Here is a 228176-nt window from a genome sequence, read left to right on the forward strand (position 1 = left end):
CTTGGCGACCGATGAAATCGTCACCCATATCCAGCTTCCCGCACCGGCTCAGCGCACCGGCAAGGTCTACATCAAACATGGCCGACGCAGCCAGATGGAACTAGCCACTGTCGGCGTGGCGGTCAGCGTGACGCTCAACGCAGCAGGAAAAGTGGATTCCATATCCATCGTTCTTGCCGCAGTGGGGCCCACGCCTTTGCGGGCTGCAGCCGCAGAGGCTCTGCTCAAGGGGCGCATACCTGATGAACAAGATATCGCAGCAGCAAGTCTGGCGGCAGCTATTGCAGCGACACCCATCAGCGATGTGCGCGCCAGCGCTGGCTACCGCCGGGACATGGTGCGCGTGCTGACTGCTCGCTCACTGACACAAGCCATCAAGGAGGCACAACAATGAACAAGCTCAATGTTTCCTGCACGGTCAATGGTGACCTGCTGGAGTTCGATGTCGCACCCAACCGCAGTCTGCTGGACGCGCTGCGCACCGAGATGGGCCTCACGGGCACCAAGAAAGGCTGCGATGTGGGCGAATGCGGCTCCTGCACCATCTTGTTCAATGGCCGCCCTGCCAACGCCTGCCTGATTCTGGCTGCAGAAGCCCAGGGCGCCGAAATCACCACCGTTGAAGGTCTGCAAGGTGCAGACGGCAAGCTCCATCCCTTGCAGGAATGCTTTATGCAATGCGGCGCGGCGCAATGCGGCTTCTGCACACCCGGCATTCTGATTGCAGCCAAAGCCTTGCTGGACGAGAACCCCTGCCCCAGCACCGAAGACATCCGCTTTGCCATCGCCGGCAACATCTGTCGCTGCACGGGATACACCAAAATTCTGGACGCCATTGCCGCAGCCGCCCCCGTCGCACAGGAGGCCAGCGCATCATGAGCCCAAAATCCATCATCGGAACCAGCGTCAGGCGCAACGACTTGCTGGCCAAGGTCACAGGCGATGCCAAATATGTGGCTGACATGCATCTGCCCGGCCTGCTGTATGCCAGGACCAAGCGCAGCAATGTCGCCCATGCCCGCATCGTGAAGATCGACACCAGCCGGGCTCTGGCCCTCGCGGGAGTGAAAGCCGTTCTGACCCATGAGAACGTACCCCGCGTGCTGCACGCAGGCTCACCACACCCACGCTCTGCATCGGTCACCTGCGATCAGTACATTCTGGACAGCAAGGTCAGGTACTGGGGTGAAAGTGTTGCCGTGGTCGCGGCAACAAGCGAAGAAATTGCAGAGCAGGCTCTTGATCTCATTGATATCGAGTATGAGCTACTTCCGGCTTTTTTCACCACCGAAGAAGCTCTGGCCGCACCAGCCTCCCAACGCATTCACGACCGAGAGCCTGGTGGCAACCTGGTACTGCCACCGGTTCGGGTACAGCGCGGGGATATCGTCAAAGGCTTTGAGGAAGCCGACTTTGTCCTCGAAGGCGAGTATGAAGGCGGCCGCCCTACTCCCGCCTATATGGAGCCCAACGCCTGCATGTGCCAGTGGGATGGCAACGGCAATCTCACGGTCTGGATCTCCACGCAGACGGCTTTCATGGTGCGCGGCATCATGGCCGAAGTGCTGGGCCTGCCGCTGCACAAGGTGCGCGTGCTGGTTGCACCATATGGGCGGCGGTTTCGGTGCCAAGCAGGACTTGTTCCAGAGCGAGTTCCTCTGCGCACTGCTAGCCAAACAGACGCGCCGCCCTGTGCGCATGGAGTTCTCTCGGGAAGAAACCTTCCTCGGAGGCCGCACCCGACACCCCTTCAAGATCTGGCTCAAACAGGGTTTTCGCAAGGACGGCAGCATCACCGCGCGCCAGGCCCGCGTGGTCTTCAACTCAGGTGCCTACGGCTCACATGGCCCGGGCGTGACCAACGTGGGCACAGCATCCCTGACATCGCTGTACCGCTGCGAGAACGTGGACCTGGAAGGGTTATGCGTCTATACCAACAGCCCCATCGCTGGTGCGTTTCGCGGCTATGGCGTCGTTCAGACCTATTTTGCGCTGGACCTGCAGCTTGATGAAGCGGCGCAGGTCTTGGGCATGAACCCGGCAGAGCTCAAGCTGATGAATGCCGTCAGCCAGGGCGATCTGGCCCCTTCGGGCCACCTCATCGTAGGCCACGGCTTGCCCGACTGCATACGCCGCGGCATGGAAGAGGTGCACTGGCCGCGTGGCTCAAGCCCGAAAGAGGGCCCGGTACGCCGGGGCTGGGGCATGGGCTGCGAAATGCATGGCAGCAGCGCCTACCCCGGCATCAAGGAGCAAGGCAATGCCATCGTCAAGATGAATGAAGACGGCACGGTAGTGCTGCTGACGGGCACCGCTGGTCTGGGCACAGGCGCCCATACGGCGCTGGCACAAATCGTGGCCCAGGAGCTGGGCCTGTGCTTTGAAGCCGTCAGCGTCATGCATGGAGACACCGACGTCGTTCCCTGGGACATTGGCGCATTTGCCAGCCACACAACCTATATGGGTGGGCGAGCAGCCCAGATGGCGGCAGCGAAGGTCAAAGAGCAACTGCTGGAGCGCGCTGCAGGCTATCTTGACACTGCAGCCTCCAACCTCCAGGTGTCACAGGGCGTGATATGTGGCCCCGATGGCAAAAGCATGAGCGTGCGTGATGCCGTCGCAGCGCGCAAAGGCATTCCGGCTGCGCAACTGGTGGGCACAGCCACCTACCACCCGACCAAGGCCTATTCCTTCGCGGCCCACTTTGCCGAGGTCAGCGTGGACACCGAAACCGGCCAGATCACGGTACTGCAGGTTGTACCCGTGCATGAAATTGGCAAGGTTATCCATCCGATTGCGGCTGCCGGCCAGATCGAAGGCGGCATACAGCAGGGCATAGGTCACACGCTTTACGAGGACTACCAGATCGACATGAGTACCGGGCGCTCACTGAATGCCAACTTTGTCGACTACAAGATGCCGCTGTCCATGGACATGCCTCAGATACGCACCGTGCTGCTGGAGACCGCGCCCGATCCAGGCGGGCCGTATGGCGCCAAAGGCGTGGGTGAGGACCCCATCATCGCCATCGGTCCGGCCATCGTGAACGCCGTGTATGACGCCATCGGCGTGCGCTTTCGTCACTACCCCATCCGTCCCGAGCAAGTGCTGCAAGCGCTCAAAGCCCGGACTGCGCAAAGCCACCGTGTCACAGAAGGAGCTTACACATGACCTCGACCTCTGAACGCCCCATTCCCGTCACCATACTCACTGGCTTTCTGGGGGCTGGCAAGACGACGCTGCTCAATCACATCCTCACGGAAAAGCATGGTCACCGCATCGCTGTGATCGAAAACGAGTTCGGCGAAATAGATGTGGACTCCGATCTGGTGATGGCCTCCGAAGAGGAAATCTTCCAGGTCGCCAATGGATGCATCTGCTGCGTGGTCGATGTGCGCAACGATCTGGTGCAGATTCTGCAGAAGCTGCTCGACCGCAAGGACCAGTTTGACCACATCCTGGTGGAGACCAGCGGACTGGCGGACCCCTCGCCCGTGGCCGCCACCTTCTTCATGGACAACGACGTGGCCAAGAAAGTGATGCTGGACGGCATCGTAACTCTGGTAGATGCCGTACACGTCCAGCCTCACCTGGACGATCCAGCCTTGGCCGAGTATGACAACCAGGCCGTCACGCAAATTGTGGTTGCAGACCGAATCCTGCTGAACAAGTCCGATCTGGTCGGCGAGTCCGAGCTCAAGGAGCTGGAGCGCCGCATCCGCACACTCAACAGCATTGCACCTGTGATGCGCACTGTGCAGGCCCAAGTGGACCTCTCCCAGATTCTGGGATTGCAGACATACGAGTCCGATGCCCTGTCCATGACAGACCCCGACTTTCTGCACAGGCCAGCCATTGGCGGCCATATCGGTGCCCATGCCTGCGATGAGCATTGCACGCACCAGGAACACGATCATCTGCCGGCCATTAGCCAGTCCGCTGACCATGCTCACACACACGACCCGTCCGTGAACTCCGTGTCGTTCACCTTTGACCGGCCCTTCGATATCGATGCCCTGATGCCCACGCTCAATGCACTGCTGAGCGAACACGGCGACGACATCTACCGCGTCAAAGGAATTTTGCATGTGCAAGGCGATGACCGCCGCCATGTGCTGCAAGGGGTTCACCGCCTGCTCGAACTCAAGCCCGCCCTGCCCTGGTGGGATGAAACACCCGGCAGCAAGCTGGTCTTCATTGGTCGCCATCTCAATGCCTCGCAACTGCAAAGCGCACTCACTCGCCACCTGGTTTCCATCGAGGCTCAGGAAGCCGCCTGAAGCGCTTCAACCGTCATCACAGAAGGAGAGACACATGATCATCGACATCAGTTGCTACCCCACCGACCAGGTTGACCTGGCTTGGTGGCACGACGGCAAACCCTATACCGTGGACCGGCTGCTCAAAACCATGGATGGCCCCTACTACGTCAATGGCAAACCCCGCCGTATCGACAAGGCCTTCATCCAGCCGCCCCAGGGCAACACCATCTACACATGGAGCGACGGTGAGAAGTCGGGCCGCGAGTCCATCGACGATTACATGGCTTACACACTCAAATGCGTGCAGGAGCATCCCGACCGCTTCATTGGCTGCTTTGTCTACAACCCTCGCTGCGGCGTCAAGAACGGCGTCGAAGCCATAGAGCGCTATGTCAAGGAGCATGGCTTCAAGATGGTTCAGATGCAGGCCAATATGCATGCCTACCGGCCTGACCGCGCGCTGGACTGGGTGCGCCCGGCTTTCGAAAAATGCGCCGAGCTGGGTGTGCCGGTAAAGCTGCATACGGGCGACGGCCCCTACAGCATCCCCTCCGAATGGATTCCCATGATTCAGGAGTTCCCCAAGGTGAACTTCATCATGGCCCACTTCGGCGTGCAGACCGGCGGTGTCTATTGCTTTGAGCCCTTCCAAGCCGCCATGGATCTGCCCAATGTCTATTGCGAATCCGGCTGGTGCCTGCAGTCGCGCATTGTGGAGTTTGCCAAGGTACTGCCCAAGCACAAGATCATTTTTGGCACCGACACCCCACCCAACGAGCCCGGCATGTGGCTGCGCCTGCTGGAAGTGCTGTGTACCAACCCCCCACAGGGCATGAACCTCGACGAGGAAACGTTAGAGGACTACCTGGGCAACAACATCGCCCGAATGATCGGCATCGAACCCACGCCAGCCCCTCGAACCTTTGAGGAGGCTGAGCAGATGCTGGGCCACAAGGCCGAGCGCCAGCCCGTGATCGAACTGTATTAATTCAAGCCAGGAGACACAAAATGATTATCGACACTCACCTGCACCCCACCAATCTGGTGGACGAGGCGTGGCGCCACACAGGTACGCCCTTCAATGGCGAGCGCATGCTCAAGCTCATGGATGGTCCCTACATGATCAACGGCAAGCCGCGCCGCATCGACATGGGCTTCATCCAGCCCCCGCCCGGTAATACCGGCTACCGTGATGGCAACCGCCGCGGCCGTGACGGTATCCGTGACTATATGTCTTACATTGCCGAGCTCACTCAGAAGTACCCTGACCGTTTCATCGGCAACTTCACCTACAACCCCCGCTGGGGGCCCGAAAACGGTGCTGCCGAAATCGAGTACCACCATCTGGCCTATGGCTTCAAGATGATCAAGCTGCATGCCAATATGCATGGCTACCGGCCTGATCGCGCGCTGGAATGGCTGCGCCCGGCAATGAAGGTCTGCGCCAAGTACAACATCGTTGTGCTGATCCACACCGGTGACGGCCCGTTCACCATTCCCACGATGTTCTACCCGATCATTCGCGAGTTCCCCATGGTGAACTTCGTGATCGCGCACTTTGGCATTCAGACGGGTGGCAACTATTCGTTCGAGACCTTCTGGATGGCCATGGACACTCCCAATGTCTATGTCGAATCCGGCTGGTGCTTCCAGGCGCGCATTGCCGAGTTTGCCAAGGAACTACCGCGCAACAAGCTGGTGTTCGGCACGGACAGCCCTCCCAACGAGCCTGGCATGTGGCTTCGCGAGCTGGAAATGCTGTGCCGCCCCGCACCGCACGGAATCGACCTCGACGAAGACACGCTGGAAGACTACCTGGGCAACAACATTGCGCGACTGGTGGGCATTGAAACCACACCTCCGCCGAAAAACCAGGAAGGCGCAAAGGCCCGTCTGAAAGCCACCTACGCAGGTGTCGAAAGAAAAGAAGCCATGACCTTCGCCGCAGCCAAGTAGTGCGGCTCTCGCCCATCGCCTACGGGCGGTGGGCATCCCATACAGAGAAAGTGCCAGCAATCACTGGCTCCCCGTTTCGCTTTGCCGAGGAGACACTCGATGAATGCCAGAACAACAATGATGGACACCGGTCAGGATTTGCACGACTTCTATGCAGCCTATGCCGACAGCTGGCCGGAGGATGTTCTGTCCATCGACCACCCCGCCGGTCGGGACCAGGATGTCACTGCCATCGTCTGGTCCCTCGCCGCTCAAGGTCTTCACCCCTTGCTACGCTTCAACCAGATTGACGACCTGCAGCGCCCATTGATTACCAATCTGTTTGCCTCACGTGAACGCGTGGGCCGCATGCTGGGCGGAGTGGGCGCAGCAGGCCTGCACGCCGAATACCAAGCTCGCAGCAGAAACCTGCTGCAGCCGCAGTTGATTCAGGACGGCAAAGTCCTGCAGCAAGTCAAGACTAGCCAGATCAATCTGCATACCGATATCCCGACCATCAAGCATTTCGCCAGTGATCGCGGCCCCTACATCACCAACTCCATTCTGATTTCCGAGTTCGATGGCATAAGCAATGTGAGCTATCACCGCTCCATGGTTCACTCAGAAACGGAGATCGCCACCAGCCTGCACTCGCGCGGTCACCTTTGGCGCATGTTGCGGGCCGCCGAAACCCAAGGCAAACCCCTGCCAGTGGCCATGGTCATCGGTGCACATCCGCTGTTCATGCTGGCCGCGGCTGCACGCCTGCCTTATGGCATCGATGAGCGCCACGTGGCGGGTGGGCTGATCGGTGCGCCGCTGCAAGTCGTCAAAACGCCAAAGTACGGCATTTCCGTGCCTGCCCATGCTGAGTTCGTTCTTGAAGGCGTGATTGACCCCAGCATGCGCGCCGAAGAAGGGCCTTTCGGCGAATTCACCGGCTACTCCTCGGACCGCTCCACCAACAACGTCTTCAAGGTCGAGGCCCTGATGCAGCGCAGCGATGCCTGGCTGCTCGATGTGGTGGGAGGCAATTCGGCCGAGCACCTGAATCTGGGCCGTATCCCCAGAGAGTCCGAAATGGTGGAAAAGCTCAAGGAGCGCTTTCCAGGCGTGACTGCAGTGCACTACCCCAATTCCGGAACGCACTTCCACGCATATATCGCGCTCAAGCAATCACGCCCCGGAGAAGCACGCCAGGTCATGCTGGGCCTGCTGGGCTGGGACCCATATCTGAAGACAGTGTTTGCCGTTGACGAGGATGTGGACATCACCCGCGATGAAGAAGTGCTCTGGGCCATGGCAACGCATTTCCAGCCGCACCAAGATCTGTTCATGGTGGACGGACTACCTGGCAGCCCTCTGGACCCTTCCTCTTCCGCCGATGGAACTACCTCACGCCTTGGCATCGATGCCACGCGGGGACCCAAGTTCGACGGCTTGCGAGCACGCATCAGCCCCGAAGCCATGCGGCGTGTTCAACCCTTGATTCTCTCCAGCCTGCGCAACGAAACATGAGACAGCCTTAAACCGTCTGGGACACACAGAGCTGAAAAAGCCAGGTGTTTCCAGACCGCTCGAAACCTGTTCAGGAGACAAACCATGACGACGAGCACCCCGAACCATAGTCCGCCCGCAGTACATCCAGTCGATGAAAAACTGCCTTTGCCCCAACTAGCAGCACTGGGACTGCAGCATGTGCTGGTTATGTATGCGGGGGCGATTGCCGTTCCCCTCATCATTGGCAACGCCCTCAAGCTCACCAAAGAAGACACAGCATTCCTGATCGCAGCAGACCTGTTCTGCTGCGGGCTGGTGACCATCATCCAGAGCATGGGCATTGGCAAGGTGGGCATACGCCTGCCCATGATGATGGGAGTGACCTTCACCGCAGTCGCTCCTATTATTGCAGCAGGCAGCACACCAGGGCTAGGTCTTAGAGCGGTTTTTGGCGGAGTCATCATAGCGGGCATATTCACGCTGCTAGTTGCTCCTTATGTCAGCCGTCTACTGCGCTGGTTTCCACCCGTGGTCACCGGCTCCGTCGTTCTGATCATTGGCATTTCGCTGATGCGCGTGGGAATCAACTGGGCAGCGGGTGGAAACCCCACCATCCCCGGCCCCAACGGCCCCATCAACAACCCAGCCTATGGCATTCCTTCGCACATAGCCATCTCCGGCATCGTGCTGATGACCATTCTCTTCATCATTGCCTGGTGCAAGGGCTTTCTGTCAAACATTGCCGTCCTGATCGGCATCGCCGTTGGCTTTTTGATCACGCTGGCATCAGGCCAGGTCAACTTCGTGGGCATGCAAGCCACACAGTGGGTACGCATCATCACGCCGTTTCACTTCGGCATTCCCACCGTTGACGTAATGACCACGGTCACGCTGTGCGTGGTGATGATTGTCATCATGATCGAGGGCGTGGGCCAGTTCCTGGCACTTTCAGAAGTGGTGGAGCGTCCGTTGGAGAAAGACGATATCGCCCGCGGCCTCCGCGCCGATGGTGTTGGTGCCATCGTGGGTGGCATCTTCAACACCTTCACATACACCTCCTATGCGCAGAACATCGGACTGGTGCAGGTCACCGGGGTACGCAGCCGCTGGGTCTGCGTAACAGCCGGGGTAATGCTGATCGTGATCAGCAGCTTTCCCAAACTGTCTTTCATCGCCGCATCCATTCCCCAGTATGATCTGGGCGGCGCAGCCATGGTGATGTTCGGCATGGTGGCTGCGACGGGCGTGCGCATCCTCAGCCATGTGGATTTTGTCGAAAACCGCAAGAACGCCTACATCGTGGCCATCAGCCTGGCCATGGGCATGATTCCTCTGGTCGCGGACCGCTTCTTCATGCGCCTGCCAGATCTGCTGGCCAAATTCTGCCAGAACGGGATTTTGCTGGGCACCTTCACCGCCGTGCTGCTGAACGTTCTGTTTAACGCCAGCACCAGCCAGGAGCCATCCCTTCACGCTCTAGAAAAGGCGGCCTGATATGCCAAGCCTTATCCCTTCTCAAGGCAAACCCCAGCTGGAGCTGCGAGGCATTCGCAAGGTCTATTCCTCCGTGGTTGCCAATGATGGCATCGACCTGGTCGTGGCACCCGGTGAAATTCAAGCCATCCTTGGCGAAAACGGCGCGGGAAAGTCCACGCTGATGAAAATCATCTATGGGGTGACTACTCCAACCGACGGAGAGATCTACTGGCAGGGCGAGCGCGTGCAGATGGGCAGCCCCGGCCTGGCTCGCGCACTGGGCATTGGCATGGTGTTTCAGCATTTTCAGCTGTTCGAGACACTGACCGTCGTGCAGAACGTGGCCCTCGCCTTGCCGGGTCGCCCCGACCTGGCTGACCTGTGTCAGCGCATTCATGCGGTCGGCCAGCGCTATGGCTTGCCCATAGACCCGCTGCGGCTGGTGCACACCCTCTCCGTAGGCGAGCGCCAGCGCGTGGAAATCATCCGCTGCCTGCTTCAAAATCCAAAGCTACTCATCATGGATGAGCCGACCTCGGTACTCACGCCGCAGGCCGTGCGCAAGCTATTTGAAACCCTGCGCCAGCTGGCCGATGAAGGCTGCAGCATTCTCTATATCAGCCACAAGCTGGATGAAGTTCAAGAACTTTGCCACAGTGCCACTGTTCTGCGAAGCGGCCGGGTGACGAGCCATTGCATTCCGGCCCAGGAGACACCAGCCTCCATGGCCCGCATGATGATTGGCAAGGAGCTGGTGCCCTGCCAGCGCCCCAAGCCCATGGCAAATACGGCAGATACTGCCAGGTTACAGGTTCATTCTCTGTCCCGCGCTGCCAGCCACCCTTTCGGCACTGCGTTACAGGACATCAGCTTTAGCCTCAAGCCCGGTGAAATCCTGGGCATTGCCGGAGTGTCCGGCAACGGCCAGCAGGAGCTGCTGTTTGCCCTATCGGGAGAAGACCCGCTTCCGCCGCGCGATGCCGCCATGATTCATCTCAATGGCCAGCCAGTCGCGCACCTGAACAGCGCCAGCCGCCGCACACAAGGCTTGGGCTTTGTTCCGGAGGAACGTCTAGGACGTGGTGCGGTTCCAGCCATGAGCCTGGCCGAAAACACCTTGCTGACTGCCTATGACCAAGGCCTGCTGCAGCGTGGTCTGATTCGCAGAGACGCGGTGACCCAGTTTGCGCAGAACTGTATAGCAGGCTTTCACGTCAAATGCTCAGGACCGCAAGCGCCTGCCAACTCGCTCTCGGGTGGCAATCTGCAAAAGCTCATCGTGGGAAGGGAGCTGATGCAGAAGCCTCAAGTACTCATCGCAGCCCAGCCCACCTGGGGCGTGGATGTGGGAGCGGCAGCTTTCATTCGCCAGTCGCTGATTGAGCTGAGAAACAGCGGCGCCAGCCTGCTGGTGGTCTCCGAAGAGCTGGACGAGCTATTCGAAATCTGCGACCGCATTGCCGTGATTGCTGATGGCCGCCTATCTCCCGTGGTTGCCATTGACCAGACCGATGTCGAGACCATAGGCCTGTGGATGAGCGGAATGTGGCCTCAAGAGAGTGCTCTCCTTCCCCAGGCCGCACCGCCCACTCTTCCTACAGAAAGAGAGGTCTACCGTGTGGCTCAAGCTTGAAAAACGCCCCGAAGCCTCGCACTCCATGCGCTGGCTGTCGCCACTGCTGGCCGTGCTGCTAACCGTGCTCAGCGGAGCACTGCTTTTTGCTGCGCTGGGTCAAAAACCGCTGCAAGGCATTCATGCCTTCTTCATTCAGCCCATCAGTGACCTATATGGTCTAAGCGAGCTGCTGCTCAAGGCCACACCGCTCATGCTGATCGGCATGGGGCTTGCCATCGGCTTTCGTGCTGGAGTCTGGAATATCGGCGCAGAAGGTCAGTTCATTCTTGGCGCCGTGTTTGCCAGCGGCATTGCGCTGATGGTGGGGGACCGAATCGCTTTCTGGGCCATGCCCGCGATGGTGCTGGCCGGCGCCTTGGGCGGGGCGCTGTGGGCAGCCATCCCAGCCTGGTTGCGCACACGCTTTGGCACCAATGAGATCCTGGTGTCGCTGATGCTGGTCTATGTAGCCCAGTTGCTGGCATCTTGGCTGATCTATGGCCCATGGAAGGACCCTGACGGCTACAACTTTCCCCAAACCCGCAGCTTTGGCGACAGTGCGCTATTGCCCGTGCTGATCGAAGGTACACGCCTGCATGCTGGCTTCATTCTGGCGTTGTTTGTGCTGCTGGCAGGCTATGTGTTTCTGCAATTGAGCATGCAGGGCTTTCGCATGCAGGTCGGTGGCCAGGCACCTGATGCCGCTCGCTATGCCGGTTTTTCGGGAAAGCAGGCCATCTGGGTCGGGCTACTGGCTGGCGGCGCGCTGGCCGGCGTGGCCGGGATGACCGAGGTTTCAGGTCCCATGGGCCAGTTGACGGCGCAAATCTCCGCCGGCTATGGCTTTGCAGCCATCATCGTGGCCTTTGTCGGACGCCTGCACCCCGTGGGTATCCTGGCCAGCAGCCTGATCATGGCCTTGTTCTTTCTGGGCGGCGAGCAAGCCCAGCAGCAACTGAACCTGCCGTCCTCCATCTCCAAGGTTTTCCAGGGAATGCTGCTGTTTTTCCTGCTGGCCTCGGATCTGTTCATTGCTTACCGTCTGCGCTGGCAAGGCGGTCTCCGGAGGGCCTGACCATGGATACCTCGCTGATTTCCTCCATCCTGGCGGCCACCTTGGTCGCAGGCACACCACTGATCATCGTCGCACTGGGCGAGCTGGTCGTCGAACGCTCTGGTGTGCTCAACCTTGGTGCAGAAGGCATGATGTCCGTGGGCGCGGTTGCGGCTTTTGCCGCTGCCTTTACAGGAGCTGGCCCCTGGGCCGCGGCCGCAGTGGGCATGCTTGCAGGTGCAGCACTGGCGCTAATCTTCGGCTATCTGTGCCTGACCATGCAGGCCAACCAGGTCGCCAGCGGGCTGGCCCTGGCCATCTTCGGAGTGGGTCTGTCGGCCTTTTTGGGCAAGTCCTATGAATCAGCACCACTGACGGCCGTGCCCGTTCCCACCATTCCCATACTTGGGGACATACCTTTTCTGGGCACCGCATTGTTTCACCAGCACTGGCTAGTCTACGGTTCGTGGGTACTGGCAGCCGCAACAGCCTGGTTTCTGGATCGAAGCCGCGGAGGTCTGGTGCTGCGCGCCGTCGGAGAATCACCCACCGCAGCCCACGCCATTGGCTACCCGGTGATCGCCATCCGCTACATGGCAGTGCTCTATGGTGGAGCCATGGCCGGTCTGGGCGGAGCGTTTCTGTCCGTGTTCTACACGCCACTGTGGGCGGACGGCATGGTCGCAGGCCGGGGCTGGATTGCGCTGGCACTGGTGGTTTTTGCCACCTGGCGCCCCCTGCGCATTCTGGTCGGCGCCTATCTGTTCGGCGGCGTGCTGGTCTCCCAGCTGTTCGTCCAAGGTTCAGGCCTGGCGCTGGAGCTCCCTTCGCAATGGCTGTCCGCACTACCCTATATCGCCACCATCGTCGTGCTGGTGCTGATATCGCGCAACAAGACCACGATCAAGCTGAACTCTCCCGCCTCGCTGGGACAGAGCTACAAGCCGGAAAGTTGAAGTTTCAAAGCATCGCGTTCCCTACGACCAGAACCAAGGAGGCATGACCATGAACAGCAACAACGTGCGCCACACGCATAGATCAACCGCATTTCCCTGTCTTGCAGCATGGAGCGCAGCGTCGCTCTTTGTGCTGGGCCTGGGCAGCGCCTCAGCCGCCGAGCCACTCAAAGTCTGTTTTCTCTATTCCAACCCGATTGGAGAAAGCGGATGGACCTATCAGCATGAGCTGGCGCGCAAGGAACTGGTCGCCGCCCTGGGCGACAAAATCAGTACCAAATACGTAGAAAACATAGCAGAGGGCCCAGACGCAGAGCGCGTTGTACGCAATTTTGTGAAAGACGGCTGCAAACTAATCTTCACGCCCTCCTTTGGTTTCATGGAGCCCACGCTCAAGGTGGCGCGCACCGCTCCCAAAATCATCTTCATGAACGGCACCGGCTACAAGACAGCCACCAATGTCGGCACCTACAACGCCCGCTGGTATGAGGGCCGTTATCTGGAAGGTGTGATCGCCGGTCATATGACCAAGAGCAATGTGGTCGGCTACGTGGGCGCCTTCCCTATTCCCGAGGTGCTGCAAGGCGTGAATGCTTTCGCACTAGGCATGAAAAGCGCCAATCCAAAAGCTCAGTTGCGCCTGATCTGGGTAAATTCCTGGTATGACCCGGGCAAGGAGCGCGATGCCGCCAATGCTCTCATCAAGCTGGGTTCAGACACTCTTGCCTATGCCACCTCGGGCGTTTCCATCGTCACCACAGGCGAAGAGAAAAAGGTCTACACCCTGGGCTACTACTCGAACATGTCCAAGTTCGGCCCCACGACCAATCTCACCTCTATTACCCAAAACTGGGGCAACTTCTACATCAAGGTCGCCAACGAAGTACTAGCGGACAAATGGAAGCCCGAAAGCGTCATGGGCAGCCTCAGCGACGGCATCATCAAGCTGGCACCGCTGAACTCAGCCATTCCGGCCGAGGTGCGCAACCAGGTTGAAACCCTCACCAAGGAAATTGCTTCAGGTCAGCGCCAGATTTTCACCGGCCCTTTGGTCGATCAGCAAGGCACGACACGCGTTCCAGCGGGCCAGAATATCTCGCCCGGTGATCTGGCCAATATGAACTATCTGGTTCAAGGCGTGGACGGCCTGATGCCCAAGAACTGAGAGCCCCATGAAAAACAATATTCTGATCCGCAATGCGGCAGCCATCATGACGGGGCTGTCAGGAAGCAAGGCCAGAAGCCCTGCCCGCGACATCCGCATAGAGAGCGGCGTCATCACCGAGATGGGCAACGGGCTACCGCCCCTGCCCGGCGAGGAGCAGCTCAATGCCAGCAACTGCGTCATCTACCCCGGCTGGGTCAATACCCACCACCACCTGTTCCAGTCTTTACTCAAAGGTGTGCCTGCAGGCATCAATCTGACGCTGAGCCCGTGGCTGCAGGCTGTGCCCTTCAGCTACCGGCGCAGCTTTGATGAAAAGCGTTTGCGCATAGCCGCACGCATTGGTCTGGTGGAGCTGCTACGCTCAGGCTGCACCACCGTAGCCGACCATCATTACCTGTTCCAGCCAGGACAGGACTTTGATGCAGCCGCCATTTTGTTCGAGGAAGCCAACGCGCTGGGCATGCGCTTCATGTTGCTGCGTGGCGGTGCCACCGTCACCCGCAAGCTGGAAGCCGATGAAAAGCTGCTACAGGCCACCGAAACACTGGATCAGATGCTGAGCTCGGTACAAACCACGGCCAAGTACTTCCACCAGACCACCCCCATGGCCATGAGCAAAGTGGCCATGGCCCCCACCTCTGTCCATGTCTCGCTGCCCAAACCGGAGCTCAAGGAAGTGGCCAGAGCCGCGCGCTCCATGGGCTTGCGACTGCACAGCCATATGTCGGAGTCCGTGGCCTATATCGAGCATTGCCGTGAAAAATTCGGTTGCCTACCCATCGAATATCTTGCCCGCAATGAGTGGCTGGGGCCCGATGTATGGCTGGCCCACCTGGTACACCTAAGCCCCGAGGAAATCAGGATGCTGGGAGAAAGCCGTACCGGTATTGCCCACTGTCCGCAGAGCAATGCCCGCCTGGCCGACGGAATCGCACCCGCACCTGCGCTAGCCAAAATGGGCTCCCCCGTTACGATGGGCGTTGATGGCGCGGCCTCCAACGAAGCCGCAGACATGATCAGCGAGCTGCATTTTGCGTGGATGCTACACCGCGCACAGGCTGGCGCGCTTTCCCGCGCCATACCCGAAGGGCTAGGCGAAGAAGGCGGTGACGCCACCACCGTGGAGCAAATCATCCACTGGGCCAGCCAGAGCGGCGCGCAGATGCTCGGCTTTGAAGGTGTCGGTCATCTATCCGCCGGTATGGCTGCCGATTTGGCCGTATATGCACTCGATGACCCCCGATATTTTGGACTGCACGACCCTGCCATCGGCCCCATCGCCAGCGGCGGGCGTCCCCACCTCAAGTGGGTGCTGTGTGCAGGCAAGGTCATACTCGAAGACGACTTGCCAACAGGCCTTGATCTCGAGCGACTCGGGATACAGGCCAAGGCGGAAGTCCAAGCATTGCTGGTACTGCAGAACTGAGCCAAGCTCGTGCTGGCGTAGTGGTGGCGTTCCTATGAAGAGCCGCAGCAGGAGCGTCCGTTGAAGCAACCTCTACTTTTAGGGACGCGCAGGAAAACGAGGATGCTTCACCGTGTTTACGGCTTGAGTTACCCAGAACAACAAGCGCCAGGCTTTTCCCCAATTTTTCTCAACAAGCCTGTGGACAAGCCTGAATAGCTTTTGCAGCAATGTCTCAAGCACTTGATTTATCAGGAATTTCTCAAACTGCCTATTTTTTGATCAGCCCCTATCCGACAGACAGACACTTATCCCGTCCTACGCTGGACATCCTTGTGAACAACTGCACCGGTCCAATGAATAAGTCAGGCAAGTCATTGATTTCAAAAGGTTCATTTTTCAGCGCTGAAAAAACAGGCAATCCGCACCGGGCCCACGGCCTTGGCAAACCGGCTACAACAACGGGTTTTGCAAAGAATCACTACAGCGCCTCATGTCCAACGACTCTGCTTTTGCCCCTCCCTTCTTCATCGCCAAGTGCGAGCCCAGCGGCCAGCAGGTCGACGCCTGGACCGACCAGTCGCTGCTGGACTCGCTGGAGAGCGGCGGCGTGAACTGGCCCAGCTCCTGTCGCAACGGCACCTGCCGCACCTGCATGGGACAGCTGGTATCGGGCAGCGTGCACTACGACATCGAGTGGCCGGGCGTGACGACAGAGGAACAGGCCGAAGGCTATGTGCTGCCCTGCTGCGCCTATCCCGACAGCGATGTGGTGCTCAAGGATCACGAGTACTAAAAATCCCCCTGAGCGGCCTCGCCGCCCCTCCCAAGCAGGACGGCATCATTGCTGGGCTGCGGGGCGGCCCTTGCTTGATGCTGCGCATTGGAGCTGCGTCCCGTTCTTGCACTGCATCATGGTTTCAGGGTCGGCTCGCGCGCTCAAAGCTCGCTCTGCAATAGAATGAGCGCTTTCCGCAAGGCCTTACCCTGCAGAAAGCGGCTCCGCCCAGGCGGCCTCCCGCCTCACACGTTCTTTGGAAGTCCTGCCTGCGCCCATGGCGGCGTCGGCAATGCCTCACTGGTGCGTGTCATGCGCCAGCCGCCGACTGCAGTGCATCGCATCCAGTTCACGTCCAAGAAGGCATTCCATGAACAGCTCCCTCCAACCTGTGCCCATCTCGCCCGTCGAAGAAATCGTGGCGGAAATGCGTGCCGGCCGCATGGTCGTTCTCGTTGACGAAGAAGACCGTGAGAACGAAGGCGATCTGGTTCTGGCATCCGACCATGTCACAGCGGAGGCCATCAACTTCATGGCCCGCTTCGGCCGTGGCCTGATCTGCCTGACGCTGACCCGCGAGCGCTGCGAATTCCTCAAGCTGCCGCCCATGGCCGCGCGCAACGGCACCGTGTACAGCACGGCCTTCACGATCTCCATCGAAGCCGCCGAAGGCGTGACCACCGGCATCTCGGCCGCCGACCGTGCGCGCACCATCCAGGTGGCCGTGAACAAGAACAGCCAGCCCAGCGATCTGGTACAGCCCGGCCATGTCTTCCCGCTGCAGGCCGTGGACGGCGGCGTGCTCATGCGCGCCGGCCACACCGAGGCCGGTTGCGATCTGGCAGCGCTGGCAGGCTGCACGCCCTCGGCCGTCATCTGCGAGATCATGAAGGACGACGGCACCATGGCCCGCCTGCCCGATCTGCAGCTGTTCTGCGCCGAGCACGGCATCAAGATCGGCACCATTGCCGACCTCATCGAATACCGCAGCCGCAACGAATCGCTGCTACAGAAAGTGGGCAGCCGCCCCATGCAGACGGCCCATGGCGAATTCATCGCCCATGCCTTCCGCGACGTACCCAGCGGCTCCGTGCACCTGGCACTGGTCAAGGGCGAATGGCAGCCAGACACCACCGTGCCCGTGCGCGTGCATGAGCCGCTGTCGGTGCTCGATGCGCTCGAAACCGGCCGCAACCAGCATTCCTGGTGCCTGGACGAGAGCCTCAAGTACATCAATGGCAATGGCCAGGGCGTGGCCGTGCTGCTCAACTGCAGCGAGTCCGGCGAGCAGCTGCTGACCCAATTCGAAGGCAAGGCCCGTTCGGCCCAGGCGCCCGAACGCGGCCGCATGGATCTGCGCACCTATGGCGTGGGCGCGCAGATCCTGCGCGAGCTGGGCGTGAGCAAGATGCACCTCATGGGCCAGCCCCGCCGCATGCCCAGCATGGCGGGCTACGGCCTGGAAATCACGGGTTACATCCCCAAAGAATAAAAGACGGAACACCAGATGCAAAACGCAGAAAAAGGCCAAGGCCAGAACCTGAACGGCGCCGAGCTGAAGATCGGCATCGTGCAAGCACGCTTCAACGAAAGCATTACCAACACCCTGTTTGCCTCCTGCCGCGACGAGCTGCTGGCACTGGGTGTGAAGACCGAGAACATCGACCATGTCACCGTCCCCGGCGCACTCGAAGTGCCCGTGGCGCTGCAGACACTGGCCGACACCGATCAGTACGACGCCCTGGTGGCGCTGGGCTGCATCATCCGTGGGGAGACATACCACTTCGAGCTGGTAGCCAACGAATCGGGCGCAGGCGTGACACGTCTGAGCCTGGACTACCGACTGCCGATCGCCAACGCGATCATCACCACAGAAAACATGGAGCAAGCCATTGCCCGCCAGGTCGAAAAGGGCCGCGACGCAGCCCGCGTCGCCGTGGAAATGGCCAATCTGCTCAACTCCTACGACGATCATGAGTGAAGAACAATCCAGCGAGTCCGGCTCGCGCCGCCCTCCCCAGAAGCGCACCGGCCTGACCAGCACCGGCGCACGCAAGGCGGGCTCCAAATCCAATCGCAGCCGCGCACGCGAGTTCGCACTGCAAGGCCTGTATCAGCACATCGTGGGCCGCAATGCGGTGCTCGACATCGACCGTTTCACGCGCGATCTGGCCGGCTTTCACAAGGCCGACGTGGTGCACTACGATGCACTGCTGCGCGGCTGCGTGGAAAACGAAGCTGCACTGGATGCACTGATCACGCCCAAGCTCGATCGCGGCCTGACCGAAATCTCGCCTATCGAACATGCCTGCATGTGGATTGGCGTGTATGAATTCCAGAACTGCCCCGACGTACCCTGGCGCGTGGTGCTCAACGAGTGCATCGAGCTGGCCAAGGAGTTTGGCGGCACCGATGGTCACAAGTATGTCAACGCCGTGCTCAACGGACTGGCTCCCGAGCTGCGCGCCAACGAAGTGGCGCATGACCGCGCCAACAAGTCTGCCAGCTGAACCGCTTGACCTGCAGCGTCGTGCCTGCACGGCCCTGCTGGCGCCACATGCATAGTCAATGCAAATACTGCAACAGGGTCGCAGGTGCTATGGTGCACCGGCTGGCTGGTTGCAGTTTTTTTATGGGTGCGAGGCTGCTGCAACGGCTGCATCCACCGGCACCAGACTGCACCCGAACGCTGATTGATTGAAAGAATAACGTCGTCCATGTCCGTCATCGAGCTTTCCCGCCGCGCCCAACGTATCGAGCCTTTCTACGTCATGGAAATGGCCAAGCACGCGCAGGAAGTGGCCCGCCAGTCCAGCGCCAGCGGCACGCCCATGATCTATCTGAACATCGGCGAACCGGACTTCAGCGCCCCGCCTCTGGTGCAGGAAGCTGCAGAACGCGCCATCCGCGGCGGCCGCACGCAATACACCCAGGCACCGGGCCTGCCCGAGCTGCGCGAGCGCATCAGCGCCTGGTACGCCAGCCGCTTCGGCGTGAACGTACCGGCGCGCCGCATCATCATCACGGCCGGCGCCTCGGCCGCGCTGCAGCTGGCCTGCCTGGCGCTGATCAACGAGGGCGACGAGGTGCTGATGCCCGATCCCAGCTACCCCTGCAACCGGCACTTTGTCTCGGCGGCCGAGGGCAAGCCGGTGCTGATTCCGTCCTCGGCGGCAGAGCGCTTCCAGCTCAGTGCCGCCAAGGTCGAAGCGGCCTGGGGCGAGCGCACGCGCGGCGTGATGCTGGCCTCGCCGTCCAACCCCACGGGCACCTCGATTGCCCCCGACGAGCTGCGTCGCATCCACGACGTCGTGCGCGCCAAAGGCGGACTGACCATCGTCGACGAAATCTATCTGGGCCTGTCGCATGACGAAGCCTTCGGCCAATCGGCACTCCAGCTGGGCGATGACATCATCTCCATCAACAGCTTCAGCAAATACTTCAATATGACGGGCTGGCGCCTGGGCTGGATGGTGGTGCCCGAGTCCCTGGTCGCGCCCATCGAGATGCTGGCCCAGCATCTGTTCATCTGCGCCAGCACCGTGTCGCAATACGCGGCCCTGGCCTGCTTCGAGCCCGAAAGCCTTGCCGAATACGAACGCCGCCGCGCCGAGTTCAAGGCCCGCCGCGACTACTTCATCCCGGCTCTCGAATCGATAGGCCTGCCCGTGCCCGTCAAGCCCGATGGTGCGTTCTACGCCTGGGCTGACTGCCGCGCTGCCGCCGAAAAGCTCGGCGTGAAGGGCAGCTGGGACTTTGCCTATGCGCTGATGAACCAGGCACACCTGGCCATCACCCCCGGCCGCGACTTCGGTCAGGCCGAGACGGCGAACTATGTGCGCTTTTCCACCGCCAACTCCATGGAGCAGTTGCAGGAAGCCATTGCTCGCATGAAAAAGCTCTTCTGCTGAATCCGTGATGATGCAGAGCCAACCAGCGCCTTTGCCTGACGGGGCCGATGCGATGCAAGCCGCCGCAGCCGGGGTGTTCACATTCCCGCTGCGCGTTTACTGGGAAGACACCGATGCCGGCGGCGTCGTGTTCTATGCCAACTATCTGAAGTTCTTCGAGCGCGCCCGCACCGAGTGGTTGCGCTCGCTGGGCATCGCCCAGCAAAAGCTGCGGGAACAAACCGGCGGCATCTTTGTCGTAACGTCTGCGCAGCTTGAATATCTGCACCCGGCGCGACTCGATGACCAACTCTTTGTTACCGCTAGCTTGAAAAGTGCCGGCCGCGCTTCGCTCACAATCGAGCAGCAGGCGCTGCTGGTCCATTCCAACAGTCAAGCCCAAGAGCCCACGCCACTGTGCACGGGCTCCATCCGAATTGGGTGGGTGGATGGCAAGACCATGCGCCCCGCGAGAATTCCGAACCATATCCTGGAGCAACTTTCATGAACTCCCAAGACATGTCCATCCTCAGCCTCATCATGCAGGCCAGCTGGGTGGTGCAACTGGTCATGCTGATCCTGGTGATCGCATCCATAGCGAGCTGGGCCACCATTTTTCGCAAGGCCCAGACCTTGAAGCGCGTGCGCTCGCTCAACGACAACTTCGAGCAGGACTTCTGGTCGGGCACCAGCCTTAACGACCTTTATGCCTCTGCCGCGCAGAACGCCAAGACCGGCGGCCCCATGGAGCGCATCTTTGCCAGCGGCATGCGTGAATACCAGAAGCTGCGCGAGCGCCGCATCGGCGACGTCGCCACTCTGATGGACGGCACGCGCCGAGCCATGCGCGCGAGCTTTCAGCGCGAACTCGACGAGATCGAATCCGGCCTGTCCTTTCTGGGCACCGTGGCCTCGGTCTCGCCCTACGTCGGCCTGTTCGGCACCGTATGGGGTGTGATGCACGCCTTCACCGGCTTTGCCAACATGGAGCAGATCACGCTGGCCACCGTGGCCCCGGGCATTGCCGAAGCCCTGGTGGCCACTGCCATGGGTCTGTTTGCAGCCATCCCCGCCGTGACGGCCTATAACCGCTACGCCCATCACATCGACCGCATCGCCAGCCAGGAAGAAACCTTCATCGAAGAGTTCTCCAATATCTTGCAGCGCAATGTCGGCTCCACCGCCAGCGGCTCCGCCTCCGGCCATTGAAATGAAGCACCCCCTGAGCCGCTTCGCGCCTTTCCCCTCTCTCTTCGGGAGGAGGACGACAGCTTCGCTGGGTCAGCCCCTGCTGCGGGGCGGCCCTTGCTCGGTGTCTTCAGCCTGCGCTATGCAGTCTATTTGTAAGGAGTGAGTGATCCATGCCAGCCATGAGTTCACGCGGTCGCAATCGCCGCACCGTCAATGAAATCAATATGGTGCCCTTCATCGACGTGATGCTGGTGCTGCTCATCATCTTCATGGTGACGGCCCCCATGCTCACGCCCGGCTCCATCAATGTACCCAGCGCCGGCAAGTCCTCGCGCCCGCCGACCAAGAACATTGCCTATGTGCTGCTCGACAAGGACGGCAGCATCCAGTTCAAGAACGGCAGCAATACCCAGACCATCAAGCCTGGCGACCTCATGGGCCTGGCCCAGTCCTGGCAGCAAGGCCAGGGCGAGGACAGCGCCATCCAGATCATCGCCGACAAGGGTCTGCCCTTCGATGACGTCATGAAGGCGCATACCACGCTGTCCAAGGCTGGCGTCAAGCGCATAGCCTTCGGCGTTGTTTCCTCTTCCAGCAACTGACCCATACATGAAGCTCTGCCGCCAGCCGCGACTTTGATGCCTTGAAGCCGCAGCCCGCGCAGACCACCAATTCACCATGCCTAACCAGCAAGATCGCGATCAGTTTGCCCCGCCCCGCCCCAAAGGCCGGGCGCGCTCATGGTCGCTCGCCCTGGCCGCGCACGGGTTGCTGATCGCGGCCCTGCTGTGGACGGTGCGCCCCCCCAAGGAAGCCGAAGAAGCCATGGTCGAAGCCGAGGTCTGGAGCAGCTCCGCCCCGGCTTCCGCAGCCGCCGTGACACCACCGCCTCCCGCTCCGGAGCCCACGCCGGAGCCAGCCCCGGCTCCCGAGCCGCCACCTCCTCCGCCGGAGCCCGTGGCTGCACCGCTGCCTCCTCCTGCGCCGGCCCCCAAGGCTCAGGCCCATGACGATGATCATGAGGCCGAGATTGCCCTGGCCAAAAAGAAAAAGCAGGAGCAGCTGAAGAAGGAAAAGGCCGAGCAGGAAGCCCGCGAACAGCGCGAAAAAGAGCGCAAGGAAAAAGAGCGCAAGGAAAAAGCCGAGAAGGACAAGGCCGAAAAGGAAAAGGCTGAAAAGGCGCAGCTGGAAAAGCAAAAGGCCGAGAAGGCTGAAAAAGCGGAAAAGGAACGCAAGGAAAAGCTCGAGCACGAGAAAAAGGAAAAGGCCGAAAAGGCGGCCAAGGACAAGGCCGAGAAGGAAAAAGCGGAAAAGGCTGAGAAAGAGAAAGCTGAAAAAGCCGCCAAAGACAAGGCTGCCAGGGAAAAAGCCGAGAAGGACAAGGCTGAAAAGGAAAAAGCGGCCAGGGAAGCCAAGGAGAAGGCTGCCAAGGACGCCAGGGATGCCAAGGCAGCCGATGATCGCCGCAAGGCTGAGCTGGCACGCCTGCAAGGGCTGGCCGGCGGCTCCGGCAGTGCTGGCGGCAGCGGTGGCAGCGATCACAGCGGCGCTGGCGGCAGTCGCACCGGCGGTACGGGCAGCAGTGCCAGCGGCGGCCCATCGGCCGGCTACGGTGCCAAGGTGGCCGCACGCGTCAAGCCCAACATCGTCTACCCCGATGCGGTCAGCGGCAATCCGCGTGCCGAGGTTCGCGTGCGCACGGCACCGGACGGCACCATCACCAGTGCCACGATCTCCAAGTCCAGCGGCAACGCGGCCTGGGATGAGGCCGTGGTCCGCGCCCTGCACAAGACCGACAAGCTGCCGCGCGATATCGACGGCAAGGTACCGTCGGATCTGGTCATCGGCTTCAGGCCTCAGGACTGACGCAGGACTCCCCCCGCGCTGTCCCTCAAGCCCCGCAGGCATGGCCTGCGGGGCTTTTTCATATCTGTTGCCAATCCACAACGCATCGACCTGCACGGCTTGCGCCGCCGCTCGCCAGTCCATAGCATGCCTTTCTTTGCCGCAATCCACGAAGGGTTGCGCGCCTTCCCCCACTCACGCAAAGGAGAGAGACATGTCCCAGACGACAAATCCCTTTGCAGTCGTGCACGCCTAAAGCCTTCTAGCGCTTCCCGCCACGCTGCAGACCCTGGCCGACCCATGGAACGACATGGAGTCAGGCTTTGCGCTGCGCGTGAATTCCCGGATGCCTCTCGGCCGAGCATGTCGCGACTGCCCAATCGCTGATTTCATGCATTCGACCAAGGGCCATTCATGGGCAATTCTTTTTCGGACACCTATGTCAAGGTGTTCGCCAACCGCAGCGTCTGGATCGAGGACGCTGCCATCCAGCAACTTCACACCACAGCCGCCAATCTGGACGGCATCCGCGCCGCCGTGGGTCTTCCCGACCTGCATCCGGGCCGGGGCTATCCCGTGGGCGCGGCCTTCTTCTCGACAGGACGCTTCTACCCGGCCCTGGTCGGCGGCGACATAGGCTGCGGCATGTCCCTGTACGCAACCGAGCTGGCCGTGCACAAGACCTCGGCCACCAGGCTCGAAAAAGCCGTGGGAAATATCGACGGCCCTCCGCCTCAGGAGCTGCTGGAGACCGTGGACATGGAGCAGCTGCAGCAGATCGCGCAGACCAGCGGCGTCGCCGATCTGGCCTGTCTGCAGGAGAGTCTGGGCACCATAGGCGGCGGCAACCACTTTGCCGAACTGCAGCAGGTCGAGACCCTCTACGAGGAAGGCGCGCTCGACAAAAAGCGCGTGCACCTCATGGTGCACAGCGGCTCGCGCGGCCTTGGCGGCTCCATACTGCGCGAGCATGTGCAGCGCTTCAGCCACGACGGCCTGGCCGCCGGCAGCGAAGCCGCAAGGCAATACCTGCTGCAGCACGATGCAGCCATTGACTATGCGCGGCTCAACCGCCGCAGCATCGCCCTGCGCCTGCTGCGCGCGATCCGCACCCAGGCAGAAGCCCTGCTCGACATCACGCACAACCATGTGCTGCCCCACCACTGGCAGGGCCAGGACGGTTTTCTGCACCGCAAGGGCGCCACGCCGGCGGACCGGGGCCTGGTCGTCATTCCAGGCTCGCGCGGCGACTACAGCTATCTGGTGCGGCCCATCGCCGGGCGGCACGAGGCCCTGGATTCGCTGGCACACGGCGCCGGCCGCAAATGGGCGCGCACGGACTGCATGGGCCGGCTGCGGCCGCGCTTCACGCTGGACGAGCTGCTGCGCACGCGCTTCGGCAGCGCCGTGGTCTGCGCCGACCGCGAGCTGGTCTACGAGGAGGCGCCCCAGGCCTACAAGGATGTGGACTCCGTGGTCGCCAGCCTGCAGCAAGCCGGCCTGGTGGAGCTGGTCGCGCGCCTCAGGCCCCTGCTGACCTACAAGAAGGGAGCCCTGCAATGCTGCTGATGCAACTGAGCTCGGCCCACGGCCCCGCCGAATGCGAGTACGCACTGCAGCTGACCCTGCGCAAGCTGCTGCAGGCCTGCGCCGCCGAGGACCTGGCCGTCGAGGTGCTGGAGGAGTTCCGCACCCCGGCCGGCTACAGGTCGGTGCTGCTGCGCTGCGAGCGCGAGACGCCGGCACTGCGCGAATGGCAGGGCACCATCCAGTGGATCTTCGCCAGCCCCTTCCGACCCCGGCATCCGCGCAAGAACTGGTTCGTCGCCGTGCAGCGCTGCGAGCCGCCGCGCCAGCTGGCCATGGACGGCGAGATCCAGTTCCAGGCCTGCAAGGCTTCAGGCAAGGGCGGCCAGCATGTCAACACCACGGACTCGGCCGTCCATGCCCTGCATGTGCCCAGCGGGATTGCCGTCAAGGTCATGAGCGAACGCAGCCAGCATGCCAACAAGCGGCTGGCACGCGAGCTGCTGGCCATCAAGCTGGCGCAGCACAATGCGCGCAGCCAGGGGCAGGCCCAGCGCCTGCGCAGCCAGCAGCACTGGGAAGTCGAGCGCGGCCAGGCCGTCAAGGTCTTCCGCCTGTAACCGTCCCGGGACGACATTGCCGCCCTCCTCCCGAACCCTTGGGTGGCGGCAATGTCGCTGCGGCCCCTGCCACTCAGAAGCACAGGTAGACACCCAGAGCCAGAAGACTGAGCATCAGCAGCTTCCGGAAAAGCTCGGGCGAGAGTTTTTCGCGCAGCAGCTCGCCCCAGTGCATGCCGGCCAGGGCCGGAATCAGCATCAGGGCCGAAGCCAGCAGTCCCAGCCCCATCTCCTGCGCCTGCGCGCCCAGTCCCTGGCCCTGCCAGAGCAAACCGGCCCCCAGGGCCAGCGTGGAGGTGGTAAAGCACAGGCCCATGGCCTGCATGAGCGCGGGGCGGGACAAGCCCAGCGACTGCAGAAAGGCCACGGCAGGCACGACAAAGACACCGGTCACCGCCGTGATGGCGCCCGTCAGCAGGCCGCATACTGCCCCCAGCCAGGCCTGGTGCGGCGCCGGCGTCTGCCAGCGCAGGCCCGACAGCCCCCACAGGGCGTACATCACCAGCGCCAGGCCCAGCGCCGGTCTGGCTGCGGACAGGCTGCCGACTCCACCCCAGAGGGCCACACCTCCCAACGTGCCCAGCACGATGCCCAGCTGCATCCAGCCCAGACGCTGCAGCAAGGGCCGCAAACCTGCCACGGGCCGCATCTGCACCAGATTCGTCACCAGCGATGGCAAAAGCAGCAGGGCCGCCGCCTGCGCGGGCGGCATGAACACCGCCAGCAAGGCCATGGAAACTGTGGGCAGGCCCAGACCCACCACGCCTTTGACACAACCCGCCAGTCCAAACACGGCAATGGCTGCCGCAGCCATCCAGCCTTCATTCCACATCATCAATCCTTCGTATTATCCGAACTATCAAACCTCAGCAAAAATCATTGCTCTATTGCCTAGCATTGATAATCCAGCTATGGAAGATGCTTTACCAGCGGGATTTGCCAAAACCAGACTTCGTATAAACCTTAGGCTTGAACACCATGCGCTTTGACCTGACCGACCTCCAGCTGTTTGTGCACATCCTCGACAGCGGCACGCTGACAGCGGCCGCACAGCGCAGCCATCTCACGCTGGCCTCGGCCAGCGAGCGCGTGCGCGGCATGGAGGCGCTTCTGGGCACGGCGCTGCTCATTCGCCAGGCACGCGGCGTGCAGCCCACGGCTGCAGGCCATACCCTGGGCCAGCATGCGCGCCAGGTGCTCAGCCAGATGCAGCGCCTGCGCGGAGCCATGGGTGAATTCGGCGCTGGCCTGGCCGGGCAGATCCGGCTGCGCGGCAATACCTCGGCCGTGCGCGAGCATCTGCCGCTGGCCGTCAGCGGCTTTCTGCGCCAGCACCCGCAGATTGCGCTGGAGCTGCAGGAATGCCCCAGCAGCGAAGTGCTGGCCGAACTGCGCCAGGGCCTGTGCGATATCGGAGTGGCGGCCTGGGATGCCGAAGACAGCTGTGCCCTGGCAGGCCTGCACTGCCTGCCCTGGAGGCCGGACCCGCTGGCCGCCGCCTTGCCGCTGGGCCATGCGCTGGCCGGGCGCCTGCAACTGCCGCTGGCCGAGCTGCTGCATGAGAACTGGGTCGGCCTGCCCCGTGACTCCGCCTTGCAGCAGCTGCTGCAGAAACAGGCCCTGCGGATCAATGACAGGCTGCTGCGCATCCAGGTCCAGCTGCAGCATTTCGAGGGGCTGTGCCAGCTCGTGGGCCAGGGCGTGGGCATTGCCGTGCTGCCGCTGGCCGCCGTGCAGCGCCACGGCGCCGCCACCGGCGTGGTGGCCGTACCTCTTTCCGACGCCTGGGCACAGCGCAAGCTGCTGCTGTGCACGCCCGCCGCGACGGCCTCCCAGTCATTGCCTGCGCAGCAACTGCACGCGCAACTGCTACAGACCACGTAGCCTTAGCAAGCCACAGTGAAAAGCGCTATGCGGGACAATAGCGCCATCATGACCCTCAAAGCCCCCGAACTGCTGCTGCCTGCCGGCTCGCTCGACAAGATGCGCGCCGCCTACGACTTTGGTGCCGACGCCGTCTACGCCGGCCAGCCGCGCTACAGCTTGCGCGCGCGCAACAACGAATTCCGCCTGGAGCAGATCGGCCAGGGCATTGCCGAGGCCCATGCGCGCGGCAAGAAGTTCTTCCTGACCAGCAATCTGATTGCGCACAACGACAAGGTCCGCACCTATCTGCGCGACATCGAGCCCATCATCGCCATGAAGCCCGACGCCATGATCATGGCCGACCCCGGGCTCATCATGATGGTCAAGGAAAAGTGGCCCGAGCAGGAAATTCATCTGTCCGTGCAGGCCAACACCACCAACCACGCCACCGTGAAGTTCTGGCAGAAGATGGGCGTCTCGCGCATCATCCTGTCGCGCGAGCTGAGCCTGGACGAGATCGAGAAGATCCGCCAGGAATGCCCCGACATGGAGCTGGAAGTGTTTGTGCATGGCGCGCTGTGCATCGCCTACTCGGGTCGCTGCCTGCTGTCTGGCTACTTCAACCGCCGCGATCCCAACCAGGGCACCTGCACCAACGCCTGCCGCTGGGACTACAAGACGCATGACGCGGCCGTGGACCCCAACACCGGCGAGGCACTGGGCCAGACCATGGAGAACGGCTTCAACTTCGAAGAAGCCAAGAACGATCTGGACAACCAGTTCACCAGCACCTGCGGCGACCAGCAGCGCCATCCCAAGGCCGATGCCATCTATCTGCTCGAGGAAAAAGGCCGCCCTGGCGAGATGATGCCCATCATGGAAGATGAGCATGGCACCTACATCATGAACTCCAAGGACCTGCGCGCCGTGGAGCATGTGGAGCGTCTGACCAGGATCGGCGTGGACTCGCTCAAGATCGAAGGCCGCACCAAGAGCCTGTACTACGTGGCCCGCACGGCCCAGACCTACCGCCGCGCCATCGACGACGCCGTGGCCGGACGCCCGTTCAACCCCGAGCTGATCACCGAACTCGAAGGTCTGGCCAACCGCGGCTATACCGGCGGCCTGCTGGAGCGCCGCCCTGCCAACGACTACCAGAACTACGAAACCGGCCACAGCGTGCTGCAGCGCAGCCACTTCGTGGGCGCGGTGCGCGGCTGGGCCGACGGCATGGCCGAGATTGAAACCATGAACCGTTTCGCCGTGGGCGACACCATCGAAGTGATTCATCCCCAGGGCAACCGGCGGGTTTTGCTGGAGAAGATGTTCAACCTCGAAGGCCAGCCCGTGGAAGTCGCACAGGGCAACCCCGTGCGCGTGCGCATTCCGCTGGAAGGCCCCGTGGAAGGTGCGCTGATTTCGCGTCTGCTGTAAGCTCGACCGGCTTTGCTTTTCCAACGCCCCATACGCTGGGGCGTTGCTCTTTTGTCTATAGCTGCTTCCGCTCGCCCTCTCTTGAATTCACATTGATTTCATGCTGAAAACGAATACGAACAAGCGCAAGCAGCTCCTCAATTTAAAGAACACACATGGAACTGAAGATTGACGAAGGCCTGAAGGCCTATATCGACCCTCTGACCCCGGACGAGCACGAATCGCTGGAGCGCAGCATCCTCGCCGAAGGCTGCCGCGACTCCCTGGTGGTCTGGGGCGATCTGCTCATCGACGGCCACAACCGCTACGGCATCTGCCGCAAGCACGGCCTGCCCTTCAACACCGTGCAGGCCACGCAGTTCAAGAACATGGACGACGTGCATCTGTGGATGATCGACCAGCATCTGGGCCGCCGCTCGGTCTCCGACTTCCAGCGCGGCGTGCTGGCGCTGCGCAAGCGCGAGATCATTGCCGAGCGACGCGCTGCCGCTGCAGCTGCCGTGAACGCTGCCAAGGCCGCACAGCCGGCCAGCGAGGAAGCCCCCTGGGAAGGCGAGACCGACCCCGTGGTGGCCCAGGCCCTGGCCAGCGTGGCCAAGGTGCCCGACGAAGCGCTGGACACGCGTGAAGCCCTGGCACGCGCCGCCCGCCTGTCGGCCGGCCAGGTCAAGATGATCGAGACCATCCAGGAAAAGGCAGCGCCCGAAGTCGTGGCTGCGGTCAAGGCCGGCGAACTCTCGCTCAACGCCGCTGCCGTGGTCGCCACCCTCCCCGAGGAAGAGCAGCAAGCCGTGGCCGCCGAAGGTGCCGACGCGCTCAAGCAGGCCGCCAAGCGCGTGCGCGATGCCAAGAAAAAGCCCAAGGCCGCCAAGTCCGAAGCCGAAGAATCGGCAGAAGCCGCGCCAGCTGCCAGCCCCGAAGAGCTGCAGGCCCGCGTCACCGAGCTGGAAGCCGAGAACGAGCGCCTGCGCCTGCAGGTCAAGACCTTGCAGGACCTGCTGGCAGAACAGGGTTAAGCCGCTACAGCTGCGATGACCCCTGTCTGCCGCTCAGAACGCGTCGAAGCCATGGGCGCGCAGGCTTTTGCGCATGAGCTGCACGACCCGGCGCTGGCGCTCGCGCGGCATGCGATTTTCGGAGGCAGCCACGCTGATTCCTGCCAGCACATCGCCGCTGGCATCGCACACCGGCATGCCCACCGCCAGCACATTCTGGGTCGCATGGTTGCCCACCAGTGACCAGCCTCGCTCCCGCGTTGCCTGCACCAGCAGTCTCAGGCGCTGCTGGGTCATGCCGCCGTACAACGCGAGCGCTGGCGCGTTGACGTCGAGCACCGCTTCCACCTCTCGGTCTGCCAGTGCCGAGAGCAGCGCCAGTCCGGCGGCCCCGACCCCTAGGGGCTGGCGCGTACCCACCTGTATCACCAGAATCTGGATGGGGTAGTTGCCCACGTGCCGCGCAATGCAGTGGGACAGACCACCATCGCGTACCACGGCAAATGCAGCATCCCCACACCCTTCGCTGATGGCTGCAAGAACAGGCGCAAGCCGCTGCGCCAGATCCTCGCGTTGCTTGCTGCTGGGCACCAGCGCCTGCCAGCGCTCGCCGGGCCCGTAGCGATAACGTGAGACCAGCGTCACATAGCGAGCCTCCTGCAATGCCGCCAGCAGACGATAGATGGTGGCCCGCTCAAGACCTGTCTGTCGACACAGCTCGACCACACGCATCCCCTCCTGCGGCCCGGCAAGCACGGCATCCATAACCGCCAGGCCACGACTCAAAGTCTTGCTCTCCTCTCCTGCAGAGGGTTTTCGCCTAGTGATTTCGTCCGGCAGGCAGACGTTTTCATTCATTCATTTCCCCGCTCATTGAAACAATCGCCGACAAGCCATGGCTCTCGGCATATGGGGTTCGACAGCGCTGAAGAACCCCCATAACCCTTTCAAGGAGACAATCATGAAGCAGGAAAGGCATCGCAGAAACATCTGCATCGCCATCGCCGCAACGCTGGGCCCATGCCTTGCATCAGCGGCACCGGCCGTGGAAACCAGCTGGCCCACCAAGCCCATCAAACTTGTCGTCGGCTATGCGGCCGGCGGCGCTACCGATATCGTTGCGCGCCTTGTGGCCAACCGGATGGGCATGGAGCTGGGGCAGTCCATCATCGTGGACAACCGTACCGGCGCCAACAGCAACGTGGGCGCAGAAATCGTCGCCCGCGCTCCTGCCGACGGATACAGCCTGTATGTCTACACGATCGCCAACACCATCAACGCATCGCTGTACAACAAGCTGGGCTACGACCCCGTCAAGGACTTCGAGCCGGTAGGCCTGATCGCCAAGATTCCCAATCTGCTGGTGGTCAATCCGGGCCTGCCGATCCACTCGGTGCAGGACTACGTCAGGTTCGCGAAGAATTCCAGTGACGGCCTGACATTCGCCTCCTCGGGCAGCGGCTCCTCCATCCATCTCTCCGGCGAGATGTTCAAGATGAAGACCGGGCTGAACATGCTGCATGTTCCTTACCGGGGCAGTGCGCCAGCCGTCTCCGACCTGCTTGGCGGGCAGGTGCAGTCCATGTTCGACAACTCGCCCTCGTCCATGCCGCATGTGAAGGCAGGAAAGCTGCGCGCACTGGCCATTACCAGCAAGGAGCGCTCCCCCTTGCTGCCCGATGTGCCGACCTTGGCCGAATCCGGCTTCCCCGGCTTCGAAGTGCAGTCCTGGTTTGGCATTTCCGCTCCGGCTGGCACGCCGCAAGCCGTCATCAAGCGTCTGAACACCGCACTCAACCAGACGCTGAAAGACCCCGGCATCAAGCAAAGACTGGATGAACTGGTCGCAACCACGGCACCAGGAACGCCCGACGACATGCGCAAATTCGTCACCAGCGAACTCAAGAGCTGGAGCGAGGTCGTGAAGGCATCGGGCGCCAAGGCGAACTAACTCACCAGGACAAGGCTTTATGTATCCCATCGATTTCTTCTGGCGCGCGGTGCAGCGCTGGCCGCAGCGCATCGCCATCGACACGCCGCGTGAGCAGTTGAGCTTCGAACAGCTGGCACAGCAGGTCTGCGCCACGGCCAGCGGATTGCTGGCGCTGGACCCCAGGCCGCAATCGCGCGTGGCCATCTGCGCCACCAACAGCGCCGAGCATATCGTTGCACTTCTGGCCGTGCTGGCCTGCGGCAAGGTGTGGGTGCCTCTGAACCCCAAGAGCACGCAATCCGAGATCCGCCGCATCACGGACATCGTCGACGCCAGCATTCTGATCGTAGAAGCTGGCTACGAGGATCTGGTCAGCGACGCACGGGCTCGGCGCATCCTGATCGGCACGGCCGAGGCAGAGCAGCCCACTCTGGCACAGCTGATATCCCGGCACGCAGGTGCACCGATTCCAAGCTTCGATCTGCACGAAGACGCTACGCAAGCCATCAAGTTCACGGGAGGCACCACCGGAGCGCCCAAAGGGGTGATGCAGCCCTACCGGTCGTGGATGGCCAACATCGTCAACCAGATCCATGCCTGGTCATTCGATGAACAGGACCGCTATGTCATGGCCGCCCCCATCACCCACGGCACCTCGACCTATGTGCTTCCGATTCTTGCGCAGGGCGGCTGCCACGTGATCATGGACGGTGCCGGCGCGCAGGCGGTGCGCGACACGTTCAAGCACCGTGGCGGCACGGTGTGCTTCATGCCGCCAACCCTGGTGTACATGCTGATGGGACTGCAAGGCACGACGCGCGCCGACTTCCCTCACCTCAAGCGCCTGATCTACGGCGGCGCACCGATGCCCCCGGAAAAGATTCGCGAAGTCCGGAATTTCTTCGGCCCCGTGCTCGGCACCACCTACGGACAGACCGAAGCCCCCCAGATTCTGACCGTGATGCGACCCGAGGACTTCGAGCACGAAGCCAACTGGGCCGCCGTCGGACGACGCACCTGGTACAGCGACGTGGCCATCATGTCTCCCGAAGGCCACTTGCTTGAAACCGGCGAGGTGGGCGAGGTCGTCGCGCGCGGGCCGCTGGTGATGACCGGGTACTGGAACTTGCCCGAGAAGACGGCAGAGACGCTGGTCGACGGCTGGTTGCACACCGGCGACCGCGGCATGTTCGACGAACGCGGCTACCTCTATCTGAAGGATCGCCTGAAGGACATGGTGATCACGGGCGGCTTCAACGTCTACCCGATCGAGGTCGAGAACGCCCTCGCCCAGCACCCGGCCGTGCATGAATGCGCCGTCTTCGGCATTCCTGACGACAAATGGGGCGAAAGCGTCCAGGCGGCAGTGCAGCTGCGGCCTCACCAACAGGCCACCGAGGCCGATCTCGCGGCCTTTCTACGCGAACGGATCGGCCCTGTCCAAACCCCGAAACGCATCCACTTCATGAGCGAACTGCCGCGCTCTCCCGTGGGCAAGGTTCTCAAGAATGCCGTGCGCGACCTGGCCATTGCCAACGGCAGCAACACCTGAAGAAAGCAAGCAATGAACCCAAGGAAAAAGCCCCCCACCACCAGCCTGTGCACGCATACGCTCACCAGCCTGACTTACGGCGATGCCGATCTCGTGCAGGACCTCATGGGCAAGAAGACCTTCACGGAGGTGATGCTCATGCAGATCCTCGGACGCAGCCCACGCCCCGTGGACCTGCGCATCACCGATGTGGTGCTGATCGTGCTGATGGAGCATGGACTCACTCCAAGTGCCATTGCCACCCGCGTCGTCTACATGAGCGCACCGGAGAATCTGCAGGGAGCCGTCTCTGCGGGCCTGCTGGCCGTGGGCAGCTCGTTTGTCGGCACCATGGAGAACTGCTCGGGACTGCTCGACCGCATCATCGCAGCCTCCAGCCCCATGGAGGAAGCCCGCAGCATCGCCAGCCACTACCAGTCGCAGAAGTCGCCCGTCCCCGGATTCGGACACCATCTTCACAAGCCGGTCGACCCCCGCGCCTACAAGCTGCTGGAGATGGGACGCGAGGAGGCGGATCTGAAAGGTGACAGGATTCGCGCCCTGGAGATGCTGTCCAAGGCCGTGGACGAAAGTGCCGGCCGCGCGATCACCATCAATGCCACGGGCGCCGTGGCTGCCCTGCTGGGGGAGATCGGTGTACCCACCCGCATCATGCGCGGGTTCGCCGTGATCTCGCGCGCGGCAGGACTGGTTGCGCATATCGCCGAAGAGCAGCAGAACCCTTCGGGCCGATTCATCTGGGAAACCGTCGAGCATGCCATTGCATACGTAAGCCCTGGTGCGGCAGGGGAGCAGTGAAATGTCCGGCACCACTCCCGATGCTGCGCCACCTTTGCGCGCACTGCTTGATCTGACTGGCCGCACGGTCGCCGTCGCCGGTGGCGGCTCCATCGCTCCTGGCTGGAGCATCGGTCGCGCATCGTGCATCACCTATGCACGACAGGGAGCGACGGTATGCGTGATGGACCGCGATCTTGACTCTGCCAAGGAGACCGTGCAACTGATCGAGGCCGAAGGTGGCAGCGCCTTTGCCTATCAGGCCGACATGGCGCGCGAAGAGGACATCTTCTCGGCCTTCAGAGACATGGCTGCCAGGCACCAGGCCATCGACGTGCTCCATCACAACGTGGGCATAGGCAAGACGGGTGGACCGCTGGAAACCAGCGCAGAGGACCTGGACCGCATTCACAGCGTGAACGTGAAAAGCCTCATGCTGAGCTGCCAGGCCGTGCTGCCTGCGATGGTGCAGCGCGGCTGCGGCAGCATCATCTCGATCGCATCGGTTGCGGGACTGCGCTATCTCGGCTATCCGCATCTGGCCTATTGCACAACCAAGGCCGCTGTCATCCAGATGACGCGCATGATTGCGCAGCAGTATGCGCCGCACGGAATTCGGGCCAACACGGTCGTGCCCGGCCTGATCGATACGCCGCGCGTGAGCGCCAATGTGGCACATATGTTCTCCGACAGCCTGGACGAGGCCAAGGCTGAGCGGGCACGGCAGGTGCCGCTGCAGCGCATGGGGACTGCGTGGGAAGTGGCGAACGTCTGCGCCTTCCTGGCTTCGGATGCCGCCAGCTACATCACGGGCACGGAAATCGTCGCCGACGGCGGCTTGACCGGAAAGTACGTCTGAGCCCCTGCCAGGTGATGCAACGGGGCCGCGCCGGCCGCCAGGCAGGCGGCACGGCCCCGAGACCGCCGGACAAGGTTGATCAGGCCTCGGCCGTGAAACCCACCTGCTTGACGATGGGCGCCCACTTGGCCAGATCTTCCTTGATCAGCGTCGCCAGCTCGGCGGGTGAGGACGACATGGCTTCCAGGCCGAACACGGCCAGGCTGTCGACCACATCGGGGCTGGCCAGGGCCTGGCGCATCTGTGCGTTGAGCCGCTCCACCTGATCGGGCTTGGCCCTGGCTGGCAGGAAGAAGCCGAACCACTCGCTGTGGGCCATGTTCTTGTAGCCCTGCTCGGTATAGGTGGGCACCTTGGGCATGAAGCGGTTGCGCTTGGCACCGCTCACGCCCAGCAGGCGCATCTTGCCGCTGGCCGCGTGCTGCATGGCGTCGCCCACGGGGCAGCTCACTGCAGCGATGTTGCCGCCCATCATGTCCATGAGCGCAGGCTGCGAGCCGCGATAGCCCACGTGCTTGAAGTCCACGCCCGCCTGCTGGCCCAACAGGGCGCCGACGAAGTGCGGCGTGGAGCCCGCGGCAGGCGAACCGAAACTGGCACCGTCGGGATGGGTCTTGGCCCAGGCGAAGAACTCGGGCACGGTGGTCACGCTGGCCGGCACCATGGGGCCGACGGCAAAGCCGAAGTCGAAGATGCAGCCCACGGTGACGGGAGTGAGATCGGCCACGGGGTCGTAGCCCAGCTTCTTGTAGATATGCGGGTAGATGGTGAGCATGGAGGTGGGCGTCTGCAGCATCACCGAGCCATCGGCCGGACGGCCCTTGACGTAGTTGATGGCGATCTGCCCGCCCGCGCCCGTACGGTTCTCCACCACCACTGCCTTGGCATAGGCGGCGAGCTTGGTGCCCACGCGGCGGCAGATGGCGTCCGAGGTACCACCGGCCGCGAAGCCGGTGATGATGTTCAGATTCTCGAGCGGCGCCTGGGCCAGCGCGGGCAGGCCAAGGCCCGAAAGCAGCGCTCCCGCGCTGCCCGCACCGGCGGCCTGCAGCCATTCACGGCGGTTGAAGTTCATATTGGTCTCCTTGGTGTTTTGAGTCGTCGTTGGCTCGGTCCGTCAGCCCCAGGAGTGGTTTCATGCTCCCGGGTCGCCGCTTTTGCAACTGTGCGCATCACTTGCTGTCGCGCAGCCAGGTCACCGCCCCCGAATGCGTGACCGCGCCCTGGTGGGCGGGGCGCACGGTCAGCGCGTATTTCTCCAGCAGACCGCCCAGGGGTCGCTGGCGCGCGCGGCTGACCCGGGCGGCCTCCAGCCGTGCGGCGATGACAGCGGGCTCCAGCTCCACCGTGATGCTGCGCGCGCCGGCCCGCGCATCGATGGCGATGATGTCGCCGTCCTGCAGCGCGGCGATCGGCCCACCGTCAGCGGCCTCCGGCCCCGCATAGCCTATGCACAGGCCCCGCGTGGCGCCCGAGAAGCGCCCGTCGGTAAGCAGTGCCACCTTGTCGCCCATGCCCTGGCCATAGAGCAAGGCAGTGATGCCCAGCATCTCGCGCATGCCGGGGCTGCCCTTGGGACCTTCGTTGCGTATCACCAGCACATCACCGCTCTCGTAGGCCATGGCCTGCACGGCGTCCTGCGCCTGCTCCTCGGAGTCGAAGACGCGGGCCGGACCGCGGTGTACCAGGGTCTTGAGCCCTGCGGTCTTGAGCAGGGCACCGTCCGGGCACAGATTGCCCTTGAGCACCGTGAGCCCGCCGTCGGCCGAGATCGGGTTGCAGGCCTTGCGCACCACTTCGCCGTCGGGCTCGGCGGCATCGGCCACTTCCTCGGCCAGCGTGCGGCCCGTGAAGGTGAGCGCGTCGCCATGCAGCAGGCCCTGCTCCAGCAGGGTGTGCAGGATGACGGCCGCACCGCCGATGTAGTAGACATCGCGTGCCAGGAAGCGGCCACCGGGCTTGAGGTCGGCGATCAGCGGCGTGCGCGCGAAGATCTCGGCCACGTCGTCGAGGTGAAAGCGTATGCCGGCCTCATGCGCGATCGCCGGCAGATGCAGGGCCGCATTCGTGGAGCCCCCCGTGGCACAGACCACGGCGCAGGCGTTCTCCAGGGCCTTGCGCGTGACGATATCGCGCGGCAGCACGGCCTCGCCCCTGGCGCTGGCCCAGACCATTTCCATCAGCTGGCGGCCCGCGCGGCGCATCAGCGGCGCGCGTTCGCTGAACACAGCCGGCACCATGCTGGAGCCTATGGGCGCCAGGCCCAGGGCCTCGCTGACCATGCCCATGGTGTTCGCCGTGAACTGCCCGGCGCAGGCCCCGGCCGAGGGCAGGCAGGAGCGCGTGACAGTGTCCAGCTCCTGCAGGGTGGAGGTGCCGGCCAGCACCTTGCCTATGGTCTCGTAGGTGTCGACCACGTTGAGATCGCGCCCCGAGACGCTGCCCGGCATCTGCCCGGGCAGGGCCGAGCCGCCATGCACGAAGACGCTGGGCACATTGCAGCGCACCATGGCCATCATCAGTCCCGGCAGGTTCTTGTCGCAGGCGCCCACGGCAAAGATGCCGTCCCACTGGTGGCCGCGCACCGAGGCCTCCACGCTGTCGGCGATCAACTCGCGCGAGATCAGCGAAAAGCGCATGCCCGAATGCGCCATGGTCAGGCCGTCGCTGACCGAGACCACGGGGCACTCGTGCGGCATGCCGCCGCCCGCATAGATGCCGGTCTTGGCATGCTGGGCCTGGTCGCGGAGATTCATATTGCAGGGGCTCATCTCCCCGCCCGTATGGAACACGCCCACATGCGGGCGTGCGATCTCCTCATCGTCCTGGCCCAGCGCATGCAGAAAGCTGCGCGCGCTGGCGCGCAAGGTGCCGCGGTGCACGATGGCCGAGCGCAGGCCCGGGGCGGAGGATGGCACGGAGGAGTCGGAGGGTTCAGCGGGGCCGCTGGCAGCGGCCTGGGGATCGGTGGAGCGGGAATCAATCATGGGGCGCGAGCGGAAGCGGGATGAAGTCCAGTGGCTGCAGGAATGTGCCGGAACTTCGCCGCATGTTTATGAACGATAACGGTCAGCCCCGGTCCTGAACATTGGCGTTTCACCTTGCCGCAGCCCGGCTTGCCGCAAGAAAAGCCCGCTGGCGCAGCATTGCGCAGGGGCTTGGGTCAGACGCCCGCAGACCGCAGGCGCCGCTGAGACCTGCCGGGTCAGGCCGGCAACTGCGCGCCCTGGCCGGACGAAGAGGCTGCTTTTTTGTATCTCAAGATAACCACATACAGCCAAATGACAACAATTCTCATTAATATTCGCGCCTGCCAATAAACGCCACATAGCCCCCTCCGGCCCCGACTGAAGACAAGAGATGCCGCCAGCGCAAGGCTGGCGCAGCGCGCTGTTCATGCCAGCCAGGTGCTGTGTGCCCTCCTCTACAACACCTATGGCCAAGCTCCCTCTTTCCGTCCCCCCCGCTTTTCGCCTGAGCAGCGCCGCCGCTGCCGTTGCCGCAGCCCTTGGCGTGCTCGCCAGCCCCGTTCATGCACAGACGGCCAGCGCCGCAGCTGCCGAAGTCGCCCTGGACTCGGTCACCGTCACCGGCAACTGGCTGGATGGCGATATGTCCAGCGCCGAGAAGGTGCTGGAGCATCCCGGCGCCCGCACCATCGTAGAGCGCGAGCGCATTCAGGAAAGCGGTGCGGCCACCTTGCGCGAAGCACTGCGTCTGGTGCCCGGTGTCCAGGTTCAGGACAGCAACGGCACGGGCGGCAGCGATATCTCTCTGAACCTGAGCGTGCGCGGTCTGACCGCGCGCCTCTCGCCACGCTCCTATGTGCTGCAGGACGGCGTGCCCGTCTCCTACGCACCCTACGGTCAGCCTCAGCTGTCGCTGGCGCCCGTGGCGCTGGGCAATCTGGACTCCATCGATGTGGTGCGCGGTGCAGGCTCGGTGCGCTACGGCCCGCAGAACGTGGGCGGCATCATCAACTTCACGACGCGCGCCATTCCCAAGACCTTTGCGGCCGAAGCCTCCATCGGCACCGAGATCTACAGCCACGGCGGCAACGTGAAGACCACACCCAGCTTCTTTGTGGGCGGCACCAACGAGTCGGGCCTGGGCCTGGCCGTGCTGTATTCGGGCACGCACGGCAAGGGCTGGCGCAGCAGCAACGACAAGACCGACATCGACGATCTGCTGGTCAAGGGCAGCTACAGGCTCAGCAACAACAGCAGCATCTCCGCTTCGCTGCACCACTTCGAGGGCAAGGGCCAGATGCCCGGCGGCCTGACCACGGCACAGTACGCAGCCGACCCGTTCCAGAGCACGCGCAGCTATGACCAGTTCACGGGCCGCCGCACCGACGGCTCGCTCAAGTACAGCTACAAGGACGGCCGCAACAACTTCGAAGTACTCAGCTACTACGTGGATTCCTTCCGCGGCAGCTATATCGAACGCGACGCCACCGGCGCCAATGCCGGCAAGCGCAGCCTCACGGCCGCGCCGCGCGACTACAGCTACTACGGCGTGGAGCCGCGCTACTCGCGCATTTTCGAGACCGGCTCCGTGGTGCAGGAAGTCAGCGTGGGCTATCGCTACCTGAAGGAAAAGAGCTCCGAAACGGCGCTGGCCACTTCCGGCTTCTATGTGCCCGGCCAGGTCGATGCCATGGCCCTGCCGCTGAACACCACCCAGACCAGCCAGGGCGGCACCACGGCCAATGCCTTCTATATCGACAACCGCATCGATGTGGGCAACTGGACCATCACGCCCGGCGTGCGCTACGAGCACATCCGCTCCTTCAACAATGTGGTGGACTACAAGGGCGCGACCGCAGCGGCCATCTACCCGACGGCGGCAGCCAACGAACTGCTGCCCACGCTGTCGGTGCTCTACCGCGTCGACGGCCACTGGTCGGTGTTCGCCAATGCCGGCAAGTCCTTCGGGCCCCAGCAGTATGCACAGCTGGCCCAGTCGTCCAACAACCAGCTCTATCCCGAATCGGCCAAGACCTATGAGCTGGGCACGCACTACAAGAGCGACACCTGGAATGGCGAGCTGACGCTGTTCAACATCGACTTCAACAAGGAGCTGTTCCTGGACCGCCCGGGCGACGGCACCGGCAACGGCATCTGGACCGATCTGGGTGCCACGCGCCACCGTGGTCTGGAATCGGCGCTGCGCTATGACTTCGGCAAGAACTACCCGGCACTCAAGGGCCTGTCGCTGGGCATGAGCTATACCTTCACCCAGGCCACCAGCCAGGCCGGCCCCTTCGCAGGCCGTGACCTGCCGCTTTATTCGCGCCACACGGCCGGACTGTCGGCACGTTATGCGATGGAGCGCTGGACCTTCAATGCCGATCTGAACGCCCAGTCCAAGCAGCGCTCGCCCGGCACGCCCGGCACCAGCGCCAAGCCCAATTCCTACATCACGCAGGAAGACGCCAACGGCAACCTGGGCGATATTCCCGGCTTTGCCATTCTGGGCCTGCGCACCAGCTACCAGGCGGGCAAGGAGCTGAACAATCTGCGCCTGACCGTGGGCATGAAGAACGTGTTTGACCGCCGCTACTTCACCCGCTCCACCGACAACAACGGCGGCGGCAAATACGTGGGCATGCCACGCACCCTGTACGTCCAGGCCACCCTGCCGTTCTAAGCGGCGGCCCCGCGAGTCCACCCTCAAGGCCGGTCTCGTGGGGCATCACACCATCAAGCGCAATGACTTCGCTCCGTCCTCTGTGGCTGCGGCTGCATCGCTGGTTTGCCCTGGGCCTGGGCTGGATCCTGATTCTGGCCGGGCTCACCGGCACCCTGCTCATCATCGGCCAGCCGCTGGACCGCATGTCGCACCCCGAACTGTTCCAGGCCCGCACGACGCATGCGCAGCAGGCCCGGCAGGCCGCAGCGCTGACGCCGATACTGGCAAGAGCCCATGAGGAGTTCGGCAGCAAAGCCACTTTGCGCTTCAGGCTGCCGCAGCAGGCACAGGACAGCCTGTGGCTGCGCGTGCAGGCGGCCAACTGGCGCGGCACCATTTACCTGGACCCCGTCACCGGACAGGAGCAGGGCCGGCGCGGCGAGACCGAGGGCTTTGTCAACACGCTGTTCAAGCTGCACAGCACCCTGCTGCTCGACGCCAATGGCAAGGCCATACTGGCCTGGACCACGCTGGCCTATGTGCTGCTGCTGCTGACGGGCGTCATTCTCTGGTGGCCCAAGCGCTGGCCGGGCAACTGGCGCATAGAACTCAACAAGAGTCTGGTGCGCGCACTGTTCGACATGCACCGCATCGGCGGCGTGATCATGGGCCTGCTGATCGCGGTCTCGGTCGTCACCGGTGCCTATATGGCATGGCGGCCGCTGGGCGACTGGCTCAATGTGCTCAGCAGCAGCACGGCAATCAAGCCGCCCAAGCTGCCCGCACTGGCTGCGCAAGACGCCGCCCAGCCGCTGCCCGCCAATGTGGACGCCATGCTGGCCTCCGCCCGCGCGGCCATGCCCGATGCCCAGGCCAGCTTCGTGCAGCTGCCGCCCAATGCCAAACAGGCCGTACGCATCCGCTTTCGCGCCCCGGGCGAGCCGCACCCCAACGGCATCAGCTCGGTATGGCTGGACCCGCGCAATGGTGCCGTGCTGGACGTCAGGCGCTGGAATGAACTCGACCCTGGCGCTGCGGCGGTGGCCGTGGCCTATCCGCTGCACACGGGCGAGCTGGGGGGCGTGCTGATGGAAATCCTGGCCGGCCTCAACGGTCTGGTGCTTGGCGGCTTGGGAATCAGCGGAATCTGGCTCTGGTGGCACCGCCGCAAGGCCAGAAAGCTTGCGAAGCCCTGAGAGCGCGGACCGGAGCCCGGCCCTTGCCGAACGTTCCAGGCTAGGATACCCCTGTTCAGGGCCGAGCCTGCTTCTATCACAGCCTCTACGGCCTCAGCATCTGGACTTCCACCGATAAGCAGACAAGGAGCTGAAGATGGCCATGAATCCCGTTGGCTGGTTCGAGATCTACGTGCAGGACATGTCGCGCGCCAGGAGCTTCTACGAAGCCGTGCTGGGCTGTCAGCTGCAAGCACTGGCCATGCCGGAAGGCGGCGAGCACCCCGATATGGAAATGTGGACCTTTCCCGGGCAACCGGATAGCGCCGGCGCCACCGGGGCGCTGGTCCGCATGCCGGAATGCCCCTCTGGCGGCGGCGGCACGCTGGTCTATTTCGTCTGTGAAGACTGCGCCGAGCAGGCCGCCCGCGTCGCACGCAACGGCGGCAGCCTGCACCGCGACAAGGTCTCCATAGGCCCTTATGGCTTTATTGCCCTGGCCATCGACACCGAAGGCAATATGTTTGGCCTGCACTCGATGAAATAGGACTGGCGCCAATCCACGAAAAAGGCCTGCCTCCAAGGAGAGCAGGCCTTTTGACTTGGCAAGCGGGCGCAATCAGGCCAGCAGTTGCCTCAGCACATAGGGCAGGATGCCGCCATGGCGGTAGTAGTCCACCTCGATGGGAGTATCGATGCGCAGCTTCACGGTCACGGTTTTCTTGCTGCCATCGGGCCTGTTGATCACCAGCTGGGCATCGCTTTGCGGCGCCAGGTCGGCGGCAGGGATCACATCGATGAACTCCTCGCCCGTCAGGCCCAGGCTTTGCCAGCTGTCATTGCCCTTGAACTGCAGCGGCAACACGCCCATGCCCACCAGATTGGAGCGGTGAATGCGCTCGAAACTGCGTGCCACCACGGCCTTGATGCCCAGCAGCTGCGTGCCCTTGGCCGCCCAGTCGCGGCTGGAGCCCGTGCCGTATTCCTCGCCGGCCAGCACCACCGTGGCACGGCCCGCAGCCTGGTACTTCATGGCCGCGTCGTAAATGGCCATCTTCTCGGCCCGGCCATGGTCGTCGCGGAACAAGGTGACACCGCCCTCCTCGCGCGAGCCGTCGGCTGCGGCGGGAATCATCAGGTTCTTGATACGCACGTTGGCAAAAGTGCCGCGCATCATCACCTCATGGTTGCCCCGGCGCGAGCCATAGCTATTGAAGTCGGCCTTCTGCACGCCATGCTCGAGCAACCACTTGCCGGCCGGCGAAGACTCCTTGATGGAGCCTGCGGGCGAGATATGGTCGGTGGTGATGGAGTCACCGAACAAGGCCATGATGCGGGCGCCGTGCACAGCGCTTGGATTGGAGGCTCTGTCTGTCGTTGCGGACGGCGCTTTCAGTTCCAGAGCAAAGTCGGCAAAGAACGGCGGCTCGGCGATATAGGTGCTCTCGGGCCAGGTATAGGTGGAGCCCGTCACCCCACGAATCTTTTCCCAGAGCTTGCCCGGCTCGCTGGCCACCTGCTCGTAATTGCTGCGGAAGGCCTTGCCGTTCATGGCGAACTTGAGCAGTTCCTGAATCTCCTCGCTGCTGGGCCAGATGTCGCCCAGATACACGTCCTTGCCGCCCTTGCCCTTGCCCACCGGCTCGGTCATCAGGTCCTTGCGCACCGTACCGGCAATCGCGTAGGCCACCACCAGCGGAGGGCTGGCCAGGAAGTTGGCCTTGATATTGGGGTGAATGCGGGCCTCGAAATTGCGGTTGCCCGAGAGCACGGCCGCGCAGACCAGATTGTTCTGCGTGATGACGGCATTGATCTCGGGGGTGAGATCGCCGGCATTGCCGATGCAGGTGGTGCAGCCGTAGCCGGCCAGCGCAAAGCCCAGTTTTTCCAGATAGGGCAGCAAGCCCGCCTCGGTCAGATAGCGGGTGACCAGGCGGGAGCCCGGGGCCAGCGAGGTCTTGATATGCGGCTTGACCTTGAGGCCTGCCTGCACCGCCTTCTTGGCCAGCAGGCCTGCCGCCAGCATGACGCTGGGGTTGGAGGTATTGGTGCAGCTGGTGATGGCGGCAATCAGCACATCGCCGCTGCCGATATCGAAGCTCTTTTCCGGTGCTGCAACCGCATGGCTGGCATCAACAGCAATCGCACTGGCCTCGACCTTGCCGGTCTCTGGCGTGTTGCTCACCATCTCGGCCTTGTTGCGCTCCGCACCGGCCGACAGTGGCTCGCTCTCGGGCTGCAAGGCCTCGGGACCATCGGGGCTCACCACGTGGCGACGCGCCAGCTGATCGGCAGGGAGATTGAAACCATTCTGGGCCACGGGAGCACTGAAAAGCTCGTCGAACTGCCCGGCCACATGGCCGATCTCGATGCGGTCCTGCGGACGCTTGGGCCCGGCCAGGCTCGGAGCCACCTTGCCCAGATCCAGCTTGACAACATGCGAGTAGTCGATTTCGCCGGCCTTGGGCACGCCGAACAGCTGCTGGGCCTTGAAGTAGGCTTCGAAGGCCTGGATCTCGCTCTTGGTACGTCCCGTTCCCTTGAAGTACTCGATGGTCTTTTCGTCGACCGGGAAGAAACCCATGGTCGCCCCATATTCAGGAGCCATATTGCCGATGGTGGCGCGATCCGGCAGGGACAGGCTGCGCGTGCCTTCACCAAAGAACTCGACGAACTTCCCGACCACTTTTTCCTTTCGCAGCAGCTCCGTGACGGTGAGCACCAGATCGGTGGCCGTCACACCCTCACGCAGCTGGCCGGTCAGCTCGAAGCCCACCACATCAGGTGTGAGGAAGTACACGGGCTGGCCCAGCATGGCCGCCTCGGCCTCGATGCCGCCCACGCCCCAGGCCACCACGCCTATGCCGTTGATCATGGTGGTATGACTGTCGGTACCGACCAGGGTGTCGGGGTAGTACACCGCATCACCCTTGCCGATCCTGGCCTTGTGCACGCCGCGCGCCAGGTATTCCAGATTGACCTGGTGCACGATGCCGAAGCCCGGCGGCACGACACCGAAGGTGTCGAAGGCCTGCATGCCCCATTTCATGAACTGGTAGCGCTCCTGGTTGCGCTGGAACTCCAGCTTCATGTTCAGGTCCAGCGCCTTCTTGGTACCGAAGTAGTCCACCATGATGGAGTGGTCCACCACCAGGTCCACGGGCACCAGCGGCTCGATGGACTTGGGCTTCTTGCCTAGCTTGGCAGCCGTGCTGCGCATGGCGGCCAGGTCGGCCAGCAAGGGCACGCCGGTGAAGTCCTGCAGCACCACGCGCGCGACGACAAACGGAATCTCGTCGACACGCTCGGCCTTGGGTTGCCAGCGCGCCAGCTGCGCCACATGCTCCTCGGTGATCTTGTTGCCGTCACAGTTGCGCAGCACCGATTCGAGCACGATACGAATCGAGACCGGCAGGCGCTTGATCTCCGGGAACTGCTTGGCCAGGGCCGGCAAGGAATAGAACTTGCCTTTCTTGCCCTCGGCCAGTTCAAAGGACTTCAGGGTTTTGGCAAAAGCATGCGACATCGTGAGACTCTCCATGGACAGAACACAGGGAAAACGCTTTTGCATTCCATTGTGCACACAACTCCCGGGAAAAGGGTGGGACAGGGCGCCGGCAACGCAAACCGGCTCACATGAGCGCAAAAAAAGAAAGCCCGCACAGCGGGCTGGAGCTACGGAGAAACAAGCTCAGGCGCCGGCGTCCGGCAGAAACTCCTCTCCTTCGCTCAAGGGCGCAAAGCGGTAGCTGGCTGGCGTGCGGCTGAGCTTGACCGGGGCGCCCAGTCCCTGATACTGGCCCATGGTCACCACCATCTCGCGGTGCGCCGTATGCGGATGCTCAAGCGCCTGGGCGACGTCCAGCACCGGCGCGGCGGGCACGCCTATGGCCATCAGCTCGTCGGCCAGTTTCAGGCCGTCAAGCGGCGCAAACGCCTGCTGCAGCAAGGGCTTGAGCTCGGCACGATGAACGGAACGCTGGCCTGCGGTGGCAAAGCGCTCGTCCTGCGCCAGCCCCTCCTGCCCGACATGGTTGCACAGCAACCGGAACTGCCTGTCGTTGCCCACGGCCAGAAAGATGGGGGCACCACCCGTGCTGAGCACGTCGTAGGGATAGATATTGGGATGGGCATTGCCCGAGCGCTGCGGCACCTTGCGTCCCATGAACCAGTTGGCCGCATGGGGGTGGAGCAGCGACAGACCGGAGTCATAGAGCGAGGCATCCACCAACTGGCCCTGCCCACTGCGCCCCCGCTCGTGCAGGGCCAGCAGCACGCCTATGGTGGCATTCAGCCCCGTCACCATGTCCACCACCGGCAGGCCCACGCGCAGTGGATCACCGTCAGCCTCGCCGTTGATACTCATGATGCCGGCCATGGCCTGGATGGCGGCGTCGTAGCCGGGCAGGCTGCCCAGAGGGCCGTCGGCGCCGAAGCCCGTGACGCGGCACCAGATCAGATGCGGCAGCTCTTCTCGCATCTGTTCAAAGCCTATGCCCCATTTCTCCATGGTGCCGACCTTGAAGTTCTCCACCACCACATCGGCCTGGGCCATCAGCTCTCGCACACGCTGCTGGCCTTCGGGCACGGACAGATCGAGAAACTGGAGGCGCTTGTTGCGGTTCAAGCCGAAGTAGTAGGAGGCCACGCTGTCGCGAAACGGAGGCCCCCAGGTGCGCGTGTCGTCTCCCTGCGGCGGCTCCACCTTGAGCACATCGGCGCCATGGTCGCCCAGTATCTGGCCACAGAACGGACCACCCAGAATGCGTGACAGATCAAGCACCTTGACGCCCTGCAGGGCTCCGGCGCCAACCGTGGCTGGATTGTGCATGTTTCACTTTCCGACAGAATGCGGGCCCATGGCCCGCGTGTTGATCAAAGATTGCTCGAAGGCTTGCGCCGCCAATCGCAGTAGCCCATGCCTCAGGCCAGAGGCTTTCGGCCCACGCCGCGCACCAGCGCGCTCAGGCGCTGATGGATCGCATGGAAGCTCTGGTCCGCCTCTACCTGCGAGGCAACGGGCTGGCGCAGGTGCTTGCCCTCCAGCTCGAGCTTGGCGCGGATTTCCGGATTCACCAGCGCCTGCCCTATGGCGCTGCGCAGCGCGGCCACGCGGTCGGCGGGTGTGCCCTTCTTCACGAAGTAACCCGCACTGACCGTGTATTCGAAATCCGGGCTGAGGCGGCTTTGCGATATCAGCGGCACATGGGCCAGCTCCTTGGGCAGGGTCTTGGAGAAACTGGTCAGAATTTTCAGGCGCCCCTGCTTGGCCATGCCTTCGAAGCTTGCCTGATAAGGCAGGATGGCGAAGTCCACCTGCCCTCCTGCCAGGTCCTGCAGGGCCGGCGCGCCGCCCTTGTAGGGCACATGCAGAAACGGCAGCTTCAGTCTGGCTGCCAGGGCGTCGCCCATGAGGTTGTACATGGAGTCCACGCCCACCGTTCCATAGGTCAGCGGGCCGCTTTTGCTGGCGCGTGCATATTCGATGAACTCGTCATAGCTGTCGACAGGCAGCCCGCTCTTGACCATGAGCACGATGGGCGACTCCGTCGTGGGAGCCGCCAGCGTGAAGTCGCCTGGCTTGTAGCGCGCTGCCGTATTGAGCATGGGCGCCAGGAAGATCTCGTTGGCCGAACCATGGAAGAACATATAGCCGTCTGCAGGGGCGTTGAGCACCTTGGCCGCGGCAATCAGTCCCGTGCCACCACCCAGGTTCTCCACCACCACCGGCTGCCTGATGCTGCGGCCTATGGATTCCGCAAAAATTCGCGCCGCCACATCGCTGGCCCCGCCTGCGGGAAAAGGCACCATGAGAATCAGTGGCTTGGCCGGAAAGCTTTCTGCAGCCCGGACCCCGGCCGAAGCTGCCGCCAAGGCTGCCGTCTGCCACAGCGTGTGCCGCATAAAGCCGCGGCGGTTCCATGTGTTCATCTTTTCTCTCCCGTTCAGGGGCTGACCGCTCAAGCCAGATAGCTTTGCACCAAGTGCGTCCAGAAGGCTGCTCCTATGGGCAGAGCCTTGTCGTTGAAGTCGTACAGGGGGTTGTGCACCATGCAGCCTCCGTCCTCGCCCACGCCGTTGCCCAGCCGGATATAGGCGCCGGGGCGCTTTTGCAGCATGTAGGCAAAGTCTTCGCTGCCCATGGTGGGCGTGCGCTCGCCCACCTTGTCCTCGCCCAGCAGGCGTATGGCCACCTGTCGCGCGTATTCGGTCTGGGCTGCGCAATTCACGAGCACCGGGTACTTGTGCACGTAGTCGATCTCGCAGCTGAGCTGATAGCTCTCGGCCTGGGCTTGCACAAAGGCCTTGATGCGCTTTTCCACCCAGCTGCGCACGTCCGGGTGCAGGGCGCGCACGCCGATCTTGAGCACGGCGCTCTCGGGCACGATGTTGAAGACCTCGCCGGCCTGGATGGAGCCCACCGTGATCACGGCCGCATGCTGGGCATCGATCTCGCGCGTGACGATGGACTGCAGCCCCAGCACGATGCTGGCCGCGCACTGCATGCTGTCTATGCCGTGGTGCGGCATGGCGCCATGGGCGCTGCGCCCGCGCAGCGTAACGGTCACGCGGTCGAACGAGGCCATGGCCGGTCCCTGGCTGATGGCCATCTGACCCACGGGCAGACCTGGTGCGTTGTGAAGCGCATAGATCTCGTCACAGGGAAACAACTCGAACAGGCCCTCGTCCACCATGCGCATGGCGCCGCCTTCGTTCTCCTCGGCCGGCTGGAAGATCAGGTTCAGCGTACCGTTGAAATCGAGCGTCTCGGCGACGTACTTTGCCGCGCACAGCAGGATGGCTGTATGTCCGTCATGGCCGCAGGCATGCATTTTCCCGGGCAGGCGGCTGGCGTAGTCCAGGCCTGTTCTTTCATGGATAGGCAAGGCATCCATGTCCGCGCGTATGCCCAGCGACTTGCTTCCCGAGCCCTTTTTGAGCACGCCTACCACCCCGGTGACACCCAGGCCGCGGTGCACGACATAGCCCCAGCGAGCCAGGGATGCGGCCACCATGTCGCTGGTGCGCGTCTCTTCAAAGGCAAGTTCGGGATGAGCATGAATGCTGCGGCGGATCTCCACGAACTCGGCAGCCACGGACTGCAGTTGGGCGAGCAGAAGGGAAGTTGAAGATGTCATGGCTATGGATAGGTGAAATACCCCGGCTCATGCCTTGCATGGGCTCTCGGGCAGTGGCAGGCAGTGCGAAACAGTGTCCTCCTCGCGGCCTAGGCGAGGAGTTTCGAAAAGTTCTAACACGTCCAACCTTTGATGGCATGCCTGCGCTTGCACCCAAGCGACAGGGCCATCAGTCAAGCTTCACGCCGGCCTTTTGGACCACCTCGCTCCATTTGTCGAGTTCGCTCTTCACGAAGCCGGCCAAGTAGGCAGGCTTGGCATCCGTGCCGCGCTCCAGGCCCTGGGCCGCAAAGGCTTTCTTCACATTCTCGGAATCCAGCGCTTTGGCATAGGCCTGATTGAGCAGCTCCACCCGCTCTACCGGCATGCTCTTGGGGCCGACCACGCCGAAGAACACGCTCACGTCGTAGCCAGCCAGACCCTGCTCGGCGATCGTGGGGATCTGGGGCATGGCACTGGAGCGTTTGGCCGTGGCTACGCCCAGGGCCTTGACCTTGCCGGCCTTGATATAGGGCATGGCCGTGAGGATGTCGGTGAAAGTCATGTCCACCTGACCGGCCAGCAGGTCGTTAAGTGCCGGCCCCGTTCCCCTGTAGGGCACATGCTGCAGCTGGGTCCCGGCCAGGCCGTTGAACAGCACACCCGCCAGATGGGATGAAGCGCCATTGCCCGAAGACGCGAAATTGAGCTTGCCGGGCTTGCTCTTGTCCAGCGCGATCAGCTCCTTGACGTTGCCGACGCCCAAATCCGGCCGAACCACCAGCACATTGGGCAGATAACCAACGTAGATGATGGGCGTGAAGCTGGTGCGCGGGTCGTAGCTGATGGACTTGTACAGCGGTTTGTTGATGGCCAGCGGACCCGAAGTCCCGAACATCAGCGTATAGCCGTCAGGCTTGGCACGTGCCACGAAGTCCGCTCCGATATTGCCGCCGGCGCCGGACTTGTTCTCCACGATCACGCTCTGGCCCAGCTCCTTGGTCAGCTCGGTCGCCAGAATGCGCGCCATGGCGTCGGTAGGGCCGCCAGGCGGAAACGGCACGATGAACGTGATGGGGCGCGTCGGGTATTTTTCCTGGGCAAGTGCGGGCAATGCTGCCGACAGGGCGGCGGATGCCATCAGGCCCAGCGCTGCGCGTCTGGCTTTATGCATGTCTGTCTCCTTGGAAGGGTGTTGCCGATGAATCGGTCAAATCACTGCGGGGTGCCGCCGGCAACGGCCTTGAAGTGCTCCATGCGCGTCTTCTCGCGTGCGTAGGCGCTCCTCGCGTACTGCTCGAACTCTTGCGGGCTGCGGTAGTTCAGCGGCTGATTGAGTTGTTCGAGGATCTTGCGCCCCTGTGCCGACTCCAGCCCCGCCTTGAAGGCGTCATGAATGATGCGCAACCGCGCCGGCGCCAGGCCGGCAGGGGCGGCAATCCCATAGGGCGACTCGATCACCGCGTCCACGCCCAGCTCTCTCAAAGTGGGCACCTGAGGGAACTGCGGAACACGGCTGGACGTGAACATTGCCAGGTAGCGCAATCGACCCGACTGGATATGCTGGGAGGCTACGCCGGAGAGCACGCCCGCATCGATGTGACCACCCAACAGGTCGCTGGCCTGCTCCGCGTCTCCCTTGTAGGGCACTCGATTGAACTGCAGGCCCGTGGACTGCACCAGCTCGCTGAGCACGATGCTGGGCGTTTGCACCGGGCCGGCCGCACCGATGGATATCTGGCCGGGACGCCTGCTCGCATCTTCGGCGAACTCCTTCCAGCTCTTCCACGGCGCTTCCCGACGCACGGCCAGCCCGAAGGTGTAGTCGGTCATGCCGATCACGTAGCTCAGCTTCAAGGGGTCGAAGCTCACCCGGTTCAGATACGGTTCTCGATAGACACTGGCAGGCAGCACCGCCAGGGCGTAGCCATCCGGCTGAGCCCGCGCCAGCTCCACAGCTCCAAACGTTCCATTGGCGCCTGGCTTGTTCTCTATGACCACCAGTTGCCCCAGCAGCTGCGAGGCTTGCTGTGCCACCACCCGCAAATGCGCGTCCGTCGGTCCGCCGGCGCCATAGGGCACGACCAGGCGTATCGGCCGAGCCGGATAGGGGTCGCCCTGGGCCTGCGCGGCAGAATGGACTGCCGCCAGCAGCACTGCTCCCGAGGCTGCGGCCAGCAGCCTTCGGCGCTCTCTTGCGTGATTGCGCATATTTGTCTCCTTGCAGAAATAATCCGGGAGCCGATAACGCCTTTTCACGAAGCGCTTCAGCCGTTTCTTCTACTTATTTCAAGGCCGCCGGCAATCACTCCAGCCACTGCACCGGCACGGCAGCCGCATCGACCAGCGGATCGCGCGGCAGCACACGGTGCAGCAGCACCAGTTGCGACAGGCGCAGGCGCTCGGCCGAGCCGGTCTGTGCGGCTTCCCAGGCCATGGCGATGGCCGTGGTGCAGTTGTACAGAGCTGTGGCGGCCTGACGGGCCAGCACTTCGCCGCCGTCCTGAGCGGCCCTGTGGGCCAGGGTGCTGGCACGGGCCAATGCATCTTCCAGCGCCTGGCGGTAACCGGGCACCAGACGGGCATGCTCGAGAAGGCCATGCAGATACTGCTGCAGCACAGGCAACGAGCCTTCGCGCCTGATGGCGCGGATCACGTCCAGCGCGACGATATTGCTTGTACCTTCCCAGATGGAGCCCAGGTGGGCATCGCGCACTAGGCGCGGATCGCTCCACTCCTCGATATAGCCGCAGCCGCCGCGCACTTCCATCGCATCGCCAGTGACCTTGCGTGCATCGCGGCAGGCGCGGAACTTGATCAACGGCGTCAGGATGCGTAGCAAGGCATAGGCATCCGGCTGGCCCGCGTCGGAGCGCATCAGCGTCTGCGCGGTCTGGAACACCATGGTGCGCGCCTGCTCGGCGGGCACGCGCAGCTTGTCCAACTGGCGCTGCATCAGCGGCATCTGCTCCAGACGCTTGCCAAAGGCAATGCGTTCATGGGCGATGAATTCGGCCTCGGCCACAGCGCGGCGCATCATGCCGGCGGAGCGCACACCGTTGGACAAACGCGAGTTGTTGACCATGTCGGCCATCTGCACAAAGCCCCTGCCCTGCTCGCCCACGAGATAGGCCACGGCGCCGTCCATACGGATCTCGCCGCTGGCCATGGACTTGGTGCCCAGCTTGTCCTTGAGACGGATGATGCGGTAGCGGTTGGTGCTGCCATCGTCCAGGGAACGCGGCAGCAGAAACAGCGAGATGCCCTTCATTCCCGGCGCCCCGCCCTCCACACGAGCCAGCACCATGGCGAACTCGGCATCGGGGTTGGAGCAGAACCACTTGTCGCCGGAGAGAAGCCAGGAGCCGTCGGCCTGCGGGGCCGCCATAGTCAGCGTGTTGGCGATGTCCGAGCCTGCGGCCTGCTCGGTCATGAACATCGCGCCCTGGGCCTGGCTTTCCCAATCCAGCGAGAGCAGCTGAGGCAAATACTTGTCCACCAGCTCGGGGGTACCGTACTTCTTGAGCGTGCGCGTCAGCGAGTCGGTCATGGACAACGGGCAGCACAGGCCGAACTCGGACTGCACAAACAGAAAGGTCAGTGCGTACTTGACGATGGGCGGCATCTTGCCGCTCCAGCCCAGCATGTCTTCCCGGTGCGAGATGGCCTGCAGGCCGAACTCTCCGTAGGCGATGCGCTCAAGCTCTTCATAGGCTGGATGCTTGATGATGCGCTGGCTGTCCTGGCCCGCGCGGCTGCGGTGTTCGAGCGTGGGCGGATTCCTGTCGGCAATGCCGGCCAGCTCGTCGATGCGCCCACCGGCCAGCTCACCCATTCGCTGCAGATAGGGCTGCAGATGGGCTAGCAGATCGGCTGGCAGATAAAGCGCCAGCAGCGACTGCAACTCAGGATCGGTGGCGTAGAAATTGGCACCGTGGCGATCAGGCACGGGATGTGCCGCAGCGCGGACAGCCTGGGCCAAGGCGTGCATCTGACTCTTATCGTTGGCGGACATGAACGTCTCCTGCTGAATTCGAATATCCCCTGAAGCGCTGCGCGCCCTCTCAACGAAAAGAGGACGACAACCTCGCTACAGGGCTTAGCTTGCTTGCCGTCTCTGGTTTGGGCCGTGATGAATTCAGGCGATATGTACCGCACACAAAGCCAGCAATGGAGGCAAGGACTGCCACGAATTTCAGCACCCTCATCTATTCACGTCAAATATTATTAAAATCTTTCTCAATACTTTTTAAATATCATGAAATCATGGAACTGAGGCTGCTGCACTACTTCGTCACCCTCGCCGAAGAGCTTCATTTCAGCCGTGCGGCCCAGCGGCTGTCGATCTCCCAGCCCCCGCTGTCCGTGGCCATCAAGCAGTTGGAGCAGGAGCTGCAGGCCCAGTTGTTCGAGCGCAGCAGCAAGGGCGTACGGCTGACTGCGGCCGGTGAACATCTGCTGGACAAGGCGCGCCAGCTATTGGCTCTGAGTCAGCAGGCCGCACAGGAAACGCGCGACGTGGCCCAGGGCACGCGCGGCCATCTGCGCCTGGGCTTTGTGGGATCGAGCCTGTACCGCGGCTTGCCACAGGCGCTGGAGCGGTTCCAGCACGACCACCCCCTGGTGCGCGTTGACATGCTGGAGGCCAACAGCGCAGAGCAAGTCCTGGACCTGCAGCAAATGCGGCTGGACATGGCCCTGGTCCACTCCATACAACCTCCCGAAGGCATTGCCAGCCGGCTGCTGATGGAAGAGCCTTTCGTGGTCTGCCTGCCCGACCACCACCCGCTGCACGCCAGCGCCGCCATCGATCTGGCCGAACTCAAAAACGACCGCCTGATCCTGTTCTCCAGCCTGGTCTCGCCCACCTATCACCAGCGCATCTACGAGATGTGCCTGGCCCATGGCTTTGCACCCGAAGTACGCCACGAGGTACGACACTGGCTGTCGGTGATCTCGCTGGTTTCGCTGGGTCAGGGCGTGGCCCTGGTGCCCCAGGCGCTGACGCGCGTTGGCATGCCGCGCCTGGTGTTTCGTCCGCTCAGAGGCTCACACCCATCTTCGGAGATGCTGGCCATGTGGCGTCGTACACCGGCCAATCCGCTGGTGCAGGCATTGCTGGCCTGCCTTCAGCAGGCAGTGATAGAACTATGATGCCGGTCAGGACTGATCATCGCCGACCGGCAGCCCTGCCCGGATCTACTTCAACGCTTCACTGCCGAATTCTTCGAGACAGCATTGACTGCCCACAAGAAACTCTCGTCTGAATGGAAATAAGAGGCCAGGACGATTGACACAACTCCGGGCAATTCATCCTGCGACTTGGCTAGCGAATGGGAAGCCGGTCACGCGCTTGGCCCGGGGGGGAGCGTAGGTACGGACCTTGGAGGTGCTCAGGCCCAGGCGCACGAGCGACTCGGCAATGGTCACGGCCGCAGCTACTCCATCGACCACTGGTACACCGGTCAGTTCACGGATCTTGGCATCCAGTTCGGCCATGCCTCCACAGCCGAGGCAAATGACTTCAGCATGGTCTTCGCTGACGGCAAGGCCCGCTTGACGAACAATCGCTTCAACCGCGCGCTCGGGTTGAGTTTCCAACTCCAACACAGCCATGCCGCTGGCGCGAACCGATGCACAGCGCTCGTCCAGGCCAGCAAGCTTGAGTCGGTCCTCGATCAATGGCACAGCGCGATCCAGCGTCGTGACCACCGAGTATTTGTGGCCCAGGAACATGGCCGCAGTGGCCGCCGCCTCGGTGATGTCCACCACGGGAACGTCCAGCAACTCCTGCAGGCCCTCGCGGCCATGTTCACCGTAGCCGGCTTGAATGACTGCATCAAAGGGTTGTCCATAGCTCATCACTGCATCCATGACACCGACTGCGGCAAGATAGCTCTCAAAATTCCCCTCGACCGATTCGGCGCCAAAACGCGGGGTCAGCGCGACTATCTCTGTTCCAGGCGCAGCAACTTTCCGAGCTTGCATGCCAATCGCATGGGTCATCGACTCGGTGGTGTTCACGTTCACGATCAAAATGCGCATGATTTTCAACTTTCCTTCTCAGTGTTTGGCGGAGGCTACGGAAATGGCTTCGCCATCCTGGTCTTCGTAGGTGAGACCTTTCGGTGCAAGCATCCAATAGAACAAGGCGCCCAGTCCGGCTGCGATGAACCAGGAAAACTGGGACAGCGATTGCAGCGTCGGCAGGAATGCAAAGAGCAGCGAGATCAGGGATGAAGGAATCAGAGCCTGAATTGCCTTGGGGTTGACGCCATTGCGGTAGTGATAGGGGCCTGCGGGGTCCTGTGTATAGAGCGCCGGAACGTTCACGCGCTGTTTGCGGATCAGCCAGTAGTCGGCCATCACGATGCCGAACAGCGGTCCCAGAAATGAACCCAGCCCTCCCAGGAAGTAGACGATGACCAGTGGAGAGTTGTAGAGATTCCAGGGCAGGATCACGAAACCGAGAACTGCACTGACAAGAGCTGCCCGGCGGAAGTTCAGATGCCTGGGCATGAGGTTTGCCAACGCCAGGGCCGGAGCCACGAAATTTGCCATCAGGTTCACGGCAATGGTCAGGATCAGCAGTGAAAGACTGGCCAACATCAACAGTGGCTTGTTGGGAATGTTCTGGACGATGTCGGTCGGGCTTTGAATCAGCGTGCCGTCGATGGCAAGTTGTCCCCCCGTCAGAATGACGACGATCAAGCCGAAGATCAGCATATTGATCGGGATGCCCCAGAAATTGCCTTTCACCACAGCGCGGCTTGAGGTAGCTGCCCGTGTGAAATCACAGAAGTTCAGCACGAAGGTGCCATAGATGGCTACCCACAGTGACGCTGCGCCCAGGATCTGCAGCCACATGGCTTTGCCGCTGCTTTCAAAAGGGGCGGACCAGTGCAGAGTCCACTTGGCGCTGTAGAAGATCCATCCTGCCAAGGCAATGAACGTCAGCAGAATTACAGGTCCGGCAAAGGCCTCGTACTTTCGGATGCTCTCCATGCCCCAGCAGGCAATGAGCACCTGCACAATCCACAAGATGGAAAAGCTGAGCCAACCCAGCAATGGCAGGCCCAGTACGACTTGCTCTTTCAGAGACTGCAAGCCGGGAAACAGCGTGATCAGCATCACGTCGAGGACCATGGATGCCAGGTAGGTCTGAATGCCGAACCAGGCAATAGCGACTCCGCCGCGGATCAATGCAGGAATCTGTGCACCGCGTGTACCAAAGCTGATACGGCTCATCACCGGAAAGGGAATCCCTGTACGGGTCCCCATAAAGCCCGAGAGGGACAGCAGCACGAATAGAAATGCAGCACCCAGCAGAAGCGCCATCAGGATCTGATGCCCTCCCAGCCCAAGCGTAAAAAGACCAATGGCAAACGCGTAGTTGCCGAGGCTATGTACATCGTTGGCCCAAAGAGTGAACAGGCTGTAGCTCCCCCAGGTACGCCCCTCTTTTGAGGTTGGTGCCAGATCGTGGTTGTACAGCGCCGGAGAAACTCCGGCCGGCAAGCCTTTATCTCGCTTTGGGCTTGTGGTGTAGGCCCCCGGGTTTAGTGACTCGCCATGGGTGTCCAGTACTAGGTTGTTCATATGCCGCCTTCCATCAGGGTGTTCCGTGGAGCCCCTTTGCCATGACCTCATTTCGGCTGAGGAGGCCATGCTTGTCTACCGTTATTAGCGGCTACGGGCGACGCAGGCCTGCAGCCATGTTTTCGCTGCTGAAGAGCAGTGATGCGGATGAAGCGAATCTGCCCCATATCCATCTGCTTCAGCAAGCTTGTTCAGCAATGCTTTGAACACATCACTGACATGCATGCAATGTATACAAGACATGAATTCAAGAAGCTAGTAGGAACCCTGGTTCTATCGGCCAGAAATATTGGTTCGATGGAGTCCTCAGGCGGGAGGACAAACGGTCACAAGCAGGCGCAGCAAGCCCTGGCGTGCATTTCTGCACTGGACGAGGTGCAGGAACCTACACTTTGATCATGGCTGTTTTGCGCAGATATCCTTCTATGAACTTCTCCACGATCCGCGCTGAGCAAAGCCAGCTTGCTGTGCGTATCCAGGGGCCATAGAAAATACTGCCGAAATCACACACTGGATTGAGTGCCGGTAGTCACCGGTCAGTTGTTGCAAAGCTGGCACTCAGCCCTTGTCCATCGCTGCAATATCGCTCGCCAATGAGCAATCGGCGCTGGTGCCCCATGGCTTTGAGATCAGTTGGAATGCAGGGCAAGACCTTGGCAGCTGCATTCACCAAGTGTGGCAGCAGTCGAGATAGATGAATAGTCCCTTCGGCAGGTAATGCGGAGACGAGCGCTTTGTTGCGATCGGTGGCAATGGCAATTCTTGCTGGAAGACCATTCCACGATGCGATGGCTATCCATGTGGTTTCGTGGCCCTCATTGAAACCGCGACGGCCTGTATCTGCAACGCGAGCCATTCCAAGTCTTGGTCGAGGAACTGGCGTAGCGCCGATGCCATGATCACCATGGACCGAGGCTGCTCCTTGATGAATGCTGCCGGGCACGATCAGCGAACGCTCAAGTCATCACCGGCACAGATGGCGAGCTCAATCGCTCCCCGGAAGCGGCAAGCGCTTCCAGCTTCAATATTGGCTTGCCGGAAAGTGTTGGGAGCTCAAGATCAGCGAAGCGGCCGAGCGGCTCAACCGGGCTGGATCCCGCCCAGGACTCCCATCGACTTTGAAACGCCTATTTGGCTGAAGACGAATCCTCAGGAGCCAGAATGGAGCGGAGTCGGTTGCGTGCTCCACGACGACCGATCAGGCTTTCATCAAGGCGCGATGCCAATGCATCGATGTGAGCAATCATTAATTGTTCAGCCCTCAGATTGTCTCCAGCCGCCAGCGCTTCAACAATGGCGGCGTGATCGTCATTGAAGACTCTGGCCTCAGTCTTCGACTGGTACAGATCTGAAATCAGAGTTGTTCGTGCCGAGAGATCGACCATCATAGAAGTCAGGAACCGATTGCCGAGACACTCTGCCAAGCAAATATGAAAGTCGGCCAGCAGCCAGCTGCGGGCTTCTGCGTCCCCACAGGCAATGGCTTTGCGCTCTTCGGCGATGTGCTTGCGCAGGCGTTTCAGTGTTGCCTGCAAGGGTTGACCAGCATCACGCAGCATGCCTGGCTCAACGACGCGCCTCGCTGCATAGGTTTCCTGAGCCTCCTCAAACGAAGGCTCTGCAACATACCAGCCCACCCTGGAGCGGACCTCCACAAACCCCCTGGTCTGAAGGTGCATCAATGCCTCGCGGACCAGGGTGCGGCTGACCTGAAACAAGTCCGCAATGTCTTGTTCACCAAGTTTCTCTCCCGGACGGAGCTTGGCTGTCAGGATCGACTCTATGAGACGCTCGGCGATCTTGGTTTTGGTGATGACTGGAGTACTCATTAAATTGATTTTATGCGACCGAGCTGTTACGAAGTTGAGGATAGGAAGAGTCAATAAATTCGACCATGCCCGCAATGGCAGGTGATACATCTTGCGCTGCAGAGAGCATGCGGCAGAGCTGGCAGAAGGAGGAGCGTAAGTTAAATATGCCTGGCGGGCTATCCATCTTTCTTCTCCTGCGATTGCCTCAAGAAACTCCCGATACGCCTTAAGGGAGAACACCTAGCTTTTCCTCAATCAACGTTGTATACAAGTGTTGAGTTCAAGATCTATGATGAAGCAATGGAAACCTCACTCACCTGGTCCATTGCAGAAAGTCTGACCAAAGCAATTGTTGAACATCGACTGATGCCCGGCACCAAGTTGCCGGAACAGAAGCTGGCCAATCATTTTGGTGTTTCCCGCACTCTGGTCCGCCAGGCTTTGTTTCAGGCATCACAGAACCGGCTGATCAAGCTCGAGCCCACGCGCGGTGCCTTTGTGGCAACGCCTTCGGTGGACGAGGCACGCCAGGTGTTTGCCGTGCGCCGCATGCTCGAAGCCGAAATGGTGCGCAATTTCGCCGCGCAGCAGACACCCTCCCGCTTGTTGGAGCTCAAAGCGCATGTGGCTGCTGAAAGGAAGGCCATGGAAGCCAATGACGTGGGCCAGCGCACCGAGCTGCTGGGCGACTTCCACGTGCGCATGGCCGAGCTCATGGGCAACGAGGTGCTGGCACAGCTGCTGGGCGAGCTGATTTCCCGCTGCGCATTGATCACCCTGATGTACCAGTCTGCATCGGCGGCCGAGCATTCGCACGAAGAACATGCCGACATCGTGACCGCCCTGGCTGCGGGCGATGCCGAACATGCGGTGCAGCTGATGCTGTTGCACCTCGATCAAATGGAAGAAGGCCTGTCCTTTAGCCGTACTTTGCCAACGCACGATTTGTCGATGGCACTTTCATCCGTATCCCTATGACTTACGATTCCACCGCCTCCTATCCACGCGACCTGATTGGCTACGGCCGCAACACGCCCCATCCCGAATGGCCCGGCAAAGCCCGCGTGGCCGTTCAGTTCGTGCTGAACTACGAAGAAGGCGGTGAGAACCATATCCTGCATGGCGACCCGGGCAGCGAGCAGTTTCTGTCGGAGATGTTCAATCCCGCCAGCTACCCGGACCGTCACATGAGCATGGACGGCATCTATGAATACGGCTCGCGCGCCGGCGTCTGGCGCATTCTCAAGGAGTTCGAGAAGCGCGGTCTGCCGCTGACCGTGTTCGGCGTGGCCACGGCGCTGCAAAAGCATCGCGAGCTGGCCCAGGCCTTTGACGAACTCGGTCACGAAGTGGCCTGCCACGGCCTGAAGTGGATTCACTACCAGAACGTGCCCGAGGAGATCGAGCGCGCCCACATGCAGCAATGCGTGGACATCTTTGAAGAGCTGTACGGCACGGGCGGCGACCACGGCCTGGGCTGGTACACCGGCCGCGACAGCCCCAACAGCCACCGCCTGGTGGCCGATGCCGGCCGCTTCAGCTACGACAGCGATTACTACGGCGACGACCTGCCCTTCTGGATGAAGGTCGCCAAGAGCGACGGCACGACGCACAAGCAGCTCATCGTTCCCTACACGCTGGACGTCAACGATATGCGCTTTGCCCTGCCCCAGGGCTACTCGCACGCCGATCCGTTCTTCCAGTACATGAAGGACACATTCGATGTCCTGTACGCCGAGGGCAATGCCAGTGGCGACAACGCCCCCAAGATGATGAGCATCGGCATGCACTGCCGACTGCTGGGCCGTCCCGGCCGGATTACAGCGCTGCAGCGCTTCCTCGACCACATCCAGAAGCACGACAACGTGTGGGTGTGCCGCCGTATTGATTTGGCTCGTCACTGGGCCGAGCGTTTCCCCTGCAATGAAGCAGTCTCGGCCTGACTGTCCGATCCGAGAACCGCAGGAGCTTGAGGAAGGCGGGCTGGGCACTCGATTTTTTCGAGACATCATCGCAGCCAGTTGCAAGCAGTGCCGCCCTGGAACATCCCTGCCCTGTGGGCAGGGGTAGCCTCTGCGGAGGCTTGCCAAGTGCTGTCCCTGCTTTGTCGTTGATCCGTCTATGCTGAGCATAGCCAAGCGCAATGATCAGCCACAATATGCACCGAGCAATGCGAATGCATCTGCTTACAGCCCGCATCCAGAGCGCGTGCGCTCGGGAATTGATACCTGCCTTTGATTCCCGAAGCCGGTCGCGGGATACTTCAGGCTTCGAAAACTCACCGAGAACAACAACTATGCAAGGTCATCCCGAAGTCGTCGACTACCTCAAGGACCTGCTTCGCGGCGAGCTCGCGGCGCGCGACCAGTATTTCGCCCACTCGCGCATCTATGAAGACCAGGGGTTCACCAAGCTCTTCACGCGCCTGGACCACGAGATGCAGGAAGAAACCCAGCACGCCGATGCACTGCTGCGCCGCATTCTGATGCTGGGCGGCCGCCCCGACATGCGCCCCAAGGAGTTCACGCCCGGCGAGACCGTGCCCGAGATGCTGCGCAAGGACCTGGACACCGAATACGAAGTCCGTGCCGGTCTGCAGCAAGGTGTTGCGCTGTGCGAGCAGCACCGCGACTATGTGAGCCGCGACATCCTGCTGGCCCAGCTCAAGGACACCGAGGAAGACCATGCCTACTGGCTGGAAAAGCAGCTGGGGCTGATCGACAAGATCGGACTGCAGAACTATCTGCAAAGCCAGACCTGAGCCCCTGCAGAGCAGCGCGGAGAAATACTGAGGCCGTCCTTGAAAGACGGCCTTTTTCATGGACTCGAGACGAGTTCAGAAACCACCGTCACCACCAATGACGGCGGAGCGGCCTTCTGCCGGATGGTCGATCCGGCAAGGCTCGCCCAGCCCCATCTCCCGGAGCGAGTCGCCACCAGAATTCACGCCCTTGTGGCGCCCCAATGACTCGTTGACAAACGACATGTCAGAGCAAGCCCGGGCGGCTCGACCATCATCACCGAATGTCATCCGGGACTGCCGCTAGTCGCCTCCAGCCTGGCACGAGCCGCAGCAGCCTGCAGGACCTGGCGCTGCCGATGCACATGTCGCCCATGACAGACCTCTGCACCCAGGCATGCCCTGTAACTGCATCCTCAGCGGATTGCCGTTGCGGGCGTGACCTGCACCTTCATGCTGCGCACGATGGCAGCCAGCACCACGCCATAGGCGGGAACAAACAACAGCAGACTCACCCCCAGCTTGATGACATAGTCGACCATGGCGATTTCAACCCAGTTGGCCGCCATGAAGGCATCGGAGCTATGCCAGAAGGCGATCGAGAAAAAGGCTGCCGTGTCCAGCACCTGGCCGAACACCGACGCAGCCGCCGGAGCCAGCCACCAGGAATGACTTTTCTGGCGGATGCGGTCGAAGACCTGAATGTCCAGCAACTGGCCCAGCACATAGGCGGCAAAGCTGGCCAGTGCGATGCGGAACACAAAGCCGTTGAAGCTTTGCAGCGCTTCCCAGCCATTGAAGCGGCCCTCGTGGAACAGCACACCCACCACATAGGACACCACAAGCGCTGGGAGCATGGCGCGCATGATGACGCGTCGCGCCGCAGTCTTGCCGATCAGGCGCACGGTCAGGTCGGTGGCCAGAAAGATGAAGGGGAAGCTGAAGGCGCCCCAGGTGCTGTGAAAGCCCAGCAGCGTAATGGGCAGCTGTACCAGGTAGTTGCTGGCAATGACCAGGGCGATATGGAACGCCACGAGAACGGAGAGATAAAACGGCACGCGCGACGCTTGCGTCTGCACGGCATGAGCGGATGTCATGACAGTCCTTTTTGGTCGATGGGGGCGAGGGAACCCATGGTTGCGAAGAGTGCGCCAGCGCGGCGCAACCGTGAATTTTATGCGGTACGGAATTATCTCCGCCTCCCCCGGCCCGCTTATCCGCCCGGACACATGGCGAATATAAGAAAAAGCATAGCTTGCAGCGCCTGCCAATCCATGTTTTCAGTATTAAATCATTCTGATTTCAAAGAATGACAGGCGCTAGCCGCTATCCTTTTTTGCATCACTCAAAGCGCGAGATGCGCCTCCTGCCGGGCCGCATGGCGAGAGGCACGCAACCCTGCCCACTGCAGATCGGCCAGGACCAGCACCACGACGGCCTGCGCCGCCACCCAGGCCAGACCCCAGACACTGAGCGCCAGCCCGGAGGCAAACACCAGGACCGCGCAGCCTATTGCCCAGCCCAGATTGCCAAGAGTCACCAGACCGATCAGCGTGCGCGGCAGCGGCTGGCGACGCGCCATCCAGGCCGCGGCCGATGCATAGGCCAGCAGGAAGAGGCCCGTTCCCGTCAGCAGAGCGGCCGGCAGACCTGTCAAATCTACCAGCGTCTGCGTGACAACCAGTTGCAGTGCGCCCGTGACGGCGCAGGAAGCCGCATCGGCCCACATCACATGGCGCAGAAACCGGGGAGAAGCAAAAATGGACATGGGAAACTCCTGTTCTATGACGAAGGTCTGCGGCCGACCCTGTGTCGGCTGCTGGGGTTCATGATTGCCATCCGCGCGCACTGCGTCGATAACCTCGCAGGTCATGGCCGCATGTGAGGCCTGCCACTACGATGCAGCCATGAACTCCAGCACCGCGCCCTCCTTTCATGCCTCGCCTATGCCACTTGGCGCACGCGCGCCGTTTGGCGAACACCTGCGCCACTGGCGCCAGCACCGCCGGCTGAGCCAGCAAGGACTGGCACTGGAGGCCGAGATCTCGACGCGCCACCTGAGCTATGTGGAAACAGGCCGCGCCCAACCCAGCCGCGAAATGGTGCTGCGCCTGGCCGAACGCCTGTCGGTGCCGCTGCGCGAGCGCAATGCACTACTGGTGGCTGCAGGTTTTGCCCCCATGTACCAGGCCCGCCCCCTGGACCACCCCGATCTGGCGGCCGCGCGCCAAGCCGTGGAGCTGGTACTCAAGGGCCACGAGCCCAGCCCTGCCCTGGCCGTGGACAGACACTGGAACCTGGTGGCCGCCAATGCCGTCGTGCCGCTGCTGCTGGACGGCGTGGCACCCTGGCTGCTGGAGCCACCCGTGAATGTTCTGCGCCTGAGCCTTCACCCCGAGGGGCTGGGTCCACGCCTGGCCAATTCCGCGCAGTGGCGCGCCCATCTGCTGCACCGCCTGCAGCAACAGATCGCGGCCACGGCAGACAGCGAGCTGCAGATGCTTCATGACGAGATTGCAGCCTACCCGTTCACCAAGGACAATGACTCCCCTCTGCCCAGCCCCATCGCCGTCCCCTTCGAATTGCACACCCATCTGGGCACACTGAGCTTCATCAGCACCATCACCATCTTCGGCACGCCCGTGGACGTGACACTGCAGGAGCTGGCCGTCGAATCGTTCTTTCCCGCAAATGCCGAGACACAGCAGGCGCTGCAGCGGCTGCAGGCCCGGCGCAGGGCCTGAAAAGCAAAAAGCCCGCAGGACTTGCATCCTGCGGGCTTTTGGGGTTCGGGCCCCTGAAGGCCCTGTCATCTGGCGCCTGAGCGCTTAGATCTTGGCCGCCACTTCAGCGTACTCGGCGATTTCGTTGAAGTTCATGTAGCGGTAGACGGAGGCCTTGTCGGCATCGATCACGCCCATTTCCTTCAGGTACTCTTCCTTGGAAGGCAGGTAACCCAGACGCGAAGCGATGGCCGCCAGCTCGGCCGAGCCCAGATACACATTGGTGTTCTTGCCCAGACGGTTGGGGAAGTTACGAGTGGAAGTCGAGATGACAGTCGCACCTTCACGCACCTGGGCCTGGTTGCCCATGCACAGCGAGCAGCCGGGCATTTCGGTACGTGCACCGGCAGTGCCGAAGGCAGAGTAGTGACCTTCCTTGATCAACTCGTCCTGGTCCATCTTGGTGGGAGGAGCCACCCACAGCTTGACGGGGATGTCGCGCTGGCCGCCCAGCAGCTTGGCTGCAGCGCGGAAGTGACCGATGTTGGTCATGCAGGAACCGATGAAGGCTTCGTCGATCTTGGCGCCGGCCACGTCAGACAGGGTCTTGGCGTCATCGGGATCGTTCGGGCAGCAAACGATGGGTTCCTTGATGTCGGACATGTCGATTTCGATGACGTGAGCGTACTCAGCGTTCTTGTCGGCTTCCAGCAGATCGGGCTTGGCCAGCCATGCTTCGACCTTCTCGATACGGCGCTGCAGGGTCTTGGCGTCGGCGTAACCGTCGGCGATCATGTTCTTCATCAGAACGATGTTCGATGTCAGGTATTCCTTGATCGGCTCGGGGTTCAGCTTGATCGTGCAACCGGCGGCAGAGCGCTCGGCAGATGCGTCGGACAACTCGAATGCCTGCTCGACCTTCAGATCGGGCAGACCTTCGATTTCCAGGATGCGACCCGAGAACTCGTTGATCTTGCCAGCCTTGGCCACAGTCAGCAGACCTTGCTTGATGGCGTACAGAGGGATGGCATGCACCAGATCGCGCAGGGTCACGCCAGGCTGCATTTCGCCCTTGAAGCGCACCAGCACGGATTCGGGCATGTCCAGAGGCATCACGCCGGTAGCGGCGCCGAAGGCCACCAGACCGGAGCCTGCGGGGAAGGAGATGCCGATGGGGAAACGGGTGTGCGAGTCACCGCCGGTACCCACGGTGTCGGGCAGCAGCAGGCGGTTGAGCCAGCTGTGGATCACGCCGTCACCAGGACGCAGGGCCACGCCGCCGCGGTTGCTGATGAAGTTGGGCAGTTCGCGATGGGTCTTCACGTCCACGGGCTTGGGGTAAGCCGCCGTGTGGCAGAAGGACTGCATCACCATATCGGCGGAGAAGCCGAGGCAAGCCAGATCCTTGAGTTCATCGCGGGTCATGGGGCCGGTGGTGTCCTGCGAACCCACGGTGGTCATGCGAGGCTCGCAGTAGGTACCGGGGCGCACGCCCTGGCCTTCGGGCAGACCGCAGGCGCGGCCGACCATCTTCTGGGCCAGCGTGAAGCCAGCCGTGGAGGCAGCGGGCGCCTGGGGCAGGCGGAACACGGTAGATGCGGGCAGACCCAGGGCTTCGCGAGCCTTGGCTGTCAGCGAGCGACCGATGATCAGGTTGATACGGCCGCCGGCTTGCACTTCGTCCAGCAGAACGTCGGACTTGAGCTGGAAGTCAGCCACGGTTTCGCCGTTCTTGACGATCTTGCCGGCGTAGGGCAGCACGTCGATCACGTCACCCATCTCCAGCTTGGAAACATCGACTTCGATGGGCAGGGCGCCGGAGTCTTCCTGCGTGTTGAAGAAGATGGGAGCGATCTTGCCGCCCAGCGTCACGCCGCCAAAGCGCTTGTTGGGCACGAAGGGAATGTCCACGCCCGTGCCCCAGATGATGGAGTTGGTGGCGGACTTGCGCGAAGAACCGGTACCGACCACATCACCCACGTAGGCAACCAGGTGGCCCTTCTTCTTCAGGTCTTCGATGAACTGCATGGGGCCGCGCTTGCCGTCTTCTTCGGGCTTGAACGCCGCGTCGGGACGCGTGTTCTTGAGCATGGCCAGGTAGTGCAGAGGAATATCGGGACGGCTCCAGGCGTCGGGAGCGGGCGACAGGTCGTCGGTATTGGTCTCGCCGGGCACCTTGAAGACGGTGACGGTGATCTTTTCCTCGACCTTGGGACGCGAAGTGAACCACTCGGCATCGGCCCAGCTTTGCATCACTTCCTTGGCCTTGGCATTGCCGGCCTTGGCCTTGTCGGCCACGTCGTTGAAGAAGTCGAACATCAGCAATGTCTTCTTCAGCGCGTCGGCAGCCACGCCGGCCACTTCGGCATCGTCCAGCAGCTCGATCAGGGGGTGCACGTTGTAGCCACCCACCATGGTGCCCAGCAGCTCGGTGGCCTTGGCCTTGGAGATGAGACCCACCTTCAGGTCGCCGTGAGCCACGGCAGCCAGGAAGGAAGCCTTGACCTTGGCTGCATCATCCACACCGGGCGGCACGCGATGAGTCAGCAGATCCATCAGGAATGCGTCTTCACCAGCGGGTGGATTCTTGATCAGCTCGATCAGGTCGGCGACCTGCTTGGCATCCAGAGGCAGCGGGGGGATGCCCAGTGCGGCGCGTTCTGCCACATGGTCACGGTAGGCTTTCAACATGGGTTCTCTCCAATGGTTTTTTGAAAAAGGCTGCGCGTGGAGCGCGAATTACAGGACTGGCGCATGTGCGATACGCCAGCCCTCAGCCTCGCCAGACTTATTTGCTGTCCAGCAGGCTGGGAGGTGGGTTCTTGCGGATGGCTTCGGCCACTTGCTGCTGCTCGGGGCTCATGCACTCATCCGCCAGACGCTGGCCGGCCTTCTGGTTCATCAGCATGGACTTGTTGGCGATCTGCAGCCACACGGCACCGGCCGCCTTGTCTTCCAGGCGCACGGTGCCCGTGGAAGTCTTGACGGGAGACATGTGGTACTTGAAGCCACGGCCGTCCACGATGAAGTAACCGGGGTTGGCTGCGTCGGCGTTCACGTTCACATAGGCGCCCAGCTCGCAGGCAATGCGGCCCTTGTGCACGCGCTCGGCCACGGCCAGCTCTTCCGTGCCCAGTGCGGCGGAAGCCGGGCCGGCGGCCACGGCGGCGGCAGCACCCGCGCCACCTGCAGCTACGGCAGCGGCAGCCTTGCCCTTCTTGGAAGTAGTGGTTGCCTTCTTGGCGGCGGGAGCCTTCTTGGCGGCGGCAGCCTTGGCCTTGGGAGCGGTTTCTGCCACGGCAGAGTGGCTGATTGCGACCAGGGGAGCGGCAATCATCAAAGTGGCGATCAGGGTCTTCATAGGAATTAGCTCCTGCAGACTTGTTATGAGTTCAACGGATTGAGGCCGGGGCAAACCAGGGTTGAACTTCAACCGGCAAGACCTGCCCCGTCTGGTGAGCGCGCTCCAGCAACTGCCAAAAATAGCGGTAGCTCGCGCGGTCGTGTAGTACACCACCAAAACTGATGGGCGCCCAATTCTGCACCGCTGCAGAGGTAAGTATTTGTGCCGCCTGTAGAACTTCGTCTTCGGCTGGCGCAAATGCACGCAGAATCGGGCGAATCTGGTCAGGATGAATGCTCCACATGCGTGTGTAGCCAAGCTCACGCGAGGCTTTTTGCGCACAAGCGCCCAAAGCGTCAGGATTCCTGAATTCAGTGACAACGCAGTGCGACGGCACCTTGCCATGGGCATGGCAGGCTGCCGCGATCTCCAGCTTGGCACGAACGACCAACGGATGCTCGAACTGGCCCTGTGCCGTCATGGCGGACGCGGGGATGGCCCCGCCATGGGCCGAGACGAAATCCATCAGCCCGAAGGAAATGCTTTGCACGGCCGGATGTGCGGCGATGTCGAAGGCCTGCTGCACGGCAGCAGGAGACTCAATCAAGACATGCAGCGGCACACGCTTGTCTGTCGCGCGCTGCAGGGCTGCTTGCGCCTTGATGACGTCATCCACAGACTCCACCTTGGGAATCATGATGTGGCAGAGCCTGTCTGCCGCGCCGCCGGCGATGATGTCCATGTCCGCCTGGAAATGAGCATGCTCCACCGCATGCACCCGGGCCGCCACGCGCGCGCCTCGAGCCGCTCCATTCGCCAGCTCGACCACCAGACGCGCGTGCTCGGCCTCCCGGCCGACGGGAGCGCCGTCCTCGCAGTCCAGCGTCACGTCGAACACGCAGGTGCCGAACTCCTGCATCATCTCGGCCTGCAGCTGCAGGCTTTTGCGCATGCGCGCTTCCACGCCGCTGTAGTGATCGCAGACGGGCAGACGCTGAGCGCCACCCTGGGCATCGAGAAGCACGGTGGCGGGATGAAGCAGTTCTTTCGTCATGACTTGCGCTGAGCCACCATGAAAAGTCGGGGAAAAGCCAGCAGACGCTTGCCGTCGGCTCGCTCCGGATAAGCCGCATCGATGCGGCTTTGATACTCGGCCAGGTACTCGGCCTGCAGCTCCCGGGGCAAAGCTTCCACGAAAGGCTTGAGGCCCGTGCTGCTGAGCCACTGCACAATCGCTGCGGCCGAGTCCATGGGATGCTGGTAGACGGTGTGCCACACATCCACGCTCGCGGCCTCATTCGAGGGAGCAGCCGGCTGGGGTGCCCCCAGCAGGTCGTAATACACCCCTATGGGCAAAATCTCGGTACGCACCTTGCTCGCATCCCCGATGTGCGCCACAAACCGGGGCAGCTGCGCGACTTCGCGCATGTTTCGGTGCGAGGGTTCCTGACGGTTGTCAGGCATCTGCACGGCCAGCACGCCACCAGGTGCCAGCAGCGAAAACAGACGTGGAATCAGGCTCTCATGCTCGCCCACCCACTGGATGGAGGCATTCGCATAGATCAAATCAGGTGCTGGCTCGCCTTCGGCAGGTGCCCAGGAGGCAATATCACCGGCCTCGAACCTGGCCTGCGGCAACTGCTTGCGCGCAGTCTCCAGCATGGCTTCGGAATTGTCGACACCGAGCACATCGGCGCCGGGAAACCGCTCCACCAGAAGTTCGGTGGAGTTACCCGGCCCGCAGCCCAGATCCACGATGCGGAGGCTGCGAGCGGGTGAATGCAAGCTGGAAGGTACTCTTGCCAGCAGTTCTGCCGCAGGGCGCGTGCGCTCATTGGCAAAGCGCAGATACAGCGCAGGGTTCCAGTCTTGCATAGGTTTTGCGCTGATTACAGCAGGTGCTTGACGCCGTCTTGCTCGCCTTGCAGCTCAGCCAGTGTCTTGTTGATGCACTCTTGCGAGAAGGCATCGATTTCCAGACCTTCGACGATCTTGTATTCGCCGTCAGCCGTGGTGGTCACGGGGAAGCCGAACACGATACCGGCGGGGATGCCGTACTCGCCGTTGGAAGGCACGCCCATGGTGACCCATTCGCCGTTGGAGCCCAGGGCCCAGTCACGCATGTGGTCGATGGCAGCGTTGGCAGCCGAAGCAGCCGACGACAGGCCGCGAGCAGCGATGATGGCTGCGCCGCGCTTGCCCACGGTGGGCAGGAACACGTTGGCATTCCATTCCTGGTCGTTGATGGCTTCCTTCACGGACTTGCCGTCCACGGTGGCGAAGCGATAGTCGGCGTACATGGTGGGCGAGTGGTTGCCCCACACGGTCAGCTTCTTGATGTCGCCAACCTTGAAGCCGCCCTTGGCAGCCAGCTGGGAAGCAGCGCGGTTGTGGTCCAGGCGCAGCATGGCGGTGAAGTTCTTGGCAGGCAGATCGGGAGCCGACTTCATGGCGATGTAGGCGTTGGTGTTGGCGGGGTTGCCCACAACCAGAACCTTGACATTGCGCGAAGCCACGGCGTTCAGAGCCTTGCCCTGGGCGGTGAAGATCTGGGCGTTGGCAGCCAGCAGGTCAGCACGTTCCATGCCGGGGCCACGAGGACGGGCGCCCACCAGCAGAGCGTAGTCGGTGTCCTTGAAGGCGGTCATGGGGTCGGCGTGGGCTTCGATGCCGGCCAGCAGGGGGAAGGCGCAGTCTTCCAGCTCCATGATCACGCCCTTCAGAGCGTTTTGAGCCTTTTCGTCGGGGATTTCCAGCAGTTGCAGAATAACGGGCTGATCTTTACCCAGCATTTCGCCGGAGGCGATGCGGAACAACAGGGCGTAACCGATTTGGCCAGCTGCGCCGGTAACGGCGACACGGACGGGCTTCTTGCTCATGGTGAAACTCCAAGATTGGAAAAAAGTGAGATGTTATGGGCGCCAGGTTGCACCAGCGTAACCACCAGTAGCGCAAGCTCCGCAAACATGCGGCAAGTGTACTGCTGAAATCAAAGCCCGGTCAATTTGTCTTATGTCTTATATAAGATATGATCTTCACTTAGCGACCAGAGTCAAATCGACTGTTTTTTGTGCATCGCATCGCGGAGGCGATACCTTCAAAACCAACTATGCCGAGCCCTCACAACACAGCCCCGGACAACAACGCCAGCCATAGCGGTGGCGCCGGCGTCTCCACCCCGGCCTTCAGTCCTCTGTACCAGCAGATCAAGGGCCTGATCCTGCAAAGTCTGGAAGCTGGCGAATGGCGCCCCGGAGAACTGATCCCCAGTGAAATGGAGCTGGCAGCCCGTTTCAAGGTCAGCCAGGGCACGGTGCGCAAGGCAATCGATGAACTGGCCGCCGAAAATCTGGTCATGCGCCGCCAGGGCAAGGGCACGTTCGTGGCCACTCACGCCGCCCAGCAGGTGCAGTACCGCTTTCTGAATCTGCGCCCCGATGCCGGCGACCTGCAGGGCGAAGGCCGCGCAGAGCGCCACATCCTGGAGTGCCGCCGCCTGCGCGCGCCCGCCGAAGTGGCCCGTGCCCTAGCCCTGCGCACCGGCGACGCCGTGATGCATGTGCGCCGCACCCTGTCCTTTGCCGCAATCCCGACTATTTTGGAGGACATCTGGCTGCCTGGCAACGCCTTCAAGGGGCTGACGGCGGAGCAGATGTCCAGCTACCAGGGCCCCACCTACGCCATGTTCGAGCTGGTCTATGGCGTGCGCATGGTGCGGGCCGACGAGAAAATTCGCGCCGTTCTGCCGGATGCCGAGCAAGCCCAGCTGCTGAACATCCCCAGCACCACGCCGCTGCTCAGCGTGGAGCGAACTGCTTACACATACAACGATGTTCCCATGGAGTTACGGCGCGGCCTGTACCGCACCGACACCCATCATTACCGCAATGCTTTGAACTGAATCCCCCCGTAAAAGCGTTGATTGCAACAGAGCCCAATCATCTGCTATGCAAATTCGGCTAACGGATTCTGCTGCATTGCAATAGAATTTTGTGTCGCTTCGCACTAGCGATTACAACGCAGTTACATCCACGAAAGTACCCTGCCATGACAGAGCAAAAAGCAAAACAGCGGCCAGAGTTCCGCAATATCAACTTCTTCTCGGACCTACCGACCTATCGCCTGCCCCTGGCAGGCATTGTGTCCATCCTGCACCGCGTCAGCGGCCTGCTGATGGCGATCCTGCTGCCGTTCATCATCTGGATGTTCGACAACTCGATCTCGTCGGAAATTTCGTTTGATTCCTTCACGTCGGTATTCGCAGGTCCCTTTGGCTGGTTTGCCAAGCTTGTCTGCCTGGCTCTGATCTGGGCCTATCTGCACCACTTCTGCGCAGGTGTCCGCCATCTGGTGATGGACGTGAACCACCATGCCGTGAACAAGCAGACCGGCAAATCCACCGCCGCAGTCGTGCTGTGCATCAGCGTTGCCCTGACCGTGGTGCTTGGCGCCAAGCTGTTTGGTCTGTACTGATCAGCGCCCAGTCAATAACACCTCACGATAAGGAAACAACCATGTCCGTGAATTACGGCTCCAAGCGCACCGTTGTCGGTGCGCACTATGGCACCCGCGACTTTCTGGCCCAACGCTCTACCGCCGTCCTGATGGCGCTGTACACCGTTGTGCTGCTGGTGCGCTTTCTGACGGTCGGCGGCCCCGTGGGCTACGAGCAGTGGGCCGGCATTTTTGCTCCCCAGTGGATGAAGTTTCTGACCCTGGCCCTCTTCGTGGCTCTGGGCTGGCATGCCTGGATCGGCGTGCGTGACATCTGGATGGACTACGTCAAACCCGTGGGCCTGCGCCTTGCACTGCAAGTGGTCACCATTGTCTGGCTGGTCGGCTGCATCGGCTGGGGCATCCAGGTTCTGTGGCGTCTCTGATTGAGACACAGTCTCCACGATTGAAGGTTAAGAATGAGCTACTCCAAAGCAAATATCACCAAGCGCAAGTTTGACGTCGTGATCGTCGGTGCCGGCGGCTCCGGCCTGCGCGCTGCGCTGGAACTGTCGCGCGCCGGTCTGTCCGTCGCCTCGCTGTCCAAGGTTTTCCCCACTCGCTCGCACACTGTGGCTGCTCAAGGCGGCGTGTCCGCATCGCTGGGCAACATGAGCGAAGACAACTGGCACTATCACTTCTACGACACCATCAAGGGCTCCGACTGGCTGGGCGACCAGGACGCCATCGAGTTCATGTGCCGTGAAGCGCCAAACGTCGTGATCGAGCTCGAGCACTTCGGCATGCCTTTCGACCGCAATGCCGACGGCACCATCTACCAGCGTCCCTTCGGCGGCCACACCGCCAACTACGGCGAAAAGCCCGTGCAACGCGCCTGCGCCGCTGCTGACCGTACCGGTCACGCCATGCTGCACACGCTGTACCAGCAGAACGTCAAGTCCAAGACCAACTTCTTCGTGGAGTGGATGGCGCTGGACCTGATCCGCAACACCCAGGGCGATGTGGTCGGCGTGACCGCACTGGAGCTGGAAACCGGCGACCTGTACGAGCTGCACGCCAAGGCCGTGCTGCTGGCCACCGGCGGTGCCGGCCGCATCTTCCAGGCTTCGACCAACGCCTTCATCAACACCGGTGACGGCCTGGGCATGGCTGCTCGCGCAGGCATTCCTCTGCAGGACATGGAGTTCTGGCAGTTCCACCCCACCGGCGTGGCCGGTGCCGGCGTGCTGCTGACCGAAGGCTGCCGCGGCGAAGGCGCGATCTTGCTGAACAGCGAAGGCGAGCGCTTCATGGAGCGTTACGCTCCCACGCTGAAGGATCTGGCACCGCGTGACTTCGTGTCGCGCTCGATGGACCAGGAAATCAAGGAAGGTCGCGGCTGCGGTCCCAACAAGGACTACATCCTGATGAAGCTGGACCACCTGGGTGCCGAAACCATCCGCAAGCGTCTGCCTTCCGTGGAAGAAATCGGCCACAACTTCGCCAACGTGGACATCACCAAGGAACCCATTCCCGTGGTTCCCACCATCCACTACCAGATGGGCGGCATCCCGACCAACATCAACGGTCAGGTCGTGGTCTGGGACGGTCAGCAGAACAATGTGGTCAACGGCCTCTACGCCGTGGGCGAATGCTCGTGCGTGTCCGTGCACGGCGCCAACCGCCTGGGCACCAACTCGCTGCTGGACCTGCTGGTCTTCGGCAAGTCTGCCGGCAAGCACATCGTGGAATTCGTCAACGGCTTCGGCGCTCACCACGAAGTGCCCGCCGACGGCGCTGACCGCACCCTGGCCCGCCTCAACCAGCTGCAAGACTCCAAGGACGGCACGTACGCCCAGGACGTCGCCGGCGAGATCCGTCAATCCATGCAGACTCATGCTGGCGTGTTCCGCACGCAAAAGAGCATGGACGAAGGCGTGGAAAAGATCAATGCGATCCGCGAGAAGGTCGGCTCCGTGACCCTGAAGGACAAGTCCATGGTGTGGAACACCGCTCGCATGGAAGCCCTGGAAGTGGACAACCTGATCGAAGTGGCACAAGCCACCATGACCTCGGCCGCAGCCCGCAAGGAATGCCGTGGCGCACACACCGTGTACGACTACGAGCACCCTGCCGACCACGCCGAATTCCCCCTGGGCCGCAACGACAAGGAATGGCTCAAGCACACACTGTGGGACAGCGCGACCAACAGCCTGACCTACAAGCCTGTGAACCTCAAGCCCCTGACCGTTGCCAGCGTTCCTCCCAAGGTCCGCACGTTCTAATTCAGCAGCCCACGAGAGAAGATCAAAATGAAGCGCACATTCAAAATCTACCGCTACGATCCGGACAAAGACGCCAAGCCCTACATGCAAACAGTGCAAGTGGAGCTGGACGGTCACGAGCGCATGCTGCTGGACGCCCTGGTCAAGCTCAAGGCCATGGATCCTTCCATCGCCTTCCGCCGCTCCTGCCGTGAAGGCGTGTGCGGCTCCGACGCCATGAACATCAACGGCAAGAACGGTCTGGCCTGCCTGACGAACATGAACACCCTCAAGGGCGACATCGTTCTCAAGCCCCTGCCCGGCCTGCCCGTCATCCGCGATCTGATCGTGGACATGACCCAGTTCTTCAAGCAGTACCACTCGATCAAGCCCTACCTGCAAAGCGATGTCTATGCCTCGCCCAGCAAGGAGCGCCTGCAGTCGCCCGAAGAGCGCGAAGAGCTCAACGGCCTGTACGAGTGCATTCTGTGCGCCAGCTGCTCCACCAGCTGCCCCTCGTTCTGGTGGAACCCCGACAAGTTCGTGGGCCCGGCCGGTCTGCTGCAGGCTTACCGCTTCATCGCGGACAGCCGCGACACAGCCACGGGCGAGCGCCTTGACAATCTGGAAGATCCTTACCGCCTCTTCCGCTGCCACACCATCATGAACTGCGTGGACGTGTGCCCCAAGCACCTGAACCCCACCGCAGCCATTGGCAAGATCAAGGAGCTGATGGTTCGTCGAACCGTCTGATGCTGATGACGAATACTCTGCTCGACGAACGTGAGCGCGACCTGCTGAGGTGGCGCAGCCGCCGTGGCCTGGTTGAGAACGATCTGTTCATCGAGCAGTTCTTCGCCACCTACGGAAGCCAGCTCACGCGGAGACACGCGACTGGCCTGTCTGCCTTGATGGATCTGGCAGACAACGACCTGATGGATCTTTTCTTGCGTCGCAAGGAACCTGAAGGACAACTCGATACCCAAGAAGTCAGGGAAGTGCTGGAGATGGTGCGCAAGCGCCAGCCCGGTAACTGTCCCCAGTAGGCTAGGCAAACTAGAGAAGGAAGTTTGGAAATGAAACTCGCTGACAACAAAGCAACGCTGTCTTTCAGCAATGGCGCTCCCAGTGTGGAAATGCCGGTGTACCAGGGCAATATCGGCCCGGATGTGATCGACATCCGCAAGCTCTATGCCCAGACTGGCATGTTCACGTATGACCCGGGCTTCCTCTCTACCGCCGCCTGCCAATCCGCCATCACCTACATCGATGGCGACAAGGGCGAGCTGCTGTACCGCGGCTACCCCATCGAACAACTGGCCAAGAACTGCAACTTCCTGGAAACCTGCTACCTGCTGCTGTACGGGGAGCTGCCCAACGAGAAGGAAAAGGCCAACTTCGAAGAGCTGGTGACCAAGCACACCATGGTCAACGAGCAGATGCAGTTCTTCCTGCGCGGCTTCCGTCGTGATGCACACCCCATGGCCGTGCTGACCGGTCTGGTGGGCGGCATGTCGGCCTTCTACCACGACAGCACCGACATCACCAACCCAGAGCACCGCAACATCGCTGCGATCCGCCTGATCGCCAAGATGCCTACTCTGGTCGCCATGGCATACAAGTACGGTATGGGCCAGCCCTACATGTACCCCAAGAACGACCTGTCGTATGCCGGCAACTTCATGCGCATGATGTTCGGCAACCCCTGCGAAGAGTACAAGGTCAACCCCGTGGTTGAGCGCGCTCTGGACCGCATCTTCATCCTGCACGCCGACCACGAGCAAAATGCCTCGACCTCCACCGTGCGTCTGTGCGGTTCTTCGGGCACCAACCCCTTTGCCGCCATCTCCGCTGGCGTGGCCTGTCTGTGGGGCCCTGCCCACGGCGGCGCCAACGAAGCCTGCCTGAACATGCTGGAAGGCATCCAGGCCAACGGCGGCATCGAAAAGGTCGGCGAGTTCATGGAACAGGTCAAGGACAAGACCAGCGGCGTGAAGCTGATGGGCTTTGGCCACCGCGTCTACAAGAACTACGACCCCCGCGCCAAGCTGATGCAGGAAACCTGCAACGAAATCCTGGCCGAGCTGGGCCTGGAAAACGACCCCCTGTTCGCCCTGGCCAAGAAGCTGGAAAAGATTGCACTGGAAGACGACTACTTCGTCCAGCGCAAGCTCTACCCCAACGTGGACTTCTACTCCGGCATCGTGCAGCGCGCCATCGGCATCCCCGTCAACCTGTTCACCGGCATCTTCGCTCTGGCCCGTACCGTGGGCTGGATCGCTCAGCTCAACGAACAAATGGCCGACCCCGAGTACAAGATCGGCCGTCCCCGCCAGTTGTTCACCGGCTCCGTGTCGCGCGACGTCAAGCCTATCGCTCAGCGTTGATCGGCGCACCCAGGCCCGGATTTCCGGGCCCGATGGTGGCAAAAAGCCCGCAGACTGCAAAGTCCGCGGGCTTTTTTACTTGATCCATCGACCTCAGCCTTGGTAAAACCATAGCTGGTTACGCAAGACACAGGTTGATTTCAACCTTAAATCACCCCAGTATCCTTTGATACAAAGCGCTAGCCGCTATAGAAATTCATGGCCCGTGCCTGAACCGCAATCAGAGCAAGTCCTGCCATCCATTTTTCATACTCGTTCCCATGCATGCAAAACGACAACGCAATCTGGAGCTGGCCCATGCCGTGCTCGACTGGAACCAGCGCCACCTGAACCGTCACACCACGCTGAGCCGCGAGCAGGTCGCCGAGTGCTTTGCCGAGCAATTCGTGGTCGAGCCTAACGGCCGCCACTATGCTGCCAGCCTCGAGAGCTATCGCGAATTTCTCGAAGGCATGAAGCTGGACATGGAAGGCATTCGCTACGACATCCGGCACACCACGGCCGACGAGGACTCCGTGGTCTTTTCCATGGATGTATGCATCACCAAGACCGATGGCAGCACCCAGCACTTTGTCGCCATGCTGCTCATGCGCTTTGACGAGCATGGAAAAGTCAGCCTGTGGCACGAGGTCTATCTGCCACGACCCCAAGCCGGCGCGCAGCAAGACCGCTGACGCAGATGGCCCCCGTCAAGGCACGAGCAAAATGGGCTGCTGGGCGCCATGCGCCTCCAGCTGCCTGTGGGCCTGCGCCGCATCGGGCAGCGCAAACTCCTGAGGCTCGTCCATGCGGAAATGCTTTTTGCGCAGCGCCTCGAACAGGCGGGTGGCCATGGCATCGCGCTCTTTGGGCTTTTTGACGAAGTGAAACACCATGGGCCGGCACACGCTGTTCGACTTCGCGGCCAGACGCGCAATCTCCAGCGGCGGCACCGGACCGGAAGACTGCCCGTACATCACCAACTGGCCGCCGATGCCGAGACTGGCCAGCGAGGCGTCAAAGCTGTCCTTGCCCACGCCGTCATAAGCCACATCCACGCCTTCGCCGCCAGTCAGCTGCTGCACGCGCGCAGCCACATCCTGGGCGCCCGCACCGCGATAGCGGATCACCTCCACGCAGCCGGCCTGATCGGCCTTTTTTGCCGTGGCATCGCTGCCCGCCGTACCGATCACCATGGCTCCCAGCTGCGTGGCCCACTGGCTCAGAATCTGCCCCATGCCGCCACCGGCGGCCTGCACCAGAATCCGCGAGCCCTGACTTACCCGGGCCACCCGGTGCAGCAGCACATCGGCGGTCAGCCCGCGCAGCAGGCTGGATGCGACCAGAGCGTCGCTGAGGTCATCGGGCACGGCAATCAGCTCGTCGGCCGCAATCACGCGCTCGGCGGCGTAGATGGAATAGGCGCCAGAGACATAGCAGACCCGGTCTCCTTGCTTGAAGCGGGTCACGCCCTCCGCCACTTCGACCACGACCCCCACGGCTTCGATGCCGGGCGTGCCCGGCAGTGCCAGCGTCTTGTAAAGCCCCGAGCGCACATAGATATCATGAAAATTCACGCCAATGCGCGTGTGCTGCACGCGCACCTGACCGGCCGCCAGTGACTGCGAAGCGACCGAGGCGATCTTCAGAACCTCGGGGCCTCCGTATTCCGTCATGACAATGGCTTGATGCGTGGCCTGAATCATGATTTGCGCTCCTCTATGGTTGGAATCCTCCGAATGTAGCCTGCCGCCGCACTTGTCCCTGCGCCCCGCTGCGACGCGGCAATTCCCGCACAATGCGCCTCCTGCACACCGCTATTGATTCTTCTATGTCTTTTGCCCCCCTAGGCCTGCGCGCCGAGCTTCTGGATGCCACACTCGATCTGGGTCTGCGCGACGCGACGCCGATTCAGACCGAGGCCATCCCCGCCGTGCTGGCCGGGCGGGATCTCTGGGCCTGCGCGCCCACGGGCTCGGGCAAGACCATGGCCTATCTGCTGCCCCTGCTGCAGACCTGGCTGGCGCAAAAGCGCGGCCACACCGGCTTTGTGCGGCCGCTGGCCAACTTGATTCTGGTGCCTACGCGCGAGCTGGCCCTGCAGGTTCATGAAAGCCTGAGCGACATCACACGCCAGCTGCGTGAGCAACCACGCAGCCGCGTGGTCTATGGCGGTGTCTCCATCAACCCGCAGATGATGCAGCTGCGTGGCAGCGCCGACTTTCTGGTCGCCACACCGGGCCGCCTGCTGGATCTGGTGGAACACAATGCCGTGCGCCTGAACGCGGTGCAGCATCTGGTTCTGGACGAGGCCGATCGCCTGCTGGACCAGGGCTTTGCCGAAGAGCTCAACCGCGTGCTGGCCCTGCTGCCCGCCAAACGCCAGACCCTGCTGTTCTCAGCCACCTTCCCGCAGAACGTGGAGGCGCTGGCCACCCGCCTGCTGCACGACCCCGTTCGCGTGCAGGTCGATGCCGACCAAGCCGCCGAGCACTCGACCAGCCCCGAGAACATCAGCCAGCGCGCCATTGCCGTGGACAGCACCCGCCGCACCCAGCTGCTGCGCCTGCTCGTCAAGGAGGGCGAGAACCAGCCCGAATGGGAGCGAGCCCTGGTCTTTGTCGCCAAGCGCCACACCGCCGAAATGCTGGCCGACAAGCTCTACAAGGCAGGCATCTACGCCACCACCTTCCACGGCGATATGAGCCAGGGTGCGCGCAAGGACGTGCTCGACCAGTTCAAGGCCAAGCGCTGGCAACTGCTCATCACCACCGACCTGGCCGCGCGCGGCATCGATATCGCACAGCTGCCCACGGTCATCAACTACGACCTGCCCCGCTCGGCCGCCGACTATATTCATAGAATTGGCCGCACGGGTCGCGCAGGACATGTGGGTTCCGCTATTACCTTTGTTCCCCCCGCAGAAACCGCACACTGGAAACTGATCTGCAAGCGCAACCAGCTCGAAATCGCTCTGGAGCAAATTCAGGGCTTTGAGCCCACCGAAGCCGTGCCTCCACCGCCGGTTGCACAAGATGGCAACGGAGGTATCAAGGGTCGCAGACCCAGCAAGAAGGACAAGCTGCGCGCCGCAGCTGCAGCCGCGAAACAGCAGCCAGCCGATTAAGCGCTGCCAACAAGGCCGAGACTCCCTCGCCCAAGCTCATCCAAAGGCCGCCCATGCGGCCTTTTTTGCGTCTGACAGAGAGCGCCTTCAACCAGGCCGGACGCAGCCGCGCCCCCTCCTTCCGCTTTTTCGACAGTGAAATCTCCAAATTTTCATAAACCCAATTGAAATTCAATCACCAATAGATAAGAGCTATTCCTACACCTCAAAACACGATAGTCAAAGACATTGAGAAACATGGTTTACATGAATTTCTTAAATAGAAATTGGTAAGCCTGGTCCCTTGCCATCGCAGCGAATGCGAGCCAAGGATGTCACTGACCTGTCTGCATGCGCCTGTAAAGCGATGCGGGGGGAACGGCAATGAAATCGTTAAAAGCACTGGCAGGATTGACCATCGTCATTGCCTGCTCCGCAGCCCAGGCCGATGAAGCCAACCAGACTGCCGAAGCCAATCCGCCTGCCGAGGCCACTCAGTCCGCCGAGGTCAATCAGCCTGCTCAGGCCGGCCAGTCTGCGGGCGCCTGGCATATCAACCTGCACACCGTCAGCCATCATTTCAGCGAAAGAAAACATGGCAAGAAATGGAACGAGGAAAACCTGGGTCTTGGTATCAGACGAGAGTTTTCCAGCGATTTCTCCGTGCAGGCCGGCTTCTATCGCAACAGCATCGACCGCTGGAGCACCTACGCCATAGGCGAGTACACGCCCCTGAATTTTGGCAATCTGCACTCCGGCGTCTATGCCGGTTTGCGCACCAACTACACACGCCCCGTCATGGTGGCCGCAGGAGCCCTGGTGCGCTGGCAGGGAGAGCGCTACAGCGTTACGGTCCGCGCTGCACCGAAGACCTGCGGCCAATGCTCGGCTTTCATTGCGCTGGAGTTCGGCTGGAAACTGTGACCAATTTGTAAAACGGGTACGGAACCGCAGTGCGCGCATTGCCAATAAGCATCATCAGCACCAGGGAGCGCGCTAAAGTGCCAGCTCACTGTGCTTTTTGATGCCCCATGCACACAGACTCGAATTTCGCCCTCATCACCCGCCAGCTCGAAAAAAGCCGCCAGGCGCTGCTGGACCTCTCCACACGCAACCGGCTGCTGAGCCTGCCTCAGGCCGCCACGGCACGCGTGCTGCATTTTTCGGATGAACGCACGGACGAGGTCTATCGCCTGCTGGCGGGCGAAAGCAAGGCCATGAGCTTTGCGCCGGCAAAGGCCGAAGAGGGGCCTGCGGCCGCCGACCAGGCAAAGGTCCGAGAGACACAAAGCCCCCCCGCCCTGCCCCAGCCCGAAGATAGCGTCGACGAGCAGCTCGATGCGCGCGGTGTGGCCCAGCGCCATCGCGACCTGAAATTGCAGACACGCCTGTCCAGCGAGAAGCTGCAGCGCCGGCTGCTGGACATGTATTCCGATGCCCGCACCTTCATCGAGGAACAGGGCGTCAACATCCTGTTTCTGGCGCTGGGTCAGCTGCAATGGTTCGACCGCAATGCTCCCGACAAGCCGCGTTTTGCACCGCTGATTCTCCTGCCCGTGGCACTGGAGCGCAAAAGCGCGGCCGAGCGCTTCACCCTGTCCTGGTTGCAGGAAGATGCGGCGGAGAACCTGTCGCTGGCCGCCAAGCTCAAGGCCGACTTCGGCCTGGAGCTGCCCGAGTTCAATGCCGGCGACGACTTCGACCCCAACGCCTATCTGGCCGCGGTCGCCACCATGGCCGCCGCCCAGCCCGGCTGGCAAGTGCAGCCCGACGCCATGACGCTGGGCTTTTTCAGCTTTGCCAAATTCCTGATGTACCGCGATCTGGACGCTGCGACCTGGCCGCCGGAAAAGCGGCTCGACCGGCAGGCGCTGATTGCCGCCACGCTGCAGGACGGCTTCGAGACTCGCGAACATCTGTTCCCCGAAGACGCCGATGTGGACCAGTTGATCCCCGTCGACAGCCAGCGCCATGTGGTCGATGCGGACAGCTCGCAGTCACTGGCCATCGAGGCCGTGCGCCGCGGCGAAAACCTGGTCATTCAAGGCCCGCCTGGCACGGGCAAGTCCCAGACCATCACCAACGTGATTGCGGCGGCGATTGCCGACGGCAAGAAAGTGCTGTTCATCTCCGAGAAGATGGCCGCGCTGGAGGTGGTGAACCGGCGCCTCAAATCCGTGGGCCTTGGGCCTGCCTGCCTGGAACTGCACAGCCACCACACCCACAAGCGCAAGGTGCTGGAGGAACTCAAGGCCACGCGCGACCTGGGCAAGCCGCGTGTGGAGCACCGCGAGCAAATCATCCATGAGCTGAGCAGCGTGCAGCAGCAGCTCAACGCGCACAGCCGGACCATGCATCTTGCGCTGGTGCCCTGCGCACTCACGCCCTACCAGATCCTGGGCCAGCTGGCGCGGCTGGATGCAGTGCAGATCGCGCATCTGCCCGATCTGCTGCAAGACGCACAGAACTGGTCGCCCGAGGACTTTCATTCACGCCAGCAGATTGCCCTGGCCCTGCGCCAGGCGGCGTCCAAGGTGAGCCCGGTGGCCGGGCACCCGTGGCGCGGCGTATGCCATCCGGCACTGCTCAAGCTGGATGCGCAACGCTTTGCCCAGCAACTGCCGACGCTGCAAGCAATGCTGGCCCGGTTGCAGCAGGATGGCGAGCTGCTGGCGCAATCCCTGAGCGCGCTTGCGGCACAGTCCATTCAGGCCCTGCATGAGCAGATCACGCTGGCACAGCAGCTCGCCAGTGCCCCGGCCATAGACCGGCAGGCCGTCGCCAACAGCATCTGGGATCAGGGCCTGGGCCCGTTGCAAAAGCTGGTGGAATGCGGCGCACGGTTCAGCCTGAAGGCACAGAGCCTGCGCAGCAGCTTTGCCGAATCCGCCTGGACAGCGGACTGGAACACCCCACGCCAGAGCATTGCGGCACATGGCGACTCGCTGTTTCGCATTTTCAACAGCGGCTACCGCGCGGCGATGGCCAGCCTCAAGGGCCAGCTCAAGACGACATTGCCAAGCTCGCATGCAGAGCGTCTGAACCTGCTCGACAACCTGATCGAAGCCCAGCAACTGCGCCAGACCCTGAGCCAGCAGCAGGCCCAGGGGGCAGATGCCTTTGGCAGCCTGTGGCTGGGCGAGCAAAGCGACTGGGCGCAATTGCAGGCCGTGCTGGGCTGGATGGCCGGCCCCGACGGACAGGGTCGTAGCGCCGCCTTCCGCCAGCTTTTTGCCCAGCTGCCATCACCCGAACATTGCGCGGACCTGGCCGCCCGGGCCAGCGCATCGCTGCAGGCATTCGGGGACTCTGCGCAAAGCTTGCTGGACGGCTATCGGCTCGATACGCAGCAAGCCTTTGACACCGCCGATCTGGCCCGCGTCCCGCTGGCCGACTTTGGCGAGCGCCTTGGGCAATGGATCGCCGAGCCCAATGCCTTGCTGGACTGGACCTCATACCACGCCACCCGTGAGCAGGCGCGTGCAGCCGGCATGGCCGCCCTGGTGCAGCAGTTCGAGAATGAATCCATTGCGCTAGACGCCCTTCCCTCCATCCTCGAGCGCGCTTACTACGAGGCGCTGCTGCGCCAGGCCACGCAGGCCCACCCCGAGCTGGTCGCCTTCAACGGCGATCAGCACAGCCAGAAGGTGCGCCAGTTCCGGGCGCTGGACCTGGAGCGCATCGAACTCGCGCGCGCCCAGTCGGCACTCTCGCATTACGAGCAGGTGCCGCGCAGCGCATCCGGCATGGGCCCGCTTGGCGTGCTCAATGGCGAGATTGCGCGCAAGCGCGGCCATATGCCGCTGCGCAAGCTGTTCAAGCTCGCGGGCGAGGCCGTACAGGCCATCAAGCCCGTGTTCATGATGAGCCCGCTGTCCGTGGCCCAGTTTCTGGAACCTGGCTCGGTCGAATTCGATCTGCTGGTGATTGACGAGGCCAGCCAGATCGAGCCCGTGGATGCGCTGGGAGCCATCGCCCGCTGCAAGCAGCTGGTGGTCGTGGGCGACGACCGCCAGTTGCCGCCCACGCGATTTTTCTCGCGCATGACCAGCGAGCAGGACGACTTTGACGACGAGGACGAGAATGGGGACGCCAGCCAGCTCATCGCCGGAGCCGCCGATGTGGAGAGCATCCTGAGCCTGTGCCTGGCCAAGGGCATGCCCCAGCTCATGCTGCGCTGGCACTACCGCAGCCGCCACCAGTCGCTGATAGCGGTGTCCAACCAGCAGTTCTACAACAGCAGCCTTTACGTCGTGCCCAGCCCCTACACGGCCCGCTCGGGCATGGGGCTGCGCTTTCACCATCTGCCCGAAGGCCGCTTTGACAGCGGCGCCAGCCGCGTCAACCGCGTCGAGGCCCAGACTATTGCACGCGCCATCATGCAGCACGCACTGCAGTCGCCGCAGCTCAGCCTGGGCGTGGCTGCTTTCTCGCTACAGCAAAAAGTCGCCATCCAGGACGAGTTGGAACTGCTGCGTCGCCAGCAGCCCGAGGCCGAGTCCTTTTTTGTCGCCCATCCCAACGAACCCTTCTTCATCAAGAACCTGGAAAACGTGCAGGGAGACGAGCGCGATGTGATCTTCATCTCGGTGGCCTATGCACGCAACGCGCAGGGCTATCTGCCCATGCGCTTCGGCCCGGTGAGTGCCGACGGAGGCGAGCGCCGCCTGAACGTGCTGATCTCGCGCGCCAAGCAGCGCTGCGAGGTGTTTTCGTCCATCACCGCCGACGACATCGATCTGGAACGCGGCAAGGGCAAGGGCGTGGCTGCGCTCAAGGTATTCCTGCAATATGCGGCCACCGGCCAGCTGGCCCTGGCCGGCATCAGCGGACGCGATCTGGAGTCGCCGCTCGAGGAAGGTGTGTACGAAGCGCTGACGGCCCAGGGTCTGCAGTTGCAGACGCAGATCGGCATTGCGGGCTTTTTCATCGACCTGGCCGTGGTCGACCCCGAGCAGCCAGGGCGCTATCTGCTGGGCATCGAATGCGACGGCATGAGCTATCACCACAGCCGCAGCGCGCGCGACCGTGACCGCCTGCGCCAGTCGGTACTGGAGAGCCAGGGCTGGACGCTGCTGCGCATCTGGGGCTGCGACTGGTTCCGCCAGCCGCGCGCCCAGACCGAGCGCGTGCTGGCAGCCGTCGAAGCTGCCAGGCTGCGCAAGGATTCAGAACCAGTTCAGCCGGCAATGGCCACCCATCAAGCACAGACAGCCACAGAAGTCCTAGAACGAGCAGCGCTGTCCGATGCCGGCAGCGCCGAGACGGATTCGGCCTCCGGCCCTGAAGACAACCTCTATCAGGAAGCCCGCTTTGCCGTTCCGGCCGGAGAGCTGCATCAGCAATCCACTGCGCAGCTGGCCCAGCTGATGCGCCGCGCGGTGGAGCTGGAAGGACCGATTCATTTTGACGAGCTGGTCACTCGCATGCGTACGCTCTGGGGTCTGCAACGCGCCGGCAGCCGCGTGCGCGATGCGCTGGAGCAGGCGCGGCAATCCCTGCTGGCCGATGAGGCGCTGGCCGTCGATGGCGAGTTTCTCGACCTGCCGGGACGGGCGGTGCGGGTGCGCAATCGCGCAGAGGTCGGCTCGGCCAATCTGCGCCGCATCGACTGCCTGCCACCATCCGAGATCCGTGCAGCGATTGCCCTGGCTCTCAGATCCAGCCTGGGTGGCCAGCGCGACGAATTGCCCGCCGCCGTGGCCCGGCTGCTGGGCCTGAGCGCCGTCACCGCCCCCGTGCGCGAACTCGTGCTGACGCAGCTCGATGCACTGCATGGCAGCGGCGCCGTGGCATTCAACGGAACGCTGTACCGGCTGCCGTCCTGAGTCCCGAGTCAGCCATGAAAGCACCCTGGATTTCTTCAGGGAGTTTTCATGGCACCAGGCCACATGCCAGCACCAATCTCTGCCGTCAGTGGTCGTTGCTGACCTTGCGGTCCTCGCTCTTGGCCTCCTCCATGGCCTCGGGCTCCAGCTCCTCCGCCGAACGATTCAGGTGAACAAACACCCCCCAGCCGACCATGAGCATGCCGACGGCGATGACCAAGGCGGCGGAATACAGCAACTTCTCAGGCTGCTCCTGGGCCTTGAAGGTGGCAACCAATCCCTCGATGGCCAGGGCGACCACCAGCACCACCATAAAGCGCGAGAGAAAGCGACGCACTCTTGTCGGGCCGCTGATATGGGCGTCGCGCACCACCTCTTCTTCAATCACGGTCTGGGAAATCTGCAGAGCCACCACGCCTGAGGCCAGAATGCCCAGCGCCTCCACCACATGCAGCGTGGCCTCCGGTTCCAGGCCCGCAGCAATCACGGCCCAGGCCTTGGTGACGGCCATCCAGATCAGGCACAACGCCGCCAGGCCGAACAGCAGGGCAATCAGCGAATGGGTCAGGGTGTAGAGCCAGTGAACAAACTTCATGAGCAACTCCAAGACCGTGTTGACGATCCATCGCCGCCCATGCTTGCAGACTTGATCCAGCCTCTTCGTAGGACAGTCAAGAAAACTGCTCACTCAATGCAAAGAGCGCCCTGTTTGCCCTGAGCACTCCCCAAATCTGCCTACCATTGGCATATGCCTCGCCAGAACACCAGCCCCGCAGAGTTTCCGCCCGCCATTCTTTTGCAGATAACGCAACTGGCCCAGCACATCGTGGCCCAGCGCAAGAGTCGGGGCGAAACACAGACGCAGTGGGCACAGCGGCTGGGTATTTCCCAGCCCACCATGGCACGCATAGAGCGCGGCGACCCGGCCGTTGCCATGGCGACCTATGTGTCCTGTCTGTGGCAGCTCAATCCCGAGCTGGACCTGACACGGCTGCTCGCCCCCAAGGCTCCAGCGCTGGCACCTGCATCCCGCTTGGATGTACCCTCTGCGGCGCCAAAGAGGGCCAAGTCCGCCGCCGGGCCTGCCATCAAGACCGCAAACCACGATGAGCAACAGGCGCAGATCGAGCGCAATTTTGCGGCCGCCAAGGCTGCTCTGGATTTCTTCAAGAGTCCTCTGTTCTGATCGGCCGGCCGAAAGAGTGGCGACTGCCGGGCGGATGCCGCAGGCGCATCAGTCTCCGAACCGCTCCCGATAGGCCACGGGCGTGATGCCCAGCTTGCGCACGAACAGATGCCGCAGCGCCTGCTCGGAGCCGAGGCCAACCTTGGCGGCCACGGTCTTGAGCGGCAGGGAGCCCAGATTCTCGAGCAGCTGCTTGGCCCGCTCCAGGCGGGCGTTTTCCACAAAGCTGCTGGGGCTGCAGCCCGTCTCCTGCTGAAAGACACGGCGAAAGTTGCGTTCGCTCATCGCCGCCTTGCCCGCCAGCAGCGCCAGCGGCATGGGCTGGTCCAGGTGCTCCAGCACCCACTGCTGGGCGGCCTGCACGGCGCTGTGCTGGGTGGCCTGCGCGGCCAGGGACACGCTGAACTGCGACTGGCCGCCGGGGCGCTTGAGATACATGACCAGATCGCGCGCCACCTGCAGTGCCAGCGCATGGCCGAAATCATGCTCCACCACCGCCAGTGCCAGATCAATGCCGGCGGTGACACCGGCCGAAGTCCAGAGCTGACGCATGCCGTCGCTGTCCTTGATTTCGTCGCACACATAGATCGCATCGGCATCCACCTGCACGCGCGGAAAACGCTGGGCAAGCGCCCCGGCCACACTCCAGTGCGTCGCCGCGCGACGATCATTGAGCAGACCGGCTGCCGCCAGAAAAAAGCTGCCGCTGCACAGCGCGATCATGCGCCCGACCCCGGGCGCCACTCGCGCCACCCAGTCCACCAGCTCGGGCGAAGCCGCCAGCACCTGCTCGATATGGCGCGCGCCCACCAGCAGCACCGTGCACCCCGTACCCTCGGCCTCGACCTGCGCCAGGGTATGGCTGGCCTGCAAGCCCATCAAAGTGTCCGAGGGCACCAGACCGGACTGTGACGCCACCACCCGCACCATATATCCCTCAGGCAGGCCTTTGTGCCGCAGATGCACATTGGCATAGTCAAACACGGACATGGGGCCAATGGCCTCCAGCGCCTTGAAGCCGGGGTAGACAACCAGATCGACGCGGTGGGCGCCAGCGTGATGGTGTTCCATACAAAAATCAGAGCATTTCGAGCATATACAACCAGCGCTGCAGGCACTTGCAGCGCACAAGCCTCGACTATACGCAAGCCCTCTCGGCGCCTGGTGCTGGCAGGCGCATCCACTGCTAAAGTCCGGGGCTTCTGCCCCTTTTTCTGCCCATGATTCCCGGACCTCTTTTTACCCTGCCCATGCTGTTGCTGCTGCTCGCCCCCCTGGTGGCAGCCGGTCTGAGCCTGTGGCTGCTGCTGCGCGGGCTGTTCTGGTGGCTGCGCCATAGGCACGCACCGGCCTCTGAGCGCCCTTCGTTCTGGCACTGGCCCGTTGTGGTGGTGGCGATATTGGCCCTGGCCGGCGATCTCTGGGGCCTGGTGCTGGCGCGCAAGCTGGTGCAGATTGAAGAGGCCGTGACGCTGCGGGCCCACTATCGCGAGAGCCGACAGCGCTTTGTGCTGCCCGAGGACTTCCGCTATGGCGAGCAGCTATTCCCCAAAGGCACCTTGATCAATCGCTATGACGCCTTTGACAATGGCGAGCGCCAGCGCCCGCTTGGTCTGCGAGGACTGGGTGCGGCGCGCTTTACGCAGCCGGTGCAGATCGCGGGCGCCTGGGTCAGTGCCATCGGCAACGGCACGTTGGAGCTTGCCCGCGACCAGCGCCTCGGCCCGGTATTCCACTTCGATCCCGACGCCAAGCCAGGTTATGGCGCCTGGGTGGTCGACCCGAAGCGCCCCTATCTGGAATGCCGCAAGGGCGATATCGCCAGCCTGCATGTGCCCTTGATCGACTATGACATCCAGGCCGAGTTTCTGGTCGGAGCCCCTGACGGCCCCGAGGCGCGCTACCGTCCCAGCCAATGGGGCTTCATCGACTGCCAGGCTGGCAAGCCCGCGATTGAGGTGCTGCCGGCCTATGACGGCCCGGCACCGCCAGGCGCACAGCTGCCGGTATGGGGGACGCTGATACCGAACGAGGATTGAGCCGGCGACGCTGCAGGCGCCAGAACTCCCTGCGCCACCGCAGGATGCTGCGGATCAGACGCGGCGGAGCGGACCTGCCCCGACCACCGGCGCACCTTGCTGCTCTGGCCTCGCCATTTTCTGTGACGAAACCAGCCAGCACCATGATCCCATTTGCCGATGCGGTCAACACACCCAAGCCGGCTGCGACTTGGTGACAGAGCCGACTAACGGCCCTTCCTGGACAGGAACTCCCCCATCAGGTTCGCGGGATCGGCCGATTCATAGGCAGTGTCAGGCAGTGCCGGCACTGCTGGAAATTTCAATGCGGCGACGCAGGCTGCCGTCCCGCAGAACCGCCAGCAAGAACGCGGTCAAGTTGCTGATGATGTTCAAGGGCCCAGCCGCGGCAGGATGGACGGCGGCCATGCCGCCCCGATGATGGAGGCCTCAGCCGGAGTGCAAAGCGATTGATCAGGATTCATGGCATCGCCAGCCGACGAAAGACGATCCAGCGAACCGTGTGACATTCGGCCAAAGAGCCTCCATCTGCGGCCACGAATTTCCATAGGGCGGCGGGATCGCCTACATTCACACTTCACACCCGGTGCGCCCGGCCAGGCCCAGACCCTGCCCGCGCAGCCACCGCATCCTCAGCCTTCCAAGAAAGACCTGCCCATGAAATCCCGCGCCGCCGTAGCCTTCAAAGCCGGAGAACCCCTGCAAATCGTCGAGATCGACGTCGCGCCACCCAAGGCTGGCGAGGTGCTGGTCAAGATCACCCATACCGGCGTCTGTCACACCGACGCCTTCACCCTGAGCGGTGACGACCCCGAAGGCATCTTCCCCGCCGTGCTGGGCCATGAAGGCGCGGGCATCGTGGTGGAAGTGGGCGAAGGCGTGACCAGCGTGAAGCCCGGTGACCATGTGATTCCGCTGTACACCGCCGAATGCGGCGAATGCCTGTTCTGCAAGAGCGGCAAGACCAATCTGTGCGTGGCCGTGCGCGCCACCCAGGGCAAGGGCGTGATGCCCGACGGCACGACACGCTTCAGCTACAAGGGCGAGCCCATCTATCACTACATGGGCTGCTCGACCTTCAGCGAATACACCGTGGTTGCCGCCGTCTCGCTGGCCAAGGTCAACCCCGATGCCAACCCCGAGCAGGTCTGCCTGCTGGGCTGCGGCGTGACCACCGGTCTGGGCGCGGTCAAGAACACCGCCAAGGTGCAGGAAGGCGACACCGTGGCAGTGTTCGGCCTGGGCGGCATCGGCCTGGCCGTGATCCAGGGTGCCAAGCTGGCCAAGGCCGGTCGCATCATCGCCGTCGACACCAACCCCGGCAAGTTCGAGCTGGCCAGGACCTTCGGCGCCACCGACTGCGTGAACCCCAAGGACTTCGACAAGCCCATCCAGCAAGTGATCGTCGAGATGACGGGCTGGGGCGTGGATCACAGCTTCGAATGCATAGGCAATGTGGACGTGATGCGCGCAGCGCTGGAATGCGCCCACCGCGGCTGGGGCCAGTCGGTCATCATCGGCGTGGCCGGTGCCGGTCAGGAGATCAAGACCCGCCCCTTCCAGCTGGTGACCGGCCGCAAGTGGCTGGGTACGGCCTTTGGCGGCGTCAAGGGCCGCAGCGAGCTGCCCGGCATGGTGGAAGACGCCATGGCCGGCAAGATTCAGCTCGAACCCTTCGTCACCCACACCATGGGCCTGAAGCACATCAACGAAGCCTTCGAGCTGATGCACGAGGGCAAGTCGATTCGCTCGGTCGTCAACTACGCCGACGCGGAGTAACGCCCCCCTGAGGCGCTGCGCCTAAGCGGCCGCGCGCCTTCCCCCTCTCTGTTCGGAAGGGGGACGACTGCATCACTGCGGGGCGGTGGGGCTGCCCAGGCCCTTGCTTGCTGTCCCTTACCAAGGATGTGCCAGCTTTAGTGCAATACCCTGTACTTTCAATTTCATAGCTTCTTACGCATGAAATGACTGGATTTCAGATACAAAACTGCTGCAATCGCTTTACAAACAAGCGCTAGCAGCTTTTCTTTTAGGAGTAAGCGCCATGGAACTCAAAAACGCCCACGCCTGCTTTGGTGGCGCCCAGCGCTATTACGAGCACCATAGTTCCGAGATCGGCCTCGCCATGAAGTTCTCGGTCTATCTGCCGCCCAAGGCCGTGATGGGCGAGAAGGTCCCGGCCCTGCTCTATCTGGCCGGCCTGACCTGCACCGAAGAAACCTTCATGATCAAGGCCGGAGCCCAGCGCCTGGCCTCCGAACTCAATATCGCCCTGATCTGCCCCGATACCAGCCCGCGCGGTGCGGGCCTGGCGGGCGAGGCCGACAGCTGGGACTTTGGCGTGGGCGCCGGCTTCTACCTGGACGCGACCACCAGGCCCTGGGCGCTGCACTGGCGCATGGAAAGCTACATCCTCAACGACCTGCTGCCCCTGGTCGGCAGCAAGCTGCCCGTGGACCTGCAGCGTCTGGGCATCTTCGGCCACAGCATGGGCGGCCACGGCGCGCTGACCCTGGCGCTGCGCCACCCCGGCCGGTTCAAGTCGGTCTCGGCCTTTGCACCGATTGCCAACCCGCTCAACTGCCCCTGGGGCCACAAGGCTTTCAGCGGCTATCTGGGCGAAGACAAGGCCGAATGGGCCAGGCATGACGCCAGCGAGCTGATGGGCGCGCAAGCCTCCGCCCCCTACCCGGCAGGCATCCTCATCGACCAGGGCCTGGCCGACAAGTTCCTGATCGAAAAGCAATTGCTGCCCGAAGCCTTCGAAGCCGCCTGCGCGAAGGCCGACCAGCCGCTCACGCTGCGCCGGCATGCGGGCTACGACCATGGCTACTATTTCATCCAGAGCTTTGTCGACGACCATCTGCGCCACCATGCGCAGCAGCTGGGCGCCTGATTCGTCGGGCCTGGTCCGGGCACGCAGCTGTCACACCTCAAGCAATGCAGTGGTCCGCCTGGCCCCGATCCGCCACGACCGCCCGGTGCCCGCCCTGCATCTTGGCGCTGTACAAGGCTTGATCGGCACGGCGCATGATGGCCTCCAGGCTGCTGTCAGTCGGCACGAAATGCGCAATCCCGACACTCAATGCAGGCATGGAGCTTCCCGTGGCATACCGCTGCAGCGCCTGCTGTCCGGCCTCCAGCAGCTCCCGCGCCAAACCTGAAACCTGGGCAATATGGCGATCGCAGCACAGAATGGCAAACTCGTCTCCGCCCAGACGACAGAACACATCCTCGGGAGCCAGCAACCAACGCACGGCAGCAGCCAGATCGCGCAGTGCCTGGTCACCTGCAGGATGTCCCAGACCATCATTGATGGCTTTGAAGTGGTCTACATCAAAGCTCATGAGCCAAGCTGGCCGCCCCTGCAGCCTATGGGCCGTATAGGCTTGAGCCAGCTCGCGCATAAAACCCCGGCGATTGCATAGACCCGTCAACTCATCATTCAAGGCCTGCTCCTGCAACTGCTGCTGCATGCGCTTGCTGGCCGTGATGTTGCTGGCCACCCAGACAACGGCTCTCTCGCCCCAGAAGAGCTCGCCCAAGGCACTGACGCGACCTTCAAACCAGATCGCTTCGGCAGGTCCTTCCAGGGGCAGACCCAGCACATCGTGCGCACTCAGCTCATACTCCACGACCTGCATCTTCTGGCTGCTCAGCGCCTCCCGAATCTGCTGAATGAACCACTGAGCCTTGACGGGAGCCAGCACATCGCCAATGGATTGGCCGACCAGGGACGTTCCGTCATGGTAGTAGCGCTGGTCCTTGCCGCCCAGAACTGCCGCGTAACGCCCCGACTCCGTCAGGATGAAGGTCGGATCCGGCAAGCCGTTGCAAATGTTTTCGTACTGGCTGGCTGTGAAGAATGTAGTGTCTGACATGAGCACAAGCGAAGCGGGAACGACAAATTCTCGCAGAATCATTTTTTCACCTGCCACCAGCCCAGCTGGGTGTATCCACAAGCAAGAAAACCGCCTCACGGCGGTTTCTCCTTGATGCGGTCCAGCGCCGGATCAGTCCTCGGACCGCTCGGTTCTTCTCGCACGCCGCTGCTGCTCGCGCTCATCGGCACGTTGGGTCTGCACATACAGCTGCTCAACCTGTTCGCGCGCCCAGGGCGTCTTGCGCAGAAACTTCAGACTCGAGGAGATGCTGGGATCCAGATTGAAGCAGCGCACGGGCACGCGGCGCCCCAGCTCGCGCCAGCCGTAGTAATCCACCAGGTCGGTAACGATGCGCTCAAGCGTCAGCCCATGCAGCGGGTTGCGCGGTTGTTCTTGGGAAGTCATTCGCACATTGTCGGGGAATCGCCCGGCAGACACAGCCCCGGGGACAAGATCCGCACTGCCAGGGGCGGCCTGTCCGGGACAGCCTGTCCGGGCCTGCTTGCGCAGCCGGGCGCCACGCCAATGACATGGGTTTGACTTTCCTGTGCGCCAGCAAGAGATCACACTTTTGGCAACCGGCCCGAGCGAAGACAGGTTCGCTTCAACGGCCGTGACGAGGTGCGAAGGAGCAAAGAATGTCCAAGCAACAGCAAGTTCCCGAAACCCGGGGGGTGGCAGTGCAAATGCTGGCCACGCTTGACCTGGGCCCCGAGATCGAAGGCATGGCGGGACGCCAGCTTCGCATGCGCCTGGTGACCATGGCGCCAGGCGGCGTCTTCGGCCCGGTTCATGACCACAAAGACAGACCCGGCATGGTCTACATACTCGAAGGATGCATCACCGACCATAGAAATGGCGTGGCCACCGACTATGGCCCGGGCGTGGGCTGGCCCGAAGACAGAAACACCACGCACTGGCTGGAAAACCGTTGCGCCGTGACGGCGGTGGAAATTTCGGTCGACATCATCAAACTGCAGCAGGCTTCAAACTAGGCGCTCTCACGCCAAGCATCTTCCGGCCGCTCAGGTGGCGCGCGGGGCCTGCACCTCGTAGAGCCGCAGATCCCGCTGCCCGATCCCCAGCTCCGGCCAGGCGGCACGCCAGGTCTGGATATGCGCAGATGCGAAATGTGCATCCAGCGCCGCCTGATCCGACCACAGCTCCTTCACATGGATCAGCCCCGGCACCAGCACATCCTCGGCATAGCCGTATTCAAGACAGCCGGGCTCCGCGCGCGAGGCCTCCACCATGGCACGCATGGCAGGTCGGGCAAGGGCCAGGTTCTCGGATGGCAAACGCACCGTCCCCACGATCAGCAGCATGTCTTCTCCTCTTGAGCACAGGCACGCATCGTAGCAAGCAGCGCTCACTCGCTCTGCCCGGGCGCAAAAAAGGGAGGGTCAAGCCCTCCCTGAAACACCTTCCAGGCGTTGATGCTGACCGGCAGTCCTTGGCTGAGGCTCTCAGGCCCGCATGAAGGACTCGAAATAGGCGCTCAGCGCAGCGTGGTCGCCCAGGGGCAGAACCTGGGCCACATACTGGTCGGGACGCACCACCACCAGAGCGCCCTGCTGGCGGTCGATGCCGCGCAGCTCGAAGATGTCCTGGCCGGCATTCTTCAGATCGGGGCTGAACACTTTTTCGTAGTCGATCATTCCCAGCTCGCCCTTGCGCGGCAGCAGCAAGGCGGGCAATGTCTCCAGCGCCACCTCGGTATAGGCCTGCGGGAAGATGGCGCGCAGATCGAAGATGCTGTCGATATCCTGGCCGGCCGGCGTGAAACGGCGCAGCGGCGATGCCGCATCGCCCTCCAGGAAGCGGCACAGCGCCAGCAGGCCGGACTCGGGCTGCGCCAGGTCGTTCTGGCCGACGAACGCATACAGGCGCCAGCGGCCATCGGCCTTGCCGCAGTGGCCCAGCTGCACGGGCTTGGCGTCGGAGACACGCACCACCGGCGCGGAATGGAAACGCATGCCCACCGTGAAGCCGCTGGCCAGTGCCTGATGCGTGGCCTGCCCTGTCAGCAGCGAGGGCGCATAGTGCGTGCCGACGCCGGCCGTGAAGCGGCCATGCTGCTCGAAGTACTTCTGGAACTCCTTGGGGTCCACACCGCCCTGGCCGCCTTCCTTGGCCGGGTCGCTGAACATCTTGGCCCATTCGCGGTCAAAGTCGATCAGCTGCTGGGCCACGACCTGGCGCTCTGACGAATAGGTATGCAGCAACTCGGGCGCACATTGCTTGCGCAGCACGGCGGCCAGCTTCCAGCCCAGGTTGAAGCTGTCCTGCATGGAGAAATTCATGCCCTGGCCGGCCTTGGGGCTATGGGTGTGGCAGGCATCGCCGGCGATGAAGACGCGCGGCAGGGGCGAGTCCGGCGTGGCCACGGCATCGGCCACATCGTCATATTTGGCGCAGATGCGCTGGCCGATCTCATACACCGACCACCAGGGCACATTCTTGACTTCGAGCTTGTAGGGATGGAGCACGCGCTGGGCGCTTGCAATCAGTTGCTCCACCGTGATGTTGCGGCTGGCCACACGCTCGTCGGCATCCAGCTTGTCCATCTCCACATAAAAGCGCACCAGATGACCGCCTTCGCGCGGGATGATGAGCACATTGCCCTGCTCGGACTGGATGGCCACCTTGTAGCGCACATCGGGGAAGTCCGTCACGGCCAGCACATCCATCACGCCCCAGGCCTGATTGGCCGAATCGCCGACCAGCTGGCGGCCGATGGCCCGGCGCACATTGCTGCGCGCGCCGTCGCAGCCCACCACATAGCGGGCCTGCACCGTTTCGATCTGACCGGCATGGGCGGCGTCGCAGCGCTCCAGCGTCACGGTGACCGGATAGTCCGCTGCGCCGTTGTCGACCTTCACATCCAGCACGCGGCGGGCATAGTGCGGCTGCAGACGACTGGGCGAGTTGCGCATGCGCTCCAGATAGTGGTCGTGCACGCGCGCCTGGTTCAGGATGACGTGAGGGAACTCGGACAGACCGTCTTCCGTGTCCTGCACGCGGCCATGGCGGGCGATCCGGCCGGGCTGGGCAGGATCGGGCTTCCAAAAGGTGACGTCGTTGATCCAGCATGCCTCCTTGAGGATGGAATCGGCGAACTCGAAGGCCTCGAACATCTCCATGGTGCGGCAGGCAATGCCGTCAGCCTGGCCCAGCTCCATCGGTCCTTCCTTTTGTTCCACGATGCAGGTGCGGATATCGGGGAAGGCCGCCAGCTGCGCGGCCAGCGTCAGGCCGGCAGGGCCGCAGCCCACGATCAGCACATCGACCTGCGATGGCACGGTCTCGGTATGGGCAGGGGCCAGCGGCGAAGCTGGTGCGATCAAGGGGTTGCCAGGACGAAAACCGTTCAAATGAAACTGCATGGAGGCCTCAAGTTCTTCAAGTGCGCAGACGCCAGTGTCTGCTAAATCAGTACGCACACAAATAGTATGTACACATACCAAATGCATGCATCGTATTATTCGAAACTTGAAATGCCAACCCCACCTAGGGAAAACCATGATTAGCTCTGCACTACCAAACGCTGCCTCAGACAGCGCCAGCAGCCACACCGTCTTTCCACGCCTGGAGGTGGAAACCTTTCCCGGCCACGGCATACGCCGCCTGCAACAGGTGGCCGTGGCCGTGTTCAGCCAGGCCACCGAAGCCTGGGGCGTGACGCCGCTGCAATTTGCCGTGCTGCAAAAACTGGTGCATCTGCCGGGCATAGACCAGCGCACGCTGAGCATGGAAGTGGGCTTTGACAAATCCACCATCGGCGGCGTGATCGACCGCCTGGAAGCACGTGGTCTGCTGTTGCGCCAGCACACGGCCAAGGATAGGCGCGTACGTCTGCTGTCCCTGACTCCCGAGGGCCAGGCCCTGCTGACGGATGCCGGCCCCTCTGTGCTGCAAGCCCAGCAGCAGATGCTGGACCCGCTCAGCGAGACCGAACGCGAGCTCTTCACGCAGCTGATGCGCAAGGTCATAGAGCACCACGAGCAGCTCGATCCCGAGGCACAGACGCCCGCAGGCTGAGCGCAAACCGCAAGAAAAGCCCTGGGCCGTCAGGCCTGGGGCTTGGCTGGTCAGAACCGGGCTTGCATTCGGGTCTGAAAACTCCCGAACTGTGCTTCAGAACGGCATTTTTCCGGCACGCATCTCGGCCGCGATCTGCGCCAGCACGGCCGGCAGATCGGCCACGCTACGTACCACGTAATGGGCTCCGGCCTTTTTGAGCTTGGCTTCGGCCACGGCGACACGGGCCTCGACCTCCTCCTCGGGCGCATTGGCAAACTCCTGCACGCTATAGCCGACCTCGTTGCCCGACAGGCTCAGGCCCACGGTCCACATGCCTGCGCACAGACCTTCCGCGATGCCGGGCACGGTGTCGTCCACCTTCACGCAGGCACGCACATCGCCAATACCCAGGGCCAGCACATTGGCAAGAGCCATGAAGGGGCCGGGGCGGCCGCCGGCTTCGAGCTCGTCGCCCGCCACCACATAGTCGGGCTTGAGGCCTGCGCCTTCGGCCTGCGGCAGCAACTGGTTGAGCACTTCGCGCGGGTAGCCCGAGCAGGAGCCGACCTTCAGGCCCTGGGCGCGCAGCCATTGCAGCGTCTGCACAGCGCCTGCTATGGGAGCCGAGAACTCGCCCACCTTGGCAATCTGCAGCGGCATGAAGCGCGCGTAGATGGCATCCACGTCCTCGTTGGTCGGTGTCCGGCCAAAAGCGGTCTGCCATTGCGCGGCAATGCTTTCATCCTGCAGCAGCTGGTGGATATGGTCCCATTTGGACAGGCCCATGGGGCCGCGCGCCTGGGCCAGGGTGATGCTGATGCCGAAGCTGGCAAAGGCTTCGACAAAAATCTGCGTGGGTGCGAGCGAACCAAAGTCCACCAGCGTGCCGGCCCAGTCAAAGATGACGGCTTGCAGCGGCGACAGATCGGCGGTGGGCTGGGACAGCACCAGGGTTTCAGCTTGAGCGATGGAGTTCATGGTTTTCAGTGGTGGCTTCAACAGGATGGAAAGCGGAAACCGGTTCAGGTTCCGGGACTCAGTTCAGAGAGCGAATGAAGTTGCGCCCGCGCGGGCCGCTGGCGGCTTTTTGCACCATGGCACTCCAGGCCTGGGACGGCACGCCATAGTGGGCCGGATCGGTGGCAACGCCCAGCCCTTGCAGAACGCCGCGCAGACACTCGACGGCTGCGGCAGGCGTGCCGGCATCGAAGATGGAGAGCAAGGCCGCATCGGCCGCCGCATCTGCACCCAATGCCATCTCCAGCACCAGGGGCAGGCTGAACGAGCAGGCCAGGCCGTGCGGCACGCCATGCTGCAGCGTGATGTCGTAGGACAGCGAATGCGCGAGCGCGGTCTTGGTGTTGGAGAAAGCCAGACCGGCCATCAGCGCTGCCTCGGCCATCTCGCTGCGCAACTGCGCGCTGCCCAGATCCTGCATCAGCGCGGGCAGCGTGGCCAGGGTACGGCGGGCAGACTGCACGGCCAGCGCCATGGAGACGGGGTTGCGGTTCACATTCCAGATGGATTCCAGCGCATGCGACAGCGCATCCAGCCCCGAAGCCAGAGTGGCACCCGCCGGCAGGCTGATCATCAGCTCGGCGTCGATCACCGCGGCCTCGGGCCAGGTGCAGGACTGGTGCAGCGAATACTTCTGGCCGGCGGCTTGATCCCAGATCGTGGCCCAGGGCGTGACTTCGCTGCCCGTGCCGGCCGTGGTGGGGATGGCGATCAGGGCCTTGTGCCCTTCCGCCCCCAACTGGCCGCCCCGCTTGAGCAGCGCCAGCAGGTCGGCAAACCGGCCACTGGGCGTATGGCAGATCAAGGCCTTGGCGGAGTCGATGGCACTGCCGCCACCCAGGGCCACGATCACGGGCACCTCGGCATGGTCACGCTGCACCAGCTCGTACAGCGGCGCCAGCCACTGCACATCGGGATTGGGGGCAATGCTGTCGATCACTCCGTGCAGCTGCGCTCCCAGCAGCTGGTGCATGCGCTGCACCAGGCCCAGGCTTTGGGCCTCGGGAAAAGTGACCAGCAGGCAGCTGCGCCCGGCCAGCAGGGCCGGCAGCTGATCGAGACTGTTGCGACCCACGCTGATGTGCACGGGGTTGTGATAGGTCCACACGAGAATACCCTTTGACGTTTTTTGAGCGAAATCAGCCCTTGACGCTTATGCGCCAAGCGCTGATAGCTCATATTTTTGATATCTCAAGCACTGCGGCGCACACCGGCGCCGCAGCGAAATCAGTGGCGAGCGCCCTGCTGTATGCGGCTGCGCAGCCAGTTGGACGCCATGTCGGCGGCAATCACCATCACCGTGATGACGATGATGCAGGTCGCGGTCTCCTGGTAGCGGAACAGCTTGAGGCTGCTGACCAGCTCGAAGCCCAGACCGCCCGCGCCCACCATGCCCAGCACGGTGGCCGAACGCAGATTGACTTCGAAGCGGTAGAGCACCACGGCAATCCAGGCGGTGATGACCTGGGGCACCACGCCAAAGGCGATGATCTGCAGCTGGCTGGCACCGGCGCTGCGCAGGGCCTGCAGAGGGCCGTCGTCGATCTCCTCGATCGCTTCGGCAAAGAACTTGGCCAGCATGCCCATGCCATGCAGGGCCAGGGCCAGCACGCCGGGAAAGGGCCCCAGGCCCACGGCCGAGACAAACACCAGCGCCAGAATCAGCTCGTTGATGCTGCGGATCACATTGAGAAACTGACGCGTGATGCGGCGCAGCCAATGCCAGCCATGCAGATTGCCGGCCGCCACAAAGGACAGCGGCAGCGCCAGGATTACGCTGAGCAAAGTGCCCCAGATGGCGATCTGTATCGTCTCCAGCGCCGGAGCCCACAGGCGCGGCAGCATGCTCCAGTCGGGCGGCACCGAGCGCGAGAGAAAGTCGCCAATCTGCGGCATGCCGCCCGCCAGCTCGCTCCAGCTCATCTGCGCGCCCGCAGCGCTCCAGTGCAGCACCCAGCCGATGACCAGGGCCAGCGCGGCATAGCCCAGCCAGCCGCCCTTGCCTTGCGGGCGTGCGGCCGTCCATTGCCAGCGGTCTGGCTGCTTCAGGCTATGACTGTTCATTGCAGACCTCCTGCGGCAGTGGCGGGCGACATCGAACCGGGCAACCAGTTGCCGGCCGAGGTGCTGCTGACATTCAGCACAACGCCCTGCCCTGCGGTGGGGTCGGCGGGCTGCGGCTCGCCGCTGTAGATGGCGTTGAGCGCGGCCTCGTCCAGCATGGCCGGCACGCCATCAAACACCATGTACCCCTGCGACAGGCCGACGATGCGATCGCCAAACTCCCGGGCGTAATCGACCTGGTGCAGATTGCAGACCACGGCAATGCCCAGCTCGCGCGTGGCATCGCGCAGATACTGCAGCACGCTGCGCGCGGTCTTGGGATCCAGGCTGGCCACGGGCTCGTCGGCCAGAATCACCTGCGGCTGCTGCGCCAGCGCACGGGCAATGCCCACGCGCTGCATCTGCCCGCCCGAGAGTGCCTCGGTGCGCTCATCGGCCTTGTGGGCCAGGCCCACGCGTTGCAGACATGCATCGGCCAGTGCGATATCGCTTTGCCTGAACAGCTGCAGCACCGAGGCCAGCGTGCCGACCTGGCCCAGCCGCCCCGTGAGCACATTCTTGCGCACCGAAAGGCGCTGCACCAGGTTGTGGTGCTGGAAGACCATGGCCACATGGCGGGACAGCTCACGGCGCGAGTGCCTGCGCATCAGGTCGATGCCGCCCACCTGCAGCTGGCCGCTGTCGGGCTGGTTCAGCCCGTTCATGCAGCGCAGCAAGGTGGACTTGCCCGCGCCCGACAGGCCCAGCATGACCACGAACTCGCCGGCCTTCACATCCATGTCAATGCCATGCAGCACATGGTTGCTGCCATAGCTTTTGCGCAGATTGCGGATGCTGATCATTTCATCTTCCCGAGGTCCAGGTTCAGCGCCTTGGCGGTCTGGCGCACCACGTCATAGGCCTGATCGTTGGTGGGCGCAAAACCATTGAGCTCGCCACGGTCGCCCCAGGGCAGGCCCTTGATCTCGGCCAGAGCCGCAGCCACTTTCTTCTTGGTGGCTTCGTCCAGATTCTTGCGCCAGGCCATGGGCGACTCGGGGATGTCCTTGGAGTGCCAGATGACCTGGAAGTCCTCGGCCTTCACATGGCCCTTGGCCACGGCCGTCTGGAAGATGGGATCGGCCACGGCCGCCGCATCCACCTTGCCGTTGGCCACGGCCATGATGCTGGCGTCATGCGAGCCCGAGAAGATCACCCGAGAGAAATACCTGTCGGTATCGATGCCCTCGCCCTTGAGGCCGGCCTTGGGAAACAGATGGCCCGATGCCGAGCTGGGATCGACAAAGGCAAAGGTCTTGCCCTGCAGCTGGGGCACGGTGCCCAGGCCCTTGTCCTTCTTGCTGATGATGATGCTGTTGTACGAGCTCTTGCCGGACTTCTTGGCCACGGGAATGGCGAAGGCCTCGGCATTCGCCAGCTGGCTGGCCAGCACATAGGAGAAGGGGCCGAAATAGGCCACGTCGATCTTGCCCGAGCGCATGGCCTCGATCACGCCGTTGTAGTCATTGGCCACAAAGGGCTTGATCTTCAGGCCGGTCTTGGCGGCCAGCTGGTCCATCACCTGCTGGCTGGCGCGCATCATGGCCTGGGCATCCTCGGAAGGGATCAGGCCCACGCGCAGCTCGGTGGGCTGCTGCGCCATGACGCCGGTGGTGGCGGCCAGGGTCAGGCTGGCGACTGCGGCCTTGAGCCATGTTTTGCGGGTCATCGTCACGGAATTCATCCTTTGCATGTGCGTGTGAAGTACAGCTTTTCCGGGCTGCCGTCGCACCGTCATTGCAGTGCGTTGACGCAAATATTAGGGTCGACATATGACTGTCATGTGAAGGTTTCAGAATCAGTTTTGACAGTTTCCATAGATCAAACCTTGAGATGAGATTGGCATGAGCACCGCCCGCTACCGAGCTTTTATCGCCGTGGCCCAGCAAGGCAGCCTGAGCGCCGCCGCCCGCGCCTTGGGACTGAGCCAGCCCACGATCTCCAGCCAGATCGCCACGCTGGAGCGGCAAAGCCAGATCGAGCTCTTCCATCGCCAGGGCTATCGGATGACGCTCACCGGCGCCGGCCACAAGCTCATGACGCTGGCGCAAAAGCTGCTCGCGCTGGAAGCCGAAACCGAGTTCTTTCTGCGCGACTCGGGCCAGCTCAACCAGGGCGAACTCAAGATCGGCGCCGTGGGGCCGTTTCATGTGATCGAGATGGTGGCCGCCTACAGCGCCCGCCATCCCGGCATGAAGCTGTCGATTCGCATGGGCAACTCGCAGCAGGTGCTGCACGATCTGGAGCACTACACCACCGATGTGGCAGTGCTGGCCGGTCTCTATGACAGGCCCGAGCTGCTGGCGCGCGAATATGCGCGCCATGCCATCATCCTCTTTGCCCATATCGATCACCCGCTGGCAAGGCGCGAGCAGGTCGAACTTGGCGAGCTGCACGGCCTGCCGCTGCTGCTGCGTGAGCAAGGCTCGACCACGCGTGCGGCCATCGAAAAGGCTCTGCAGGCGGCCGACGTGAAGCCACGCACCCAGCTGGAGATCGGCAGCCGCGAAGCCATACGCGAGGCCGTGGCGCGCGGCCTGGGCATCGGTGCCGTGTCCGAGGCCGAATTCATTGCCGACCCGCGCTTTCGGCCTGTACGCATTGCCGGCGACCCGGCCAGCACCACCACCTATGTCTATTGCATGAAGGAGCGCAGCGAAAGTCTTCTGGTGCGTTCCTTCCTCAAGGCCATTGAAGGTAGCGCTGCTCCCAATCTGCCTGTACTACTGACCGCTCCAAAACCCTTGATCGCTCCAACGGCCAAGAAGCTGGCGTAATTCGTCAAACCCTCTGCCCCCCTTGCGCCGAGAATTTTTTGACAGCGCTGCCCGGGCACGACAGAACTTTCTCGCCGGGACAGTGCGGCGGCACGGTGCACTGGCACAGCGGCGGCTGCCGGGCAGTCAAAAAACAGAGGAGACAATGATGAAGCAAACCATGCTCTGGAGGGCCGTTGCTCTGGCAACCGGCCTGAGCCTGAGTGCAGCGGCCATGGCGCAGCAAGCGCCCTGGCCCGTCAAGCCCATACGCCTGGTGGTGGGCGGCCCTGCCGGCGGCAATGCCGACTCGCTGGCACGCCTGTTGGCCGACGGCATGCAAAAACAGCTGGGCAAGCCGGTGATTGTCGAGTCCAAGCCCGGCGCGGCCGGCGTGCTGGCCGTCAACGACCTGCTCACCAACGGCAAGGACGCCCACACGTTCTTGCTGATCCAGGGCGGCATAGTCAGCGAGACGCCGCTGGCCTACAAAGTCAGCTATCAGCCCTTCAAGGATCTGAAACCCCTGGCCCAGCTCAGCCGCAACGGTCTGGTGCTGATTGCCAACAAGGACTTCCCGGCCAGCAATCTGCAGCAGCTAGCCGAGCACGGCAAAAAGCAGGCCGACGGACTGGACTTTGCCTCGTATGCCACGGGCATGCGCGGCCATACCTCGGGCATGCTGCTGGGGCAGTTGCTCAATATCAAGATGAAGCACCTGGGCTACAAGGGCTCCCCTCCAGCGCTCAGCGACCTGATGGGCGGCCATGTACCGCTGATGATGGACGGGCTCACCACCGCCCTGCCCCTGATCAAGGCAGGCAAGGTCAAGCCGCTGGCCGTGAACTACCCCACGCGCATGGCGCAACTGCCCGATGTGCCCACCTTCAAGGAACTGGGCTACCCACAACTGGCCGAGGTGAGCTGGTTCGGAGTCTGGTCGCGCCCCGATATCCCTGCCGATGTGCAGGCCAGGGTCAGAGAGATTGCGCTGCAGTATTTCAAGCAGCCCCAGATCGAGGCCAGGCTCAGGGACATGGGCATGGAGTCGGGCACCGACGCGACCCCGGAGGCACTGATGAGCGAACTGCAGAAGGCCTATCAGCGCCAGCAGGCCTTGCTCAAGTCAATTGATTACCAACCTCGGTAAACCGTTCAGGGGCCAAAAGGCCTGGGTCACGCCAGATTCCGGCTTTTTGCAACTGGACAGCCACAGTTCGCTGCATCGACCCACTCCGAGTCGGCGCGCAACAGAACGAGACGAGACATCAGAAAAGACTTTGCTGCGGTGACAGCAAGGAATGATGGTACTGATCGCAGTCCAGATGCACGCGCTCACGGTTCAGCCCAAGCTTGCGGCAGGCCAGTGCAAAGCGTTGCGCCAGCATATCGGCCCAGGCGCCCGTTCCCTTCATGCGCTGGCCAAAGCGGCTGTCGTAGACCTTGCCGTCGGCTCTGCCCGCTTCGCTGATCCCATGCAGATCCCGCACCCGCTCCATCACGCGTTGGGCGCGCTCGGGATAATGCAGCGTCAGCCATTCATTGAACAGCGGAGCCACTTCCCACGGCAGACGCAGTACGGCATAAAAAGCCTGTCTTGCACCGGCCTCGCCGGCTGCGGCCAGCACCTGCTCCATATCGTCGTTCAGGAACGGAATCTGCGGTGCCAGGCTGACGCCGACGGGTATGCCTGCCTCGCTCAGGGTCCGAATCATGCGCAGCCGCCGATGCGGCGCGGCGGCGCGTGGTTCCAGCTGCCGGGCCAGCTCGGGCTGCAAGGTGGTCAGCGTCACATAGACGGCCACCAGATGCTGCTGTGCCAACGGCACCAGCAAATCAAGGTCTCGTTCAATACCACTGCCCTTGGTGACGATGGAAAACGGATGCCTGGCCTGCGCCAGAACCTCTATCACGCGGCGCGTCAACCCGACTTCGCGCTCCACAGGCTGGTAGCAGTCAGTGACCGAGCCGAGCATGATGGGGGCTGCCACATGACTGGACCGGGATAACTCGGCGCGCAGCACCTCGGGCAGGTTCCGCTTGGCAATCAGCCGGGTTTCGAAATCCAGCCCCGGCGAATAGCCCAGATAGCCATGCGTGGGCCGGGCATAGCAATAAATGCAGCCATGCTCGCACCCTCTGTATGGATTTAACCCCAGATGAAAAGGCAGATCGGGCGATTCGTGCCGGCTCAGGGCTGATTTAGCCCGCTCCCACTCCAGTTGGGTGCACCAGGTCTTGACCTCCTCATCCTCTTCGCTTCCTTCATCCTGCTCGGACTTTCCCCAGCCGTCATCGAAGCCCTGGCGCTGCTCCCGTGCAAACCGGTGCGTGATCTGGCTGGCAGCCCCTCGACCCTTGATGAGCTGCACCGGCACATCGGTCCGAATGGACTCCAGTCCAGAGGATGAGGAAAGTTTTTGCATAAGACAACTGTACATAAATACAGTTATTCGTTGCAAGAATTAGGCACTGACCATGGCTGCATTCCGGTCAATACGGCGAGAGTTGATTGAGTCAGATCTAGATAAAAAATGACTGTGCCCATTGTTTTATAGGCATAACACGCTCCATTAACTAGAGCAAGTTCAAAGTCAATCCGCACTCAGTGAGTGCGAGATGGCTTGGCAGTTTGCGATTCAGCGCAGACAATCCCTTCAATGCACCAAGTTGGTGCCTTTCACTGAATGCCTTGGCCCGGACAACACCGTTGCCCGGGCTTTTGTCCGTTTGCGCAACGCCAAAGCGCCAACCACACCATCTCGCAAGGGAGTTACTACATGGAGCGCAAGCCCAATATCACTCTGTCCTCCTTGGACCTGGATCGCATTGAATCGCTGCTGGAAAGGAACAATAGCCAGTTCCCCGGCCGTGATGCACTGGAGGCGGAGCTGGACCGTGCGGATGTACTCGACCCCGCAGAAATACCCGCCAACGTGGTGACGATGAACTCCACCGTGCGCTTCACCATTCTCGAGATCGCCAAGACCAATACACTGACACTGGTCTACCCCAAGGATATGGATGGCAGCGCCGACAAGGTTTCCATCTTTGCGCCGGTAGGCATCGCCCTGCTGGGCCTTTCAGTGGGCGATGAGTTCAAGATGCCCAGCCCTACCGGCCAGGTAACCGTGCGCGTGGATGCGATCGAGTTCCAGCCCGAAAGCGCGGGCGAGCTCCATCGCTGAACCGGCTCACCCAGCAAAAAAGCAGCTCACCGGAGCTGCTTTTTTGTTGCCTGGATCAGACTCAGCGCAAGCCGGCCAGCATGGTGGTCAGCAGACCCGCGCCGATCAGGCCTGCCTGCCAGCGCAGGGCCTGACTCCATGACGAAACATGACGCTCCACCAGTTGGTACAGCGCGTAGCCGGCTGTCAGTGAAAGCACAAAGGCCAGCGGAATGCCCAGCACGGCGGCTGTGACCGAACCGTGCCAGAAATGGTTGACCACTGCGTTGACCAGCAGGCAGATGGAAAAGTGAATCAGGAATACCGAGTAGGAAATCTCTCCCAGGCGACGCAGCGGCGCAAAACCCTGCCAGCGGGCAATGACCTCGGTACGCATGCAAACGATCAGCAGCATCGCGGTCACGCCGGCGAGAAAAATGCGGTCGCGCCACTCATGGACCAGCGCGCCGATGATCAGAGCAGCAATCAGCAGGCCCCAGCTCCAGGCCGTCAGGCGCTTGTCTGCCGCCACTGCCCAGAAGGCCATCATGCCGACGCCATAGGCGCCCATGAAATAAATCGCCCAGACATCAAGGTCTGCATCGAGATTGAAGCTCAGCAACGAAGCTGCCGTCCCCACAACCACCAGCCCCTGCATGCCAGTCACGGCCCAGGGCCACCAGCGCTTCATGGCCGTATCGCCCCAGCGCCTCAGCGCCCATTGCTGCAGCCAGCGCACGCCGGCCAGCAGCAGCACGGTCGCTGCGAACAACTGAAAGTCTATGGACACATACCAGACGCCAGCCGACAGTGACTCCTCGCCCACAATGCCCTGCAGCAGCAAAGCATGGGCCATGAGCTGCCATAGATCGGGGTCGGCAGACACGGACTCGTGGTCGAACCAGGGACGAATCGCCGCAGACACCACAATCGTCACCACCAGCGCCACGGCATAAGGCACGACCAGGCGCACAAAGCGCTTGCCGATCTTGGACCAGGGTGAATCAAACCGCGCCAGCCCCATGGGAGCCAGGCTGGCTGCAGCCAGAAAACCGCCGATCACCAGAAAGATCTGTACAGCCATGCGGGCGTACTCATAGAGCCAGTCAAGCAGGTCGGGCATGACGGGGTGAGCCACATCGGACATGGGACCGTAAAAGGCCAGGTGATGCCAGACGATGGCTGCACAAGCCAGACCCTTGGTGCAGTCGATCAGGGCACTGCGGGAATGAGAGGAAATAGAACTTTGAACCATCAGATCACGGCCGCCTGCAGCCCATGGACTGACCGGCGGCAGGGTGAGTTTGCCCGGCAACAGGCAACGTAAAAAAGCCGACTTAAAACAGGATGGCAATTTTGCGCCGATTCCCAACAATTTGCTGACAGCGTTGCAAGTTTTACGAAACATATCTGCGCAGGCTTCTTGCGCCAAGCATGAAAAAAACAGAGCGATTGCACTCCGGCTTGATTTCCCTGCCCCACTGGAAACCCCGGGCAAAGGCACAATGGAGGCCATGACGCAAGCCAAACCACTGTCGGAGCTGAGCCGACAATTTGTTTCGCATTTCGGCGAGATGGGCAGCCGCTGGGGCATCAATCGCACCGTCGGGCAAATCTATGCCCTGCTGTTCATTTCGCCCGAGCCGCTGAACGCAGACCAGATTGCCGACACGCTGGAATTCTCGCGCTCCAATGTGAGCATGGGGCTCAAGGAGCTGCAGGCCTGGCGGCTGGTTCAGCTGCGTCACCAGCCCGGCGACCGGCGCGAATACTTCCAGGCACCCGAGGATGTCTGGGAAATCTTCAAGCGACTGGCCGAAGAGCGCCGCCGCCGCGAGATCGAACCCACGCAATCCATGCTGCGTGCTGCCATGATGGAAGAAGCCAGCACCGACGAAGAACGCTATGCCCAACAGCGCATGCGCGATATGCACGAGCTCATCGACAAGCTGATGAGCTGGTTTGACGATGTACAGCGTCTGTCGCCAGAGACCGCCATGCAGCTCATGGGTATGGGCTCGGCCGTGACGCGACTGCTGGACCTGAAGGACAAGATTACCGGGCGAGGCAAGTCAGGCACGGAAGCCTGACGCCGACAACTCAGGTGCTGGCCCTGGGCACCAGCCTGAAGCCCAGATCCACACTGGCCTCTCTGACGGTGTCCCCGGCCAGCAATTGCAGCAACATGCTGGCAGCTTTTCTGCCCACTTCATCCCTGGGGGTATGGATGGTGGTCAGAGGCGGCACCATCTGATCACTGCCAGGCAGGTCGTTGAACCCGGCGATCGCCACCTGCTGCGGCACCTTGACCCCCATGCGATTGGCCTCCAGCAATGCGCCTTGTGCAATGTCGTCATTGCAGAAAAAGATGGCATCCACCGTAGTCTGCGCCTTGAGAAGTGTCTCAAACTGCCTTGCACCCAGCGCCAGCGATGAGCGCTCGGGATTGAGAATCTCCAGGCTCTGGTCATACAGGCCGGCCTGTTTGAGCACCTGCCGATAACCTTCCAGACGCTGCATGACACGCGCGTCGAGCTGGGCTCCGCAAAATGCGATACGTCTGTATCCCTTGTCCAGCAGATGGCGGGTCATTTCAGCGCCAGCTGCAATCTGAGAGAAACCCACGCTGTAGCAATCGGGGCCCGTGCCGGGCTCGCGCAACTCCATGAGATGCACGCGAGGCACGGGATTGGCGGCCAACAATTTCCTCGACTCTTCGCTGTGGTCGAACCCGGTCAGCAACAGGCCAGCAGGCCGCATGGGCAGATAGGCCCGCAGCAACTGCTCTTCTTCCACCGGGTCGTAGTGGGTCACGCCGATCAGCATGTGATAGCCCTGGGCAAACAGCACCTTGTGCACAGCCTCCAGGACCTCCACGAACAAGGTGTTCGATAGCATGGGCACCAGTACCAGCACCTGTGTGCTTTTTTGCGAGGCCAGTGCACGCGCTGCCAGATCGGGCACATAACCCAGAGAGGCAGCAACCTCACGCACTTTGTCGACCAGGGCAGCAGCCACTCTGCGCTCTCCGCGCAAGGCTCGGGAGACCGTCATCGGACTCACGCCCGCAGCCTGTGCCACATCGCTGAGGGTGACTCGCCCGCTGGCACGAGATCGCCTTGAAGAAGCGCTGTCTGCCGGGGTTTCACTCTTGGTACGGGTCTCGGGAGGCAAGGGAATCTCCTAATCAGATGACTGAGGTTTTTTGAGTATGATAGCGCTATCCAGACTTGAAATGAAGTCTGTGGAAGCAGCTTGATGGAAGCACTGACTTGCCTTCAGACCAAGGTCTGAAGCCAATCGCAGAAAGCAGCAGGCTGCTCATTTTTTAACCATACCGGATAGCGCTATCCAAAAATGAATCAAAGCAAGATCCAGCCTCAGGGCTCCATGTCGGCACTCGTCGTCATGGGAGTTTCCGGCTGCGGCAAATCGAGCGCGGGAGAAGCCATCGCCCGACAACTGGGGTGGACCCTGGTGGAAGGAGACAGCTACCACTCCCCCCAGAGCGTGGCCAAGATGCAGGCCGGCATTGCCCTGACGGATGCCGACCGCGAAGGCTGGCTGGAACGCCTGGCGCAGCGACTGGCACAGGCAGATGCCGAACACGGCCTGGTGCTGACCTGCTCGGCGCTCAAGCGCAAGTACCGCGACCAGTTGCGCAGTGCCCAGCAACTGGGTTTTGTGTTTCTCGACCTCGACTACGCCACGGCCCTGGAACGGGTCCAGACCCGACCCGGGCATTTCTTCTCGCCCGACCTGGTGGCCAATCAGTTCACGACGCTGGAAGACCCGCGTCAGGAGCCTGATGTCCTGACCGTCAGCGCCACCATGAATCTCAACGATATCGCGCTTGCGGCCCGGCAATGGGCAAGGCGCGAATCCCACGCATAAAAGACAGCAGGAGACAGCCAATGTCTGAAGATCGCAAAGAGGCACAGGGCCGCAAGCCATGGCTCAAGCGCCTGGCCGAAGGCCTGATGGTGCTGGCCCTGGCCGGCATGGTGGTTGCCGTTTTCGTCAACGTGGTACTGCGCTACGTTTTCCACACCAGCATCGTCTCCTATGAGGAGATCTCGCGCCTGCTGTTTGTGTGGCTGGTGGCCATCGGCGCCATCGTGGCGGCTTTCGAAGGCGCCCACCTGGGCTTCGACATGGTGACATCGCGGGTCGGCCCGATCACCCGCAAAGTCCTGTTCTGGGTCTCGCAACTGCTGATCGGCGCCTGCATGGCCCTGCTGCTATGGGGCTCCTGGGAGCAGGTCGTTGCCGGCTGGAGCAGCTACAGCACCGTGCTGGGCTATCCCCTGGCTCTGGGCGCAGCGGCGACGCTGGTGCTGGCCATAGGCATGCTGCTGGTCGTGGTGCGCGACATGCTGCGCGGCACCCCGGCCGAATCTTCTGAAACCAGCGTGGAGTAAGGAGAGCACCATGATCGTTACCCTGATTTTTCTCGCCGTGCTGATCGGCGGCATGGTGATCGGCATGCCGATTGCCCATGCACTGATACTCACCGGCGTCGCCCTGATGTGGCACCTGGACTTTTTCGACACCCAGCTGCTCGCACAGAATCTGCAAGCCGGGTTCGACAACTTCCCGCTGCTGGCCGTGCCCTTCTTCATCCTCGCGGGTGAGCTGATGAATGCGGGCGGCCTGTCGCGCCGCATCATCGATCTGGCCCGCGCCTTTGTCGGTCATATTCCGGGCGGCCTGGGTTATGTGGCCATCGGTGCGGCCGTGCTGCTGGCCTCGATGAGCGGATCGGCCATTGCCGACACTGCCGCGCTGGCCACCATCCTGCTGCCGATGATGCGCGACCAGAAGTATCCCGACAGCTACAGCGCCGGCCTGCTGGCTTCGGGCGGCATCATCGCCCCCATCATTCCGCCTTCGATGCCGTTCGTGATCTACGGCGTCACCACCAACACCTCCATCAGCAAGCTGTTTCTCTCAGGCGTCGTGCCCGGCCTGTTCATGGGCAGCTTTCTGATTGCCGCCTGGTGGTTCATTGCGCGCAAATACCAGCTGACCTCGGGTGAGCGCGTGAGCTGGGGCCAGCGCCTCAAGGCACTGGCCAAGAGCTTCTGGGCCATGATGATGCCGGTCATCATCCTGGGCGGCCTCAAGGGTGGCGTTTTCACGCCGACCGAAGCCGCCGTGGTGGCCGCGGTCTACGCGCTGTTTGTCTCCATGGTGGTCTACAGGGAGATGAGCTGGAGCAGGCTCTACGAAGTCTTCCTGGGCGCATCCAAAACCACCGCCGTGGTGATGTTCCTTTGCGGCGCAGCCACCGTGACCGCCTACATGATCACGCTCGCCGACCTGCCCAATATGCTGGCCGACAGCTTCTCGGGCCTGCTGGATCAGCCCATGCTCTTCATGGCCGTGATGATGCTTTTCCTGCTCGTGGTCGGTACCGCCATGGATCTGACCCCGACCATTCTGATCTTCGGTCCGGTCTGCGCGCCGCTGGCCGTCAAGGCCGGCATCGATCCCGTGTACTTCGGCTTCATGTTCATCTATGTGGGCTGTATCGGCCTGATCACCCCCCCGGTGGGCACGGTACAGAACGTGGTGGCCGGGGTAGGCAGGCTGCGCATGGAAACCGTGATCAAGGGCACCAATCCCTTCCTCATGGTCTATGTGCTGCTGGCCGTGCTCTTCGTGATCTTCCCGCAGTTGGTCACGGGCCCGCTCAAATGGATGCACTGAGAACGGCGTGCCATCCATGAAAACTCTTAAGTTCACAGCATGGTGCGCACTGCAATCAAGCGCATCACGGCAGTTCCAATTTCATCAAAGGGCCCTGGCCCAATCAAGCAAGGAGACGGGTATGCGTATCAAATTTGCAGTCGCGGGCCTCACGGCAATGTTGCTGGCCGCAGGTGCCGTTCAGGCACAGGACTTCAAGCCCCGCCTGGTGCGGTTTGGCTATGGTCTGGTGGAGGACTCCAACCAGGGACGTGCCGTGCGCATGTTCGCCAAGGAAGTGGAAAAGGCCAGTGGCGGCAAGATGAAAGTCCGCGCCATCGGCAATGCCTCCCTGGGCTCGGACACGCAGATGCAGCAGGCCCTGATCGGCGGCGCCCAGGAAATGATGGTCGGCTCCACCGCCACGCTGGTGGGCCTGTCGCCCGAGATGGCGATCTGGGACACTCCATTTCTGTTTGCCAACACCAAGGAGGCCGATGCCGTGCTGGACGGCCCCGTGGGAGAGAAGGTCAAGGCCACTCTGGAGCCCAAGGGCATGGTCGGTCTGGTCTATTGGGAAAACGGCTTTCGCAATCTGACCAACAACAAGCGCCCCATCACCAAGCTGGAAGATCTGCAGGACGTGAAGCTGCGCGTGATGCAGAACAACGTCTTCCTGGACAGCTTCAAGACCCTGGGCGCCAATGCCGTTCCCCTGCCCTTCTCCGAGCTGTTCACGGCGCTGGAAACCAAGGCCGTTGACGGTCAGGAAAACCCCTTCAACACGGTGCTGTCGAGCAAGTTCTATGAAGTGCAGAAGTACCTGACCGTCTCCAACCATGTCTACAGCCCCTGGATCGTGACGGTCAGCAAGAAGTGGTGGGACACGCTGAGCCCTGCCGAGAAGAAGGTGCTGCAGGATGCGGCAATCAAGAGCCGTGAATTCGAGCGCAAGGACACGCGCGAAGAAGCCGCCAAGGCCCTGGCCGAGATCAAGACCAAGGGCATGCAGGTCAACGAACTGCCAGCCGCCGAAGCAGGCCGCATGCGCGACAAGCTCGGCACCGTCAATGCCGGCATTGCCAAGTCCGTGGGTCAAGGCACCTGGGATTCTGTGCAGAACGCCGTCAAGCAAGCCCGCGCCAAATAAGCGCGCAACCATGGAGCCATGCCCCGGGCATGGCTCTCACTCATTCCAAGACAATGCCTGCACCCCAAGCACAGGCACTGCTGCCCAAGGACTTTCATCATGGCACTTCACCCCGTTCTGGACCAGGTGACGCGGCGCATCCAGGAGCGCAGCCGCGCCAGCCGCTCCGACTACCTGGCACAGGTCGATGCCATGGCCGCGCGCCCTCCACAAGTACGCACCATGGGCTGCGCCAATGTGGCCCATGCCTTTGCGGCTCTGCCCGGTACGGACAAGATCCGCATCGTTGAGGAAAAAGGCCCCAATGTCGGCATCGTCACGGCCTATAACGATGTGCTCTCCGCCCATGCGCCGTTTGCGCATTACCCCGATATTCTGAAGGACGAGGCCAGACGCAACGGCGCAACGGCCCAGGTCGCCGGCGGTGTACCCGCCATGTGCGACGGAGTGACCCAGGGCATGCCCGGCATGGAGCTGAGCCTGTTCAGCCGCGACACGATTGCCATGTCCACCGCCGTGGCTCTCACGCACGACACTTTCGATGCGGCCCTGATGCTGGGCGTCTGCGACAAGATCGTTCCTGGCCTGCTCATCGGCGCCCTGCATTTCGGCCACCTGCCCATGGTGTTCGTGCCTGCAGGCCCCATGACTTCGGGCCTGTCCAACAGCGACAAGGCCAAGGTGCGCGAGCAGGCGGCCCAGGGCCTGGTCGGCCGGCAGGAGCTGCTGGCCGCAGAAAACGCGGCCTACCACGACCAGGGCACCTGCACCTTCTACGGCACGGCCAACAGCAATCAGATGCTGCTGGAAGCCATGGGCTTGCATGTTCCCGGCACAGCCTTCATCAACCCCGCCGACGCGGAGCGCGAACTGCTTACACGCGAAGCCATGCGTACCGTGCTGTCCATCACCCGGGGCCGTCGCTTTGCCCCCATAGGGCATGTCGTGGACGAGCGCTGCATCGTCAACGCCATGGTGGCCCTGCTGGCCACCGGCGGCTCCACCAATCACCTGATCCACTGGGTCGCCGTGGCCCGAGCTGCCGGCATCGTCATCGACTGGGATGACTTCGAGCAGCTGTCTGCGGTAGTTCCCCTGCTGGCCCGCGTCTACCCCAATGGCAGCGCCGATGTGAATCAGTTCCAGGCCGCAGGCGGCCCCGGCTACGTGATCGCCCAGTTGCTTCAGGCCGGACTCATGCATGGCGACGTGCTCACGGTGAGGCCCGAGGGACTGACGGCCTTCGGGCGCCTCCCCCATGTCGAAAACCATCAACTGCAATGGCGAGATGCGGGCAGCTCCGGCGATGAAGCCGTGCTGCGCCCTGTCAGCCATCCCTTCAGCCTTACGGGTGGCTTGAAACTACTCAAAGGCAATCTTGGCCGCAGTGTCATCAAGATCAGCGCCGTACCTGAGGATCGCCACGCATTGCGGGCACCGGCATGGGTCTTTGATTCGCAGGATGAATTGCAGGCGGCCTTCAGATCCGGTGCGCTGGAGCAGGCCTGCCAGACCAATGGCTTCAATGGTGTCGTCTGTGTGGTGCGCTGGCAGGGACCGCAGGCCAATGGCATGCCCGAGCTGCACAAGCTCACCCCTCCGCTGGCCGTTCTGCAAGGCAAGGGCTATGTCGTGGCCCTGGTCACCGACGGCCGCATGAGCGGCGCATCGGGCAAGGTTCCGGCCGCCATTCATGTCAGTCCCGAAGCACTGGCCGGCGGCCCGCTGGCCAAGGTGCAAAGCGGCGACATCATCGTGCTCGATGCCCCCACCGGCCTGCTGCAGGCCGAGCTGACGGATGCCGAATGGGAAACCAGGCCGCTGGCCATCATGCCGACCGCGCTGCAACAAGCCAATCACCGCGGCCTGGGCCGTGAACTGTTTGCCGGATTCCGGCGCAATGCGCTGAGCGCAGAGGAAGGAGCTTGCACATGGCTGCTCAAATGACCGCCTTGTCCATCATGCAGGATGCACCGGTGATTCCGGTCATCGTGCTGCACAAAGCAGAGCATGCAGTGCCCATGGCCGAAGCACTGCTGGCAGGCGGCATCAGGGTTCTGGAGGTCACGCTGCGCACGCCTCAGGGCCTGGCCTGCATAGAGGCCATCGCCAGGCAGCTGCCCGAAGCCATCGTCGGTGCGGGCACCGTGCGCAATGCGGCCGATGCCGCAGCGGCGGCCCGGGCCGGCGCCAGGTTTGCCGTCAGCCCCGGCTACACCGGCAAGCTGGGCCAGGCCTGCCGCGATCTGAACCTGCCGCTGCTGCCCGGCGTCGCAACCAGCAGCGAAATCATGATGGCTCAGGAAGATGGTTTTACCGAGCTCAAGTTCTTCCCCGCCGTGCAGTCGGGCGGCATCCAGATGCTCAAGGCCTGGCAAGGTCCGTTCGGAGAGCTGCGTTTTTGTCCCACTGGCGGCATTTCGCCCAGCAACGCGGCGGAGTTTCTGGCGCTGTCCAATGTGGTCTGCGTGGGCGGCTCCTGGCTGGTCCCCGCCAGTGCCGTGGAGAGTGGCAACTGGTCACTCATCACCGAACTGGCCCAGGCCACGCAGGCGCTGAGAAGCCCCCGAACGGCCTGAGCAGGCCAAGGCCTGATTCATAAAAAAAGCCCGGTCAACTCAAGCTGACCGGGCTTTTTCACGTCTTGGCGACTCAGGCGTCCGGCAGCGAATTGGTTCGCTCCAGAAGCTTGCGGCGCGTTGCCTCGTCATCCATCAGTTCGAACCAGATCGCATTGAGCACGGCAAAGGCTGCTGCCAGCGGCAGACCCAGCAACCAGGCGAAATACCACATAAGTTTCCTTTCATTCGGCCCATCCAACGCATGGGCCAACAATATTCGAACTGCCCCTCGCACAGACTGAAGATCGCAGCATGGCGTCTGAGGGGCGTCCCATCTCAATACGAGTGGCCCTGGCCGGTCACGATGGCTTTCACGTCCACCTTGCCTCGCAGCACCGAGTACACCCAGCTGGTGTAGGCCAGGATCAAGGGCAGGAAGATCAGCACGCAAACCAGCATGATGAAGAGCACGACATGGCTGGAGGACGAGTCCCAGACCGTCAGACTGAAGCGCGGATCGATGCTGGAGGGCAGGATCATGGGGAACATGGCTGCACCCACGGTCAGGATGATTCCGGCAATCGCCAGGCCGCTTGCCAGCAGTGCCAGCCACTCGCGACGGCTGCGCAAGCCGGCAGCCACGATCAGCGGCATGAGCAGGCCGATACCAGGCACCAGCCAGAGCAAGGGATAGGACTTGAAGTTGGCCATCCATGCACCGGCCGCCACGGCTGCAGTCTTGTTCAAGGGGTTGGAGGGACCGACGGGGTTGATCTCGCTGGTAATCACATAGCCGTTGATGCCCGTAGCCAGCCACAGGCCGGCAGCCGCAAACAGCAAGGTGGTCAGCACGGCAAACAGGCTGCCATAGCGGACCGCGCGGCTCGCGACTTCGCCATCGGTCTTGAACATCAGCCAGGCCGCACCATGCATGAGCAGCATGGACAGCGAGACCAGACCACACAGCAGTGCAAAAGGCGTGAGCAGACCAAAGAAACTGCCATCGTAGTAAATGCGCATATCGTCACCCAGACGAAATGGCACGCCGAGAATCACATTGCCCACGGCCACCCCGAACAGCAGTGCAGGCACCAGACCCGTGATGCACAGCACCCAGTCCCAGCGGTTGCGCCAGGCCGCATCTTCATGTTTGCTGCGGAACTTGAACGCCACGGGACGCAGGATCAGGGGTACCAGCACGGCAAACATGGCCAGGTAGAAGCCCGAAAAGGACACGGCATAGAGCTGAGGCCAGGCCGCAAAGATGGCGCCGCCACCCAGAATCAGCCACACCTGATTGCCTTCCCACACGGGTCCGACGGAGTTGATGGCCGTGCGGCGCTCGACATCGGTCTTGGCCGTAGCGCGCAACAGGCCCATGGCGCCGAGGTCGAAGCCATCGGTGACGGCAAAGCCCACCAGCAGCACGCCAAGCAGCAGCCACCAGATGAGGCGCAGCACGTCATATGAAATCAGTTCATGCAAGATCATTTGATTGCTCCTCTCAGCTTTGGCCGCGTGCCAGCTTCTTGATCATGGGTTCGTAGAGGCTGAGGTGGGGTTCGCTCTCATGCTCGGGGCCCTTCTTGATGGCCTTGACCATCAGCTTGAGCTCGATAACCAGCAGCACGGTATAGATCAGCACGAAACCGGCAATGGTCAGCAACAACGTCTTCGCGCCCAGATTGGAAACCGCCATGGCCGTGGGCAGCACGCCCTCGATGATCCAGGGCTGGCGACCCAGCTCGGCCACCACCCAGCCGCATTCGGCGGCAATCCAGGGCAGCGGAATCGAGAACACTGCGACCTTGAGCAGCCAGGGGTAGGCATCCAGTCTGTGGCGTGCAGCCAGCCAGAAGAAGGTGCCGGTCAGCACGATGAAGAACATGCCCAGAGCCACCATGATGCGGAAGGTCCAGAACAGCGGCCCCACAGGCGGCACGGTATCCATTGCCGCCTGGTGGATCTGCGCTTCGGTCGCCTTGCGCGGGTCATCCACATAGCGCATCAGCAGCAGGGCATAGCCAAGATTGGCGCCATTGTTCTCAAAGCGCAGGCGTGCCTCGGCAGGAATCTCGGCATCGGTCCTGGCCTTGCGAATGGTCTGCAACGCATCATAGGCGTCGATACCGTTGCGGATATTGCCCTCGGCGCTCTTGACCAGTTCGTTGATGCCGGGAATTTGGGTGTCCAGCGAACGCGTGCCGATCAGACCCATGACCCACGGGATGTGCACGGCAAAGTGGGTCTCGCGGGCCTCGCGATCGGGGAAACCAAAGGCCGTGAAGGAAGCCGGTGCGGGCTCGGTCTCCCACATGGCTTCGATCGACGCCAGCTTCATTTTCTGATGTTCGGATGACAGATAGCCGGATTCGTCACCCAGCACGACCACCGACAGCGAAGCCGCCAGACCAAAGGACGCGGCCACCGTCATCGAGCGCTTGGCCAGATGGATGTGACGACCCTTGAGCAGATACCACGCCGAAATGCCCAGTACGAACAGGGAGGCCATGACGTAGCCCGCCGACACCGTGTGCACAAACTTGGCCTGCGCCACGGGATTGGTGAGCACGGCAAAGAAGTCATTCACTTCCATGCGCATGGTCTGGGGGTTGAAAGTCGCCCCCACGGGGTTTTGCATCCAGCCATTGGCGACCAGAATCCATAGTGCCGAAAAGTTGGTGCCTATGGCCATCAGGCATGTGACGATAAGGTGCTTGACCTTGGAGAGGCGATCCCAGCCAAAGAAGAACAGGCCGACAAAGGTCGCTTCCAGGAAGAAGGCCATCAAACCCTCGATCGCCAGTGGCGCACCGAAGATGTCGCCCACATAGTGGCTGTAGTAGCTCCAGTTCATGCCGAACTGGAACTCCATCACCACGCCGGTTGCCACACCCATGGCGAAGTTGATGCCGAACAGCACGCCCCAGAACTTGGTCATGTCGCGCCAGATGGCACGGCCGGTCATCACATACACCGTCTCCATGATGGCGACGAGTATGGACAGGCCCAGTGTCAGCGGCACAAACAGAAAGTGGTAAAGCGCCGTTATCGCAAACTGCAGTCGCGATAAATCGACGATATCGAGGTCCATGGTCAGGTCCTTTCTCTCGGTACTTCAAAAATCAATCGGAAAAACATATGGACTGCGGTGCCACAGCACTCAGCGCATCGGGCCGCAGCCTTGCCATCAGCTGCTCGAACTCAGGGGTCCCGCGCAGGGCCTGCGCTTTCACCTGTCCTGCCTGCAGATACACAATGCGATCGGCAAGGCTCGCCTCACGCTGCCAATGCGTGGCAAAAATCAGCGTTCGCGCGCCGCTCTCAGCTGCCTGCTCCAACCGCTTCAGCACATCGGCAGCAGTGACGGCATCCAGCCCCTCGGTCACCTCATCGAGCAGCCAGCAACGGTCGGGGCTCAGCAGCAGCCTGGCCAGTGCCAGCCGGCGCGACTGGCCTCCGGACAGACCCAGGCCGCCTTCACCCAGCATGGTGTCAAGCCCCTGTGGCAGGGCCATGACGTCGCTTCTGAGACCCGCAGCCTGCAGGACGCCCCACAGTTGCTCATCGTCGGCCTTGGCATCGGCAAGCCTCAGGTTGTTGCGCAGGCTGTCCTGAAAAAGCTCGGTTCGCTGTGTCATCCAGCTGCAGCTGCGGGCCTGAACCACACCTTCGTCCGGCTGCAGCTCACCCGCCATCAAATGCAGCAAGCTGGTCTTGCCTGCACCGCTGCTGCCGATCAGCGCCACGCGCTCGCCCTGGCGCACATTCAGGTCTATCGGCCCCAATTGACGAAGCCGGACAGCCTGCAGGCTGACGACCAGCTTCTGCATGGGCTGCTGCAGGCTCTCTGCCGCTTCGACCTTGGCCGCCAGCGGCGGAGCCAGCCTGCGCAGCGCCAGCCAGGTACGCCCGGCCTGCTCTGCCCCTCTGCGCAGAGCGGCAAAAGGCTCCATTGCCGACAGTGCCAGCAAAATACCCAGCGCAGCAACCGGCGCGTCGATGCGGCCCTGCTCCATCAACCAGGCCATCAGCAGCACGGATGCGCTCAAGGTAACGGCAGACACCGCACCATAAGCCAGGGCAGCGGCCGCTTCGGATTGATAAAGCCGCTCATCAGCCAGGGCGCTGCGCGCATCACTGTGCAGCACCTGTTGCACCTGGGCAGGCAACTGGCCCGCCATCAGCAGCTCGGTCTGGCCGGCAACCAGATCCACGGTCTGGGCACGCATGGCCTCCAGTGCCATGGCACGGCGTACGACAGCCTTGCGGCTGCGCAGACCATGCCACAGGGCAATACCCCAGCCGGTTGACAACAGCCATGCCAGGGCCAAAAAGCCCAGCCACCAGCGCATGAATCCGTAGGCCAGAGCCGCCAGCAAGGCCGCGCCCAGCGCCGCTACGGCCGGCACCAGCAGGCGCAGATAAAGATTGTCCAGGGCATCCACATCGGAGGTCAGACGCTGCAACAGCCTTGCCGGGCGCTGCAGCAGCAGGCGGGCAGCCTGCGGTCGAGCCCAGCTCAGGAACAGTCTCTGGCGCAAAGCGGCCAGCACGGCCAGCGTGGCATCGTGGGTCACCAGGCGCTCGGCATAGCGGGCACCGGTGCGGCCCACAGCCAGCAGGCGAATGCCGGCCGACGGCACGAACACATCGAACACCAGGGCCGTAGCAGGCACCAACCCGGCCAGGGCCGTGGCCGTGATGAACCAGCCCGACAAGCCCAGCAATGCCATGCCCATCAGCACCGTGAGCGCAGCCAGGGCAGCACCGCCCAGCCAGAGATTGTGCGGTGCCATCTGGCCCAGCAGCTTCAGCATTTCGCGCATTGAGATGTCCCGTGTCTTCATACCTGCTGCTCCTCTTGCCGTAGCAGCAGTGGCAGCTCGATCACGCGATCCATGGCAGCGGCCAGTTGTGCATCGTGGGTCGCGACCAGCATGGTGCGGCCCCTGGCCAGATGGCGCAAGGACTGCGTGATCTGGGCCGCTGTCTCGGGATCCAGATGAGCGGTAGGTTCATCGACCAGCAGCAGTCCGGCCTGTGTCTGCGCGGCCATGCGCGCCAGGGCCAAACGTACCACCTCGCCACCGGAGAGGCCTGCGCCGCCCTCACCAAGGCTTGCACCGGGACGATGCGCCAAGGTCTCGTCGAGTGCCGCCTGCTGCGTGGCTTCGGCAATCTGTTCGGGTCCTACAGCGCAGCGCCCCAGCGCGATGTTGCGCGCGGCCGAGCCGGCAAAGACATGGGGCAACTGACCCAGCCAGGCCATGCGCTGGCGCAGCTGTATTGCGCTGCGGGCATCAAGCGCTCGCCGATCGACTTCGATACGACCTTGCTGAACCGGCAAAAGGCCCGCAATCTGAGCCAGCAGTACGGATTTTCCGCTGCCACTGGGACTCCACAGCGCCACATGTTCGCCGGCCTGTATGTGCAAAGACAGTGGCGCAAGGCTGGAGTCACTGCCTGGTGCCTGAACCTTGAGTTCCGAAACGCTTACGGACACAGGCCGGCCAGGCGAGGAATGATCATTTTCCGGGAGTGCTGGTTCAGCAGCATGCTGTGCACCAACGATCTGCACAGACTGGGCCTGCATGCTCTGCAAGTTCTGCAGCGCTGCCTCGCCGGCGGCTCTGTCATGCCAGACGGCCGAGAGATCGCGCAAAGGCTCGAAAAATGCCGGTGCCAGCAGCAGCACGAACATGCCCTGACCCAGGCCGAGCTTGTCGCCCCAGGCTCCGAAATTCAGCGTGCCCAGCAGGTGAAAGCCTATATAGACGGCCACCATGGCCACGCCCAGCGCCGAGAAAAGCTCAAGCACCGCAGAAGACAGAAAGGCAATGCGCAGCACGCGCATGGTGCGGGCGCGCAGATCTTCGGCATGCTCACGCAGCCGCTGGCCTGTCAGTTCCAGGGCATGCAGAGCACGCAGTGTGCTCAGACCGCGCAGGCGGTCCAGCAAAAACGCATTCATGTGGCCCAGCTGCAGCATCTGCTCTTCGCTGGCCGCCTTGGCACGCCAGCCCACGATCGCCATGAAGAGTGGAATCAGCGGCGCGGCAACCATCAAAATCAGAGCCGCTACCCATGACTGCAAGGCCACGGCAGCCAGAATCACCAGAGGCAGCACACGCACACGCCACATCGCACTCTGGTAGCGCGCCAGCCACGGAACAATGGCCTCGGCCTGCTCGGCCATGGCGCTGGCGGCCTGACCCGAGGCAGGGCGGCTTTTGTCCAGCGGCGATGTCTGGGCCAGCGACTGCGCCACCTGGGCACGCAAGCTGCTGAGCTGTGCGCGCGCTGCACGATTGGCCAGCATGCCGCCATGGCCTTCTGCCCAGGCTCGCAGCAAGCCCAGCAGCAACACGCCAGCCGCCATGGGCCAGACGGCCGCCATGCCCTGACCGTTGGCCATGAGCTGTACAGCCCAGGCCAGCAAGGCTGCCTGCGGCAGCCATATCAGTCCGGCAAGCACCTGCCACACAGCTCCCGCGCTGGGGCGACGGATGACGCTCGCCAACTCGGCATGTGCTGTATCGACCTGATTGTCGGTGGAGGAAGAAGGGGTGTGCTGCATTTCTCAATTTTCAGTATTTACTGAAATTAACGGAATACTACTCTTCTTTTGACAATCATCATGACTTGATATGCAAAAGCCAATTGCAGGACCAGGCCTACATTGATACGCATCAACTCCGAAGCGATTTAACAAGGGTTAACCCTTGAACAAGTCGTGCTTGAGCAACATCAAGCGAGCAAGCCGCCCATAAAAAACGGCGTCCGAAGACGCCGTTGGCACAGAAGATAGTGAACTGCCTCAGGCAACCAGCAGGCTGGCCTTGGCTTCGGCATATTCACGCTTGAGGCGAGCCACCAGCTCGGCCGTGGGCTGCACCTTGTCGACGGCACCGATGCCCTGGCCGCAGCCCCAGATGTCCTTCCAGGCCTTTTGCGCGCCGCCGCCAAAATTCATCTTGCTGGGGTCGGACTCGGGCAGGTTCTCCGGATCCAGACCTGCCGCACGAATCGACGGTGCCAGATAGTTGCCATGCACGCCTGTGAACAGATTGCTGTAGACCACGTCGTCGGAGTTGCCCTCGACAATCGCCTGCTTGTAGGCTTCCACGGCACGCGCCTCGTCGGTGGCGATGAAGGCCGAGCCGATATAGGCAAAGTCCGCACCCATCGCCTGGGCCGCGAGAACCGCTCCCCCCGTGGCAATCGATCCGGACAGCGCCAGCGGGCCGTCAAACCATTGGCGAATTTCCTGCACCAGGGCAAACGGGCTCTTCACACCCGCATGGCCGCCAGCACCGGCTGCCACGGCGATCAGGCCGTCGGCACCTTTTTCAATGGCCTTGCGCGCAAACTTGTTGTTGATGATGTCGTGCAGCACCACACCACCCCAGCTATGCACGGCCTGGTTCACATCTTCACGCGCGCCCAGGCTGGTGATGATGATGGGCACCTTGTACTTGGCGCAGACCTGCATGTCGTGCTCGAGACGGTCATTGCTCTTGTGCACGATCTGGTTGATGGCGAATGGAGCCGAAGGGCGATCGGGATGGGCCTTGTCCCAGGCAGCCAGAGTCTCGGTGATCTCTGCCAGCCAGTCTTCCAGCTGCTCGGCCGGACGGGCATTGAGCGAAGGCATGGAGCCGACGATACCGGCCTTGCACTGCTCGATGACAAGCTTGGGATTGCTGATGATGAAAAGCGGCGAGCCGATGACAGGCAAAGCCAGCTTTTTGAGGGCTGGTGGCAGCTTGGACATATGTTGTCTCCTTCTTCGTTTTATGAATAAAAAAGGTCTGCAGCGTTGGTTCCAAATACGCTGTCAGCTCTTGTTTCAGAAGCAGTTCGAAGGGCGCCTCACTATTTGCACTCCTGTGCCGACGGTGAAGTCGTCCGACTGGCCTTTGGCCAGTTTCGCCTGCCATGGCGCCACTCCCTGTCCCCAGGGCAACAGTTTTTGCTTTCTCTGTGTACGGAGGATCATCGTGAGGGGAGCGGCCGCAAAAAAGGCCTGAACGCGGTACTGCGTCAGGCCTTGGTTTCTTACTGCGTCACACGCCCGGCGGCATTGACGATGGACAGGTCCACATATTTGGATCCCACTTGCCCGGGCTTGAAGTTCACCCAGTAGCCGCCCAGGTCATAAGACTCCAGTCCGCGCAAGGCAGCACTCATTTTTTCCGGCGTCAGCGGCTGGCTGCGACGCATGGCCTCCACGATGACTTTGGCATTCACAAAGCCTTCCATCATGGCAAAGCTCACCGGAACGTCCAGGGACTTGCCTGCAGCAATCGTCGCGTCGCGAAACTCCTTGTTGAGCTTGCCCGAGACCTTGTAGGGACTGGGCACCACCTGGGCAATCGACAGACCGCTCATGTACTCCACAGGAAGACGCTTGGCCAACTGCTCGATATCGGCCTCGGCCGTGGCATAGACCTGGGCGGTACCGCCCTCCATGCGATACGCCTCGACAAATGCCGCTGTGGCAGGGCTGGAAGCCACCAGGAGAATGGCTTGAGGCGAAGTCTTGGCGGCCCGCAGCTCCTGCACAGCCTTGCCCGAGCCACCTCGGCTCTTGAGCATGGCCGAAGCCACCAGCTTGGCCCCGCTGGGGTTCACGGCCCTGGTCACCAAGGCCGTCAGCTCCTGTGCATCGGGACGCTCCTCGAACACCAACGCCAGCCGCGTGATGCCGACGGTGGCCAGGTGGGTGGAAATCTTTGCAACCTGCTCGGCAAGCCCTGCACGCGTGGAGAACATCTGCGGCGATGCCAGCACTCGGGTGTCCGTGCTCTGATAGCCCACCAGCGGAATCTGCGAACCATCCAGAGCCTTGCTCTCCAGCAAGGCCGAGAGATTGCGATTGCCGAAATAGCCTGCCAGCACCACGGGCTTGGATTCGCTCAGCAGCTTGCGCGTCTTGGTCACGGTCTCTTCAGGGTGGCCCACATCATCGAGCACAGCCAACTCCACAGGTTGGCCCTGCACGCCACCGGCCTTGTTGACCTGGTCAAAGTACAGACGCATGCCCTGCGCATAGGCCCGTCCCTGACTGGCTTCAGCCCCCGACATCGGGGCCACCTGCCCAACCGTCCAGGCCTGCGCCACCAAAGCAGCACCTGCACACATCGCGACCAAACCGACTCGCGCCAACACCCAATGCTTGCGATTCATTCAGAGTCTCCCTCTCCATCAATGCAGTGGGTCTGAAGCGCCCATGCAGCTGCCGAATTATTGTTGATGACCTGACCTGTACGAGCCAGGCGCCCATGGAAAAAGAGGGGCTTGAAGCCCCTCTTTTGATGTGCGCCAAATTACAGCGCGTTGACCAGTTCGGGCACGGCCGTGAACAGATCGGCTTCCAGACCGTAATCGGCCACCGAGAAGATCGGTGCCTCGGGGTCCTTGTTGATCGCCACGATCACCTTGGAATCCTTCATGCCCGCCAGATGCTGGATCGCTCCCGAGATGCCGCAGGCAATGTACAGCTGCGGCGCCACGATCTTGCCCGTCTGGCCCACCTGCAGGTCGTTGGGCGCGTAGCCCGCATCGACAGCCGCACGGCTGGCACCGATGGCCGCTCCCAGCTTGTCGGCCAGGGGGGTGATCACTTCGGTGAACTTCTCGGCCGAGCCCAGAGCACGGCCGCCGGAGACGATGATCTTCGCTGCCGTCAGTTCGGGACGGTCGCTCTTGGTCACTTCGCGGCCCACAAAGGCGCTCTTGCCGCTGTCGGCCACGGCAGCCGCCGTTTCCACCGCCGCCGAGCCGCCAGTGGCAGCCGCTGCGTCAAAGCCCGTGGTACGCACGGTGATGACCTTGACGGCATCGGCGGACTGCACGGTGGCAATGGCGTTGCCCGCGTAGATGGGGCGCTCGAAGGTGTCGGCGGAGTCGACCTTGGTGATGTCGCTGATCTGGGCCACGTCCAGCTTGGCGGCCACGCGAGGGGCTACGTTCTTGCCCGAGGCGGTCGAGGGGAACAGGATGTGGCTGTAGTTGCCGGCACCATTTCCAGCAAGTGCCAGCACCTGGGCCGCCACGTTCTCGGCCAGGCCGTCCTTGAGGCTGGCGCCGTCGGCATGGATGACCTTGGAGACTCCGGCGATCTGGGCGGCTGCAGCGGCGGCAGCGGCTGCACCTTCGCCAACGACCAGCACATGCACATCACCGCCGCAGGCCTTGGCGGCCGTCACGGTGTTCAGGGTCGCGGTCTTGATCGAAGCGTTGTCGTGTTCTGCAATAACGAGAGAAGTCATTTCAGTCGTCTTTCTCTAAAATTTTTCATGGTGCCTGCATCACCCGCGGCCGGCTAATCTGGCGCGGCGCAAGTGCAGGACACCGAGGAAGGGCCGCCCCGCACCGAGGGTGTCGTCCCCCTGCGGGGGATGACGCGAAGCGGCTCAGGGGGCCTTAGATGACCTTCGCTTCGTTTTTCAGCTTGTCGACCAGGGCGGCCACATCGGCCACCTTGACGCCAGCGCCACGCTTGGCGGGCTCGGAGACCTTCACGGTCTTGAGGCGGGGTGTCACGTCCACGCCCAGGTCTTCGGGCTTGAAGGTGTCCAGCTGCTTTTTCTTGGCCTTCATGATGTTGGGCAAGGTGACGTAGCGGGGCTCGTTCAGGCGCAGGTCGGTGGTGATGACGGCGGGCGTGGACAGGGCCACGGTTTCCAGGCCGCCGTCCACTTCGCGGGTGACGTTGACCCGGGGCGCGTCAGCCTTGTCGCCGGCGACTTCGACCTTGGAGGCGAAGGTGGCCTGGGGCAGGTCGGCCAGGGCCGCCAGCATCTGGCCGGTCTGGTTGGCATCGTCGTCGATGGCCTGCTTGCCGCAGATGACCAGACCGGGTTGCTCCTTGTCCACCAGGGCCTTGAGCAGCTTGGCCACGGCCAGAGGCTGCAGCTCGACATCGGTCTCGACCAGGATGCCGCGATCGGCACCGATGGCCATGGCCGTGCGCAGGGTTTCCTGGCACTGGGCCACGCCGCAGGAGACGGCGATGACTTCGGTCACCACGCCTTTTTCCTTCAGGCGCACGGCTTCTTCGACGGCGATTTCGTCAAAGGGGTTCATGCTCATCTTGACGTTGGCGATGTCCACACCCGTGCCGTCCGACTTCACGCGGACCTTGACGTTGTAGTCCACCACGCGCTTGACAGGGACCAATACCTTCATTGCTGCGGCTCCTTAATGATTACTGCATTGACGTTTACGTAAACTGGATTCATTTTATGCGGCACCGCAACACTCTCTGCACAATTTTCCAGACAATCTGCCCGGAGATCTGTGCAGCAGCCTTCGCAGGTGGAACGGCATAAAAAAAGAACGACCGTTCAATTTTATGCACAAGCCTTGCGAAATCATGGGTCTCAGATGGGTCAAATCAGGGTAAAACCTAGGATTTGAGCCCATCAATGCCATGCCTGCATCCAGATAGGCCTCACGGTAACACTGCCGGAAAGCAGCCTCGTCGTTCAAATGGACGGGCCGAAAACACAAGACTTCGCGCTGCAAACGACGCCATCCACGCAGCTCAGCCTGCCCAACCACGACGGCCGGGGAGTGCAAATCCAGGGTTTAGCGCCAGCGAGGCCTGCGCTTTTGTGCAAAAGCCTGAGCGCCTTCCTGCGCGTCGGTATCCAGCATATTGGCGGCCATGGTCTGACCCGCCAGCTGATAGGCTGACTCCAGGCCCATTTCACGCTGGCGATAGACCAGTTCCTTGCCCATCCTGACGGCCACCGGGGGCTTGCTCACAATGGCAGACACAAGCTCTTCCACGGCAGCATCGAGCCGCTCCGGCTCGACCACGCGATTGAGCAGACCGTAGTGCAGAGCCGTCTGCGCATCGATGAACTCACCCGTCAGCAGCATTTCCATGGACTGTTTGATGGGCATGTTGCGCACCAGGGGCACGCTGGGCGTGGAGCAGAACAAGCCGTATTGAATGCCGCTGGTGGCAAAGCGAGCCTCGTTGCTGGCCACGGCCAGATCACACTGCGCCACCAGTTGGCAACCTGCAGCCGTTGCAATGCCCTGTACTCTTGCAATGACGGGAACAGGCAGCTTCTGAATCGAGAGCATCATGCGGCTGCACTGGGCAAACAGCTGCTGGTAGTAAGCCAGCTCAGTATGGGCCGCCATGTCCTTGAGGTTATGCCCGGCGCAAAAGGCCTTGCCCTGGGCGGCAAGCACCACTACACGCGCCTGCTCGCTTTTGGCCACGGCATCCAGCGCCGACTGCAGGGCCACGAGCATTTCACTGCTCAAGGCATTGAAACGCTGCGCGTCGCTCAGCGTGATGCGAGCCACGCCGCGCTCGTCCTGACTCAGTTGCACCAAGGAATCGCTCATTGCTGTCACCATGCTTTCGGACTAGATATCGGCCAATACGCGCAGATGTGCTTCCACGCTGCGCGCCAGCGGGTCCATCACGTAACCGCCTTCGAGACAGGAAACAATGCGGCCCTTGGAAAAACGCCGTGCGATGTCCTTGATGCGAGTGGTGATCCAGGCAAAGTCGTTTTCCGTCATGCCGAGCTGACCCATATCGTCTTCGCGATGCGCATCAAAGCCGGCGCTGATGAAGATCATCTCGGGCTTGAATGCCTCGAGGCGCGGAATCCACATCATCTCGATGATCTCTCGAATGTCCATGCCCTTTGTGTAGGCAGCCACGGGCACGTTGAGCATATTGGGGGCCGGGTCCTTGTCGCCGCTGAACGGATAGAAGGGATGCTGAAAAATGCCGCACATCAGCACGCGCGGATCACCGGCCAGGATGTCTTCCGTGCCGTTACCGTGATGCACATCAAAGTCGATCACGGCCACGCGCTTGAGATGGTGGCGCTCCAGCGCATACTTGACGCCCACAGCCACATTGTTGAAAAAGCAGAAACCCATGGCCTGGTTGCGCGTGGCATGGTGACCAGGCGGGCGCACGCTGCAAAAGGCGTTTTCGAGTTCGCCGGCCAGCACGGCATCGGTAGCCGCCAGTGTGGCCCCCGCAGCGCGCAGTGCGGCCTTGAAGGTGTGGCGGTTGATGGAGGTATCGGTATCGAGCTGCTTGTGCTCGGGCCCGCCAGCCGCCAGCTCCTGCTCCAGCCTGTCGGTCAGTCCCTGAAGGGCGGCAATATGCATGGGATCGTGCGCCAGCTCGATCTCGGCCAATGATGCCAACGGCACATTGCAGCGCTCCAGCGCATCGCCCACTCCGCTGACCAGCAGCCTGTCTTCTATCGCGTCCAGCCGCGCCGGGCATTCAGGGTGGCCCGGCCCCATCTCGTGCAACCAGCAATCCCGGTGGGTGAAATAACCTGTCTTGCCCACAGTCATGTCTCCGCTATCGCTTATTTAGGATATGTTTCTGCCATGCATGCACAGAACACAATTAATGCGCTTTTGAGTCAGCTTAACACGGTGATGGAGGGCAAGCCGGATCAGGTCAGAGACGGTGTCGCCTGTTTGCTGGCAGGCGGTCACTTGCTGATCGAAGACGTTCCCGGTGTAGGCAAGACCACGCTGGCCCATGCGCTGGCACACAGTTTCGGCCTGCAGTTCTCACGCGTGCAGTTCACTGCCGACCTCATGCCCAGCGACCTCACAGGGGTCTCCATCTACGATCGCGGACAAGAGGCTTTTGTGTTCCACCCCGGGCCGGTGTTTGCCCAGGTATTGCTGGCCGACGAAATCAACCGCGCCAGCCCCAAGACCCAGAGTGCGCTGCTCGAAGCCATGGAGGAGCGCCAGGTCACGACCGAAGGCAAGACCCACAGCCTGCCCGCCCCTTTCTTTGTGATTGCCACCCAGAACCCTCTGGAGCAGCTGGGTACCTTCCCGTTGCCCGAAAGCCAGCTGGACCGTTTTCTCATGCGCATCAGCCTGGGCTATCCCTCGCGCGATGCCGAGCGCAAGCTGCTCGCGGGCAACGGCCGCCGCGCCGCTGCCGATGCACTGCTGCCCGTCATCTCCCAGCAGCAGCTGCAGCAACTGCAGACCGCTGCCCTGGCCGTGCATGCCAGCGACGCCCTACTCGACTATGTGCAGGACCTGATTGCCGCCACACGCAACGGCCAGTGGTTTGCCCAGGGCCTGTCGCCACGTGCAGGCATCGCGCTGCTGCGTGCGGCCAAGACCATCGCGCTGATGGAAGGCCGTGACTATGTGGCGCCCGACGATGTGCAAGCCATACTTCCCCAGGTGATTGCCCACCGCCTCGTTCCCGTGGGCCATGCCGGCCGTGGTGCCGTGGAGCAGGTGCGCGCCATGATGCAATCCGTGCCGCTATCTTGATGCTGCCGATGTATTTCGTCATGAGTTTCATAGCATGAAGCGCTCCGCATCAAAGGGCGAACGGCCAGAGACATCCAATATCTTCCAGCGGCTCTCACCCCGCGCCAGGGTGCGCGAGTGGATGTTTGCACGTCTGCCGCGCAGCGACCAGCTCACGCTGACCCAGGGCAATGTCTACATCCTGCCCTCGCGCGCGGGCTGGGCCATGCTGGCCACGCTGATCGTGCTGTTGATTGCTGCCATCAACTACCAGCTCAACCTGGGCTACCTGCTCACGTTCCTGCTAGCAGGCAGCGCGGCCGCCAGCATGGTTGTAGGCCATGGCAATCTGCGTGGTCTGCAGCTGAGCCTCGGCGGCGCAGGTTCGCAAGGCAATGCATCGGGCGGCTGCTTTGCCCATGCGCCCTGCCCCATGCATATCAGTCTGCACAATGCCCGCCGCTCGCGCCGCTGGGGCATAGGCCTCGCCTTGCACCAAACCCGGCGAAGCGCCGATCACTCTGATGCCTGGACCTGGGTCGATATTCCCGAGCAGGGCAGCACCGCCGTGCAGCTGAGCTTCATGCCCACGCGCCGCGGCCGGCAGGAGCTGCCCGCCGTCTCCATACTCACTCGCTACCCGCTGGGCGCATTTCGCGTCTGGGCTCTGTGGCGGCCCCAAACCCTGGTCTGGGTCTATCCCGAACCAGAAACCCATGCCCCGCCACTGCCAGCCGCCAGCCCCGAAGTCGGCGGCCGCAGCAGCGCCCAGATACGCAGCGGTGATGAATTCGATGGCGTGCGCAGCTATCAGACTGGCGACCCGCTCAAGCTGGTGGTGTGGAAGAAAGCGGCTCAGTCCTTTGCAGCAGGCGGCCACCAACTGGTCAGCCGCGACCGGACCATGGCTCACCATCACCGTCTCTGGCTCGATGCGCGCCATACCGGCCTGGCCGACCATGAGGCGCGGCTGTCGCGCCTCACGGCCTGGGTGCTGATGGCTCAGCAGCAAGGCCGTACCTGGGGCCTGCGCCTGCCGGGCGGCAAGGAAATCGCACCGGCCAGCGGCGCACAGCACACCACGCGCTGCCTCGAAGCATTGGCCGCCTGTCCATGAAAGCAACCGCCTCTTCTGCCGGCAGCAACTGGCTGCAGCGCCTGACTGCCCTACCGCGCGATGCACGGGACACGCTGTTTCTGCTCGCCGTCATCGCCTGGATCATGCTGCCTCAGATTCAGCACACACCTTGGTGGACCAGCGCCTTTGCCGCAGCCCTGTTGCTGTGGCGTGCACGCCTGGCACTGACCAGCGCCCCCCTGCCCGGCCGCTGGGTGCTGGCGGGCGCACTAGCCATCGCCATTGGGGCTACCTGGGCCACGCACAAAACGATTGTGGGCCGCGATGCCGGCGTGACCCTGGTCGTCATGCTGCTGGCACTCAAGACACTGGAGTTGCGCGCGCGGCGCGATGCCATGGTGGTGTTCTTTCTGGGATTTTTTGTACTGCTCAGCAACTTTTTCCATTCGCAGTCCCTGCCCACAGCCATGGCCATGGTGCTCGGGCTGATGGGCCTGCTCACCGCCCTGGTCAACGCCCATATGACGGCTGGCAAGCCTCCATTGACGCAGGCTCTGCGCACTGCGGGCTGGCTCGCACTCTGGGGCGCGCCCGTGATGGTGTCGCTGTTTCTGTTCTTTCCGCGCATGGCTCCGCTATGGGGCGTGCCATCCGACGATATGGCCGGACGCTCGGGCCTGTCCGAAAGCATGCGCGTAGGCGAGGTTGCCTCGCTGGCCATGGACGATAGCGTGGCCCTGCGCATCCGTTTCGATACCCCCGAGGGCAAAGAGCCACCGGCCAACACCTTGTACTTTCGCGGCCCGGTGCTCAGCCAGTTCGATGGCCGCAGCTGGCAGGCCGACCCTGTGCTTGACGCCATGGCCATGCCTCAGCTGCGTGTGAGCGGTGAACCCGTTCGCTACCAGATGCTGATCGAGCCCAGCAAGCGCCGCTGGCTGACCCTGCTCGATGCCGTCAGGACCGAACCGCAGATTCCGCCGGGCGCCTCGGTAGGCAGGCTGCGCATGAGCTCCAGCCTCCAGTGGCTGAGCGGGCGCCCGATTACCGATGTGCTGCGTGTCGATGCCCAAAGCCATCTCGACTTCAGCCACGGACCGCTGCAGCTCACCCCAGAGCTCAAACGCCATCTGCAGCTGCCAGCCGGCAGCAACCCGCGCACACGGGCTTTGGGCGAACAATTGCAGGCCGAATTACGAGCCCAACCGGGCGCTGACACGGATACGGACAGGCTGATCGCCGCCGCCCTGCAGCGCCTGAAAACCGGCGGCTACACCTACACACTGGAGCCCGGCGTGGTCGACAGCGTCCACACCGCCGATGACTTCTGGTTTGACAGCAAGCAAGGCTTTTGCGAGCACATCGCCTCAGCCTTTGCCGTGCTCATGCGCGGTATGGGAGTGCCCGCGCGCATCGTGACCGGCTACCAGGGTGGCGACCGCAACAGCGTGGACAATTACTGGACCGTGCGCAACAGCGATGCCCATGCCTGGACAGAAGTCTGGATTGCCGGCCGGGGCTGGGTCCGTGTAGACCCCACAGGCGCTGTCGCACCCAGCCGGGTCGGGCAGCTCCAGCGCCTGAGCGCTCCCCCCGGCGCCTTTGCCAGCGCTGTTGGCAACTTCGTCGATACCGGCACGCTGGAGAAGCTGCGCGCCGTCTGGGAGGCCATCAACAACCGCTGGAACCAGTGGGTGATCAACTACACGCAAAGCCGTCAGCTCAATCTGCTGCAGAGCCTGGGCTTCGAATCGCCGAGCTGGACGGATCTGCTGCGCCTGCTGGCGGGCAGCTTGAGCGCTCTGGCGCTGCTGTGGCTGATCTGGGCCCGCGCCACACGACCGCAGCGCGACGGCTGGAGCCAGCTCATGCACGCTGCCAGGCTGTGGCTGCAGCGCGCAGGCATAGCGAGCGGTGCCAGCGACTCCGCTCGCAGCCTGTCGCGCCGCGTGCAGGAGCGCTGGGCCAAGGAATCTGCATCCGCGCCCCTGGCTGCAGCCTTATCCGACTGGCTGCTGGACATGGAGAGGCTACGCTATGCGCCATCCTCCGACACCGAAGCCACTGAACTGAAGACCTTGCGCCGACGCTGGCTGTCCATCCGACAGCAGCGCTGGCCCTATCCCCTCAAGAAATAAAACATGAGCATCACTCTCAATAACAGCAAACACCTCAAGGCTAAAGCACTGAGCACTCTGGCACTGTGCCTGCTGACCGCCGGCGCCATCGCCGCACCGGCCAAAAAAGCCGTCCGCAAGGCAGCACCGGCTGCCGTAGCCACGGCTGCAGCCGCCACGGCCGTGGCCTATGCCGGTCGGGACGACGCCATGCAACTGGCCGAAGAAATCGCGGTCCGCCGCGATCTGCCTGTCGACTGGGTGCGTGCGCAGCTGAGCGAAGCACGCAACCTGCCCGTGGTCACACGCCTGATGACGCCGGCCGGCAGGACCTTCGTGAAGAACTGGACCGTGTACCGCAGCCGCTTCATCGACCCCGTGCGCATACGCGCCGGCGTGCAGTTCTGGCAGGCCAACCATCAGGCGCTCGCGCGTGCCGAGCAGCAGTTCGGCGTGCCCGCAGAAATCATCGTCGGCATCATCGGCGTGGAAACCATTTACGGCCGAAACATGGGCAACTTTCGCGTGATGGATGCTCTGGTCACGCTGGCACTGGACTTTCCGCCATCCCACCCCCGCGCCCAGGCCCGCACCGACTACTTCCGTGGCGAGCTCGAGCAGGTGCTGGTCACGGCCAGCCGCACCGGCAGTGACCCGTTTGCGCTACGCGGCAGCTATGCCGGTGCCATGGGCCTGGGTCAGTTCATGCCCACCAGCTGGGACAAGTATGCCGTCGACTTTGACGGCGACGGCCGCATAGACCTGTTCAACAGCACCACCGACGCCATCGGCTCGGTCGCCAACTACTTCGTCGGCCATGGCTGGAAGCCGGGCCTGCCCACGGCCTTTACCGTGGACATGCGCGCCCAGGGTGAGAATCTGGCAACCCTGCTCGCACCCGATATCAACCCCACATTCACTGCCGCGCAGATGGCAGAACGCGAAGTACGTGTGCTGGGCGCCGACAACTATGAGCGTCCGCTGGCACTGATCGAGCTGAAAAATGGCAGCTCCGGCCCCACGGAGTACATCGCGGGTACCGAGAACTTCTACGCCATCACGCGCTACAACTGGTCGGCGTTCTATGCGCTGTCGGTGATAGAGCTGGGGCGCGAGGTACATGAAGCCTATCTGGCCAGCCAGACCGCCTCGGCCAAACGCAACTAGATGAATTAATTCGGGCGGCAGCGCTTTTCCAATAAGCGCTGGCAGCTATTGATCCGATAGTTCTTCAGCCACTCAGAAGCGCTTCATCTGGCACTGACCAGGCATCTCAGCTCTGGCCGCCGCAATTTCGCGCACGACCTTGAATCCGTAGCCCGAACCTTCCACATCGAAGTCCACGCCTGCGCTGCCTCTCTTTTCCATCATGCCTACCACCAGCGATTGCTGAAACTGGTGGTCTGCCGCCCGCATGCTGCCCGAGCGGCCCGCCATCTGCACCCTGGCATGCTCCATGGCGTGGGCCACGGCGACGGTGTCCGTGCTGCCGGCCTTTTCGAGGCTCTGCGCCAGAGCCTCGATCATGAGCTGCATGCGCATATGCACATAGTCGTCCTGCGGCCTGGGAAAGCGCTGACGGAAAGACTGGTAGAAGGCACGGCTCTCGGCCGTGGGTACATTGGGCAGCCAGTCGGCCACGGCCAGCACCTTGCCCACGCCGGCATCACCCAAGGCCGCCGGGGCGCCCAGGGCATTGCCGTAGAAGGTGTAGAAACGCCCTTCATAGCCGGCCTCGCGCGCAGCCTTGACCAGCAGCATCAGATCGTTGCCCCAGTTGCCCGTGATCACGGCCTGGGCACCGCTTTGCTTGATCTTGACCGCATAAGGCGCAAAGTCCTTGACGCGGCCCACGGGGTGCAACTCGTCGCCCACGATGCGCACATCGGGCCGTTGCATGCCAAGCTGACGCCTTGCTTCGCGCAACACGGCCTGGCCAAAGCTGTAGTCCTGCCCGATCAGATAGGCACTGTGTACGGCCTTGTCGTCCTTGATGACCTCCATCAGCGCAGCCATGCGCATATCGGCATGGGCATCGAAGCGGAAATGCCAGAAACTGCAGCGCTCGTTGGTCAGCGCCGGATCCACGGCCGAATAGTTCAGATACAGCACACGTCGCGAAGGATCCCGGCTGTTGTGCTTGTCGATGGCGTCGAGAAGCGCCGCCGCCGTGGCCGACGAGTTGCCCTGCATGATGATGCGCGCACCGCTGTCTATGGCCGCACGCAGCGCCGACAGTGCCTCTTCGTTCTGGCCCTTGCTGTCATAGCGCTCTATCACCAGCTCATGCAGACCGTCGGCCAGACACACGCCGCCGCGCGCGTTCACCCGCTCGGTCGCCCACAGCAAATTGCGGAACACGGCCTCGCCCGTGTTTGCAAACGGGCCCGAAAGACTCTCCACCAGTGCCAGCTTTATGGGTTGCGCAAGCTTGGCTTTGGCTGCAGCCACAGCAGCGCCAGCAATGCCGAACGGCGCGCATAGTAGTGGCAATTGCAGGTATTTCAAGGCATCACGGCGCAATTTATTCATCAAAAAAACCTCTTGAAATGCGCTTGCCACCACCTACCTATGAGTCAAGCGGCAACAACGCAAGCCGCGCAGTTTAAAGGAGTTAAACACCATGTTCTTCGCCCCTGTGATGAGCCGTAATACCTTTGTATCTCCTCGCGCCGCCGACCTGGCCCTGCAACGCTTTCTGCAGGAAACCCTGGGCGCTGCAAGCCCCGTACAACGCCAGGTTCAAGTCAGCCGCGATGACCAATTCACGACCCTGACCCTGGATGTGCCTGGCCTGGCACGCGAGCAACTCAGACTCTCGCTGGAAGGCTCTGTCGCCAAGCTCGAAAGCGTGGAAGGCGCAGCCCGCCAGGTCAGATACAGCTGGGATCTGGGCCATGAAATCGATGCGGCCAACAGCAAGGCCAAGCTCGAGCATGGAGTGCTGACACTGACCCTGGCCAAGCTCGAGCCTCAGAACAAGGCCGTGACACTCAGCATCGAATAAGCGCTGTTTACGCCGACCGGCCAGCCTCATCCTTTCTTCCATCTCCTCTTAGCAAGAGGTCGGCCGGAAAGCACAAAGCCCGCACTGCCTTGGCGTTGCGGGCTTTTTTCATGCCAATGCCATGGCCGATTCCTGGAGTTGAGCTGATTCGGCGCCTTGGCCTACAGGCGCACGCTGCCAGTGCGTGCCGCGCTGCCATCTTGAATTCCTACACTGTGGGTTCAGTCGGGCGCACCATTGCTGCACCGCTTTCCAACCCCGTTTGAGGAATTCATCCATGGCGAAAGTGCTGGTTCTCTACTACTCCATGTACGGACATATCGAAACCATGGCTCAGGCCGTGGCCGAAGGAGCCCGCAGCGTCAGCGGTGCCGAGGTCACCGTCAAGCGCGTGCCCGAAACCATGCCCGAGGATGTCTTCAAGAACGCAGGCGGCAAGGCCAATCAGGCCGCAGAAGTCGCCAGCCCCGCCGAGCTGGCCGGCTACGACGCCATCCTGTTTGGCGTGCCCACGCGCTTTGGCAATATGCCGGGCCAGATGCGTAGCTTTCTCGACCAGACCGGCGGTCTCTGGGTCAAGGGGGCCTTGATCAACAAGATCGGCAGCGTCTTCACCTCGACCGGCACCGGCGGCGGCCAGGAAATGACGGCCACGACCACCTGGGCGACGCTGGCCCATCACGGCATGATCATCGTGCCGCTGGGCTATCCGCTGCCCGAACAGACCAATCTGAGCGCAGTCAAGGGCGGCAATTCGCCTTATGGCGCTTCGACGATTGCGGGTGCCGATGGTTCGCGCCAGCCTCATCCCGACGAACTGAGCATTGCCCGCTACCAGGGCCAGAACGTAGCGAAGCTGGCCGTAAAGCTGGCCGGATAAGCGCAGGCAACCATGAAAAAAGCAGCCACCTGGGCTGCTTTCTATTGCACGGATTCACCTGAGAGAATCCAGCGGCCAGCGCGGCTTCACATCAAACGCATATTCATGCAGTGCCTGCTCGCGTCCCGCCTGTATCCGCATGGCGGCAGCCATGGCAATCATGGCTCCGTTGTCGGTACACAGATGCAGCTCGGGGTAATGCACGCGAATCTTGTGCTTGGCACAGGCTTCATTGAGCTGCTCGCGCAGCTGCTTGTTGGCCCCCACACCTCCCGCCACCACCACGCGCTTCATGCCGGTCTGCTTGAGTGCGGCCATGGTTTTCTTGACCAGCACATCCACAATCGCGGCCTGCGTGCTGGCGGCCAGATCGGCCTTGCGCGCTTCCAGCTCTTCACCCAGCTTCTTGGCCTGGGTCAGGACGGCCGTCTTGAGGCCGGCAAACGAAAAGTCCAGGTCACCCGAATGCAGCAAGGGGCGAGGCAGCTTGAAGGCCTGAGGATCGCCGCCCTCCGCCAGCTTCGAGAGCACGGGACCGCCCGGATAGGGCAAGCCCATGAGCTTGGCCGATTTGTCGAATGCCTCGCCCGCCGCATCGTCGATGGTTTCACCGAGGATTTCGTATTCACCCACGCCGTCCACACGCATGAGCTGGGTATGCCCCCCCGAGACCAGCAGGGCCACAAACGGGAACTCGGGCGGGTCGGCACTCAGGAAAGGTGAGAGCAGATGGCCTTCGAGATGGTGCACGCCCAGCACAGGCTTGTCCAGCGCGGCTGCCATGGCGCAGGCTGCACCGGAGCCGACCAGCAAAGCCCCGGCAAGGCCGGGTCCGCGTGTAAAGGCAATCACATCGACGTTTTCGAGCTGCTCCCCGGATTCGGCCAGCACCTTTTCGGTCAGCGGCAGCACACGGCGAATATGGTCACGGCTGGCCAGCTCCGGGACCACGCCGCCATAGGCGCGGTGCATTTCAATCTGGCTGTGCAGCGCATGGCTCAGCAAGGTGGGCACACCTTGGCCGTCCGGCGTGCGCACCAGGGCCACACCGGTTTCATCACAAGAGGATTCGATTCCCAGGATCAGCAAACTCATGGCCGCAAGTGTAGGACTTGCGCCTTCCAGATGCAGAAAAGGCGGACATTAGCCCTGCCCGCCCTCGCTATTCAATTCATAGCACCCTAAGGCTGATTCACATTGGGTGTCCCGGAAATATAGTGTTCCAGCTGATGAATCGTGAACTGTTGGGCCGAGATGATTTCCTTGACGATGTCACCAATCGAAATCAGCCCTTGCAATTCGCGGGTCTCATTGATCACGGGCAGATGGCGCATGCGATTGCTGGTCATCAGCGACATGCACTCCTCGCTGGTCTGGCGCGGCAGCACGCAATGCACCTTGCGCGTCATGACCTCATCCACTCGCGTGCTGGCCGAGCTTCGGCCCTGCAGCGCGATCTTGCGCGCGTAGTCGCGCTCCGTCACGATACCGGCGATCTCGCCACCTTCCAGCACCAGCAGCGCGCCAATGCTTTTTTCCGCCATGAGCTGCAGCGCAGCCAGCATGGTGTCGGAGGGAGAAACGCTGTAGATAGTGCTGTTGCCCTTGGCGCGCAGAATTTCGGCGACGGTCGTCATCTGGTTCTCCTTTCTGGATCGTCCTGTCATGCAAAACGCATGACGACATGACCAGTGTGAGAATCCTGCTGCATTGCGGCAATCAGGCTATGCCCGTATACAAAAACAAAAAAGGCAGCCAAAGCTGCCTTGATGCTGTCACCAAGTCCTGTGCTCAGCGCCGACCGCCCAGCAAACCCGCACCCAGCTTGAACAGATCTCCGGCATCAAGCTTGCCGTCGCCATTCTGATCGAGCAGGCTGCCGAGGATGCCGCCCGCCATGCCGCCTTGTGACTGGATCTGGCCGCGCTCCTGATCCAGAGCATTGCCCAGGTCGCCGGCCCCCATGCCCTGAGCCTGGACCCGATTGGCCAGGAAAGACATCACCAGGGGAGCCAGCATGGCCAGCAACTGACCTGCATTGCCACCCAGACCCGTGGCCTGACCCAGCCGTGACTCGGCCTGCTGCTGCTGACCGCCAAAGATATTGCCCAGGATGGCGCCCGCATCGAGCTGCGAGTTGCCGGCACCGGAGCCGCCTTCCAGCACCGAGCCCAGAATACTGCCCAGCCCACCCAGGCCGCCAGCCGCACCGGCGCCGCCGCCCGCGCCGCCCAGCAGGCCACCGAGCCCGCCCAGCAGACCTCCCATATCCATCGCGCCATTGGCACTGCTGTGATCGCGCTGCAGCGCACCGAACAGATCGGCGGCTCCTTGAGGCTCAGCCGTGTTCTGGCCCAGCGCCCCAAACAGCATGGGCAGCGCCACACCCACGGCCTGCTCGGCCTGCACGGAGTCGATGCCCAGTTGCTGGGCCAGGCCCTGCATGGGAGCGCCCTGCAACTGGCCCATGAGTTCGTCGGTCAAAGATGCGTTAGCGGTCATTTCAACACTCCTCAAAAACAGCGCACATGGTACGCGCGCCCTGCGTCCCGAAATGTGATCAATGTTCATTCACTGCGCAAGCCCCTCCCGGGCTATAGACCATTGAAGCGGCCCGCGCCCTGGACTGGGCCTCCTGCAGGCCGCAGCGTCCGGTGACGGCCTGGCTCAGAAGGAGTGCGAAATGCCGACCAGCAGCGAGCGCGGCTTGCTGCCCTTGGGAACCGAAGGCCCGGCATTGCTGGCGCTGTTGATGGTGAAAGCTGCATCCGCCTCGTTGCGGATCGCGGAGACGCCCGCATACAGCTTGGTGCGCCTGGACAGTGCATGGTCATAGCGCACGCTCAGGGCGCGGGCATCGCTGTTCGCGCGCGCACGCCCCTGGAACTGCCCATAGGACAGCAGCAAGGCCGCCCGGGCCACCTTGAAGTCATAGGAGCCGCCCAGCAAGCGATAGCGGTCGGTGTTCTGGGCGGTGGTGCGTCGCTCCCACAGCGAGGCTCCCAAGCTCCAGGGGCCGCGCGTGTAGTCCAGCGAGCCGCCGAACTGGCGCCCTGCATTGGTGCCGGCGTTCTCCCCGAACGAGTACATGCCCCGCACCACCAGTCCTGCCATGGAAGCCGACTGAAAGCGCAGCGAGTTGTCGGCGCGCAGCACCGTGCCGTCACGGAAATAGTTGGCGGCGTTGCCCCAGATCAGGCCCGTCAGGGCGTAGGAAGCCAGCGAGGTGTGAAACGTGGTGTAGTGGCGGCCCACCGTCAGCTGACCCCAGCCGCCACCCATGCCGACGAAGATCTGTCGACCGAAGGCCAGTCCTCCCTGAGCGCGCTCGCCGGTATCGGCATTCAGTCCGGCCTCCATCACGTACAGCGCACGCAGGCCTGCGCCCAGATCCTCGGTCCCGCGAACGCCCCAGCGCGAGCCGGCCAGGACACCGACTACTTCGACCGCACGGTCGCGCTATGTGCCGAGGCCGGCTTCACTCCGCTGATACGCCACGAAGCGGGGCAGCTCGTGAATGTGCTGGCGCTCGTGGCCTGCGGTCTGGGCGTGGCCATCGTGCCGGCATCCTTCGCGATGTTCCACCGCGAGCAGATCGTGTTCCGGCCGCTTCGGGCTTCGCGCCAGGTCAGCCGGCTCGCCGTCCTGGTGTCTGCCCAAGCGCTCAAGAGCAACCCCATGCTGGAGCTTGTCGCCCAGCTCGCGCAATCCCAGCTGCAGGCACTGGCTGCACAGCTGGTTCAACAGGGAACGACGGCTTCTCGACTACAGCCGGTTTGATTTATATAACCAAATCGTCTGACAACTCATGGTTTTTATAGCGACAATTACGTTAATCATGAGCATCAGCCACTACATCAAGGAAATCGGTCGCGGCACCAAGGGCGCGCGCTCTCTTTCGCGGGCCCAGGCCTGCGATCTGATGGGCCAGGTGCTGGACGGCAAGGTCTGCGATCTGGAGCTGGGCGGCTTTTGCATTGCCATGCGTTTCAAGGGCGAAAGCGCCGAAGAGCTGGCCGGCTTTCTCGACGCCACCCAGCAACGTCTGCCCGCGTGGCCCCAGGCGCACAAGGCCCGGCCCGTGGTCGTCATCCCCAGCTACAACGGCTCGCGCAAGCTGGCCAATCTCACGCCGCTGCTGGCAGGTCTGCTGGCGCAGCAAGGCCTGCCGGTGCTGGTGCACGGCAGCCATACCGAGGACAAGCGCCTGGGTACGGCCGAGGTATGGCAACAACTGGGCTGGACGGCCATCGAGCGCCCCGTCGCTCTGGAGCCTGGCGACAAGGTCTGGATGCAGACCCGTCACCTGCTGGCACCGCTGGATCGGCTGCTGCAGATTCGCCGCCAGATGGGCCTGCGCAATCCCGCGCACAGCATCGTCAAGCTGCTGGACCCCATCCATGGCAGCAGTAGCGCGCAATCGGGGCTGGTGCTGGCCAGTTATACCCACCCCGCCTATGCCCAGCCCATGCTGCAGACGCTGGCCATGCGCGCGACCAGTGCGCTGCTGGTACGCGGCACGGAAGGCGAGGCCGTGGCCGCCCCCCACCGCGAACCCGTGAGCACGGGTGTGATTGCCGGAGAAATCTGCTTTGAACGCTCTTCCCTGCACAGCAGCCAGCTCGCATCCGGCACCGAGATCAGCGCCCCCAAGCAAGACCTGAATGCCGAGCAGACAGCCAGGCTGACGCTGGACATTCTGAACGGCCAGCTGCCTGTGCCGGCCCCCATCGCGCAACAGCTGGAACAGATACAAGCCCTGCACCAGGCCATGCAGGTCACCGATGCCGGCGCTGCCGCCAGCCGCGCCGCACTGCAAGCCTATAACCGCAGCCCCGACTGCCGCAGCCCCGACTGAGACCCCACAATGACTGCCATTTCCCATAACTCCAATCAGTGCGGCTCGTGCACCCTGGTGGGTGCCGGCCCCGGCGACCCCGAGCTGCTGACCATCAAGGCCGCCAAGGCCATTGCCTCAGCCAGCGTGCTGTTTGTCGACGATCTGGTCAGCGATGGTGTGATGAGCCACGCCTCGCCCAGTGCCCGCGTGGTCTATGTGGGCAAGCGCGGCGGCTGCAAGAGCACCCCCCAGGCCTTTATCGAAAAGCTCATGATTGCGGCCGTGCAGGACGGCGAACGCGTGGTGCGCCTCAAGGGCGGCGACCCCTTCATCTTTGGCCGCGGCGGCGAAGAGGTCGAACATCTGCGTCAGGCCGGCATCGAGGTGGATGTCATCAATGGCATCACCTCCGGTCTCGCGGGCCTGACCAGCCTGGGCGCCCCACTGACCCACCGCGACCGCGCGCATGGTGTGCTTTTCATGACCGGCCATGCCAAGCCCGGCGACAGCGGCCCCGACTGGCGCCAGATCGCCGCCACGGCCCATGCTGCCAAGCTGACGCTGGTGATCTATATGGGAGTGAGCAGCGTCGAGCGCATCAGCGACGAACTGCTCAGCGGCCTGCCCGGCAGCACGCCAGTGGCCGTGATCCAGCATGCCAGCCTGCCGCAGCAGCGCCATGCGCTGACTTTTCTGAAGGATTTGCCGCAGAGCATTGCCGACCATCAGCTGGGCAGCCCCAGCATCATCGTCGTCGGCGATGTGGTCCAGGGCATTGCCGCCTGGCAGAACCAGCCCCAGGCCTTGCCGCAATCAGCGGCGGCCTGAGCCAGGACCGCCCCCGGGCTGTCCCGCGCAGCCCGGGCAGGCGGCAAGCGCCGCCCTGCATCAGGGAGTACGGGTCTCGGCGAAGCGCTCGGCCAGCTCCTTGCGCAGCTCCTTGCGAATGATGGCGGCGTCCCAGCGGCGCTTTTCCTCGTCGGTCTCAAGCTGCAGCGGGGGCACGGGGGCAGGCTTTTTGTCATCATCCACGGCCACCATGGTGAAGAAGCAGCTGTTCACATGGCGCACCACCTGGCTGCGAATCTCCTCGGCAATCACCTTGATGCCGATTTCCATGGACGACTTGCCGGTGTGGTTCACGCTGGCCAGAAAAGTCACCAGCTCACCTACATGGATAGGCTGCAGAAACATCACCTGATCCACGCTCAGCGTCACGACATAGCGGCCCGCATAGCGGCTGGCGCAGGCATAGGCGACCTGGTCCAGCAATTTCAGGATGGCGCCCCCGTGCACATTGCCGGAGAAGTTGGCCATGTCAGGCGACATGAGCACGGTCATGCTCAGCTGGTGGGATGGTGTATTCATGGGGCGCGATTCTAGAAGTGATCCGGGACGCACGCTGAACCCTTGCGCATACCCCAATGGGACAACGGGCTGGCGACTGCGCAGGCATCACGATCCGCGCATTTCGGGACTTTGTCAGCCCCTAGAGCACCAGTGACCAGCCATCTGGGACAATGACCGGCTTTGTTGTTCGTGCCTCAGCGCCCTGCCCGCCGTGTCCTCCACCCCACAGGTCCCCTTCCAGATTTTTGACGCCATCATCATCGGCGCCGGTGCCGCAGGCCTGTTCTGCGCGGCCCAGGCCGGCCAGCAGGGCCTGAAGGTGCTGCTGATCGATCATGCGCCCAAGGTGGCCGAGAAGATTCGCATCTCGGGCGGCGGACGCTGCAACTTCACCAATCGCGATCTGGACGTGCGCGCGCCACACAAGCATTTCGTGGGGCAGAACCCTCAGTTCTGCCGCTCGGCCCTCTCGCGCTTCACACCCGCAGATTTCATCACGCTGATGGACAGGCATGGCATTGCCCACCACGAAAAGCACAAGGGCCAGTTGTTTGCCGACCATTCGGCCGAGGACATCATCGCCATGCTGCTGGCCGAGTGCACGGCGGGCGGCGTGCAGCGCTGGCAGCCTTGCCAGGTCAGGAAAGTAGTGTTTTCGCCGTCAAACGCAGATGCAGAAATCGATTGCAGCTATCAGATTGAAACCGATCGCGGCATGGTGCAAGCTGCCAATCTGGTCATTGCCACCGGCGGCCTGAGCATTCCCAAGATAGGCGCCACCGACTTCGGCTATCGGCTGGCCCAGCAGTTCGATCTGCCGCTGATCGAGCGCACGCCCGGCCTGGTGCCCATGACCTTCGACGGCGAAGGCTGGCAGCCCTACGCGGGCCTGGCCGGTCTGGCCCTGCCTGTGGAAATCAGCACCGGCAGCAAAAAGGAGCGCATGAGCTTCCATGAGGATTTGCTGTTCACCCATCGCGGCCTCTCCGGTCCTGCGGTGCTGCAAATCTCCAGCTACTGGAAGCCCGGCACCCCGCTGCAGATCAATCTGCTGCCTGGCGTGGATCTGGCCGAGGTGTTGGCCCAGGCCAAGCTCCACTCGCGCAAGCTGGTCGCCAACGAGCTGGCCGCCCACCTGCCCGCGCGCCTGGCCGATGCCTGGGTCGGCCGCATGCCCGAGCTGCAGCGCCCCATCAACGAGGCCGGCGACAAGGCCCTGGCCAGACTGGCCGAACAGCTGTCGCGCTGGGAAATCACCCCCACGGGTACCGAAGGCTACAAAAAAGCCGAGGTCACGCTGGGCGGCGTGGACACCAAGGTGCTGTCACAGCAAACCATGGAGTGCAAGAGCCAGCCTGGCCTGTACTTTATCGGCGAGGTGGTGGACATCACCGGCTGGCTGGGCGGCTACAACTTCCAGTGGGCCTGGGCCAGTGCCGCCGCCTGCGCCCAGGCCATGGCGGAAAAGCAGTCAGTCATGGCTTGAGCGACTGAAGCCGCAGCGCCTGCTGCCATGAAAAAGGATGGTTGAGCCATCCTTTTTTTGCTGCCTGCGCCTGCGGCGCATCATCCGGTCAGGCAGAAAACTCCTTGCCTTCATAGTGTTCGGGAACCTTGAGCTGCCCCGAGGCGATGGCAGCCGACGCCTTGGCCACGCGCTCGCGCACAGCGGCTGACACGCCCTGGCCCATGCTCAGGCGTACGGCGGCCGGGTCGCTCAGGCCGATCTTGCGAATCCCCGGGCCCGGCGCACCGCGCTCCTGCATGTCCTTGACGGCCAAGAACGCGCCAATGCCCACATCGGCCCAGGCGGAAGCGACAAACACCTGCGGATCCACCGTGGTCCAGTCGATCACATTGCCGATCTGGCGTGTGCCCGCCTCGCGGCAGGCCTGGGTCACGCCATCGCGACCGGAGTTGAGCATGGTGAAGATCACATCAGCACCGGCAGCCATCTGGGCCTTGGCAATGCGGTGCGACAAGGCGTTGTCGTCCTGATCGCCCGAGAAGTTCGTCAGCAGCTTGACCCTGGGGTCGGTATCGCGCACGCCGGCCGCATAGGCGGCACGGCCCTTGAGTCCCGGCGGCACGCGAATGCCCGACATATGACCGACCACACCGGTTTTGGTGGTCAGCGCCGCCAGCACTCCGGCCAGATAGGCCGACTCCTCCTGCAACACGTCATAGCTGCAGAGATTGCCTCCCTGCACCGCGCCCTGGGTCACAACGAACTGGGTCCTTGGAAAGCGCGCCGCAACTTCGGCTGCGGCCTGATTGTTCTGCCCGCCATGGGCAATCACCAGCTGCGCGCCCTGCTCCGCGAGCTGCGCGAGAGCCGGCACCAGCAACTCCTTCCTGGGCGCCATGCCGTCCAGAAAATAGGTCTGCACACCCAGTTCCTGACGCGCCTTTTCCAGGCCGCGCCAGCCGGCCTCCATAAAGCCCTTGTCGCTGCGCGAGCCCGCAAACAGACCGCCCACCACCAGGGTACCGCCGGATGCGGCAGGCCCGGAAACTCCGGCCCTGCCGGCACAGGCCGTCAATGCCAGCAAGCCCGGCACGGCGACGGCCGAAGCCATCCACTGGCGACGCGAAATCAATGAGGAATGAGAAGCACTGGACAAGATGGAAGCTCCTTGAACACGGAAAGACAGCGACGCGCACAGGCACGAAGCCCATTTATTCCTTGACCTTGGTCACGAAATAAAGCTTCCAAACTGTATGCAATTTTCGTGTACACGATACTCCCAAGAAACCCCAGAGCCCAGCCCGGCCTTGCTCCGCGCAATGCACGCGCCTGGAGTGCGCCGGCAGGCGCAAATGCACAAAACGGAGCCTGGACCTGGCCTTGGGCAGCGCGCCCCTGCAGCCGCAAAACCGCGCAGACCTGTCCGACGCCGGATTGCTTCGCGCGCCAATCAAGACGCCGCTCAAGTCTTGGTCTATAATGCTCGACTTTGCTGGCATTACCCCGTCGGCCATACTAGTTAAAAAGTGGCGGGGAAACCGCTGTTCACGGCTCTCAGGCCCGATCTTCCCGAGAACCCTCTGTCAGCACAGATATATCTGGAAATTAAATGACTACCATCCGCGTCAAAGAAAACGAGCCCTATGAAGTTGCCCTGCGCCGCTTCAAGCGCACCATCGAAAAGCTGGGTCTGCTGACCGATCTGCGTGCTCGCGAGTTCTACGAAAAGCCCACAGCCGAGCGCAAGCGCAAGAAGGCTGCTGCCGTGAAGCGTCACTACAAGCGCGTTCGCAGCATGCAACTGCCCAAGAAGCTGTACTAATCGTTGATTAGGACCAGTCGGCCTTAAAACAGCCGCAAACCCGCGCTCGGGACGCCAGGCGCGGGTTTTTTGTTTTCTGGCCACTGCCAAGCCTGCCTGGCTGCGCAGTGACCTCCCTGCGAATGGATAGTCAACGCCGTTCACACTGCGCACCACCATTCGCCAACCCCAAGGAGAAAGCCATGAGCCTGAAAGCCCAGATTACCGAAGACATGAAGACCGCCATGCGTGCCAAGGACAGCGCGCGCCTGGGCACCATCCGCCTGCTGCAGGCCGCGATGAAGCAAAAGGAAGTGGACGAGCGCATCGAGCTCGACGACGCTGCCGTCATCGCCATCGTCGACAAGCTGATCAAGCAGCGCAAGGACTCCATCGCCGCCTTCGAAGCCGCCAATCGCAGCGATCTGGCCGATGTGGAAAAGGCCGAAATGGAAGTGCTCAAGGTCTATCTGCCCGAACGCATGGGCGAAGCCGAGATCACCGCAGCCGTGCAGGCCATCGTGGCCGAACTGGGCGCCTCCGGCCCCGGCGACATGGGCAAGGTGATGGGCGCCGTCAAGACCCAGCTGGCCGGCAAGGCCGATATGGGCCTGGTGTCCGCTGCCGTGAAGGCCGCGCTGACAAAGTAATTAGCCACCGGCCTGAGCCATCACGCGGCATCAGGCTCAAAAACAGAAGCTGCTTGCGCTTGCTTTACATATCTTTCAGATTCAAAAGACTCTGAAATTCATGTATATCAATCGATAGCAGCTTCTTTTTTAATAGTATTCCTGAATCCCGTTGGCGCCTGTTTGCTGAAGAACTCCTGCAGGAACTCGACGCAGACCCGCACCTTGGCCGAGCGCTCCAGCCGCGTCGGATAGACAGCCCAGATATTCGCCTGCTGCCGCCACTCGGGCAGCAACTGCAACAGGCTGCCGGAGTGCAGATCGGCCGCCACATCCCAGAGCGAGCGCAGCACGATGCCATGGCCATCTCGCGCCCATTGCACGGCCATCTCGCCATGATTGGTGGACAGCGGCCCGGTCACTTTCACGCTGCGCTCCTGACTGCCAGAGCGCAGTTTCCAGACACCGAAGGGATGGTCGCGCTCCTTGATGACCAGACAGTCATGGGCGGCCAGTTCGTCGAGCGTGCGCGGACTGCCACGCCGCTGCACATAGGCCGGGGCCGCGCACAGCACGCGGTGGTTGTCGGCCAGATGCCGCGCAATCAGGTGCGGTGCGATCTCGTCGCCCACACGCACATCGAGATCGAAGCCCTCGGCCGCGACATCGACGATGCGGTCGAACACTTCCAGGCGCAGCTGCAGCGCCGGATATTGCCCAATCAGCTGCGACAGCGCGGGTGCCACCACATTGCGGCCAAAGCCGAAGCTGGTGGACACCCGCAGCAGGCCGCGCGGCTGGCGGCGCGTCACATCCACCTCCTGCAGCAGATGCTCGACCTCGTCCAGAATGCGCTGCGCCCAGTGGTAGACGCGCTCGCCCTGCTCGGTGACGGCGACCCGCCGTGTGGTGCGATGCAGCAGCTTCACGCCCAGCTCCTGCTCCAGCAGGCGGATGCGCTTGCTGACAAAGGCCGGCGAAGCATTGTGCGCGGCCGCAGCCTCGGCAAAGCTGGCTTTGCGCACCACGGTGGTGAAGACACGCAGGTCTTCGGGCGAAGGCATTTTCTGCACGATCTGTAAACAATCAGGCCACGATCAGTCAATTGTATTCAGTTATGCAAGGTGCAAAAATACCGCCAGGCACAGGCCGAGCCGCTGCCTCGCCACCCAACACATTCACGAGAGAGCACCATGTCCACTCCCAAAAAGATCGCAGTCATTGCCGGCGACGGTATCGGCAAGGAAGTCATGCCCGAAGGCCTGCGCGCGCTGGAAGCCGCAGCCAGGCGCTTCGACCTGCCGCTGGAGTTCCACCATTTCGACTGGGCCCACTGCGACTACTATGCCGAACACGGCCAGATGATGCCCGACGACTGGAAGGCCCAGCTCTCGGACATGGATGCCATCTTCTTCGGCGCCGTGGGCTGGCCCGCCACCGTGCCCGACCATGTCTCGCTGTGGGGGTCCCTCCTCAAGTTCCGCCGCGAATTCGACCAGTACATCAATCTGCGCCCGGTGCGCCTGTTCGAAGGCGTGCCCTGCCCCCTGGCCGGCCGCAAGCCCGGTGACATCGACTACTACGTGGTGCGCGAGAACACCGAAGGCGAGTACACCGCCCTGGGCGGCATCATGTTTGAAGGCACGGACCGCGAGATCTGCATCCAGGAATCGGTCTATAGCAAGCATGGCGCCGATCGCCTGCTCAAGTACGCCTTCGATCTGGCCCAGAGCCGCGCCAAGAAGCACGTGACGCTGGCCACCAAGAGCAACGGCATCGCCATCAGCATGCCCTGGTGGGACAAGCGCGCCGACGATGTGGCCAAGGACTACCCCGAAGTCACGCTGGACAAGCAGCACATCGACATCCTGACCGCCCGCTTCGTGCTGCAGCCCGGCCGCTTCGACGTGGTGGCCGCCACCAATCTGTTTGGCGACATCCTGTCCGACCTGGGTCCTGCCACCACAGGCACCATCGGCCTGGCACCGTCGGCCAACCTCAACCCCGACCGCAACTTCCCCTCGCTGTTCGAGCCCGTGCACGGCTCGGCGCCCGACATCTACGGCAAGAACATCGCCAACCCCATCGCCATGGTCTGGTCGGGCGCGCTGATGCTGGACTTCCTGGGCCACAGCGAAGGTGCCTGGCGCCAGGCCCATGACACCATCGTGGCCGCCATCGAGCACACGATCAAGGCCGGTCCGCTGACGCCCGATCTGGGCGGCAAGGCCAACACCACCGAGGTGGGCGAAGCCATCGCCGCGGCCATCGCCAAGGCCTGATTCAAGATGAGAGGCACCCCGCGCAGGCTGAACCTGCACCGGGGTGCTTTTGTACACCTGCACGCCTGAACGCCCAGGGCCGACGGCGGCGGCGCAGGCCTCAGGCCGGAGGTTTGGCTTTGGCTTGCGAAGCGGATTTTCTGGCCGACCGTGCCTGGGCATTGCGCTGTGCAGCGGCCTGCACCAGCGCCTGGAACGCTGCGGCGTCGAGCACTTCGCCGACATGCAGGTCTATGGCCCGGCGCGTAGCGCCTTCAAGACTGGCATTGAACAGACCTGCCGGATCGGCCAGGGCCGCGCCATGCGCGAAGGTCAGCTTGACCACGGCCTTGTAGGTCTCGCCCGTGCACAGAATACCGTCCTGCGACCATACGGGCGTGCCGCGCCATTTCAGCTCCTCCGTCACGGCGGGCAAAGCCTCGCGGATCAGCCCGCGCACGCGGGCCAGCATGGCGCCGCGCCAGTCGCCCAGGCCGGCAATCCTGGCGTCGATCAGAGCCGAAGCCTCAGGGCCGCTGACAGGCTCGGCCGGAGGTGCAGGCATGGGCGGCAAGGCAGTCATAGATGGGTCTCCATGGTGTTACCTGGTACCGTGTCCGGCACAAGGCTCAAGACATGGGACAAGGATTGCAGCACGGTAGCACGCCAGAGCAGAGCGGCCCCAGAGGGCCAGCCCGCCCTATATCAGGCTCATACCGGGCTCAGCCCAACTCCTGCGCCACCTCGCGCAGGCATTCGAGCAGCAAGCCCGTGGTCGGCGTCAGCGGCTGGCCGCGCAAGGTGATCAGCCCCACGGGCGGCAGATCTATGGGCACGACCAGATCCAGCATGGCCAATGTACCCAGGGCGGCATGGCAGCGGGCCACGCCACGCGCCATGAAGGCCACGGCGCCGCGCTGGTGCACAAAGGTCAGCTGCGAGAGAAAGGACGCGGTCTCCACGATGTCGGCCGGCGGATGCAGGCCGTGGGCATAGAACTGCTGCTCCAGCTTCACGCGCAGAGAGGCCCAGGGGGGCGGCAGCACGCAGGGCTGGTCCGCCAGGGCCTGCCAGCCGGCCGCGCCCGGCGCCAGCAGCGCATGGCCGGGCCGCACCACGGCCACCATGGGATCGTCGTACAGCGCCTCGGTTTCCAGGTCGGGCGCAGCATAGCCGGGCTCCAGCCGTCCCACGAACAGATCCAGCTCGCCCAGGCGCAGCTTGGGCAGCAAGCGCGTCAGATCCCCTTCCTCCACCATCACCGTAGTCTGGTCCGAACGCGCTTTTAACCGCTCCACAGCGCGCGCCAGCAGCACCGGCGTGGCCACCACCATGGCGCCCACGCTGGTGCGCCCGCGGGCACCGCTGGCCTCGGCCGCCATCTCGTCACGCGTGCGTTCGAAACCGGCCAGCACCGAGCGCGCAAACCGCACCATGCTGACACCGGCTGCCGTGGGCTCGGTGCCGCGCGTGGAGCGCTCGAACAGCACCATGCCCAGCATGCGCTCTACCTCGGCCAGGGTCTTGGAGACGGCGGGCTGGGTCACGGCCAGAAACTCGGCCGCACGGCCCAGGTGACGAAACTGGTCCAGCGCCACCAGCAGCTGCAGATGGCGCAGCTTGAGGTTGGAGCGCAGCACACGATCGATCTTGCTCATGGGGCTTCATTACTTATTAGTTATGAAGAGAGTCTATCTTTTCATTGGATTGTCATGGAGCAGTTTTGAACAATCGGGGCTGGCAGTTCAAATAACGACAGGAGACAAGCGATGATCCCCCCACGCAGCAGCCGACGCAGCTTTGTGCTTGGCGCCCTCGGCGCAGCCACACTCGGCAGCTCCGCCCGCCTGCTGGCCCAGACCTGGCCCGAGCGCCCCATCACCTTCATCTGCCCCTGGCCGGCCGGCGGCACGGCCGACCAGTCCATGCGCGCGCTGTGCACCGTGGCCGGCCGCATCCTGGGCCAGGCGATTGCGGTGGAAAACCGCGCCGGAGCCTCCGGCATGATCGGCTCCAAGGCCCTGGCCTCGGCCAAGCCCGACGGCTACACCATCGGCCAGATCCCGATCTCGGTCACGCGCTTTTCCCAGCTGGGCACGCTGCAGGTCGATCCGCGCAAGGACTACACCTATATCGCGCGCACCTCGGGCCAGACCTTCGGTATCGCCGTACCGGCCAACTCGCGCTTCAAGACCCTGCAGGACTTCGTCGCCGCCGCCAAGGCCAAGCCCGGCAGCATCACCTACGCCCACGCCGGCGTGGGCGGCGCCACCCATGTGGGCATGGAAGAGTTTGCGGCCGCAGCCGGCATCCAGCTCAGCCATGTTCCCTACAAGGGCGGCGCCGAGGCGCTGCAGGGCGTGCTGGGCGGCCATGTGGATGCACTGGCCGACTCCAGCTCCTGGGCCCCGCATGTCGAAGCCGGCAAGCTGCGCCTGCTGGCCACCTGGGGCGAGCAGCGCACGCCGCGCTTCAAGGACGTGCCCACGCTCAAGGACCTGGGCTACAACGTGGTCGTCGATGCGCCCAACGGCATCGGCGCGCCCAAGGGCCTGCCGCCCGCCGTCGAAGCCAAGCTGCGCGATGCCTTCCGCCAGGCCGTGGCCAGCCCCGAGTTCAAGTCCGTGGCCGACAGGCTGGACGCACCCTTGCTCTACCTGGACGGCCCCGACTACGCCAAGTATGTGAACACGGTCTACCAAAAGGAAACCGTGCTCATCGACAAACTCAAACTGCGCGACCTGATGCGCTGACGCGCCGCGTCCCCACCGCCTCAAGCCCGCCATCCCCGGACTCCATGATGCTCTCCTCCTCTTCTTCCCTGCTGCACCTGCACCCCAACGACAACGTGCTGGTGGCCAAGACCGCCCTGGCCCTGGGCCAGGACATTCCCGAGCTGGGAGTGCGAACGCGCGCCCAGGTGCCGGCCGGCCACAAGATCGCGGCGCGCCGCATCGCAGAAGGCGAGCAGGTCAAGAAGTACGACACGGTGATCGGCGTCGCCACACGCGACCTGGAGCCTGGCGACTATGTGCACAGCCACAACCTCAAGCTGGTGGACTACTACCGCGACCCGTCGTTCGGTGCCGACGTGCGCCCCGTGGACTACGTGCCCGAGGAACAGCGCGCCACTTTCCAGGGGTTTGTGCGAGCGGGCGGCGGCGTGGGCACGCGCAACTTCATCGGCATCCTGTCCACGGTCAACTGCTCGGCCACCGTGATCAAGCGCATCGCCGCCCACTTCACGCCCGAGCGGCTGGCAGCCTTTCCCAATGTGGATGGCGTGGCCGCCTTTGCCCAGAGCAGCGGCTGCGGCATGTCCTCGCCCAGCGAACACTTCGACGTGCTGCGCCGTACCCTGGCCGGCTATGCGCGCCACCCCAACCTGGCGGGCGTACTCATCGTGGGTCTGGGCTGCGAGCGCAACCAGGTCGATGCATTGGTGGATTCGCAAGGCCTCAAGGAAGGTCAGTTGCTGCGCACCCTGGTGATGCAGGAGGTGGGTGGCACGCGCGCCACCATCGAAGCAGGTATTGCCGCCATCGAAGAAATGCTGCCCATCGCCAACCAGGCGCAGCGCAGCACCGTCAGCGCCGCCCACCTCAAGATCGGCCTGGAATGCGGCGGCTCGGATGGCTTTTCGGGCATCACGGCCAACCCCGGCCTGGGCGCGGCCATGGACATCCTGGTGCGCCACGGCGGTACGGCCATTCTGTCCGAGACGCCCGAGATCCACGGCGTGGAGTTCATGCTCACACGCCGCGCCATCAGCCCCGAAGTCGGCCAGAAGCTGCTGGACCGCCTGGCCTGGTGGGAGCGCTATGCCGCCGGCCAGAACGCCCAGTTCAACGGTGTGGTCGGCCATGGCAACCAGGCCGGCGGACTGGCCAACATCTTTGAAAAATCCCTGGGCAGCGCCATGAAGGGCGGCACCACACCGCTGCGCGCTGTCTATGAATACGCCGAGCCCATCACCGAACACGGCTTCGTCTTCATGGACTCGCCGGGCTACGACCCGGTGGCCTCCACGGGCCAGATCGCCAGCGGCGCCCAACTGATCTGCTTCACCACGGGTCGCGGCTCCATGTTCGGCAGCAAGCCCGCTCCCACCATCAAGCTGGCCAGCAACACGCCCATGTACCAGCGCCTGCAGGAAGACATGGACATCAACTGCGGCGTGGTCGTCGACGGAGAGCTGACGGTGGCCGAGCTGGGCCAGCAGATCTTCGAGCAGATCCTGCGCCATGCCAGCGGCGAACAGACCAAGAGCGAAGTCCTGGGACTGGGCGACCATGAATTCGTACCCTGGCACCTGGGCATCGTGAGCTGAAGGGAACGCCTCTTCCCGAGCTTTCCGCCCATATCCGATCTTCACTTTCTGCGATTTCCACCATGAACGCCACGCCACTCAGACTGCGACGCACCGAACTGCAGCGCAGCGCCAACTTCATCGCCGGCGCCTGGGCGCCCGCTGCCAGCGGCGCCAGCTTTGCCGTGACCGACCCGGCCACGGGCTGCACCATCACCGACGTGCCCGATTCAGCTGCGCCCGATGCGCGCGCCGCCGTGGACGCCGCCCAGGCGGCCCTGCCAGCCTGGCGCAAGCTGCCGGCCAAGCAACGTGCTGCCATCATCAAGCGCTGGAACGACCTGGTGCTGGCCCATCAGGACGATCTGGGCACGCTGATCTCGCTGGAGCAGGGCAAGCCCCTGGCCGAAGGCAAAGGCGAAGTGGCCTATGCCGCCAGCTACATCGAATGGTTCGGCGAGGCCGCCACGCGCATGAACGGAGAAGTCATTCCCGCGCCCGTGCCGGGCCGGCGCATGTTCGCCCTGCGCGAGCCCGTGGGCGTGGTCGCCGCCATCACGCCCTGGAACTTCCCGGCCGCCATGATCGCGCGCAAGATCGCGCCCGCCCTGGCTGCGGGCTGCACCGTGGTCTGCAAGCCGGCCGAGGACACACCGCTGACATCGCTGGCCCTGGTGCTGCTGGCGCACGAAGCCGGCGTGCCGGCCGGCGTGCTCAACATCGTCACGGCCTCGCGCGAGCACACGCCCGAGGTGGTGGACCAGTGGCTTCAGGATTCCCGCGTGCGCAAGATCACCTTTACCGGCTCCACCCCCGTGGGCAAGCACCTGGCACGCCGCAGCGCCGACACGCTCAAAAAGCTCTCGCTGGAGCTGGGCGGCAATGCGCCCTTCATCATCTTCGAGGATGCCGATGTGGCGGCTGCCGTGGACGGCTTCATGGCAGCCAAGTTCCGCAACGGCGGCCAGACCTGCGTCTGCCCGAATCGCGTCTTTGTGCACCGCTCGGTGTACGAGACCTTTGCCCAGCAGCTCAGCGCCCGTGTGGCAGCCCTGCACGTGGGCCCGGCCAGCGACCCGGCCTCGCAGATCGGCCCCATGATCAATGAACGCGCGGTCGAGAAGATCGCCCGCCATGTGGAGGACGCGGTGGCCAAGGGCGCCAAGGTGCTCACGGGCGGCAAGCGCATGACGGATCTGGGCCCCACCTACTACGCCCCCACCGTGCTCTCGGGTGCCACTGCCTCCATGGCCTGCGCCTGCGAAGAAACCTTCGGGCCCGTGGCTCCGCTGACCGTGTTTGACGACGAGGCCGAGGTCATCGCCGCCGCCAACGACACGCCGTTCGGTCTGGCCGCCTATTTCTACAGCCAGGACATACGCCGCATCTGGCGTGTCGCCGATGCCCTGGAATCGGGCATCGTGGGCGTCAACGAAGGCGCGCTGGCCGCCGAGGCCGCCCCCTTTGGCGGGGTCAAGGAGTCGGGCTACGGCCGCGAAGGCTCCACTCACGGGCTCGACGATTACCTGCATATCAAATACGTCTGCCAGGGACAACTGGATTGACGCAACACGGTCGCTAGAACCATTCGCAACAGGAGACAAACCATGAGCAAATCCCGATACCTCACCCGCAGGCCCGTGCTGGGCGCGCTGGCAGCACTGGCCCTGGCCGGTGCCATGCCGCTGGCACAGGCGCAGGGCAACTTCCCGAGCAAGCCCATCACCTTTGTGGTGCCCTATCCTGCGGGCGGCGCCAATGACATGCTGGGGCGGCTGGTGGGCCAGAAGATGGGCGAGGTATTGGGAACCGCAAGCGTGGTGGACAACCGGCCCGGTGCCGGGGCCTTGCTGGGCGCGGGCATCGTGGCGCGCGCGCCGGCCGACGGCTACACACTGCTCGTCGGTGGCCTGGCCACGCACGCCGCCAGCCCGCATCTGATCAAGACCGAGTACGACCCCGTCAAGGACTTCGAGCCCATCGGCATGATCGGCAGCGCCCCCATCATCGCCATCACCGCCAACGACTCGCCCTACAAGTCGCTCAAGGATGTGGTGGAAGCGGCCCGCAAGGACCCTCAGGCCGTGATGTACGGCTCCTCGGGCAATGGCTCGCCGCTGCATCTGGCCGGCGAGCTGTTCGTGTCCATCGCCAAGGTCCCCATGACCCATGTTCCCTACAAGGGCGGCAACGCCCATATCGTGGATCTGATCGGCGGGCGCATTCCGGTCATCTTCGATACCGCCACCAACTCCATGCCGCTGCTGCGCGGTGGCAAGGTGCGTGCCCTGGCCGTGGGCTCCGCCAGCCGCCTGCCGGAACTGCCCAATGTGCCGACCTTCGCCGAAGCCGGCTACCCGCAGTTCGAGTTCTCGGCCTGGTATGCGCTGTTTGCACCGTCCAAGACCAGCGCCGATGTCAGCGCCAAGCTCTCGGGCGCACTGGCCAAGGCCCTCAAGCAGCCCGAAGTGGCCTCCAAGCTACGGGATCTGGGCGTGACCCCGGGCAGCGGCGATGCCGCGGAGCTGCGCGCCTTTGTGCCCCGTGAATACCAGCGCGTGGGCGGCCTCATCAAGACCGCGAAAATCAAAGCTGATTGACCCCATCATCTCCCGAGCGGTGATGCAGCCTGTCCCTTTCTCGCTTCGCGGCAGAGGGACAGCGCCCACTCCCCGACCGCAAAGAGTCATGAAAGACCAAGGAAAACCAATGCTTGATGGATTGCTGCGCCCACACCCCGAAGACCCGGGCCGCCTGGTGGCGGACCTGCCCTCGCCCTGTGTGCAGGCCCATGCCGCCAATCTGATGGTGCTCGACGACGGCAGCCTGGGCTGCGTGTGGTTCGGCGGCTCCATGGAGGGCCGCTCCGACATCTCGGTCTACATGTCGCGTCTCGCACCCGCAGCCGCGCAGTGGTCCGAGCCCATCCAGCTCTCGCACGACGCCGAGCGCTCGGAACAGAACCCGTTGCTGTTTCCCGCGCCGGGCGGCGCACTGTGGCTGCTGCATACCGCCCAGCACTCGGGGCACCAGAACACCTCCGTGGTGCGCCGGCGCCTGTCCCGTGACCAGGGCCTGAGCTGGGAGCCCACCGAGACGCTGGCCGATGCGCCGGCTGGCACTTTCGTGCGCCAGCCCATCCACGTCCACACGGACGGCAGCTGGCTGCTGCCGGTCTTCCACTGCCGCGCCCAGCCGGGCCAGGCCTGGGATGGCAGCCACGACGACAGCGGCCTGCTGCGCTCCGCAGATCAGGGACGCAGCTGGCAGCGCATTGCCGTGCCCGGCAGCGTGGGCTGTGTACACATGAACATCGTGCCGGCCTCCGACGGCGGCCTGCTGGCATTCTTTCGCAGCCGCTGGGCCGACCATGTCTACCGCAGCCGCAGCGACGACGGCGGCCTGAGCTGGCAGGAGCCCGAGGCCACGGAGCTGCCGAACAACAACTCATCCATCCAGGCCTTGCGCCTGGCCGACGGGCGTCTGGCCATGATTTTCAACGCCAGCAGCGCCGCCGATGCCACGGAGCGGCGCGAGTCGCTGTATGACGAGCTGGGCGACAGCTCGGCAACACCGGCAAAGGCTGCGGCCGGCGAGCGCCGCGCCTTCTGGGGCGCACCGCGTGCGCCCATGACGCTGGCCCTGTCGGCCGACGACGGCCTGAGCTGGCCCTGGCAACGCAACCTCGAGGTGGGTGACGGCTGGTGCATGAGCAATGATTCCGAACGCGGCCGCAACCGCGAATATTCCTACCCCTCCATCCGCCAGGGTGCCGACGGCGCGCTGCATCTGGCCTATACCGTGTTCCGCCAGCATATCCGTCATGTGCGCGTGCAGCCGGACTGGGTGAACGAACAAGCATGACCTCCACCTCCACTTCATTCAATGTTCTCGTCACCGCCGAGCACTGGGCACCCGAAGCCCAGGCCGTGGTGCAGCAAGCCGGCGGACAGATCCATTTCATGGCCGAGCCCATCACTGCGGAAAGCCTGGCCCAGCAACTGGCGCAGACCAGTGCCCAGGCCCTGGTGCTGCGCGGCTCCAAGCCTGTGAGCGCCGCCGTGCTGCAGGCAGCCCCCGCCTTGCGCATCGTGGCCAAGAACGGGGCCGGCGTGGACAGCGTGGACATGGAAGCCGCGCGCGCCCAAGGCGTGGCCGTGGCCGTGGCACAGGCCGCCAATGCCCCAGCCGTTGCCGAGCATGCACTGGCGCTGATGCTGGCGCTGGTGCGCCAGTTGCATCAGCTGGACCAGCAGGTGCGCGCTGGCGGCTGGGCCGGCAGCAACTGGCAGGGCCGCGACTTCCGCGGCTCCACGGTGGGCATCGTCGGTTATGGTGCCATCGGCCGCGCCACCGCGCAGCTGGCTGCAGCCCTGGGCGCCAAGGTGCTGGTGCTGCGCCCCGCAGGCCAGGCAGATGACTTTGACTGCGAGCCCGATCTGCGCCAGCTGCTGCCCCGCGTAGACATCCTGAGCCTGCACTGCCCGCTGACCGAGCGCAGCCGCGGCATGATAGGCGTGAACGAACTGGCGCTGCTGCGCCCCGGCAGCCTGCTGATCAACACCGCACGCGGCCCCGTGGTCGACGAGGCCGCTCTGCTGGCGGCACTGCAAAGCGGCCACCTCGGCGGCGCCGGCCTCGACACCTTCGACACCGAGCCGCTGCCCCAGGGCCACCCGCTGGCCCGGCTGCCGCAGGTGCTGCTGACGCCGCATGTGGCCGGCGTGACGCGCCAGGCAGCGCTGCGCGTGGCGACGCTGACCGCCGCCAATATCGTCGACCACCTGGCAGGCAGGCCACTGCCCGCCGGCCACCTGCTGTGAGCCCAAGCCTCCTGCATCGCCGTGGCCCCATCCCACGCCATGAATAGTCAAACCGAGAAAAGCATGCCTGCATACAACCCGTTCAAGACCGCCCTCTGCGCCCGCCAACCCCAGATCGGGCTGTGGCTGTCCATGGCCGACCCCTATCTGGCCGAAGCGGCCGCCACCACGGGCTACGACTGGCTGCTGATCGACGGCGAGCATGCACCCAACGATCTGCGCAGCACCCTGGCCGCCCTGCAGGCTGTGGCCCCGCACCCGGTCCAGCCGGTGGTGCGCGTGGTGGAAGGCAGCACGGCCCTGATCAAGCAGATGCTGGACATAGGCGTCAAGACCCTGCTCGTGCCCATGGTGGACACGGCAGACCAGGCCCGGACCATTGTGGCCGCCACGCAATACCCGCCCATGGGCGTGCGCGGCGTCGGCAGCGCCGTGGGACGTGCCTCTCGGTGGAGCAGCCGCGCCGACTACCTGAATGTGGCCGACGACGAGATCTGCCTGCTGGTGCAGGCCGAGACCACCACGGCCCTGCAGAATCTCGAAGCCATCTGCGCCGTGGACGGCGTGCATGGCGTCTTCATAGGCCCGGCCGACCTCGCGGCCTCCATGGGCCACCGCGGCAACCCCGGCCACCCCGAAGTGCAGGCCGCCATCGAGGCAGCGATGCGGACCATTGTTGCCAGCGGCAAGGCGGCAGGTACCTTGACCTCGGACCCCGCGCTGGCACAGCGCTACCTGAATCTGGGCTGCAGCTTTGTGGCCGTGGGTGTGGACGTGCTGATGTTCGTGAACGCTGCGCGCAAGCTGCGCAACCAGTTCGCCGGCTCCACGGTGGCGGCCCCGGCACGGCCAGGAGCCGCCTACTGAAGCCTTGAAGCACCACGCAGAAGCTGCAACCACGCTCGCATATGCTGACGAAGATGCCGCACAGCCGCCAAAGCCAGGGCAGCATAACAATGCGCGTGGCCTCTCAGCCACATCTGCACATCACTTAATCGCTGCCGCAGCGATCCGTTCCGAACTTCTGCACGGCAAGTTCATGCGGCGACGGCGTCTGGCGCGGTCGGCACCGGGGAAGCCGGGTTGGCAGCCAACCAATGCTCAAACTCCTTCGGTGCCAGCGGCCGGGCGAACAGAAAGCCTTGCGCCACCGGGTAGCCCTGCTCGCACAGCATCACGCTCTGCGTCGGTGTCTCCACGCCTTCCGCCACCACGGTCAGGTGCAGACTCTTGCCAATGCCCAAAATGGCACTGCTCAACGCCCGCGCCGCCTCGTCATGTTCAAGATCGGCCACGAAGCTGCGATCCAGCTTGAGTTCGCTGACCGGCAGACGGCGCAGATAGCTGAGGCTGGAATAGCCGGTGCCGAAGTCATCCATGGACAGGCGCACGCCATGCGCATGAACCTCGTTGATGGTCTTCATGGTGCTGGGGTTGGTGTCCAGCAGAATGCTTTCCGTCAGCTCCAGGGTCAGGTCCTGCGGCACCAGATCGTTGCGGTCCAGCGTATCGGCGATCATCCGTGGCAGATCCAGGTTGTGAAAGCTCGAAGGCGACAGATTCACCGACACTGCGGGGACCTCCATCCCCTTGGCGCGCCACTGCGACAGCTGGCGGCAGGCCTCCTCCAGTGCCCAGCTGCCCAGGTCGGCAATCAGCCCGCACTCTTCGGCCAGCGGGATGAAGCGGGCTGGCGAAATCTCGCCCAGCTCGGCATGGGTCCAGCGCGCCAGGGCCTCCACGCCATACAGACGGCCGGTGGCCATTTCGATCTGGGGCTGATAGTGCAGGCGCAGACCACCGCTTTTGAGTGCCTTGCGCAGCGCCGTCTCCAATGCCAGACGCTCCTGGGCCAAGCGGTTCATTTCGCTGCTGAAGAAACAGAAACGGCCGCGCCCCTTGCTCTTGGCCTGGTACATGGCCATGTCGGCACGGTGCACCAGGGTCTCCATATCCCGTCCGTCCATGGGAAACATTGCAATGCCCACGCTGGCAGATATGGCCAGCGAGGTGTCGGCAATATTCAGGGGCTCCGCCAGCGACTCCTGCAGGCGTTCGATGGTATTGGCAACATGCTCCGCATCGCATTGCGGCAGCACGGCAACAAACTCGTCACCCGACAAACGCCCGGCAATATCGGAGCTGCGCAGCACGCGCTGCAATCGCGTCGCGACATTGCGCAGCAATTCATCCCCCACAGGATGACCCAGAGAGTCATTGACCTGCTTGAACCGGTCCAGGTCGATGAACAGCACCGCCAGCTGTTCGTCATTGCCGGCAGCTGACGCAATCGCCTGATCGGCCTTGGCCTGCAGCAGGCTTCGATTGGGCAATCCGGTCAGTCCGTCGTAGAAAGCCAGCTGACGAATGCGCGCGCGCGACAGCTCACGCTCCAGCGCCAGGGCGCACAGATGGATACAGGCATCCACCAGTTGCTGGTGAAAAGCCGAGGCATCCCCGGTCAGCTGCTCCCGGTAATAGAACGCGAAAGTACCGATCGGCTTGCCACCGCTGTTGCAGATGGGAGTGGACCAGCAGGCCTTGAACCCCAGCGGCAGGATCAGGTGCTTGAAATCCGTCCACAACGGATCATGTGCAATATCGTCCACCAGCACCGGCGCGTTGCGCCAGGCCGCCGTTCCGCAGGAGCCCACATTCGGCCCTATGGCCACCCCGTCCAGCAGAGCTGAATAAGAATGCGGCAGGCTTGGTCCAGCCAGCGGATGGAGCAGCCCCTGGGCATCCACCTCGAGAATCGATGCCGTCACCTCCGGAGCAATCCTCTCGACCTCCAGGCACACCATCTCCAGCACCTCCACCAGCGGCCGCTCGCGCGCCATGGCTTCCAGCACGCGGTGCTGCAAGGCCTCATGCATCTTGGACCGCGTGATATCGGTCAGCATCGAAACCGTGTATTGCCAGCGCCCGTCCGCGTCGAGGATGGGGTTGCTGATGACCTTGGCCCAGTAGCGCTGTCCATGCTTGCCGACCACGATTTCCTCACGCCCCACAGGCTGGCCGGCGCGCAATTCCGAGCGATAGTGGTCCACAAAGGCCTCGGACGCCTGAGGAGCCAGCAAGGCAATCGGCATGCGGCCCGCGACCTCCTCGGTGCGCCAGCCGAACATGCGCGTAAAGCCGCCGTTGACATGCACGATGCGTGAGCTTCCGTCACTGATGACTACTGCCGTGTCGGAGGCATCGGCCACCAGGGACAAGCGACGCAAGTGCTCCTGCTGCGCCTGCTCCCGGGCTCGCCGCTGCGTGACGTCGGTAGCGATCTTCAGAATATGCATCACCCGGCCCTGGGCATCCATCACTGGTGAATAGGTAGCCTCCAGCCAGCAACTGCTGCCATCGCTGCGTAGTCGCTCCACCACTCCGGAGTAGGCATTGCCTGCGCACAGATGCGTCCAGATTTCCCGATACCTGGCACTGTCGGCCAGACGCGCAGAGCAAAAGCTGCGATGTGGGCGGCCCAGAGACTGCTCACGCGTAAACCCCATTAGCTGCAAATAGTTGTCATTGGCACGTTGCAATGACCCATCCAGGCCAAATTCAGCCATGGCCATGACCCTGTCCAAAGCCTGCAGCTGGGCCAGCTGCAGCTCAGGAGGCATCGCGCCAATATCTCCCTCTCGCATCATCATTCCTTTGCATATTCGCATCCCAGGCCGGCTCAAATCCGGAATGGAAAAGTCATGCTTTTATCTGGATGCAGGCAATAATAATGACGAAAACGAGATTGGATATTCGTGATTCAGGCCAAGTGTTCAAAAAAAATCGTTCGGCAACAGCTATTGACTTGCGAGCCTGTGCTGCGCTGGCAAAGTGCTCTGCCGGGCAGTCACAGGCCGCTCCGGCAAAGCAGCGGTGTGCCCTGCTATCAGCCAGCCAGTGTCTCAGCGTCGCCATTTGCCGCCAAACTGGTTGACCACCATGCCCAGCAGAACGCCCAGCGTACCCAGCCATTGCAGGCCATTGGGCGCCTCTCCCAGCAGCAGCATGGCCGACAGCAGACCGATCACCGGCACCAGCAGCGACAAAGGGGCCACGGTGCTGGCCGCATAGCGCTGCAGCAACCGCGTCCACAGACCATAGCCCAGCAGGGTGGACAAGAAAGCCAGATAGGCGATCACCCCAAGCTCGCTCCAGCCTATGGACTGCAGCTGCGAAGCCACCGAATCCGCACCATCCACCCACAGGGACAGCAACAGCAGCGGCAGCATGGGGAAAACGCTGGTCCAGACGATGAAGGACACCGGCTCATACGAGCCTTGCTTGGCCGCCATCCGCGTCAGCAGGTTCGAGCCGGCCCACATGGCAGCGGCGCCCACGGTCAGCACAAAACCGATCAGCGTCATATCCGATGTCCCCTCACCATGGGCTGCACCGATCAGCAGCAGTCCGGCAAGAGCGATGAGCAAGCCCAGCCATTGCCAGCGCTGCGGTTTCTCGTGCAAGAACGCAGCCGCCAGCAACATGGTGATGAAGGCCTGGGTCTGAAGCACCACGGATGCCATGCCGGCAGGCATGCCCAGCTTCATGCCGGTGAACAGCAGGCCGAATTGCCCAACCCCTTGCACCAGACCGTAGGCGGCCAGCAGAACCCAGGAAAGATTTTTGGGCGGGCGCACGAACAGCAGAAATGGCAGCGATGCCGCGGCAAAGCGCAGCGCGCACAGCAGCAGGGGCGAGAGCTTGGCCAGCCCCCACTTCATGACCACGAAATTGAGACCCCAGACCACGATGACGATGATGGCGCTGAGCCAGTCCGGACGGCTCATGCCGGAGGTGGGCGAGGATGCAGAACTCATGACACTGACGACTGTTATTGGGTTTTCTGGATCAAGCCCTCTAGTATGACTCGCCCTCCGCCAAGCTGGCGGCGGCGGGGGCAAATCGAACACCGGCGCCGGTTGCCCACCGCAGACGAGGCTCTCACTTGAGCAGATAGCGATCCATCTTGATCGGCAGCATGAGCAAGGCCTTGAAGACATACAGGACGATCAGCGTGCCGGTGAAATCTCCCAGCAGCATCACCAGAAGCTGGTCCAGCTGGAAGCCATCGCCGATGACCACGGACCATGCCTGATGCAGCAAGGCATTGCTCAGCCCGTAGATGGCACTGAGCCAGAGCAGGCGCTGCGGCGTCAGATCACTGAGGGATCGGCCCAGCCCCATCCATTTGCGGGCGGCACAATAGGTGCCGTAGGGGGCCAGCGTGGCCATGACGCCGCCCGCAAACGCACGCAGTCCGTCATCCGGGAAGAAGTAAAAGCCGCAGACCAGCCAGGACACGACGAAGAGCCCGACCACGCCCGCTTCTGCAAACAAAAGGGTGCACAGCAAACGCACACCTGCAGGCAGGTAAATCCAGTTGACGCCCCGGACAAACTCCAGTTCGGAGAAAATCCATTGATTCAAGGCCAGCATCGCCAGGAACAGCAAAGCCGTGATAACCGCCACCGAAAATTGCGTCCAAATGTTCTTCATACGCTGCCGCCGCCCCTGTTCACTGTCTGCGCAGTATTATGAGCGCCGTTGATTCGTTCCTCATTAGCGACGCGTCGTCTGTTTTTGCCTTCCCATGCCAAAGTCCCTGTCTGCCGATATCTATTTACGCTTTCTGCACCTGGCAGCGACCATCCGCAACCTGCCAGTGCTGCCCGCACTGGATCCACTGGAGGAACGCCTGCTGGAGCAAATCGCCAATGCCGGCACGCGCCAGGAGCGTCTTTGCGTCCGGGACTTGATGGCCCAGCGTGAACTGGGGTCTCCGGCCACGATTCACACCCGTCTGAAGTCCATGCGCCAAAAAGGCTGGATTTTGCTGGCCGATACCGAGGATGCCAGGCGCAAGCAGATCGAGCTCAGTGCCGACGCGCACAAGCATTTCGAGAAACTCTCGCACTGCATAGTTCAGGCCGCGGCCGAGAGCTGATGCAGAAATGAAAAAAGCAGCCACCGGGCTGCTTTTTCCATGGAGCGATCGACAGCGATCAGCTGCCTGCCACCTTCATGCGATTGATCAGCATGGAGCCCACGGTCTTGGCACCGTAGTTGTAGGCGTCGGCTCCGATGGCCTCGATGCCCTTGAACATGGTCTTGAGGTTGCCTGCAATCGTGATTTCGTCCACGGGGAAGGCGATCTCGCCGTTCTCCACCCAGAAACCGCTGGCGCCACGCGAATAGTCGCCGGTCACATAGTTCACGCCCTGGCCCATCAGCTCGACCACGAACAGACCCGTGCCCAGCTTCTTGAGCATGGCGTCCAGATCGTCGCCCGCCTTGGTGCGGCGCGAAGTCATGACCAGATTGTGCGAACCGCCGGCATTGCCCGTGGTCTTCATGCCCAGCTTGCGCGCCGAGTAGCTGGACAGGAAATAGCCTTCCACGCGGCCGGCATCCACCACCTTGCGGGCCTGCACGCGCACGCCTTCCTCGTCGAAGGGCGAGCTGCCCTTGCCGCCCAGCACGAAGGGGTCTTCCTCGATGTCGATGTGCTTGGGGAAGATAGGCTTGCCCATGGAGTCCAGCAGGAACGTGCTCTTGCGATACAGCGCGCTGCCGCTGACGGCCTGCACAAAGCTGCCCAGCAGGCCGGCGGCCAGGGGCGACTCGAACAGCACCGGGCATTCGGTGGTCGGAATCTTGCGGCTGCCCAGACGGCTCAGCGTGCGCTCTGCGGCATAGCGGCCCACGGCCTCGGGCGAGGCCAGATCGGCCGCATTGCGCATGGAGCTGTACCAGTAGTCGCGCTGCATCTCGCCATTCTTGCCGGGCAGCTTGGCGATGGGCGCCACCGACATGCTGTGGCGCGAGCTGGCATAGCCGCCGCGAAAACCGTTGGTATGGGCCGTGAAGAAATGGCTTTGCTGGGCCGAGACGCCCGCGCCTTCGCTGTTGCTCACGCGGCGGTGGGTCTTGAAGGCGGCCTGCTCGCAGCGCAGCGCCATCTCGGCGGCCTGCTCGCTGGTGATGTCCCAGGGGTGGAACAGCTCCAGATCACGGTGCGTGCCGGGCAGCGCGATATCGGCGCTGTCGGGCAGGCGGGCAAACGGGTCTTCGGCCGTGAAGCGCGCGATGTCGTAGGCGGCCTGCACGGTCTGCTTGATGGCGGCCTCGGAGAAGTCCGAGGTGCTGGCATTGCCCCGGCGCTGGCCCAGATAGACGGTCACGCCCAGCGATTTGTCGCGGTTGCGCTCCACGGTCTCCAGCTGGCCCTTGCGCACGCTGACCGACAGGCCGCAGCCTTCGGAAGCCTCGGCGCCTGCGTCCGTCGCACCCAGCTTCTTGGCGTGCTGCAGAGCCTGGTCCACCAGCCCCTCGAAAAAGGCTTGGCTGAAGCTGAAACCGGCTTGCGGTGCGGATTGGGCCTGTGCACTGGAAGTGCTTGTATTGCTGGAGCGAGGTTTTTTCATAGCGGCGGATATGATAGCCGCCACTGCGGCGCCCTCTGCGCTGCCACCGATATTGCCCCCTTACCATGTCACGCAAACCTACCAAAGGCTATTTTGTTCGCGGAAAGTTCGTTGCCGAAGGCAGCGAGCTGGACCTTGAGCTGAAGGCCGAACTCAAAGGCACTTACGACTCCACCAAGACCGACCTCAAGCGCGAAAGCGATGCGCTGCAGGATCTGGGCAAGGAGCTGATGACGCTGCGCAGCGACCTCTTCAAGCGCCTGCAACTGTCAGACCAACTGATCGACGCGCTGGCCGAGGCCAAGCGCATCACCAACTTCGAAGGCAAGCGCCGCCAGCTCCAGTACGTGGGCAAGCTCATGCGCAAGCTGACGCCTGAACAGGTCGCGGCCGTCAAGCAGGCGCTGGACGAGCAGCGCAATGGCTCGGCCAGCGAAAAAATGTCGCTGCAAGTGGCCGAGCAATGGCGCGACCGCCTGATCGTCGAGGAAGCGGCCCTGTCCATCTGGCTGGAGCATTTCCCCGGCTCCGATGTGCAACAGCTGCGCTCGCTGATCCGCCAGTCGCGCAAGGACATCGAGAAAGCCAAGGAACAAGCTGCCGCAGCGGCCGCTGCAGCCGGCCCCGATGCCGAGCCCAAGGAAGTCAGCAAGGGCCGCGCCTACCGCGACCTGTTCCAGCTGGTGCGCGAGCAACTGGCCAGCGCCGGCAAGGCCGATGCGGCCGCCGAGGACGACGGCGATGAGTGATGCGCCCGTATATCTTCACGATGCCGTGAAGATCGGCATTGTCTCCATCAGCGACCGCGCCAGCAGCGGCGTCTATGAAGACAAGGGCCTGCCCGCGCTGCAGGACTGGCTGAGCCGCGCGCTCAAGAACCCCATCCAGTTCGAGCCTCGCCTGATTCCCGACGAGCAGGCCGGCATCAGCGCGGCGCTGATCGAGCTGGTCGATGCGGGCTGCAGCCTGGTGCTGACCACCGGCGGCACCGGCCCCGCGCTGCGCGATGTGACGCCCGAGGCCACTTTGGCCGTGGCCCACAAGGAGATGCCGGGCTTTGGCGAGCAGATGCGCCAGATCAGCCTGGCCTTTGTGCCCACGGCCATCCTCTCACGTCAGGTGGCGGTGATACGCGGCAGCAGCCTGATCATCAATCTGCCGGGCCAGCCCAAGGCGATTGCCGAGACGCTGGAAGGCCTCAAGGACGCGGACGGCAAGCAAAAGGTCAACGGCATTTTTGCCGCCGTGCCCTATTGCATCGACCTGATCGGCGGCCCCTATCTCGAGACCCATGACGAGATCTGCAAGGCCTTCCGCCCCAAGACCGCGATGCGCGCGCCTCGCACGGCATAGCCTGCAGCGCCAGGTGCAATCCCTGCCAAAACATCCACCAAAGCAGCCTACGGGCTGCTTTTTTCATGGCACGGACGCGGCCTGAATCTCCAGGATTTCTCTCTGCGGAAGCTATCAAAATAAAAGCTAATTGCGCTCTTCATTCATGCATTTCAGACTTAAAACCATCCGAAACCAAACAATGACAGTCGTAAACAGCTATTGAATTAACCGAAGTCCTTGGGATTTCCCGCAAGTGCTTGCCCCGATGCCAGACGCAATCGCCGCCCCTAGCATGTTTGCTGCGATGCAGCGACGGCGGCCACCCGCCGACCGGACGCTGCACGCCCTCTCCACATTTCTCATAATTTTCAGGAGACTCCATGCATCGCTTGTCCCAGTCTGCGCCCACTGCTTCCCTGCTGGCTCTCGCCCTGACGGCGGCCTTCGCGGCTCCCGCCATGGCACAGGAAAAAGTCAAGATCGGCTTCATCACCGACATGTCCAGCCTTTATGCCGATGTGGAAGGCAAGAACGGTGCCGTTGCCATACAGATGGCAATTGACGACTTTGGCGGCAAGGTGCTGGGCAAGCCCATCGAGCTGCTCACGGCCGACCACCAGAACAAGGCCGATATCGCGGCCAGCAAGGCCCGCGAATGGATAGACACGCAAGGCATCAGCCTGGTGTTCGGCGGCACCAACTCCGCCACAGCCCTGGCCATAGCCAAGGTCGCCCAGGAGAAGAAGCGCGTCTTTATCGACAATGGCGCGGGCAGCTCGGCCCTGACCAATGAGCAGTGCAGCCCCTATACCGTGCACTACGCTTTCGATACCGTGGCCCTGGCCAAGGGCACAGGCGGCGCCGTGGTGGACACGGGCGGCAAGAGCTGGTTCTTCGTGACGGCCGACTATGCCTTCGGCCATGCCCTGGAAGCCGACACCAGCAAGATCATCGAAGCGCGCGGCGGCAAGGTGCTGGGCTCGGTCAAGACGCCACTCAACGCCAGCGACTTCTCCAGCTTCATGCTGCAGGCACAGAACAGCAAGGCGCAGATTCTGGGCCTGGCCAATGCGGGCGGAGACACCATCAACTCCATCAAGGCGGCCAAGGAGTTCGGCGTCACCAAGAACATGAAGCTGGCCGGCCTGCTGGTCTTCTTCAGCGACATCCACAGCCTGGGCCTGAAGAACACCGAAGGCATGCAGTTCACCGCCCCCTGGTACTGGGACATGAACGATGGCTCGCGCAAGTTTGCCGATGCCTTCATGGCCAAGACCCAGCGCCGCCCCAGCGAGATCCAGGCCGCCGACTACTCGGCCACCATGAACTACCTCAAGGCCGTGGAAAAAGCCGGCACGCTGGATGCCGACAAGGTCATGGCCACCTTGAAGAGCACCAAGATCGACGACTTCTTCGGCCAGGGCTACATCCGCGAAGACGGCCGCTATGTGCACGATATGTACCTGATGCAGGTCAAGTCGCCAGCGGAATCCAAGGGCACCTGGGACTATTACAAGATCATCAAGAAACTGCCTGCCGATCAGATCTGGACCACCAAGGCGGAAAGCAAATGCCAGTACTGGCGATAAAGCCGATTGCACGGGCAGAACAAGATGGGAGCTCAGGCTCCCATTTTCTTTCCCACCATGAGCAGCGCGATCAGCAGGCCAGGATTGCCCCCTAGCCCTGAAACCAGCGCACGCAAAGTATCCAACCAGCGAATTACTCACATATTTAAAACATAAATTACAAAATAAAACATATAGATTTCTCATTCTGTTCTTTAGCTATTTATTTGATAGCTTCAGATGCTCTGCAGTCATCGCATTTATTTAATTTTTATCAATAAAATTAATACCATACTCAGAACGCAGAAGTCATTATCAAAACACCTGAATGTGTTTTATTTCGTGGTCTAGGCTTGTGCTGCGTCAATAACTGTCTGCTGGGCCATCCCGGGGTCGGGGCAATCTCCATGAGCCATGATTCATGACGCTCTCGGGCAAGGCTACACTGCGCCGCGCTTTATCGGCTTTACGCCTGTCTCACTACCTAAAAGAAGGTAGTTTTCTTGACCCGTAATAACGCAGCAAGACTGCAAGTTACGGCGCCCTGACCTCCAAACTCATGTTTCCTCGCTGGACTCTGACTCTCCTGGCAAGCCTTGCCCTGACCGCCTGCGGCGGTGGTTCTGGTGATTCCTCACCCTCCACGCCCCCCGTCACCGAAACCCCTGTACAACCCGGCACTCCGGGCGTCACGCCTCCCGAGGTCGCACCTCCTGAAGTCGATCCGCCTGCGGTGCTGCCACCGACCACCGAGCCGCCGACCAGCAGCCGCATAGAACAGGCATTGCTTGCCGGCGACAGCCGCCTGCTGCAGGCCGAAGATCAAACGGAGCTGCTGCAATCGGCCACGCAGCTGATCCAGCAAACCCGGCTGCAGCAGCAAAGACTGCTCGCCCAGTTGCTGGACGACAGCACTGCCGCAGCCCTGGACTTCGGCAACAACAGCCAACGCGTCAGCCCATTGCTATCGACCAGCGCCAGCCCGCTGCTGGTGGCCAACAACGGCAATGTGCTGGCCAGCATGGCAACGGCCCAGAATGGCCGCGCCCTGGCCTATGGCAAAGACCTGATGGGACAGCTGGCCACGGCCTCGGGCGCCAATCAGGCGCAGTTGCCTCTGTTCAGGCGCAGCTTCACCTGGCTTGCCACCGGCAAGGCGCAAGGCCCGCTGCCGGCCACACTGCGCATGGCGGCGCAGAACTACAGCCAGGCCTCGGTCACGAATCTGGTCGCACGCCTGGGCAGCAAGGCCGAGATGGTGAACTGCGCCATCACCGACCCCGCCAACCGCTGCTGGGAAAGCATCGATGTCTTTGTCTTCGGCCAGGACACACCTTTCTCGGCTTCGCTGAGCAACCAGGTCAGCCGCTACCTGCAGGCCGGCAAGGGAGTGATCTATCTGCACAGCAACTGGGGCGACTCGGCCGGCGGCCGGCAGGTGCTTCAGGCCATGGGCATGGAGCTGGGCGGCTACGCCGGCAATTACTGGGCGCCGGCCGACGGCTACCAGATCGGCGGCAGGACCGCTGCCCAGCAGCGCCAGGCGGCCGACAGACTGGGGGCGCATGAGGCCGCGCTGGCAGCCCTGAAAAACGGCAGCAGTGCCGACTTCTCTACGGACACCAGCCTGATCAGCGCTCTCGACGGCATCCGCAACGATCTGCTGGGCCAGGAAGGCCAGGGGATCAACCTGTTTGCCGACAGCTACTACCTCAAGCCCTATATGGCCGCGCATCGCCGCCTGGTGCTCTGGGCCGATCTGGCACGCCGGCAGGTGGACTATGCCCGGGTGCGACGCTCCGATGCCAGCACCTTTTTGCGCACCATGGCGGCCGACACGCTGAGCTATGCCGTGCGCGAGCATGAAAGCACGCCGCTGAATTTTGCAGACTGGATGCCCAAGGCCTCGACCAGCCTGGTCACCAGCAACAGCTGGGAAACCATCGAGGTCACCATTGCCCAGGCCGATGGCCGCACGGCCATCGGCCGCGGCGCCGTGCCGGGCAAGACCGTGCAGGTGCAGATCGTGGATGCCGCAGATGCGGGACTGGCGCTGCGGGTGGGCAATATCCGCACGCGCGGCAATCCCCTGGCGCAGGAAAACTACACCAGGCCGCGCTTTCCGGATGGGCACCAGGCGCGCCTGAACAAGGGCCAGACGCTGAGCTACACCACGGCCTGGGGCGGCCCGCTGTTTCTCAACTACTCGGGGGCCAAGGCCGGCAGCGTGGTCACGTTGCGCGTACGCGGCAGCGTCAAATACGCACATTTCGACTTCACGCGCAATCCTGGCGCACAGGAAATCGACGAGGCAGTGCAGGCGCTGCAACGCGGCGACTTTGGCTGGCAGACCTCCAAGATGGTGGGGGGCGAGGTGCAGCAGACCATTGGCTACGCCAAAAGCGCCATCGGCAGCCACTACCCGCGCACCTATGTCGTGGAGCGCCTCAAGGGCATGATCTTCGACAGCAACCACCTGGCCAACGGCTACAACAATATGAGCGCCAGCGCCAATGTGAACAATGTCTGCGCCATGCTGGGCTGGGATTGCAGCGGCAGCATCCAGCGCGCTCCGGGCGTGCAGCATTTTGTCGGCTGGCTGGCGGCCTGCGGCTTTCTGTGCTCGGGCAATCCTTCGGACGGCGCAGCAGGCCTGGCTCCCGGCTGGGGCTGGTGGCATGAGCTCGGACACAACACCGTGATGCGCCATATGACGCTGCTGACCGACACCGACGGCCAGGGCGGCAAGAACCCTGGCGGCGGCTGCCCCGTGGAATGCGACAACAACATCCTGGCCAATGCCAGTGCCCTGCGTCAGTACGCCATCACCAACGGTGCCGAGAACAACAGCGGCGAGCGCATCGACCATAAAAAGCTCTACCTGGACATCCAGGCGGCACGCGCCACGGGCAAGAGCGGCGACGCCTTGCAGGCCGATATGTTCCAGCGCTTCTGGACGGCTGCCAAAAAGAGCGACAACGCCATGCGTGCCGTGCACTTCCAGCTGGCCTTTATCTACACCAAGGAGCGTCTGGGCCAGGGCCAGCCACAGCCTGCCGATGTGATCGACTTCCTCGGCATGCTGGGCCGTGGCGAGCGTCTGATCTTCAACGATGCGTACTGGACTGCCAACAGGAATGCGCTGGGCATGGGCAGCTATACCAAGCGCGAGATCAGCAACCATGAACTGCTGTATGTGCTGTCCAGCCGCATCATCGGCCGTGACATGCGCCAGGTCTTTGCCCACTACGGCATTCCGCTCAGCAGCACTGCGCTGGACTCGATTGCCGCCCACGGCATGCCCCAGCTCAGCCCCGAGTTCTATGCCATGGTGCCCGGCCAAGGCAACCAACTGGAGCGCGGCCAGTGGCTGAACTTGGCAGGCGGCGTCCCCGCCTACCCCTTCTGATACTCGCGTATCTCGGCACAAAAAAAGGCAAGCCCTCAAGGCTTGCCTTTTGTATTTTGATAGCTATCAGCGCTTATCAGATAAGCGCTAGAGCCCTATTCAACCTTTAATCAACGCGCCGTGGTATCGGTCGAGGCGTTGACAATGGGGATATAGAAGTCGCCGCCCGCCTTGTTGAACTCGCCGGCCTTGGCCTGCATGCCTGCGACCAGTGCCTGCTCTTCGGCAATGCCCTTGGCGGCAGCAAAATCGCGCACTTCCTGGGTGATTTTCATGGAGCAGAACTTGGGTCCGCACATGGAGCAGAAATGGGCCACCTTGGCGCTGTCCTTGGGCAGGGTCTCGTCGTGGTAGGCCTGGGCCGTGTCGGGGTCCAGGCCCAGGTTGAACTGGTCCTGCCAGCGGAAGTCGAAGCGCGCCTGAGACAGCGCATCGTCACGCGAGCGCGCGCCCGGATGGCCCTTGGCGACATCGGCGGCATGGGCCGCAATCTTGTACGCGATGATGCCCTGCTTGACGTCGTCGCGGTCGGGCAGGCCCAGATGCTCCTTGGGCGTGACATAGCACAGCATGGCCGTGCCGAACCAGCCGATCATGGCCGCACCGATGGCCGAAGCGATATGGTCGTAGCCAGGGGCGATGTCTATGGTCAGCGGGCCCAGGGTGTAGAACGGAGCCTCGTGGCAGTGCTTGAGCTGCTCGGTCATGTTCTGCTGGATCATGTGCATGGGCACATGGCCCGGGCCTTCGATCATGGTCTGCACATCGTGCTTCCAGGCGATCTGCGTCAGCTCGCCCAGCGTGGCCAGTTCGGCAAACTGTGCTTCGTCGTTGGCGTCCGAAGCGCAGCCGGGACGCAGGCCGTCGCCCAGCGAGAAGCTGACGTCGTACTGCTTCATGATGTCGCAGATGTCTTCGAAATGCTCGTAGAGGAAGCTTTCGCGATGATGGGCCATGCACCACTTGGCCATGATGGAGCCGCCACGCGAGACGATGCCGGTGCGACGCTGCGCCGTGAGGTGGATATAGGCCAGGCGCACCCCGGCGTGGATGGTGAAGTAGTCCACGCCCTGCTCTGCCTGCTCGATCAGCGTGTCGCGGAAGATGGGCCAGGTCAAGTCTTCGGCAATGCCGCCGACCTTCTCCAGCGCCTGGTAGATGGGCACGGTGCCGATGGGCACGGGCGAGTTGCGCACAATCCAGTCGCGTGTGGTGTGGATGTTCTTGCCGGTGGACAGATCCATGACATTGTCCGCCCCCCAGCGAATGGCCCAGACCAGCTTTTCCACCTCTTCCTCGATGCTGGAGGTCACGGCCGAATTGCCGATGTTGGCGTTGATCTTGACCTTGAAATTGCGGCCTATGGCCATGGGCTCGATTTCAGGATGGTTGATATTGGCCGGAATGATGGCGCGGCCGCGCGCCACTTCGTCGCGCACGAATTCGGGTGTGATGATCTTCGGGATCGATGCGCCCAGGCTGTTGCCGGCCAGGCGCAGCTCGCGCGCCGCGTCCTGCTGGTACTGCGCCATCCATTCGCGGCGGCCGTTCTCGCGCAGGGCCACATACTCCATCTCGGGCGTGATGATGCCGCGCTTGGCATAGTGCATCTGGGTCACGTTCTGGCCGGATTTGGCACGGCGTGGCTGGCGCTGCAGCGCGGCCGCCTCGGCACGCAGCTGGGCCACGCGCGCATCTTCCTCACCGCGCTTGCCGCCGTCGTCCAGCGCCACGCGCTGGCGACCCACATAGTATTCGCTGTCGCCGCGCGCTTCGATCCAGGCACCGCGCACACTGGGCAGGCCCTGGCGCACGTCGATCTGCACGGCGGGGTCGGTATAGGGGCCCGAGGTGTCGTAGACGCTGACCTGCTCTCCATTGGTGAGCGCAATATCGCGCACCGGCACACGCAGCTGCGGATGCAGCGCGCCGCTCAGATAGCTCTTGGTCGATGACGGAAACGGCTGGCGCGACTGGGCCAGCAGCTCGGCAAAACGAGCGGCATCGGGGGCATGGCCTGCAGCAGGCGTGAAAATGGAATCAGGGGCGTTCATCGCAGTCTCCTCAAAGCGGTTGAAATGCATCAAACGCTCCGTGGAATGCGGCCCTGCTCTGATCTTGCCCTGCACTGGCCCGGTCCCGAATGGGTGTCCGGCCTATGCCGCTGAGTTCTGCAACTTCAGCCCTGACCTCCACGCACCGGGCTGCCCGAAAAAGACAAAACCCCAGTGCGCGAGGCGCCTGGGGTTTGCTGTGCCCATGGTTTTCAGGGCTGGCACTGATGCCGGCTGTCCTGTCCATCCATCGGCCCTGCGTCAGGGTCCCGCTCTTCTTCCGCCGGTATGAACCGGATCAAGTTCGTCGGGTTCGCCTGCACTGTTTTCACAGTGACTGGCATCTCAGCGCTTTTGCACACCCCGGAGCTGTACGCAGTATAGGCTGGTTTTGCCGCAATTTGCGCACCATTGAAGCTGTTTAACTATCCTGACCCTCAAGCGCCTAATCCGCAGCCTCGTCTAGCCCTTTCAGCACCAGCCATTCATGGCTGGCCGCACGGCTTGCGCGCCACTGGTTGATAGGTGCGCTGACATCCTCGTAGCCCAGGGCAATGCCAAAGGCAATCTGGTAGCCATCCGGCAATGCCAGCTGTTCGATCAGCATATCGTTGTACATGCGCCAGAAGCCCTGGGCACAAGTGGCCAGACCTTTTTCCACGGCCAGCAGCATGAAGGACTGCAGATAGATGCCCAGATCCACCCATTGCGCATAGCCCATGCGTTCCTCCACGGCCACAAAAATGCCTACGGGCGCACCGAACATCTGGCCGTTCTTGGCCAGCTGGGCCAGACGTGCAGCCTTGTCCTCGCGGCCGATATTGATTGCGCGGTACAGATCTTCTCCGTTTTCAAAGCGGCGACTGCGGTAGGGCTCCCACAAACCGGGTGGATAGGACAGGCCGGGGCGCTGCACGGCCTCGGTCTGCCTGGCCTTGGCGCACAGATCCTTGAGCGCCTGTCCGCCCACGGCGGTCACACGCCAGGGTTGCATATTGCCGCCGGACGGCGCCTGCGCGGCTGTCTCCAGCAAGTCCCGCACCGTGGCAGCAGCCACGGCCTGCGGCAGAAAAGCGCGCACCGAACGACGCTGCTGCAATGCTTGACGAATATCCATTTCTTCTTCTTTCCTAAATCGCTGCCCTGCAGTGTAGAAGCTTGCAGCATTTTCCCGAGTCGCCGCGGATACCTTGTCGCTGCCCCGGTGCTTGCCCTGATGGCGCGCCCTGCTCCAGCTGCGACCATGCTGGCTGCCCGTCGCAGTGACCGGGTACTCACCACCTCAGGAGATGACTCTGATGAAGCCTCGTTCTGTTTGCTCCGCTCCCGTTTTTTCCGCAAGAACATTGACGCTGGCACTGGGATGCCTGCTGACCGCTGCAGGCGCTCAGGCGCAGGACAGGATTCGCATCGGCTTCATCACCGATATGTCGGGCCTCTATGCCGATGTGGACGGCAAGGGCGGCGCCCTCGCCGTGCAGATGGCCGTGGACGACTTTGGCGGCAAGCTGCTGGGCAAGCCCGTCGAGGTACTGACGGCCGACCACCAGAACAAGGCCGATATCGCGGCCAGCAAGGCACGCGAGTGGTTCGACACCCAGGGCATGAACATGCTGATCGGCGGCACCACCTCCAGTGCCGGTCTGGCCATGGGCAAGGTGGCCGACGAGAAGAAAAAGGTCTACATCATCAACGGCGCGGGCACTTCGGCTCTGACCAACGATCAGTGCAGCCCCTATTTCGTGCACTATGCCTATGACACCGTGGCGCTGGCCAAGGGCACGGGCAAGGCAGTGGTGGAGCTGGGTGGCAAGAGCTGGTTCTTTCTGACGGCCGACTACGCCTTTGGCCAGGCGCTGGAGGCCGACACCACCCGCGTGGTCAATGCCGCTGGCGGCAAGGTGCTGGGCAACGTCAGGCACCCGCTGAACACGGCCGACTTCTCTTCCTTCCTGCTGCAGGCCCAGAACTCCAAGGCCCAGATCCTGGGCCTGGCCAATGCAGGCGGCGACACCATCAATGCCATCAAGTCGGCACGCGAGTTCGGCCTGACCAAGACCATGAAGCTGGCTGGCCTGCTGCTGTTCAGCTCCGACATCCACAGCCTGGGCCTCAAAGCCACGGAAGGCCTGATGTTCACCGACAGCTGGCATTGGGACCTGAATCCCGAAAGCCGCAAGTTCTCGGATCGCTTCTTTGCCAAGTTCAAGAAGATGCCCACCTCGCTGCAGGCAGCCAACTACTCGGCAGCCATGCAGTATCTGAAGCTGGCCGAGAAGCTGGGCACTACGGATGCCGACAAGATCATGGCTGGCTTCAAGGCCACGCCGCTGTCGGACTTCTATGCCAAGGGCGTGATCCGCCCCGACGGCCGCTACGCTCACGACATGTATCTGCTGCAGGTCAAGGCGCCGGCCGAATCGAAGAAAGCCTGGGATTACTTCAAGGTGCTCAAGACCCTGCCCGGCGACCAGGTCTTCACCACCAAGGAAGAGAGCAAGTGCGCTCTGTGGAAGTAAGCGGCCGGTATTGAGAAAAAGAAGCCGGGCTGCCGCTCTGGCGCCCGGCTTCACCCCTGCGCTCCGGCATCTTGTCTATTGCTACATGAAGAGAAGCACCCAGCGCTTATTCATCCTGGATTAAATCCAGTTTTCATTCAAAACCACGCATCTCGCACCAGTCCTCAAGCCCGGCCCGGGTGGAACGCCACTGATTGATGGGCGCTGCCACATCCTCATAACCCAGTGCCATGCCAAAAGCGATCTGGTAGCCCTGTGGCAGCGCCAGATGCCGGCTCACAAAATCGCTGTAATTGCGCCAGAAGCCCTGGGCGCAGGTGGCCAGTCCCCTTCCGGTCGCCAGCAGCATCAGCGATTGCAGATAGATTCCCAGATCCACCCACTGCGCATGCAGCATGCGGCTCTCGACGGCGACGAATACGCCCACAGGCGCGCCAAACATATGGGCGTTGCTGGCCAGCTGCAGCAGCCGCCCATTCCTGTCCTCACGCCCCACGCCTATGGAACGATAGAGATCCTCGCCGTTGTCAAAGCGGCGGCTGCGATAGGGCTCCCACAGCCGAGCCGGATAGACCTGGGCCGGATCGGAGTTGGGCGTCGCTGCAGGCATGGCCTGGCGCAGGGCTTGAAGGCTGCCCCCCGTCAGCGCCATCACGCGCCAGGGCTGGAGGTTGCCGCCGGAGGCCGCCTGTCCGGCCTGCGCCAGCAAATCCCTGACCAGCGCAGCATCCACCGTCCTTGGCAAAAAAGCACGCACCGAATGGCGCTGCTGCATGGCCTGTTCCACATTCATCATTGCTTGCCTCGGGTTTGAGTCGGCAAGCAGTCTCGACCGGACAGGCAGGACTTTCACCCCTCAAATCGACTACGGGCAAGCACCATGAGAAAAGCCAACGACAGGCGTTGGCTCTCATGGCGGAACAGAAGCGTCAAGCGGTCCATGGACAAGCGCTTGGGTTTACTTACCCAGAATCTGATCGATCTTGTCCTTCTGGAATGCCTCGGGTCGTTCGGATTCGCAGGGCATACAGTCCTTGACATGGCCTTGAATCGAGAGCTTCTCGATAGCTGCCCACAGCAGTGCAATCTGCTTTTCATGGCCGGCAGCGCCTTCGGACAGAGAGCGCATGGCCTGGGCCACGGGGTCGACTTCGGCCGTCACGCCATAGGCGGTGAAACCGCTCTTGCCGCAATCTTCGTCGACCACGCCAGCCGCTTGCGTCTTGGCATCGACCTTGGGAGCCAGCTCATGCTCGGTCACATCGGCACTGTGCCCGGTCTTGCTGGGAATGATGCGCGCCGGAATGCCCACGGCCGTGGCACCTGCAGGCACGGGCTTGATGACCACCGCATTGCTGCCTATCTTGGCACCATCGCCTACCTCGAAGCCACCCAGCACCTTGGCGCCGGCACTGACCACCACGTTCTTGCCCAGGGTCGGGTGGCGCTTGGCGCCCTTGTAGAGCGAGGTACCGCCCAGGGTAACGCCGTGATAGATGGTGCAGCCATCGCCCACAACGGCAGTTTCGCCGATCACGACACCCATGCCGTGATCGATGAAGACCTCGCGACCGATGACGGCACCGGGGTGGATTTCAATGCCGGTGAACCAACGCCCCATATGCGAGATGAAGCGGCCCAGCCACTTGAAGCCATGCGTCCAGCACCAGTGCGCAGGGCGCTGCAGCCAGATGGCGTGCAGCCCCGGATAACAGGTGATGACCTCCCAGGTGCTGCGAGCCGCGGGGTCGCGGTCAAGAATGCACTGGATGTCGGAGCGCAGGCGATCAAGCATCAAATAACAACGTGAGGAATGTTTAGCTTGTGAAGTCTAGCGGGTTGGTGGCTGGCTCTGCAGCATGGCTTTGGCAACACCGCGAAGAATATGGATTTCTTCCTGGGTCAGCTGCGCGCGGTTGAAAAGCTGGTTAAGCCGGGGCATAAGCTTCTTGGGCGCTGCCGGGTCCAGAAAGCCGATATGGGCCAGGGCCTGCTCCCAGTGGCCCAGCATGCCCTGTACCTGGGCCATGTCGGCGCGATGTGCCTCGGGCGTGTGCTCCACCACGGGAAAGCCGCCCAGTGCCACGCGCCAGTCATAGGCAACGACCTGAATGGCCGAGCCCAGATTGAGCGAGCCGAACTGCGGGTTGGACGGAATCGACAGCGCCACATCGCAGCGGTAGACATCGTCGTTGCTCATGCCAAAGCGCTCGCAGCCGAACAGAAAGGCCACGCCTTTCTGGTTGCAGGCAGCATTGGGCGTGGGCTGGTTATCGGTCAGACCTGTGTCCTCCGAGGGTACAGAGCGTGCATCAAGCTCTCCTTTCAGGAGCAACTCGAAATGCTCGCGCGGCGTGCGTGTGGGCGGGCCGAAGTCGCGTGGCGTCATGGCCGTCGCGCACATATGGCTGATGCCGTCCAGGGCTTCCTCCAGGGTGTCGACCACGCGTGCCTTGTCCAGCACATCCAGTGCTCCGCTGGCACGCTGAATGGTTTCTTCCTTGCGCAGCACGTTCTTGTAGCGCGGGCGCACCAGCACCAGGTCGTCGAAGCCCATGGTCTTGAGCGCTCGGGCGGCCGCGCCCACATTGCCGGCATGGCTGGTTTCAATCAGTACGAATCGGGTTTTCATCAACGCAGAACAATGCAAAAGGCCCCACTTGTGGCCTTGATAAGACAGCAGACTACGCCACCTGTTCCCTCTCGCATCCGCAAGTGCCGCAGAGAAGACCTTCGGGTCGCCGGGACGAACGAGCAAAAAAAGTGCAGGCTGGGTAGAATTGCGCCCATTGTCGCCGCCCCGCATCGCCGGTCGCGGCTTCTACGTTCTTACCCGCGTAGTTCAGCCCAGTTTTGCTCCGGGCTGCATCGCCAACGCACTCACAATTTATGTCGAACTCCCTGCACCCCATGCTCAACGTGGCCATCAAGGCTGCTCGCGCCGCTGGCGCCCTCATCAACCGTGCCGCACTGGATGTGGAATCGGTGCGCGTTGCGCAAAAGCAGGTGAACGACTTTGTGACCGAGGTAGACCAGGCTGCGGAGCGCATCATCATCGAGACGCTGCTCAACGCCTACCCCCAGCATTCCATCCTGGCCGAAGAATCGGGCAGCGAGCACGGAGCCAAGAACTCCGACCATGTCTGGATCATCGATCCCCTGGACGGCACCACCAACTTCATCCACGGCTTCCCCGTGTACTGCGTGAGCATTGCCCTGGCCTACAAGGGCAAGATCGAGCACGCCGTGATCTATGACCCCAGCCGCAACGACCTGTTCACGGCCACCAAGGGGCGCGGTGCCTATCTGAACGAGCGCCGCATCCGTGTCTCCAAGCGCACTCAGCTGCGCGACTGCCTGATCTCCACAGGCTTCCCCTTCCGCCGTGGCGACAACTTCAAGCAATACATGCTGATGCTGGGTGAAGTCATGCAGCGCACCGCCGGCGTGCGTCGCCCCGGCTCTGCCGCCCTGGACCTGGCCTATGTGGCCGCCGGCTTTGCCGACGGTTTCTTTGAGTCCGGCCTGTCCATCTGGGACGTGGCTGCCGGCTCTCTGCTGGTCAGCGAAGCCGGTGGTCTGGTGGGCAACTTCACGGGTGAAGCCGACTTCCTGGAACAACGCGAAATCCTGGCCGCCAACCCACGCATCTATGGTTCGCTGATTCCCGTGCTGGGCAAGTTCAGCAAGTTCGCCACCGCTGGCGAAAAAGCGGCTGTGCGTCAGGCTGTCAAGACTGGCGAATTCGAAGCCCCCGCCGAAGAAAACACCGAGGCGGTGGCCGAAGAAGGCCAGAAGAACGCAGAATAAAAAAGGCGGTCGCCCCACGACTGCGCAAAGGGCCTGGTCCGATGGACCAGGCCCTTTTTATTGCCGCAGCGCAATCAACGCCTCTTGACCAAACGCAAGAGGCAGACGTCAGGGTTTGCTGCTCTCCACAGAATCCACAAACTCCCGGTCCAGAATCTGCCCGACGACAAATGGGCGAAACAATATGATGGATTTCTTCAGCCAGCACTGGACGCTGGCCATTGACTGGGTATCCGTGCATGCGGTGACACCCGTGGTCAACGCACTCCATATTGCAGAGGCAGCGGGCGATCCGCGCGAGATTGCCGCCGGCATCCTGATCGCGCTGCTACAGCTGCTTCTCATTGGTGGCGTGATGCGGCCGCTGGAGAGCCTGATCCCGGCCGAACGCTGGGCCGACCGCCGACACACCACGGTGGATCGCAACTACACCCTGCTCATGCTGCTGGGCCTGTTTCCGCTGTTCAGCTTTCTGATCCTCATGCCGGTCGCCCATATGCTGGGCGGAGGCCCATCCACCTCGGAAGCCAGCGGCCTCAAGGCCTGGCTGCCCTGGTTTGAAGACCACCCCTATGTATTGTTTGCCGTGTACTACGTGGTCTACGACCTCACGTATTACTGGATGCATCGCGCTCAGCACGTCATTCCCTGGTGGTGGGCCATGCACAGCATGCACCACAGCCAGCGCCAGATGAGCTGCTGGAGCAACGACCGCAGCAACTATCTGGACGGCATGCTGCAAAGCTTTGTGCTGGCCAGCGTGGGGTTGGCCATGGGCGTGGAGCCGTCCGAGTTCGCCATGCTGGGACTGCTCAGCGAGCTGGTGCAGAACTTCTCCCATGCCAATGTGGCGCTGCGCCTGGGCTGGCTGGGCACGGTGGGCGAACGCCTGCTGGTCGGCCCGCGTTTTCACCGCAACCACCATATGCTGCGCGATGCCGAGCGCCCCGAACGCCACAACTGCAACTTCGGCCAGGTCCTGCCCTGGTGGGATCAGTTGTTCGGCACCGCCCTCTATCACGACGAGGAGCTGCGCCCCACGGGCGTGAGCGACCCGGAAGTGGATGCCGACAACGAGCGCGGCCTGATCGCCATGCAGTGGTACACCCTGAAGCGCTTCTGGGGCGCGGTGAGCTGCCGCGCAGGCTGGCGGCTGGGCGATGTTTCCTTCGGCCCGGGCTATCGCCCCATTCATGACAGCGATCAAGGCTCTGGCTCTCAATCCGAGCAAGGCGTGCAGACAGCCTCTGCCAAATAGTTCAAAAAACAGCCATGCCCCCTGCTATTGGGCATCACGGATAATGCAGCATTCGGCGCCCGCCCAGCACCGGCGCAGCGCCCCCTGTATTGCATACCGCTGAAGCGATGACCCAGAAAAGCACAGAATCCCCGTCGCTGCCCTATTCCCCAGACATGGCTGACCTCTCGGCGCATACGCCGATGATGCAGCAGTACTTCAAGCTCAAAGCCGACTACCCCGACACGCTGGTTTTCTACCGCATGGGCGATTTCTACGAGCTGTTCTTTGGCGATGCCGAGAAGGTCACGCGCCTGCTGGACATCACGCTGACCACGCGCGGCCAGACCGCAGGCCAGCCCATTCCCATGGCCGGCGTGCCTTTCCACGCCCTGGAAAACTATCTGGGCCGCCTGATCAAGATGGGCGAGTCGGTGGCGATCTGCGAGCAGGTCGGCGAGATCGGCGTGGGCAAGGGTCCGGTGGAGCGCAAGGTCGTGCGCGTGGTCACGCCAGGTACGCTGACGGACAGCGAGCTGCTGTCGGACAAGAGCGAAGCCATTTTGCTGGCCCTGCACACCGCCGGCCGCCAGCGCGTGGGACTGGCCTGGATGGCAATGACCCAGGGCCGCATTCACATGGCCGAATGCGCGGCCGATGAACTGGGCGCCTGGCTGTCTCGGATCGCGCCCAGCGAGGTGATCTACAGCGCCGGAGTCACCGAGCGCTTCGAGCAGACCCTGTTTGCCGTCAAGCACAGCGGCGCCATCAGTTGCCCTCTGTCACCCCGCCCTGACTGGCAGTTTGACTCGGGTCTGGGCGAGCGCAAGCTGCTGGAGCTGCTGGGCGCGGCCAGCCTCAAGGCCTGGGAGGCCGAAGGCCTGCCGCTGGCCCATGGCGCCAGTGCCGCCCTGCTGTCCTATGCAGAACATACCCAGGGCCGCAACCTCACCCACATCCACGCCATCCAGGTGCAGCGCGACGACGAGCTGATTTCGCTGCCGCTGGCCACGCGCCGCAATCTGGAGCTGGTCAAGACGCTGCGCGGCGAAGATTCGCCGACGCTGTTCTCTCTGCTGGACAGCTGCATGACGGGCATGGGCAGTCGTCTGCTCAAGACCTGGCTGCTGGAGCCCGAGCGCAATCGCAAGTCCGCCATGCAACGCCTGGAAGCCATAGGCGTGCTGCGCGGCACGGGTGCGGGCATGGCACCCTGGCAGGCCCTGCGTGCCGAGCTCAAGGGCGTGAGCGATGTGGAGCGCATCACCGCCCGCATCGCCCTGCGCCAGGTGCGTCCACGCGAGCTGGTGGGCCTGTCCAAAACGCTGGAAAAGGCGAAGCTGCTGGCACAGTCCGGACAAGCTCCATCCGCCTATCTGACGCAGATTTTCAGCGACCTGATTCCGCCCGAAGGCTGTGCCGAGCTGCTGGCCCGCGCGATTCTCGAAGAGCCGGCGGCTCTGGTGCGCGACGGCGGCGTGATTGCCACGGGCTTTGATGCCGAACTCGATGAGCTGCGCGCCATTCAGAACAACTGCGACGAGTTTCTGCTGGAGCTGGAGGCCAAGGAAAAGCTGCTCACCGGCATTCCCAATCTGCGCGTGCAGTTCAACAAGGTGCATGGCTTCTATATCGAGGTCACCAACAGCTACAAGGACGCGGTGCCCGAGCGTTTTCGTCGCCGCCAGACGCTCAAGAACGCCGAGCGCTACATCACGCCCGAACTCAAGGCTTTCGAGGACAAGGCCTTGTCGGCCCAGGAGCGAGCGCTGCAGCGCGAGAAGTTCCTGTTCGAGCAGCTGCTCGACCAGCTTCAGCCCCATGTGCCCCAGCTCACGCGTGTGGCCCAGGCGATTGCCGCACTGGACGTTCTATGCACTCTGGCCGAGCGCTCTCTGACGCTGAACTGGGCCGAGCCGCAGTTCGTCAGCCAGCCCTGCATAGAGATCGAGGCCGGCCGCCACCCCGTGGTGGAAGCACGCATGGCCGAGACCTCCAGCGGCAGCTTCATCGCCAACCACACGCGCATGAATCTCAACACGCGCATGCAGATCATTACCGGCCCGAACATGGGCGGCAAATCGACCTATATGCGCCAGGTGGCCTTGATCGTGCTGCTGGCCAGCATGGGCAGCTATGTGCCGGCCGGCGCCTGCCGCCTGGGGCCCATCGATGCCATCCACACGCGTATCGGCGCCGCCGACGATCTGGCCAATGCCCAGTCCACCTTCATGATGGAGATGACCGAGGCCGCGCAGATTCTGCATTCGGCCACGCCCCACTCCCTGGTGCTGATGGACGAGATCGGCCGCGGCACCAGCACCTTCGACGGATTGGCCCTGGCCAGCGGCATTGCCAGCCAGCTGCACGACAAGACCAAGGCGTTCACGCTGTTTGCCACGCACTACTTCGAGCTGACCGAGCTGCCCGCCAAGGCCAAGGCCGCCGTCAACGTGCATGTCAGCGCCGCAGAGTCGGGCAGCGACATCGTGTTTCTGCACGAGATTCAGGCCGGCCCCGCCAGCCGCAGCTACGGTATTCAGGTGGCCAAGCTGGCCGGCATGCCCGCAGGCGTTCTCAACCATGCGCGCCACGCCCTGGAAGCACTCGAATCCCAGGCCGGCGAGAACGAGCTGCAGGTCAATCTCTTCGATGCACCGGAGCTGGTGGACGCATGCGCCGCCCCCAGCCCGCTGGAGCAGGCCATGGCCGCCCTCAACCCCGATGCGATGAGCCCGCGCGAAGCGCTGGAAGTGCTCTACCAGCTCAAGAAACTGAGCACCAGCGCCGCCTAAGAACAGGTTCCAGGCCTTGCGCACCCAAGCCCGGGCCTGATCTCTTCAGGCCCGGCTCGTGTTCAGGCCTCCAGCAGTTGCGGCTGCCGCTGCTGCAGGGACAGGTGGCTCTGGGGCCCGTCGCCGAGCTTGAAGGCAGACACCTCGCCCATCAGGCGTGCGGCCTGCTCGCGCAGGCTGATTGCCGCAGCAGCCGATTGTTCGACCAAGGCGGAGTTCTGCTGCGTGGCATCGTCCAGCCCGGCCACGGACTGGTTGATCTCGGCAATGCCGCGCCCCTGAGTCTGCGAAGCATTGCTGATCTCCTCGATGATCCGCGTCACCTTGGCCACGGCGTCCAGCAGCTCCTGCATGGTGGCTCCCGCATGCGCCACCTGCTGCGATCCGCTGCCCACCTGGGTCACCGAGTCAGTGATGAGCTGGCGCACTTCCTTGGCAGCCTCGGCCGAACGCCGAGCCAGGCTGCGCACCTCGGCCGCCACCACGGAAAAGCCCCGGCCCTGTTCGCCGGCACGCGCGGCCTCCACGGCTGCGTTCAGCGCCAGGATATTGGTCTGGAAGGCGATGCCGTCGATCACTCCGATGATGTCGGCAATCTTGCGCGACGAGTGGTTGATGCCCTCCATGGTCATCACCACCTGCTGGAAGGCCGTTCCGCCACGCTCGGCCACGCCGCGCGCCGACTGAGCCAGGTCGCCCGCGCTGCGCGTGGCTTCGGTATTGGCCTGCACGCTGTCCGTCAGCACCGACAGCGATGCCGCCGTCTGCTGCAAGGCACTGGCCGCCTGTTCGGTGCGCTGGCTCAGATCCTGGTTGCCCTGGGCCACCTCGGAGCTGGCCACAGAAATCGAATCTGCGGCCTGGCGTACGGCCCCCACCATACGCTCCAGCGATGAGACAAAGCGGTTGAAGGCCGAGGCCAGCGCCCCCACCTCGTCATTGCTCTCCACCTGCATGCGACGGCTCAGGTCGCCATGGCCGTCGGCAATCTCCTCCAGCATGCGCGCCGCGCGCCCCACAGGTGCCGCAATTGCCCGGCTCACCAGCCAGATCACCAGCAAACCTATGCCGCCGCCCACCAGGCCGGCCACGGCCGAGGTCAGCGCAATGGTTCGTCGCACGCCGCCCAGCACCTGGGCCTCGGGCAGCTCGGCGATCACGTACAGGTCCAGCTCGGGCACGTAGGAGGAAGCGATCAGTTGGCGGCCCGCGGGCGCCTCGTACATGGCATGGGCAAAGCGCTCGCGGTTCAGCAGCGCAGCGCTGAGCCCGGCGCTGAAACCGGGCCTGTCCTTGAGCCAGTGCTTGCCATCCACCAGTGCCGGATCACGGTGCACGAGAATGCTGCCGTTGCCGCGCACCAGGGACACCGAGCCTGACTCACCCACCTGGTAGGCACGCACGGCCTGGGCCAGCTCATCCACCGACAGGCCCAGGCCTGCAATGCCCTGCCTGCCCTGGCCTGCATCGAAGCGGACATTGATGAACAGCATATAGGCGTTGGAGCTGACGTCCTTGTCGATCTCCAGCACCTGCGACTTGTCGCCGGCCAGCAGCTCGTAGAACCATTGGTCTCCCTGGCCCTTGGGCGCCAGCTTGCGCAGCGGCCCCTGCTCGCCGAAATACTGGCCCGTGGTTCCCGACACCCAGAACACCGATGAGGCCCCGGCCTGCTGCTTGACGGCCTGGGCATATCTGGCCCACGCGGCATTGCCGTCCTCGGGCTCGCCCGCGGCCTCCCAGTCGAGCACAAAGCTGTTGCCGGCCACCGACCTGGCCATGGCCAGCGGCGTACCGATATGGCGCAGGATGTCGTTGCGGATCTCACCCACCACGGCCGGAAGCTCCTGACCCACCACACGCTCGCGCAGGCTGGCGCCCGTCAGCACAAAACCCAGCGCCGTGGAAATCGCCACGAACAGCAGCAGGCAGGCCAGCATGCTGGACATGAGCTTGGTCCGTATCGACAGGTTGGGAAATGCGTGCATGGGAGGCCCTCTTCTAACCAGCTGTAAGCAAGTGTTCGATCAAGGGGCGGCATCTTCTCACGCATACAGGCTGCGCAGCTCAGGGACTTCCTCAGCCCGGCCCCGCAGCCGTGCCTGGGCAGGGCATCGGCAACAGTTACAGGGGCGCCGACGGCACTATTAAAACCCTTCTAAAATCGCGTTGCAGCCTGCGTTTACAGCTATACATTCAGAAGCACTCGACGCTTACTGCATCTGGTGTTCATACGTTTTTCATTATTGTCTCTATCACCCATGACATACTGCGTCGCCCTCAAGCTCAACGCCGGCCTGGTGTTTCTGTCCGACTCCCGCACCAATGCCGGACTCGACCAGATCAGCACCTTCCGCAAGGTCATGCTGTATGAGCAACCGGGCGAGCGCTTCATGGTGCTGCAGTCGGCAGGCAATCTGTCCATCACCCAGTCGGTACGCGAGCTGCTGGAGAGCTTTCAGCTGCACGACACGACCACGGACGAGATGCTGACCATCTGGAATGTGCGCAGCATGTTCGATGCCGCGCGCGTGCTGGGTGCTGCCGTGCGCCATGTGCATGAGCGCGAGGCCACGGCCCTGCAGCGCGCCGGGGTGGACTTCAACGTCTCCATGATTTTTGGCGGCCAGATCCAGGGCGAGCGCATGCGCCTGTTCCAGGTCTATTCGGCGGGCAACTTCATCGAGGCCACGGGCGAGACGCCCTACTTCCAGATCGGCGAATCCAAGTACGGCAAGCCCGTGCTGGACCGCGTCATCACCTCCGAGACCCCGCTGGACGAAGCCGCCAAGTGCGCGCTGGTGTCCATGGACAGCACGCTCAAGTCCAACCTCTCGGTGGGCCTGCCACTGGATCTGATCGTCTACGAGAACAACCGCTTTGCCACGGACCGCATTGTCTGCCTGGACGCCGACAACCCCTATCTGCGCATGCTGCACGACAGCTGGGGCGAGCGCCTGCGCCATGTCTTCGACAGCATCGAGGACCCGGCCTGGGACGGCGGCCAGACCGATACGCCGATTCGCATTCACAGCCCGCGTGCGCATCCTCTGGTCAAAGTGGGAGCACCCGTTGCCTCACGCTCGGCCCATGGGCTGGGCGCAGGCAATATTCCGCCTGCTGCGCTGCGCCAGCCCGTAGTGCCGGCTCAGGCCGGCCTGAGCATGGCCGATGAATACCAGCGCCTGCAGAGCGCCGAAGAACAGGCACGCGTGCAAAGACAGGCTTCGCTGTCCAGGCGCTAAACTGATCGGCGCATCCAACGCCCCCATGGGGCGTTTTTACTGTCCAGCCCGTTCAGCGCCATGTCCCAGCCCACTGCCACCGCCAGCACGACGAACACCCTGCCCGTGGTCTTCGCGCATGCCAACAGCTTTCCCATAGGTACCTATCGCCTGCTGTTTTCGCTGCTGCGTCAGCGCGGCATCGACGCCGGCGGCGTGCAGCGCTTCGGCCATGACCCCAGGCGCCCGGTCACCAACCACTGGCCGCATCTGGTGGACGAGCTCATCGAATATATCGAGCAGCAGGTCGAGCGGCACGGCCAGCCGGTCTATCTGGTGGGCCACTCGCTGGGCGGCATTCTGAGTTTTCAGGCGGCCTCCAAACGCCCCGATCTGGCGCGCGGCGTACTGCTGATCGACTCGCCCCTGCTGGGTGGCTGGAAAGCGAACGCCGTGGGCCTGGCCAAGCAGACGCAGATCGTGGCATCGGTCTCCCCCGGCAAGATCAGCCAGCGCCGGCGCACCACCTGGGCCAGCAACGAGGAGGCGCTGGAGTATTTTCGCGGCAAGAAGGCGTTTGCCCAGTGGCACCCGCAGGTGCTGCAGGACTATGTGGAGCACGGGCTGGTGGACGAGCACGGCAAGCGCAGCCTGTACTTCACGCGCGAGGTGGAGACCGCCATCTACAACACCCTGCCCAGCAATCTCAACAACCAGCTCAGGCGTCACCCGGTGCGCTGCCCGGTGGCCTTCATCGGCGGTCGCTCGTCGGTGGAGATGCGCCAGGTGGGCATGGAGATGACCGAGCGCATCACGCGCGGCCGCATCACCATGCTGGACGGCGGCCATCTGTTTCCCATGGAACGCCCCGAAGCCACGGCCGCGGCCATCGAGGCGGCGCTGCTGAATCAAGAGCATTCGCTGACGCTGCATAAAGCCTGAGCATCCCCAAAAAAAAGAAAGCGCCCTTGAAATTCAAGGGCGCTTTTTTATGGCTGCTGTAATTGGCTGGTTTCGCCCCATGGCTACCGATAGCTTCGGCGGTCAATGCCTGGTTTGAAGCGACTGCTGCCGGTGACGTCGATGCACGTTTGCCAGCTACTCTGCATTAAGCAGTCATTCGATCGAACCAGGCCATGTCGGCTTGACTCATACAAAGTGCCCTCCACAAAAGCCGTGGCGATTCACTCTCGCTATTTCTTGCATCGTCTTCTCAAACACCAAGATAGGTGTTCCAGAGGCTGCGGTCGCTGTCCAGGGCGAGCGAACTACCTTGCCACACTACACGGCCGCGCTCCAGGATGAAGTGGCGGTCGGCCAGGCGTACCAGCCGGTCGACGTATTTGTCGACAACCAGGATCGTCTGGCCGGCCTCACGCAGTTGCGCCAGGCATTGCCATATCTCTTCGCGGATTACCGGGGCTAGGCCCTCGGTTGCCTCGTCCAAGATCAGGAGGCGCGGGTTGGTGGATAGGGCGCGGCCAATGGCCAGCATTTGCTGCTCACCGCCCGAGAGCTGATTGCCCATGTTCTGCGCGCGCTCTTTCAGGCGCGGGAACATGCGGTAGATTCGCTCTGCCGTCCAGCGGTCGCCTTGGCCATTCCGGTTGTCAGCAAAGGCGACCAAGTGCTCGTGCACCGTCAAGTTTGGGAAGCACATGCGGCCTTCAGGCACCACGGCCACGCCCAAGCGCGCAATGGAATCGGGGCGTAGCCCGTTGATGACTTCGCCGTCGAAACGGATCGTTCCCTGGCGCGCGAGCAGGTCTCCGATAAGGGTTTTGATGGTCGTGCTTTTCCCCATGCCATTTCGGCCTAGCAGCGTGACGACCTGTCCGGCAGCAATCTCCAAGTCAATTCCGAATAACACCTGACTGGCGCCGTAACCGGCCTCAATTCCGTTGGCGCTAAGGAGCGGAATTGGTGTGCTCATGCGGTGGCCTCCGTGGTTTCCGTGCCGAGGTAAACGGCTTGTACCAGGGGATGGTTGCGGATGGTTTCGACGTTGCCCGAGACCAGCACTTGGCCGTAGACCAGAACCGAGATGCGGTCGGCCAACGCGAAGACGGCCTTCATATCGTGTTCGATCAGCAAAATCGCCATGTCGCGGCGCAGCATGTGGATCAATGCGGTCATGCGCTCACTGTCCTCTGGGCCCATGCCGGCCATGGGTTCGTCGAGTAGCAGCAGCTTGGGACGAGCAGCCAGGGTCAGGGCCACGTCGAGCTGACGCTGCGCGCCGTGCGGTAAGGTGCCGGCGATACGTTGTAGTGCGTTCGCCAGGCCCACACGTTCGGCCAACGTACGCGCGGCTTCGTCCAAGGTTTTGTCGCGGCTGCGGTCGGCCAGAAAGCGCAGGCTGCTGCCAGCCTGGGCCTGCACGGCCAGCAGCAGGTTGTCGAGCACCGTGGCCTTTGGAAAGATGCTGGTGATCTGGAAGCAGCGCGACAGCCCCGCGCGGATGCGTGCATCCATGGGCATGGGGGTGAGGTCAACGCCGTCGAGTTCGATGCGGCCCTCATCAGGCAGTTGCAGACCCGATATCAAGTTGACCAGAGTGGACTTGCCTGCACCATTGGGGCCGATCAATGCATGAATCTCACCGGGACGTACATCCAGCGAAACATGGTTGGTGGCCAGCAGCGCACCGAAATGCTTGACCAGACCCTTGGCGACAAACAGGCTCATACGGCTTTTCCCTTGACAGCGGTTGGAGCGGTGGTGGAGGGGGCAGCCTTGAGCCGCGGCAGGCGCCAATGTTCGGCCGCGCCGGCCAACCCGCGCGGCGCGAAGAATACGATAACGATCAGCAGCAGGCCTAGTGGTATGTGCCAGTATTCGGTGAACTGCTTGACCAGCTCTTCCAGGCCGATCCAGAAAAAGGCTCCCACGGGGCCACCCCAGCGCAGGCCTACGCCTCCGATCACCACCATGACGATGAGCGTGGCCGATTGCGTCCAGTGCATCACCGAAGGGCTGACAAAGGCGTTGTGCGAGATCAGCAGCGCACCGGCCAGGCCGGCAATGGCCCCCGACAGCGCGAACGCCACCAACATCAGCTTGAATACCGGGTAACCCATGGCGCGCATACGCGTCTCGTTATCGCGTATGCCCATGAGCGCGTGACCGAAGCGTGAACGCGTGGCGCGGTTCAGCCCGACCATCACCAGTACCAGCAATGTCAGCACCACCCAGTAGAAGGTGGATTCGTCAGCGCTGTCCAGACCCAGGCCAAAGCTCGGGCGTGCGGCCAGGCTGTAGCCGTCGTCGCCGCCGTAGATGCGCAGCGATACGGCCACGTAGTACAGCATCTGCGCAAAGGCCAGCGTGCTCATGATCAAGTACACACCGCGCGTGCGCAGCGCGATCAGACCGATGAGGGCAGCCACGGCACCAGCCACCAGCATGGCGCCAGGCCAGAGAATCCAGGCCGACCCCACGCCCGCATCCGACAACGCCACCAGCGCATAAGCCCCCACGCCCAAGAAGCTGGCGTGCCCAAGCGCGGCCATGCCGCCAAACCCGAGGATGAAGTTGAGGCTGGCCGCGGCCAGCGCAAAGATCATGGCACGGCGCACGAAACTGACGTAGAAGTCCAGCCCGAACAACGGCGCCACCAGCGGGAAAAGGGCCAGCAGCGCGCAAAAAAACCAAGGAAACCAACGGTCTAATTTCATCGTAATGACTCCATCCGCCCTGTTAGCCGCGCGCAGGGAAAAGGCCAGCGGGCTTGAATGCCAACACGCCGGCCATCAGGGCGTAGGTGGCCAGACCGGCGATGGCCGGCGCCAGGTCCGAGACCAACGTGGGCGATAATAAGAAGCTGCGCAGCATTAGAGGCACGAAGGCACGGCCGATGGTGTCGACCATGCCCACCAACATGGCCGCGACAAAAGCGCCGCGCACTGAACCGATGCCACCAATCACCAGCACCACCAGCGAGGGGATGAGGATTTCCTCGCCCATGCCGATCTGCACCGCTGTCAGCGGCCCCATCAGCGCACCTGCCACGGCGGCCAGCGCCGCACCCAGCAGGAACACGAGGGAGAACACTCGGCCCACGCGCACGCCCATAAACTCGGCCATGCGCCGGTTAGAGGCGCCGGCACGCACCAGCATTCCCACGCGCGTGTGATTGACCAGCAGGTATAGGCTCACAGCCACTAGCACGCCGGAGCCCAAAATGAGCAAGCGATAGCTGGGGTACATCAGCCCTGGAAGAAGCTCCACCGGACCGGACAGCAGCACGGGCGCCGAAGCCATGATGGGGGCAGTGCCCCAGATTATCTTGACCGCGTCATCGGCCACCAGGATGACGCCGAAGGTGGCTAGGACCTGGGCCAAGTGATCGCGCCCATACAGGTGGCGCACCAGAACGATTTCTAGCACCAGGGCTAGCAGCATGACCATGGCCAGCGCGGAGAGCACGCCGATGACGAACGACTCCGAGCGCGCATGCACATGCGCCGCGACGTAGGCTCCGGCCATGAACAGCGAGCCGTGCGCCAGGTTCATCACGTCCATGATGCCGAACACCAGGGTCAATCCTGCAGCCAGTAGGAACAGCATGAAGCCGTAACCCAGGCCATTGAGCATTTGCTCGACGAAAAGTATCGTGGTCATGAGTCGCGCCTTTGCCGTGGGTTGCTTATTTCATCTTGCGCTGGTCGCGGTACGCATCCCGGTGCGTTTTGAGCACAGGTCGTAGAGCGCGAACAATTCTTCCCCTTGACGAAACACGGCAACCGGTAGGCCGTCGGCCACCACCAGCCAGGCCGCTCCATCGGGAAAGTCATCGGGCTCGCCGAAGTCGTGCCAGGCGGCGTGAGGAGTTTCTGTGCTCATGACGGGATCCTCAGAGCGGCGTGGCCATCTGCGCATCGGAATGGAGCAGGCCGTTAGAGCCCTTCGCTGGTCGGCCAATTGGGCATCAAGGTGTTCGACGGCAACGCCTCGTCGATGAGCTTGCGCGCGGTGTCCACACCCGCCACGGGCAGGCCCCGGGTGTCGAGCAGACCCACCTGAACCAGCACGCTGGCCTGATCCCAATAGATGTGTTCGTGGCACAACTTGTCGCCACGGAAACGGATCACACCAAGCATTGGGATTTCGACCTTGTACCCGGTGGGCGCGATGCCGGGCAGTAGCCAGTCGATGGCGGTAGTGTGGGTAAAGGAAAGGATGAACTCATCTACCACCTGGTTGGCGCCAATGGTGCGCGACAGCGGTGCCAATGTCATGTCAGGCGGGTTGCCATGCACGAAATGGTGCTTGTAGAAACGGTAGAGCTGCTTGTAGCCCACGCCGCCGGTCATGGTGGGGATGTGGTTGACATAGGGCTCGGCCACCATCGTGGCCATGGTGTCTTCGACATTGCGCGTGCCGAACTCATACTCACAGTGTTTGTCCCACAGGGCCGAGAGGTCGTACTCGGGGCCGATGGCGCGTTTGAGCGCCGCGATGGTGCGCTGGTGCGCCATCATGGCCGCGAGTTTGTCGAAGTGCATGCCGCCCGCGCGGGCGAACGCATGGTCCACGCCGGGATAGGTATAGAGCTCGACGCCCTTGAGGCCGCGCAGCGCGCCTTCAATGGCTGTACGGGCCGTGGCATTGCAATAGCCATCAAGTTCGGCGAAATGCAGTACCAGTCGGCCCTTGATGTTGTCGGCTTCGGCCAGCGCGTGTTCGATGCCCATGCCGTAATACCCCACGGCAACGTCCACGTCGGTGCGGCAGGCGGCAAAGTAAGCCAAGCGGCCGCCCATGCAGAACCCTACAAGACCCAGGCCCGTGGAATGGTCGACCTCGGGCATGGTGCGTAGCAGGTCCAGGCTCGACTGGATGTCGGCAATGCCTTTGTCCAGGTTGAAGCCCTGGAAATAACCAATAGCCCGATCGAAATCTGCCGGTGTGTAGCCCAGGTCCACACCAGGCTTCTGGCGCCAGAACAGGTCAGGCACCAAGGCCACATAGCCTTCTTCGGCGAACTGGTCGGCCACGGCGCGCATGTTGGCGTTGACGCCGAAGATCTCTTGCGCAATTACCACGCCCGGGCCGGTGCCGCTGGCCGGCAGCGCCAGGTAGGCAGAGAAGTTTTGGCCGTCGCGGCTCTGGACGGTGATGTGTCTGGTCATGTGTTTCCTCGATGTGGCCAAAAGAACGCGAAGGACGTGTCGCGCAGAGCACGTGAAGTGCGAGCATGAGACACCCATTCACGGAGCGCAGCTATCCGGAAATCGCAAGCATCGAGAAGTAGCAGCGGAATTGCCAAAACTGGCTAAAAACGTTTTTTCATGCGGGTTCCCACGGCTTGTGCTTGGGCATGCCTCTTGCGACAAATAGGGTAAAGACGTCGTGGGGACCTAAAGATGGTCTGGCATAGGCGTCCACTAAACGACCCAGGATGGCCCCCACATGCAGCCTCTCATATCGTCACCGATTGACCTCTCGCGGGTCTACCAGAACCGGGAATTACAAACTCGCAGCATCGTGCGCTCCCAGGAGTTCTTGCGGCATTCTTTGACCGAACACGAACTGCGTTGCGGCAGCGGCGACATCGACTCGTCGCTGTTCAGCGCCAGTTCGCGCCGACTGAAGATGATGGTGCTGCGCTACGGCCCTGAGGTTGAGATCAAGCCGCATCCTTTCAAGGGCTTCTTTCTGGTGCAGATGCCGCTGCGCGGCTCGTCCGAGATCGTGAGCGACGGCCAACGCATCACCGTGGGCCAAGGCCAGGCGGCCATCGTCGCGCCGCAGCGCCAGATTCGCCTGCACTGGAGTCGCGATTGTGAACAGATCCTGCTGCGCGTGCCCATGGACTTGATGCAGGAGGCCGCGGCCTCCTGCGGCCAGCCGTTGCCGCAGCCCAAGGTCGGAGCCGCCCTGGTGTCGCCTGCCACCGTGATCGACGCGTCTGCGGCCGCACGCTGGGCCGGCCTGTTGCAGACCTTTACTGAATTGACGCTGCCCGGGCATGGCGAGGCCAGCGTGGCGGCTCAGCCGGCGTGGATGGAGCACATCGAATTCAGCCTGGCGTTGTTCTTGTTGATGCAGAACGCGCGCCACACCGGCGATGAGGGGGCTGGCGACCTGGCGCGTGCCTGTGAAGGGGATTTGAAGGATCGGTCACGCGAGGCACTTCCAACGCCGCTGGGTCCGCTGGCTGCGGCGGAACGGTACGCACTGTCGCGCCTGTACGCGCCCATCGGCCTGGAAGACCTGGCATGTGCAGCGGGGGTAAGTTCGCGCACGCTGCACATGTATTGCAAGCGTGCGTTCGGTGTGGGACCCATGGTGTGGCTACGCAACCTGCGGCTGGATGCCGCGCGGCGCAAGCTTAGCAGCGACGCCAACTGCTTGGTTACCGATGTGGCCATGGACTTCGGCTTTGGCCACTTGGGACGTTTCTCGGCCTACTATCGCGAACGCTTCGGCGAGCTGCCGCGCGAGACGGCAGGAATGCGCCGTTAGAGCTCGTCTCGGTTTTGCAACCGTGTGAACCATTCGCTCGGTGAGTGTCCCTGGTCCGGCCCTAGGCTAGTGAATCCACCGTCTACCGGTAGATCCACGCCGGTGATCCACGACGCATCGGGCGAGCAAGAAAAGGCCACGGCGGCGGCAATTTCTTCGCCCCGCCCCACGCGGCCCAGCGGATGCACTAACGCGCCCAGGCGGTCAGCAGCCGCCAGGTCGCCTGCGCTCAAGGCCAACATGGCGGGAGACCACGTCCAAGCGGGCGACACACTGAGGCAGCGAATGCCTTGCGGCGCCAAAGTTACTGCGAGGTTCTTGGTGAGTTGCATCAGCCCAGCCTTGGAGGCAGGGTACAAGGCCCGGCCTGCAGCGCCAAACTTGCCTCCGGTGCTGCCTATGTTGACGATGACCGAACCCACGCCCATCACGGCTGCGGCCTGCTGTGCAAACATAGCGGCCGAGACCAAGTTCACGTTGAGCGTCGCCCACCATTGGGCGCGCGTCGAGGCCAGCCCAGCGTCCGTGTACGCGCAGGCGTTGTTGATCAGGAAGTCGAGTCGACCAAATTGCTGCTGCGTGACTTCGATGGCGCGCGCAATCTGCGCGTCGTCGGTCACGTCGGTTTGCTGGAAGATGGCGCGTGATCCTAGTTCGGCTGCCGCCTTGGCACCGACGTCGGCCTGCATGTCAGCCAGCAAGACGACCGCACCGTCTGTGTACAGACGGCATGCGATGTCCAGGCCCAGGCCCTGAGCTGCCCCGGTGACAATAGCTACCTTGCCGGCCAGGCGAGTACTGGTGCAAGACGCGTTGGAGATAGAGCGTGGGTTCATGTGCGGCCCTCCATAAGTGTGAAGGCGCTGTCGACTTCGGCGATATCTGCCACCAACGCCATACTGGCCAGTGCCGCATCATGGGTGTCTTGGCGTGCGGCGGCGCAGGCGTCTGCCGCCACCACGACACTGAAGCCGCGGTCCGCGGCATCGCGCACCGTACCTTCGACCACAGAGTGTGTGGCGACGCCGGCCACCAGCAGGTGCCGGGTGCCTAGCAAGTGCAAGGTTTGCTCTAGCGGCGTACCGGCAAAGCCGCTGATGCGTGCGTGGGTGATGACGAACTCGCGCGGCGACTCCTGCGGCGCCAGTGCTTCCAAAAATGCGCTGCCCCACTCACCTTCACGCACCGCGCCCAGCGCCACCGTTTGGCGAAAAATGGGTGTGTTACGGGGACAGTCCGCGTAGTCTGGCCGAAAGGCAATGCGCACGTGCACGATGGGCCAGCCGCGCACACGCGCGCCGTCTAGCATGCGAGCGGCGCGCGTGATCACGCGCGAGCGTTGCGAATCGTCGACGGCTACCCCCACACGGATGCGGCCGTCAGGGTGTAGCACTTCGTTCTGGTAATGCAAGGCCAGCACTGCCACAGGATAAGCGGCTGGGGCCATGGTCACAAGAACACCTCGAGGTTGGCGAAGATGCTCTCGCAATTCACCAGGTCCACGCGCTTCAGATGGACTTGCCAGCCACCGTCTTCGGTGGCCGCGAGCTTGTGGTGCACCGTGCCGGCCAGTTGGCGCTGCTCCAGCCGATACTCGGTGTACTGCAGGCTGGAGCGTACGATCAAATGGCCGCTGGCATCCAGCCCCTCGATCTGTATATTGCCGACCAGGCGGCTGCTGTGTGTCACCGGCTGCTGCGACCAGTTACGCACGTTGAGCAGTCGGCGCACGCGAGTTTCGCGCAGCATGCGGTCTTCCCAGAACAACGAAATCTGCTCAAACGGATCGGCCTGCCCATGGTGGCGTGGCACCCAGTAGCGGCCCTCCTTGGTCCACAGGGAGAGCCAGGCGTCGAAGCGACGTTCGTCGAGGAGACGCGCTTCGCGGAACAGGAACTGCTCGACACCGCGCAGGGCTTCCAGGCCCAGCGTGGCTACTGTGGCGGGTTGCAAGCTAAGGTTGATACTCCGGTCAAGCAGCATGGTGGGGGCACTCCGTGGCGGTGGTCGTGGTACTGGTGTCGGGGTGAAGGGGGCTGTCGTCGAGCATGTAGTCGCGCCACGCGGCGAACTGGTTGCGCATGGGTAGCTCGCTGGTGCCGTTGGTGGAGACCGCGCCGTCGGGCAAAGTGCGGTCGGTTCCGAGGTATCGATGCAGGCTGACCCAGTCGCCGCCAAAGGTGTTGTTGCCTTCCTGACAGCGACGGTAGACCTCGACGTCATCGGGCATGACATTGGACGAGGGTGAATTGATCAGGTTGGCGTAGGTCAGCGCGCGATCGTAAACCTCGGGCGGTGCACCTTTGCAGCGGAATAGCTGGATCTCGACCAGCGTGCGGTCCACCGCGAGTGGACGGATCACGCGGAACTGCTGAAACACGGTATGTGGCGAGCCGCTGCCGTATACGATTGTGTTGTGCCGGTTCATTCCGAGGATGTCGCGTGCGCGGTCTTCGCCATAGGCTTCGGTAAGGCATGCGAAGTGCGCGCGCGAGACCGGGTCGCGCGTTGCGGCATTGGGGTCGAAGATCCCTTCCATGTAGCCATGGCCGCGGTGGTAGGCGCGCAGCTCCAGCTTTTCCCAGAAGGCGTAAGGCTCGCCGTTTGCGTCCTGAATAAGCAGCTCGAACGGCATCTCGCCGATGGCTTCGGCCTCTTCGCGCGCTGCCACGAACGAAGACTCGTGCGTGACGCGTGCGTGCATGGTGTCGTGCAGGTTCTCGTAGAAAACCTTCCAGTTGGAAGGCTGCTGCACACGGAACACGCCGCCAGCGACCTCCACCTCGCCCACCGGTGAGCGGTCGCACAAGTTGTCGATCGACGAGGCTACGCCGCCCAGGAACTCGCGCAAGCTGATGCCCTCGGGACTTTGGCTGGCGAAGACGAAGCCGCGGTACTGGTCGACGCGCGCCACTGGGCGCATCGAGAATTCGGGGCTGGCGGGGTTGTAGTTGGTGCCTTCGAAACCAGGGCGCAGCGGCGCCGAGAGGTGGGTGCCGTCGAGTTTAAAGGTCCAAGCGTGGTAGGAGCAGCGGAAGAACTTGCCGACGCAGCCGTCGCCCTCGGCCACCAGCTTGGCGCCCTTGTGCGGGCAGCGGTTGTAGAGCACTTTGACCTGGCCTTCCTGGCCGCGCACCATCACCACGTCTTGGCTACCGATGCGCGTGGTGTGAAAGTCGCCGCTGTTGGGCACCTGGCTTTCGTGTCCGACGTAGATCCAAGCACGGCCATAGATGCGCTCCATCTCCAGCGCGAATATGGCGGGATCGGTGTAGACGCTCTTATGCACGCTGTCGGGCCGTATCAAGGCGGCCAGGGCTTCGCTGTTCATCATGGACTGGTCCTTCTTCGGGGTGAACGGTTCATGACATTTAGTGTGGGCAGAAGCTGCACGTGGCAATAGCCGCCATCCGCACCGCGCTATCCGCAATCGGCAATCGGCAAGCGGTGGAGCGGTGGAGCGGTGCGCCACGCTCCTTCTGGATTCGGACAAGCTGCAGGGTGCGACTGCCGATTGCGGATAGCGGTGCGCCCAATGCGTTCCTAGACTTTGATGCACCTTGGTTTGGAACAACGCAGCGGCTTTGCTGATGTGTTATTGCCAGGCCGATGCGCTACTTGTTTGTCCGAACCCCTACGAACCCTCTTTCTGGAGATTGGTATGAAACCTTGGAGTCGTTCAAGCCTCGCCCCCTTGGCTCTGTCTGCATTGCTCGGTGCGGGCGGTACCGCCCATGCGGCCGATGTGGTCAAGGTCGGTTTCTTGACAAGTCTCTCGGGGCCTGGCGCGGCCTTGGGCCAGGAGATTCGGGACGGCTTCAACCTCGGCCTGCAGCACAGCGGCGGCAAGCTGGGCGGGCTCCCGGTGGAGATAAACATCGTCGACGACCAGCAAAACCCAGAGAGCGCGCGCCAGACGGCCGAGCGCTTCATCAAGCGCGACAAGGTAGATGTGATCACTGGTGTGGTGTTCTCCAACGTGCTGCTGCCCATCCTGCCGATGATTCTGAACAGCGAAACGGTCTACCTCAGCACCAACACCGGTCCCGAGGACTACGCCGGCGCCAAGTGCAACCGCAATTTCTTCGTGGTGTCGTGGCAAAACGAGGACATCCCGCAAGCCGTGGGCAAGTTCGCCATGGACCGCAAGTTCTCGAAGGTCGCGTTAATCGCGCCAAACTATCCAGGTGGGCGTGAATCGCTGGGCGGCTTCAAGCGCCAATATAAGGGCAAGGTGGTCGAGGAGATCTACTCCAAGATGGGCCAACTAGATTACTCGGCCGAACTGGCGACACTACGTGCGGCCAAGCCCGATGCTGTGTTCTTCTTCCTGCCTGGAGGCATGGGCGTGAACTTCATCAAGCAGTTTGATGCGGCTGGCTTGTCCAAGCAGATGACCTTGCTCGCGCCCGGTTTCTCGGCCGATGAGGACACCATCAAGGCAGTGGGCAGCTCGTTGACAGGTACCTACAACGGCACGCAGTGGGCGGCGGACCTACCTAACCCGGCGAACCGCAAGTTCGTGGAGGATTTCCAAAAAACCTACGGACGCATGCCCAGCATGTATGCCTCGCAAGGCTACGACACGGCGGTGCTGCTCGATGCCGCAGTGCGTGGCGCCGGAGGCAAGGTAGAAAATCGCGATGTGCTGCGTAAGGCTTTGCGCACGGCGGACTTCAAGTCGGTGCGTGGCAGCTTCAAGTTCAACACCAACCAGTACCCTATCCAGAACCTCTACATGCGCGTGGTCGAAAAGGACGCAGCCGGTCGTGTCAGCAACAAGCTCGTGAGCACGGTCTTCTCGGCCCACACTGACCCGTTTGCGGCCAGTTGTAACATGAACTGAGCGAAGGCACATCGGCATGTCTACAGTTACCAGCGATGCCGTTCTGGCATTGCAGATCATCGAAATACGTCGGCTCAATCCTCTTGTGTGCCTTTTACGCATCGGAAACAGGTCAGAGAGTCCTGAGAGCTTGCCCGGCTTTACGGCAGGCGCACATATCAGCATCAAGGTCAGGCTACCGGATGGAACGCAAGATTGGCGGCGGTATTCGTTGATAAATCTCAGCAGAGAAAAGGAGTCTTCGGTGCGGCCCACCGAGTACTTGGTGGGTGTGCGGCTAGAAACCGAAGGTCGCGGTGGTTCACGCTACTTACATTGGCAGGTTACCGAAGGTGATTGGCTCGAAGTGCAGGCACCTAGAAATGATTTTCCGCTACAGGTTTGTGCTGGCCGAACGATCTTGATTGGAGGCGGCATCGGTATCACGCCGGTGGCCAGCATGGCTGCCGCATGTCGCGCGACGGCTCGCCCTGTGACCCTGTACTACGCTGGCCGCAGTCGCTCTTCCATGGCGTTGCTGGAGGAACTGCAACAGTTACTGGGAGACGATCTCGTCGTACATATCGATGATGAGCAGAGCGCCCCATTGGACATTGCCGCCATTCTCGATTCCTGCAGCTCGAAAGATCACCTCTACATTTGCGGTCCTCAACCTTTGCTCGACGCTGTTCTGGTACAAACTGCGGGGCGCAGTTGGGACGCTGGCCGCGTCCACTTTGAGCTGTTCGGGGCCCCGAGTCTATCTGCAGACGACCGCAGCTTTGAGCTGATACTACAAAGCAGCGGTAAGCGCCTCACCGTGCCCCCAAGCAAGTCTGTTTTGACCGTACTGAATGAAGCCGGTTGCGACGTTATGTTCGACTGCGAGCGAGGCGAGTGTGGTGTGTGCGCGGTCGAAGTTCTGAGCGGTGTGATCGACCACCGCGACTATGTGCTGACAGAGCGCGAAAAACACGAAGGGCGTGTAATGCATGCTTGTGTTTCGCGTTGCAAAGGAGCGGTGCTGGTGCTGAACCTATGACGGGGGCCAACCTGTATTTGGAGTTAGACGCCGAGCAATTGTTCTAGTGCAGTGTGAATCGCCCCAGCTTTGAGCTGCCCCTCAGAAGTTGGACGGTTACCATCCCGCCAATTAGGCAGTGTTTCTCAGACGATATCCTACCGGGCTGAGGATAGGAACTCAGGAAGACCGCAATCAGCTCGAGTCACGCTAGTCGCGCCCACCGCCGGTCGATTCGCTGAACTTCAGCTATTGGATGAAGCAGTCATCCGGCGGCCGAGCCTGAACGGCTGCAACCAGCCTAAAACAGCCGCTTAAGCAAAAGAGCTGGCCGACTGCTTCTGGCCCATGCGGCCCTCGTTCCATTTCAAACATTCCAAATACAAAGCCACCCCAAGGTGGCTTTGTATTTATACGGGGCTTCTCACTCAGGCCTCATGCCAGCTCACCACGCCCGTAAAGGCCGTGACCAGCACGATGATGCCGAAGGCGATGCGGTACCAGGCGAAAGGCACAAAGCTGTGGCTGGAGATAAAGCGCAGCAGCCAGCGCACGCAGAGCCAGGCGCTGATGAAGGAGAAGATCAGGCCCACGGCAAACAGCGGCACATCGGCCATGCTCAGCAGGGCACGTTCCTTGTAGAGGCTGTAGACCCCGGCGCCGATCAGCGTGGGGATGGCCAGGAAGAAGGAGAAGTCGGTGGCCGCCTTGCGCGACAGCCCCAGCAGCATGCCGCCGATGATGGTGGCGCCGCTGCGGCTGGTGCCGGGCACCATGGCCAGGCATTGCACCAGGCCGACCTTGAGCGCATCCAGCGGCGTCATCTCGTCCACGGACTGCACGCGCACCACGGCGGCCTGGCGCTTTTCCGCCCAGAGAATGATGAAGCCGCCGACGATGAAGGTCGTGGCCACGACCACGGGGATGAACAGATGGGCCTTGATGAATTTGCCCAGCAGCAGGCCCAGCACCACGGCAGGCAGAAAGCCGATCAGCACATTCAGCGCAAACTTCTGCGCCTGGCGGCTGCTGGGCAGGGCCACCACGGTGGATTGGATCTTTTGCCAGTAAACCAGAATCACCGCAAAAATGGCGCCGGTCTGGATGGCGATATCGAACACCTTGGCCTTGGCGTCGTCAAAGCCCAGCAAAGAGCCCGCCAGAATCAGGTGACCCGTGGAAGAAATGGGCAAGAACTCGGTCAGGCCCTCGACGATGCCCATGATGGCCGCCTTGACCAGCATTAAAGTGTCCACGCGAATTGTCCTTTGAGTACAGGTTTGTCAGTCAAAGCCGCAGATTATCCACCTGCTGTTTGACGAGTTGATGCAGCATTCGCGCAATCGCATTTTTTTACACGCCCCGGCCTGATTCCATAGGCAAAACAGCCAAGCTGTGCTGCAATTGCAGCGCGCCGGCTGTCGGCGTTCTCAAAATCACACATCATGAAAAAACTCGTTGTCTTGGCCGTTGTTTCCATGGCTTGCAGCCTGAGCATGGCCGCCGCTGACAAGCCTAAGACCGCCCAGCAGCAGCTCATGGGCACTTGCAACACCGAAGCCGCCGGCAAGAAAGGCGATGAACGCAAGGAGTTCATGAAGTCCTGCCTGTCCGACGGCAAAAAGCGTCAGCAGGAACGCATGAAGAGCTGCAATGCCGACGCTGCCGGCAAAAAGGGCGACGAGCGCAAGGCCTTCATGAGCGAGTGCCTGAAAAAGGACTGAGCCACCCTCCGCTCAGGCTTTCCCCGAACGCCGTGCCTCCGTCCAGGAGCACGGCGTTTTTCATGGTCGTTCGCGGCGGCCGGCTGCATTTCGCACCCGGCTTTGCGCCATTCGTCGCAAGGCGCTCGCCCTGCGGCCGGGGCGGCGCCACAGTGCAGTCCAACACCTGCCTGAAAGCCGCACCATGCAACTGACACCGCTGATCGCCTTCCATATGGGCTGCGCCATAGGCGCCACCGCCATCGGTCCCGTAGCGCTCTGGGCACGCCGCCGCGGCGCCGCACGCCCGACTCTGCACCGCGCGGCCGGCTATGTATTCGTGCTGCTCATGCTGGCCACTGCCATCTCCGCATTGTTCATACGCGACTTCAAGCTGCCCAACTGGGCAGGCTTCACGCCCATTCATCTGCTGATCCCCGTGACGCTCGGAGGCCTGGCCTTGTCTTTCTGGCATCTGGCCCATCGACGCATCGCCCAGCACCGCAGCGTCATGCGCAAGCTGTACTTCGGCAGCTGCGTGGTCGCAGGGCTGTTCACGCTGCTTCCGGGCCGACTGCTCGGCAATCTGCTGTGGAAAGGACTGGCCTGATCCCCGCACTCATCCCAAGCACTACTAGGAAAAGACATGCACCCGATCTCTGAAGACGCTCTGTACCGCCAGGCACGCCGCCGCGCCGGCATGAAGCTGGCCTGGTATATCCATGCTGCGGTCTATGCCGCAGTGAATCTGGGCCTGATGGCCCTGGCTCTGAGCCAGGGACGACACTGGGCCATCTACCCGGCTCTGGGCTGGGGTCTGGGCCTGCTGATACATGGCGCCGTGGTCTGGCTGCTGGCACCCGGCAGTCCGCTCTTTCAGCAACTGCTGGAGCACGAACTGAAAGCGCTGCAGCGCAGCGAAAAGCGCTAGATGCCAGGCCACCCATCACCTACCATGCCTGTCATGTCCATGTTTGCGCCCACACCCCTCTTCCGTCACGCCGGCATCACCGTGGCGGCCTGCCTGCTGATCGCTGCAGCGCTGACGGCACTGGGCCAGGGCCTGTGGGATGTCAACCTTGCCTATTCGCTGGCCATCGGCCTGATCAGCTGGCTGAGCATCGATCTGCTCAGGTTGCGCTGGCGCGAGTCCGACGACATTCCCTGGCCGCGCGGCATGCGCGGCATGGCCTTGGTGCCGCTGGGAATTGCAGCCGGTCTGGTTCTGGGCAATCCGCTGGGCAGCCTCTATGTTCAGCAGTTCCATCCCGAACTGTCTGCCGCAGCCCGACCCTCGCTATGGCTGCCGTTTGCCATCACCATGGCGACCAGCATTGCCATGTCCTGGGGCTTTTATGTGGTGGGCAAATCGCGCCATCTGCAAATGCAGGCAGAGCAGGCCCGGCGCCAGGCCGCCGAAGCGCGGCTCGGTCTGCTGCAGGCCCAGCTGGAGCCACATATGCTGTTCAACACCCTGGCCAATCTGCGCGTGCTGATTGCAAGCGATGCGCCACGTGCGGAGCAGATGCTCGACCATCTGATCGCCTACCTGCGTGCCACTCTGGCCGGCTCGCGCAGCGGCACCCATAGTCTTGCCAGCGAATTTGCCTTGCTGACCGACTATCTGGCCCTGATGCAGATCCGCATGGGCGACCGGCTCAGCTACTCCTTGACGCTGCCCGCCGAACTGGCCGCACTGCCCGTGCCAACCCTGCTGTTGCAGCCGCTGGTGGAGAACAGCATTCGCCATGGACTGGAGCCCCAGTTGGCCGGCGGCCACATTGCCGTTCAGGCAGGCATGCTGGATGACAGCCGCCTCCTGCTCAGCGTGCATGACAATGGCCTGGGCCTGCCCGTGGTGGCGGGCCAGCTGCCTTCGGGCTCCGGCTTTGGCCTGCAGCAGATTCGCGAGCGTCTGGCCAGCCGCTACGGCGGCGCTGCCCGCTTCGACCTGACAGCAGATAGCGCAGGCGGAACCAGGGCCTGCATCGCACTCCCCCTGAAGTCCCAGCCATGAACACCAGTCCGCCGCGCGCCCTGATTGCCGAAGATGAACCGCTGCTGGCCCTGGCATTGCAGCAGTTGCTGGGCCAGCTCTGGCCCCAGTTGCATATAGAGGCCAGGGTGGCCGACGGCATCAGCGCCGTGCAGCAGGCGCTGACCCTGCTGCCCGATCTGCTGTTCCTGGACATTCGCATGCCCGGCCAGACAGGGCTGGAAGCCGCCGCCGAAATCGCCGATGCCTGGCCTGAGGAACAAGCACTACCGGCGATTGTCTTTGTCACCGCCTACGACCAGTACGCCCTGGCGGCCTTCGAGGCCTGCGCCATGGACTATGTGCTCAAGCCGGTGCAGGCGGCCCGCCTCGGCCAGACCGTGCAACGCCTGCAGCAGTGGTGGCAGCAGCGCCAGCCGGCGCAGGGCATGGACCTTGCCATGCAGAATCACCGTCAGCTCGAGCAGTTGCTCGGGCTGCAGCAGCAACTGCTGGGGCAGGGCCCCGCAGCCCTGCAGATCATTCAGGCCAGCGTCGGCAACCAGATCCATATGGTGAGGGTGCAGGACATCGTCTACCTCGAAGCCGCCGACAAGTACCTGCGCGTGCTGACGGCCGGTCAGGAGTATCTGATCCGCACCCCGCTGAAGGATTTGCTGCCGCAACTAGACGCGCGCGAGTTCTGGCAGATCCATCGCGGCACCGTGGTGCGGGCGCAAGCCATTGCCAGCGCCCAGCGTGACGAGTCCGGACGCCTCAGCCTGCTGCTGCGCGAGCGTCCCGAAAAGCTGGCCGTCAGCCGTCTGTACGCAACACGGTTCAAGGCGATGTAGCCAGCACCATCACATCCTCCCAGTCCACACCCTGCATGGCATCCCAATGCGCCACGATGACGCTGCGGGGCCGTGCCGGATTCTTGAGCTCGGCGGCCATGGCCGCCAGCGCATGCTGCACATAGCGCTCGGACGGTTTGTCCAGCGCCGCCAGCGGCTCGTCGATCAGCACCAGCTCGGCGGCGCTGGCCCAGCCAGCGGCCATCCACAGCTTGCGCTGGGTGCCCGAGGACAGGGCCAGCAGCGGCTTGTGCAAATGTGGCTCCAGCCCGAAGCCCTGCACATGCTGCTCGAACTGCTGCTGCGACCAATGCGGATACAGCGTGCGCTGCAAAGCCACCCAGCTCTGGGCCGGCATCTGGTTGTAGACATCGTTGAGCGGCTGGCGTGGGTCCTGCCAGAAGCAGGAGCTTGCAGTCAGGCGACCATCGTCGGCGAACGGATAGTGCAGCAAGCCCATGCGCAGCGGCAATTGCCCGGCCAATGCCTTGAGCCAGCTGGTCTTGCCCGTGCCTTCGTCACCTTGCAGCAGACACAGCCCGGCATGCCAGCAATGCGAGGCCTCTTGGGCCACAACACGGCCGGGGTAGCCAAAGCTCACCTGCAGAGCCTGCACCATGCAGAGCGGCTCGCAGCCATCATCGAGTTCAGAATTCATAGCTGACAACGCCTTGTATATATATGTCTACGGCTGATTGTGTCCAAAGAACCCAAGGCTATGCGCATAGCAAGGCCCAGGCACAATGGCGTCCCCCTCAATAACGCGCAATATGCCATGGCTCTCGATTATTTGGAATTCGACTACAGCGAAGATGAAGAAGGCACAGGCACCTGGGATGCCATGGCCAGCGTCAAGGCCGAGCGCGCTCCCGCTCTGGCCGCTGAAATCGAAGCCCTGCTGCGCTGGGCCAGCCAGAAGTTTGTGGGCCGTCAGGGTGCCGTGGAAGATGGCTTTGATTGGGACTACGACCTGCAGGCTCAGGATGATGATGGCAAGCCATTGAACGCACGCTTTGACAAGGCGGCTGGCACGCTGGAGCTGCAGGCATCGGCCACGGGCCGCACCACGGTCAACCTATCGCTTTCTGGCTCCATGCAATTTGGCGATGCGCTGCGCGCAGCCTTCGATCTGGAGAGCTGAAATTCCGGCTTGAAGTCAGCTGAGTGCTGTGCACAATGGAATGCCTGACGCGACCTGCAAAGGCATCTCCATGACCGAGAAACTCTCAGCCCCGTTTGTTTTCGAGCAATTCGTCAAGGCTCCACGCGAGCTGGTCTACGCGGCCTTCACGCAGGCCGAGCACCTGAGTCAGTGGATGCGCCCGCCCGGCATGGTGATGACGCAATGCGAAGTGGATGCACGCGAAGGCGGCAGCTTTCATTACGGCATGCGCGCCGAGGCCATGACCCAGGCCCCGGTCATGTGGGGCAAGTGGACTTTCAGAGAGCTGAAGGCCCCCGAACGCATCGTCGTCGTGGTGCAGTTCAGCGATGCTGCCGGTGGCGTCACACGCCACCCCATGGCGCCGCAATGGCCGCTTTACACCTTGTCGAGCACCACACTGACCGAGGAGGCCGGCGGCACGCGTATCCACCTTGAATGGCGCGCCCTCAATGCCAATGCCATGGAGGAAGCGGTGTTCAACAGCTCGCACGCGAGCATGACCATGGGCTGGAGCGGGAGCATGCAGTTTCTGGCCAGCTATCTGGCCAAGGCTCAGGCGGCGTAGGCCGCCCCTGGGAGCCCAGCTCAGTTGTCCATATCCTGGCGGCGCCTGGGTGCCTCCGCCGCATTCTTGCGGCTGGCCCCGGCACGCCCGGCCTTGCTCCATTGGTAGTCAAAACCGTCGGGGGTCTTGCCGTCTTCCACAGCAGACACGCCCACGGGCCCGACCATATCGCGCAACTCCGACGAAATCACCACATGGGCATTGCGTTCGTCCTTGCGCAGTTGCTGGCACAGGGCCAGCGCCTCGCCCATCTGCGCATCGGAGAAGGCCCGGCATTGCGGCTGCCAGACCGGAGTCTGCCCTTCGGGCTCGGAATTGCGCAGGTAGAAAACAGCAATGCTCATGGTTTGATCTTCACAACAACAGAGCCACGGTTGTAACCCAGACCACAAGCCTGCACGGCGCGCTCACTCTTTGCGCAGCCCCGCATCCAGCGGCTCCCAGCGCCCAGCCACGTTCTTGAGCAAGGTGTTCACGGCGGTCAACCTGCGGTTTCTGACGCTATTGAGGCTGTTCTGGGCGCTGAGCACCGTCGTCTGGGCCGAGAGCACGTTCAGATAGGCCACGATGCCGGCCTGGTACTGGTTGTTGGCCACGGTCAGCGACTTCTGCGCTGCGGCCAGGGCCTCGGTCTGCACCTGCTCCTCCTGCGCCAGATTGACGGCGGCAACCAGGTTGTCCTCCACCTCCTGCAGCGCTGTCAGCACCGTCTGCTTGTAGGTGGCGGCATTCAGGTCCAGCGCGGCACGGGCCGACTCCACGGCCGCCGAGCGCGCTCCACCGTCAAACAGACTCATGGCCAGCGCCGGTCCCAGCGACCAGAACAGATTCGGAGCATTGAGCAGATCGGAGAGCACGGAGTTGCGATAGCCGGCCGATGCCGACAGGGTCAGCGACGGGAAGTAGGCCGCACGCGCCACGCCGATCTGCGCATTGGCCATGGCCACGCGGCGCTCCGCGGCAGCAATGTCGGGGCGCCTCTCCAGCAGAGTGGAGGCCAGCATCTCGGGCACTGCAGGCGGTGTCGGCAGGTGGCCGGTGACCGGCAGGCTGAAGTTGGCCGGAGCCTTGCCCAGCAAGGCCGCCAGCGCATGCTCGTACTGAGCGCGCGTGATGCGGGCTTCCAGCAGGCTGGCCTGCGTGCTCTTGTACTGGGACTGGGCCTGGGCCACATCGGCCGACGACACCACGCCCGCCTGGTAGCGATTTTGCGTGAGCTTCAGGCTTTGCTCATAGGCCTGCAGGCTTTCCTGCAGATACTTCATCTGCGCCTCGGCGGCACGCAGTGAGAAATAGGTCTGGGCCACCGATGCCTGGGCCGACAGACGGGCCGCAGCCAGATCGTCGGCACTGGCCTGGGCCGAAGCCCTGCTGGCGTCCACCGCGCCCGAGAGCTTGCCCCAGAGATCCAGCTCCCAGCTGGCGCTCAGGCCCAGCGAGAAGTTGTTGTTGATGCTGCCGCTGCGCGCCACGTTCTCGCCGTTGGTATTGCTGTAGGTGCCGCCGCCGGTCAAGGCACGCGAGCCGCTGCCCGTGGTGCCGAGCGTGGGCAATTGCGCGGCGCGGCTGCTGGCGACGGCGGCCTGGGCCGAGCGCAGACGGGCCACTGCCTGTTCCACGCTGGGATTGCCCGCGGCTGCCGCTTGCTGCAGCTGATCCAGCGTGCTGTCGCCATACACCGTCCACCACTGGTCGGGCACTGCCGTGGCCGGGCTGCCCCCCGAACTCTGCGCCGGTTGCCAGACGCCGAACTGCGCGGCCTCGGGCGTGGCCTCCTTGAACCGGGCCGGCACCTCCAGCCGGGGCGACTGATAGGCGGGCTGGGTGGAACAGGCTGCCAGCGCCAGCGCCGTGGCAAGCGGCAACAGACGCGGCATCCAGCGGGGCAGCGCCCTGGAAGAATTCTTCATAAAAGTGAGCTTCTTACGCTTACCCTGATTGGGTTTGAAGCCGATCTGATTCAAAAACTGTGCTGGCATATTCATCTCACTTTGCCGCAGCCATGGCAGAGGCCGGGCCGCCGCGCCTTCTGGCCGGACGGCGCGCCCAGAGGCGTAGCACGCTGCGGCGCACACGGTCCAGCAGCACATAGACCACGGGCGTGGTGTAGAGCGTGAGCAACTGGCTCAGCAGCAGGCCGCCCACGATCGCAATGCCCAGGGGCTGGCGCAGCTCGGCACCATCGCCCCGGCCCAGGGCCAGGGGCAGCGCACCGAACAGGGCCGCCATGGTGGTCATCAGTATGGGACGCAGGCGCAGGTGGCAGGCCCGATAGATGGCCTGGGCCGCCGTGGCATGACCGCCTTTCTCGCGCTCCAGCGCGAAGTCGATCATCATGATGGCGTTCTTCTTGACCAGTCCGATCAGCAGGATCACGCCGATGAAGGCGATCAGCGAGAACTCGGTCTTGAACCACATCAGCGCCAGCAGCGCCCCCACACCTGCCGAGGGCAAGGTGGACAGAATCGTCAGCGGGTGAACCAGGTTCTCGTAGAGGATGCCCAGCACCAGATAGATGGTGAGGATGGCTGCGAGAATCAGCAGGGGCTGGCCCGCCAGCGCCTGCTGGAAGGCACCGGCCGAGCCGCTGAAGCTGCCGCGGATGGATACCGGAACGCCCAGCTCCAGCATGGCATTGCGGATCGCGTCATTGGCCTGCGACAGCGAGACATTGGGCGCCAGGTTGTAGCTCACGGTGCTGGCCGGCGTGCCGCTCTGGTGCTGCACGGACAGTGGCGTGGTCGAGGTGGTGATCCTGGCAAAGGCCGTCAGCGGAATCTGCTGGCCCGCGCTGTTGACGAAGAAGAAGCCGCGCAGCGTCTCCGGGCTCTGCAGATACTGGGACGAGGCCGTCATCACCACGCGGTACTGGTTGAGCGGGTTGTAGATCACGCCCACCTGGCGCTGGCCAAAGGCATCGTTGAGCGTGTTGTCGATCTGCGCCACCGTCAGGCCCAGACGCGTGGCCTGGTCGCGGTCTATGACCAGCTTGGTCTGCATGCCGTTGTCCTGCACATCGCTGTTGACATCGGTCAGCTCCGGCAGCGTGGACAGCACCTGACGGATGCGCGGCTCCCACAGGCGCAGCTCGGCCGTATCGTCGGCCTGCAGCGTGTACTGATAGGAGGACATGCTCTGGCGCCCGCCGATGCGCACATCGCTCTGCGTCATCATGAACAGGCGCGCACCGGGTTCGTCCTTGAGCTTTTCACGCAGGCGGTTGATGACCTCGTCGCTGGACACCTTGCGCTCGGCCATGGGCTTGAGCGACATGAACATATTGGCCGCATTGGCCTGACCGCCGCCGGTAAAGCCGGTCACATATTCCACGGCCGGGTCCTGCTGCACCACATCGAGAAAACGCTTGATGCGGCGCTCCATGGCCTGAAAGGACGTGGACTGGTCGGCACGGATGAAGCCCATGACGCGGCCCGTGTCCTCGCTGGGCATGAAGCCCTTGTCTATGGTCTGGTAGAGATGGATGTTGAGGCCGATGACCGCCACCAGACTGAGCAGCACCACGGGCTGGTGGCGCAGCCCCCAGGCCAGGGTGTGACGGTAAAGCGCCGTCACGCGCGCCTCGAAGCGATCCATGGCCAGCGAGACGCGCAGCCAGAAGGCATCCCAGCGGCGCGTGAACGGGCGCCGGGCACGTTCGGCGCGGCGGCGCTCCTCGTCGGCAGGCGTGCGCAGCAAGGCCGCACACATCATGGGCGTGGTGGTCAGCGAGATGATCATGGAAACCAGAATCGCTGCCGACATGACCACGGCGAATTCACGAAAGAAGCGCCCCACGATGCCGGCCATGAACAAAATGGGCACGAACACTGCGATCAGCGACAGACTCATGGAGACCACGGTGAAGCCGATCTCGCGCGCGCCTTCGATGGCCGCCTGCATCGCGGACTTGCCGCGCTCCATGTGGCGCATCACGTTCTCCAGCACCACGATGGCATCGTCCACCACAAAGCCTGCGGCCACCGTCAACGCCATCAGCGAGAGGTTGTCCAGCGTGTAGCCGCACAGGTACATGATGCCGAAGGTGCCCATCAGCGAGGCGGGCACGGCCACGGCCGGAATCAACGTGGCGCGCAGCCGGCGCAGAAAGACGAACACCACCATGATGACCAGCGCTATCGAAATCAGCAGCGCGTTCTGCACCTCCTTGACCGAGGCGCGCAGCGTAGGCGTGCGGTCCGAGATCACCGTGACATCGATGGCCGGGTTGATCGACGCCCTGAGCTGGGGCAGCATGGCGCGCACCTTGTCCACGGCCTGCAGGATGTTGGCGTCGGGCTGCTTGAACACCTGCAGCAGCACGGCGGGCTTGCCATTCATCACGCCGTAGTTGCGAATGTCCTGCACGGAGTCGGTGACATCGGCCACATCGGACAGCCGCACCGCATTGCCGTTGTTCCAGCGCAGGACCAGCGGCGCGTATTCGGCGGCAGTGCGGGCCTGGTCGTTGGTCGCCACCTGCCAGTAGTGGTCTTCACGCTCCACGGCGCCCAGGGGGCGGTTGGCATTGGTGGCGGTGATGGCCGTGCGCACCGCATCCAGCGATACGCCATTGGCGGCCAGACGCACCGGATCCAGCTCCACACGCACGGCCGGCAGCGCACCGCCATTGATCGAAGCCTGGCCCACGCCTTCCACCTGGGCCAGCTTCTGTGCCAGCACCGTGGAGGCCGCGTCATACATCTGGCCGCGCGTGAGGGAGTCCGAAGTCAGCGCCAGAATCATGATGGGCGCGTCGGCCGGGTTGACCTTGCGATAGGTCGGGTTGCCCGGCATGCCCGAAGGCAGCAGCGTGCGCGCCGCATTGATGGCGGCCTGCACGTCATGGGCGGCGCTGTCCACCGTGCGCGTCAGATCGAACTGCAGCGTGATGCGCGTGCTACCCATGCTGGAGCTGGACGTCATCTCGTTGACGCCGGCAATCGCGCCCAGGGCGCGCTCCAGCGGCGTGGCCACGGTGGCCGCCATGGTGTCCGGCGCCGCGCCGGGCAGGCTGGCGGTCACCGAAATCGTCGGATAGTCCACCTGCGGCAGCGGCGCCACAGGCAGCAGAAAATAGGCCACGCCGCCCACCAGGGCCATGCCTATGGTCAGCAGCAGGGTTGCAATGGGCCGGAAGATGAAGGGCGTGGAGATGCTCATGGACGCGCCCCGCTCTGGCCGCCATCGCCTGCCTCGCCCATGACTTCGGCCTCGGAGTGCGGCACCTGCTTGACGGCCGGCAGGCCGCGCCGGGTGCGCCAGCCCTCGGCCCAGTTTTCAAAGGTCAGATAGATCACCGGCGTGGTAAACAGGGTCAGCAGCTGGCTCAGCAGCAGGCCGCCCACCAGGGTCACGCCCAGCGGCTGACGCAGCTCGCTGCCCACGCCGGTTCCCAGCATCATGGGCAGCGCGCTCAGCAGGGCCGCCAGCGTGGTCATGAGAATCGGGCGGAAGCGCAGCAGACAGGCCTGGTAGATGGCGTCGCGCGCGTTCATGCCCTCCTCGCGCTGGGCGTCCAACGCGAAGTCGATCATCATGATGGCGTTCTTCTTGACGATGCCGATCAGCAAGATGATGCCGATGATGGCGATGATGTCCAGATCCAGCCCCGCCACCAGCAAGGCCAGCAGCGCCCCCACGCCCGCCGACGGCAGGGTGGAGAGAATCGTGATCGGGTGAATCGTGCTCTCGTAGAGCACGCCCAGCACGATGTACATGGTGATGATGGCGGCCAGCACCAGCAGCAGGGTATTGGACAACGAGGCCTGGAAGGCCAGCGCCGCACCCTGGAACTGCGAATCCACCGACAGCGGGATCTGCCCTTCGTCGCGCAGCTGCCCGATGACGGCTTGTGCCGCTTCAACCGCATGGCCCAGCGACACGCCGGATGCGGTGTTGAACGAAATCGTAGCCGCAGGCAACTGCCCCACATGGTTGACGGCCAGTGCCATCGGACGCTCGCTCACCGTGGCAATCGAAGACAGCGGCACCGGCGCTCCGTTGCTCGATGCGGCATAGATATTCTGCAAGGCCTCGGGCCCGATCTTGAACTGCGGCGCCACCTCCAGCACCACCCGGTACTGGTTGGATTGCGTGAAGATGGTGGAGATCAGGCGCTGGCCGAAAGCGTTGTAGAGGGCCGAGTCCACCGACGAGACCGTCACGCCGAGGCGGCTGGCCTGGGCCCGGTCGATCTGCACATAGGCCTGACGGCCCTGGTTCTGCAGATCGCTGCTCACATCCAGCAACTGGGGCAGTTGCTGCAGGCGCTCCACCAAAATCCTGGTACTGGCCGTGAGCTGGTTCATGTCCGGCGAGGAAAGCAGCAGCTGGTACTGGGTGCGGGCCTGGCGGTCCTCTATCGTCAGGTCCTGCACGGGCTGGGCATAGAGGCGGATGCCGGGCACAGCCAGGGAGTCTTCGGCCAGTCGATTGAGCACCACGGGCAGGCGGTCGCGCTGGGCATGCGGCTTGAGGTCGATCTGGATGCGGCCGGTATTGAGCGTGGTATTGGTGCCGTCGACACCGATGAACGAGGAGATGGAGGCCACGGCCGGGTCCTTGAGCAAATGCTCGGCCAGCGCCTGCTGGCGCTCTGCCATGGCGGCAAAGGAGATGGACTGGTCGGCCTCGGTGGTCGCGGCAATCGTGCCCGTATCCTGCTCGGGGAAGAAGCCCTTGGGCACGACGAAGTACAGCAGCACCGTGACCAGCAGCGTGGCGATGAACACCAGCCATGTCAGCTTGCTGTGATCCAGCACCCAGGTCAGCATGCGGCCGTATTCGGCAATCACCTTGTCGAAAAAGCGCGCGACCGCAGCGCCGAAGCCCTTGGACTCGGCCTTTTTCTTCTCGGCCTCTGGCTGGTGGCGCAGCAGGCGCGCGCACAGCATGGGGGTGAGCGTGAGCGAAACCACGGCCGAGATCAGAATCGCCACCGTCATGGTGATGGCGAATTCGTGGAACAGACGGCCCACCACATCCCCCATGAACAGCAGCGGAATCAGCACCGCGACCAGGGAGATGGTCAGCGAGATGATGGTGAAGCCGATCTGCTTGGCGCCCTTGAGCGCGGCCTGCATGGGCGGCTCGCCCTTTTCCACATAGCGGGCGATGTTCTCGATCATCACGATGGCGTCGTCCACCACAAAGCCCGTGGCAATGGTCAGGGCCATCAGCGTGAGATTGTTGATGGAAAAGCCTGCCAGATACATGACGCCGAAGGTGCCTATCAGCGACAGCGGCACCGCCACGCTGGGAATCAACGTGGCCGATGCGCTGCGCAGGAACAGGAAGATCACCATCACCACCAGAGCGATGGCCAGGGCCAGCTCGAACTGCATGTCCTTGACCGAGGCGCGAATGGTCACGGTGCGGTCGGTAAGCACCTGCACGTCGATGGAGGCGGGCAGCGTCTCCTTGAGCTGGGGCAGCAGGTTCTTGATGGCATCGACGGTGTCGATCACGTTCGCGCCGGGCTGGCGACGGATATTGAGAATCACGGCCGACTTGGAGCCAGTCTCGGGTGTGCCCGACCAGGCGGCCAGACGCGTGTTCTCGGCGTCGTCCACAGTCTGCGCCACATCGGACAGGCGCACGGGATTGCCGTTCTTGAAGGCGATGATGAGGTTGCGGTACTCGGCCGCCGACTGCATCTGGTCGTTGGCATCGATGGTCGACGCGCGGTTGGGGCCGTCAAAGCTGCCCTTGGCGGTCTTGACGTTGGCCGCCGAGATGGCGGTGCGCACATCGTCCAGGGTCATGCCGAAGCTGGCCAGCGCTGCCGGGTTGGCCTGGATGCGCACGGCCGGACGGCGCGCACCGGCAATGGCCACCAGGCCCACGCCCTTGACCTGGGAGAGCTTGGGCGCCAGGCGGTTCTCCACCAGGTCGTTGATCTTGATGACGGGCAGCGAAGGCGAGCTGATGGCCAGCGTCAGCACCGGCGCATCGGCCGGGTTGACCTTGCTGTAGAGCGGGGGCATGGGCAGATCGCTGGGCAGCAGATTGGTGCCCGCGTTGATGGCGGCCTGCACCTGCTGCTCGGCCACATCCATGGACATATCGAGCGCAAAGCGCAGGCTGATGACCGATGCGCCGCCCGAGCTTGTCGAGGACATCTGGTCCAGGCCCGGCATCTGGCCGAACTGGCGCTCCAGCGGTGCCGTGACGTTGGAGGTCATCACATCGGGGCTGGCCCCCGGATACAAGGTAGTGACCTGAATCGTGGGGTAATCCACCTCGGGCAGGGCCGAGATGGGCAGCAGGCGGTAGGCAAGAATGCCCGAGATCAGCACCGCCACCATCAGCAAGCTGGTGGCGATGGGCCTGAGAATGAAGAGGCGCGAGAGATTCATGATGGCCGCAGGCTCTGGCTATGCTCAGCGCGCCGCGCCGCTGGTCTCAGCCTTGCCGCCTGCTTCGCGCTCGGCGCGCAGCTTCTGGAAGAAAGCGCGGCGCTCTTCGGGCGACAGGGCCTCCAGCTTGGCGCGCTGCTCGGGAGTCAGCTGGGGACGGTCACCCCGGCCCTCGGATCTTTCCGTGCGAGCCTCACCGCCTTCACCACGCTCGGCGCCGGCCTGGGGCCTGGCCTCGTTCCCAGCTGCAGGCTTGGCATCCGGCTTGGCTTCTGCCTTGGGGTCCGGCTTGGAGGGACTGCCCTGCGCCTCGCGCGGCTGATCGCCACGGGCGTCCGTGCCACGCGGTCCCTGGCCGGGACCTGCATTGCCGCCATTGGCACCGCGCTCGGCGCGCAGCTTCTGGAAGAACTCCTTGCGTTCCTCGGGCGTCATCTTGGAGACTTTTTCACGCTGCTCGGGACTGAGGTTGCGCATCATCCCGCGCGGCTGGTTAGCGGCATCCTGCACGGCCTGGTCGACCTTCTTGACTTTTTCCGAGTCCACCACCGTCACCTGAGCACCTTCGCGCAGACGGTCGATGCCGTCGGTCACCACCTTGTCGCCCGGCTCCAGCTCGCCGCGTACGCTGACATAGTCGCCGTCCGTCACCCCCACGGTGATCTTGCGCTGCGTGACCGTGTTGTCGGGCTTGACCAGATAGACGAAATTGTTTTGCACGGCATTCGCGGGCACGACCAGCGCCTGATCGATCTGGCGCAGCTGCAGCTTGACGTTGACGAACTGATTCGCGAACAGCTTGCGCTCGGCGTTGTCGAACGAGGCCTTGGCCTTGACCGTGCCCGTGGTCGTGTCGATGGTGTTGTCCAGCGCATTGAGCTGGCCCTTGGCCAGCATCTGCTTTTGCTCGCGGTCCCAGAGTTCGACGGGCATGAGCTTGCCCTCGCGCAATTGCTGGGCCAGCATACCGACATGGGCCTCGGGGATGGAGAAAACAGCGTCGATGGGGCGAATCTGGGAGATCGTCACCAGTCCGTTGGCATCGGAAGGATTGACCACGTTGCCGAGGTCGGCCTGGCGCAGACCCAGGCGGCCCGAGATGGGAGCCGTGATCCTGGTATAGCTCAGCTGCAGCTTGGCCGCATCGACCTGCCCCTGATCGGCCGCCACCGTGCCCTGCAGCTGGCGCACCAGTGCGGCCTGGGTATCGACCTGCTGGCGGGCAATCGAGTCCTGTGCCTGCAGCTCCTTGTAGCGCTGCAGATCCAGCTGCGCATTCTTGAGCTGGGCCTGATCGCGTGCCAGAGAGCCCTGCACCTGCGCCAGCGAGGCGGCAAAACTGCGCGGGTCGATCTCGGCAAGCAACTGACCGGCCTTGACTTCGTCACCTTCCTTGAAGTGCAGCTTGAGCAGCTCGCCCGAGACCTTGGCACGCACCACAGCCGTGGCACGTGCATTCATGGTGCCGATGGCGCTGACGAGCACGCGCATATCACGCTGCTCCACCACACCTACGCTCACAGGCTGAGCCTGGCTCATGCCACCGGGGCCTCCAGGCCCCATGCGACCATTGCGCCCGGCACGTGCACCGGGCCCGCCCGCTCCCTGTTTAGGAGCTGTAGCCGAAGACGTATCGCCGCTTGCACCTTGCTTTTGCGCATACCACCAATAGCCACCGCCAGCGGCTGTCAGGGCGATCACCACCGTGGCAAGCAGTGCGGGCCGGACCTTGCCCAGCTGTAGAAAATGGCGGTTGGGGTACTGATTGGATGTGCTGGACATGGTTGAGCGCAGGAATTTGGAGCCTGAATTGGCGCCAATGGTATCCAGTTGCAATCAAACCCCGGGTCAGGCAGCGCCGGCTTTGCCAGCATTTACCCCCGCTTTACCTCGGGTTTACCTGCTGAAGTTCCGCATTCGGAGACTTAAACAGTGCTGACTTTCATAGCCGCAATGATCGCCTTGGCAGGCCTCATGCTTGGAAGCAGCTGACACTGCCGTTGTTGCGTCCGCCATGCGGCGCAAGGAATCCGGCTCCTAGGAGAAACCCATATGACCACCGAACGTCTGACCAATCACCCCGAAGAAGCCGCCGTGCGCGTGCCGCTGGAGCTGTACATGCGCGGCCATGCCGAAGACAAGGCCGAGCATATGCGCGCAGCCTTCATGCCCACGGCACGGCTCGAATCCGTGCGTGAAGGCCCTCTGACATCCTGGGACCTGGACTTCTACTGCCAGCGCTTCAAGAACACGCCCGCCGCCGACGAAGCCACCCGTCGCCGCGTCATCGACTCTCTGGACATCGTGGGCACGGCCGCCATGGCCAAGGTAACGCTCTACCATGGTGCCGTGACCTTTACCGACTACTTTGTGCTGCTCAAGACCGAGCAGGGCTGGAAGATTGCCAACAAGGCTTTCCACGCCCAGCCTCAGTAAGGTTTGGCCATCTGCACCCAGCCCCTGGCCTCAGGCTCAGGGGCTTTTTTCATGCACTGGTCAGCGAGTCAGCAGCCAGAGCGCGCCCAGCACGATGACAGCCCCCAGGCCCCAGGCCCAGACGGGGATGCCTGACGATTCGCGCGGCGGCGCCGAGGGCGTAGCGTCCAGCGGGGCGTAGCTGGTGGAGGCCGCGTCGTGCTCCCAGGAGCGTGTATCCAGCTCCTCCGCAACGCCTTCGTCTTCGGGCGGCTCGCTCGGGTAGCGCTGCTGCATCAAGGCTTCGAAGCGTGCAAAGAAGTCCTCCGCCATGCTCTTGGCCGCGCCGTCGATCAGGCGCTGGCCCAACTGGGCAATCTTGCCACCGACCTGGGCCTGAACCTCGTACTGCAGCTCGCAATGCCCTGCATCGGTGGGCGTCAGATCGACCTTGGCCTGGCCCTTGCCAAAGCCGGCCACACCGCCCTGCCCTTCAAAGGCGATCGTGTAGCTCTTGGGCGGCTGCACATCCGACAGCGTGACCCGGCCATTGAACTTAGCCGATACCGGACCGATCTTCACGGACATGATCACGGCATAGGAGCCATCGCCTGCATCCTCGAACTTCTCGCAGCCGGCCAGGCATTGCTGCAAGGTTTGCGGATCGTTGAGCGCCTCCCAGGCCTGCTGCTGGCTCACGGCAAGAGGACGGCTGGCATGCATTTCCATGGTGTTCTCCTTTTCAATCTCGGTGCGGCAGCTGCAGCAGCTTCGCCAGGTGGGCAGCCAGTTGCTGCAATGACTGCAGGTTGTGCACGGCCAGCATGGCATGGCTGTGACGATGCAGCACCTGCGCGCCTTTGGCCAGCGGGGCATACCCGTCAAAGCGCAACAAGGGGTTGAGCCAGACAATGCGCGCACTGTGCCGCGCCAGCCATTGCAGCTCCCGCTCCAACAGCGCACTGTCGCCTGTATCCAGCCCGTCGCTAACCAGCAGCACCAGGGTGCGCCTGCCCACCAGATGGCGCGCTCCCTGCCGGCGCAGCTGTGCCAGGCATTCCCCAAGGCAGGTGCCGCCGCCGAAGTCGTCGATGTCATGATTGAGCTGGGCCAGCATGGCATCGGGGTCGCTGTGGGCAAAAGCCCGGTCCAGCTCCTGCAGGCCGGTTCCCATGCTGTAGACATGGCGGCGCAGCTGCGGATAGCGCCGGGGGCTGGTGGCCTGGTGCAGAAATGCCAGCAGCAGACGCACATAGCGCTCCATGGAGCCCGATACATCGACCAGCGCCAGCCAGGGCATGGGCAGCCGCTTGCGCCTGCGCCATTTGAGTCTTGCCAGCTCGCCGCCCGTGGCTGCCGCAGCCTTCAGGCTGGCGGGCCAGTGCACACGCAGCCCCGAAGCGCGCAGCTCGCTTCTTCGACTGCGATAGCTGGGCAGCGGCAGGCGGATATCGCGCACCAGCTGCTGCACCAGGCGGTACTCGCTGGCACTGAGCTGGTTGAAGTCCGCATGCTGCAGCCTGTGCCGGTCGCTGGCCGACATGGCGGCATCCAGCGCCAGCTCCTCGCTCGCGGGCTTTTGCCGTGCGGCGCGAATCGCCGACAAGGCCTCCTGCACACGCGGCCTGTGACGCGGCCTGGCCGCCTCCGGCGCCCCCGGCAGCAACTGGCTCAGCAACTGCTGGGCCACCTCGGGATTGCGAAAGTAAGCCGCAAACAGCTCGCGAAAGACCGCCAGGTCCTGTTCGCGCGAAACCAGCACGGCTTCCAGTGCGGCGGCCACGTCCTCCCGGCTCATGCCCACCAGCATCAGGCTTTGCTGGGCCAGGGCCAGGCGCTCAGCATCCACCGCCAGCCCCGCGCGGCGCAGCGCGCGGCCAAACCCCAGCAGATTGATGGGCAGCTTGCCGCTGCGCGCGTCCCCCCACCAGCTCACGCTTGCGGGCCGCGCTGGCGACTGCGCCTGCAGCTCAGGCTGTGGCATCGGGCTCCAGCAATTGCTGCAGACGCTCTGGCGTGAGCGCCGCCACGTCTTCGCGCTGCTTGAATAGAATGCCCGCCGTCTCGTGCACCAGCTCGGGGTCTATGACCAGGGTGTCGAGTGCCACCAGCGCCTTGGCCCACTCCACGCTTTCAGCAATGCCGGGCGCGCGCTCGAACGCATCGGCAAACGGGCGGCTGCGCAGCCGGTTCACAAAGCGGGCGATCTGTTCGGTCAACGCGGCCCCGGCTTCGGGCACCTTGGACTGGACAATGGCCAGCTCTCGCTCGCGCTCGGGATAGTCCAGCCAGTGATAGAGGCAGCGGCGCTTGACCGCATCATGCAGATCGCGCGTGCGATTGCTGGTAAGAATGGTGACGGGCGGCACCTGGGCCCTGACGACCCCGAGCTCGGGAATGCTGACCTGGTACTCCCCCAGATACTCGAGCAAAAAGGCCTCGAAAGGCTCGTCGGCCCGGTCCACCTCGTCAATCAGCAGCACCGCGCCGGGCGCGGGGGTCTGCAGGGCCTGCAGCAGAGGACGGCGCACCAGATAGCGCGGCTGATAGACCTCCTGCTCGACAGCCTCCAGCTCCGTCGCACCACGCAGCTCGGCCGCGCGCAGATGCAGCAGCTGCGCCGCGTAATTCCACTCATACAGTGCTTCACGCTGCTCCAGGCCGTCATAGCACTGCAGCCGGATCAGTTGCCGCTCCAGCACCCGGGACAGCGCCTGGGCCAGCGAGGTCTTGCCAACGCCCGGCTCGCCCTCCAGCAGCAGGGGGCGTTGGAGCCTGAGAGCCAGAAACACGGCCGTAGCCAGACGCCGGTCCGCGAAATAGCCAACCTCCTGCAAGGCGGCCAACAGCCCATCCACCGACTCCAAAGCGCGGTTTACTTCAGTATTCATAGCATCCTGCGCTTTACCTATAGGGATAAAACCACTTTCTCTTCAAGAATCACTCCTCTCAAAAAAAACACTGCAGCAAAGGAACAGCGAGCGAGGGCCTATGCCGACCACCCGCCCGCCCGTAGCGGGGTTTCCCTCCCTCGCCCTGGCGCACAGCGCCCGGCCAGCGAGGCGGGGCCGCCAAAGAGCGGCCACTCCGACGAAGCCGCTCAGGGAGAGAGCAGCTGATCCACCGCCCGCTGCGTCAGAACGCTGATCAGTTGCGCCCGGTAGCGCGCACTCGCGTGCAGATCGCTGTTGAGTTCGCTGTCGTCGATCGGCACCGCAGCGGCTGCTGCGGAAGTGAAGCTCTGATTGAGCGCAGCTTCCAGCTCCGCATGTCGGAAGACCGACAGCCCCGCACCTGTCACAGCCACGCGCACGCCCTGCACCGTCTGCGCCACAAACACGCCCACCAGCGCAAAGCGCGACGCGGGCTGCTTGAACTTGATATAGGCCGCCGTCCTGGGCACCGGGAAGCGCACAGCCTTGATCAACTCGCCCTCTTCCAGTGCCGTGGTGTACATGCCCTGAAAGAAGTCGTCTGCCGCAATCTCGCGCCAGCTCGTGACCACCGTGGCACCCAGCCCCAGCACCGCGCAGGGATAGCAGGCCGCAGGGTCGTTGTTGGCCAGCGAGCCGCCAATCGTGCCGCGCGCCCGCACCTGGCGGTCGCCGATACCGCCGGCCAACTCGGCCAGGGCGGGAATCGCGGCCTGCACCTCGCGGCTGGCGGCGACATCGGCATGACGGGTCATGGCGCCGATCTCGACCTGATCGCCGCCGACTCGGATTCCCGCCAGGCCATCGACCTGATTGAGATCCACAATCGCGCCGGGCTGGGCCAGGCGCAGCTTCATGGAAGGAATCAGGCTCTGGCCGCCGGCCAGAAACTGACCGCTGGCAGCGCTCACCTCATCCAGCGTCCGGGGATTGGAGTAACTGAAGGCATACATATGTGTTGTCCTCTCTTCCTCTCAGTCGGGTGTGTTCAGGCAGCGGTCAGGGGCGTGCGGCATCGATGGCTTCCCACACGCGGTGCGGGCTGGCAGGCATGTCCAGATCCTTGACACCCAGCGAATGCAGGGCATCGAGCACGGCGTTGATCACGGCCGGCGGCGAACCTATGGCCCCGGCCTCGCCGCAGCCCTTGGTACCCAGCGGGTTATGGGTGCAGGGCGTGCAGACCGTACCCAGCTTGAAATCGGGCAGATCGTCGGCGCGGGGCATGGCGTAGTCCATGAAGCTACCGGTCAGCAACTGCCCCGAGTCACGGTCGTAGACGCAGTTTTCCAGCAGCGCCTGACCTATGCCCTGGGCCAGTCCGCCATGGACCTGGCCCTCCACGATCATCGGGTTGATGATGGTGCCGAAGTCATCCACGGCACTGAAGCGGTCGACACGCACCACGCCCGTGGCCGGGTCGACCTCGACCTCGCAGATATAGGTGCCGGCCGGAAAGGTGAAGTTGGTGGGATCGTAGAAAGCGGTCTCGTCCAGCCCGGGCTCCAGCTTGTCCAGCGGATAGTTGTGCGGCACATAGGCCGTCAGCGCAATCTGGGCGAACGGCAGCTTTCTGTCGGTGCCGCGCACCGTGAACTCGCCTCCCGCGAAATCGATGTCGGCATCGCTGGCCTCCATCAGGTGGGCGGCGATCTTCTTGGCCTTGGCCTCGATCTTGTCCAGCGCCTTCATGATCGCCGCGCCCCCCACGCTGATGGAGCGCGAGCCATAGGTTCCCATGCCAAAGGGCACGCGGCCCGTATCGCCGTGGACGATCTCTACATGCTCGACGGGAATGCCCAGCCGGGCCGCCACCACCTGGGCAAAAGTCGTCTCATGCCCCTGACCGTGGCTGTGCGAACCCGTGAACACCGTCACGCTGCCCGTGGGATGGACGCGCACCTCGCCACACTCGAACAGACCGGCACGCGCGCCCAGTGCCCCGGCAATATTGCTGGGAGCCAGACCACAGGCCTCGATATAGCTGCTGTAGCCCAGGCCACGCTTGAGGCCTTTGGCCTCGCTGGCGGCACGCCGCGCCGCAAAGCCCGCCACATCGGCCAGTTGCTCGGCCTGATCCATGCAGGCCTTGTAGTCACCAATGTCGTACTGAAGCGCCACCGGCGTCTGATAGGGAAAGCTGGTGATGAAGTTGCGGCGCCGGATCTCGGCCTGCGACAGATTCATCTCCCAGGCACAGCGACTGACCAGACGCTCAAGCAGATAAGTGGCCTCGGGGCGGCCTGCGCCCCGGTAGGCATCCACGGGCGAGGTGTTGGTGAACCAGGCATCGACCTCGATATGGATTTGCGGCGTGGTGTATTGGCCCGCCAGCAAGGTTGCATAAAGAATGGTGGGCACTGCGCTGGCGAAAGTGGACAGATAGGCGCCCAGATTCGCATCGGTGTGCACACGCATGGCGAGGAACTTGCCGTCGGCATCCATGGCCATCTCGGCATGGCTGACATGGTCGCGGCCATGCGCATCGGTCAGGAAGGATTCGCTGCGATCGGCCGTCCACTTGATATTGCGGTTGAGCTTTTTGGCGGCCCAGGTCAGGCAGACATCCTCGGCATACAGAAAGATCTTGGAGCCGAAGCCGCCGCCCACATCGGGCGCAATCACACGCACCTTGCTCTCGGGCAGGCCCATGACGAAAGCCGTCATCAGCAGCCGCTCCACGTGCGGGTTCTGGTTGGCCACGTACAGTGTGTACTCGTCCATGGCGCGGTTGTAGCTGCCTATGGCAACGCGCGGCTCCATGGCATTGGGGATCAGACGGTTGTTGACCAGGTCCAGCCGGGTCACATGGGCGGCGCCGGCAAACACCGCATCCACTGCTGCCTTGTCGCCAATCGCCCACTGGTAGCAACGGTTGTCGGGAGCGATATCGTGGACCACGGCGCCGGGCTTTTTGCCGCCCGCCGCATCGGCCACGTTCACGACGGCAGGCAGCACCTCATAGTCGACCTCCACCAACTCGGCCGCATCGCGCGCCTGCTGCAGGGTCTCCGCGACCACCATGGCCACCTGGTCGCCCACATAGCGCACGGTATCGAGGGCCAGTATCGGGTGCGGTGGCTCCTTCATGGGCTCGCCATTGGTGCTGGTGATCAACCAGCCACAGGGCAGGCCGTTGATGCCGGCTGCCGCCACATCGGCGCCCGTGAGCACACCGATCACGCCCACCGCTGCCTTGGCTGCATCGATGTTGACACTGCGCAGCCTGGCATGGGCATGGGGCGAGCGCACAAATACCGCATAGGCTTGTGCGCCCATCGTGATGTCGTCCGTGTACTGGCCAGCGCCGGTCAGAAAGCGATCATCCTCGCGGCGCAGAACGGCTTCGCCGATATGCGGCAGCTTGGAAAAGTCAGATGCACCCATGGTGTGTCTCCTCTTCTAGTTGTGATGCGCAGCTCAGGTGGCGCTCATGCCGTCGCGACCCGCCTTGACGGCGGCGACGATGTTCTGGTAGCCCGTGCAGCGGCAGATATTGCCTTCGAGCAGTTCGCGGATCTCGGCATCGGTGGCGCCGGGCTTCTGGCGGCACAGATCCACCGCACTCATCACCATGCCGGGCGTGCAGAAGCCGCACTGCAGGCCATGGCACTGCTTGAAGGCCGCCTGCATGGGATGCATGGTGCCGTCGGCGGCGGCCATGCCCTCTATGGTCTGCACCTCCGCACCCTGGGCCTGCACGGCCAGCATGGTGCAGGACTTGATGGCCTTGCCATCGACCAGCACCGTGCAGGCTCCGCACTGGCTGGTATCGCAGCCCACATGGGTTCCCGTCAGGCGCAGCTGTTCACGCAGCGCCTGCACCAGCAAGGTATTGGGGGGGACGTCAATGCTGGCCGCGCGGCCATTGACCGTGAACTGAACATTCATCGTGATGCCTCCTGCCTATATCCGAAGAATTGGGTAACAAAGCACAACCGCACTCTCTATGGTGGGCAGTTACCGCGATGCAAGGCGCTAGGGTTGACCCCCAAGCCAGGCGAAACACGCACAGATATTCTCAAAATGAAACACTGTCCGGAGTCCGCATGCCGCCCGCCAGCCTCGCCACATCCGCGCAAGCCGCAGCCCGTCCAGGTGCACGCGACTCACTGCTTGTCCTAGCCAGGCAGCAGTTGCTGGCGATGGACTCGTCCCATTCGCTGGCACCGTCTGGCCTGGCTCCCTGGCTCTGGCGCTCGTGGCAGCGCTGCGTGGCGCAGGGCCGTCATCCCGCGCAAACCGTGGAGTTCGAGGCCGTCGGACCTCACGCGCTGCGCCACGCCCAGGACAAGCACCAGCTGCTGCTGCAGGCCGCACGCCCGGTCATGACACAACTGGTCGCGGCCGTGGGCGCCATGCGCTACTTCTGCCTGCTGACCGATGCCCTGGGACTGACACTGGAAGTGCAAGGCCCCGTCGACCACAGCGATCTGCGCGCGCTGGCCGTAGGCCGTGTCGGCGTGGACCTGTCCGAGCGCGGCGTGGGCACCTCGGCCATAGGCGCGGCACTGGCCGAACTCGGCCCGGTATGGCTGCACAGACAAGAGCATTTTTTTGACGATCTGCGCGACTACAGCTGCGCAGGTGCTCCGGTATTCGGCCCTCAGGGCGAATGCCTGGGCATGCTGGACATCACCGGCATCGATGTCCCCGAGCGCCCCGAGCTGCTGCTGCTGGCGCTGCGCTGTGCACGCGCCATCGAAGATCGTTTGCTGCGGGCCCTGCCTCATACCCTGCTGCTGCGCGTGAACTGGCCAGGCGGGCCGCTGGGCCAGGAAGGCGAAGGCCTGATGGCATTTGATGCCGAAGGCCGGCTGCTGGGCAGCAATACCGTGGCCAGGCAACTGGTGCCACGTCCTCTGCAAGCTCCCGGGGAGGACTCGCTCATCCAGAGCCATGAGCTGCTGGCCCTGCCCTGGAGTCATCTGATCGAGCACGCACGCCGGCGGCCCGAGGCGCCGCTGCAACTGCCGCTGTGGTCCGGTCTGCGCCTGCTGGCACTGGCACAGGCCGGCCCCCTGCTGCGCGCTCCAGCCATGACGGGTTCCGGCGCAATCTGCCGGGGAACATCTGCCAATGCCATGGCCACGCCGCTGCGCACCAGCGAGCTGCTGCTGATTCAGCAGGCCATGCAGGAAGCTCACGGAAATGTAACCGTGGCAGCCCGCAATCTGGGATTGAGCCGGGCCACGCTCTATCGCCGGCTGGCCAGCAAATAAAAGGTGGTGAACCCAATTGATGCAGTGTGGCTCTCTACGGATTTGCCCTAGTTCCGGTGTGAAACACCCTCGACGACAGCAGGCGCACACTACCAAGCAAGCCCATGACAAACCCAAAATACCTCAATAAAACAATCATCTAAGCTGCACCAGCCATGCACTTCCAGCTATCGTACGCATAGCAAGCACAACTGACGCTCGGGCGCCACATTTGCGTGCGCATTTGTAAAAAACACTATACCTGCGTCCGTAGAATCTCCAGTTTGGTTCAAAAACTCAGATCGCCCTGAGGCTTACCAGCCCCAACAGCGCGACGCATACACAGCCTACTTTTTGGAGACACCATGCAGGCTTTACTCGCCCTGTCCAGGGCTATCGACAGGCTCAACGCCTTTGTCGGCAAATATTCCATCTGGCTGATATTTGCCGCCACCTTCATCAGCGCCGCCAACGCCATTGTTCGCAAGGCCTTTGACACCAGCTCCAATGCCTTTCTGGAAGTCCAGTGGTATCTGTTCGCATGGTCATTTCTGATTGCTGCGGGCTACACCCTGCTGCATCGCGAGCATGTGCGCATCGACGTGATCAACAGCCGTCTGTCCAAAAAGGCCCAGGTCTGGATCGACATCATCGGCTTTGCCTTCTTTCTCACCCCGCTGTGCCTGACCATTCTGTGGCTGAGCATGCCGGTGGTGATTCAGATGTACCAGTCCGGCGAAATGTCGGGCAACCCCGGCGGGCTGATCCGCTGGCCCGTATGGACGGCGATTCCTGTGGGCATCACCTTGCTGTTGCTGCAGGGCATCTCCGAACTGATCAAGCGCATTGCCTTCCTGACCGGTGACGGCCCCGACCCCATGGGCAAGCTCAGCGACAAGAGCGCCGAGGAAGAACTGGCCGAGGCCCTGCGTGCCGAAGCCGATCGCAAGCAGGCTGAGGCGCTGGCCGCCCAGGCCAAGGCATAACGGTAGCGGGAGACAATCGATGGAATTTATCGCTACCAACTACGCCCCCATCATGTTTGCGGGGCTGATCTGCTTTCTGCTGCTGGGATTTCCCGTGGCCTTCAGCCTGGGTGCAGCAGGCCTGGCCTTCGGCTTTCTGGGCATCGAACTGGGGGTCTTCCCTTCATCCGTGATGGCCTGGCTGCCCCAGCGCCTGATCGGCATCATGGCCAACGACACCTTGCTGGCCGTTCCCTTTTTCACCTTGATGGGCCTGATTCTCGAACGCTCAGGCATGGCAGAGGACCTGCTCGACACAGTCGGCCAGGTGTTCGGCCCCATCCGCGGCGGCCTGGCGCTGGCCGTGATCTTTGTGGGTGCACTGCTGGCCGCCACCACCGGCGTGGTTGCTGCTTCGGTGATCTCCATGGGCCTGATCTCTCTGCCCATCATGCTGCGCTATGGCTATGACCGTCGCCTGTCCTCCGGCGTGATTGCAGCCTCGGGCACGCTGGCACAGATCATCCCACCCTCGCTGGTACTGATTCTGATGGCCGACCAGTTGGGCAAGAGCGTGGGCGATATGTACAAGGGCGCCTTCATTCCTGGCTTCATGCTCATGGGCCTGTATGTGCTGTGGGTGGTGATTCTGGCCATCTTCAAGCCCAAGATGGTGCCTGCCCTGCCTGTGGAGGCACGCATCTATCGCGAAGCCAATGGCAACGGCGGCTATACCTCGCTGGCCGTGGTCATGGGCATCTCGACCATCGTGGCCATCTTCCTGGCCAATCACATGGCCGACCTGCACACCTGGTGGCAGGGCAAGGAAGTGCTGGATGTACCCACTGACGAGAAAATCGTCACCGCCATGTGCGGCGGCACATTCATCGCCTTCGTGATCGCCTCGCTCAACCGGGTCCTCAAGCTGGGCCTGCTGTCCAAGCTGGCCGAGCGCGTGACCTTTGTGCTGATCCCTCCGCTGCTGCTGATCTTCCTGGTGCTGGGCACCATTTTCCTGGGCATTGCGACTCCCACCGAAGGCGGCGCCATGGGAGCCATGGCGGCACTGATCATGGGTTTTGCCCGCCGACGCCTGAACATGGACCTGCTCAAGCAGGCCCTGGCCTCGACCACCAAGCTGGCAAGCTTCGTGATGTTCATCATGATAGGCGCCACGACCTTCAGCCTGGTATTCCAGGCCGCCGACGGCCCCAAGTGGGTGGAGCATCTGCTGACCAGCCTGCCCGGCGGCCAGGTGGGCTTTCTGATCGTGGTCAACATCATGATCTTCTTCCTGGCCTTCTTCCTCGACTACTTTGAGCTCTCGTTCATCGTGGTGCCGCTGCTGGGGCCCGTGGCCGAGAAGATGGGCATCGACCTGATCTGGTTCGGCGTGCTGCTGGCCGTGAACATGCAGACCTCGTTCATGCATCCGCCCTTCGGCTTTGCACTGTTCTTCCTGCGCTCGGTTGCGCCAGACAAGCAATACGTCGACAAGGTCACGCACAAGGTCATCGAGCCCGTCACCACCATGCAGATCTACAAGGGTGCCATACCCTTTGTGCTGATTCAGCTGGTGATGGTGGGTGTGCTCATCGCCTTCCCCGGCATCGTGACCGGCGCGCTCGACAAACCGGTGGTCGTGGACATGAACAAGGTGGGTGACGAGATGCTCAACCAGCTCAACGATGCTGGCGGCGTCTATGGCGCAGACAACCCCTTCGGGGCCCCTGAGGGCGGCGAAGAAGGCTCTGCAGTACCCGCAGCCCCTGCCGAGGGCAGCCAGCCTGCCCCGGCCGCACCCGATGCGGGCGGCTATGGCTCGGATGATCCGGCCAAGGCCTTGCAGGATTCACTGAACGCAGCTCCTGCGAGCAAGTAAACCGGCGCCCCTTCGTTGATACAGCCCCGTCTCGCCAGAGCCGGGGCTTTTTTCATTGAGCAGAGATTGCCGAGTGATAGATTTGCTGCTTTCCCAGGAAACCGACATGACCATCGCCGAATTGCTGACGGCCATCCGTCAACCATACGCAGACCTGCTGTCACAGGCAGCCAATGCTCAGGACTCATATGTGGAGCCGGCCTATCGCAACAGCGATGGAACGCTGGCCACCGAAGGTGCATGGAATCTGCCCTGCCGT

At 62.9% G+C, this 228176-nt stretch carries 204 protein-coding genes, 1 pseudogene and 1 riboswitch (2 of these 206 only partly in view); of the genes and pseudogenes, 113 read left to right on the forward strand and 92 right to left on the reverse strand.

Annotated features, from left to right (window positions below; genetic code table 11):
- From NOX35_RS18330 to prfH, 24 genes and pseudogenes are all read left to right on the forward strand, one after another.
- On the forward strand, positions 1 to 394 hold the 3' end of the coding sequence (locus NOX35_RS18330; RefSeq protein WP_256494248.1) for a xanthine dehydrogenase family protein subunit M. 476 nt of this gene lie to the left of the window's left edge; 394 of the gene's 870 nt are visible here — the last part of the coding sequence; its start codon lies off the left edge, out of view; the stop codon is at positions 392 to 394.
- Positions 391 to 879 carry a (2Fe-2S)-binding protein gene (locus NOX35_RS18335; RefSeq protein WP_182283584.1) on the forward strand — a complete coding sequence of 163 codons (489 nt, stop codon included), beginning with the start codon at positions 391 to 393 and terminating at the stop codon, positions 877 to 879. The genes NOX35_RS18330 and NOX35_RS18335 overlap by 4 nt, the downstream gene beginning before the upstream one ends.
- A pseudogene (locus tag NOX35_RS18340) lies at positions 876 to 3171 on the forward strand (xanthine dehydrogenase family protein molybdopterin-binding subunit). Before NOX35_RS18335 ends, NOX35_RS18340 begins: the two are co-directional and overlap by 4 nt.
- Complete coding sequence (locus NOX35_RS18345; protein ID WP_256494250.1) at positions 3168 to 4280, forward strand: GTP-binding protein; 1113 nt, start codon at positions 3168 to 3170, stop codon at positions 4278 to 4280. Before NOX35_RS18340 ends, NOX35_RS18345 begins: the two are co-directional and overlap by 4 nt.
- Before the next feature lie 34 nt (positions 4281 to 4314).
- A complete protein-coding gene (locus tag NOX35_RS18350; protein ID WP_182283587.1) occupies positions 4315 to 5250 on the forward strand; it encodes an amidohydrolase family protein in 936 nt (311 codons plus the stop codon).
- Between the two features lie 20 nt (positions 5251 to 5270).
- The gene (locus NOX35_RS18355) at positions 5271 to 6218 is read left to right on the forward strand and encodes an amidohydrolase family protein (protein WP_256494251.1); all 948 of its coding nucleotides are present in this window, start codon (positions 5271 to 5273) and stop codon (positions 6216 to 6218) included.
- A 99-nt stretch (positions 6219 to 6317) separates the two neighbouring features.
- Positions 6318 to 7715: a UbiD family decarboxylase gene (locus NOX35_RS18360; RefSeq protein ID WP_371878494.1), complete on the forward strand. Its 1398-nt coding sequence runs from the start codon at positions 6318 to 6320 to the stop codon at positions 7713 to 7715.
- An 84-nt stretch (positions 7716 to 7799) separates the two neighbouring features.
- Positions 7800 to 9191 carry a nucleobase:cation symporter-2 family protein gene (locus NOX35_RS18365; RefSeq protein ID WP_256494252.1) on the forward strand — a complete coding sequence of 464 codons (1392 nt, stop codon included), beginning with the start codon at positions 7800 to 7802 and terminating at the stop codon, positions 9189 to 9191.
- Position 9192: 1 nt separating this feature from the next.
- Entirely contained in the window at positions 9193 to 10806 is a 1614-nt protein-coding gene (locus NOX35_RS18370) for an ABC transporter ATP-binding protein (protein WP_256494253.1), read from the forward strand.
- 25 nt (positions 10807 to 10831) lie between these two features.
- Positions 10832 to 11863 (forward strand): ABC transporter permease, encoded by a 1032-nt coding sequence (locus NOX35_RS18375; protein ID WP_256496944.1) that lies wholly within the window; start codon positions 10832 to 10834, stop codon positions 11861 to 11863.
- A 2-nt stretch (positions 11864 to 11865) separates the two neighbouring features.
- Positions 11866 to 12798: an ABC transporter permease gene (locus NOX35_RS18380; RefSeq protein WP_182283591.1), complete on the forward strand. Its 933-nt coding sequence runs from the start codon at positions 11866 to 11868 to the stop codon at positions 12796 to 12798.
- 49 nt (positions 12799 to 12847) lie between these two features.
- Positions 12848 to 13963: a BMP family ABC transporter substrate-binding protein gene (locus NOX35_RS18385; protein ID WP_256494254.1), complete on the forward strand. Its 1116-nt coding sequence runs from the start codon at positions 12848 to 12850 to the stop codon at positions 13961 to 13963.
- Between the two features lie 7 nt (positions 13964 to 13970).
- Positions 13971 to 15392, forward strand: a complete 1422-nt coding sequence (locus NOX35_RS18390) for an amidohydrolase family protein (protein ID WP_182283593.1) — start codon at positions 13971 to 13973, stop codon at positions 15390 to 15392.
- A gap of 472 nt (positions 15393 to 15864) precedes the next feature.
- A complete protein-coding gene (locus tag NOX35_RS18395) occupies positions 15865 to 16167 on the forward strand; it encodes a 2Fe-2S iron-sulfur cluster-binding protein (RefSeq protein WP_149356639.1) in 303 nt (100 codons plus the stop codon).
- 352 nt (positions 16168 to 16519) lie between these two features.
- Positions 16520 to 17641 (forward strand): bifunctional 3,4-dihydroxy-2-butanone-4-phosphate synthase/GTP cyclohydrolase II, encoded by a 1122-nt coding sequence (ribBA, locus tag NOX35_RS18400; RefSeq protein WP_039048770.1) that lies wholly within the window; start codon positions 16520 to 16522, stop codon positions 17639 to 17641.
- Positions 17642 to 17656: 15 nt separating this feature from the next.
- Complete coding sequence (ribH, locus tag NOX35_RS18405; protein WP_182283594.1) at positions 17657 to 18130, forward strand: 6,7-dimethyl-8-ribityllumazine synthase; 474 nt, start codon at positions 17657 to 17659, stop codon at positions 18128 to 18130.
- A complete protein-coding gene (gene nusB, locus NOX35_RS18410; RefSeq protein ID WP_256494256.1) occupies positions 18123 to 18659 on the forward strand; it encodes a transcription antitermination factor NusB in 537 nt (178 codons plus the stop codon). Before ribH ends, nusB begins: the two co-directional genes overlap by 8 nt.
- A 207-nt stretch (positions 18660 to 18866) precedes the next feature.
- Entirely contained in the window at positions 18867 to 20060 is a 1194-nt protein-coding gene (locus NOX35_RS18415) for a pyridoxal phosphate-dependent aminotransferase (RefSeq protein WP_256494259.1), read from the forward strand.
- 52 nt (positions 20061 to 20112) lie between these two features.
- Entirely contained in the window at positions 20113 to 20547 is a 435-nt protein-coding gene (gene ybgC, locus NOX35_RS18420; RefSeq protein ID WP_182287260.1) for a tol-pal system-associated acyl-CoA thioesterase, read from the forward strand.
- Positions 20544 to 21248: a protein TolQ gene (gene tolQ / locus NOX35_RS18425; RefSeq protein WP_003077681.1), complete on the forward strand. Its 705-nt coding sequence runs from the start codon at positions 20544 to 20546 to the stop codon at positions 21246 to 21248. The genes ybgC and tolQ overlap by 4 nt, the downstream gene beginning before the upstream one ends.
- Positions 21249 to 21400: 152 nt before the next feature.
- Entirely contained in the window at positions 21401 to 21832 is a 432-nt protein-coding gene (locus NOX35_RS18430) for a biopolymer transporter ExbD (RefSeq protein WP_003077683.1), read from the forward strand.
- Between the two features lie 76 nt (positions 21833 to 21908).
- Entirely contained in the window at positions 21909 to 23096 is a 1188-nt protein-coding gene (gene tolA, locus NOX35_RS18435; protein WP_182283597.1) for a cell envelope integrity protein TolA, read from the forward strand.
- 393 nt (positions 23097 to 23489) lie between these two features.
- Entirely contained in the window at positions 23490 to 24644 is a 1155-nt protein-coding gene (locus NOX35_RS18440; RefSeq protein ID WP_256494262.1) for an RNA ligase RtcB family protein, read from the forward strand.
- On the forward strand, positions 24635 to 25222 hold the full coding sequence (gene prfH, locus NOX35_RS18445) for a peptide chain release factor H (protein WP_182283599.1): 588 nt from the start codon (positions 24635 to 24637) through the stop codon (positions 25220 to 25222). The genes NOX35_RS18440 and prfH overlap by 10 nt, the downstream gene beginning before the upstream one ends.
- Before the next feature lie 73 nt (positions 25223 to 25295).
- On the opposite strand, the gene NOX35_RS18450 is transcribed toward prfH, so the two are convergent.
- Positions 25296 to 26054 (reverse strand): sulfite exporter TauE/SafE family protein, encoded by a 759-nt coding sequence (locus tag NOX35_RS18450; protein ID WP_182287261.1) that lies wholly within the window; start codon positions 26052 to 26054, stop codon positions 25296 to 25298.
- 146 nt (positions 26055 to 26200) lie between these two features.
- On the opposite strand from NOX35_RS18450, the gene NOX35_RS18455 reads away from it, so the two are divergent.
- The 3 genes from NOX35_RS18455 to NOX35_RS18465 all read left to right on the forward strand — a co-directional run bounded on the left by NOX35_RS18455 (position 26201) and on the right by NOX35_RS18465 (position 29538).
- Positions 26201 to 27106 carry a LysR substrate-binding domain-containing protein gene (locus NOX35_RS18455; RefSeq protein WP_256494263.1) on the forward strand — a complete coding sequence of 302 codons (906 nt, stop codon included), beginning with the start codon at positions 26201 to 26203 and terminating at the stop codon, positions 27104 to 27106.
- 27 nt (positions 27107 to 27133) lie between these two features.
- Positions 27134 to 28522 carry a tRNA 5-hydroxyuridine modification protein YegQ gene (gene yegQ / locus NOX35_RS18460; RefSeq protein ID WP_182283601.1) on the forward strand — a complete coding sequence of 463 codons (1389 nt, stop codon included), beginning with the start codon at positions 27134 to 27136 and terminating at the stop codon, positions 28520 to 28522.
- A gap of 155 nt (positions 28523 to 28677) precedes the next feature.
- Positions 28678 to 29538: a plasmid replication/partition related protein gene (locus NOX35_RS18465; protein ID WP_256494264.1), complete on the forward strand. Its 861-nt coding sequence runs from the start codon at positions 28678 to 28680 to the stop codon at positions 29536 to 29538.
- Between the two features lie 33 nt (positions 29539 to 29571).
- On the opposite strand, the gene NOX35_RS18470 is transcribed toward NOX35_RS18465, so the two are convergent.
- On the reverse strand, positions 29572 to 30375 hold the full coding sequence (locus NOX35_RS18470) for an IclR family transcriptional regulator (protein ID WP_182283603.1): 804 nt from the start codon (positions 30373 to 30375) through the stop codon (positions 29572 to 29574).
- A 103-nt stretch (positions 30376 to 30478) separates the two neighbouring features.
- On the opposite strand from NOX35_RS18470, the gene NOX35_RS18475 reads away from it, so the two are divergent.
- The 4 genes from NOX35_RS18475 to NOX35_RS18490 are packed head-to-tail and all read left to right on the forward strand — an operon-like array spanning position 30479 to position 34638.
- Positions 30479 to 31468 (forward strand): tripartite tricarboxylate transporter substrate binding protein, encoded by a 990-nt coding sequence (locus NOX35_RS18475; protein ID WP_182283604.1) that lies wholly within the window; start codon positions 30479 to 30481, stop codon positions 31466 to 31468.
- A gap of 19 nt (positions 31469 to 31487) precedes the next feature.
- Positions 31488 to 33002 carry a class I adenylate-forming enzyme family protein gene (locus NOX35_RS18480; RefSeq protein ID WP_256494265.1) on the forward strand — a complete coding sequence of 505 codons (1515 nt, stop codon included), beginning with the start codon at positions 31488 to 31490 and terminating at the stop codon, positions 33000 to 33002.
- 12 nt (positions 33003 to 33014) lie between these two features.
- Complete coding sequence (locus NOX35_RS18485) at positions 33015 to 33800, forward strand: citryl-CoA lyase (RefSeq protein WP_182283606.1); 786 nt, start codon at positions 33015 to 33017, stop codon at positions 33798 to 33800.
- A 1-nt stretch (position 33801) separates the two neighbouring features.
- Positions 33802 to 34638 (forward strand): SDR family NAD(P)-dependent oxidoreductase, encoded by an 837-nt coding sequence (locus NOX35_RS18490; RefSeq protein ID WP_182283607.1) that lies wholly within the window; start codon positions 33802 to 33804, stop codon positions 34636 to 34638.
- A gap of 79 nt (positions 34639 to 34717) precedes the next feature.
- Here the strand turns inward: NOX35_RS18490 and NOX35_RS18495 are convergent, their stop codons facing one another.
- Together NOX35_RS18495 and ilvD are read right to left on the reverse strand one after the other, a co-directional pair.
- A complete protein-coding gene (locus NOX35_RS18495) occupies positions 34718 to 35713 on the reverse strand; it encodes a Bug family tripartite tricarboxylate transporter substrate binding protein (RefSeq protein WP_182283608.1) in 996 nt (331 codons plus the stop codon).
- A 97-nt stretch (positions 35714 to 35810) separates the two neighbouring features.
- A complete protein-coding gene (gene ilvD / locus NOX35_RS18500; protein ID WP_256494266.1) occupies positions 35811 to 37625 on the reverse strand; it encodes a dihydroxy-acid dehydratase in 1815 nt (604 codons plus the stop codon).
- Between the two features lie 448 nt (positions 37626 to 38073).
- On the opposite strand from ilvD, the gene NOX35_RS18505 reads away from it, so the two are divergent.
- The 3 genes from NOX35_RS18505 (at position 38074) to NOX35_RS18515 (ending at position 41994) form a co-directional block, all read left to right on the forward strand.
- Positions 38074 to 40290: a TonB-dependent siderophore receptor gene (locus NOX35_RS18505; protein ID WP_256494267.1), complete on the forward strand. Its 2217-nt coding sequence runs from the start codon at positions 38074 to 38076 to the stop codon at positions 40288 to 40290.
- A gap of 62 nt (positions 40291 to 40352) precedes the next feature.
- Complete coding sequence (locus NOX35_RS18510; RefSeq protein ID WP_256494268.1) at positions 40353 to 41468, forward strand: PepSY domain-containing protein; 1116 nt, start codon at positions 40353 to 40355, stop codon at positions 41466 to 41468.
- A gap of 136 nt (positions 41469 to 41604) precedes the next feature.
- Positions 41605 to 41994, forward strand: a complete 390-nt coding sequence (locus tag NOX35_RS18515; protein ID WP_182283612.1) for a VOC family protein — start codon at positions 41605 to 41607, stop codon at positions 41992 to 41994.
- A 72-nt stretch (positions 41995 to 42066) separates the two neighbouring features.
- Here the strand turns inward: NOX35_RS18515 and NOX35_RS18520 are convergent, their stop codons facing one another.
- The 7 genes from NOX35_RS18520 to NOX35_RS18550 form a co-directional block, all read right to left on the reverse strand.
- Positions 42067 to 44973 (reverse strand): aconitate hydratase, encoded by a 2907-nt coding sequence (locus NOX35_RS18520; protein ID WP_256494269.1) that lies wholly within the window; start codon positions 44971 to 44973, stop codon positions 42067 to 42069.
- Positions 44974 to 45138: 165 nt separating this feature from the next.
- On the reverse strand, positions 45139 to 46278 hold the full coding sequence (locus NOX35_RS18525; protein ID WP_256494271.1) for a CaiB/BaiF CoA-transferase family protein: 1140 nt from the start codon (positions 46276 to 46278) through the stop codon (positions 45139 to 45141).
- A 92-nt stretch (positions 46279 to 46370) separates the two neighbouring features.
- The gene (locus NOX35_RS18530) at positions 46371 to 47378 is read right to left on the reverse strand and encodes a tripartite tricarboxylate transporter substrate binding protein (RefSeq protein WP_182283615.1); all 1008 of its coding nucleotides are present in this window, start codon (positions 47376 to 47378) and stop codon (positions 46371 to 46373) included.
- Between the two features lie 29 nt (positions 47379 to 47407).
- Positions 47408 to 48586, reverse strand: a complete 1179-nt coding sequence (locus NOX35_RS18535; protein ID WP_256494272.1) for a M20 aminoacylase family protein — start codon at positions 48584 to 48586, stop codon at positions 47408 to 47410.
- A 169-nt stretch (positions 48587 to 48755) separates the two neighbouring features.
- Positions 48756 to 49739 (reverse strand): tripartite tricarboxylate transporter substrate binding protein, encoded by a 984-nt coding sequence (locus NOX35_RS18540; RefSeq protein ID WP_182283617.1) that lies wholly within the window; start codon positions 49737 to 49739, stop codon positions 48756 to 48758.
- 41 nt (positions 49740 to 49780) lie between these two features.
- Positions 49781 to 50776 carry a tripartite tricarboxylate transporter substrate binding protein gene (locus NOX35_RS18545; RefSeq protein WP_256494273.1) on the reverse strand — a complete coding sequence of 332 codons (996 nt, stop codon included), beginning with the start codon at positions 50774 to 50776 and terminating at the stop codon, positions 49781 to 49783.
- A gap of 94 nt (positions 50777 to 50870) precedes the next feature.
- Positions 50871 to 52580, reverse strand: coding sequence for an acyl-CoA dehydrogenase family protein (locus NOX35_RS18550; protein ID WP_182283619.1), 1710 nt, complete (start codon positions 52578 to 52580; stop codon positions 50871 to 50873).
- 251 nt (positions 52581 to 52831) lie between these two features.
- Here NOX35_RS18550 and NOX35_RS18555 point away from each other — a divergent pair, with 251 nt between their 5' ends.
- Positions 52832 to 53719 carry a LysR family transcriptional regulator gene (locus NOX35_RS18555; RefSeq protein ID WP_182283620.1) on the forward strand — a complete coding sequence of 296 codons (888 nt, stop codon included), beginning with the start codon at positions 52832 to 52834 and terminating at the stop codon, positions 53717 to 53719.
- A gap of 156 nt (positions 53720 to 53875) precedes the next feature.
- Here NOX35_RS18555 and NOX35_RS18560 read toward each other — a convergent pair whose 3' ends face one another.
- Both NOX35_RS18560 and NOX35_RS18565 read right to left on the reverse strand, forming a co-directional pair.
- Positions 53876 to 54610, reverse strand: a complete 735-nt coding sequence (locus NOX35_RS18560; RefSeq protein WP_182283621.1) for an aspartate/glutamate racemase family protein — start codon at positions 54608 to 54610, stop codon at positions 53876 to 53878.
- An 18-nt stretch (positions 54611 to 54628) separates the two neighbouring features.
- Entirely contained in the window at positions 54629 to 56164 is a 1536-nt protein-coding gene (locus NOX35_RS18565) for an NCS1 family nucleobase:cation symporter-1 (protein ID WP_256494275.1), read from the reverse strand.
- Positions 56165 to 56235: 71 nt separating this feature from the next.
- Between NOX35_RS18565 and NOX35_RS18570 the strand changes: the two genes are divergently transcribed.
- Entirely contained in the window at positions 56236 to 56370 is a 135-nt protein-coding gene (locus NOX35_RS18570; RefSeq protein WP_256494277.1) for a hypothetical protein, read from the forward strand.
- Positions 56371 to 56693: 323 nt separating this feature from the next.
- Here the strand turns inward: NOX35_RS18570 and NOX35_RS18575 are convergent, their stop codons facing one another.
- Entirely contained in the window at positions 56694 to 57020 is a 327-nt protein-coding gene (locus NOX35_RS18575) for a hypothetical protein (RefSeq protein ID WP_256494279.1), read from the reverse strand.
- Positions 57021 to 57291: 271 nt separating this feature from the next.
- A complete protein-coding gene (locus NOX35_RS18580; protein WP_003063980.1) occupies positions 57292 to 57993 on the reverse strand; it encodes a GntR family transcriptional regulator in 702 nt (233 codons plus the stop codon).
- 282 nt (positions 57994 to 58275) lie between these two features.
- Between NOX35_RS18580 and NOX35_RS18585 the strand changes: the two genes are divergently transcribed.
- The 3 genes from NOX35_RS18585 to bfr all read left to right on the forward strand — a co-directional run bounded on the left by NOX35_RS18585 (position 58276) and on the right by bfr (position 60736).
- A complete protein-coding gene (locus NOX35_RS18585; RefSeq protein ID WP_256494281.1) occupies positions 58276 to 58953 on the forward strand; it encodes a GntR family transcriptional regulator in 678 nt (225 codons plus the stop codon).
- Positions 58950 to 59918, forward strand: a complete 969-nt coding sequence (gene puuE / locus NOX35_RS18590; protein ID WP_256494283.1) for an allantoinase PuuE — start codon at positions 58950 to 58952, stop codon at positions 59916 to 59918. The genes NOX35_RS18585 and puuE overlap by 4 nt, the downstream gene beginning before the upstream one ends.
- A gap of 353 nt (positions 59919 to 60271) precedes the next feature.
- On the forward strand, positions 60272 to 60736 hold the full coding sequence (bfr, locus tag NOX35_RS18595; protein ID WP_182283625.1) for a bacterioferritin: 465 nt from the start codon (positions 60272 to 60274) through the stop codon (positions 60734 to 60736).
- A gap of 75 nt (positions 60737 to 60811) precedes the next feature.
- Here bfr and NOX35_RS18600 read toward each other — a convergent pair whose 3' ends face one another.
- The 3 genes from NOX35_RS18600 to NOX35_RS18610 form a co-directional block, all read right to left on the reverse strand.
- Positions 60812 to 60961, reverse strand: coding sequence for a hypothetical protein (locus NOX35_RS18600; protein ID WP_256494284.1), 150 nt, complete (start codon positions 60959 to 60961; stop codon positions 60812 to 60814).
- 170 nt (positions 60962 to 61131) lie between these two features.
- Positions 61132 to 61812, reverse strand: coding sequence for a 7-cyano-7-deazaguanine/7-aminomethyl-7-deazaguanine transporter (locus NOX35_RS18605; protein ID WP_034356835.1), 681 nt, complete (start codon positions 61810 to 61812; stop codon positions 61132 to 61134).
- Positions 61813 to 62060: 248 nt separating this feature from the next.
- Complete coding sequence (locus tag NOX35_RS18610) at positions 62061 to 62483, reverse strand: hypothetical protein (RefSeq protein ID WP_256494286.1); 423 nt, start codon at positions 62481 to 62483, stop codon at positions 62061 to 62063.
- A gap of 139 nt (positions 62484 to 62622) precedes the next feature.
- Here NOX35_RS18610 and NOX35_RS18615 point away from each other — a divergent pair, with 139 nt between their 5' ends.
- Positions 62623 to 63459, forward strand: a complete 837-nt coding sequence (locus NOX35_RS18615; protein ID WP_182283627.1) for a helix-turn-helix domain-containing protein — start codon at positions 62623 to 62625, stop codon at positions 63457 to 63459.
- Positions 63460 to 63543: 84 nt separating this feature from the next.
- On the opposite strand, the gene acnB is transcribed toward NOX35_RS18615, so the two are convergent.
- The 5 genes from acnB to NOX35_RS18640 form a co-directional block, all read right to left on the reverse strand.
- Complete coding sequence (gene acnB / locus NOX35_RS18620) at positions 63544 to 66129, reverse strand: bifunctional aconitate hydratase 2/2-methylisocitrate dehydratase (protein ID WP_182283628.1); 2586 nt, start codon at positions 66127 to 66129, stop codon at positions 63544 to 63546.
- Between the two features lie 97 nt (positions 66130 to 66226).
- Positions 66227 to 66799, reverse strand: coding sequence for a hypothetical protein (locus NOX35_RS18625; RefSeq protein ID WP_256494290.1), 573 nt, complete (start codon positions 66797 to 66799; stop codon positions 66227 to 66229).
- A 31-nt stretch (positions 66800 to 66830) separates the two neighbouring features.
- The gene (locus NOX35_RS18630; protein ID WP_182283630.1) at positions 66831 to 67835 is read right to left on the reverse strand and encodes a CoA ester lyase; all 1005 of its coding nucleotides are present in this window, start codon (positions 67833 to 67835) and stop codon (positions 66831 to 66833) included.
- Positions 67832 to 68656 (reverse strand): trans-aconitate 2-methyltransferase, encoded by an 825-nt coding sequence (gene tam / locus NOX35_RS18635; RefSeq protein WP_182283631.1) that lies wholly within the window; start codon positions 68654 to 68656, stop codon positions 67832 to 67834. Before tam ends, NOX35_RS18630 begins: the two co-directional genes overlap by 4 nt.
- A gap of 14 nt (positions 68657 to 68670) precedes the next feature.
- Positions 68671 to 69660 (reverse strand): malate dehydrogenase, encoded by a 990-nt coding sequence (locus tag NOX35_RS18640; RefSeq protein WP_003063568.1) that lies wholly within the window; start codon positions 69658 to 69660, stop codon positions 68671 to 68673.
- Between the two features lie 230 nt (positions 69661 to 69890).
- On the opposite strand from NOX35_RS18640, the gene NOX35_RS18645 reads away from it, so the two are divergent.
- From NOX35_RS18645 to NOX35_RS18680, 8 genes are all read left to right on the forward strand, one after another.
- A complete protein-coding gene (locus NOX35_RS18645; RefSeq protein WP_182283632.1) occupies positions 69891 to 70682 on the forward strand; it encodes a GntR family transcriptional regulator in 792 nt (263 codons plus the stop codon).
- A 146-nt stretch (positions 70683 to 70828) separates the two neighbouring features.
- Positions 70829 to 71254, forward strand: coding sequence for a succinate dehydrogenase, cytochrome b556 subunit (sdhC, locus tag NOX35_RS18650; protein WP_003063573.1), 426 nt, complete (start codon positions 70829 to 70831; stop codon positions 71252 to 71254).
- A gap of 41 nt (positions 71255 to 71295) precedes the next feature.
- Positions 71296 to 71661 (forward strand): succinate dehydrogenase, hydrophobic membrane anchor protein, encoded by a 366-nt coding sequence (sdhD, locus tag NOX35_RS18655; RefSeq protein ID WP_003063575.1) that lies wholly within the window; start codon positions 71296 to 71298, stop codon positions 71659 to 71661.
- Between the two features lie 33 nt (positions 71662 to 71694).
- Entirely contained in the window at positions 71695 to 73500 is a 1806-nt protein-coding gene (sdhA, locus tag NOX35_RS18660) for a succinate dehydrogenase flavoprotein subunit (protein WP_012839256.1), read from the forward strand.
- 27 nt (positions 73501 to 73527) lie between these two features.
- Entirely contained in the window at positions 73528 to 74232 is a 705-nt protein-coding gene (locus NOX35_RS18665; RefSeq protein WP_003053210.1) for a succinate dehydrogenase iron-sulfur subunit, read from the forward strand.
- Positions 74232 to 74525: a succinate dehydrogenase assembly factor 2 gene (locus tag NOX35_RS18670; protein ID WP_003053208.1), complete on the forward strand. Its 294-nt coding sequence runs from the start codon at positions 74232 to 74234 to the stop codon at positions 74523 to 74525. The genes NOX35_RS18665 and NOX35_RS18670 overlap by 1 nt, the downstream gene beginning before the upstream one ends.
- Positions 74526 to 74555: 30 nt before the next feature.
- A complete protein-coding gene (locus tag NOX35_RS18675; RefSeq protein WP_003063579.1) occupies positions 74556 to 75866 on the forward strand; it encodes a citrate synthase in 1311 nt (436 codons plus the stop codon).
- A gap of 260 nt (positions 75867 to 76126) precedes the next feature.
- A complete protein-coding gene (locus NOX35_RS18680; protein WP_182283633.1) occupies positions 76127 to 76540 on the forward strand; it encodes a nuclear transport factor 2 family protein in 414 nt (137 codons plus the stop codon).
- Between the two features lie 15 nt (positions 76541 to 76555).
- Here the strand turns inward: NOX35_RS18680 and NOX35_RS18685 are convergent, their stop codons facing one another.
- Positions 76556 to 77551, reverse strand: coding sequence for a quinone oxidoreductase (locus NOX35_RS18685; protein ID WP_256494298.1), 996 nt, complete (start codon positions 77549 to 77551; stop codon positions 76556 to 76558).
- A gap of 125 nt (positions 77552 to 77676) precedes the next feature.
- Between NOX35_RS18685 and NOX35_RS18690 the strand changes: the two genes are divergently transcribed.
- The 3 genes from NOX35_RS18690 (at position 77677) to NOX35_RS18700 (ending at position 84779) form a co-directional block, all read left to right on the forward strand.
- Positions 77677 to 78972 carry a DEAD/DEAH box helicase gene (locus tag NOX35_RS18690; RefSeq protein WP_182283635.1) on the forward strand — a complete coding sequence of 432 codons (1296 nt, stop codon included), beginning with the start codon at positions 77677 to 77679 and terminating at the stop codon, positions 78970 to 78972.
- A 363-nt stretch (positions 78973 to 79335) separates the two neighbouring features.
- Positions 79336 to 79875 (forward strand): hypothetical protein, encoded by a 540-nt coding sequence (locus NOX35_RS18695; protein ID WP_256494301.1) that lies wholly within the window; start codon positions 79336 to 79338, stop codon positions 79873 to 79875.
- 107 nt (positions 79876 to 79982) lie between these two features.
- On the forward strand, positions 79983 to 84779 hold the full coding sequence (locus tag NOX35_RS18700; protein WP_256494302.1) for a DUF3320 domain-containing protein: 4797 nt from the start codon (positions 79983 to 79985) through the stop codon (positions 84777 to 84779).
- A gap of 85 nt (positions 84780 to 84864) precedes the next feature.
- Here NOX35_RS18700 and NOX35_RS18705 read toward each other — a convergent pair whose 3' ends face one another.
- Complete coding sequence (locus NOX35_RS18705) at positions 84865 to 85374, reverse strand: hypothetical protein (protein ID WP_256494304.1); 510 nt, start codon at positions 85372 to 85374, stop codon at positions 84865 to 84867.
- Between the two features lie 153 nt (positions 85375 to 85527).
- On the opposite strand from NOX35_RS18705, the gene NOX35_RS18710 reads away from it, so the two are divergent.
- Entirely contained in the window at positions 85528 to 85965 is a 438-nt protein-coding gene (locus tag NOX35_RS18710; protein WP_256494306.1) for a helix-turn-helix domain-containing protein, read from the forward strand.
- A gap of 48 nt (positions 85966 to 86013) precedes the next feature.
- Here the strand turns inward: NOX35_RS18710 and NOX35_RS18715 are convergent, their stop codons facing one another.
- Complete coding sequence (locus NOX35_RS18715) at positions 86014 to 87036, reverse strand: GlxA family transcriptional regulator (RefSeq protein WP_256494308.1); 1023 nt, start codon at positions 87034 to 87036, stop codon at positions 86014 to 86016.
- 179 nt (positions 87037 to 87215) lie between these two features.
- Between NOX35_RS18715 and NOX35_RS18720 the strand changes: the two genes are divergently transcribed.
- From NOX35_RS18720 to fghA, 3 genes are all read left to right on the forward strand, one after another.
- Positions 87216 to 88004 (forward strand): hypothetical protein, encoded by a 789-nt coding sequence (locus NOX35_RS18720; protein ID WP_256494310.1) that lies wholly within the window; start codon positions 87216 to 87218, stop codon positions 88002 to 88004.
- Between the two features lie 657 nt (positions 88005 to 88661).
- Positions 88662 to 89783, forward strand: coding sequence for an S-(hydroxymethyl)glutathione dehydrogenase/class III alcohol dehydrogenase (locus NOX35_RS18725; RefSeq protein ID WP_256494311.1), 1122 nt, complete (start codon positions 88662 to 88664; stop codon positions 89781 to 89783).
- A gap of 265 nt (positions 89784 to 90048) precedes the next feature.
- Positions 90049 to 90900 (forward strand): S-formylglutathione hydrolase, encoded by an 852-nt coding sequence (gene fghA, locus NOX35_RS18730; protein ID WP_256494312.1) that lies wholly within the window; start codon positions 90049 to 90051, stop codon positions 90898 to 90900.
- 37 nt (positions 90901 to 90937) lie between these two features.
- Here the strand turns inward: fghA and NOX35_RS18735 are convergent, their stop codons facing one another.
- Complete coding sequence (locus NOX35_RS18735) at positions 90938 to 91885, reverse strand: sensor domain-containing diguanylate cyclase (RefSeq protein ID WP_232537994.1); 948 nt, start codon at positions 91883 to 91885, stop codon at positions 90938 to 90940.
- A gap of 132 nt (positions 91886 to 92017) precedes the next feature.
- Positions 92018 to 92293 (reverse strand): VF530 family DNA-binding protein, encoded by a 276-nt coding sequence (locus NOX35_RS18740; RefSeq protein WP_003074820.1) that lies wholly within the window; start codon positions 92291 to 92293, stop codon positions 92018 to 92020.
- Between the two features lie 233 nt (positions 92294 to 92526).
- Between NOX35_RS18740 and NOX35_RS18745 the strand changes: the two genes are divergently transcribed.
- Positions 92527 to 92883: a cupin domain-containing protein gene (locus tag NOX35_RS18745; RefSeq protein ID WP_256494313.1), complete on the forward strand. Its 357-nt coding sequence runs from the start codon at positions 92527 to 92529 to the stop codon at positions 92881 to 92883.
- Between the two features lie 30 nt (positions 92884 to 92913).
- Here the strand turns inward: NOX35_RS18745 and NOX35_RS18750 are convergent, their stop codons facing one another.
- On the reverse strand, positions 92914 to 93213 hold the full coding sequence (locus NOX35_RS18750) for a putative quinol monooxygenase (RefSeq protein ID WP_182283645.1): 300 nt from the start codon (positions 93211 to 93213) through the stop codon (positions 92914 to 92916).
- Positions 93214 to 93354: 141 nt separating this feature from the next.
- Positions 93355 to 95274: an FAD-binding monooxygenase gene (locus NOX35_RS18755; RefSeq protein WP_256494314.1), complete on the reverse strand. Its 1920-nt coding sequence runs from the start codon at positions 95272 to 95274 to the stop codon at positions 93355 to 93357.
- 136 nt (positions 95275 to 95410) lie between these two features.
- On the opposite strand from NOX35_RS18755, the gene NOX35_RS18760 reads away from it, so the two are divergent.
- Positions 95411 to 95929: a MarR family winged helix-turn-helix transcriptional regulator gene (locus tag NOX35_RS18760; RefSeq protein ID WP_182283647.1), complete on the forward strand. Its 519-nt coding sequence runs from the start codon at positions 95411 to 95413 to the stop codon at positions 95927 to 95929.
- 96 nt (positions 95930 to 96025) lie between these two features.
- Here the strand turns inward: NOX35_RS18760 and phnX are convergent, their stop codons facing one another.
- The 5 genes from phnX to phnD all read right to left on the reverse strand — a co-directional run bounded on the left by phnX (position 96026) and on the right by phnD (position 100700).
- Positions 96026 to 96889 carry a phosphonoacetaldehyde hydrolase gene (phnX, locus tag NOX35_RS18765; protein ID WP_256494315.1) on the reverse strand — a complete coding sequence of 288 codons (864 nt, stop codon included), beginning with the start codon at positions 96887 to 96889 and terminating at the stop codon, positions 96026 to 96028.
- A gap of 58 nt (positions 96890 to 96947) precedes the next feature.
- A complete protein-coding gene (gene psrA, locus NOX35_RS18770; RefSeq protein WP_256494316.1) occupies positions 96948 to 98036 on the reverse strand; it encodes an iron-containing alcohol dehydrogenase PsrA in 1089 nt (362 codons plus the stop codon).
- A 119-nt stretch (positions 98037 to 98155) separates the two neighbouring features.
- Positions 98156 to 98992, reverse strand: coding sequence for a phosphonate ABC transporter, permease protein PhnE (phnE, locus tag NOX35_RS18775; RefSeq protein ID WP_182283650.1), 837 nt, complete (start codon positions 98990 to 98992; stop codon positions 98156 to 98158).
- Entirely contained in the window at positions 98989 to 99834 is an 846-nt protein-coding gene (gene phnC, locus NOX35_RS18780; protein ID WP_256494318.1) for a phosphonate ABC transporter ATP-binding protein, read from the reverse strand. The genes phnE and phnC overlap by 4 nt, the downstream gene beginning before the upstream one ends.
- Positions 99831 to 100700, reverse strand: a complete 870-nt coding sequence (gene phnD, locus NOX35_RS18785; protein ID WP_182287264.1) for a phosphonate ABC transporter substrate-binding protein — start codon at positions 100698 to 100700, stop codon at positions 99831 to 99833. Before phnD ends, phnC begins: the two co-directional genes overlap by 4 nt.
- 175 nt (positions 100701 to 100875) lie before the next feature.
- On the opposite strand from phnD, the gene NOX35_RS18790 reads away from it, so the two are divergent.
- Both NOX35_RS18790 and NOX35_RS18795 read left to right on the forward strand, forming a co-directional pair.
- Positions 100876 to 101808, forward strand: coding sequence for a LysR substrate-binding domain-containing protein (locus NOX35_RS18790; RefSeq protein ID WP_256494319.1), 933 nt, complete (start codon positions 100876 to 100878; stop codon positions 101806 to 101808).
- Between the two features lie 148 nt (positions 101809 to 101956).
- The gene (locus NOX35_RS18795; protein WP_182283653.1) at positions 101957 to 102937 is read left to right on the forward strand and encodes a tripartite tricarboxylate transporter substrate binding protein; all 981 of its coding nucleotides are present in this window, start codon (positions 101957 to 101959) and stop codon (positions 102935 to 102937) included.
- Between the two features lie 118 nt (positions 102938 to 103055).
- Here the strand turns inward: NOX35_RS18795 and NOX35_RS18800 are convergent, their stop codons facing one another.
- A complete protein-coding gene (locus NOX35_RS18800; protein WP_256494320.1) occupies positions 103056 to 104213 on the reverse strand; it encodes a PA0069 family radical SAM protein in 1158 nt (385 codons plus the stop codon).
- Positions 104214 to 104567: 354 nt separating this feature from the next.
- Here NOX35_RS18800 and rnk point away from each other — a divergent pair, with 354 nt between their 5' ends.
- The gene (gene rnk / locus NOX35_RS18805; RefSeq protein ID WP_182283655.1) at positions 104568 to 104975 is read left to right on the forward strand and encodes a nucleoside diphosphate kinase regulator; all 408 of its coding nucleotides are present in this window, start codon (positions 104568 to 104570) and stop codon (positions 104973 to 104975) included.
- Positions 104976 to 105036: 61 nt separating this feature from the next.
- On the opposite strand, the gene NOX35_RS18810 is transcribed toward rnk, so the two are convergent.
- On the reverse strand, positions 105037 to 106209 hold the full coding sequence (locus NOX35_RS18810; protein ID WP_182283656.1) for an acyltransferase: 1173 nt from the start codon (positions 106207 to 106209) through the stop codon (positions 105037 to 105039).
- Between the two features lie 250 nt (positions 106210 to 106459).
- Between NOX35_RS18810 and NOX35_RS18815 the strand changes: the two genes are divergently transcribed.
- Positions 106460 to 107044 (forward strand): GbsR/MarR family transcriptional regulator, encoded by a 585-nt coding sequence (locus NOX35_RS18815; RefSeq protein WP_034376636.1) that lies wholly within the window; start codon positions 106460 to 106462, stop codon positions 107042 to 107044.
- A gap of 10 nt (positions 107045 to 107054) precedes the next feature.
- Here the strand turns inward: NOX35_RS18815 and NOX35_RS18820 are convergent, their stop codons facing one another.
- Positions 107055 to 108128: a LacI family DNA-binding transcriptional regulator gene (locus NOX35_RS18820; RefSeq protein WP_182283657.1), complete on the reverse strand. Its 1074-nt coding sequence runs from the start codon at positions 108126 to 108128 to the stop codon at positions 107055 to 107057.
- Between the two features lie 183 nt (positions 108129 to 108311).
- On the opposite strand from NOX35_RS18820, the gene NOX35_RS18825 reads away from it, so the two are divergent.
- The 6 genes from NOX35_RS18825 to eda all read left to right on the forward strand — a co-directional run bounded on the left by NOX35_RS18825 (position 108312) and on the right by eda (position 114374).
- Positions 108312 to 108848, forward strand: coding sequence for a gluconokinase (locus tag NOX35_RS18825; RefSeq protein ID WP_256494324.1), 537 nt, complete (start codon positions 108312 to 108314; stop codon positions 108846 to 108848).
- A gap of 20 nt (positions 108849 to 108868) precedes the next feature.
- Complete coding sequence (locus tag NOX35_RS18830) at positions 108869 to 109375, forward strand: TRAP transporter small permease (protein ID WP_182283659.1); 507 nt, start codon at positions 108869 to 108871, stop codon at positions 109373 to 109375.
- Positions 109376 to 109385: 10 nt separating this feature from the next.
- Positions 109386 to 110666, forward strand: a complete 1281-nt coding sequence (locus NOX35_RS18835; RefSeq protein ID WP_182283660.1) for a TRAP transporter large permease — start codon at positions 109386 to 109388, stop codon at positions 110664 to 110666.
- A 121-nt stretch (positions 110667 to 110787) separates the two neighbouring features.
- Positions 110788 to 111795, forward strand: coding sequence for a TRAP transporter substrate-binding protein (locus NOX35_RS18840; RefSeq protein ID WP_087081605.1), 1008 nt, complete (start codon positions 110788 to 110790; stop codon positions 111793 to 111795).
- A gap of 99 nt (positions 111796 to 111894) precedes the next feature.
- A complete protein-coding gene (edd, locus tag NOX35_RS18845; RefSeq protein ID WP_256494325.1) occupies positions 111895 to 113742 on the forward strand; it encodes a phosphogluconate dehydratase in 1848 nt (615 codons plus the stop codon).
- Positions 113727 to 114374 carry a bifunctional 4-hydroxy-2-oxoglutarate aldolase/2-dehydro-3-deoxy-phosphogluconate aldolase gene (gene eda, locus NOX35_RS18850; RefSeq protein ID WP_182283662.1) on the forward strand — a complete coding sequence of 216 codons (648 nt, stop codon included), beginning with the start codon at positions 113727 to 113729 and terminating at the stop codon, positions 114372 to 114374. The genes edd and eda overlap by 16 nt, the downstream gene beginning before the upstream one ends.
- Before the next feature lie 73 nt (positions 114375 to 114447).
- Here the strand turns inward: eda and cydX are convergent, their stop codons facing one another.
- The 11 genes from cydX to NOX35_RS18905 form a co-directional block, all read right to left on the reverse strand.
- Entirely contained in the window at positions 114448 to 114588 is a 141-nt protein-coding gene (cydX, locus tag NOX35_RS18855; protein ID WP_182283663.1) for a cytochrome bd-I oxidase subunit CydX, read from the reverse strand.
- A gap of 104 nt (positions 114589 to 114692) precedes the next feature.
- Positions 114693 to 115847 carry a cytochrome d ubiquinol oxidase subunit II gene (cydB, locus tag NOX35_RS18860; RefSeq protein WP_182283664.1) on the reverse strand — a complete coding sequence of 385 codons (1155 nt, stop codon included), beginning with the start codon at positions 115845 to 115847 and terminating at the stop codon, positions 114693 to 114695.
- Positions 115848 to 115860: 13 nt separating this feature from the next.
- Complete coding sequence (locus NOX35_RS18865) at positions 115861 to 117450, reverse strand: cytochrome ubiquinol oxidase subunit I (protein ID WP_003053058.1); 1590 nt, start codon at positions 117448 to 117450, stop codon at positions 115861 to 115863.
- Between the two features lie 31 nt (positions 117451 to 117481).
- On the reverse strand, positions 117482 to 119206 hold the full coding sequence (locus tag NOX35_RS18870) for an amino acid ABC transporter ATP-binding/permease protein (RefSeq protein ID WP_256494326.1): 1725 nt from the start codon (positions 119204 to 119206) through the stop codon (positions 117482 to 117484).
- Positions 119203 to 120936, reverse strand: coding sequence for a thiol reductant ABC exporter subunit CydD (gene cydD, locus NOX35_RS18875; protein ID WP_256494327.1), 1734 nt, complete (start codon positions 120934 to 120936; stop codon positions 119203 to 119205). Before cydD ends, NOX35_RS18870 begins: the two co-directional genes overlap by 4 nt.
- A 240-nt stretch (positions 120937 to 121176) precedes the next feature.
- Positions 121177 to 122133, reverse strand: a complete 957-nt coding sequence (locus tag NOX35_RS18880; RefSeq protein ID WP_087081593.1) for a nitronate monooxygenase family protein — start codon at positions 122131 to 122133, stop codon at positions 121177 to 121179.
- A 284-nt stretch (positions 122134 to 122417) separates the two neighbouring features.
- Entirely contained in the window at positions 122418 to 123548 is a 1131-nt protein-coding gene (locus tag NOX35_RS18885) for an ABC transporter substrate-binding protein (protein WP_256494328.1), read from the reverse strand.
- A gap of 140 nt (positions 123549 to 123688) precedes the next feature.
- On the reverse strand, positions 123689 to 124633 hold the full coding sequence (locus NOX35_RS18890) for an electron transfer flavoprotein subunit alpha/FixB family protein (RefSeq protein ID WP_057092850.1): 945 nt from the start codon (positions 124631 to 124633) through the stop codon (positions 123689 to 123691).
- Positions 124634 to 124787: 154 nt separating this feature from the next.
- Entirely contained in the window at positions 124788 to 125552 is a 765-nt protein-coding gene (locus tag NOX35_RS18895; RefSeq protein ID WP_053284412.1) for an electron transfer flavoprotein subunit beta/FixA family protein, read from the reverse strand.
- A gap of 402 nt (positions 125553 to 125954) precedes the next feature.
- Positions 125955 to 126731: an enoyl-CoA hydratase gene (locus NOX35_RS18900; RefSeq protein WP_182283669.1), complete on the reverse strand. Its 777-nt coding sequence runs from the start codon at positions 126729 to 126731 to the stop codon at positions 125955 to 125957.
- A 21-nt stretch (positions 126732 to 126752) separates the two neighbouring features.
- Positions 126753 to 127712 carry a histone deacetylase family protein gene (locus tag NOX35_RS18905; protein ID WP_182283670.1) on the reverse strand — a complete coding sequence of 320 codons (960 nt, stop codon included), beginning with the start codon at positions 127710 to 127712 and terminating at the stop codon, positions 126753 to 126755.
- A gap of 36 nt (positions 127713 to 127748) precedes the next feature.
- Here NOX35_RS18905 and NOX35_RS18910 point away from each other — a divergent pair, with 36 nt between their 5' ends.
- Genes NOX35_RS18910 through mltB form a run of 4 tightly spaced genes read left to right on the forward strand, consistent with a single transcriptional unit; the run spans position 127749 to position 133010 of the window.
- Positions 127749 to 128669 carry a MoxR family ATPase gene (locus NOX35_RS18910; RefSeq protein WP_256494333.1) on the forward strand — a complete coding sequence of 307 codons (921 nt, stop codon included), beginning with the start codon at positions 127749 to 127751 and terminating at the stop codon, positions 128667 to 128669.
- A 34-nt stretch (positions 128670 to 128703) separates the two neighbouring features.
- A complete protein-coding gene (locus NOX35_RS18915; RefSeq protein WP_182283672.1) occupies positions 128704 to 129765 on the forward strand; it encodes a DUF58 domain-containing protein in 1062 nt (353 codons plus the stop codon).
- Entirely contained in the window at positions 129762 to 131864 is a 2103-nt protein-coding gene (locus NOX35_RS18920; RefSeq protein WP_256494335.1) for a DUF3488 and transglutaminase-like domain-containing protein, read from the forward strand. Before NOX35_RS18915 ends, NOX35_RS18920 begins: the two co-directional genes overlap by 4 nt.
- Positions 131865 to 131867: 3 nt before the next feature.
- A complete protein-coding gene (gene mltB / locus NOX35_RS18925) occupies positions 131868 to 133010 on the forward strand; it encodes a lytic murein transglycosylase B (RefSeq protein ID WP_256494336.1) in 1143 nt (380 codons plus the stop codon).
- A gap of 72 nt (positions 133011 to 133082) precedes the next feature.
- On the opposite strand, the gene NOX35_RS18930 is transcribed toward mltB, so the two are convergent.
- Positions 133083 to 134375, reverse strand: coding sequence for a branched-chain amino acid ABC transporter substrate-binding protein (locus tag NOX35_RS18930; protein ID WP_256494337.1), 1293 nt, complete (start codon positions 134373 to 134375; stop codon positions 133083 to 133085).
- Positions 134376 to 134466: 91 nt separating this feature from the next.
- Here NOX35_RS18930 and NOX35_RS18935 point away from each other — a divergent pair, with 91 nt between their 5' ends.
- Both NOX35_RS18935 and wrbA read left to right on the forward strand, forming a co-directional pair.
- Positions 134467 to 134850: an Hsp20/alpha crystallin family protein gene (locus NOX35_RS18935; protein ID WP_256494338.1), complete on the forward strand. Its 384-nt coding sequence runs from the start codon at positions 134467 to 134469 to the stop codon at positions 134848 to 134850.
- A 277-nt stretch (positions 134851 to 135127) separates the two neighbouring features.
- Positions 135128 to 135730 carry an NAD(P)H:quinone oxidoreductase gene (wrbA, locus tag NOX35_RS18940; RefSeq protein ID WP_034380050.1) on the forward strand — a complete coding sequence of 201 codons (603 nt, stop codon included), beginning with the start codon at positions 135128 to 135130 and terminating at the stop codon, positions 135728 to 135730.
- A 54-nt stretch (positions 135731 to 135784) separates the two neighbouring features.
- Here wrbA and tsaD read toward each other — a convergent pair whose 3' ends face one another.
- The 4 genes from tsaD to NOX35_RS18960 form a co-directional block, all read right to left on the reverse strand.
- Entirely contained in the window at positions 135785 to 136825 is a 1041-nt protein-coding gene (tsaD, locus tag NOX35_RS18945) for a tRNA (adenosine(37)-N6)-threonylcarbamoyltransferase complex transferase subunit TsaD (protein WP_034352676.1), read from the reverse strand.
- A gap of 86 nt (positions 136826 to 136911) precedes the next feature.
- Entirely contained in the window at positions 136912 to 137367 is a 456-nt protein-coding gene (locus tag NOX35_RS18950) for a CBS domain-containing protein (RefSeq protein WP_003053023.1), read from the reverse strand.
- A gap of 154 nt (positions 137368 to 137521) precedes the next feature.
- A complete protein-coding gene (locus NOX35_RS18955; RefSeq protein ID WP_182283677.1) occupies positions 137522 to 138232 on the reverse strand; it encodes a DUF937 domain-containing protein in 711 nt (236 codons plus the stop codon).
- Positions 138233 to 138397: 165 nt separating this feature from the next.
- A complete protein-coding gene (locus NOX35_RS18960; protein WP_371878553.1) occupies positions 138398 to 139159 on the reverse strand; it encodes a porin in 762 nt (253 codons plus the stop codon).
- 60 nt (positions 139160 to 139219) lie between these two features.
- Here NOX35_RS18960 and NOX35_RS18965 point away from each other — a divergent pair, with 60 nt between their 5' ends.
- Genes NOX35_RS18965 through cobA form a run of 3 tightly spaced genes read left to right on the forward strand, consistent with a single transcriptional unit; the run spans position 139220 to position 141398 of the window.
- Positions 139220 to 139510 carry a hypothetical protein gene (locus NOX35_RS18965; protein ID WP_256496946.1) on the forward strand — a complete coding sequence of 97 codons (291 nt, stop codon included), beginning with the start codon at positions 139220 to 139222 and terminating at the stop codon, positions 139508 to 139510.
- A 58-nt stretch (positions 139511 to 139568) separates the two neighbouring features.
- On the forward strand, positions 139569 to 140588 hold the full coding sequence (gene ybiB / locus NOX35_RS18970) for a DNA-binding protein YbiB (protein ID WP_256494342.1): 1020 nt from the start codon (positions 139569 to 139571) through the stop codon (positions 140586 to 140588).
- A gap of 9 nt (positions 140589 to 140597) precedes the next feature.
- Positions 140598 to 141398: a uroporphyrinogen-III C-methyltransferase gene (gene cobA / locus NOX35_RS18975; protein WP_182283679.1), complete on the forward strand. Its 801-nt coding sequence runs from the start codon at positions 140598 to 140600 to the stop codon at positions 141396 to 141398.
- A 60-nt stretch (positions 141399 to 141458) separates the two neighbouring features.
- Here cobA and NOX35_RS18980 read toward each other — a convergent pair whose 3' ends face one another.
- Positions 141459 to 141938: an acyl-CoA thioesterase gene (locus NOX35_RS18980; protein ID WP_003069412.1), complete on the reverse strand. Its 480-nt coding sequence runs from the start codon at positions 141936 to 141938 to the stop codon at positions 141459 to 141461.
- A 193-nt stretch (positions 141939 to 142131) separates the two neighbouring features.
- On the opposite strand from NOX35_RS18980, the gene NOX35_RS18985 reads away from it, so the two are divergent.
- Positions 142132 to 143406, forward strand: a complete 1275-nt coding sequence (locus tag NOX35_RS18985) for an NAD(P)/FAD-dependent oxidoreductase (RefSeq protein WP_256494345.1) — start codon at positions 142132 to 142134, stop codon at positions 143404 to 143406.
- Between the two features lie 88 nt (positions 143407 to 143494).
- Here NOX35_RS18985 and NOX35_RS18990 read toward each other — a convergent pair whose 3' ends face one another.
- Entirely contained in the window at positions 143495 to 144544 is a 1050-nt protein-coding gene (locus NOX35_RS18990; RefSeq protein ID WP_232537995.1) for a BMP family protein, read from the reverse strand.
- A 453-nt stretch (positions 144545 to 144997) separates the two neighbouring features.
- On the opposite strand from NOX35_RS18990, the gene rpsU reads away from it, so the two are divergent.
- Entirely contained in the window at positions 144998 to 145210 is a 213-nt protein-coding gene (gene rpsU, locus NOX35_RS18995; RefSeq protein WP_003052999.1) for a 30S ribosomal protein S21, read from the forward strand.
- Positions 145211 to 145392: 182 nt separating this feature from the next.
- Positions 145393 to 145839 carry a GatB/YqeY domain-containing protein gene (locus tag NOX35_RS19000; protein ID WP_003079000.1) on the forward strand — a complete coding sequence of 149 codons (447 nt, stop codon included), beginning with the start codon at positions 145393 to 145395 and terminating at the stop codon, positions 145837 to 145839.
- Positions 145840 to 145946: 107 nt separating this feature from the next.
- Here NOX35_RS19000 and NOX35_RS19005 read toward each other — a convergent pair whose 3' ends face one another.
- A complete protein-coding gene (locus tag NOX35_RS19005) occupies positions 145947 to 146882 on the reverse strand; it encodes a LysR substrate-binding domain-containing protein (RefSeq protein ID WP_182283681.1) in 936 nt (311 codons plus the stop codon).
- 129 nt (positions 146883 to 147011) lie between these two features.
- Between NOX35_RS19005 and NOX35_RS19010 the strand changes: the two genes are divergently transcribed.
- The gene (locus NOX35_RS19010; protein ID WP_256494353.1) at positions 147012 to 148100 is read left to right on the forward strand and encodes a tartrate dehydrogenase; all 1089 of its coding nucleotides are present in this window, start codon (positions 147012 to 147014) and stop codon (positions 148098 to 148100) included.
- A 100-nt stretch (positions 148101 to 148200) separates the two neighbouring features.
- Here NOX35_RS19010 and NOX35_RS19015 read toward each other — a convergent pair whose 3' ends face one another.
- Both NOX35_RS19015 and NOX35_RS19020 read right to left on the reverse strand, forming a co-directional pair.
- The gene (locus NOX35_RS19015) at positions 148201 to 148662 is read right to left on the reverse strand and encodes a DUF1801 domain-containing protein (protein ID WP_371878495.1); all 462 of its coding nucleotides are present in this window, start codon (positions 148660 to 148662) and stop codon (positions 148201 to 148203) included.
- A gap of 139 nt (positions 148663 to 148801) precedes the next feature.
- The gene (locus NOX35_RS19020) at positions 148802 to 149737 is read right to left on the reverse strand and encodes a LysR substrate-binding domain-containing protein (RefSeq protein WP_256494354.1); all 936 of its coding nucleotides are present in this window, start codon (positions 149735 to 149737) and stop codon (positions 148802 to 148804) included.
- 111 nt (positions 149738 to 149848) lie between these two features.
- Between NOX35_RS19020 and NOX35_RS19025 the strand changes: the two genes are divergently transcribed.
- From NOX35_RS19025 to hpaI, 7 genes are all read left to right on the forward strand, one after another.
- Positions 149849 to 150832 (forward strand): tripartite tricarboxylate transporter substrate binding protein, encoded by a 984-nt coding sequence (locus NOX35_RS19025; protein WP_256494357.1) that lies wholly within the window; start codon positions 149849 to 149851, stop codon positions 150830 to 150832.
- A 47-nt stretch (positions 150833 to 150879) separates the two neighbouring features.
- Entirely contained in the window at positions 150880 to 152409 is a 1530-nt protein-coding gene (locus NOX35_RS19030) for a UxaA family hydrolase (RefSeq protein WP_256496947.1), read from the forward strand.
- Between the two features lie 62 nt (positions 152410 to 152471).
- The gene (locus NOX35_RS19035; RefSeq protein ID WP_256494358.1) at positions 152472 to 153953 is read left to right on the forward strand and encodes an NAD-dependent succinate-semialdehyde dehydrogenase; all 1482 of its coding nucleotides are present in this window, start codon (positions 152472 to 152474) and stop codon (positions 153951 to 153953) included.
- 42 nt (positions 153954 to 153995) lie between these two features.
- Positions 153996 to 154988, forward strand: a complete 993-nt coding sequence (locus NOX35_RS19040) for a tripartite tricarboxylate transporter substrate binding protein (protein ID WP_182283686.1) — start codon at positions 153996 to 153998, stop codon at positions 154986 to 154988.
- 109 nt (positions 154989 to 155097) lie between these two features.
- Complete coding sequence (locus tag NOX35_RS19045; RefSeq protein ID WP_256494360.1) at positions 155098 to 156252, forward strand: exo-alpha-sialidase; 1155 nt, start codon at positions 155098 to 155100, stop codon at positions 156250 to 156252.
- A complete protein-coding gene (locus NOX35_RS19050) occupies positions 156249 to 157211 on the forward strand; it encodes a D-isomer specific 2-hydroxyacid dehydrogenase family protein (protein WP_256494363.1) in 963 nt (320 codons plus the stop codon). Before NOX35_RS19045 ends, NOX35_RS19050 begins: the two co-directional genes overlap by 4 nt.
- Positions 157212 to 157274: 63 nt before the next feature.
- The gene (hpaI, locus tag NOX35_RS19055) at positions 157275 to 158078 is read left to right on the forward strand and encodes a 4-hydroxy-2-oxoheptanedioate aldolase (RefSeq protein ID WP_182283689.1); all 804 of its coding nucleotides are present in this window, start codon (positions 157275 to 157277) and stop codon (positions 158076 to 158078) included.
- 170 nt (positions 158079 to 158248) lie between these two features.
- Here hpaI and NOX35_RS19060 read toward each other — a convergent pair whose 3' ends face one another.
- The 3 genes from NOX35_RS19060 to NOX35_RS19070 form a co-directional block, all read right to left on the reverse strand.
- Positions 158249 to 160855 carry an EAL domain-containing protein gene (locus NOX35_RS19060; RefSeq protein ID WP_182283690.1) on the reverse strand — a complete coding sequence of 869 codons (2607 nt, stop codon included), beginning with the start codon at positions 160853 to 160855 and terminating at the stop codon, positions 158249 to 158251.
- Between the two features lie 258 nt (positions 160856 to 161113).
- Positions 161114 to 162028 (reverse strand): EamA family transporter, encoded by a 915-nt coding sequence (locus tag NOX35_RS19065; protein WP_182283691.1) that lies wholly within the window; start codon positions 162026 to 162028, stop codon positions 161114 to 161116.
- Between the two features lie 124 nt (positions 162029 to 162152).
- Entirely contained in the window at positions 162153 to 162707 is a 555-nt protein-coding gene (locus NOX35_RS19070; protein WP_182283692.1) for a hypothetical protein, read from the reverse strand.
- A gap of 94 nt (positions 162708 to 162801) precedes the next feature.
- On the opposite strand from NOX35_RS19070, the gene NOX35_RS19075 reads away from it, so the two are divergent.
- Entirely contained in the window at positions 162802 to 163155 is a 354-nt protein-coding gene (locus NOX35_RS19075; RefSeq protein ID WP_003069365.1) for a hypothetical protein, read from the forward strand.
- Positions 163156 to 163213: 58 nt separating this feature from the next.
- On the opposite strand, the gene pmbA is transcribed toward NOX35_RS19075, so the two are convergent.
- On the reverse strand, positions 163214 to 164635 hold the full coding sequence (pmbA, locus tag NOX35_RS19080; protein WP_182283693.1) for a metalloprotease PmbA: 1422 nt from the start codon (positions 164633 to 164635) through the stop codon (positions 163214 to 163216).
- A gap of 65 nt (positions 164636 to 164700) precedes the next feature.
- On the opposite strand from pmbA, the gene yjgA reads away from it, so the two are divergent.
- The 4 genes from yjgA (at position 164701) to NOX35_RS19100 (ending at position 170947) form a co-directional block, all read left to right on the forward strand.
- The gene (gene yjgA, locus NOX35_RS19085) at positions 164701 to 165384 is read left to right on the forward strand and encodes a ribosome biogenesis factor YjgA (RefSeq protein ID WP_043004782.1); all 684 of its coding nucleotides are present in this window, start codon (positions 164701 to 164703) and stop codon (positions 165382 to 165384) included.
- Complete coding sequence (mog, locus tag NOX35_RS19090; RefSeq protein WP_256494364.1) at positions 165377 to 165988, forward strand: molybdopterin adenylyltransferase; 612 nt, start codon at positions 165377 to 165379, stop codon at positions 165986 to 165988. Before yjgA ends, mog begins: the two co-directional genes overlap by 8 nt.
- Positions 165989 to 166350: 362 nt before the next feature.
- Entirely contained in the window at positions 166351 to 167559 is a 1209-nt protein-coding gene (locus NOX35_RS19095; protein ID WP_256494365.1) for an ABC transporter substrate-binding protein, read from the forward strand.
- Positions 167560 to 168097: 538 nt separating this feature from the next.
- Positions 168098 to 170947, forward strand: a complete 2850-nt coding sequence (locus NOX35_RS19100; RefSeq protein WP_256494366.1) for an ImpA family metalloprotease — start codon at positions 168098 to 168100, stop codon at positions 170945 to 170947.
- A 110-nt stretch (positions 170948 to 171057) separates the two neighbouring features.
- Here the strand turns inward: NOX35_RS19100 and thiC are convergent, their stop codons facing one another.
- Positions 171058 to 173001, reverse strand: a complete 1944-nt coding sequence (thiC, locus tag NOX35_RS19105; protein ID WP_182283697.1) for a phosphomethylpyrimidine synthase ThiC — start codon at positions 172999 to 173001, stop codon at positions 171058 to 171060.
- Between the two features lie 258 nt (positions 173002 to 173259).
- Positions 173260 to 173377: riboswitch (TPP riboswitch) on the reverse strand.
- A gap of 69 nt (positions 173378 to 173446) precedes the next feature.
- A complete protein-coding gene (locus tag NOX35_RS19110; protein ID WP_256494367.1) occupies positions 173447 to 174118 on the reverse strand; it encodes a nitroreductase in 672 nt (223 codons plus the stop codon).
- 181 nt (positions 174119 to 174299) lie between these two features.
- Between NOX35_RS19110 and NOX35_RS19115 the strand changes: the two genes are divergently transcribed.
- Entirely contained in the window at positions 174300 to 175520 is a 1221-nt protein-coding gene (locus NOX35_RS19115; protein WP_256494368.1) for an ABC transporter substrate-binding protein, read from the forward strand.
- A gap of 133 nt (positions 175521 to 175653) precedes the next feature.
- Here NOX35_RS19115 and NOX35_RS19120 read toward each other — a convergent pair whose 3' ends face one another.
- The 3 genes from NOX35_RS19120 to NOX35_RS19130 form a co-directional block, all read right to left on the reverse strand.
- Positions 175654 to 176313 carry a nitroreductase gene (locus tag NOX35_RS19120; protein WP_182287268.1) on the reverse strand — a complete coding sequence of 220 codons (660 nt, stop codon included), beginning with the start codon at positions 176311 to 176313 and terminating at the stop codon, positions 175654 to 175656.
- Positions 176314 to 176478: 165 nt separating this feature from the next.
- A complete protein-coding gene (gene cysE / locus NOX35_RS19125) occupies positions 176479 to 177315 on the reverse strand; it encodes a serine O-acetyltransferase (RefSeq protein WP_182283700.1) in 837 nt (278 codons plus the stop codon).
- A gap of 36 nt (positions 177316 to 177351) precedes the next feature.
- Positions 177352 to 178152: an RNA methyltransferase gene (locus NOX35_RS19130; RefSeq protein ID WP_256494369.1), complete on the reverse strand. Its 801-nt coding sequence runs from the start codon at positions 178150 to 178152 to the stop codon at positions 177352 to 177354.
- A 257-nt stretch (positions 178153 to 178409) separates the two neighbouring features.
- Between NOX35_RS19130 and NOX35_RS19135 the strand changes: the two genes are divergently transcribed.
- From NOX35_RS19135 to mutS, 3 genes are all read left to right on the forward strand, one after another.
- Positions 178410 to 179330 carry an inositol monophosphatase family protein gene (locus NOX35_RS19135; RefSeq protein ID WP_256494370.1) on the forward strand — a complete coding sequence of 307 codons (921 nt, stop codon included), beginning with the start codon at positions 178410 to 178412 and terminating at the stop codon, positions 179328 to 179330.
- A gap of 184 nt (positions 179331 to 179514) precedes the next feature.
- Positions 179515 to 180588 (forward strand): sterol desaturase family protein, encoded by a 1074-nt coding sequence (locus tag NOX35_RS19140; protein WP_256494372.1) that lies wholly within the window; start codon positions 179515 to 179517, stop codon positions 180586 to 180588.
- Positions 180589 to 180770: 182 nt separating this feature from the next.
- Positions 180771 to 183362: a DNA mismatch repair protein MutS gene (gene mutS, locus NOX35_RS19145; protein ID WP_182287269.1), complete on the forward strand. Its 2592-nt coding sequence runs from the start codon at positions 180771 to 180773 to the stop codon at positions 183360 to 183362.
- Between the two features lie 62 nt (positions 183363 to 183424).
- On the opposite strand, the gene NOX35_RS19150 is transcribed toward mutS, so the two are convergent.
- On the reverse strand, positions 183425 to 185350 hold the full coding sequence (locus NOX35_RS19150; protein WP_182283703.1) for a methyl-accepting chemotaxis protein: 1926 nt from the start codon (positions 185348 to 185350) through the stop codon (positions 183425 to 183427).
- A gap of 273 nt (positions 185351 to 185623) precedes the next feature.
- On the opposite strand from NOX35_RS19150, the gene NOX35_RS19155 reads away from it, so the two are divergent.
- Positions 185624 to 186607 (forward strand): proteasome-type protease, encoded by a 984-nt coding sequence (locus NOX35_RS19155; RefSeq protein ID WP_182283704.1) that lies wholly within the window; start codon positions 185624 to 185626, stop codon positions 186605 to 186607.
- A 60-nt stretch (positions 186608 to 186667) separates the two neighbouring features.
- Positions 186668 to 187528 (forward strand): alpha/beta fold hydrolase, encoded by an 861-nt coding sequence (locus tag NOX35_RS19160; protein WP_256494374.1) that lies wholly within the window; start codon positions 186668 to 186670, stop codon positions 187526 to 187528.
- Between the two features lie 271 nt (positions 187529 to 187799).
- Here NOX35_RS19160 and NOX35_RS19165 read toward each other — a convergent pair whose 3' ends face one another.
- The 6 genes from NOX35_RS19165 to NOX35_RS19190 are packed head-to-tail and all read right to left on the reverse strand — an operon-like array spanning position 187800 to position 192720.
- The gene (locus NOX35_RS19165; RefSeq protein ID WP_256494375.1) at positions 187800 to 188519 is read right to left on the reverse strand and encodes an ABC transporter ATP-binding protein; all 720 of its coding nucleotides are present in this window, start codon (positions 188517 to 188519) and stop codon (positions 187800 to 187802) included.
- Positions 188516 to 189274 carry an ABC transporter ATP-binding protein gene (locus NOX35_RS19170; RefSeq protein WP_256494376.1) on the reverse strand — a complete coding sequence of 253 codons (759 nt, stop codon included), beginning with the start codon at positions 189272 to 189274 and terminating at the stop codon, positions 188516 to 188518. Before NOX35_RS19170 ends, NOX35_RS19165 begins: the two co-directional genes overlap by 4 nt.
- The gene (locus NOX35_RS19175) at positions 189271 to 190263 is read right to left on the reverse strand and encodes a branched-chain amino acid ABC transporter permease (protein WP_256494379.1); all 993 of its coding nucleotides are present in this window, start codon (positions 190261 to 190263) and stop codon (positions 189271 to 189273) included. Before NOX35_RS19175 ends, NOX35_RS19170 begins: the two co-directional genes overlap by 4 nt.
- Before the next feature lie 22 nt (positions 190264 to 190285).
- Complete coding sequence (locus tag NOX35_RS19180; protein WP_256494380.1) at positions 190286 to 191209, reverse strand: branched-chain amino acid ABC transporter permease; 924 nt, start codon at positions 191207 to 191209, stop codon at positions 190286 to 190288.
- A 30-nt stretch (positions 191210 to 191239) separates the two neighbouring features.
- On the reverse strand, positions 191240 to 191431 hold the full coding sequence (locus NOX35_RS19185) for a hypothetical protein (protein ID WP_256494381.1): 192 nt from the start codon (positions 191429 to 191431) through the stop codon (positions 191240 to 191242).
- A gap of 53 nt (positions 191432 to 191484) precedes the next feature.
- Positions 191485 to 192720, reverse strand: coding sequence for a dienelactone hydrolase family protein (locus NOX35_RS19190; protein ID WP_256494383.1), 1236 nt, complete (start codon positions 192718 to 192720; stop codon positions 191485 to 191487).
- Positions 192721 to 193000: 280 nt separating this feature from the next.
- On the opposite strand from NOX35_RS19190, the gene NOX35_RS19195 reads away from it, so the two are divergent.
- The gene (locus NOX35_RS19195; protein ID WP_256494384.1) at positions 193001 to 194056 is read left to right on the forward strand and encodes an AraC family transcriptional regulator; all 1056 of its coding nucleotides are present in this window, start codon (positions 193001 to 193003) and stop codon (positions 194054 to 194056) included.
- On the opposite strand, the gene NOX35_RS19200 is transcribed toward NOX35_RS19195, so the two are convergent.
- From NOX35_RS19200 to NOX35_RS19215, 4 genes are read right to left on the reverse strand one after another with little or no spacing between them, the layout of a single operon-like run.
- Positions 194053 to 194892: an SDR family oxidoreductase gene (locus NOX35_RS19200; RefSeq protein WP_256494386.1), complete on the reverse strand. Its 840-nt coding sequence runs from the start codon at positions 194890 to 194892 to the stop codon at positions 194053 to 194055. The genes NOX35_RS19195 and NOX35_RS19200 overlap by 4 nt on opposite strands.
- Positions 194889 to 195503, reverse strand: coding sequence for a cysteine hydrolase family protein (locus tag NOX35_RS19205; protein WP_256494387.1), 615 nt, complete (start codon positions 195501 to 195503; stop codon positions 194889 to 194891). Before NOX35_RS19205 ends, NOX35_RS19200 begins: the two co-directional genes overlap by 4 nt.
- Before the next feature lie 2 nt (positions 195504 to 195505).
- Positions 195506 to 196039, reverse strand: coding sequence for an aromatic-ring-hydroxylating dioxygenase subunit beta (locus NOX35_RS19210; RefSeq protein ID WP_371878496.1), 534 nt, complete (start codon positions 196037 to 196039; stop codon positions 195506 to 195508).
- Positions 196029 to 197390, reverse strand: a complete 1362-nt coding sequence (locus tag NOX35_RS19215) for an aromatic ring-hydroxylating dioxygenase subunit alpha (RefSeq protein ID WP_371878497.1) — start codon at positions 197388 to 197390, stop codon at positions 196029 to 196031. The genes NOX35_RS19210 and NOX35_RS19215 overlap by 11 nt, the downstream gene beginning before the upstream one ends.
- Positions 197391 to 197717: 327 nt before the next feature.
- On the opposite strand from NOX35_RS19215, the gene NOX35_RS19220 reads away from it, so the two are divergent.
- Both NOX35_RS19220 and NOX35_RS19225 read left to right on the forward strand, forming a co-directional pair.
- Positions 197718 to 198902, forward strand: a complete 1185-nt coding sequence (locus NOX35_RS19220) for an ABC transporter substrate-binding protein (protein WP_256494389.1) — start codon at positions 197718 to 197720, stop codon at positions 198900 to 198902.
- 16 nt (positions 198903 to 198918) lie between these two features.
- A complete protein-coding gene (locus NOX35_RS19225; RefSeq protein WP_256494390.1) occupies positions 198919 to 199923 on the forward strand; it encodes a PDR/VanB family oxidoreductase in 1005 nt (334 codons plus the stop codon).
- 407 nt (positions 199924 to 200330) lie between these two features.
- On the opposite strand, the gene NOX35_RS19230 is transcribed toward NOX35_RS19225, so the two are convergent.
- The gene (locus NOX35_RS19230) at positions 200331 to 201158 is read right to left on the reverse strand and encodes an undecaprenyl-diphosphate phosphatase (RefSeq protein WP_256494391.1); all 828 of its coding nucleotides are present in this window, start codon (positions 201156 to 201158) and stop codon (positions 200331 to 200333) included.
- Between the two features lie 189 nt (positions 201159 to 201347).
- Here NOX35_RS19230 and NOX35_RS19235 point away from each other — a divergent pair, with 189 nt between their 5' ends.
- The 5 genes from NOX35_RS19235 to NOX35_RS19255 all read left to right on the forward strand — a co-directional run bounded on the left by NOX35_RS19235 (position 201348) and on the right by NOX35_RS19255 (position 204434).
- Positions 201348 to 201626 (forward strand): PsiF family protein, encoded by a 279-nt coding sequence (locus NOX35_RS19235; protein WP_256494392.1) that lies wholly within the window; start codon positions 201348 to 201350, stop codon positions 201624 to 201626.
- A 184-nt stretch (positions 201627 to 201810) separates the two neighbouring features.
- On the forward strand, positions 201811 to 202215 hold the full coding sequence (locus tag NOX35_RS19240; RefSeq protein ID WP_256494393.1) for a DUF2306 domain-containing protein: 405 nt from the start codon (positions 201811 to 201813) through the stop codon (positions 202213 to 202215).
- A gap of 36 nt (positions 202216 to 202251) precedes the next feature.
- Positions 202252 to 202536 (forward strand): 2TM domain-containing protein, encoded by a 285-nt coding sequence (locus NOX35_RS19245; protein WP_256494395.1) that lies wholly within the window; start codon positions 202252 to 202254, stop codon positions 202534 to 202536.
- A gap of 24 nt (positions 202537 to 202560) precedes the next feature.
- Complete coding sequence (locus tag NOX35_RS19250; protein WP_256494397.1) at positions 202561 to 203622, forward strand: sensor histidine kinase; 1062 nt, start codon at positions 202561 to 202563, stop codon at positions 203620 to 203622.
- Positions 203619 to 204434: a LytTR family DNA-binding domain-containing protein gene (locus NOX35_RS19255; RefSeq protein ID WP_182283713.1), complete on the forward strand. Its 816-nt coding sequence runs from the start codon at positions 203619 to 203621 to the stop codon at positions 204432 to 204434. The genes NOX35_RS19250 and NOX35_RS19255 overlap by 4 nt, the downstream gene beginning before the upstream one ends.
- On the opposite strand, the gene NOX35_RS19260 is transcribed toward NOX35_RS19255, so the two are convergent.
- Entirely contained in the window at positions 204421 to 205092 is a 672-nt protein-coding gene (locus NOX35_RS19260) for an ATP-binding cassette domain-containing protein (protein ID WP_256494398.1), read from the reverse strand. The genes NOX35_RS19255 and NOX35_RS19260 overlap by 14 nt on opposite strands.
- Positions 205093 to 205209: 117 nt before the next feature.
- Here NOX35_RS19260 and NOX35_RS19265 point away from each other — a divergent pair, with 117 nt between their 5' ends.
- Together NOX35_RS19265 and NOX35_RS19270 are read left to right on the forward strand one after the other, a co-directional pair.
- Positions 205210 to 205575, forward strand: coding sequence for a hypothetical protein (locus NOX35_RS19265; RefSeq protein ID WP_256494400.1), 366 nt, complete (start codon positions 205210 to 205212; stop codon positions 205573 to 205575).
- Between the two features lie 70 nt (positions 205576 to 205645).
- A complete protein-coding gene (locus NOX35_RS19270) occupies positions 205646 to 206164 on the forward strand; it encodes an SRPBCC domain-containing protein (RefSeq protein ID WP_182283716.1) in 519 nt (172 codons plus the stop codon).
- Positions 206165 to 206184: 20 nt separating this feature from the next.
- Here the strand turns inward: NOX35_RS19270 and NOX35_RS19275 are convergent, their stop codons facing one another.
- From NOX35_RS19275 to NOX35_RS19295, 5 genes are all read right to left on the reverse strand, one after another.
- Positions 206185 to 206508 (reverse strand): hypothetical protein, encoded by a 324-nt coding sequence (locus NOX35_RS19275; RefSeq protein ID WP_182283717.1) that lies wholly within the window; start codon positions 206506 to 206508, stop codon positions 206185 to 206187.
- Between the two features lie 63 nt (positions 206509 to 206571).
- Positions 206572 to 208149 (reverse strand): efflux transporter outer membrane subunit, encoded by a 1578-nt coding sequence (locus NOX35_RS19280; protein ID WP_182283718.1) that lies wholly within the window; start codon positions 208147 to 208149, stop codon positions 206572 to 206574.
- A gap of 1 nt (position 208150) precedes the next feature.
- Positions 208151 to 211324, reverse strand: coding sequence for an efflux RND transporter permease subunit (locus NOX35_RS19285; RefSeq protein ID WP_256494402.1), 3174 nt, complete (start codon positions 211322 to 211324; stop codon positions 208151 to 208153).
- Positions 211321 to 214521: an MdtB/MuxB family multidrug efflux RND transporter permease subunit gene (locus NOX35_RS19290; RefSeq protein ID WP_256494404.1), complete on the reverse strand. Its 3201-nt coding sequence runs from the start codon at positions 214519 to 214521 to the stop codon at positions 211321 to 211323. Before NOX35_RS19290 ends, NOX35_RS19285 begins: the two co-directional genes overlap by 4 nt.
- 24 nt (positions 214522 to 214545) lie before the next feature.
- Entirely contained in the window at positions 214546 to 216303 is a 1758-nt protein-coding gene (locus NOX35_RS19295; RefSeq protein ID WP_256494406.1) for an MdtA/MuxA family multidrug efflux RND transporter periplasmic adaptor subunit, read from the reverse strand.
- A 270-nt stretch (positions 216304 to 216573) separates the two neighbouring features.
- On the opposite strand from NOX35_RS19295, the gene NOX35_RS19300 reads away from it, so the two are divergent.
- Positions 216574 to 216957: a nuclear transport factor 2 family protein gene (locus NOX35_RS19300; protein WP_043004737.1), complete on the forward strand. Its 384-nt coding sequence runs from the start codon at positions 216574 to 216576 to the stop codon at positions 216955 to 216957.
- 60 nt (positions 216958 to 217017) lie between these two features.
- Here the strand turns inward: NOX35_RS19300 and NOX35_RS19305 are convergent, their stop codons facing one another.
- From NOX35_RS19305 to NOX35_RS19330, 6 genes are all read right to left on the reverse strand, one after another.
- Entirely contained in the window at positions 217018 to 217665 is a 648-nt protein-coding gene (locus tag NOX35_RS19305; RefSeq protein WP_182283722.1) for a CoxG family protein, read from the reverse strand.
- Between the two features lie 13 nt (positions 217666 to 217678).
- The gene (locus NOX35_RS19310; protein WP_256494409.1) at positions 217679 to 218920 is read right to left on the reverse strand and encodes a VWA domain-containing protein; all 1242 of its coding nucleotides are present in this window, start codon (positions 218918 to 218920) and stop codon (positions 217679 to 217681) included.
- On the reverse strand, positions 218907 to 219827 hold the full coding sequence (locus NOX35_RS19315; RefSeq protein WP_256494410.1) for a MoxR family ATPase: 921 nt from the start codon (positions 219825 to 219827) through the stop codon (positions 218907 to 218909). The genes NOX35_RS19310 and NOX35_RS19315 overlap by 14 nt, the downstream gene beginning before the upstream one ends.
- A 209-nt stretch (positions 219828 to 220036) precedes the next feature.
- Positions 220037 to 220822, reverse strand: coding sequence for a xanthine dehydrogenase family protein subunit M (locus tag NOX35_RS19320; protein WP_256494411.1), 786 nt, complete (start codon positions 220820 to 220822; stop codon positions 220037 to 220039).
- 46 nt (positions 220823 to 220868) lie between these two features.
- Positions 220869 to 223256, reverse strand: coding sequence for a xanthine dehydrogenase family protein molybdopterin-binding subunit (locus NOX35_RS19325; protein ID WP_182283726.1), 2388 nt, complete (start codon positions 223254 to 223256; stop codon positions 220869 to 220871).
- Positions 223257 to 223289: 33 nt separating this feature from the next.
- Positions 223290 to 223760 carry a (2Fe-2S)-binding protein gene (locus NOX35_RS19330; RefSeq protein ID WP_182283727.1) on the reverse strand — a complete coding sequence of 157 codons (471 nt, stop codon included), beginning with the start codon at positions 223758 to 223760 and terminating at the stop codon, positions 223290 to 223292.
- Between the two features lie 158 nt (positions 223761 to 223918).
- On the opposite strand from NOX35_RS19330, the gene NOX35_RS19335 reads away from it, so the two are divergent.
- From NOX35_RS19335 to NOX35_RS19350, 4 genes are all read left to right on the forward strand, one after another.
- Positions 223919 to 225091 carry a helix-turn-helix domain-containing protein gene (locus NOX35_RS19335; RefSeq protein ID WP_182283728.1) on the forward strand — a complete coding sequence of 391 codons (1173 nt, stop codon included), beginning with the start codon at positions 223919 to 223921 and terminating at the stop codon, positions 225089 to 225091.
- 344 nt (positions 225092 to 225435) lie between these two features.
- Complete coding sequence (locus NOX35_RS19340; protein ID WP_003069181.1) at positions 225436 to 226056, forward strand: TRAP transporter small permease subunit; 621 nt, start codon at positions 225436 to 225438, stop codon at positions 226054 to 226056.
- A 19-nt stretch (positions 226057 to 226075) separates the two neighbouring features.
- Positions 226076 to 227917 carry a TRAP transporter large permease subunit gene (locus tag NOX35_RS19345; RefSeq protein ID WP_256494413.1) on the forward strand — a complete coding sequence of 614 codons (1842 nt, stop codon included), beginning with the start codon at positions 226076 to 226078 and terminating at the stop codon, positions 227915 to 227917.
- A gap of 106 nt (positions 227918 to 228023) precedes the next feature.
- Positions 228024 to 228176 carry the 5' portion of a hypothetical protein gene (locus NOX35_RS19350; protein ID WP_182283730.1) on the forward strand. It continues 399 nt past the right edge of the window, so 153 of the gene's 552 nt are visible here — the first part of the coding sequence; its start codon is at positions 228024 to 228026; its stop codon lies beyond the right edge, outside the window.

It is taken from the genome of Comamonas sp. C11, assembly GCF_024496285.1.
GTDB lineage: Bacteria > Pseudomonadota > Gammaproteobacteria > Burkholderiales > Burkholderiaceae_C > Comamonas > Comamonas testosteroni_F.

Coding starts and splice junctions, on each gene's coding strand:
- NOX35_RS18335 (WP_182283584.1), top strand. CDS start 391: ATGAACAAGCTCAATGTTTCCTGCACGGTCAATGGTGACCTGCTGGAG.
- NOX35_RS18345 (WP_256494250.1), top strand. CDS start 3,168: ATGACCTCGACCTCTGAACGCCCCATTCCCGTCACCATACTCACTGGC.
- NOX35_RS18350 (WP_182283587.1), top strand. CDS start 4,315: ATGATCATCGACATCAGTTGCTACCCCACCGACCAGGTTGACCTGGCT.
- NOX35_RS18355 (WP_256494251.1), top strand. CDS start 5,271: ATGATTATCGACACTCACCTGCACCCCACCAATCTGGTGGACGAGGCG.
- NOX35_RS18360 (WP_371878494.1), top strand. CDS start 6,318: ATGAATGCCAGAACAACAATGATGGACACCGGTCAGGATTTGCACGAC.
- NOX35_RS18365 (WP_256494252.1), top strand. CDS start 7,800: ATGACGACGAGCACCCCGAACCATAGTCCGCCCGCAGTACATCCAGTC.
- NOX35_RS18370 (WP_256494253.1), top strand. CDS start 9,193: ATGCCAAGCCTTATCCCTTCTCAAGGCAAACCCCAGCTGGAGCTGCGA.
- NOX35_RS18375 (WP_256496944.1), top strand. CDS start 10,832: ATGCGCTGGCTGTCGCCACTGCTGGCCGTGCTGCTAACCGTGCTCAGC.
- NOX35_RS18380 (WP_182283591.1), top strand. CDS start 11,866: ATGGATACCTCGCTGATTTCCTCCATCCTGGCGGCCACCTTGGTCGCA.
- NOX35_RS18385 (WP_256494254.1), top strand. CDS start 12,848: ATGAACAGCAACAACGTGCGCCACACGCATAGATCAACCGCATTTCCC.
- NOX35_RS18390 (WP_182283593.1), top strand. CDS start 13,971: ATGAAAAACAATATTCTGATCCGCAATGCGGCAGCCATCATGACGGGG.
- NOX35_RS18395 (WP_149356639.1), top strand. CDS start 15,865: ATGTCCAACGACTCTGCTTTTGCCCCTCCCTTCTTCATCGCCAAGTGC.
- ribBA (WP_039048770.1), top strand. CDS start 16,520: ATGAACAGCTCCCTCCAACCTGTGCCCATCTCGCCCGTCGAAGAAATC.
- ribH (WP_182283594.1), top strand. CDS start 17,657: ATGCAAAACGCAGAAAAAGGCCAAGGCCAGAACCTGAACGGCGCCGAG.
- nusB (WP_256494256.1), top strand. CDS start 18,123: ATGAGTGAAGAACAATCCAGCGAGTCCGGCTCGCGCCGCCCTCCCCAG.
- NOX35_RS18415 (WP_256494259.1), top strand. CDS start 18,867: ATGTCCGTCATCGAGCTTTCCCGCCGCGCCCAACGTATCGAGCCTTTC.
- ybgC (WP_182287260.1), top strand. CDS start 20,113: ATGCAAGCCGCCGCAGCCGGGGTGTTCACATTCCCGCTGCGCGTTTAC.
- tolQ (WP_003077681.1), top strand. CDS start 20,544: ATGAACTCCCAAGACATGTCCATCCTCAGCCTCATCATGCAGGCCAGC.
- NOX35_RS18430 (WP_003077683.1), top strand. CDS start 21,401: ATGCCAGCCATGAGTTCACGCGGTCGCAATCGCCGCACCGTCAATGAA.
- tolA (WP_182283597.1), top strand. CDS start 21,909: ATGCCTAACCAGCAAGATCGCGATCAGTTTGCCCCGCCCCGCCCCAAA.
- NOX35_RS18440 (WP_256494262.1), top strand. CDS start 23,490: ATGGGCAATTCTTTTTCGGACACCTATGTCAAGGTGTTCGCCAACCGC.
- prfH (WP_182283599.1), top strand. CDS start 24,635: ATGCTGCTGATGCAACTGAGCTCGGCCCACGGCCCCGCCGAATGCGAG.
- NOX35_RS18450 (WP_182287261.1), bottom strand. CDS start 26,054: ATGTGGAATGAAGGCTGGATGGCTGCGGCAGCCATTGCCGTGTTTGGA.
- NOX35_RS18455 (WP_256494263.1), top strand. CDS start 26,201: ATGCGCTTTGACCTGACCGACCTCCAGCTGTTTGTGCACATCCTCGAC.
- yegQ (WP_182283601.1), top strand. CDS start 27,134: ATGCGGGACAATAGCGCCATCATGACCCTCAAAGCCCCCGAACTGCTG.
- NOX35_RS18465 (WP_256494264.1), top strand. CDS start 28,678: ATGGAACTGAAGATTGACGAAGGCCTGAAGGCCTATATCGACCCTCTG.
- NOX35_RS18470 (WP_182283603.1), bottom strand. CDS start 30,375: ATGAATGAAAACGTCTGCCTGCCGGACGAAATCACTAGGCGAAAACCC.
- NOX35_RS18475 (WP_182283604.1), top strand. CDS start 30,479: ATGAAGCAGGAAAGGCATCGCAGAAACATCTGCATCGCCATCGCCGCA.
- NOX35_RS18480 (WP_256494265.1), top strand. CDS start 31,488: ATGTATCCCATCGATTTCTTCTGGCGCGCGGTGCAGCGCTGGCCGCAG.
- NOX35_RS18485 (WP_182283606.1), top strand. CDS start 33,015: ATGAACCCAAGGAAAAAGCCCCCCACCACCAGCCTGTGCACGCATACG.
- NOX35_RS18490 (WP_182283607.1), top strand. CDS start 33,802: ATGTCCGGCACCACTCCCGATGCTGCGCCACCTTTGCGCGCACTGCTT.
- NOX35_RS18495 (WP_182283608.1), bottom strand. CDS start 35,713: ATGAACTTCAACCGCCGTGAATGGCTGCAGGCCGCCGGTGCGGGCAGC.
- ilvD (WP_256494266.1), bottom strand. CDS start 37,625: ATGATTGATTCCCGCTCCACCGATCCCCAGGCCGCTGCCAGCGGCCCC.
- NOX35_RS18505 (WP_256494267.1), top strand. CDS start 38,074: ATGGCCAAGCTCCCTCTTTCCGTCCCCCCCGCTTTTCGCCTGAGCAGC.
- NOX35_RS18510 (WP_256494268.1), top strand. CDS start 40,353: ATGACTTCGCTCCGTCCTCTGTGGCTGCGGCTGCATCGCTGGTTTGCC.
- NOX35_RS18515 (WP_182283612.1), top strand. CDS start 41,605: ATGGCCATGAATCCCGTTGGCTGGTTCGAGATCTACGTGCAGGACATG.
- NOX35_RS18520 (WP_256494269.1), bottom strand. CDS start 44,973: ATGTCGCATGCTTTTGCCAAAACCCTGAAGTCCTTTGAACTGGCCGAG.
- NOX35_RS18525 (WP_256494271.1), bottom strand. CDS start 46,278: ATGCACAATCCAGCCACGGTTGGCGCCGGAGCCCTGCAGGGCGTCAAG.
- NOX35_RS18530 (WP_182283615.1), bottom strand. CDS start 47,378: ATGAACACATGGAACCGCCGCGGCTTTATGCGGCACACGCTGTGGCAG.
- NOX35_RS18535 (WP_256494272.1), bottom strand. CDS start 48,586: ATGACATCTTCAACTTCCCTTCTGCTCGCCCAACTGCAGTCCGTGGCT.
- NOX35_RS18540 (WP_182283617.1), bottom strand. CDS start 49,739: ATGCATAAAGCCAGACGCGCAGCGCTGGGCCTGATGGCATCCGCCGCC.
- NOX35_RS18545 (WP_256494273.1), bottom strand. CDS start 50,776: ATGCGCAATCACGCAAGAGAGCGCCGAAGGCTGCTGGCCGCAGCCTCG.
- NOX35_RS18550 (WP_182283619.1), bottom strand. CDS start 52,580: ATGTCCGCCAACGATAAGAGTCAGATGCACGCCTTGGCCCAGGCTGTC.
- NOX35_RS18555 (WP_182283620.1), top strand. CDS start 52,832: ATGGAACTGAGGCTGCTGCACTACTTCGTCACCCTCGCCGAAGAGCTT.
- NOX35_RS18560 (WP_182283621.1), bottom strand. CDS start 54,610: ATGCGCATTTTGATCGTGAACGTGAACACCACCGAGTCGATGACCCAT.
- NOX35_RS18565 (WP_256494275.1), bottom strand. CDS start 56,164: ATGAACAACCTAGTACTGGACACCCATGGCGAGTCACTAAACCCGGGG.
- NOX35_RS18575 (WP_256494279.1), bottom strand. CDS start 57,020: ATGGCTCGCGTTGCAGATACAGGCCGTCGCGGTTTCAATGAGGGCCAC.
- NOX35_RS18580 (WP_003063980.1), bottom strand. CDS start 57,993: ATGAGTACTCCAGTCATCACCAAAACCAAGATCGCCGAGCGTCTCATA.
- NOX35_RS18585 (WP_256494281.1), top strand. CDS start 58,276: ATGGAAACCTCACTCACCTGGTCCATTGCAGAAAGTCTGACCAAAGCA.
- puuE (WP_256494283.1), top strand. CDS start 58,950: ATGACTTACGATTCCACCGCCTCCTATCCACGCGACCTGATTGGCTAC.
- bfr (WP_182283625.1), top strand. CDS start 60,272: ATGCAAGGTCATCCCGAAGTCGTCGACTACCTCAAGGACCTGCTTCGC.
- NOX35_RS18600 (WP_256494284.1), bottom strand. CDS start 60,961: ATGTCGTTTGTCAACGAGTCATTGGGGCGCCACAAGGGCGTGAATTCT.
- NOX35_RS18605 (WP_034356835.1), bottom strand. CDS start 61,812: ATGACATCCGCTCATGCCGTGCAGACGCAAGCGTCGCGCGTGCCGTTT.
- NOX35_RS18610 (WP_256494286.1), bottom strand. CDS start 62,483: ATGTCCATTTTTGCTTCTCCCCGGTTTCTGCGCCATGTGATGTGGGCC.
- NOX35_RS18615 (WP_182283627.1), top strand. CDS start 62,623: ATGAACTCCAGCACCGCGCCCTCCTTTCATGCCTCGCCTATGCCACTT.
- acnB (WP_182283628.1), bottom strand. CDS start 66,129: ATGTTGAAAGCCTACCGTGACCATGTGGCAGAACGCGCCGCACTGGGC.
- NOX35_RS18625 (WP_256494290.1), bottom strand. CDS start 66,799: ATGAAGACCCTGATCGCCACTTTGATGATTGCCGCTCCCCTGGTCGCA.
- NOX35_RS18630 (WP_182283630.1), bottom strand. CDS start 67,835: ATGACGAAAGAACTGCTTCATCCCGCCACCGTGCTTCTCGATGCCCAG.
- tam (WP_182283631.1), bottom strand. CDS start 68,656: ATGCAAGACTGGAACCCTGCGCTGTATCTGCGCTTTGCCAATGAGCGC.
- NOX35_RS18640 (WP_003063568.1), bottom strand. CDS start 69,660: ATGAGCAAGAAGCCCGTCCGTGTCGCCGTTACCGGCGCAGCTGGCCAA.
- NOX35_RS18645 (WP_182283632.1), top strand. CDS start 69,891: ATGCCGAGCCCTCACAACACAGCCCCGGACAACAACGCCAGCCATAGC.
- sdhC (WP_003063573.1), top strand. CDS start 70,829: ATGACAGAGCAAAAAGCAAAACAGCGGCCAGAGTTCCGCAATATCAAC.
- sdhD (WP_003063575.1), top strand. CDS start 71,296: ATGTCCGTGAATTACGGCTCCAAGCGCACCGTTGTCGGTGCGCACTAT.
- sdhA (WP_012839256.1), top strand. CDS start 71,695: ATGAGCTACTCCAAAGCAAATATCACCAAGCGCAAGTTTGACGTCGTG.
- NOX35_RS18665 (WP_003053210.1), top strand. CDS start 73,528: ATGAAGCGCACATTCAAAATCTACCGCTACGATCCGGACAAAGACGCC.
- NOX35_RS18670 (WP_003053208.1), top strand. CDS start 74,232: ATGCTGATGACGAATACTCTGCTCGACGAACGTGAGCGCGACCTGCTG.
- NOX35_RS18675 (WP_003063579.1), top strand. CDS start 74,556: ATGAAACTCGCTGACAACAAAGCAACGCTGTCTTTCAGCAATGGCGCT.
- NOX35_RS18680 (WP_182283633.1), top strand. CDS start 76,127: ATGCATGCAAAACGACAACGCAATCTGGAGCTGGCCCATGCCGTGCTC.
- NOX35_RS18685 (WP_256494298.1), bottom strand. CDS start 77,551: ATGATTCAGGCCACGCATCAAGCCATTGTCATGACGGAATACGGAGGC.
- NOX35_RS18690 (WP_182283635.1), top strand. CDS start 77,677: ATGTCTTTTGCCCCCCTAGGCCTGCGCGCCGAGCTTCTGGATGCCACA.
- NOX35_RS18695 (WP_256494301.1), top strand. CDS start 79,336: ATGAAATCGTTAAAAGCACTGGCAGGATTGACCATCGTCATTGCCTGC.
- NOX35_RS18700 (WP_256494302.1), top strand. CDS start 79,983: ATGCACACAGACTCGAATTTCGCCCTCATCACCCGCCAGCTCGAAAAA.
- NOX35_RS18705 (WP_256494304.1), bottom strand. CDS start 85,374: ATGAAGTTTGTTCACTGGCTCTACACCCTGACCCATTCGCTGATTGCC.
- NOX35_RS18710 (WP_256494306.1), top strand. CDS start 85,528: ATGCCTCGCCAGAACACCAGCCCCGCAGAGTTTCCGCCCGCCATTCTT.
- NOX35_RS18715 (WP_256494308.1), bottom strand. CDS start 87,036: ATGGAACACCATCACGCTGGCGCCCACCGCGTCGATCTGGTTGTCTAC.
- NOX35_RS18720 (WP_256494310.1), top strand. CDS start 87,216: ATGCTGTTGCTGCTGCTCGCCCCCCTGGTGGCAGCCGGTCTGAGCCTG.
- NOX35_RS18725 (WP_256494311.1), top strand. CDS start 88,662: ATGAAATCCCGCGCCGCCGTAGCCTTCAAAGCCGGAGAACCCCTGCAA.
- fghA (WP_256494312.1), top strand. CDS start 90,049: ATGGAACTCAAAAACGCCCACGCCTGCTTTGGTGGCGCCCAGCGCTAT.
- NOX35_RS18735 (WP_232537994.1), bottom strand. CDS start 91,885: ATGTCAGACACTACATTCTTCACAGCCAGCCAGTACGAAAACATTTGC.
- NOX35_RS18740 (WP_003074820.1), bottom strand. CDS start 92,293: ATGACTTCCCAAGAACAACCGCGCAACCCGCTGCATGGGCTGACGCTT.
- NOX35_RS18745 (WP_256494313.1), top strand. CDS start 92,527: ATGTCCAAGCAACAGCAAGTTCCCGAAACCCGGGGGGTGGCAGTGCAA.
- NOX35_RS18750 (WP_182283645.1), bottom strand. CDS start 93,213: ATGCTGCTGATCGTGGGGACGGTGCGTTTGCCATCCGAGAACCTGGCC.
- NOX35_RS18755 (WP_256494314.1), bottom strand. CDS start 95,274: ATGCAGTTTCATTTGAACGGTTTTCGTCCTGGCAACCCCTTGATCGCA.
- NOX35_RS18760 (WP_182283647.1), top strand. CDS start 95,411: ATGATTAGCTCTGCACTACCAAACGCTGCCTCAGACAGCGCCAGCAGC.
- phnX (WP_256494315.1), bottom strand. CDS start 96,889: ATGAACTCCATCGCTCAAGCTGAAACCCTGGTGCTGTCCCAGCCCACC.
- phnE (WP_182283650.1), bottom strand. CDS start 98,992: ATGAACAGTCATAGCCTGAAGCAGCCAGACCGCTGGCAATGGACGGCC.
- phnC (WP_256494318.1), bottom strand. CDS start 99,834: ATGATCAGCATCCGCAATCTGCGCAAAAGCTATGGCAGCAACCATGTG.
- phnD (WP_182287264.1), bottom strand. CDS start 100,700: ATGACCCGCAAAACATGGCTCAAGGCCGCAGTCGCCAGCCTGACCCTG.
- NOX35_RS18790 (WP_256494319.1), top strand. CDS start 100,876: ATGAGCACCGCCCGCTACCGAGCTTTTATCGCCGTGGCCCAGCAAGGC.
- NOX35_RS18795 (WP_182283653.1), top strand. CDS start 101,957: ATGAAGCAAACCATGCTCTGGAGGGCCGTTGCTCTGGCAACCGGCCTG.
- NOX35_RS18800 (WP_256494320.1), bottom strand. CDS start 104,213: ATGCAAAAACTTTCCTCATCCTCTGGACTGGAGTCCATTCGGACCGAT.
- rnk (WP_182283655.1), top strand. CDS start 104,568: ATGGAGCGCAAGCCCAATATCACTCTGTCCTCCTTGGACCTGGATCGC.
- NOX35_RS18810 (WP_182283656.1), bottom strand. CDS start 106,209: ATGGTTCAAAGTTCTATTTCCTCTCATTCCCGCAGTGCCCTGATCGAC.
- NOX35_RS18815 (WP_034376636.1), top strand. CDS start 106,460: ATGGAGGCCATGACGCAAGCCAAACCACTGTCGGAGCTGAGCCGACAA.
- NOX35_RS18825 (WP_256494324.1), top strand. CDS start 108,312: ATGAATCAAAGCAAGATCCAGCCTCAGGGCTCCATGTCGGCACTCGTC.
- NOX35_RS18830 (WP_182283659.1), top strand. CDS start 108,869: ATGTCTGAAGATCGCAAAGAGGCACAGGGCCGCAAGCCATGGCTCAAG.
- NOX35_RS18835 (WP_182283660.1), top strand. CDS start 109,386: ATGATCGTTACCCTGATTTTTCTCGCCGTGCTGATCGGCGGCATGGTG.
- NOX35_RS18840 (WP_087081605.1), top strand. CDS start 110,788: ATGCGTATCAAATTTGCAGTCGCGGGCCTCACGGCAATGTTGCTGGCC.
- edd (WP_256494325.1), top strand. CDS start 111,895: ATGGCACTTCACCCCGTTCTGGACCAGGTGACGCGGCGCATCCAGGAG.
- eda (WP_182283662.1), top strand. CDS start 113,727: ATGGCTGCTCAAATGACCGCCTTGTCCATCATGCAGGATGCACCGGTG.
- cydX (WP_182283663.1), bottom strand. CDS start 114,588: ATGTGGTATTTCGCCTGGTTGCTGGGTCTGCCGCTGGCAGCAGCCTTT.
- cydB (WP_182283664.1), bottom strand. CDS start 115,847: ATGATCTTGCATGAACTGATTTCATATGACGTGCTGCGCCTCATCTGG.
- NOX35_RS18865 (WP_003053058.1), bottom strand. CDS start 117,450: ATGGACCTCGATATCGTCGATTTATCGCGACTGCAGTTTGCGATAACG.
- NOX35_RS18870 (WP_256494326.1), bottom strand. CDS start 119,206: ATGAAGACACGGGACATCTCAATGCGCGAAATGCTGAAGCTGCTGGGC.
- cydD (WP_256494327.1), bottom strand. CDS start 120,936: ATGCAGCACACCCCTTCTTCCTCCACCGACAATCAGGTCGATACAGCA.
- NOX35_RS18880 (WP_087081593.1), bottom strand. CDS start 122,133: ATGTCCAAGCTGCCACCAGCCCTCAAAAAGCTGGCTTTGCCTGTCATC.
- NOX35_RS18885 (WP_256494328.1), bottom strand. CDS start 123,548: ATGAATCGCAAGCATTGGGTGTTGGCGCGAGTCGGTTTGGTCGCGATG.
- NOX35_RS18890 (WP_057092850.1), bottom strand. CDS start 124,633: ATGACTTCTCTCGTTATTGCAGAACACGACAACGCTTCGATCAAGACC.
- NOX35_RS18895 (WP_053284412.1), bottom strand. CDS start 125,552: ATGAAGGTATTGGTCCCTGTCAAGCGCGTGGTGGACTACAACGTCAAG.
- NOX35_RS18900 (WP_182283669.1), bottom strand. CDS start 126,731: ATGAGCGATTCCTTGGTGCAACTGAGTCAGGACGAGCGCGGCGTGGCT.
- NOX35_RS18905 (WP_182283670.1), bottom strand. CDS start 127,712: ATGACTGTGGGCAAGACAGGTTATTTCACCCACCGGGATTGCTGGTTG.
- NOX35_RS18910 (WP_256494333.1), top strand. CDS start 127,749: ATGCATGCACAGAACACAATTAATGCGCTTTTGAGTCAGCTTAACACG.
- NOX35_RS18915 (WP_182283672.1), top strand. CDS start 128,704: ATGAAGCGCTCCGCATCAAAGGGCGAACGGCCAGAGACATCCAATATC.
- NOX35_RS18920 (WP_256494335.1), top strand. CDS start 129,762: ATGAAAGCAACCGCCTCTTCTGCCGGCAGCAACTGGCTGCAGCGCCTG.
- mltB (WP_256494336.1), top strand. CDS start 131,868: ATGAGCATCACTCTCAATAACAGCAAACACCTCAAGGCTAAAGCACTG.
- NOX35_RS18930 (WP_256494337.1), bottom strand. CDS start 134,375: ATGAATAAATTGCGCCGTGATGCCTTGAAATACCTGCAATTGCCACTA.
- NOX35_RS18935 (WP_256494338.1), top strand. CDS start 134,467: ATGTTCTTCGCCCCTGTGATGAGCCGTAATACCTTTGTATCTCCTCGC.
- wrbA (WP_034380050.1), top strand. CDS start 135,128: ATGGCGAAAGTGCTGGTTCTCTACTACTCCATGTACGGACATATCGAA.
- tsaD (WP_034352676.1), bottom strand. CDS start 136,825: ATGAGTTTGCTGATCCTGGGAATCGAATCCTCTTGTGATGAAACCGGT.
- NOX35_RS18950 (WP_003053023.1), bottom strand. CDS start 137,367: ATGACGACCGTCGCCGAAATTCTGCGCGCCAAGGGCAACAGCACTATC.
- NOX35_RS18955 (WP_182283677.1), bottom strand. CDS start 138,232: ATGACCGCTAACGCATCTTTGACCGACGAACTCATGGGCCAGTTGCAG.
- ybiB (WP_256494342.1), top strand. CDS start 139,569: ATGAGCATCAGCCACTACATCAAGGAAATCGGTCGCGGCACCAAGGGC.
- cobA (WP_182283679.1), top strand. CDS start 140,598: ATGACTGCCATTTCCCATAACTCCAATCAGTGCGGCTCGTGCACCCTG.
- NOX35_RS18980 (WP_003069412.1), bottom strand. CDS start 141,938: ATGAATACACCATCCCACCAGCTGAGCATGACCGTGCTCATGTCGCCT.
- rpsU (WP_003052999.1), top strand. CDS start 144,998: ATGACTACCATCCGCGTCAAAGAAAACGAGCCCTATGAAGTTGCCCTG.
- NOX35_RS19000 (WP_003079000.1), top strand. CDS start 145,393: ATGAGCCTGAAAGCCCAGATTACCGAAGACATGAAGACCGCCATGCGT.
- NOX35_RS19005 (WP_182283681.1), bottom strand. CDS start 146,882: ATGCCTTCGCCCGAAGACCTGCGTGTCTTCACCACCGTGGTGCGCAAA.
- NOX35_RS19010 (WP_256494353.1), top strand. CDS start 147,012: ATGTCCACTCCCAAAAAGATCGCAGTCATTGCCGGCGACGGTATCGGC.
- NOX35_RS19015 (WP_371878495.1), bottom strand. CDS start 148,662: ATGACTGCCTTGCCGCCCATGCCTGCACCTCCGGCCGAGCCTGTCAGC.
- NOX35_RS19020 (WP_256494354.1), bottom strand. CDS start 149,737: ATGAGCAAGATCGATCGTGTGCTGCGCTCCAACCTCAAGCTGCGCCAT.
- NOX35_RS19025 (WP_256494357.1), top strand. CDS start 149,849: ATGATCCCCCCACGCAGCAGCCGACGCAGCTTTGTGCTTGGCGCCCTC.
- NOX35_RS19030 (WP_256496947.1), top strand. CDS start 150,880: ATGCTCTCCTCCTCTTCTTCCCTGCTGCACCTGCACCCCAACGACAAC.
- NOX35_RS19035 (WP_256494358.1), top strand. CDS start 152,472: ATGAACGCCACGCCACTCAGACTGCGACGCACCGAACTGCAGCGCAGC.
- NOX35_RS19040 (WP_182283686.1), top strand. CDS start 153,996: ATGAGCAAATCCCGATACCTCACCCGCAGGCCCGTGCTGGGCGCGCTG.
- NOX35_RS19045 (WP_256494360.1), top strand. CDS start 155,098: ATGCTTGATGGATTGCTGCGCCCACACCCCGAAGACCCGGGCCGCCTG.
- NOX35_RS19050 (WP_256494363.1), top strand. CDS start 156,249: ATGACCTCCACCTCCACTTCATTCAATGTTCTCGTCACCGCCGAGCAC.
- hpaI (WP_182283689.1), top strand. CDS start 157,275: ATGCCTGCATACAACCCGTTCAAGACCGCCCTCTGCGCCCGCCAACCC.
- NOX35_RS19060 (WP_182283690.1), bottom strand. CDS start 160,855: ATGCGAGAGGGAGATATTGGCGCGATGCCTCCTGAGCTGCAGCTGGCC.
- NOX35_RS19065 (WP_182283691.1), bottom strand. CDS start 162,028: ATGAGTTCTGCATCCTCGCCCACCTCCGGCATGAGCCGTCCGGACTGG.
- NOX35_RS19070 (WP_182283692.1), bottom strand. CDS start 162,707: ATGAAGAACATTTGGACGCAATTTTCGGTGGCGGTTATCACGGCTTTG.
- NOX35_RS19075 (WP_003069365.1), top strand. CDS start 162,802: ATGCCAAAGTCCCTGTCTGCCGATATCTATTTACGCTTTCTGCACCTG.
- pmbA (WP_182283693.1), bottom strand. CDS start 164,635: ATGAAAAAACCTCGCTCCAGCAATACAAGCACTTCCAGTGCACAGGCC.
- yjgA (WP_043004782.1), top strand. CDS start 164,701: ATGTCACGCAAACCTACCAAAGGCTATTTTGTTCGCGGAAAGTTCGTT.
- mog (WP_256494364.1), top strand. CDS start 165,377: ATGAGTGATGCGCCCGTATATCTTCACGATGCCGTGAAGATCGGCATT.
- NOX35_RS19095 (WP_256494365.1), top strand. CDS start 166,351: ATGCATCGCTTGTCCCAGTCTGCGCCCACTGCTTCCCTGCTGGCTCTC.
- NOX35_RS19100 (WP_256494366.1), top strand. CDS start 168,098: ATGTTTCCTCGCTGGACTCTGACTCTCCTGGCAAGCCTTGCCCTGACC.
- thiC (WP_182283697.1), bottom strand. CDS start 173,001: ATGAACGCCCCTGATTCCATTTTCACGCCTGCTGCAGGCCATGCCCCC.
- NOX35_RS19110 (WP_256494367.1), bottom strand. CDS start 174,118: ATGGATATTCGTCAAGCATTGCAGCAGCGTCGTTCGGTGCGCGCTTTT.
- NOX35_RS19115 (WP_256494368.1), top strand. CDS start 174,300: ATGAAGCCTCGTTCTGTTTGCTCCGCTCCCGTTTTTTCCGCAAGAACA.
- NOX35_RS19120 (WP_182287268.1), bottom strand. CDS start 176,313: ATGAATGTGGAACAGGCCATGCAGCAGCGCCATTCGGTGCGTGCTTTT.
- cysE (WP_182283700.1), bottom strand. CDS start 177,315: ATGCTTGATCGCCTGCGCTCCGACATCCAGTGCATTCTTGACCGCGAC.
- NOX35_RS19130 (WP_256494369.1), bottom strand. CDS start 178,152: ATGAAAACCCGATTCGTACTGATTGAAACCAGCCATGCCGGCAATGTG.
- NOX35_RS19135 (WP_256494370.1), top strand. CDS start 178,410: ATGTCGAACTCCCTGCACCCCATGCTCAACGTGGCCATCAAGGCTGCT.
- NOX35_RS19140 (WP_256494372.1), top strand. CDS start 179,515: ATGATGGATTTCTTCAGCCAGCACTGGACGCTGGCCATTGACTGGGTA.
- mutS (WP_182287269.1), top strand. CDS start 180,771: ATGATGCAGCAGTACTTCAAGCTCAAAGCCGACTACCCCGACACGCTG.
- NOX35_RS19150 (WP_182283703.1), bottom strand. CDS start 185,350: ATGCACGCATTTCCCAACCTGTCGATACGGACCAAGCTCATGTCCAGC.
- NOX35_RS19155 (WP_182283704.1), top strand. CDS start 185,624: ATGACATACTGCGTCGCCCTCAAGCTCAACGCCGGCCTGGTGTTTCTG.
- NOX35_RS19160 (WP_256494374.1), top strand. CDS start 186,668: ATGTCCCAGCCCACTGCCACCGCCAGCACGACGAACACCCTGCCCGTG.
- NOX35_RS19165 (WP_256494375.1), bottom strand. CDS start 188,519: ATGAGCACACCAATTCCGCTCCTTAGCGCCAACGGAATTGAGGCCGGT.
- NOX35_RS19170 (WP_256494376.1), bottom strand. CDS start 189,274: ATGAGCCTGTTTGTCGCCAAGGGTCTGGTCAAGCATTTCGGTGCGCTG.
- NOX35_RS19175 (WP_256494379.1), bottom strand. CDS start 190,263: ATGAAATTAGACCGTTGGTTTCCTTGGTTTTTTTGCGCGCTGCTGGCC.
- NOX35_RS19180 (WP_256494380.1), bottom strand. CDS start 191,209: ATGACCACGATACTTTTCGTCGAGCAAATGCTCAATGGCCTGGGTTAC.
- NOX35_RS19185 (WP_256494381.1), bottom strand. CDS start 191,431: ATGAGCACAGAAACTCCTCACGCCGCCTGGCACGACTTCGGCGAGCCC.
- NOX35_RS19190 (WP_256494383.1), bottom strand. CDS start 192,720: ATGACCAGACACATCACCGTCCAGAGCCGCGACGGCCAAAACTTCTCT.
- NOX35_RS19195 (WP_256494384.1), top strand. CDS start 193,001: ATGCAGCCTCTCATATCGTCACCGATTGACCTCTCGCGGGTCTACCAG.
- NOX35_RS19200 (WP_256494386.1), bottom strand. CDS start 194,892: ATGAACCCACGCTCTATCTCCAACGCGTCTTGCACCAGTACTCGCCTG.
- NOX35_RS19205 (WP_256494387.1), bottom strand. CDS start 195,503: ATGGCCCCAGCCGCTTATCCTGTGGCAGTGCTGGCCTTGCATTACCAG.
- NOX35_RS19210 (WP_371878496.1), bottom strand. CDS start 196,039: ATGCTGCTTGACCGGAGTATCAACCTTAGCTTGCAACCCGCCACAGTA.
- NOX35_RS19215 (WP_371878497.1), bottom strand. CDS start 197,390: ATGATGAACAGCGAAGCCCTGGCCGCCTTGATACGGCCCGACAGCGTG.
- NOX35_RS19220 (WP_256494389.1), top strand. CDS start 197,718: ATGAAACCTTGGAGTCGTTCAAGCCTCGCCCCCTTGGCTCTGTCTGCA.
- NOX35_RS19225 (WP_256494390.1), top strand. CDS start 198,919: ATGTCTACAGTTACCAGCGATGCCGTTCTGGCATTGCAGATCATCGAA.
- NOX35_RS19235 (WP_256494392.1), top strand. CDS start 201,348: ATGAAAAAACTCGTTGTCTTGGCCGTTGTTTCCATGGCTTGCAGCCTG.
- NOX35_RS19240 (WP_256494393.1), top strand. CDS start 201,811: ATGCAACTGACACCGCTGATCGCCTTCCATATGGGCTGCGCCATAGGC.
- NOX35_RS19245 (WP_256494395.1), top strand. CDS start 202,252: ATGCACCCGATCTCTGAAGACGCTCTGTACCGCCAGGCACGCCGCCGC.
- NOX35_RS19250 (WP_256494397.1), top strand. CDS start 202,561: ATGCCTGTCATGTCCATGTTTGCGCCCACACCCCTCTTCCGTCACGCC.
- NOX35_RS19255 (WP_182283713.1), top strand. CDS start 203,619: ATGAACACCAGTCCGCCGCGCGCCCTGATTGCCGAAGATGAACCGCTG.
- NOX35_RS19260 (WP_256494398.1), bottom strand. CDS start 205,092: ATGAATTCTGAACTCGATGATGGCTGCGAGCCGCTCTGCATGGTGCAG.
- NOX35_RS19265 (WP_256494400.1), top strand. CDS start 205,210: ATGGCTCTCGATTATTTGGAATTCGACTACAGCGAAGATGAAGAAGGC.
- NOX35_RS19270 (WP_182283716.1), top strand. CDS start 205,646: ATGACCGAGAAACTCTCAGCCCCGTTTGTTTTCGAGCAATTCGTCAAG.
- NOX35_RS19275 (WP_182283717.1), bottom strand. CDS start 206,508: ATGAGCATTGCTGTTTTCTACCTGCGCAATTCCGAGCCCGAAGGGCAG.
- NOX35_RS19280 (WP_182283718.1), bottom strand. CDS start 208,149: ATGAATATGCCAGCACAGTTTTTGAATCAGATCGGCTTCAAACCCAAT.
- NOX35_RS19285 (WP_256494402.1), bottom strand. CDS start 211,324: ATGAGCATCTCCACGCCCTTCATCTTCCGGCCCATTGCAACCCTGCTG.
- NOX35_RS19290 (WP_256494404.1), bottom strand. CDS start 214,521: ATGAATCTCTCGCGCCTCTTCATTCTCAGGCCCATCGCCACCAGCTTG.
- NOX35_RS19295 (WP_256494406.1), bottom strand. CDS start 216,303: ATGTCCAGCACATCCAATCAGTACCCCAACCGCCATTTTCTACAGCTG.
- NOX35_RS19300 (WP_043004737.1), top strand. CDS start 216,574: ATGACCACCGAACGTCTGACCAATCACCCCGAAGAAGCCGCCGTGCGC.
- NOX35_RS19305 (WP_182283722.1), bottom strand. CDS start 217,665: ATGGAAATGCATGCCAGCCGTCCTCTTGCCGTGAGCCAGCAGCAGGCC.
- NOX35_RS19310 (WP_256494409.1), bottom strand. CDS start 218,920: ATGCCACAGCCTGAGCTGCAGGCGCAGTCGCCAGCGCGGCCCGCAAGC.
- NOX35_RS19315 (WP_256494410.1), bottom strand. CDS start 219,827: ATGAATACTGAAGTAAACCGCGCTTTGGAGTCGGTGGATGGGCTGTTG.
- NOX35_RS19320 (WP_256494411.1), bottom strand. CDS start 220,822: ATGTATGCCTTCAGTTACTCCAATCCCCGGACGCTGGATGAGGTGAGC.
- NOX35_RS19325 (WP_182283726.1), bottom strand. CDS start 223,256: ATGGGTGCATCTGACTTTTCCAAGCTGCCGCATATCGGCGAAGCCGTT.
- NOX35_RS19330 (WP_182283727.1), bottom strand. CDS start 223,760: ATGAATGTTCAGTTCACGGTCAATGGCCGCGCGGCCAGCATTGACGTC.
- NOX35_RS19335 (WP_182283728.1), top strand. CDS start 223,919: ATGCCGCCCGCCAGCCTCGCCACATCCGCGCAAGCCGCAGCCCGTCCA.
- NOX35_RS19340 (WP_003069181.1), top strand. CDS start 225,436: ATGCAGGCTTTACTCGCCCTGTCCAGGGCTATCGACAGGCTCAACGCC.
- NOX35_RS19345 (WP_256494413.1), top strand. CDS start 226,076: ATGGAATTTATCGCTACCAACTACGCCCCCATCATGTTTGCGGGGCTG.